The organism is Hymenobacter amundsenii (genome assembly GCF_002204745.1).
GTDB classification, from domain to species: Bacteria; Bacteroidota; Bacteroidia; order Cytophagales; family Hymenobacteraceae; genus Hymenobacter; species Hymenobacter amundsenii.
Window position 1 is genome coordinate 112,365 of record NZ_NIRR01000001.1, and the last position, 230,686, is coordinate 343,050.

General features: G+C 60.6%; 192 protein-coding genes, 5 tRNA genes, 1 pseudogene and 2 riboswitches (2 of these 200 only partly in view). Of the genes and pseudogenes, 101 read left to right on the forward strand and 97 right to left on the reverse strand.

The annotated features are described in order from the left end of the window. On the forward strand, positions 1 to 808 hold the 3' portion of the coding sequence (locus CDA63_RS00580) for a class I SAM-dependent methyltransferase (protein WP_088462499.1). The gene continues 389 nt to the left of window position 1, outside the view; 808 of the gene's 1,197 nt are visible here — the last part of the coding sequence; the start codon falls outside the window, past its left edge; its stop codon occupies positions 806 to 808. A 148-nt stretch (positions 809 to 956) separates the two neighbouring features. Here CDA63_RS00580 and CDA63_RS00585 read toward each other — a convergent pair whose 3' ends face one another. Next, positions 957 to 1,538, reverse strand: coding sequence for a DNA-3-methyladenine glycosylase (locus CDA63_RS00585; protein ID WP_165768131.1), 582 nt, complete (start codon positions 1,536 to 1,538; stop codon positions 957 to 959). A 237-nt stretch (positions 1,539 to 1,775) separates the two neighbouring features. Then, positions 1,776 to 2,002, forward strand: a riboswitch (cobalamin riboswitch). Between the two features lie 161 nt (positions 2,003 to 2,163). Here CDA63_RS00585 and CDA63_RS00590 point away from each other — a divergent pair. Next, positions 2,164 to 4,143 (forward strand): TonB-dependent receptor, encoded by a 1,980-nt coding sequence (locus CDA63_RS00590; protein WP_126546660.1) that lies wholly within the window; start codon positions 2,164 to 2,166, stop codon positions 4,141 to 4,143. Positions 4,144 to 4,255: 112 nt separating this feature from the next. Continuing rightward, positions 4,256 to 5,341: a DUF5074 domain-containing protein gene (locus CDA63_RS00595; protein ID WP_088462502.1), complete on the forward strand. Its 1,086-nt coding sequence runs from the start codon at positions 4,256 to 4,258 to the stop codon at positions 5,339 to 5,341. Between the two features lie 192 nt (positions 5,342 to 5,533). Here the strand turns inward: CDA63_RS00595 and CDA63_RS00600 are convergent, their stop codons facing one another. Further along, entirely contained in the window at positions 5,534 to 5,806 is a 273-nt protein-coding gene (locus CDA63_RS00600) for a hypothetical protein (protein WP_088462503.1), read from the reverse strand. Positions 5,807 to 6,016: 210 nt separating this feature from the next. On the opposite strand from CDA63_RS00600, the gene CDA63_RS20260 reads away from it, so the two are divergent. The 3 genes from CDA63_RS20260 (at position 6,017) to CDA63_RS00610 (ending at position 9,459) form a co-directional block, all read left to right on the forward strand. After that, on the forward strand, positions 6,017 to 6,370 hold the full coding sequence (locus CDA63_RS20260) for a hypothetical protein (protein ID WP_126546661.1): 354 nt from the start codon (positions 6,017 to 6,019) through the stop codon (positions 6,368 to 6,370). Next, positions 6,367 to 6,939, forward strand: a complete 573-nt coding sequence (locus tag CDA63_RS00605; protein ID WP_088462504.1) for an AraC family transcriptional regulator — start codon at positions 6,367 to 6,369, stop codon at positions 6,937 to 6,939. Before CDA63_RS20260 ends, CDA63_RS00605 begins: the two co-directional genes overlap by 4 nt. A gap of 261 nt (positions 6,940 to 7,200) precedes the next feature. Then, complete coding sequence (locus CDA63_RS00610) at positions 7,201 to 9,459, forward strand: B12-binding domain-containing radical SAM protein (RefSeq protein WP_165768132.1); 2,259 nt, start codon at positions 7,201 to 7,203, stop codon at positions 9,457 to 9,459. Between the two features lie 141 nt (positions 9,460 to 9,600). Here the strand turns inward: CDA63_RS00610 and CDA63_RS00615 are convergent, their stop codons facing one another. From CDA63_RS00615 to CDA63_RS00625, 3 genes are all read right to left on the reverse strand, one after another. Further along, positions 9,601 to 10,698 carry a hypothetical protein gene (locus CDA63_RS00615; protein ID WP_126546662.1) on the reverse strand — a complete coding sequence of 366 codons (1,098 nt, stop codon included), beginning with the start codon at positions 10,696 to 10,698 and terminating at the stop codon, positions 9,601 to 9,603. Between the two features lie 236 nt (positions 10,699 to 10,934). Then, on the reverse strand, positions 10,935 to 11,471 hold the full coding sequence (locus CDA63_RS00620) for a GNAT family N-acetyltransferase (protein ID WP_088462506.1): 537 nt from the start codon (positions 11,469 to 11,471) through the stop codon (positions 10,935 to 10,937). A gap of 75 nt (positions 11,472 to 11,546) precedes the next feature. Continuing rightward, the gene (locus tag CDA63_RS00625) at positions 11,547 to 11,789 is read right to left on the reverse strand and encodes a hypothetical protein (protein ID WP_088462507.1); all 243 of its coding nucleotides are present in this window, start codon (positions 11,787 to 11,789) and stop codon (positions 11,547 to 11,549) included. A gap of 149 nt (positions 11,790 to 11,938) precedes the next feature. Here CDA63_RS00625 and CDA63_RS00630 point away from each other — a divergent pair. Both CDA63_RS00630 and CDA63_RS00635 read left to right on the forward strand, forming a co-directional pair. Further along, positions 11,939 to 12,011: transfer RNA gene (locus CDA63_RS00630), tRNA-Gly, on the forward strand. 135 nt (positions 12,012 to 12,146) lie between these two features. Continuing rightward, a complete protein-coding gene (locus tag CDA63_RS00635) occupies positions 12,147 to 12,860 on the forward strand; it encodes a hypothetical protein (protein ID WP_126546663.1) in 714 nt (237 codons plus the stop codon). 14 nt (positions 12,861 to 12,874) lie between these two features. Here the strand turns inward: CDA63_RS00635 and CDA63_RS00640 are convergent, their stop codons facing one another. Further along, positions 12,875 to 13,510 carry a chloramphenicol acetyltransferase gene (locus CDA63_RS00640; protein WP_088462509.1) on the reverse strand — a complete coding sequence of 212 codons (636 nt, stop codon included), beginning with the start codon at positions 13,508 to 13,510 and terminating at the stop codon, positions 12,875 to 12,877. Between the two features lie 44 nt (positions 13,511 to 13,554). On the opposite strand from CDA63_RS00640, the gene CDA63_RS00645 reads away from it, so the two are divergent. Continuing rightward, positions 13,555 to 14,259 (forward strand): HAD family hydrolase, encoded by a 705-nt coding sequence (locus tag CDA63_RS00645; RefSeq protein ID WP_088462510.1) that lies wholly within the window; start codon positions 13,555 to 13,557, stop codon positions 14,257 to 14,259. Between the two features lie 2 nt (positions 14,260 to 14,261). On the opposite strand, the gene CDA63_RS20265 is transcribed toward CDA63_RS00645, so the two are convergent. The 5 genes from CDA63_RS20265 to CDA63_RS00670 form a co-directional block, all read right to left on the reverse strand. After that, entirely contained in the window at positions 14,262 to 14,519 is a 258-nt protein-coding gene (locus tag CDA63_RS20265; protein WP_126546664.1) for a hypothetical protein, read from the reverse strand. A 409-nt stretch (positions 14,520 to 14,928) separates the two neighbouring features. Continuing rightward, positions 14,929 to 16,965, reverse strand: a complete 2,037-nt coding sequence (gene uvrB, locus CDA63_RS00655) for an excinuclease ABC subunit UvrB (protein ID WP_088462512.1) — start codon at positions 16,963 to 16,965, stop codon at positions 14,929 to 14,931. A 202-nt stretch (positions 16,966 to 17,167) separates the two neighbouring features. Beyond that, positions 17,168 to 17,539, reverse strand: coding sequence for a DUF6970 domain-containing protein (locus tag CDA63_RS00660; protein WP_126546665.1), 372 nt, complete (start codon positions 17,537 to 17,539; stop codon positions 17,168 to 17,170). A 72-nt stretch (positions 17,540 to 17,611) separates the two neighbouring features. Then, complete coding sequence (locus CDA63_RS00665) at positions 17,612 to 19,201, reverse strand: hypothetical protein (RefSeq protein ID WP_088462514.1); 1,590 nt, start codon at positions 19,199 to 19,201, stop codon at positions 17,612 to 17,614. Then, positions 19,185 to 19,766 carry an RNA polymerase sigma factor gene (locus CDA63_RS00670; RefSeq protein WP_317044021.1) on the reverse strand — a complete coding sequence of 194 codons (582 nt, stop codon included), beginning with the start codon at positions 19,764 to 19,766 and terminating at the stop codon, positions 19,185 to 19,187. The genes CDA63_RS00665 and CDA63_RS00670 overlap by 17 nt, the downstream gene beginning before the upstream one ends. A gap of 468 nt (positions 19,767 to 20,234) precedes the next feature. On the opposite strand from CDA63_RS00670, the gene wrbA reads away from it, so the two are divergent. Then, positions 20,235 to 20,846, forward strand: coding sequence for an NAD(P)H:quinone oxidoreductase (gene wrbA, locus CDA63_RS00675; protein WP_088462516.1), 612 nt, complete (start codon positions 20,235 to 20,237; stop codon positions 20,844 to 20,846). Positions 20,847 to 20,955: 109 nt separating this feature from the next. Here wrbA and CDA63_RS00680 read toward each other — a convergent pair whose 3' ends face one another. Both CDA63_RS00680 and CDA63_RS00685 read right to left on the reverse strand, forming a co-directional pair. Beyond that, on the reverse strand, positions 20,956 to 21,687 hold the full coding sequence (locus CDA63_RS00680; RefSeq protein ID WP_088462517.1) for a LytR/AlgR family response regulator transcription factor: 732 nt from the start codon (positions 21,685 to 21,687) through the stop codon (positions 20,956 to 20,958). 155 nt (positions 21,688 to 21,842) lie between these two features. Further along, the gene (locus CDA63_RS00685) at positions 21,843 to 23,120 is read right to left on the reverse strand and encodes a histidine kinase (protein ID WP_088462518.1); all 1,278 of its coding nucleotides are present in this window, start codon (positions 23,118 to 23,120) and stop codon (positions 21,843 to 21,845) included. Between the two features lie 251 nt (positions 23,121 to 23,371). Here CDA63_RS00685 and CDA63_RS00690 point away from each other — a divergent pair, with 251 nt between their 5' ends. The 4 genes from CDA63_RS00690 (at position 23,372) to CDA63_RS00705 (ending at position 29,049) form a co-directional block, all read left to right on the forward strand. Next, positions 23,372 to 24,310, forward strand: coding sequence for an ABC transporter ATP-binding protein (locus tag CDA63_RS00690; protein WP_242434505.1), 939 nt, complete (start codon positions 23,372 to 23,374; stop codon positions 24,308 to 24,310). A 90-nt stretch (positions 24,311 to 24,400) separates the two neighbouring features. Next, entirely contained in the window at positions 24,401 to 25,210 is an 810-nt protein-coding gene (locus CDA63_RS00695) for an ABC transporter permease (RefSeq protein ID WP_088462519.1), read from the forward strand. A 271-nt stretch (positions 25,211 to 25,481) separates the two neighbouring features. Continuing rightward, entirely contained in the window at positions 25,482 to 28,037 is a 2,556-nt protein-coding gene (locus CDA63_RS00700; RefSeq protein ID WP_088462520.1) for a TonB-dependent receptor domain-containing protein, read from the forward strand. Positions 28,038 to 28,083: 46 nt separating this feature from the next. Further along, positions 28,084 to 29,049 (forward strand): hypothetical protein, encoded by a 966-nt coding sequence (locus tag CDA63_RS00705; protein WP_088462521.1) that lies wholly within the window; start codon positions 28,084 to 28,086, stop codon positions 29,047 to 29,049. A 31-nt stretch (positions 29,050 to 29,080) separates the two neighbouring features. Here the strand turns inward: CDA63_RS00705 and CDA63_RS00710 are convergent, their stop codons facing one another. The 13 genes from CDA63_RS00710 to CDA63_RS00770 form a co-directional block, all read right to left on the reverse strand. Beyond that, positions 29,081 to 29,830 carry a LytR/AlgR family response regulator transcription factor gene (locus tag CDA63_RS00710; RefSeq protein ID WP_088462522.1) on the reverse strand — a complete coding sequence of 250 codons (750 nt, stop codon included), beginning with the start codon at positions 29,828 to 29,830 and terminating at the stop codon, positions 29,081 to 29,083. An 81-nt stretch (positions 29,831 to 29,911) separates the two neighbouring features. Next, positions 29,912 to 31,105 (reverse strand): sensor histidine kinase, encoded by a 1,194-nt coding sequence (locus tag CDA63_RS00715; protein ID WP_088462523.1) that lies wholly within the window; start codon positions 31,103 to 31,105, stop codon positions 29,912 to 29,914. 56 nt (positions 31,106 to 31,161) lie between these two features. Further along, a complete protein-coding gene (locus tag CDA63_RS00720) occupies positions 31,162 to 31,512 on the reverse strand; it encodes a dynamitin family protein (protein ID WP_126546666.1) in 351 nt (116 codons plus the stop codon). 401 nt (positions 31,513 to 31,913) lie between these two features. Next, a complete protein-coding gene (locus CDA63_RS00725; RefSeq protein WP_088462525.1) occupies positions 31,914 to 32,657 on the reverse strand; it encodes a shikimate dehydrogenase family protein in 744 nt (247 codons plus the stop codon). Between the two features lie 87 nt (positions 32,658 to 32,744). After that, entirely contained in the window at positions 32,745 to 33,401 is a 657-nt protein-coding gene (locus tag CDA63_RS00730; RefSeq protein WP_088462526.1) for a DedA family protein, read from the reverse strand. 63 nt (positions 33,402 to 33,464) lie between these two features. After that, positions 33,465 to 34,127: a spermidine synthase gene (locus CDA63_RS00735; RefSeq protein WP_126546667.1), complete on the reverse strand. Its 663-nt coding sequence runs from the start codon at positions 34,125 to 34,127 to the stop codon at positions 33,465 to 33,467. 125 nt (positions 34,128 to 34,252) lie between these two features. Beyond that, positions 34,253 to 35,590 (reverse strand): PQQ-dependent sugar dehydrogenase, encoded by a 1,338-nt coding sequence (locus tag CDA63_RS00740; protein ID WP_088462528.1) that lies wholly within the window; start codon positions 35,588 to 35,590, stop codon positions 34,253 to 34,255. 210 nt (positions 35,591 to 35,800) lie between these two features. After that, entirely contained in the window at positions 35,801 to 36,634 is an 834-nt protein-coding gene (locus CDA63_RS00745; RefSeq protein WP_088462529.1) for a phosphosulfolactate synthase, read from the reverse strand. Positions 36,635 to 36,784: 150 nt separating this feature from the next. Continuing rightward, a complete protein-coding gene (locus tag CDA63_RS00750; protein WP_088462530.1) occupies positions 36,785 to 38,182 on the reverse strand; it encodes a tetratricopeptide repeat protein in 1,398 nt (465 codons plus the stop codon). Between the two features lie 247 nt (positions 38,183 to 38,429). Then, positions 38,430 to 39,407 (reverse strand): NAD-dependent epimerase/dehydratase family protein, encoded by a 978-nt coding sequence (locus CDA63_RS00755; protein ID WP_088462531.1) that lies wholly within the window; start codon positions 39,405 to 39,407, stop codon positions 38,430 to 38,432. Between the two features lie 87 nt (positions 39,408 to 39,494). Continuing rightward, on the reverse strand, positions 39,495 to 40,256 hold the full coding sequence (locus CDA63_RS00760; RefSeq protein ID WP_088462532.1) for a tyrosine-protein phosphatase: 762 nt from the start codon (positions 40,254 to 40,256) through the stop codon (positions 39,495 to 39,497). 14 nt (positions 40,257 to 40,270) lie between these two features. Continuing rightward, complete coding sequence (locus tag CDA63_RS00765) at positions 40,271 to 42,727, reverse strand: GumC family protein (protein WP_088462533.1); 2,457 nt, start codon at positions 42,725 to 42,727, stop codon at positions 40,271 to 40,273. A 49-nt stretch (positions 42,728 to 42,776) separates the two neighbouring features. Beyond that, positions 42,777 to 43,733: a polysaccharide biosynthesis/export family protein gene (locus tag CDA63_RS00770; protein ID WP_088462534.1), complete on the reverse strand. Its 957-nt coding sequence runs from the start codon at positions 43,731 to 43,733 to the stop codon at positions 42,777 to 42,779. A 255-nt stretch (positions 43,734 to 43,988) separates the two neighbouring features. Here CDA63_RS00770 and CDA63_RS00775 point away from each other — a divergent pair, with 255 nt between their 5' ends. The 4 genes from CDA63_RS00775 to hpf all read left to right on the forward strand — a co-directional run bounded on the left by CDA63_RS00775 (position 43,989) and on the right by hpf (position 46,836). Then, positions 43,989 to 45,128, forward strand: a complete 1,140-nt coding sequence (locus tag CDA63_RS00775) for an acyl-CoA dehydrogenase (RefSeq protein WP_088462535.1) — start codon at positions 43,989 to 43,991, stop codon at positions 45,126 to 45,128. A gap of 129 nt (positions 45,129 to 45,257) precedes the next feature. Further along, the gene (gene rpsU / locus CDA63_RS00780) at positions 45,258 to 45,458 is read left to right on the forward strand and encodes a 30S ribosomal protein S21 (protein WP_088462536.1); all 201 of its coding nucleotides are present in this window, start codon (positions 45,258 to 45,260) and stop codon (positions 45,456 to 45,458) included. Between the two features lie 156 nt (positions 45,459 to 45,614). After that, positions 45,615 to 46,502, forward strand: coding sequence for a tyrosine-type recombinase/integrase (locus CDA63_RS00785; RefSeq protein WP_088462537.1), 888 nt, complete (start codon positions 45,615 to 45,617; stop codon positions 46,500 to 46,502). Positions 46,503 to 46,536: 34 nt separating this feature from the next. Then, positions 46,537 to 46,836, forward strand: coding sequence for a ribosome hibernation-promoting factor, HPF/YfiA family (gene hpf, locus CDA63_RS00790; protein WP_088462538.1), 300 nt, complete (start codon positions 46,537 to 46,539; stop codon positions 46,834 to 46,836). 100 nt (positions 46,837 to 46,936) lie between these two features. On the opposite strand, the gene metK is transcribed toward hpf, so the two are convergent. Then, positions 46,937 to 48,199: a methionine adenosyltransferase gene (gene metK / locus CDA63_RS00795; RefSeq protein ID WP_088462539.1), complete on the reverse strand. Its 1,263-nt coding sequence runs from the start codon at positions 48,197 to 48,199 to the stop codon at positions 46,937 to 46,939. A gap of 225 nt (positions 48,200 to 48,424) precedes the next feature. Between metK and CDA63_RS00800 the strand changes: the two genes are divergently transcribed. Then, positions 48,425 to 49,252: a phosphatase PAP2 family protein gene (locus CDA63_RS00800; RefSeq protein WP_088462540.1), complete on the forward strand. Its 828-nt coding sequence runs from the start codon at positions 48,425 to 48,427 to the stop codon at positions 49,250 to 49,252. A 28-nt stretch (positions 49,253 to 49,280) separates the two neighbouring features. Here the strand turns inward: CDA63_RS00800 and CDA63_RS00805 are convergent, their stop codons facing one another. The 4 genes from CDA63_RS00805 to CDA63_RS00820 form a co-directional block, all read right to left on the reverse strand. Further along, entirely contained in the window at positions 49,281 to 50,531 is a 1,251-nt protein-coding gene (locus CDA63_RS00805; RefSeq protein WP_088462541.1) for a hypothetical protein, read from the reverse strand. A gap of 58 nt (positions 50,532 to 50,589) precedes the next feature. Continuing rightward, positions 50,590 to 53,043, reverse strand: a complete 2,454-nt coding sequence (locus tag CDA63_RS00810) for a S9 family peptidase (protein ID WP_088462542.1) — start codon at positions 53,041 to 53,043, stop codon at positions 50,590 to 50,592. A 73-nt stretch (positions 53,044 to 53,116) separates the two neighbouring features. Beyond that, positions 53,117 to 53,713 (reverse strand): HD domain-containing protein, encoded by a 597-nt coding sequence (locus CDA63_RS00815; RefSeq protein ID WP_088462784.1) that lies wholly within the window; start codon positions 53,711 to 53,713, stop codon positions 53,117 to 53,119. 164 nt (positions 53,714 to 53,877) lie between these two features. Next, entirely contained in the window at positions 53,878 to 54,312 is a 435-nt protein-coding gene (locus CDA63_RS00820) for a GNAT family N-acetyltransferase (RefSeq protein ID WP_088462543.1), read from the reverse strand. Positions 54,313 to 54,445: 133 nt separating this feature from the next. Here CDA63_RS00820 and CDA63_RS00825 point away from each other — a divergent pair, with 133 nt between their 5' ends. Next, on the forward strand, positions 54,446 to 55,843 hold the full coding sequence (locus CDA63_RS00825) for a PQQ-dependent sugar dehydrogenase (protein WP_088462544.1): 1,398 nt from the start codon (positions 54,446 to 54,448) through the stop codon (positions 55,841 to 55,843). Between the two features lie 19 nt (positions 55,844 to 55,862). On the opposite strand, the gene CDA63_RS00830 is transcribed toward CDA63_RS00825, so the two are convergent. Continuing rightward, positions 55,863 to 56,855: a cation diffusion facilitator family transporter gene (locus CDA63_RS00830; RefSeq protein WP_088462545.1), complete on the reverse strand. Its 993-nt coding sequence runs from the start codon at positions 56,853 to 56,855 to the stop codon at positions 55,863 to 55,865. A gap of 265 nt (positions 56,856 to 57,120) precedes the next feature. Between CDA63_RS00830 and CDA63_RS00835 the strand changes: the two genes are divergently transcribed. From CDA63_RS00835 to CDA63_RS00845, 3 genes are all read left to right on the forward strand, one after another. Next, complete coding sequence (locus tag CDA63_RS00835) at positions 57,121 to 58,494, forward strand: Nramp family divalent metal transporter (RefSeq protein ID WP_242434506.1); 1,374 nt, start codon at positions 57,121 to 57,123, stop codon at positions 58,492 to 58,494. Between the two features lie 142 nt (positions 58,495 to 58,636). Then, the gene (locus CDA63_RS00840; protein WP_088462546.1) at positions 58,637 to 61,099 is read left to right on the forward strand and encodes a TonB-dependent receptor; all 2,463 of its coding nucleotides are present in this window, start codon (positions 58,637 to 58,639) and stop codon (positions 61,097 to 61,099) included. Positions 61,100 to 61,241: 142 nt separating this feature from the next. Next, positions 61,242 to 61,499, forward strand: a complete 258-nt coding sequence (locus CDA63_RS00845; RefSeq protein ID WP_088462547.1) for a hypothetical protein — start codon at positions 61,242 to 61,244, stop codon at positions 61,497 to 61,499. Positions 61,500 to 61,590: 91 nt separating this feature from the next. Here CDA63_RS00845 and CDA63_RS00850 read toward each other — a convergent pair whose 3' ends face one another. Together CDA63_RS00850 and CDA63_RS00855 are read right to left on the reverse strand one after the other, a co-directional pair. Then, complete coding sequence (locus CDA63_RS00850) at positions 61,591 to 62,181, reverse strand: DUF6252 family protein (protein WP_126546668.1); 591 nt, start codon at positions 62,179 to 62,181, stop codon at positions 61,591 to 61,593. 115 nt (positions 62,182 to 62,296) lie between these two features. Beyond that, positions 62,297 to 63,118: a DUF6503 family protein gene (locus CDA63_RS00855; protein WP_088462549.1), complete on the reverse strand. Its 822-nt coding sequence runs from the start codon at positions 63,116 to 63,118 to the stop codon at positions 62,297 to 62,299. A gap of 124 nt (positions 63,119 to 63,242) precedes the next feature. Between CDA63_RS00855 and CDA63_RS00860 the strand changes: the two genes are divergently transcribed. Then, positions 63,243 to 64,112 (forward strand): transporter, encoded by an 870-nt coding sequence (locus CDA63_RS00860; protein WP_088462550.1) that lies wholly within the window; start codon positions 63,243 to 63,245, stop codon positions 64,110 to 64,112. A gap of 254 nt (positions 64,113 to 64,366) precedes the next feature. On the opposite strand, the gene CDA63_RS00865 is transcribed toward CDA63_RS00860, so the two are convergent. From CDA63_RS00865 to CDA63_RS00875, 3 genes are all read right to left on the reverse strand, one after another. Continuing rightward, entirely contained in the window at positions 64,367 to 65,578 is a 1,212-nt protein-coding gene (locus CDA63_RS00865; RefSeq protein ID WP_088462551.1) for a DUF1501 domain-containing protein, read from the reverse strand. Between the two features lie 197 nt (positions 65,579 to 65,775). Further along, positions 65,776 to 67,248 (reverse strand): DUF1800 domain-containing protein, encoded by a 1,473-nt coding sequence (locus CDA63_RS00870; RefSeq protein ID WP_088462552.1) that lies wholly within the window; start codon positions 67,246 to 67,248, stop codon positions 65,776 to 65,778. Positions 67,249 to 67,421: 173 nt separating this feature from the next. Continuing rightward, the gene (locus tag CDA63_RS00875) at positions 67,422 to 70,841 is read right to left on the reverse strand and encodes a lamin tail domain-containing protein (protein WP_088462553.1); all 3,420 of its coding nucleotides are present in this window, start codon (positions 70,839 to 70,841) and stop codon (positions 67,422 to 67,424) included. 169 nt (positions 70,842 to 71,010) lie between these two features. Between CDA63_RS00875 and CDA63_RS00880 the strand changes: the two genes are divergently transcribed. Together CDA63_RS00880 and CDA63_RS00885 are read left to right on the forward strand one after the other, a co-directional pair. Next, positions 71,011 to 72,009, forward strand: a complete 999-nt coding sequence (locus tag CDA63_RS00880) for an aspartate-semialdehyde dehydrogenase (RefSeq protein ID WP_088462554.1) — start codon at positions 71,011 to 71,013, stop codon at positions 72,007 to 72,009. A 170-nt stretch (positions 72,010 to 72,179) separates the two neighbouring features. Then, entirely contained in the window at positions 72,180 to 73,298 is a 1,119-nt protein-coding gene (locus CDA63_RS00885) for an energy transducer TonB (RefSeq protein ID WP_088462555.1), read from the forward strand. Positions 73,299 to 73,652: 354 nt separating this feature from the next. Here the strand turns inward: CDA63_RS00885 and CDA63_RS20705 are convergent, their stop codons facing one another. Then, positions 73,653 to 74,495, reverse strand: coding sequence for a T9SS type A sorting domain-containing protein (locus CDA63_RS20705; RefSeq protein ID WP_165768133.1), 843 nt, complete (start codon positions 74,493 to 74,495; stop codon positions 73,653 to 73,655). A gap of 1,576 nt (positions 74,496 to 76,071) precedes the next feature. Then, a complete protein-coding gene (locus tag CDA63_RS00895) occupies positions 76,072 to 76,845 on the reverse strand; it encodes an alpha/beta fold hydrolase (RefSeq protein ID WP_088462557.1) in 774 nt (257 codons plus the stop codon). Between the two features lie 79 nt (positions 76,846 to 76,924). Between CDA63_RS00895 and CDA63_RS00900 the strand changes: the two genes are divergently transcribed. The 3 genes from CDA63_RS00900 (at position 76,925) to CDA63_RS00910 (ending at position 79,777) form a co-directional block, all read left to right on the forward strand. After that, complete coding sequence (locus CDA63_RS00900) at positions 76,925 to 77,920, forward strand: SRPBCC family protein (protein WP_088462558.1); 996 nt, start codon at positions 76,925 to 76,927, stop codon at positions 77,918 to 77,920. Between the two features lie 64 nt (positions 77,921 to 77,984). Further along, a complete protein-coding gene (locus CDA63_RS00905; protein WP_088462559.1) occupies positions 77,985 to 79,220 on the forward strand; it encodes an AAA family ATPase in 1,236 nt (411 codons plus the stop codon). After that, the gene (locus tag CDA63_RS00910) at positions 79,220 to 79,777 is read left to right on the forward strand and encodes a hypothetical protein (protein WP_088462560.1); all 558 of its coding nucleotides are present in this window, start codon (positions 79,220 to 79,222) and stop codon (positions 79,775 to 79,777) included. The genes CDA63_RS00905 and CDA63_RS00910 overlap by 1 nt, the downstream gene beginning before the upstream one ends. A 57-nt stretch (positions 79,778 to 79,834) precedes the next feature. Here CDA63_RS00910 and dxs read toward each other — a convergent pair whose 3' ends face one another. Next, positions 79,835 to 81,775 carry a 1-deoxy-D-xylulose-5-phosphate synthase gene (dxs, locus tag CDA63_RS00915; protein WP_088462561.1) on the reverse strand — a complete coding sequence of 647 codons (1,941 nt, stop codon included), beginning with the start codon at positions 81,773 to 81,775 and terminating at the stop codon, positions 79,835 to 79,837. 324 nt (positions 81,776 to 82,099) lie between these two features. On the opposite strand from dxs, the gene CDA63_RS00920 reads away from it, so the two are divergent. Further along, complete coding sequence (locus CDA63_RS00920; RefSeq protein WP_088462562.1) at positions 82,100 to 83,185, forward strand: lysylphosphatidylglycerol synthase transmembrane domain-containing protein; 1,086 nt, start codon at positions 82,100 to 82,102, stop codon at positions 83,183 to 83,185. Positions 83,186 to 83,290: 105 nt separating this feature from the next. Here CDA63_RS00920 and CDA63_RS00925 read toward each other — a convergent pair whose 3' ends face one another. Continuing rightward, complete coding sequence (locus CDA63_RS00925; RefSeq protein ID WP_088462563.1) at positions 83,291 to 83,710, reverse strand: META domain-containing protein; 420 nt, start codon at positions 83,708 to 83,710, stop codon at positions 83,291 to 83,293. 249 nt (positions 83,711 to 83,959) lie between these two features. On the opposite strand from CDA63_RS00925, the gene CDA63_RS00930 reads away from it, so the two are divergent. The 4 genes from CDA63_RS00930 to CDA63_RS00945 all read left to right on the forward strand — a co-directional run bounded on the left by CDA63_RS00930 (position 83,960) and on the right by CDA63_RS00945 (position 88,853). Then, entirely contained in the window at positions 83,960 to 84,250 is a 291-nt protein-coding gene (locus tag CDA63_RS00930) for a LysM peptidoglycan-binding domain-containing protein (RefSeq protein ID WP_088462564.1), read from the forward strand. Positions 84,251 to 84,599: 349 nt separating this feature from the next. Continuing rightward, positions 84,600 to 84,723, forward strand: a riboswitch (SAM riboswitch). 401 nt (positions 84,724 to 85,124) lie between these two features. Continuing rightward, a complete protein-coding gene (locus CDA63_RS00935; RefSeq protein WP_088462565.1) occupies positions 85,125 to 86,507 on the forward strand; it encodes an O-acetylhomoserine aminocarboxypropyltransferase/cysteine synthase family protein in 1,383 nt (460 codons plus the stop codon). Positions 86,508 to 86,575: 68 nt separating this feature from the next. Continuing rightward, positions 86,576 to 87,613: a homoserine O-acetyltransferase family protein gene (locus CDA63_RS00940; protein WP_088462566.1), complete on the forward strand. Its 1,038-nt coding sequence runs from the start codon at positions 86,576 to 86,578 to the stop codon at positions 87,611 to 87,613. Continuing rightward, on the forward strand, positions 87,594 to 88,853 hold the full coding sequence (locus CDA63_RS00945; protein WP_165768134.1) for a homoserine dehydrogenase: 1,260 nt from the start codon (positions 87,594 to 87,596) through the stop codon (positions 88,851 to 88,853). The genes CDA63_RS00940 and CDA63_RS00945 overlap by 20 nt, the downstream gene beginning before the upstream one ends. 60 nt (positions 88,854 to 88,913) lie before the next feature. On the opposite strand, the gene CDA63_RS00950 is transcribed toward CDA63_RS00945, so the two are convergent. Then, positions 88,914 to 90,071 carry an alpha/beta hydrolase gene (locus tag CDA63_RS00950; protein WP_165768135.1) on the reverse strand — a complete coding sequence of 386 codons (1,158 nt, stop codon included), beginning with the start codon at positions 90,069 to 90,071 and terminating at the stop codon, positions 88,914 to 88,916. A gap of 131 nt (positions 90,072 to 90,202) precedes the next feature. On the opposite strand from CDA63_RS00950, the gene CDA63_RS00955 reads away from it, so the two are divergent. Next, the gene (locus CDA63_RS00955; RefSeq protein WP_088462569.1) at positions 90,203 to 91,108 is read left to right on the forward strand and encodes a S66 peptidase family protein; all 906 of its coding nucleotides are present in this window, start codon (positions 90,203 to 90,205) and stop codon (positions 91,106 to 91,108) included. Positions 91,109 to 91,134: 26 nt separating this feature from the next. On the opposite strand, the gene CDA63_RS00960 is transcribed toward CDA63_RS00955, so the two are convergent. The 5 genes from CDA63_RS00960 to CDA63_RS00980 form a co-directional block, all read right to left on the reverse strand. Continuing rightward, the gene (locus tag CDA63_RS00960) at positions 91,135 to 92,421 is read right to left on the reverse strand and encodes a MutS-related protein (RefSeq protein ID WP_088462570.1); all 1,287 of its coding nucleotides are present in this window, start codon (positions 92,419 to 92,421) and stop codon (positions 91,135 to 91,137) included. Positions 92,422 to 92,556: 135 nt separating this feature from the next. Continuing rightward, on the reverse strand, positions 92,557 to 93,267 hold the full coding sequence (locus CDA63_RS00965; RefSeq protein WP_206780445.1) for an energy transducer TonB: 711 nt from the start codon (positions 93,265 to 93,267) through the stop codon (positions 92,557 to 92,559). Positions 93,268 to 93,441: 174 nt separating this feature from the next. Further along, positions 93,442 to 94,452 (reverse strand): M28 family peptidase, encoded by a 1,011-nt coding sequence (locus CDA63_RS00970; RefSeq protein ID WP_088462572.1) that lies wholly within the window; start codon positions 94,450 to 94,452, stop codon positions 93,442 to 93,444. Between the two features lie 137 nt (positions 94,453 to 94,589). Further along, positions 94,590 to 96,098: a cysteine--tRNA ligase gene (cysS, locus tag CDA63_RS00975; protein WP_088462573.1), complete on the reverse strand. Its 1,509-nt coding sequence runs from the start codon at positions 96,096 to 96,098 to the stop codon at positions 94,590 to 94,592. Positions 96,099 to 96,356: 258 nt separating this feature from the next. After that, on the reverse strand, positions 96,357 to 97,493 hold the full coding sequence (locus tag CDA63_RS00980) for an endonuclease/exonuclease/phosphatase family protein (RefSeq protein ID WP_126546669.1): 1,137 nt from the start codon (positions 97,491 to 97,493) through the stop codon (positions 96,357 to 96,359). Between the two features lie 181 nt (positions 97,494 to 97,674). Between CDA63_RS00980 and CDA63_RS21170 the strand changes: the two genes are divergently transcribed. From CDA63_RS21170 to infB, 5 genes and pseudogenes are all read left to right on the forward strand, one after another. Next, positions 97,675 to 99,918: a DUF7948 domain-containing protein gene (locus tag CDA63_RS21170; RefSeq protein WP_088462575.1), complete on the forward strand. Its 2,244-nt coding sequence runs from the start codon at positions 97,675 to 97,677 to the stop codon at positions 99,916 to 99,918. Beyond that, on the forward strand, positions 99,807 to 101,108 hold the full coding sequence (locus tag CDA63_RS00990) for a T9SS type B sorting domain-containing protein (protein WP_242434516.1): 1,302 nt from the start codon (positions 99,807 to 99,809) through the stop codon (positions 101,106 to 101,108). Before CDA63_RS21170 ends, CDA63_RS00990 begins: the two co-directional genes overlap by 112 nt. A 133-nt stretch (positions 101,109 to 101,241) precedes the next feature. Continuing rightward, complete coding sequence (locus CDA63_RS00995) at positions 101,242 to 101,715, forward strand: ribosome maturation factor RimP (RefSeq protein ID WP_199797474.1); 474 nt, start codon at positions 101,242 to 101,244, stop codon at positions 101,713 to 101,715. 134 nt (positions 101,716 to 101,849) lie between these two features. Beyond that, positions 101,850 to 103,085 (forward strand): annotated as a pseudogene (gene nusA, locus CDA63_RS01000) (transcription termination factor NusA); the annotation flags it as partial. Between the two features lie 409 nt (positions 103,086 to 103,494). Beyond that, positions 103,495 to 106,542, forward strand: a complete 3,048-nt coding sequence (infB, locus tag CDA63_RS01005; RefSeq protein ID WP_088462578.1) for a translation initiation factor IF-2 — start codon at positions 103,495 to 103,497, stop codon at positions 106,540 to 106,542. Between the two features lie 294 nt (positions 106,543 to 106,836). Here the strand turns inward: infB and CDA63_RS01010 are convergent, their stop codons facing one another. The 3 genes from CDA63_RS01010 to mscL form a co-directional block, all read right to left on the reverse strand. Continuing rightward, positions 106,837 to 107,295, reverse strand: a complete 459-nt coding sequence (locus CDA63_RS01010) for a hypothetical protein (RefSeq protein WP_088462579.1) — start codon at positions 107,293 to 107,295, stop codon at positions 106,837 to 106,839. Between the two features lie 85 nt (positions 107,296 to 107,380). Continuing rightward, entirely contained in the window at positions 107,381 to 108,382 is a 1,002-nt protein-coding gene (locus CDA63_RS01015; RefSeq protein WP_088462580.1) for a DUF3078 domain-containing protein, read from the reverse strand. Between the two features lie 81 nt (positions 108,383 to 108,463). Continuing rightward, positions 108,464 to 108,892 carry a large conductance mechanosensitive channel protein MscL gene (gene mscL, locus CDA63_RS01020; protein WP_088462581.1) on the reverse strand — a complete coding sequence of 143 codons (429 nt, stop codon included), beginning with the start codon at positions 108,890 to 108,892 and terminating at the stop codon, positions 108,464 to 108,466. Between the two features lie 240 nt (positions 108,893 to 109,132). On the opposite strand from mscL, the gene CDA63_RS01025 reads away from it, so the two are divergent. From CDA63_RS01025 to CDA63_RS01055, 7 genes are all read left to right on the forward strand, one after another. After that, complete coding sequence (locus CDA63_RS01025; protein ID WP_088462582.1) at positions 109,133 to 109,921, forward strand: enoyl-CoA hydratase/isomerase family protein; 789 nt, start codon at positions 109,133 to 109,135, stop codon at positions 109,919 to 109,921. A gap of 126 nt (positions 109,922 to 110,047) precedes the next feature. Continuing rightward, positions 110,048 to 111,547, forward strand: a complete 1,500-nt coding sequence (locus tag CDA63_RS01030; protein ID WP_088462583.1) for a polysaccharide biosynthesis C-terminal domain-containing protein — start codon at positions 110,048 to 110,050, stop codon at positions 111,545 to 111,547. A 73-nt stretch (positions 111,548 to 111,620) separates the two neighbouring features. Further along, entirely contained in the window at positions 111,621 to 112,055 is a 435-nt protein-coding gene (gene dut, locus CDA63_RS01035) for a dUTP diphosphatase (RefSeq protein WP_088462584.1), read from the forward strand. 159 nt (positions 112,056 to 112,214) lie between these two features. Beyond that, positions 112,215 to 113,228 carry a sugar phosphate nucleotidyltransferase gene (locus CDA63_RS01040; RefSeq protein ID WP_088462585.1) on the forward strand — a complete coding sequence of 338 codons (1,014 nt, stop codon included), beginning with the start codon at positions 112,215 to 112,217 and terminating at the stop codon, positions 113,226 to 113,228. Positions 113,229 to 113,442: 214 nt separating this feature from the next. Beyond that, entirely contained in the window at positions 113,443 to 115,254 is a 1,812-nt protein-coding gene (locus tag CDA63_RS01045) for a tetratricopeptide repeat protein (protein ID WP_088462586.1), read from the forward strand. Beyond that, on the forward strand, positions 115,247 to 116,011 hold the full coding sequence (locus tag CDA63_RS01050) for a DUF4292 domain-containing protein (protein WP_088462587.1): 765 nt from the start codon (positions 115,247 to 115,249) through the stop codon (positions 116,009 to 116,011). Before CDA63_RS01045 ends, CDA63_RS01050 begins: the two co-directional genes overlap by 8 nt. Continuing rightward, entirely contained in the window at positions 115,995 to 117,371 is a 1,377-nt protein-coding gene (locus CDA63_RS01055; RefSeq protein ID WP_242434507.1) for a murein hydrolase activator EnvC family protein, read from the forward strand. Before CDA63_RS01050 ends, CDA63_RS01055 begins: the two co-directional genes overlap by 17 nt. Before the next feature lie 348 nt (positions 117,372 to 117,719). Here CDA63_RS01055 and CDA63_RS01060 read toward each other — a convergent pair whose 3' ends face one another. Next, positions 117,720 to 118,667, reverse strand: coding sequence for a GAF domain-containing DNA-binding protein (locus CDA63_RS01060; RefSeq protein WP_088462589.1), 948 nt, complete (start codon positions 118,665 to 118,667; stop codon positions 117,720 to 117,722). 330 nt (positions 118,668 to 118,997) lie between these two features. Here CDA63_RS01060 and CDA63_RS01065 point away from each other — a divergent pair, with 330 nt between their 5' ends. From CDA63_RS01065 to CDA63_RS01115, 11 genes are all read left to right on the forward strand, one after another. Next, positions 118,998 to 119,234, forward strand: a complete 237-nt coding sequence (locus CDA63_RS01065; protein WP_088462590.1) for a Sec-independent protein translocase subunit TatA/TatB — start codon at positions 118,998 to 119,000, stop codon at positions 119,232 to 119,234. An 18-nt stretch (positions 119,235 to 119,252) separates the two neighbouring features. Then, positions 119,253 to 119,633: a twin-arginine translocase TatA/TatE family subunit gene (tatA, locus tag CDA63_RS21695; RefSeq protein ID WP_317044023.1), complete on the forward strand. Its 381-nt coding sequence runs from the start codon at positions 119,253 to 119,255 to the stop codon at positions 119,631 to 119,633. Between the two features lie 123 nt (positions 119,634 to 119,756). Then, positions 119,757 to 121,196, forward strand: coding sequence for an Asp-tRNA(Asn)/Glu-tRNA(Gln) amidotransferase subunit GatA (gene gatA, locus CDA63_RS01075; protein ID WP_088462592.1), 1,440 nt, complete (start codon positions 119,757 to 119,759; stop codon positions 121,194 to 121,196). A gap of 177 nt (positions 121,197 to 121,373) precedes the next feature. Further along, positions 121,374 to 123,272, forward strand: a complete 1,899-nt coding sequence (locus tag CDA63_RS01080) for a LysM peptidoglycan-binding domain-containing protein (RefSeq protein WP_088462593.1) — start codon at positions 121,374 to 121,376, stop codon at positions 123,270 to 123,272. Between the two features lie 244 nt (positions 123,273 to 123,516). Beyond that, complete coding sequence (locus CDA63_RS01085; protein WP_088462594.1) at positions 123,517 to 124,110, forward strand: hypothetical protein; 594 nt, start codon at positions 123,517 to 123,519, stop codon at positions 124,108 to 124,110. Positions 124,111 to 124,268: 158 nt separating this feature from the next. Further along, positions 124,269 to 126,545, forward strand: a complete 2,277-nt coding sequence (locus tag CDA63_RS01090; protein WP_199797475.1) for an NADP-dependent malic enzyme — start codon at positions 124,269 to 124,271, stop codon at positions 126,543 to 126,545. 233 nt (positions 126,546 to 126,778) lie between these two features. After that, entirely contained in the window at positions 126,779 to 127,384 is a 606-nt protein-coding gene (ruvA, locus tag CDA63_RS01095; protein WP_088462595.1) for a Holliday junction branch migration protein RuvA, read from the forward strand. A 94-nt stretch (positions 127,385 to 127,478) separates the two neighbouring features. Then, the gene (gene sov, locus CDA63_RS01100) at positions 127,479 to 135,017 is read left to right on the forward strand and encodes a T9SS outer membrane translocon Sov/SprA (protein ID WP_242434508.1); all 7,539 of its coding nucleotides are present in this window, start codon (positions 127,479 to 127,481) and stop codon (positions 135,015 to 135,017) included. Positions 135,018 to 135,138: 121 nt separating this feature from the next. Beyond that, positions 135,139 to 135,519 carry a glycine cleavage system protein GcvH gene (gcvH, locus tag CDA63_RS01105; protein WP_088462597.1) on the forward strand — a complete coding sequence of 127 codons (381 nt, stop codon included), beginning with the start codon at positions 135,139 to 135,141 and terminating at the stop codon, positions 135,517 to 135,519. A 24-nt stretch (positions 135,520 to 135,543) separates the two neighbouring features. Next, a complete protein-coding gene (locus CDA63_RS01110; protein ID WP_126546672.1) occupies positions 135,544 to 135,951 on the forward strand; it encodes a VanZ family protein in 408 nt (135 codons plus the stop codon). 53 nt (positions 135,952 to 136,004) lie between these two features. Next, positions 136,005 to 137,273: a M28 family metallopeptidase gene (locus CDA63_RS01115; RefSeq protein WP_165768137.1), complete on the forward strand. Its 1,269-nt coding sequence runs from the start codon at positions 136,005 to 136,007 to the stop codon at positions 137,271 to 137,273. A 450-nt stretch (positions 137,274 to 137,723) separates the two neighbouring features. Here CDA63_RS01115 and CDA63_RS01120 read toward each other — a convergent pair whose 3' ends face one another. Together CDA63_RS01120 and CDA63_RS01125 are read right to left on the reverse strand one after the other, a co-directional pair. After that, positions 137,724 to 138,269, reverse strand: coding sequence for a hypothetical protein (locus tag CDA63_RS01120; protein WP_126546673.1), 546 nt, complete (start codon positions 138,267 to 138,269; stop codon positions 137,724 to 137,726). A 336-nt stretch (positions 138,270 to 138,605) separates the two neighbouring features. Further along, positions 138,606 to 139,505, reverse strand: coding sequence for a YicC/YloC family endoribonuclease (locus CDA63_RS01125; protein ID WP_088462601.1), 900 nt, complete (start codon positions 139,503 to 139,505; stop codon positions 138,606 to 138,608). A gap of 145 nt (positions 139,506 to 139,650) precedes the next feature. On the opposite strand from CDA63_RS01125, the gene CDA63_RS01130 reads away from it, so the two are divergent. From CDA63_RS01130 to CDA63_RS01145, 4 genes are all read left to right on the forward strand, one after another. After that, positions 139,651 to 142,515: a TonB-dependent receptor gene (locus CDA63_RS01130; protein WP_088462602.1), complete on the forward strand. Its 2,865-nt coding sequence runs from the start codon at positions 139,651 to 139,653 to the stop codon at positions 142,513 to 142,515. Positions 142,516 to 142,719: 204 nt separating this feature from the next. Next, positions 142,720 to 144,384: a T9SS type A sorting domain-containing protein gene (locus CDA63_RS01135; protein WP_088462603.1), complete on the forward strand. Its 1,665-nt coding sequence runs from the start codon at positions 142,720 to 142,722 to the stop codon at positions 144,382 to 144,384. 197 nt (positions 144,385 to 144,581) lie between these two features. Further along, on the forward strand, positions 144,582 to 145,784 hold the full coding sequence (locus tag CDA63_RS01140) for a glycosyltransferase (protein WP_088462604.1): 1,203 nt from the start codon (positions 144,582 to 144,584) through the stop codon (positions 145,782 to 145,784). Between the two features lie 26 nt (positions 145,785 to 145,810). Beyond that, complete coding sequence (locus CDA63_RS01145; protein WP_088462605.1) at positions 145,811 to 147,085, forward strand: lipopolysaccharide biosynthesis protein; 1,275 nt, start codon at positions 145,811 to 145,813, stop codon at positions 147,083 to 147,085. Positions 147,086 to 147,223: 138 nt separating this feature from the next. Here the strand turns inward: CDA63_RS01145 and CDA63_RS01150 are convergent, their stop codons facing one another. From CDA63_RS01150 to mutS, 5 genes are all read right to left on the reverse strand, one after another. After that, positions 147,224 to 148,204 carry an AAA family ATPase gene (locus CDA63_RS01150; protein WP_242434509.1) on the reverse strand — a complete coding sequence of 327 codons (981 nt, stop codon included), beginning with the start codon at positions 148,202 to 148,204 and terminating at the stop codon, positions 147,224 to 147,226. 136 nt (positions 148,205 to 148,340) lie between these two features. Beyond that, positions 148,341 to 148,427, reverse strand: a tRNA-Leu gene (locus CDA63_RS01155). Next, a complete protein-coding gene (locus tag CDA63_RS21820) occupies positions 148,413 to 148,913 on the reverse strand; it encodes an HNH endonuclease (RefSeq protein ID WP_394335379.1) in 501 nt (166 codons plus the stop codon). Before CDA63_RS21820 ends, CDA63_RS01155 begins: the two co-directional genes overlap by 15 nt. 47 nt (positions 148,914 to 148,960) lie before the next feature. Continuing rightward, a tRNA-Gly gene (locus CDA63_RS01160) sits at positions 148,961 to 149,036 on the reverse strand. 235 nt (positions 149,037 to 149,271) lie between these two features. Next, positions 149,272 to 152,079, reverse strand: coding sequence for a DNA mismatch repair protein MutS (mutS, locus tag CDA63_RS01165; RefSeq protein WP_088462607.1), 2,808 nt, complete (start codon positions 152,077 to 152,079; stop codon positions 149,272 to 149,274). A 237-nt stretch (positions 152,080 to 152,316) separates the two neighbouring features. Here mutS and CDA63_RS01170 point away from each other — a divergent pair, with 237 nt between their 5' ends. From CDA63_RS01170 to CDA63_RS01190, 5 genes are all read left to right on the forward strand, one after another. After that, a complete protein-coding gene (locus tag CDA63_RS01170) occupies positions 152,317 to 152,856 on the forward strand; it encodes an RNA methyltransferase (RefSeq protein ID WP_088462608.1) in 540 nt (179 codons plus the stop codon). 159 nt (positions 152,857 to 153,015) lie between these two features. Next, positions 153,016 to 155,697: a T9SS-dependent M36 family metallopeptidase gene (locus tag CDA63_RS01175; protein ID WP_088462609.1), complete on the forward strand. Its 2,682-nt coding sequence runs from the start codon at positions 153,016 to 153,018 to the stop codon at positions 155,695 to 155,697. 80 nt (positions 155,698 to 155,777) lie between these two features. After that, positions 155,778 to 156,191 (forward strand): hypothetical protein, encoded by a 414-nt coding sequence (locus tag CDA63_RS01180; RefSeq protein ID WP_088462610.1) that lies wholly within the window; start codon positions 155,778 to 155,780, stop codon positions 156,189 to 156,191. Between the two features lie 2 nt (positions 156,192 to 156,193). Further along, positions 156,194 to 156,586, forward strand: coding sequence for a J domain-containing protein (locus CDA63_RS01185; protein WP_088462611.1), 393 nt, complete (start codon positions 156,194 to 156,196; stop codon positions 156,584 to 156,586). A gap of 10 nt (positions 156,587 to 156,596) precedes the next feature. Further along, entirely contained in the window at positions 156,597 to 156,989 is a 393-nt protein-coding gene (locus CDA63_RS01190) for a hypothetical protein (RefSeq protein WP_088462612.1), read from the forward strand. A gap of 94 nt (positions 156,990 to 157,083) precedes the next feature. Here CDA63_RS01190 and CDA63_RS01195 read toward each other — a convergent pair whose 3' ends face one another. Together CDA63_RS01195 and CDA63_RS01200 are read right to left on the reverse strand one after the other, a co-directional pair. Next, complete coding sequence (locus CDA63_RS01195) at positions 157,084 to 157,854, reverse strand: TerC family protein (RefSeq protein ID WP_088462613.1); 771 nt, start codon at positions 157,852 to 157,854, stop codon at positions 157,084 to 157,086. Positions 157,855 to 158,003: 149 nt separating this feature from the next. Further along, positions 158,004 to 158,492, reverse strand: a complete 489-nt coding sequence (locus CDA63_RS01200; protein WP_088462614.1) for a YajQ family cyclic di-GMP-binding protein — start codon at positions 158,490 to 158,492, stop codon at positions 158,004 to 158,006. Between the two features lie 149 nt (positions 158,493 to 158,641). Here CDA63_RS01200 and CDA63_RS01205 point away from each other — a divergent pair, with 149 nt between their 5' ends. Together CDA63_RS01205 and CDA63_RS01210 are read left to right on the forward strand one after the other, a co-directional pair. Then, a complete protein-coding gene (locus tag CDA63_RS01205) occupies positions 158,642 to 159,100 on the forward strand; it encodes a GNAT family N-acetyltransferase (RefSeq protein WP_088462615.1) in 459 nt (152 codons plus the stop codon). A gap of 138 nt (positions 159,101 to 159,238) precedes the next feature. Continuing rightward, complete coding sequence (locus CDA63_RS01210) at positions 159,239 to 159,709, forward strand: PaaI family thioesterase (protein ID WP_088462616.1); 471 nt, start codon at positions 159,239 to 159,241, stop codon at positions 159,707 to 159,709. A 135-nt stretch (positions 159,710 to 159,844) separates the two neighbouring features. Here CDA63_RS01210 and CDA63_RS01215 read toward each other — a convergent pair whose 3' ends face one another. From CDA63_RS01215 to CDA63_RS01225, 3 genes are all read right to left on the reverse strand, one after another. Continuing rightward, entirely contained in the window at positions 159,845 to 160,870 is a 1,026-nt protein-coding gene (locus CDA63_RS01215) for an NYN domain-containing protein (RefSeq protein ID WP_317044025.1), read from the reverse strand. Positions 160,871 to 161,582: 712 nt separating this feature from the next. After that, positions 161,583 to 162,323 carry a metal-dependent hydrolase gene (locus CDA63_RS01220; RefSeq protein WP_088462618.1) on the reverse strand — a complete coding sequence of 247 codons (741 nt, stop codon included), beginning with the start codon at positions 162,321 to 162,323 and terminating at the stop codon, positions 161,583 to 161,585. An 85-nt stretch (positions 162,324 to 162,408) separates the two neighbouring features. After that, positions 162,409 to 162,621 carry a hypothetical protein gene (locus tag CDA63_RS01225; protein WP_088462619.1) on the reverse strand — a complete coding sequence of 71 codons (213 nt, stop codon included), beginning with the start codon at positions 162,619 to 162,621 and terminating at the stop codon, positions 162,409 to 162,411. Positions 162,622 to 162,819: 198 nt separating this feature from the next. Between CDA63_RS01225 and mfd the strand changes: the two genes are divergently transcribed. Together mfd and CDA63_RS01235 are read left to right on the forward strand one after the other, a co-directional pair. After that, positions 162,820 to 166,314 (forward strand): transcription-repair coupling factor, encoded by a 3,495-nt coding sequence (mfd, locus tag CDA63_RS01230; RefSeq protein WP_088462620.1) that lies wholly within the window; start codon positions 162,820 to 162,822, stop codon positions 166,312 to 166,314. A gap of 103 nt (positions 166,315 to 166,417) precedes the next feature. Next, positions 166,418 to 167,662 (forward strand): M50 family metallopeptidase, encoded by a 1,245-nt coding sequence (locus CDA63_RS01235; RefSeq protein ID WP_126546674.1) that lies wholly within the window; start codon positions 166,418 to 166,420, stop codon positions 167,660 to 167,662. Positions 167,663 to 167,736: 74 nt separating this feature from the next. Here the strand turns inward: CDA63_RS01235 and CDA63_RS01240 are convergent, their stop codons facing one another. From CDA63_RS01240 to CDA63_RS01250, 3 genes are all read right to left on the reverse strand, one after another. Next, entirely contained in the window at positions 167,737 to 168,504 is a 768-nt protein-coding gene (locus CDA63_RS01240) for an IS5 family transposase (RefSeq protein ID WP_088462622.1), read from the reverse strand. Positions 168,505 to 169,329: 825 nt separating this feature from the next. Next, the gene (locus CDA63_RS01245) at positions 169,330 to 169,881 is read right to left on the reverse strand and encodes a fasciclin domain-containing protein (RefSeq protein ID WP_088462623.1); all 552 of its coding nucleotides are present in this window, start codon (positions 169,879 to 169,881) and stop codon (positions 169,330 to 169,332) included. A gap of 326 nt (positions 169,882 to 170,207) precedes the next feature. After that, positions 170,208 to 170,387, reverse strand: a complete 180-nt coding sequence (locus CDA63_RS01250; RefSeq protein ID WP_088462624.1) for a hypothetical protein — start codon at positions 170,385 to 170,387, stop codon at positions 170,208 to 170,210. Between the two features lie 244 nt (positions 170,388 to 170,631). Here CDA63_RS01250 and CDA63_RS01255 point away from each other — a divergent pair, with 244 nt between their 5' ends. Then, positions 170,632 to 171,312 carry a GAF domain-containing protein gene (locus tag CDA63_RS01255; protein WP_088462625.1) on the forward strand — a complete coding sequence of 227 codons (681 nt, stop codon included), beginning with the start codon at positions 170,632 to 170,634 and terminating at the stop codon, positions 171,310 to 171,312. Positions 171,313 to 171,347: 35 nt separating this feature from the next. Here the strand turns inward: CDA63_RS01255 and CDA63_RS01260 are convergent, their stop codons facing one another. Further along, a complete protein-coding gene (locus tag CDA63_RS01260) occupies positions 171,348 to 171,950 on the reverse strand; it encodes a DUF4136 domain-containing protein (protein ID WP_088462626.1) in 603 nt (200 codons plus the stop codon). Positions 171,951 to 172,246: 296 nt separating this feature from the next. On the opposite strand from CDA63_RS01260, the gene CDA63_RS01265 reads away from it, so the two are divergent. Then, positions 172,247 to 172,957: a hypothetical protein gene (locus CDA63_RS01265; protein ID WP_088462627.1), complete on the forward strand. Its 711-nt coding sequence runs from the start codon at positions 172,247 to 172,249 to the stop codon at positions 172,955 to 172,957. Positions 172,958 to 173,227: 270 nt separating this feature from the next. Here the strand turns inward: CDA63_RS01265 and CDA63_RS01270 are convergent, their stop codons facing one another. From CDA63_RS01270 to CDA63_RS01285, 5 genes are all read right to left on the reverse strand, one after another. Further along, the gene (locus tag CDA63_RS01270) at positions 173,228 to 173,932 is read right to left on the reverse strand and encodes a DsbA family oxidoreductase (protein ID WP_088462628.1); all 705 of its coding nucleotides are present in this window, start codon (positions 173,930 to 173,932) and stop codon (positions 173,228 to 173,230) included. A 99-nt stretch (positions 173,933 to 174,031) separates the two neighbouring features. Continuing rightward, complete coding sequence (locus CDA63_RS01275) at positions 174,032 to 174,484, reverse strand: DUF2141 domain-containing protein (RefSeq protein ID WP_165768138.1); 453 nt, start codon at positions 174,482 to 174,484, stop codon at positions 174,032 to 174,034. A 101-nt stretch (positions 174,485 to 174,585) separates the two neighbouring features. Then, entirely contained in the window at positions 174,586 to 174,753 is a 168-nt protein-coding gene (locus CDA63_RS20710) for a hypothetical protein (RefSeq protein WP_165768139.1), read from the reverse strand. Between the two features lie 30 nt (positions 174,754 to 174,783). Next, positions 174,784 to 174,963 carry a hypothetical protein gene (locus CDA63_RS01280; RefSeq protein WP_126546675.1) on the reverse strand — a complete coding sequence of 60 codons (180 nt, stop codon included), beginning with the start codon at positions 174,961 to 174,963 and terminating at the stop codon, positions 174,784 to 174,786. 362 nt (positions 174,964 to 175,325) lie between these two features. After that, positions 175,326 to 177,860, reverse strand: coding sequence for a TonB-dependent receptor plug domain-containing protein (locus CDA63_RS01285; protein WP_088462631.1), 2,535 nt, complete (start codon positions 177,858 to 177,860; stop codon positions 175,326 to 175,328). A 163-nt stretch (positions 177,861 to 178,023) separates the two neighbouring features. Here CDA63_RS01285 and CDA63_RS01290 point away from each other — a divergent pair, with 163 nt between their 5' ends. Further along, positions 178,024 to 178,461: an META domain-containing protein gene (locus CDA63_RS01290; RefSeq protein WP_126546676.1), complete on the forward strand. Its 438-nt coding sequence runs from the start codon at positions 178,024 to 178,026 to the stop codon at positions 178,459 to 178,461. A gap of 89 nt (positions 178,462 to 178,550) precedes the next feature. Here CDA63_RS01290 and CDA63_RS01295 read toward each other — a convergent pair whose 3' ends face one another. Continuing rightward, positions 178,551 to 181,433: a TolB-like translocation protein gene (locus CDA63_RS01295; RefSeq protein ID WP_088462633.1), complete on the reverse strand. Its 2,883-nt coding sequence runs from the start codon at positions 181,431 to 181,433 to the stop codon at positions 178,551 to 178,553. Positions 181,434 to 181,636: 203 nt separating this feature from the next. Between CDA63_RS01295 and msrA the strand changes: the two genes are divergently transcribed. The 4 genes from msrA to CDA63_RS01315 all read left to right on the forward strand — a co-directional run bounded on the left by msrA (position 181,637) and on the right by CDA63_RS01315 (position 185,351). After that, positions 181,637 to 182,329, forward strand: a complete 693-nt coding sequence (gene msrA / locus CDA63_RS01300) for a peptide-methionine (S)-S-oxide reductase MsrA (RefSeq protein WP_088462634.1) — start codon at positions 181,637 to 181,639, stop codon at positions 182,327 to 182,329. A 248-nt stretch (positions 182,330 to 182,577) separates the two neighbouring features. Further along, positions 182,578 to 183,231 (forward strand): hypothetical protein, encoded by a 654-nt coding sequence (locus CDA63_RS01305; RefSeq protein ID WP_088462635.1) that lies wholly within the window; start codon positions 182,578 to 182,580, stop codon positions 183,229 to 183,231. Positions 183,232 to 183,291: 60 nt separating this feature from the next. After that, positions 183,292 to 184,506 carry a methionine aminotransferase gene (locus tag CDA63_RS01310; RefSeq protein ID WP_088462636.1) on the forward strand — a complete coding sequence of 405 codons (1,215 nt, stop codon included), beginning with the start codon at positions 183,292 to 183,294 and terminating at the stop codon, positions 184,504 to 184,506. Between the two features lie 59 nt (positions 184,507 to 184,565). Then, positions 184,566 to 185,351 (forward strand): amidohydrolase, encoded by a 786-nt coding sequence (locus tag CDA63_RS01315; RefSeq protein ID WP_088462637.1) that lies wholly within the window; start codon positions 184,566 to 184,568, stop codon positions 185,349 to 185,351. A 185-nt stretch (positions 185,352 to 185,536) separates the two neighbouring features. Here the strand turns inward: CDA63_RS01315 and CDA63_RS01320 are convergent, their stop codons facing one another. Continuing rightward, positions 185,537 to 187,861 (reverse strand): FG-GAP-like repeat-containing protein, encoded by a 2,325-nt coding sequence (locus CDA63_RS01320; RefSeq protein ID WP_165768140.1) that lies wholly within the window; start codon positions 187,859 to 187,861, stop codon positions 185,537 to 185,539. A 43-nt stretch (positions 187,862 to 187,904) separates the two neighbouring features. On the opposite strand from CDA63_RS01320, the gene CDA63_RS01325 reads away from it, so the two are divergent. Further along, complete coding sequence (locus CDA63_RS01325) at positions 187,905 to 189,209, forward strand: UDP-N-acetylmuramoyl-tripeptide--D-alanyl-D-alanine ligase (protein WP_088462639.1); 1,305 nt, start codon at positions 187,905 to 187,907, stop codon at positions 189,207 to 189,209. Positions 189,210 to 189,372: 163 nt separating this feature from the next. Here CDA63_RS01325 and rfbC read toward each other — a convergent pair whose 3' ends face one another. After that, positions 189,373 to 189,915 carry a dTDP-4-dehydrorhamnose 3,5-epimerase gene (gene rfbC, locus CDA63_RS01330; RefSeq protein ID WP_088462640.1) on the reverse strand — a complete coding sequence of 181 codons (543 nt, stop codon included), beginning with the start codon at positions 189,913 to 189,915 and terminating at the stop codon, positions 189,373 to 189,375. Between the two features lie 54 nt (positions 189,916 to 189,969). Further along, positions 189,970 to 191,100 carry a glycosyltransferase family 4 protein gene (locus tag CDA63_RS01335; RefSeq protein ID WP_088462641.1) on the reverse strand — a complete coding sequence of 377 codons (1,131 nt, stop codon included), beginning with the start codon at positions 191,098 to 191,100 and terminating at the stop codon, positions 189,970 to 189,972. A 177-nt stretch (positions 191,101 to 191,277) separates the two neighbouring features. Here CDA63_RS01335 and CDA63_RS01340 point away from each other — a divergent pair, with 177 nt between their 5' ends. The 6 genes from CDA63_RS01340 to ppk1 all read left to right on the forward strand — a co-directional run bounded on the left by CDA63_RS01340 (position 191,278) and on the right by ppk1 (position 199,524). Then, positions 191,278 to 191,673 carry a c-type cytochrome gene (locus CDA63_RS01340; protein ID WP_088462642.1) on the forward strand — a complete coding sequence of 132 codons (396 nt, stop codon included), beginning with the start codon at positions 191,278 to 191,280 and terminating at the stop codon, positions 191,671 to 191,673. Between the two features lie 104 nt (positions 191,674 to 191,777). Next, positions 191,778 to 193,142, forward strand: a complete 1,365-nt coding sequence (gene hflX / locus CDA63_RS01345; protein WP_088462643.1) for a GTPase HflX — start codon at positions 191,778 to 191,780, stop codon at positions 193,140 to 193,142. A gap of 251 nt (positions 193,143 to 193,393) precedes the next feature. Beyond that, complete coding sequence (locus CDA63_RS01355) at positions 193,394 to 194,677, forward strand: M43 family zinc metalloprotease (protein ID WP_165768141.1); 1,284 nt, start codon at positions 193,394 to 193,396, stop codon at positions 194,675 to 194,677. A 236-nt stretch (positions 194,678 to 194,913) separates the two neighbouring features. Continuing rightward, positions 194,914 to 196,620, forward strand: a complete 1,707-nt coding sequence (locus CDA63_RS21700; RefSeq protein WP_165768142.1) for a GEVED domain-containing protein — start codon at positions 194,914 to 194,916, stop codon at positions 196,618 to 196,620. 174 nt (positions 196,621 to 196,794) lie between these two features. Then, positions 196,795 to 197,286 (forward strand): SixA phosphatase family protein, encoded by a 492-nt coding sequence (locus tag CDA63_RS01365; protein WP_088462788.1) that lies wholly within the window; start codon positions 196,795 to 196,797, stop codon positions 197,284 to 197,286. Between the two features lie 147 nt (positions 197,287 to 197,433). Beyond that, positions 197,434 to 199,524, forward strand: a complete 2,091-nt coding sequence (gene ppk1 / locus CDA63_RS01370) for a polyphosphate kinase 1 (protein WP_088462645.1) — start codon at positions 197,434 to 197,436, stop codon at positions 199,522 to 199,524. A gap of 115 nt (positions 199,525 to 199,639) precedes the next feature. On the opposite strand, the gene CDA63_RS01375 is transcribed toward ppk1, so the two are convergent. After that, positions 199,640 to 200,065 (reverse strand): hypothetical protein, encoded by a 426-nt coding sequence (locus tag CDA63_RS01375; protein WP_088462646.1) that lies wholly within the window; start codon positions 200,063 to 200,065, stop codon positions 199,640 to 199,642. A 244-nt stretch (positions 200,066 to 200,309) separates the two neighbouring features. Here CDA63_RS01375 and CDA63_RS01380 point away from each other — a divergent pair, with 244 nt between their 5' ends. After that, positions 200,310 to 200,741, forward strand: a complete 432-nt coding sequence (locus tag CDA63_RS01380; protein WP_088462647.1) for a hypothetical protein — start codon at positions 200,310 to 200,312, stop codon at positions 200,739 to 200,741. 99 nt (positions 200,742 to 200,840) lie between these two features. Here CDA63_RS01380 and CDA63_RS01385 read toward each other — a convergent pair whose 3' ends face one another. Together CDA63_RS01385 and CDA63_RS01390 are read right to left on the reverse strand one after the other, a co-directional pair. Continuing rightward, positions 200,841 to 201,992 carry a DUF6268 family outer membrane beta-barrel protein gene (locus CDA63_RS01385; protein WP_088462648.1) on the reverse strand — a complete coding sequence of 384 codons (1,152 nt, stop codon included), beginning with the start codon at positions 201,990 to 201,992 and terminating at the stop codon, positions 200,841 to 200,843. A 214-nt stretch (positions 201,993 to 202,206) separates the two neighbouring features. Beyond that, a complete protein-coding gene (locus CDA63_RS01390) occupies positions 202,207 to 206,121 on the reverse strand; it encodes a metallophosphoesterase (RefSeq protein ID WP_242434510.1) in 3,915 nt (1,304 codons plus the stop codon). A gap of 414 nt (positions 206,122 to 206,535) precedes the next feature. Between CDA63_RS01390 and CDA63_RS01395 the strand changes: the two genes are divergently transcribed. Then, on the forward strand, positions 206,536 to 207,780 hold the full coding sequence (locus CDA63_RS01395; RefSeq protein ID WP_088462649.1) for a Pycsar system effector family protein: 1,245 nt from the start codon (positions 206,536 to 206,538) through the stop codon (positions 207,778 to 207,780). A gap of 146 nt (positions 207,781 to 207,926) precedes the next feature. On the opposite strand, the gene CDA63_RS01400 is transcribed toward CDA63_RS01395, so the two are convergent. Continuing rightward, on the reverse strand, positions 207,927 to 209,081 hold the full coding sequence (locus CDA63_RS01400) for a DUF2652 domain-containing protein (protein ID WP_088462650.1): 1,155 nt from the start codon (positions 209,079 to 209,081) through the stop codon (positions 207,927 to 207,929). A 102-nt stretch (positions 209,082 to 209,183) separates the two neighbouring features. Between CDA63_RS01400 and CDA63_RS01405 the strand changes: the two genes are divergently transcribed. Then, positions 209,184 to 209,255 (forward strand) — tRNA-Arg (locus CDA63_RS01405). Between the two features lie 87 nt (positions 209,256 to 209,342). Here CDA63_RS01405 and CDA63_RS01410 read toward each other — a convergent pair. From CDA63_RS01410 to CDA63_RS01420, 3 genes are all read right to left on the reverse strand, one after another. Further along, entirely contained in the window at positions 209,343 to 209,759 is a 417-nt protein-coding gene (locus CDA63_RS01410; protein WP_088462651.1) for a hypothetical protein, read from the reverse strand. Positions 209,760 to 209,989: 230 nt separating this feature from the next. After that, positions 209,990 to 210,550 (reverse strand): fasciclin domain-containing protein, encoded by a 561-nt coding sequence (locus CDA63_RS01415; protein ID WP_088462652.1) that lies wholly within the window; start codon positions 210,548 to 210,550, stop codon positions 209,990 to 209,992. 250 nt (positions 210,551 to 210,800) lie between these two features. After that, entirely contained in the window at positions 210,801 to 211,316 is a 516-nt protein-coding gene (locus CDA63_RS01420) for a hypothetical protein (RefSeq protein ID WP_126546678.1), read from the reverse strand. A gap of 328 nt (positions 211,317 to 211,644) precedes the next feature. Here CDA63_RS01420 and CDA63_RS01425 point away from each other — a divergent pair, with 328 nt between their 5' ends. Further along, entirely contained in the window at positions 211,645 to 213,675 is a 2,031-nt protein-coding gene (locus tag CDA63_RS01425) for a tetratricopeptide repeat-containing sensor histidine kinase (protein WP_165768143.1), read from the forward strand. Between the two features lie 623 nt (positions 213,676 to 214,298). Here CDA63_RS01425 and CDA63_RS21515 read toward each other — a convergent pair. Further along, entirely contained in the window at positions 214,299 to 214,433 is a 135-nt protein-coding gene (locus CDA63_RS21515; RefSeq protein ID WP_262490638.1) for a hypothetical protein, read from the reverse strand. Here CDA63_RS21515 and CDA63_RS01430 point away from each other — a divergent pair. The 4 genes from CDA63_RS01430 to CDA63_RS01445 all read left to right on the forward strand — a co-directional run bounded on the left by CDA63_RS01430 (position 214,422) and on the right by CDA63_RS01445 (position 216,932). After that, complete coding sequence (locus CDA63_RS01430; RefSeq protein WP_317044026.1) at positions 214,422 to 214,721, forward strand: 3-hydroxyacyl-CoA dehydrogenase family protein; 300 nt, start codon at positions 214,422 to 214,424, stop codon at positions 214,719 to 214,721. The two genes, CDA63_RS21515 and CDA63_RS01430, sit on opposite strands and share 12 nt — an antisense overlap. Before the next feature lie 71 nt (positions 214,722 to 214,792). Next, positions 214,793 to 215,242, forward strand: coding sequence for a hypothetical protein (locus tag CDA63_RS01435; RefSeq protein WP_206780446.1), 450 nt, complete (start codon positions 214,793 to 214,795; stop codon positions 215,240 to 215,242). A 95-nt stretch (positions 215,243 to 215,337) separates the two neighbouring features. Continuing rightward, positions 215,338 to 215,411: transfer RNA gene (locus CDA63_RS01440), tRNA-Asn, on the forward strand. Positions 215,412 to 215,564: 153 nt separating this feature from the next. Then, positions 215,565 to 216,932, forward strand: coding sequence for a site-specific integrase (locus CDA63_RS01445; protein WP_088462656.1), 1,368 nt, complete (start codon positions 215,565 to 215,567; stop codon positions 216,930 to 216,932). A 19-nt stretch (positions 216,933 to 216,951) separates the two neighbouring features. Here the strand turns inward: CDA63_RS01445 and CDA63_RS01450 are convergent, their stop codons facing one another. Both CDA63_RS01450 and CDA63_RS01455 read right to left on the reverse strand, forming a co-directional pair. After that, positions 216,952 to 217,290 (reverse strand): TfoX/Sxy family protein, encoded by a 339-nt coding sequence (locus CDA63_RS01450; protein ID WP_088462657.1) that lies wholly within the window; start codon positions 217,288 to 217,290, stop codon positions 216,952 to 216,954. 161 nt (positions 217,291 to 217,451) lie between these two features. Further along, complete coding sequence (locus tag CDA63_RS01455) at positions 217,452 to 217,646, reverse strand: hypothetical protein (protein ID WP_088462658.1); 195 nt, start codon at positions 217,644 to 217,646, stop codon at positions 217,452 to 217,454. A 186-nt stretch (positions 217,647 to 217,832) separates the two neighbouring features. Between CDA63_RS01455 and CDA63_RS01460 the strand changes: the two genes are divergently transcribed. The 3 genes from CDA63_RS01460 (at position 217,833) to CDA63_RS01470 (ending at position 219,591) form a co-directional block, all read left to right on the forward strand. Next, positions 217,833 to 218,300 (forward strand): thermonuclease family protein, encoded by a 468-nt coding sequence (locus tag CDA63_RS01460; RefSeq protein WP_088462659.1) that lies wholly within the window; start codon positions 217,833 to 217,835, stop codon positions 218,298 to 218,300. 68 nt (positions 218,301 to 218,368) lie between these two features. Further along, the gene (locus CDA63_RS01465; protein WP_126546680.1) at positions 218,369 to 219,115 is read left to right on the forward strand and encodes a hypothetical protein; all 747 of its coding nucleotides are present in this window, start codon (positions 218,369 to 218,371) and stop codon (positions 219,113 to 219,115) included. A gap of 74 nt (positions 219,116 to 219,189) precedes the next feature. Continuing rightward, entirely contained in the window at positions 219,190 to 219,591 is a 402-nt protein-coding gene (locus tag CDA63_RS01470) for a hypothetical protein (RefSeq protein ID WP_088462661.1), read from the forward strand. A 73-nt stretch (positions 219,592 to 219,664) separates the two neighbouring features. Here CDA63_RS01470 and CDA63_RS01475 read toward each other — a convergent pair whose 3' ends face one another. The 8 genes from CDA63_RS01475 to CDA63_RS01505 all read right to left on the reverse strand — a co-directional run bounded on the left by CDA63_RS01475 (position 219,665) and on the right by CDA63_RS01505 (position 223,115). Next, on the reverse strand, positions 219,665 to 219,985 hold the full coding sequence (locus CDA63_RS01475) for a YegP family protein (RefSeq protein WP_088462662.1): 321 nt from the start codon (positions 219,983 to 219,985) through the stop codon (positions 219,665 to 219,667). Positions 219,986 to 220,012: 27 nt separating this feature from the next. Further along, a complete protein-coding gene (locus CDA63_RS01480) occupies positions 220,013 to 220,708 on the reverse strand; it encodes a PD-(D/E)XK nuclease-like domain-containing protein (protein ID WP_088462663.1) in 696 nt (231 codons plus the stop codon). Positions 220,709 to 220,779: 71 nt separating this feature from the next. Further along, a complete protein-coding gene (locus CDA63_RS01485) occupies positions 220,780 to 221,487 on the reverse strand; it encodes a hypothetical protein (RefSeq protein ID WP_088462664.1) in 708 nt (235 codons plus the stop codon). 67 nt (positions 221,488 to 221,554) lie between these two features. After that, entirely contained in the window at positions 221,555 to 221,710 is a 156-nt protein-coding gene (locus CDA63_RS20720) for a hypothetical protein (RefSeq protein WP_165768145.1), read from the reverse strand. Positions 221,711 to 221,765: 55 nt separating this feature from the next. Next, entirely contained in the window at positions 221,766 to 222,092 is a 327-nt protein-coding gene (locus CDA63_RS01490) for a DUF3846 domain-containing protein (RefSeq protein WP_088462665.1), read from the reverse strand. 56 nt (positions 222,093 to 222,148) lie between these two features. Then, positions 222,149 to 222,358, reverse strand: coding sequence for a hypothetical protein (locus tag CDA63_RS01495; RefSeq protein ID WP_088462666.1), 210 nt, complete (start codon positions 222,356 to 222,358; stop codon positions 222,149 to 222,151). Positions 222,359 to 222,406: 48 nt separating this feature from the next. Further along, the gene (locus CDA63_RS01500; protein WP_126546681.1) at positions 222,407 to 222,802 is read right to left on the reverse strand and encodes a hypothetical protein; all 396 of its coding nucleotides are present in this window, start codon (positions 222,800 to 222,802) and stop codon (positions 222,407 to 222,409) included. Next, positions 222,795 to 223,115, reverse strand: a complete 321-nt coding sequence (locus CDA63_RS01505) for a hypothetical protein (protein WP_088462668.1) — start codon at positions 223,113 to 223,115, stop codon at positions 222,795 to 222,797. The genes CDA63_RS01500 and CDA63_RS01505 overlap by 8 nt, the downstream gene beginning before the upstream one ends. Positions 223,116 to 224,181: 1,066 nt before the next feature. Here CDA63_RS01505 and CDA63_RS01510 point away from each other — a divergent pair. From CDA63_RS01510 to CDA63_RS01525, 4 genes are all read left to right on the forward strand, one after another. After that, entirely contained in the window at positions 224,182 to 224,442 is a 261-nt protein-coding gene (locus CDA63_RS01510; protein WP_126546682.1) for a hypothetical protein, read from the forward strand. Then, positions 224,429 to 224,902, forward strand: a complete 474-nt coding sequence (locus CDA63_RS01515; RefSeq protein ID WP_088462670.1) for a M15 family metallopeptidase — start codon at positions 224,429 to 224,431, stop codon at positions 224,900 to 224,902. The genes CDA63_RS01510 and CDA63_RS01515 overlap by 14 nt, the downstream gene beginning before the upstream one ends. Before the next feature lie 263 nt (positions 224,903 to 225,165). Next, entirely contained in the window at positions 225,166 to 226,482 is a 1,317-nt protein-coding gene (gene chrA / locus CDA63_RS01520; protein ID WP_199797476.1) for a chromate efflux transporter, read from the forward strand. A gap of 44 nt (positions 226,483 to 226,526) precedes the next feature. After that, positions 226,527 to 227,573: a DUF1259 domain-containing protein gene (locus CDA63_RS01525; protein ID WP_088462672.1), complete on the forward strand. Its 1,047-nt coding sequence runs from the start codon at positions 226,527 to 226,529 to the stop codon at positions 227,571 to 227,573. Positions 227,574 to 227,660: 87 nt separating this feature from the next. On the opposite strand, the gene CDA63_RS01530 is transcribed toward CDA63_RS01525, so the two are convergent. The 3 genes from CDA63_RS01530 to CDA63_RS01540 form a co-directional block, all read right to left on the reverse strand. Then, positions 227,661 to 227,921 (reverse strand): hypothetical protein, encoded by a 261-nt coding sequence (locus CDA63_RS01530; RefSeq protein ID WP_088462673.1) that lies wholly within the window; start codon positions 227,919 to 227,921, stop codon positions 227,661 to 227,663. Positions 227,922 to 228,045: 124 nt separating this feature from the next. Beyond that, positions 228,046 to 229,344 carry a Y-family DNA polymerase gene (locus CDA63_RS01535; RefSeq protein ID WP_088462674.1) on the reverse strand — a complete coding sequence of 433 codons (1,299 nt, stop codon included), beginning with the start codon at positions 229,342 to 229,344 and terminating at the stop codon, positions 228,046 to 228,048. Positions 229,345 to 229,422: 78 nt separating this feature from the next. Beyond that, complete coding sequence (locus tag CDA63_RS01540; protein WP_088462675.1) at positions 229,423 to 229,896, reverse strand: LexA family protein; 474 nt, start codon at positions 229,894 to 229,896, stop codon at positions 229,423 to 229,425. Between the two features lie 291 nt (positions 229,897 to 230,187). Here CDA63_RS01540 and CDA63_RS01545 point away from each other — a divergent pair, with 291 nt between their 5' ends. Further along, positions 230,188 to 230,686 carry the 5' portion of an HNH endonuclease gene (locus CDA63_RS01545; protein ID WP_126546683.1) on the forward strand. The gene runs 464 nt beyond the window's last position, so only the first 499 of its 963 coding nucleotides appear in the window; the start codon lies at positions 230,188 to 230,190; its stop codon lies beyond the right edge, outside the window.

Consider the following 230,686-nt stretch of genomic DNA (forward strand, 5'->3'; position numbering starts at 1 on the left):
CCAACTGGGCATCGAGAACGTGGTTTGTCACACCGCCGACGCCGTCCAGTTTCTGCGGAGCACCCCCGATACGTTCGACTGGATTTACCTTGACCCGGCCCGGCGCGACAACGCCGCCAAAAAAACTTTCCGCTTCCAGGACTGCGAGCCCGACGTGCTGCGCCTGCTGCCGCTGCTACTGCAAAAGGGGCAGCGGGTACTGCTCAAAACCTCGCCCATGCTCGACATTGAGTTGGCCATTAAAGAGCTCGGCCACGTGCGGCGGTTGTGGGTGGTAGCCGTCGAGAATGAGTGTAAGGAGGTGCTTTACGAGTTGGGACCCGAGGCGGCCGTCGACCCCGAGCGGTACGCGGTGAACCTGCTGCGCAACGGCCAGCAGCAGGAGTTTCGGCTGAATCGGGCCCGCGAGGCCCGGGCGGTGCCCCGCTACGCCGAGCCCCGGCAGTTTCTCTACGAGCCCAATGCGGCTATTCTGAAGGCAGGCGCTTTCAAGAGTATCGGCACGGCTTACGAGATGTTCAAGCTCCACCAGCACAGCCACCTCTACACCTCCGATACGCTGCACCCCGATTTTCCGGGCCGCATCTTCCGGATTCTAGCTACGGAGAAATATGATACCGCTGCCCTGCGTGCCCACCTCGGCCCCGAGCTCCGGGCCCACGTCACGACCCGCAACTTCCCCGACTCGGTGGCCGAGTTCCGCCACCGCACCGGCATCCGCGAGGGCGGCGACACCTACTTGTTCGCCACCACCAGCCACGAAGGCAAGCTGATGGTACTGGTTTGCGATAAACAGGTCACGGATTAGCACGGATTTTAGCGGATTGTACGGATTTTGTAGTCGATTGAAAATCGAAAGGCCACCTCAAATGAGGTGGCCTTTATCTGGTTTCTCCTTCAGGAACCGGCAATGCTAGCGCCGGCTACAAAATCCGTACAACCCGTTGAAATGCGCGCTAATCCGTGACCTGGAAGCGCCAGGGCAGGTTGGCGGCGGTAGGGCCAGCGTACTCCAGACCGATGCGGGGACCAGCCAGAATACGGGCGTCGGGGATGATTTCGCTGTGGTCTTCGAGCCAGAGCACGTCGCCTTGCAGGTCGGTGCCGGTAAGGGCGGGCGTGAGGGCGAGGGCCTGGGTGAGCATGGCTGGGCCAGCCGCAATTTTGCGGACGTTCTGGGCCACCGGGCCGCGGCGCTGCTGCATGGTTTCGATTCCCACCAGCGGCTCGATGGCCCGCAACAATACGGTATCGGACTTGTCGGCCGCGTTGGTGCCGATATTGAACATCGTATGCTGCCGGTACACGCTGTAGAGGTAAGCCCGGCCGCCGGGCTCGCGCAGGGCGTGGCCGTGGGAGCCGCGCCGCTTCAGGTGCAGCTGCATGGAATCGTCGCCGAGATGGGAATAGGCTTCGGCTTCGATGATTCGGCCACCAGTCAGCACCCCATCTACCCGTGAGAAAACGTGCTTACCCAGCAGGTCGCGGGCAATCTGCACGGGGTCGGGGCGGCGGTAGAACTCGGCGGGCAGCTTCATGAGGAGAGGTGAGAGGTGAGAGGTGAGAAAGGATACGGGAATCGAGCACAAACACAACATCATTCAGAGCGCAGCGAAGAATCTCGCTTGCTGACATTGTTGGTACCATACCAGACAGTAACAATTAGTTTGGCAAGCGAGATTCTTCGCTGCGCTCTGAATGACGTTCTGTTTAGCGCAGTTCTCGTATCCTTTCTCACTTCTCATCTATTCCTGCACACTTCTGATTCCTTCGCCTATCTTTGCCTTCGTAAAGGTGGCCGGACCCCGATTGGGGGGCGAGGCTGAAAAGGGAATCCGGTTTAATGCCGGAGCTGTCCCCGCAACTGTACGCTTCATGAGTCGGCGCGTCATCACCGGCCACTGTTTCAACTAGCTGTTCTTCTTTTGAAGATGAGCGGCCGAAATGGGAAGGCGACGCGCCCGGAGCAAGCCAGGAGACCTGCCTTTGCGTTTCCCCATGTTCAGCGCCCTCGGTGGAAGGGCGGAGAATGAATACAGTAGCGGCTTTTCGGGGCCGCAAAATACCCCTCTGTTTTCAACCTCGGCTTGCCCGGGTCAGCTGGCAGCTTGCCAGCTGGCAGTCCGGTAAAGTTTTGAACTGAATTTTTCGGCTACGAAAATTTTGGTTCTCCAGACGCGTTTTCTTACCGGCCCGGCCGGCCCGTTGGTGTGGCTGACAGCCGCGCTACTGACAGCCACGGCGCAGCCAGCGGCTGCCCAGATGGGCACCAACTCGCCCGACACGGCCCGCGTGCTGCAGTTGCCCGCCGTGCGGGTGGCCGGGATACGGGCTACGCGCTTTGCCGTGGGCAGCCGCCAGCTTACGCTCGACTCGCTGGCCCTCGATAAGTACCGGACCGGCACGCTAGCCGATGTGCTGAGCGCCCGCACGGCGCTCTACCTCAAGAATTACGGGCCCGGCCAACTCTCATCTATTGCGCTGCGGGGCACTTCGGCCCGCCACACGGCCGTACTCTGGAATGGCTTCAACATCAACCTGCCGTCGTTGGGGGAAGCCGATTTTTCGCTGCTGCCCGTGAGTGGCACCACCCAGATCGAAATTCAGCCCGGACCGGCCGGAGCTACTTACGGCAACGGGGCGGTGGGCGGCACGGTGCGGCTCAGTTCGGCTGCCGCTGCCGATACGTGGGGCCGGGGCTGGCAGGGCGCGGCCCAGGCCGACTACGGCAGCTTCGGGCTGGGTGCGAGCCTGCTCATGGCCAGCTTCAGCAACCAAGTGCTAGCCCTACGCACCAGCCTGAGCTACCGCCGGGCCGACAACGACTTCCCTTACTACGCGAGCGAAGGTGGCCAGCGAGTGTCGCGCCGCCAGGAAAACGCAGCCTTCCGCCAGATCAGCTTCAGCCAGGATGCCACGGTGCGGCTGGGCGCGGCCAGCGAGCTGACGGCCGCCGTCTGGCTCACCGATGCCGACCGGCAGATTCAGCCCGGCATCGGCACCAACAACACCCACGCCCAAGAGCGCGACCAGAGCCGCCGCCTGACGGCCGGCTACCGCCACGTGAGTACCCGCCACGAGTGGGCGGCCCGGGCGGCCTGGTTCGAAGACGTGCTCAACTACCGCGACAACCTGAACGGGCTGAGCGAATCGAGCGTGCGCACCACCCAGGCCCAGGCCGAGCATACCTGGCGGCTGGCTTCCAACGCCTCGGCCCGGCTCGGAGCCGAGACCCAGCACTTCGCGGCCTGGGTAGATGGCTACGGCGCGGCCCCACGCACCGAAAACCGCTACTCTGCCTTCTTGCTGCTGCGCTACGACCCGCGCCCCCGCCTGCAACTCTCGCTGAACCTGCGCCAGGCCGTGCTGCCGGGCCGGCAGCCGCCCCTCACCCCCACCGCCGGGGCCGAGTGGCTTGCCCTGGCCGGCGGCTCCCACGCGCTAAGCCTCAAGGCCAATGCTTCGCGCAGTTACCGCGCCCCCACCCTCAACGAACGATACTGGCGCCCCGGCGGCAACCCCAATTTGCTGCCCGAGGAAAGCTTTGGCTACGAGGGCGGGCTGGTTCATACCCTCACGGCCACGCCCCGGCTACGCCTGAAAACCGAACTCACAGCCCACCAGCAGCTGGTAGACAACTGGGTGCAGTGGACCCCGGGCGAGCGGTACTGGTCGCCGCGCAATTTGCGGCAGGTGCAGGCCCGCGGCCTGGAAGCCAGCACCGAGCTGCGTTGGACGCCGGGCGGCACCTACCAACTCACGGCCCGGGGCTCCTACGCCCTCACCCAAACCGAAAAAACCCAAGGCACCGCCGCCGACTCCGACCCAGTGGGCCGGCAACTGCCCTTTGTGCCGCTGCATTCGGCCGCCTTCAGCACCGACCAAGCCTGGCGTGGCTGGCAGCTCGGCACCACGCTCACCTACACCGGTTACCGCTACACCGATGCCTCAGCCACCGCGTTTCTGCCCGGCTACCTGCTGCTGAACGCTTCGGTGGGCCGCACGCTGGCCGTGGGGCCGGGCTGGCGGCTACTGGTGCTGGCCCAGGGCTACAACCTCACTAACCAAGACTACCAGAGCTACCAGAACCGGGCGCTGCCGGGGCGCAACGGCAGCCTGAGCCTGCGCGTGCTCTGGCGCTGAGAGTCAGTTGCCAGTTGCCAGCGTATTCTATGCTGACAACTAGCAACTGATAATTAGCAACCAATTGCCAATGACTCAAACCTGATAAATAACCACTAACAGTTCCCTTTTAATGAAACCATTCTCCGCTTTTGCCAGCCTGCCCGCTCGCCTGCTGCTGGGCAGCGCCGCCACCCTTAGCCTGCTGGCCTGCGACCCCGAAAACGACCCTAACCCCGGCCCGGCGCCCATCATTACGAACTCCGTGTTTGTGGTGAATGAGGGCAATTTCACGCGCTCCAATGCCGATATCAGCCTCTTCAGCAAGGCCAGCAGCTCGGTTACCAACCTAGCCCTTTTTGCCTCTTCCAATAAAGGAGCACCGCTCGGCGACGTGGCCCAGAGCATGGCCGTGCGCGACAGCCTAGGCTATATTGTGGTCAATAACAGCAATAAAGTGGAAGTAGTATCGCTGGCTAAATTCAAGTCGAAGGCCACGATCAGCAACCTCAAGATGCCGCGCTACTTCGCGTCTGCTTCCTCGGACAAGGGCTACGTTACGGAAACAGTAACGTACAGCGGCGCTAATGGCCAGGTATCGGTTATCGACCTGAAGACGAACAAGGTGACCAAGACCATTGAGGTGGGCAGCCAGCCCGAGCAGTTGGCCGTGGTAGGTTCGCGCCTCTACGTAACCAACAACGGCGGCAATACCGTCACGGTCATCAATACTAGCACCGACCAGGTAGAAGGCACCATTCCGGTAGGCGACGGCCCCAACAGTGTGGTAGGTGACCGCAACGGCCGGGTGTGGGTGCTGAGCAGCGGCAAGGTGGTGTATAACCCCAACCCTACCCTGGTTACCAAGGGCAGCCTCTCGATGATTATTCCCGGCCAGCTTACAGCTACGACCCGCGAAACGGCCTCCAACCAAAGTTCCCCGGGCAACCTGACCATCAACGGCAGCCGCGACCAGTTGTATTACACCTACTTGGGCGGCGTGTACACGGTCAGCATCACCGAGGCCACTCTCCCTACTACGCCCCTCATTCGGCAGGGTACCTTCCGCGGGCTGGGCGTCGACCCGCAGGATGGCACCATCTATGGCAGCCGGGCCCCGTTCACGGCGGCCGGCAAAGTGATTCGCTACCGCCCCACCGGTGCCCCGATTGACTCGTTCGCAGTTGGTATTGGTCCCAACGGCTTCGTGTTCTACTAAGCCTCCAGGCTGACACCCGCAGCATCAGCAGTTGACTTTATGTTACCTCCAATCACCTATCCATAGCCGATCCGAACCTGCAATTTCTGGGCTTCTATATTAGTGTCCGGCCCGTATTAAGAAACCGAAAGGTCCGCTTCCCGAAAGGGAAGCGGACCTTTTTTGGAGTCAGGAGCACGCGGTTGTTAGCCGCTAGTCGGCGATGCCGTCGCGGTTGCGGTCTTTGGCATCGGCGGCGTTTTCGTACTGGTCGCGGACGCTGGTACGGGCCGTGTCGGGGTTGAGGCCGGCCGTAGCCGAATCGGCGCCGGTGTTGTTGGGGCGCATATCGGTTGGGTCGGGGCTCTTATTGTCGTCGCGCTCTACGTTGGTCGAGCCGTTATCGGAGCCGGTGCTGCAAGCAGTTAGGGAACCCGTCAGGAGCAGCATGGCGGCCAGGGGGCGAAGCGCGGAAATCATTTTCATGGGAGAGAAGTAAGGGAGGAGGAGAAATCAACTGGTAGGCTGTACGGCTGGTTGCGGCGGTAGTTTCTGCGGAGGCTGCATTCGGGGAGCATGCGCTAACTGCTTACTCAACTCATCGGGCCGGCCCGGGTTTCAGGTTTTTACGGTGGCGGCCTCCACCCAGAGGCAGCCGCTTATATTTGCTGGCCTTGGCGTATTATTCCGTATCCCATGACTCGATCTGCTTCCTCCTCCCTTGCGTTTGCACCGTTGGTGCGCCGCATGCTAATACTAGCCAGTAGCAGCCTATTGCTGGCCCTGCTGCTGATTGGCTATCTTTTCGGGTTCGGCGACCAGTTTTTTGGACGGTTGTTCGGTGCTTTTTTTGTATTTTTCTGGCTGTTGGCCGTAACCTTTCTTGGCGCGGTGCCCTTTGTAACATGGGCAGCAGCCAACTGGTTTGGTGCGGCTTGGACCGAATCTTCGCCCGTTCGGCGCAAACCCGGTGCACCTTCTGCCGGTGTTTCCCGTAAACCACCTCGTGCCGCCGTCAAGCGGCTGAAATCCACACAACCTCGCCCGTGAAAACGACTCTGCTCCACATCAAAAACATGGTCTGCCCCCGTTGCATCGATGCCGTGCGCAATCTGCTCGAACAGGCTGGCTATACTCCTACCGACGTAAAGCTAGGCCAGGCCCAATTAGACCAAACCACGCCCGCCGACCCCGCCGCCATAGCTCCTATGCTGCGCGAAGCTGGTTTCGATGTGGTGATGGGCCGCGCCGATCAGCTCACCGAGCAAATCAAAACGGCGCTGGTGGAATACTTGGAGCACCTGCGCACTGCCCGGATGCCCCTAACGACCTCCGCCTTCCTCACCGACCGGTTCGCGGCCACTTACTCGCACCTAAGCAAAGTATTCTCGCGCACCGCCAACCTCACCATCGAGAAATACCTGATCCGCCTTAAAATTGAGCGCGTAAAGGAGATGCTGAGCTATAATGAAATGACACTGAGCGAGATTGCTGAGAAGATGCGCTACAGCTCCGGCCAGCACCTGAGCAACCAGTTCCGCCAGGTAACGGGCCGCTCCGTAAGCGAATTTCGCCGCGACCTTATGCCCAGTCGCCTCTCGCTAGACCAACTGACCTAGTCAGCAAATACAAACGCATTTCAAGTGCTAAAGCCGTTCAACTGCCTGTTAAGGTTAGTTGAACGGCTTTAGTTTTTTACGCCTGACTTGGGATTTCGGGGTCCTGTTTCTTTTGCCCTAAGCATAAATGTGAAGCTGTTGCGCTGGTGTATCAGGAGAATCTACCGGCATCAGTAGCAACTCATCGCAGGGAAGATACCACAACCGACTGGGCCGTACCTTTGCGGGCACCTTTGCTGCCGGTTGGCGGTTGTTGCTCCCGTGCCTACTACGTCGTCGCCTCGCATCCTGCTCATTACCCCGCCGCTCACGCAGCTCAACACCCCCTACCCGGCCACGGCCTACCTGAAGGGGTTTTTGGGCGCGCGTGGCTACCACGTTGCCCAGGCTGATTTAGGGCTGGAGCTGGTGCTGAAGCTGTTCTCAAAGGCGGGTCTGACGCGGGTTTTCGCCGAAATCGAAGCCGGGGAGTTTTCGCTTAGCGACAATGCCCACCGGATGCTGCGGCTGCGCAACAGCTACCTGAGCACGATTGAACCGGTTATCCGGTTTCTGCAGAATAAGGACAATACCCTGGCGTCCCGCATCTGCCACGCGCGCTTCCTGCCCGAAGCCAGCCGCTTCGACAACGTGGCCGACCTGGAAGGCGCCTTCGGTACGATGGGCCTCACCGACCAGGCCCGCCATTTGGCCACGCTCTACCTCGAAGACCTGGGCGACATAATCAAGGAAACGGTGGGGCCGCAGTTCGGCTTTTCGCGCTACGCCGAGAAGCTGGCCATGTCGGCCACCACCTTTGAGCCCCTGCACGAGGCCTTGCAGGCCCCGCCGAACCTGCTGGATCGGATGCTGGAAGAACTGCTCGACGAGTTGCTCGACCGCGCCCAACCCGATATTGTGGGCTTCACGGTGCCCTTCCCCGGCAACCTCTACGGGGCATTGCGGCTGGCAGCCCGCGTCAAGCAAACCCGCCCCGGCACCGTTACCAGCATGGGCGGCGGCTACCCCAACACGGAGCTGCGCCAGATCAACGAGCCCCGCTTCTTCGACTACATCGACTTCCTGACCCTCGACGACGGCGAGGGGCCGTGGCTGCGGCTGTTGGAAGCTGTTAGCTCTCCGTCAGAAAAAGTGGACCAGCCAGAGCAGAACAAAAAAGCTAACAGCCAACAGCTATTAGCTAACAGCTCGAAAGTGCTCCAGCGTACTTTCCTGCGCAACACGGCCGGCGAGGTGGAATACGTCAACCACCCGGGGCCGGATATTCCGCACCCCGAGGTGGGCACGCCGGACTATTCGGATTTACCATTGAGCGAGTATTTGTCGGTGATTGAGGTACTTAACCCCATGCACCGGCTCTGGAGCGACGGGCGCTGGAACAAGCTCACCATTGCCCACGGCTGCTACTGGAAGCGCTGCTCCTTCTGCGACGTGACGCTGGACTACATCGGCCGCTACGAAACGGCCCCGGCCACGCTGCTCGTCGACCGCATCGAACAGATTGTGGCCCAGACCGGGCAGACCGGCTTTCACTTCGTGGACGAAGCCGCCCCACCCCTGGCCCTGCGCGACCTGGCCGTGGAGCTGCTGAAACGGCGGGTGAGCATTACGTGGTGGGGCAACATCCGCTTCGAGAAGACTTTTTCGCCCGACTTGTGCCGACTACTGGCCGCCTCGGGCTGCATTGCCATTAGCGGGGGCCTGGAGGTGGCCTCCGACCGCCTGCTGGCCCTCATGGAAAAGGGCGTTACTATTGCCCAGGTGGCCCGCGTAACCGACAGCTTTACCCAGGCCGGCATCATGGTGCACGCTTACCTGATGTATGGCTTCCCCACCGAAACCGCCCAGGAAACCGTGGATTCGTTGGAAGTGGTGCGGCAGCTGTTCCAGGCCGGCATCGTGCAGAGCGGCTACTGGCACCGGTTTTCGATGACGGCTCACTCGCCGGTGGGCAAGAACCCGGCGAAGTACAAGGTGGTCGCCATCGGCCCCGAGCCCGGCAACTTTGCCTGGAACGACCTCTGGCACGACGACCCCACCGGCACCGACCACGAAGCTTTCGGCCCCGGCTTAGCCAAAGCCCTCTACAACTACATGCACGGCGTGGCCCTGCCCGAACCACTGAGCTTCTGGTTCGATTTCCGGGTGCCCAAAACTACCGTACCCCGCCAGCTCATCCAGAAAGCCCTCCAGGAACCCGCCAAACCCGATTTTGCGAAGCAAAACCTGCGCCTGTTCTGGCTGGGAAACGCCCCCGAGCTACTCCCCCTGGATACCCGCCCCGGTGCCCGCGCCACGCTCACCTTTTATGAGCAGGCCGAGGATTTCGAACTCAAAACCACGCCCGCCATCGGCCAATGGATGGCCGAGCTGTTCACCCGCCTCAGCACCGACTACGACACCAAATTTCTGCTTAAAGAAGCCGCCGCCACCTTCCCCACCAGCGGCCTGAGCTTCGAGCAGTTCCTCCAGTCGCCCGCTTGGTTGCTGCTACGGGAGAAGGGGCTGCTGGTGTTGTAGGCGGCAGCTAGCGGTGGGTAGTTGAGTAATAGAAACGGTCATGCCGAGCGCAGCCGGCGGCTGCGCGGACGCTAGATGAAGCATGACCCCGTTCTTGTATAAGGGTAGCGGACCTTGCCTATACCTTCCCCACTGCCTTTCCTATCGTTCTTTCAGCCAGTCAACCAGCCCGGTCCAGTACTCGGGGGCGGGTTGGGGCCACTGCCACTGGCCATCGGGGCCGGTGCGGGCGGGCTTTAGGAAATCGGCGGTTACCTGCGGAATTACCCGGATTTGGGTGCCGCGGCGGTAGCCCAGAGCCGAGCGCAGGCGGCGGGCGCTGGCAGCGGCTTGCACGGTGGTATCGAGGCCGGCGTAGTAAATCAAGGCCGGAATGCGGAGCTGATTCAGGATCTGGTAAGGCTGCGCTTGCTCGCGGGTGGTAGCAGAGGCGGCTTCCAGCACCACAAAATTAGGGTGGGGCAACCGGGTTGCCGCCGCGGCTACCTGCCGGGCCGCGGGGCCACGGCCCCAGTAGCCCACCTGTCCCGAATCGACGGCGGCTTGGTGACGCAGGCCGGCCAGTGCGGCCACCGGCACTTGCAGGGCCAGGGAATCGGTTGGGTCGTTAGGCTGCTCGGGAGCTAGCACGGGCACCAGCAGCGTCACGATGCCGTGCCGGGCCAAGTAGGTGGCGCGGCTGGTAGCGGCGGCTGTGGCGGCCGGTGGCATCAGCAGGGCCAGGGCCGGGTGGCGGGCCAAAGTATCATCGGGTAGTAGCAGGCGCAGCCGTTGCCCAGCCACGGGCAGGGTGGTTTCGCGGTAGCCCGGCGCGGCGGCTTCGCCCCGGCGCACCCACACGAATTCGGTTTTCACGCTGTCCCAGCTTAGTACGCCTCGCAGGAAGTCGCCCTCGCGCACGGCCTGAATAGTGAGGCTGCCCGCTTGGCCGGGTTGCTGCTCCAGTACCAGTTGCGGGGCGCGGTAGCGGGCCGTTATGGCATCAAACTCCAGCCCCGGCACCTGCGGGAAGCTGACGGCCGCCCGAAGTTGGCCGGCCGGCTGCTCGCGCAACTCCAGCGCCACCCGCAACTCGGTGCCCTGGTAGCTGATGGGGCCTTCGTAGTGGCCAGTGGGCAGCGGGACAGCCGTGGCCGCCTCAGAGCCGCCATTGCCGGAGCAGGCGCTCAACAGCAGGGCCCCGGCCAGGAGCGGGCCCCAGCAGGTAAAACCAACGGACTGCAAGCGAATCGGACGCACTATAAAAACGGAGGATGACGAGGCGACAAAGGTAACGGACTGAATCAGAACCCCGGGCTGCCCGAAGCAGCAACGCAACAGCTTGCATCTCATCGGGGCTGCTGTTGCCTGGTTGGAGGCCTCGGCTCGGCCGCAGCTCAGCGGGGCAGCTCAACAATGAGGCGGCAGATTTAGCACTATTGAAACAAGTCGTCCAGCAACGGGGTATCACCTCTAACGGCGCGCTTTTGGGCCAATTATAGGCCCTTGCGCAGAATCAGGTCGGTTTGTACGTCGTAACCCAGCGTAAACGGCTGTTCGCCGATGGCCCGAAAGCCAAAGCGCTGGTAGAACTGGCGGGCCCGCTCGTTCTGCTCCCACACGCCCAGCACCACAGCTCGGCACTTGTGCTGGCGGGCTTCCTCAATGGCCCGGCGCATAAGCGTGGCCCCCAACCCGGTACCAATCCAGTCTTCGGCCACATAGAGGCGCTCTACTTCCAGGCGGTCTTCGGCCGTTTTGGCCGGGTCGAGGCCGAGGGTAGAGCGAACTTTCAGCTTGGCGTAGCCCACCACTTCCTGCACCATCTGGGCCAGCAGAAACACGGTATCGGGGTCCTGCAATTCGGCCAGCTGCTGGTCGGGGCCAAAAGTAGCCGCCTCGTAGGCCGCCATATCTTCGGGGCGGTTCTGGGCGGCGTAGGTTTCGTGGAACAGGCGTTGGCCCAGTTCGGCGAGCTGGGCGGCGGCGGCCGGTGTGCGTTTGGCCACCGTAATGCGGAGCGGAGAAGTCATGGCAAATGGTGGGCCCCGAAAAGCGGGCCGCCGCAAAGGTAACGCGGCCGGCCTTTGGGCGCCGGGTGGGAGTCGTTAGTCCACGGTATCGTTGCCGCGCCGCTCGCGCCAGCCGTAGCGCAGCATCATCACAGCGGCCACCAGCATAATCAGGCGCACCACCAGCGCGGTAGAACCCACACCGCTCTGACCCAGGCGCTGGTACTCGGCATACATAATCCAGAGTTGCAGCCCCACGCCCAGTAGCAGCAGGAAACCGCCCGTCAGGAACAGCCAAGCCACGAAGCGGCGGGTAGCAGGAGAAATAGGCCAGGGCATAAGAGCAAGTTTGGGTGAAAGATGAACGGGGCAACGAATCGTTGCAAAAAGAACCATTTTTTCGCGCCCTCGCAACGCCCCCGCTCCTGCCGATACGCATCAGCTTGAATTTCGATTTTAGCAGTGTATTTTTGCCTTCACCAAACCCCGCGAGAGTAGCTCAGTTGGTAGAGCATCAGCTTCCCAAGCTGAGGGTCGCGAGTTCGAACCTCGTTTCTCGCTCATTCATAGTCAGCCACTTAGCCGCAAGGTTGAGTGGCTGACTTGCCTTTAGGTTACACATTGGTTTACAAATATCTATTCTACTTTCGTCTTACTGGAATTCACCTTAGCATGAACCAACGATATAATATATCCATGCGCACTATTTTATATCCGCTGCTTTTGATTTGTGCAGCATGCATGCCAGTCGCCAAGTTCCGGCTGTGCCCCAACATGCATACCGACCTGACCAAACGGCTGTACAATGATATTGTAACTGAGCTAATTGAGCAGCGTTTTTACAACGCGTACTTACCAGAAGAAGATCAGAAGGTATTCAACAAGCATTATCTGGAAGTCGACCATTCGGTAGCAACGGCTGCTGATCGGAAGTGGCACCAACAGCAAAGCGTGCGTTTCCAGAACAAGTTGTTCGGGGATACTACGCAATTCCAGACGTTCTACCTGAATATTTCACCGGCAAAAGATTTATTGGATCTGGCTGATTTGCCCGACCAATTCACCAAATTACGTCCGCAATCAGCTGTAGCTACGCTGATAACTGAACTGGCACCCAGTATGCCGCAGGCGGCGCTGGACAGCCTGAACCACGTTCAGTCACTGATGCTCCCGTCGGAATTTCAGCTCTGCACTGCCCGTTTAGTCCCAACTATTGGCACTCGGCAGCGAGATAATGAAACAAAAACACTTACTCTTTCCAAGGTCGTTTTTAGTAGTGCCCGCGACCAAGCAATTTTAACCTTCAGTTGGTATTGCGGGCCCCGTTGCGGTTTTGGGGAAGTGCTGCTGGTAGAACAGGTGGCTGGGCGGTGGCAGATAAAGCAAGCCGTTCAAGCCTGGATTTCTTGACCAGAATTTCTCCATTAGCCATCCAGCCGCCGCTGCAGCTCCGCCAGAAATAGGCCCGCGTGGTAGCCGTCGGCCAAGCCGTGGTGGAGGTTTATGGACACGGGCAGTAGCTGCCGGCCACCGGCGGAGCGCAGGCGGCCGACCGATATTTTGGGGATGCTGTCGGCAGGGCGCGTGAAGCTGCGGGCGTGGGTGAGGCCGGTGAACGATACCCAGGGCAGGGCCGAGAAGTGAATCACGTCGGGGCGGCCTGTTTCGGGGGTTAGGCGCAGGCCGGTGCTTTGGCGCACGGCTTCGGTTTCAGCCGCTAGGCCCTGGCCGAATGCGGTTAAATCGGCGTGGTAGGGCACGAAGCTGAAAGCGAAGGTATGGTCGGGACGCGAGAGGATGGCCGACACGTTGATCTGGTCGTAGCAGTCGACCTCGCCGTGCTCATTGACGCGGTAGCGCAGGTTTTCCACCGTCTGCACGGCCGCCAGCGTGGCGTGCAGGTAGAGTTGGAAGAACGAGACGCCCAGTTCGCGGGCGCGGGCGTGGGCGCGGGTAGCGTCCACGTCGGCCACGAGGCCGAAAAAGGGTTCGTCGAACTGCGAGAAGAAGGCGAAATGTTCCTGCCGGTTCCAACCGGCCTGCTCAATACGGTGTTTCATAGGCCGCAAAGGTACCTTTGCGCTTCTCTTCTACCGCCTTTCCCATGCCCTCACTCCGCCTCATCGCCTTCGACGCCGACGATACGCTCTGGCCCAACCAGGCCCACTTCGATGCCGCCGAGGCCCGCCTCTACGAGCTGCTGAGCCACTACGGCACCCCGCAACAACTCAGCGACCAGTTTTTCGCCGTGCAGCGCCAGAACCTGCCGCTGTTCGGCTACGGGGCCAAACCATTTATGCTGTCGATGATTGAAACCGTGCTCCAGCTCACCGACGGGCAGATTACGGGCCAGGAAATCCAGCTCATTCTCGACCACGGCAAGCGCCTGCTCGACTTCCCCATCGAGCTGCTGCCCCACGTGCCCGAGGCGCTGGCGGCCGTAAAAGCCCAGGGCCTGCCCCTGATGCTGCTCACCAAAGGCGACCTGTTCGATCAGGAAAGCAAGCTGGCCCGCTCCGGCCTCGGCGACCTGTTCGACCACGTAGAAATCGTGAGCGAGAAAAACGAAAACACCTACCAGCGCATCCTCAACCGCCACAACGTGCAGCCCGAGGAATTCGCGATGGTGGGCAACTCGCTGAAATCCGACGTGTTGCCGGTGGCCCGCTTGGGCGGCCAAGCCGTTTACGTGCCCTATCACACCACCTGGGTGATGGAGCGTGTGGCCGATGCCGAGCGGGCTGGGGCTACCTTCCACGAAATGGCTTCCCTGGCCGAGGTGCCGGCGTGGTTGAAGGGGTTGAGGTAAGGCTACCGAGTTTTGCGTAGCAAGTACACTAAGCCATCGGGACCGAAGCTGCTCATCTGCGCCACCTCCCAGCCATCCTCGGCCGCCGCGTTCAGGCTCTGCGTTATCCGCTCCGTCAGGGCTTTGGTGTGGTCGGCAAGCATCCGCAGCTGACTCTCCAGCGCCTGCTGTTGCTGCTTGCTCTCTTTCTCATTCATCTGCCGCAGCTCCGTTGGCGTTATTTTTTTGCCATCAACAAAAGTGCCCTCGGACGTAACCATCGTAGCCGAAGTTTCCCCCTTAATTTCTTCCCCTGTGCCTACCATACTTTGCATAAGTCGCTTCATGTAGACAGTAGGGCCTGCCAACGTAACATCCGTCTGCCCCCGCAGGGCCGGGCTAAAATGACCGACAGGTCCAGCCATTGTTTTGGTTCCGTAGTAAAAGAGCTGCATGTACTCATACGCCGGCTTGTTCTGGGCTACGGCCACCTGCGCGCCTAATACCAACAGAAAAAGGAGTACCACTCGGGTTGCTCTTAGATACATGATAATACTGTATTAAATGATTAGTGGGGCAAACATAATCGATTTGCCGGAAGGCGTCGGAAAGTAAACTGCCCCCAACCAGCCACTCCCGTAAGGAAGCGGCTGGTTGGGGGCAGTTGTTCAGGACCAAGGGCTCCAGCCGTTAGTCCCGCTTCGTTTTCAGCACCTGCTTCAGGGCAGCCAGCTCGTCGCGCAGCTTGGCGGCACTCAGGAAATCGAGGTCTTTGGCGGCGGCTTCCATCTTCTTCTCGGTTTGCTTGACCAGCTTCTCCAGGTCCACCTTGTTCATGGTGGAGATGACCGGCTCGGCGGCAATGGCTAATGTCACGTCGGCATCGGCCCCGGCGTACACCGTATTGTCCTGGATGCGGTAATCCGAAAGGGAGGTCTGGCCCAGAATTTCGGCGTGGCTCTTGCGCACCGTGCGGGGCGTGATGCCGTGCTCCTGGTTGTAGGCCAGCTGGGTGGCGCGGCGGCGGTTGGTTTCGTCAATGGCACGCTGCATCGAGCCCGTCATGCGGTCGGCGTACATAATCACCTTGCCCCGGTCGTTTCGGGCGGCCCGGCCCATCGTCTGAATCAGGCTGCGCTGGTCGCGCAGGAAGCCTTCCTTGTCGGCGTCGAGGATGGCCACGAGGCTCACTTCCGGCAAATCGAGGCCCTCGCGGAGTAGGTTTACGCCAATCAGCACGTCGATTTCGCCCAGCCGCAACTGGCGCAGGATTTCTACCCGGTCCAGGGTTTTCACGTCGGAGTGCACGTAGCTGGACTTGATGCCCAGGCGCTCCATATATTTCTGGAGCTCCTCGGCCATGCGCTTGGTGAGGGTGGTTACCAGCACCCGGTCGCCCATTTTCACGCGGTTGTCCACCTCGTCCAGCAAGTCGTCAATCTGGTTGGTGCTGGGGCGCAGGTCGATTTCAGGGTCGAGCAGGCCGGTGGGCCGGATAATCTGCTCCACAATGATGCCGTTAGATTGGGTCAGCTCGTAGTCGGCGGGCGTAGCACTCACAAACACGGCCTGCTGGTACATGCTCTCGAACTCGTTGAAGGTGAGCGGCCGGTTATCAAACGCTGAAGGTAGCCGGAAACCGTACTCAATTAGGGCCGTTTTACGGCTCCGGTCGCCGCCCCACATAGCCCGGATTTGCGGCATCGTGGCGTGGCTTTCGTCCACTACCAGCAGGTAGTCACTGGGGAAATAGTCAAGCAGGCAGAACGGCCGGGTGCCGGGCTGGCGGCCGTCGAAGTAGCGCGAATAGTTCTCGATGCCCGAGCAGTAGCCCAACTCCCGGATCATCTCCAGATCGAACTCGGTGCGCTCCATGATACGCTTGGCCTCCGAGTCGCGGCCTTCCTTCTCGAAGTAGGCGTGCTGCTGCACCAAGTCGTCCTGAATTTCCTTGATGGCCTGGTTGAGCGTGTCCTTGCCAGTCACGAACAGCTGGGCCGGGTACAGCGTTACCGACTTCTCATCGGCTAGCTTCTTGCCGCTGGTCGGGTCGATGCGGTGGATGGCTTCAATTTCGTCGCCGAAGAAAAACAGCCGGTAGGCGTAGTCGGCATAAGCCGGGTACACGTCCACGGTGTCGCCCTTCACCCGAAACGTGCCGCGCGTGAACTCCACCTCGGTGCGCGAGTACAAAATCTGGACGAACTGGTAGAGCAGGTTGTTGCGCGAATACCGCAGGCCGGGGGCCATGTAAATCACATTCTTGCTGAACTCCTCGGGGTTGCCGATGCCGTAGATGCACGATACCGAGGCAATCACAATCACGTCGCGCCGGCCGCTGAGCAAGGTGGAGGTGGTGTGCAGCCGCAGCTTCTCGATTTCCTGGTTGATGGCCAGGTCTTTCTCAATGAACACATCCGAAGAGGCAATGTATGCCTCGGGCTGGTAGTAGTCGTAGTAGCTGATGTAGTACTCGACGGCGTTGTTAGGAAAGAACTGCTTGAACTCGCCGTAGAGCTGGGCGGCCAGGGTTTTGTTGTGGCAGAGCACCAGGGCCGGCTTGCCGGTTTCGGCAATAACGTTGGCCATGGTGAAGGTTTTGCCCGTGCCGGTGGCGCCCAGCAGTACCTGGGCCGGCTCGCCGTTATTCACACCTTCCACGAGTTGCTTGATGGCCTTGGGCTGGTCGCCGGTGGGTTGGAATTCCGAGGTAAGCTGGTAGTTCATGCAGGCAAGTTAGGTAGCCTCTGGTAACCGCTTTCAGGGCCTGTTGGTTCGGGCAGTTCGGGGTTTGTTCTGGGAGCGTTTCCCGCAATAGTTCGCGGAGGTTTGGGCCGCGGAAACGTAGCGCCGTTCCAACAGACCGAAAGCCCGCTCCTGTTGCCGGAAGCGGGCTTTTCAGCGAAAAACCAATAATACAAAACGAGCCCTACCGGGGGTCGCGCCAGATGAGGACGGGGTTGGTAGCCGTGGTGGCGAAATCGGGGCAGCGGCCGTCGCCATCGTTGTTGGCCCCACCACCGGCGGCGCAGATAACGTTGCCGCAGTTGTCAAACAGGTAGCTCAGAGCAGCCGGACTACCGCCCGTAACGAGGTACGTGGTGCGGCCCTGGTAGGTGTACTGAATGACTTCGGCGGCGGGGGTTTGGCGGGGCTTCTGCTTGAGCTGCTCGATGAGCGTGAGCGAGAAATTACCGCCGCAGTTTCCCTGGGGAGCCACGTCGTCGGTTGTAGCCGAGCAGCCGGCTACCCCAGTCAGCAGCAGCAAGCCGGCCATTAGCGAAAGGAAGAAACGATTCATGGGATAAGCGAAAGGCAAAGATGCGGCCGAAGTGCCCGCCGCAACGCGGGAGCCGCCGCGAGCGGGCCACTGCTACTGCACGCCCGGCATCGACTTGGCGCTGCCGAACTCAATGGTTGCTTCTACGCCCAGATTGTACGGCCGGTTCTGGTTGACGGCGCGCCGGGTGGGGTTGGCATTGAGGGTGGTCACGAATACCTCGGCGCTGGGGCCCACCGTTAGGTTCCAAGTCGAAAGCACCGGCTGGTAGCGCACGCCCCCGCCCAGGCGGCCCGAGGCAAACAGGTTACGGTAAGGCGATTCGGACGAGCGGATGTCGTAGGTCCGGGCCGCTTCGGGCGAACCCTCCAGCTCCGAGCGGCTGCTGAGCAGTACGCTCAGCACGGCGCCGGCCTTGGCATATAGTGAAAGACCGGCCTTATGCGAGCCGTAGGCCACACTTACCGGCACTGCCGCCGTACGGTAGCGGTACGAAGTGGTTTTGGCCTGGGGCGCGGCGAAGCTGTTGGCGGCATAAGCGGCGGAGCGGGCAAAAATAGCCGGGGCTTCGCGGCCCACCTGCCGGCCGTCGAGAAAACCGTAGGTGGTGGCCGAGGTGGCCCGGTTTTCGGCGTATTCGAGGCCCGTGGCGGCCGTCCAGTGCCGGCCCATTTCGTAGGAGGCCGTGAGGGCCACCCGCTGGCTCAGGCCCGAGCGCAGGTTACGGCGGTACTCCTTATCGGCGTCTTCCTGGTAGTAGCTCTGCAGGGCCGTAGTTACGGCGTCGGTTTGGGTGCGGGCGTCGGTGCGCGAGAAGTTAATATTGGGGTTGAACGCGCCAACGGCGTAGCTGCCCCCCATGTGGAGACGCTTCCAGAGTCTGCCCGCTGCTTTAGGTTCGGTTGCCGTGGTGGCAGCCGGTTGCACAATCGCCGGAGTAGCCACGGCCACGGACTTGAGCCGGTCGGGACGGCCCAGGCCCAAGCCATTGCGCAGCATGCTCGACCGGATGTTAAGAGTGCCAAAATCAGCTCCTAAAGTCGGCTGGCCCATCCCGGTCGATACGCCCTGTCCGGCAAAGAAGGCGGCCAGATCGGAAGCAGTATAAGCAAACGCGGCGGCTTCGGGTTGGCCCGATGCCCCTGCGGCGCGGCTACCACCCTGGTAAAGGCCCGCCAACAGCGTTTCGGCAGTACCAGCAGCCTGAGAAAAGCGGCCGCTGGCTGAGGTAGCGGCGTAGGCGGCATCAGCTCCATATACCTCCTCGTAGGCGGCCGTCGGGCCAGCTGTTCCGCGGCCCAGCCGAATAGCAGCCGGGTCGGTCAGCGTCAGGCCCGCCGACGAGCGGCCGGTTCCGGCCTGGCCAGCGGCCCCACCGGCGGCCAGCTCGGGGCCGGCAGCCGTACCCAAGCGGTTCAGATAGGCCCAGCTACCGAAGCCAAAAGCGAGCAGCAGGCAGGCAGCGGCGGCCCAGCGGTATACAGCGGCCCGTTGCCGGTACACGATGTTTTGCTGCACCATTTGCGCGTGCTGATCGGCCACCAATTCGTGGTCGAGCTGGTCCCAGAAGTTGGCCCGCGGGGTTGCCTCCGCTTCGGCGAACTTCTGCCGGAACAGGTGTTCCAGGTCGCCGGTGGGGCGTGGGGGCTGGTGGTTAGGAGGGGTGTTAGGAGCGGAAGCCATGGGAGCGGTGAGCGTCGAGACGTTCGATTTTGTTTTTGAGGATGGCCCGGGCCCGGGAGTACTGCGATTTGCTGGTGCCCTCGGATATTCCCAGCAGTTCGCCGATTTCCTTGTGGCCGTAGCCTTCAATGGCGAACAGGTTGAACACCATCTGGTAGCGCGGGGCCAGGTCCTGCACCAGGCCCAGCAGTTCTTCGAAATTATAGTTGGAAAGCGTGAATTCCTCGCCCGCCAGGTCTTCGGGGTACTCGCCCCCGTCGCTAACGGCGATGAGCGGGGCGTTGCGACGGTGCTGGCGCAGGGCCGCGTTCACCATAATGCGCCGAATCCAGAATTCGAGCGGGCACTCGCGGCGGAAGCTGGCCAGGTTCTTAAATACAGTCAGAAAACCCTCCTGCATCACGTCTTCGGCCTCGAAAGTGGTTTGGGCGTAGCGCAGGCACACGGCCATCATGCGGCCGGCGAATCGTTCATAAAGATACTTCTGCATGAGGCGGCTGCCGGCCAGGCAGCCGTCGAGCAGCTCGGCATCGGAGAGCTGCGAGGGCGGGGTAAGGGAGCGCACGGGAGCGGATAACGACGATACGGATTCCGCGGGACGGGTGGCGGCGCTGCCGGGTAGCAGGCTACGCAGACCACTGGGGCCAAATGCGGCCGCGAGGGCGCTCATTGGGCGTTCCGGCCCTGGCCGGGTCCGGCAGAAAGGCGCTCACCCGCGGCTAGCTCCAGTTGGAACCCGGCACCGCTTGAGTAGGATTGCTGCATACGCTGCGAAATCAAAGAGAATAATGGCTAATTCCGGCTAATTGCCGGGGTGTGGTGGTAAGAGAACAACCGAGGCACCAGAGGTTGCATAGGCGTTGGCACTTTTCAGAATTAGCAAGATAATCCTTTCGTCGTCAATTATTTCAAGTCGGAATTTCGGTATTTCAGCAACCTTGGTTCGCGGTTTCGTGTAGATACATTAATCATTCGGCCTGCTCTCTGAAACCAGCAGGGCACTCACTTTTTCACCTTTTAAACTCTTACCCTTATGAAGACCCTTGTTCTGTTCTATTCTACTTATGGCCACGTGTACAAACTGGCCGAAGCCGTAGCCGAAGGGGCCCGGGAGGTAGCCGGCAATGACGTGGTAATTAAGCGCGTGCCCGAAACGTTGCCGAAAGAACTACTCGATAAAATTGGAGCTACCGAAGCCCAGAAGGCCTTCGACCATATTCCGGTGGCCAAGCCCGAGGAGCTGGACCAGTACGACGCCATTCTCATCGGCACGCCTACCCGTTACGGCAACGTCTGCGGCCAGATTCAGGCGTTTCTCGATAGCACCGGGGCGCTCTGGGCTCAAGGCAAGCTGATCGGTAAAGTGGGCGGCGGCTTCGTGAGCACGGCCACCCAGCACGGCGGCCAGGAAACGACCCTCCGGGCTTTGCAAACCGAGCTTATGCACCACGGCATGGTCATCGTGGGCCTGCCCTACGCCTGGCAGGGCCAGATGGGCCACCACGAAGTAACGGGCGGCACGCCCTACGGCGCCAGCACTGTGGCCGGTGGCCAGGGCGAGCGGCAGCCCAGCGCCAACGAGCTGGAAGGTGCCCGCTTCCAGGGCCGCCACTCGTCGGAAATTGCCAAGAAGCTGGCGGCGTAGCCGAGAAGTGAGTACCAAGAAGTGAGAGGGAAGACTTTCGTGCTATCGGTCCTATTTGGCCGGACAGCACAAAAGTCTTCCCTCTCACTTCTTGGTACTCACTTCTAAATCAAAGCTGATTATAGGCCTTAATCAACGCGTTGAATGACTCGCGGTAGGTATCGCCGATGGGCAGCAACCGGCCCGCCACCTGCACCTTGCCGCGCTCTACGTGCTCGATGTGGCTCAGGGCCACGAGATAGGACTTGTGAATACGGGCGAAGCGGTCGGGCGGCAGCACTTCCTCTACCCGCCGAAACGACTGGAGCGTGAGCACTTTGCCGGTGGTGGTATAAAGCATCAGGTATTCCTTCATGCCTTCGATGTAGAGCAGATCATCGAAAGCCACCCGTTGCAGCCGGTGTTCGTTTTTGACGAACATGGCGTCGGCGGCCGTGGGCTCGGCGGGGGTAGCAGTTGCCGGAGCCGCACCGGCGCTGGGTGCTGGCAGCAGTTGCTGGCGCACCTTCTGCACGGCCTGCACGAACCGTTCGAAGGCAATGGGCTTGAGCAGGTAATCGACCGCGCTGAGCTCGTAGCTGCGCACCGCGTACTGGTCGTAGGCGGTAGTGAATACGATGCGCGGGCCGGGCTGGGGCAGCAGCTGGGCTAGTTGCACGCCCGTAAGCCGGGGCATGTGGATATCCAGAAACACCACATCTACGGGGTTGTCCTGCAGAAACGCCAGGCCCGCCAGCGGGTCGTCGAACTGGCCCATCAGCTCCAAGCCTGGCACCTGGGCGCAGTAATCCGCCAATAAATCCAGGGCCAACGGCTCGTCGTCGAGAATTACGCAGGTCATCGGTGAAGGAGTAAAAGGTGAAGGAGTGAATGAGTGACTCAGCGAATGGGCAAACGAGGAATACAAGTTGGAGAAACTACTGGCAGCGCGGCTGGTGCAACACTTGCCAGCGCAGATTTACTCGTTCACCGAGTCGCTCATTTACTCATTCACCGCTACGGCAGTAGTACCAGCGTAACGCGGTGCTGCTCGGGGGTCGTTTGCACGTCGAGGGCGTAGCGGTTGGGGTAGAGCAGCTCCAGGCGGCGGCGTAGGTTCACGAGGCCCACGCCACCGGGCTGGCGGGGCAGCTCCCGCTCGGCGTCGGCGGGGGCTACGTAGTTGAGGACCGAGAAGCGCAGCAGGCCATCGGCGGCCAGGTGCAAGGCAATGTGCACCGCTATGGGCCGGGCCGTAAGGTCGCCGTGCTTGAAGGCGTTTTCGACCAGCGGCATCAGCAGCAACGGCGCAATGGGGTGGGCGCAATCGGGGTTGGTTCCTTCGATTTCCAGTACAATGGCTTCCTGGGCCGAAGCCGCCAGCCGCAGCCGTTGCAAATCCAGAAAACTGCGCAGATGGGCCAGCTCCCGGCTCAGGGGCACGGTATCGGTGCTGCTTTCGTAGAGCAAATAGCGCATAATTTCGGAGAGGCGCAGCACTGCTTCCGGCGCCTTATCCGACTTGCGGCTCGTGAGCGAGTAGATGTTGTTGAGCGTGTTGAACAGGAAGTGCGGGTTGATCTGGGTTTTGAGCATGGCCAGCTCGGTGAGCAGTTGCTGGCGCTCCAGCTCGCGGCGGTTGCGCTGGCCCTGGATGTAGTCGTGGGTGATGCGTATGCCCGAGGAGCCGGCAATGATAAATCCGCCGATAATAGCCGCGGCCAGCAATTGCATAATAGCTTCCGGGTACACCCTTTTTTCCGGCTTGCCCGCCTCGATGGTAACGGTAGCCGGCTTGCCCGCACCGGCGGAACGGGGCGGTACTTTATGCACTGTTGTATTGAAATTTTTGGGCAGCAGCTGCGGAACCGCCCAACCCATCAGGCCGATGTAGGGCATAACCAGCAAGGCGGCCAGCGGTACGAACTGCACCACCCGGCCCCGGCCCAGCGTGGAGGGCACCAGCCAGCGCCAAGCCAGGTAGAAAAGGGTCGCGGCGGCCAGGTCTTCCAGCAGCAGCCCGACCAGCCGCGGCATCAGCGGCTGCCACTCGGCTACCGTGAGCGGGAAACGGGGCAACTTAGACAGCAAATTGCTGATTTTCAGGCCATCGAGCAGCAGCAGCCACAGCCACAGCAGAATGTGCACCCAGCGCGGTATCCGCGTGGCCTCCGGGTCGTGGGCCGACCACTCGGTGGGCCGCAACCATTCGCGCAGCCGCGCCCGCCAGCTGCGCCGGAGCGGCGGCCGAAGCGGGACGGGGGCAGCAGGCCCAGGCAGCGTTGAAACTTCCATCCTCGAAAATAGGGCAATAAGGGGCCACCGGCCGATATTCTTCAATCAACCCCGCCAACGGCCCCCTCAACGCCCTGGGTCGGCGCACCAACCCAGCCGGCCAGGGCAAGTAGCAATTTTCGGGGGTTGAGGAGAAGAAAAACGGGTTGCGGGGCTGAAAGGGAACGTTGGTTGAATTGTAGCAGAAAGATATAGCGCCACTGCTAGGTTTGCAGCAGTTGTCTCCGTTTCGCTCCACTCAGCCCCCCGCCATGCGCCCCGCTCCCACTGCCACCGCTCCGCTGCTCGAAACCCGCGACCTGAGCTTCGGCTTCGGCGCCCGGCCCATTCTGCACGCCCTGAACCTGCAAGTGGAGCCGGGCAGCATCTACGGGTTTCTGGGGCCGAATGGGGCCGGCAAGAGCACCACGATGCGGCTGTTGCTGGGGCTGCTGCGGCCCGCCAGCGGCACGGTGCGGCTGTTTGGGCACGATTTGGCCCGCCACCGGGTGGCGCTGCTAGGCCGGGTGGGCGCGCTCATCGAAAGCCCCTCGCTCTACGACCACCTCACGGGCCGCGAAAACGTGGAGGCCACCCGCCGCCTGCGGGGCGTGCCGGCCCACCGCACCGCCGAGGTGCTGGCCCTGGTAGGCCTAGCCGCCGATGCCCACCGACCCGCCCGCGAATACTCGCTCGGGATGCGCCAGCGCCTCGGGCTGGCCCTGGCCCTGCTGCCCGACCCCGACCTGCTGCTACTCGATGAGCCCACCAACGGCCTCGACCCCACCGGCATCATCGAGATGCGGGCGCTGCTGCGTCGCCTGAGTCACGAGCAGGGCAAAACCATCCTCGTCAGCAGCCACCTCATCAACGAAATCGAGAAAATGGCCACCCACGTGGGCGTAATTCAGCGGGGGCGGCTGGTATTCCAGGGCAGCCTGCCCGACTTGCAACGCCTGCAAACCGGCCGCGCCCAGCTGGTGCTCGAAACCGAAAACGCCGACACCTGCCGCAACCTGCTGCCCCGGCTGCTGGCTGAAGCTACGGTGGCCGGCCCCGGCACGCTGCATCTGCCCTGGCTGAGCCGCGAGCATACCGCCGAGTTGGCCGCCGGGCTAGTAGCAGCCGGCCAGCCGCTCTACGCCCTGCGCCAGGAGCAGCCCAGCCTGGAAGATACATTTCTGCACCTCACAGAGACGATAAAGGAGTAACTGAGTGACTCGGTGGTGCCCTTCTCATCCAGTTATTTGATTATTCATTCAGTTGCAAACTCACTCATTCACCGAGTCACTCATCCACCCATGGAATACGCCCTACCCGTTGCCCCCGGTCCGCTTACCCAACTCGGCCGCGTTCTGGTGGCCGACACCCTGAAATTGCGCCGTACCGCCGTGCTGTGGCTGGCGCTGGGCGGCGGGGCGCTGCCGGTGGTACTCAACCTGCTGATTTTCTATTTTAAGGGGCAGTACTTTATTAAGCCCGGCACGAACCCGTGGCCGCAGTACATCAGCATGAGTTGGCAGACGGCATCGGTGCTGCTGGGCTTTTTTCTAGTTCTGCTGAGCGGGCTGGTCGTGAACCTGGAAAACCGGGGTGGCTGGCGGCAACTACTGGCTCAGCCTGTAAGCCGGGGCTCCGTGTTCGGTAGCAAGCTGCTGTTGCTGCTAAGCCTAAATGCGGTGGCCCAGCTGATTTACGTGGCCCTACTGCTGGCGGCCGGGGTGTTGCTGGGGGCGTTGCGGCCCGGCCTGGGCTTCCAGAACAACTCCATCGGTTTACTGCCCATTCTGCGGATGCTGGGCCATACCTACCTGGCCACGCTTGGTATTCTGGGCATTCAGTACGCCTTGGCGCTGGCGTTCCGGGGTTTTGTGGGGCCGCTGGCGGTGGGCATTGGCGGCATTATTTCGGCCCTCACGCTGCTACGCTGGGAGCACATCGACTTGGTGCCCTACGCCGCGCCCAACGTGGTGCTGCGCCTGATGGACTTTAAGCGTGGCTTGGCCGTTCCAGCCCCGCTTTCAGCGGCCGAGTGGTATTCGCTGGGCTGGTTTGGGCTGGCGGTGCTGATAGGCTACGTGCTGCTGCTACGCCGCCCGGTTACTGATTAAAGCCTTAACCACCCCCAACCAGCTCCCGCCCACGAAACCTACGGCTTACCCATTAGACTTGTTCCTCAATAAGAAATCAGTGATTTTTCAAGTGGTATTTGGGGCCAGAAACGTTGGCGATTCAAAGAACCAGCGGATGCTGGCTTAGCCAAGCGAAAAGGGTTATCCGATTGCCAAAAGCAATGAAAAATTTCAGCCGTTTCTTATTCGGGAACAAGTCTATTATCTCGCGCATCTGCGATATCCATTCATCTGCAACATCTGTGATTAAATGAAACACGCTACTCCCCTCCTGCTGCTCACCGGCCTGCTGGCCGCCCCCGCCCTCGCCCAGACCACCCCGCCTGCCGGCCAGCGTCCGGCTGGTCCGCCGGCGGCGGCCACCGCCAAGCCCATTCTGCCCACCGCGCCCAAAGGCCCCGGCCGGCTGGAGGGCGTGGTACTCGATGCTACTACTAAAAAGCCCGTCGAGTTTGCCACCGTGGCCCTGCTGCCCCCGAGCGGTACCACGCCACTCGATGGCACCGTTTGCGACGAGAAGGGCCGCTACGATCTGAAGGGGCTGGCCGCCGGGCAATACCGGCTCCAGATCAGCTTTATCGGCTATGCGCCCCAGACCCTACCAATAACCGTGGGCGAGGGCCTGACCACGGTACCCGCCGTCCGGCTCGCCTCAACGGCCCAGAACCTGGGCGAAGTGACCGTGACCGGGGAGCGGGCCCTCATCGAAACCAAACCCGACCGCATCGTTTATAACGCCGACAAGGACCTGACCAACGCGGGCGGCACTGCGGCCGACGTGCTGCGCAAAGTGCCGCTGCTGAGCGTGGACCCCGATGGCGGCCTGCAACTACGCGGTTCCAGCAACATCCGGGTGCTCATCGACAACAAGCCTTCGGCCATTGTGGCCAGCAGCGTGGCCGACGCACTCAAACAGATTCCGGCCGACCAGATCAAGAGCGTGGAAGTGATTACGACGCCCTCGGCCAAGTACGACGCCGAGGGCACGGGCGGCATCGTCAACATCATTCTCAAGAAGAACAACCTGCAGGGCCTCAACGGCTCGGTGGGCGCGGCGGCCGGCACGCGCAGCTCCAACGGCAACGCTTCGCTCAACTACCGCAAGGGCAAAATTGGGCTTACCAGCTCGGTCAGCGGTTTCGGCTTCTACAGCCCCAACCGCAACGACCTCACCCGTTCGCTCAAAACGCCCGCTGGCACCGAGCAGTTGGCGCTGCAACAACAGGGCGACGGCAACACCCTGGGCGGCGGCGGCTTCGGGCGGCTGGGCCTCGATTACGACCCGGCCCCGTTCCATAACCTGACCCTGAACGTGCAGGGCAACCTATTTCGCAACAGCGGCAACTATGCCCAGTACAACAACGTGCTGCTGCCCGTGGCCAATGAATTTACCCGCGACACCGACCGCAAGTTCCGGACCCAGAGCTACGATGTGAACGGGGGCTACACCCACACCTTCGACGGGCAGAAAGGCCGCGAGTGGAGCATGCTGGCCCAGCACACGCGCAACCGCAACGTGCAGGACTACAGCCTCGACCAGTTCGGAGGGCGCAGCACCGAAAACGCCGCCAAAAACTACCGCGAGGCCAGCAACAACCTCTCCCGCAACCTCGAAACCACCCTCCAGACCGATTACGCCCACCCTTTCTCGGAAACCAGCAACCTGGAAACCGGCGCCAAGGCCATTCTGCGCCGCGTGAGTAGCAACTACGACGTAGCCAACAGCCCCGTCGGCGGCTCCACCCTCGACCCGCAGTTCAATCCGGCTCGCTCCAACCAGTTCGACTACAACCAGGACGTGCTGGCCGGCTATGCCAGCTACGGGTTTTCGGCTTCGAAAAAGCTGAATTTCAAACTGGGTACCCGAATAGAAAACACGCGCATCGACGGGAGTTTCCAGCAGCAGCAGAGCGAGAATTCGGGTGTGAAGCAGAACTACACGAACGTGCTGCCCAACCTGAGCCTGAACTACCAGCCTAAGAACGAAAAGAAGCCCGGCGAATCGGTACGGCTGGCCTACTCGCGCCGCATCCAGCGCCCCCAGATTTTCTACCTCAACCCGTTCGTTAACGCCGCCGACACGCTCAATATCAGCTACGGTGAGCCTAAGTTGAAACCCGAGCTAACCGACAGCTACGAGCTCAACTACACCACCTTCGTGAAGGGTTCGGTGCTGAACCTGAGTACTTACGCGCGCCGCACTGGCAACGCCATCGAATCGTACCGGTTCGTGGACGAGAACGGCGTCAACAACCAGACCTTCCGCAACGTGGGCCGCAACGCCACCTACGGGGGCAGCGTGTTCGGCTCGTTCAAGCCCACCAAAAAATGGGATTTGAGCGGCAACGTGAACGTGTACTATGTCTCGTTGAAAAGCCCTTTGTTGGGCCTGAACAACAGCGGCGTGCAGTACAACCTGAACCTGAATTCGAGTTACAAATTTGAGAAAGGGCTGAGCCTGCAATTCTTCGGGGGCCTGAACTCGCCCCGGGTGCAGCTCCAGGGCAAGCAGGCGGCCTGGACATTCTACTCGCTGGGCCTGCGCAAAAACCTGCTCAAGGACAAAGCCGACCTCACGCTGAACGCCGACAACTTCCTCTCGGCCACCCGAAACCTGAGCACCACCCTCAACACCGACCAGTTCCGCCAGGAAAGCAACAACTACATCTACCTGCGCGGGGTGCGGCTGGCCTTTAACTACCGCTTCGGCAAAGTCTCGAACCAGCCCCCCAAGCGCCGCCGCAGCATCCGCAACGACGACACCAAGAGCGGCGGCGACGGGCAGCAAGGCCAGCAGGGAAATTAGAAGAAATTGCCCGTTATTGGGCGACCTTACCCATTATACTTACCGCATGAAATCAGTTATCCGGCCGCTCCTGCTCGCCACCACCATGCTACTGAGCGCCTGCGCCGCGCCGCGCCCCGTTACGAAGTCGGCCGCCACTTATCCGTGGTTTCCGTTCACCTGGCACACGGCCAAATTGAGTGGCAAAGAGCACAAAGTTGCTCTTCTGGTGCCCGTTAAGGTCAAGGATTTAGACGCCAATTTCATTGCGCAGTTCGACTTGGGCAGCGATGCGACTCTCCTGTACGGCGAAGCTCTGAAGAACTACTTCGCTACCCGGGCCCAGCTGTACGCCCTGCTCGATACCACCCGCAGCGGGATGAGTGACTCGGGCATCCGCAACTACGGCACCACTGGCTTGCCCGTGGTTTTCGGCCCCATGCAGGTGGCCCGGCCGCTGTTTATGTCGGGTTACGGGGACGAAGTGCCGCAGGACTCCCTGCATACCAAGTCACCGAAATCGGTCGGTACTATCGGGGGCGATTTTGTCGCGGGCAAGGTGCTCGTTATCGATTACCCGCAGCAGCGCATGTGCGTGCTCAATTCAGTTGATGCTTATTGGGAGGCAAGAACCACCTTTGTAAAGAGCCGGGTCAGCAACAACACCATGCACATCCCCCTCACCATCGCCCAGCAGAAGTACTGGGTATTGTTTGATACGGGGTCTAGTTTATTCTCCTTCACGAGCGATGAGAAAACCTGGCGCGCGCTGGCCCAGCCAGGACCGCCAACCGACACGTTAACAGTAAATTCCTGGGGTAAGCAGGTAGCATTTTACGCGGCTCCCATGCAGTCCCGGGTGTATTTAGGCTCGTATCAGTTGCCCGCCGCAAACGCCTGGTTCACGCGCGACCAGCGCCAACTGGAATTCATGAAAGCGACAAAAGTGGCAGGCATCACCGGCAACGCCTTATTTCAAGAGAAAGTGGTGGTGCTCGACTTTAAAGGCCTCCGATTTGGCATAGTGAAGTAGCTGGCCAGTCCCCCTCGGCACCGGCTTGGTTTCACCCCAGCTTCCCGTGGTAGCGCAGCACTTCCAACAACCCGTCGCGGTAGGTTTCGCCAATGGGCAACGGCACACCGTGGACCTGCACGCGGTGGCGCTCCACGAACTCGAGGTGGCGCAGGTTGATGAGGTAGGACTTGTGGATGCGCACGAAGCGGCCGGCCGGCAGCTGCTCTTCGAGCTTACGGAAGGATTGCAGAATCAGCAGCTTGCCGGTGGCCGTGTAGTACATCAGGTACTCCTTCTGGCCCTCCACGTAGTAAATATCGTCGACCAGCACCCGGCGCAGGCGGCCGTCGTGGCGCACGAACAGGGCTTCGTCGGCGGCTTCCGGGCTTTCCGGGATAACCGGGTGAGGGACCGGCGCAGCGGGCGGCAGCAACGCGGCGCGGGCCCGGTGGGCGGCCTGCACGAACCGCTCAAACGAAATAGGCTTAAGCAGGTAATCCAGGGCCGGCAGCTCGTAGCTCTGCACGGCGTAATGGGGGTGGGCGGTGGTGAAGATGATGCGCGGCCGCGGCACCGGCAGCAGCTGGGCGAGTTGCAGGCCCGTGAGCCGGGGCATCTGGATATCCAGAAATACCACATCCACGGGCGTATCCTGCAAGAAGGCTGCTGCCGCCAGCGCCTCCTGAAACTGCCCCTTCAGCACCAGAAACGGCACCTGCTGGCAGAAATCCACCAGCACCTTGAGCGCCAGCGGCTCATCGTCTACCACAATACAGCTAATCGGACGAGGGGTTTCCATGAGCGGTGAGGTGGTGAAGTGGCGAGTTTGATGTTCGAGAGGAACGGATGGGGTAGATGGCGCAATGAGGACTATTACCCGTCAACTCACCATATCCCCACCTGCCTGTTTCACTTTCACCGACAGCCGGGCGGCGTACTGTTCAGCGTTGGCCGTGATGACTAGCGCGTGCCGTTCGGGGTAGAGCAGTTCGAGGCGGCGGCGCAGGTTGGCCAGGCCCACGCCCCCGGGCGGGGCCGCGTCGGGGGCCACCCGGTTGCGGACCGTAAAGTGCAACTGCCCGTCGGTGGCCAGTTCCAGCACGAGGCGCACCACGTGGGGCCGGGCCGTGAGGTCGCCGTGCTTGAAGGCATTTTCCACCAGCGGCAGCAGCAACATGGGCGGCAGGCGCAGGGCGTGCTCGGCGCCGGGCGGCAGCAGAATCCGAAACTCGATGGCTTCATCGGCTTCCTCACCGGAGGGCAGGCGCAGCTGCTGGAGCGTAAGGAAGCTTTGCAGGTGGCTGATTTCGCGGGCCAGCGGCACGAGGTCGTCGGCGCTTTCGTAGAGTTGGTAGCGCAGTAGGCCGGCCAGGCGCAGTACCGCTTCGGGGGCCTGGGGCGAGGCCTGCAGCGTAAGCGAGTAGATGTTGTTGAGCGTATTGAACAGAAAGTGCGGGTGGAGCTGAGTTTTAAGCAGCGCCAACTCAGTGCGCACATGCTGCTGCTCCAGCTCGCGGCGGTGGCTGAGCTCGCGCCAATAGTCGCCGGCTAGCCGCAGAAAGAAACTCAACAACAGAATCAGCCCACCCAGCAGCAGGTAGTAGGATTGCAGCACCTGCACGTAGTAGCTCAGCGGCTGCGACTGGCCCTGTACTTTCACCTCATCGAAGCCGTAGCTCACGCCAATCCGCACCGCACAAAACACGACTACCCCTACCACCAGCACCGCCAGGTAAGTGCCCAGCCACCCGCGCCGGAACAGGCGGGGCATCAGCAGCCAGTTCAGGTAGAACAGGCCCGAATCGAGCAGGTTGGTGGTGAGAGCCAGGGCCCAGAAGTGGTCCTGCACGGGCGGCACCAGCACCCCCTGACGGAGCAGCCAGCCCTGCAAATCGAAGTACAGAAGCAGCGCGGCCCAGGCCAGGTGCACCCAGGGAATTCGCTGCAGCCAGGGCGGCAGGGGCCGGGGAGGGCGCGGCAGGGGCGAAGCGGAGGGAGTGGGCGAAATCAGGGAGCGGCGCGTTAATGGCCCGGCAAAGTAGCCATTCAGGAGCAGCCGGGGCTGGTTTTTCAACCAGCCTGTTCTTCGCTTCAACCAATCAGCCCCTGGCAGCTATCAGCCGGGGGCAGTTAGTTGTTGATGTAAACCCTAATGAGCTTGGTTAGAATCAGGTCCATCTTACCACTCAGCGTTTCGAGCCGGCTCTCCATTACTTCCAGCCGGCTTTCCACGCCGCCTACCTGCTCCTGGAATAACTCGCCCGCGCCCGTACCGGTAGCCAGCCCGCTCAGGTGGCTGTTGAGTTGGGTCAGCTCCCCACGCATGTCGGATTGGGCCGCCAATACCTGCCCCAGGGCCTGGCTATTGCTTTCAGTGGCCTGCACCAATTGCTTGAGCAAGCCGGCGTGCTGGCGTAACTGGGCAGTATGACGGTCCAGAATAGCAGTAGTTTCCGAAATAAGCGGTTCTAGTTGATTCAAGCGTTCTTCGGGAGTCATACGCGGCGCAGGGAGAATAGGAGAATTGTAAGGCAATATCAGAATATTTCTTTATCCAGCCATATAACTACCCAAAAACTTGTGCCCCATTGTCCCCTATTCGATCCTATAGTGCCTTTTTGGCTCCGTAAGGCCTAATACGGGCATTCACCGGTGAATAAATTGACCTTTGATCAGATACGCGATAGTCTTACTTAACTACTATTACACCGCCAGTGCCTTCGCATTCCGCAGCCGCATAGCTACCAATCCTCCGCTACCGCCCTTACCAGGTGGAACTTAGGCCTGGCTGGTCCGGCAGAAACTGATACACCACGCGCTCCCGTGCAGGTACGACTACCTGCACGGGAGCCCGTGGTATGTTATTCGTTGCGGCAGTTAGCTTACCTCTGCCATATTTTCCACGACTCCTCGGCCTGAATGCAGAGCATTTCGAAGCCATTTTTCACCTGTGCTCCCACGGCGGCCCCACGCTTCATGAACTCAGTTTCGGCCGGATTATAGATGAGGTCGTGCAGGAAATGTTGGGGCGTGAGGGCAGCATAGGGCAGTGGCGGGCACTCGCCTACGTCGGGGAAGGTGCCCAGGGGGGTGGTGTTGATGATCAGTAGGTGCTCCTGCAGCAGGCGGGGCGTTAGCTCGTCGTAGGTGAGGCCGGGGCCCAGCGGATTGCGCGATACCACCCAGTAACCGATATCGAGGTCGCGCAGGGCAACTTCCACTGCTTTTGAGGCCCCGCCGCTGCCCAGCACCAAAGCCCGCAGCCCTACCGGACTGTTCTGGCCCAACAGGTGGCTCACCGACTCCCGGAAGCCAACATAATCAGTGTTGTGACCTACTAATCGGCCATCGGTCCGAAACTCCACCACATTCACGGCTCCCACCCGAGCCGCCGAAGCAGCCAGCTCGTTGAGAAACGGCCAGATTTGCTCCTTGTACGGAATCGTGACGTTGAGCCCCCGCAGCCCGGTCCGGCTGGCCAGCAACGTGGGCAGTTCAGCTATGGTAGCCAGTTCGAACAGTTCGTACTGGTGGTCGGATAGATCGAGGTTGTGGAACTTCTGGGTGAAATACGTTTGGGAAAACGAGTGTTTCAGGGAGCGGCCGAGCAGTCCGAATTCTGGCATAAGACACAAGAGGTTTCAGGCGGTAAGCAGTTGCCAGACCGTTGCTTCCGAACATGCGGGCAAGCGTATTATAACTAACAACTGAATCTACGCTACTGGCCGCGACTTGCTACCCCGGGCCTTCGCAAATTCCCACACGGCAGGCAGCACCGACAGCACGATGATGACCAGCACCACCAGCGAGAAGTTTTTCTGCACGATAGGAATGGTGCCGAAGAAATAACCGGCTCCCGTGAGCAGCACTACCCACAATACGGCCCCGGTAAGGTTATATGACAGAAACTTGCTGTATTTCATGGTGCCCACACCCGCAATAAAGGGCGCAAACGTGCGGATAATGGGAATGAAGCGGGCCAGAATGATGGTTTTGGCACCATGCTTCTCATAGAACGCCTGGGTGCGCTCCAGGTGCTCGCGCTTCAGAAACCGCGAGTTTTCGCGGAATACCCGCGGCCCCAGGTAGTCGCCGATATGGTAGTTGAGGGCGTCGCCGAGCACGGCAGCCACAATCAGCAGGCCCATCATCACCCACACGTTAAGCGGCGAGCCGGGCAAGGCTACCAGCGAGCCGGCCGCGAACAGCAGCGAGTCGCCGGGCAGAAAGGGCAGCACTACTACGCCGGTTTCCACGAAAATGATGAGAAACAGGATAGCGTAAGTCCAGGCGCCGTAGTCCATGATAATGGCGGCCAAGTGCTTGTCGAGATGCAGAACGAAGTCGATGATGTGCTTCAGGATTTCCATAAGGGGGGGTTGAACCCGTAAAGAAAGCGAGTTACCGGCAAACGGCTTCGGCCGGTGGCCCATTTAAACCCCCAACTTCCGCAGAATCAGCAGGCGGTTGAACTGCTCCACCTCCATATCTTTCACTTCGAAGCCCAGGCCAGCCAGAAATTCGGGTAGCTGTTGGCCGTCGGGGTACAGGTCGGCCGTTGTTAGCAGGTTGCACAGCGCCCAACCGCCGGGCCGCAGCACGCGCCGCAACTGCTCCCAGAAGTTACGCTCGCCCAACTCGGCGGGCAGCTCCAGATCCAGGAATAAGTCGACTATCACCAGCTCGAACGCATCTGCCGGGGCCGTCGGCAGCCACCCGAAGGCATCGGCACACACGATATCAAGCCCTGCCCCTGCTTGTATGCCAAATTCCTCGGCGGCCACCCGAATCACTGCTGGATCGAGCTCCAGGGCCGTAATGGCGCCAGTTACCGCACGCTCCTGGCGTAGCAGCGGCAGCACCGAGCCGCCCCCCAAACCCAGCAGCAGCACCGGGCCAGCCGGGTCGGCGGGGGCGAAGCGCAACCCGTAGCGTAGCACTTGCTGCAACAAGCCGTAGCTGTAATTAGCATAGGTCGTATTGAGTACTTTTTGACCGCGCCAGAGTACAACTTCCAACGTCCCGCTGTAGGCTGAGGGTATGCGCCGGGTCAGGGGCACCAAATGGCTCAATAGGTGGCGGGCAACGGTCAGCATAGGGTTCACGGCGGCCAAGGTACGAGCCGCCAGCCGCTTGCCACGCGCCTCGTCGGGGCCTCAATAGCAAAAGGCCATCATGCGTTGCACAATGGCCTTCCAATTACACGTCTTCAAATAGCCGCTTACTGCGCGGCAATGCGCCAGATTTTGCCGCCTGCATCATCGGCTACCAGCAGCACGCCATTGGGCAGCACCGTTACGCCCACCGGCCGGCCGTACACCTCGTTTTTCTCGGCGTTGGCGATGAAACCGGTCAGGAAGTCTTCCGGCTTGCCGGTGGGCTTACCGTTCTGGAAAGGCACAAATACTACTTTGTAACCCGAAAATTCGGTGCGGTTCCAAGAACCATGCTGACCGATGAAAGCCCCGCCGCGGTAGCGCTCCGGAAACGCTTCGTTCTTGTAAAAAGCCAGCCCCAACGAGGCCGTATGGGCGCCCAGCGGTACCTCGGGCACCAGCGCTTTTTTCACTAGCTCCGGCTTTTCGCCCTTGCGGCGTGGGTCTACGTGCTGGCCAAAGTACGAGTAGGGCCAGCCATAAAAGCCACTATCCTGCACGCTGGTCAGGTAATCGGGTACCAGTTCATCCCCCAGCTCGTCGCGCTCATTCACCGCCGTCCAGAGCTGGCCGGTGCCGGGGGCCCAGTCCATGCCCACGGGGTTGCGCAGCCCGGCGGCGTATATCCGCTCGCCGCTGCCGTCGGGGTTTATTTCGAGGATGTTAGCCCGGCGCTTTTCCTCCTTCATCCCGTTCTCGCCCACATTCGAACCCGAACCCACCGATACATAAATCTTCCGGCCATCGGGACTGGCCAGCAGATTCCGGGTCCAGTGGTTGTTGTAGCCCCCGGCCGGCAAATCCAGAATCTTTTCGCCTTTGGCCTTGATAGAGGTCTGGCCGCCGGCGTAGGGGTAGCGCCACACACCATCGGTATTCGCCACGTAAAAATAGCCGCCCAGCAACAGCATCCCGAAGGGCTGGTTGAGACTATCGAGGAACACAGCGCGCTTGTCGGGGCGGCCGTCTTGCTTCTCGTCGCGCAGCAGCGTGATGCGGTTGGCGCTGGTGGGCCTGAGCGACTTGGAAGGGTCGAGTTTGAGCGCGGCCGCTACGGCTTCCTTGGTATCGGTAGGCACGGTGTTGGACTCCGCTACCAGCACGTCGCCATTGGGCAGCACGTACATATTGCGCGGACTTTCGAGCCCGGCCGCGTATTGCGTTACCAGAAAACCGGTGGGCACGGTGGGCATTTCGGCTTGGGGCCACTCCACTATCTTGCTGCGCTTAGTTACCGATTCGGTGGCGTAGGGCTCGGGCAATTCCAGCTCTTTGATGGCCGTAGCCACCGTGTCGGCAGGCGTAATAACAGCCGCTTCCGTTTTTTCCTGTTGCGTGGGGCCACCGCAGGCAGCCAGCAGAGCCAGCGCGGCAACCACCGAAATAGAGGCAATACGATTCATAGAGGGGTAAAAGTACTAAACGAGGCCGGCCTAAACCACCACCGGCCCGGGCTTTCTTCTTTAACTGATTTGGAGCGGCTGGGGTTGGCCACCCGGTGCCAGAGCCGCCGCAAGGTTCAGGCCACAAGCACACTGGCCCCACAAAAAGGGGCCGAACGCTTACCGTCCGGCCCCTCAACTCGTTCGCCCAACTACGGGCAATGTCGCTGCTTAGCCGCGGGGCATCGAGGTGCCCGGCCGGGTCGACGACTTGGGCTCGGGGCGGAACATCTCGTCCACGGCATCCATATCCAGGAAGTCGCTGAACGTGTCGCCGCGCAACCCCAGTCGGATGGTTTCGAGGCTGATAATTTCGTTGGGCGCAATGTTGCCCAGATTTACGTTGGCTCCCAGCAGCTTGATGAACCACACCTGCTGCGCCTTTTGAGGAGCTTCCCAGATGATTTTCTCGGACGGAACCTGGGTCAGAATTTCTTCTACCAAACCCGAGCGCACCTCACCGGTACTGCGGAACAGACCCACATTGCCGGCCTCGCGGGCTTCGCCAATCACCTTCACGGCCCCGGCTTCGAGCTCCGTTTTCATCTGCGAAATCCACTTGTAGGGCGGAATGATCTTCTCGGCGTCCTTCGAACCTACTTCGCTCAGTACCTTCACCTGGCCCGAGAGCGTACGGATAAAGTCAAGCTTTTTGTCGTGGTTTAGGTCGAGCGAACCGTCCGAAACCTCAGCGTATTCCATGCCGAAGGTGTCGAGCAGGCGCTGGTAATCGGCAAACTGATTGCGGATGATGAAGGCTTCGAACAGCGTGCCGCCAAAGTAGACCGGGATGCCAGCCTCTTTGTACACGGCCAGCTTGCGCTTCAGGTTAGGTGTCACGTACGAAGTGGCCCAACCCAGCTTCACGATGTCGGTGTACTCGGCTCCAACTTCCAGGAAATCTTCTACCTCCCGCACACTCAAGCCCTTATCCATGACCATCGTAAAACCTTGCTCGCGGGGTTTGAGCGTCCGCTCGGGAACCTGACTCAGGGAATAATTCATTCGTGGAGGCTTTGACTAATTGGCAATTCGAAGGATTGATTAGCGCGCGAATCGCCCGGCGCGGGCCAAAAGTACGCCCGAATTCTGTAAGCAGTAAGTCCGGCTGCTGGGGCTGCGCGAGTGCTGGGCTGAATCCCGCCCGCCAAAACCTTATTTCCGGTACTGATCAATCAGGCGGGCCAAGGCCTGCTGCGATTCGAGCTCGGGGAAGTAGTCGAACAGCAGGCGGTGCTTGTCGAAATCGAGCACCAACGCATTTTCGAGGCACGCGTAGGCTTCGCGGTAGCGGCCGGCCGCCAGCAGGTAAGCGCACAGGCGGTAGTGCAACTCGGCTTCAGCCGGACTGATTTCGAGGGCGTTGCGCATCAAATCGATGGCCCCATCGAAGTTGCCCTGCTCGTAAAGCAGAATGCTCCAGTTCAACCAGCCGTCCTTTACCTCAGGGCCGGTTTCGGTGGCCTTCTCGTAAGCCTCCACTGCTGAGGCCAGATTACCGATCTGGTATTCGGCAGCCGCCAGCGCCAGCCAATACTCCACGCTTTCATCGTAAAGCGCTACCGCTTTCCGAAAGAAATGAATGGCCTCGAAATACTTTTCCTGGGCGTTCATGATGATGCCAATACCAAACCAGGCTTCGTCCATGGTGGCATCGAGGTCGATGGCCCGCTGGTAGAAGCGGCGGGCCAGATCCCACTCGGCCAGCTTTTCGTGGCACTCCCCGATGTTGCACAACGCCTCAGGCGAGGGCGCACCCTCGGGGTGGCTGAGCTCGAACTCGGCAATAGCGGCACGGTAGCGTTCCAAGCTCACGTAGCAGCTGGCCAGAAACCCGTGGGCGTCGTAGTACTGGGCGTCAATCAGGATGGCGTAGTCGAAGGCGCTGATGGCCTCATCGAACTTACCAGCCCGGTAATACGCCTGCCCCAGATTAAACCAAGCCAGGGCCGAGTACGGGTCGTCGTCGGTGAAGCGGCGGAAGAACTCCAGGTTGCTTTCCAGCCGCTCACTTACCTCCAGGCAGTAAAGCAGCTCCTGCACGGCCACATCGTTGTCGGGGTTGAGGCGCAGGCTTTGCTTATAGTACTTGGCGGCGCTCTTGTACTTCTGCCAACTCTGGTAGGCCAGCCCGAGGTTGAAAAAGATGTCGTCGCGGTCCTCTGTGGTTTCCAGTGCCTGCAGGAAAAAGGCCACTGCCTCGGCAAACTCGCCCTTCTGGGTGGCGATGATGCCGCGGGTAACGGCCACGTCGGGGTTCGTGGGGTCGAGTTGGGCGACGTCCTCAATCTGCGTGCTGGCAGCGCCGTATTCGCCCTTCATGGCAAGCACCTGCGAACGGTCAATCAACAGCTCGGTACTAAACGGGTACTGGGCAATAGCAGCCTCGCAGGCCTGTAGGGCGCGGTCGTACTGGGTATTGGTGGTATAATGGTCGATGATGTCCTCAAAATCGGCCAGATCAAAAAAAACGGGCTCGTTGCGGTCTACCATGTCCTCAAAGCGGCGCACGGTAGCCAGTACTTCGTCCCGATCTTCAAAATTCTCGTTCATTCTCATGCGTCAGCTAGCAACATGAATCGGCCAAAAAGGCAGTTTTCATGGGTGAGCGAAGCCGCTTTCTGATAAGCAACGGCCCCGCCCTGAATATACAACAACCACACCTAAGGTGAAATAGGGATTTCGGTAGCCGATGAGCGGTCTTTCCTAGGCCTTAACGGCGCAAACAACCCAGCGGTTCAACAGTGCAAACAGCGTACTTCGCGCCGTAAGGGCAGTCGAACCTCAAATCACCGATCCACTATTTCACCAACTCCTGGCAGCACCAGCGGATGGTTTCCGGCAAAGGTCGGAACTCGCGCTGCAATTCGCGCCGGATTTTATCGGCTTGGTACTCGAAGGGCCGGCGGCCGGCACGGGCCGTATCGCGGGTGATGAGCGGGCGGGCCCCGGTGAGCAGCGACCGGGCATGTTCGAGCCGCCAGATGGTTTCGGCCGCCCAGTTGGGCACAGCCACCGCGGGCGGGCGCTTGCCGAACTCAGCGGCCATCAGGCCTAGTACCTCACCCAGCGGCCGGCTTTCCGCGTTCAGCACGTACCGCTCCCCGCTACGAGTGGTGTCGAGCACCAGGCTGGCCAGCATCTCGGCCACGTCGCGCACATCTACGAGGTTGATGGTGGAGGATGTATAGAAACGATGTTCGTCGTAGGCGTAGCGGAAAAGGCGGGTGCTGCTCCGGCTCCAATCAGCGGGGCCCAGCACCACCGAGGGGTTCACCATCACGGCCTTTAGGCCCTCCGACACGCCCCGCCACACCTCCAGTTCGGCTAAGTATTTCGACGTAGCGTAGGCACTGTGTTCGGCCCCCAGGTCCCACTGGGCCTTTTCGTCGATGAGCAACGGACCTGCGCCCGGCGTTTCGGCCGCTTTGCCCCCACCCAGTGCCGCCACCGACGATACAAACCCCAACCGGATACCGGGCCGCTCCAGGCAGGCGTCTACCACATTAGCCGTGCCCTCCACATTCACCCGCAACAGTTCTTCTTCGTCCTGCGGAGCGTAGGAAACCAATCCGGCGCAGTGAAACACATGGGTTACGCCGTCTAAGGCGGCCCGCAACCCCAGCCCGTCGCGCACGTCGCCCGGCACCCATTCCACCCTAGCTACTGTGGGTACTTGTTCGCCGCGGTAGATAGCCCGTACTGGTAACCCGCGTTGTTCTAGCTCCGCCAGCAAGAAGCTACCCACCAAACCACTACCACCGGTTACGAGAATCATATCGTTAGTTATCACTTATCAGCTACCGATCGGCAACTGATTTTCCTGCGAGAACAGCCTATCAACCGGCAAGTGTGTAGTGGCAACTCACAGTGTATTATTTAGTAATGGTAAAGCCAGCGCCTTAACCAAGTAGGGACTGACCAGTACTTTCGTGCGGAGCGTATCGAGGTGTTTGAGATGGTGGGTGTCGGTGCCGAGCAAATCTACCAAACCCTCATCGATGAGCTTTTCGGCCACCCGCTTCGCGCCGGCTGAGTAGTAGCCAGTTAGTGAATTCAGGTTCACTTGCAGCAATACGCCCTGCTCCCGAATCCGGGCCAGCTCCTCAAAACGGCCATAGAGGTAGGTATAGCGTTCGGGGTGGGCCAGTACTGGCCGGTAGCCAGCTGCCAGCAGGTTGAAAACCGTTTCGTTGAAGTTGAAAGGCTCATTGATATAAGACGTTTCGAAGAGTACCAGTCGCTGCTCTCCCCCAAACGTCAGCAGCGGCTCGTTCTCCTCCAGCCGCCGCCCGAAACTTTCATCGAGGTAGTACTCGGCCGCGCAGTCAAGCTCGATGCCTGTTATACCCGCTTCTGCTGCTGCCTTGCGTAGGGCCGCCAACGCCCCCGCTATGCTTTCGGGTGTATTGCGGTAGAAGTCGCCCATCACGTGGGGCGTCATAATCAGCTTGCGGTAACCCAAAGCCTGCAACTGGCGCAGCATCTCTACCGACTGCTCTATTGTCTCGGCCCCGTCGTCGAGGCCTGGCAGCAAGTGCGAGTGCATATCGGTACCCAGCGCCGCAAACCCCAGCGAATTGGCAGAGGGAATATTTGAGCCAAAGAGCTTGCTGAAAAACGACATGCCGGGGTTTACTGTTAGGAAACCCGCTTGCGCAGCCGGCTCAACAGGCCTCCTTCGGGCTTCTGTTCTTCGTCATAGTAACCCTGCCCGTAGCCATACCCGTAGCCATACCCGTACCCATACCCATACCCGCCAGTGGTTTTGGCGTCGTTCAGGATGGTGGTGAGCTTGGTAAAGCCGTTGGTACGCATGAGCTTGTTGATGTTCTTAAGAAACGTCTTCTTGGAGTAGTTAGCCCGAACGATATAAATCGGAACATCGGCCTTACGCATAATCAGAATCCCGTCCGTCACCAGCCCAACAGGCGGCGTGTCGATAATAATGACATCATAATACTGATGTAATTCTGCGATAAGGATATCAAAATTAGGTGTCAAAATCAGCTCCGACGGGTTAGGTGGCGTAGGCCCGGCCGAGATGAAATCCAAGGTTGGAAGACTTGTATGTTGCAAACACTCCTGCCAAGTATGTTTCTCAATTAAGATTGTGCTAATACCTTTCGTGTTGTCGGCATCGAAAGCCAAGTTCACTTTGGGCTTGCGCATATCCAGGTCTAGAATCACTACCTTCTGATCAGAGGCAGCGATAATACCCGCCAGGTTAACGGCCACAAAGGTTTTACCCTCACCACTAATCGTAGAAGTAATAGAGATGAGTCGCTTCTTTTTAGAAGTAGCCATAAACTCCAGGTTAGTCCGAATGGAACGAATTGCCTCCGATAGCGCCGACTTTGGATTTCGGTCGACCACCAGCTTCGAAACGGCCATCTTTTCCTTGTCGTAAGTCGGAATCACGCCCAATACGGACGCGTGGGTGTTACGCTCCAACTCCCGGATATTGGTTACGGTGTTGTGCAGCAAGTAGCGCACAGCTACCAATCCCAACCCTAACAGGATGCCTGCCGCCAACCCGATGGCATAAACGATGAGCTTAACGGGTGAAATGGGTACGGCCGGACTTGCAGGCGACAGAATCTGAAAGTCGGCTGTAGCGCCAGCCATCGAAATACCGAACTCCATCTGCTTATCCATCATCAGTAAATTATATTTCTCGTACAGCTCCAAGGGCCGCTGCAGGCGAGCCTGCTCAGTATATTTATCGGGTAGCTGTTGCAGCTTCGTATCAAGCTCCGCCCGCTTGCCGCTGAGCTTGGCTATCTGCTCTTGGATTAGCTGCTGGTTTTTGCGCAGCAGTTGCCGCACTATCTTCTTGAGGTCAGCGATGTTCTGTTCTTTGGTTTGCATAGCCAGCGTAGCGCCCGGCTGATACGAAAGTAATGCCCGCTTTAGGTCTAGCTGTGCATCACTAAGCTCCGTAATCCGCTGCACCAGCTGCCCATCCTTTACTTCGGCAAGTGCCGGAATACTCTGCATTACATCACCGTCGGGCCGGACAGTCAGACGGTCCTGCTCAACTAGCCGGGCCACATCGTTCATCATATCGGCCTGTTGCTGAAGCTTGGTCCGCTCCTCTTCCAGCTCCATCAACAGGCCGGTTATCTGCCCCACATCACCTTTCACATCGTAAGAACCCGTACGTTTAACAAAAGACTGCATAGCCTCTTCGGCTTGATTGAGCTTTTGATTATTGTCACCAAGCTGATCGTTGATGTAGCCCATGGCCCGAGTAGCTTGCTCCTGCTTGCGGACTAGCTTCTCGACCAAGTATACCGAGTCGATACCGTTAACGATGGCCTGTGCTTTAGCTGGATTGTGGTCGGTAAACGAGATGCTGATGGTGTTGGCATCTAAGTTGACGATATCCACCAATAGGTTGGTGTCAAAGTATTCATTAAGCGCTGAGTTGCTGTTAATGCGAAACGAATACTGCTCCTCCAGCACCGACTCGTTATAGTTAGCTGCTTTGCTGATCACGAGCCGAAATCCAGCGGCCGTGAAGGGTTCATCGAATCGGTATTCCTGCTCACCGCCGCCCAGTCCATCAGGTAAGATGAGCTGAAAAGTAGTGGCGGAAAGAAGATTAATACCTATTTTCAGATCGAAGACGGCGTTGTTGATTGGCTTATATTTGACTATAAAAGGCGAGGAGGCGTATAGCTCAGACTCCAGAACGGTGCCCTGGACGTAATAATTTACGTCCAGATCAAGCGAATCTTTCAAACGCTGATAGATAATATCGGATTTAATAACTTCTATCTCACCCGACAAACTGTTCAGATTCTTCTTCTGATCAATAGCTCCGCCCAAAGCGCCTAACCCAAGCACACCAGCTTCTGACTTTTCGTCGATTTTGAGCGCAGACGTTGATTTATAGAGTGGTGGTGTATAGCGTAAAAACAGCCAAGAGGCTGTCAGGCCCAAAGCAATGAGAAGCACCATCCAAGGCAGACTTTTGCGCACCACCATGAGCAGGGTAGTTAAATCCAGCCCACCGCCATCATCTTCTTCCACCTCCTCGCCGCCAGCATTGCGGATAAGTTCTTCCAGTTCCGCGTCTTCCTTAGTTGCCATTCGGGTAATTGGTCAGGAGGGAATATCTTATTTCAGCGCTTTTCACTGGTTATTTGCCCAGTTGCGAAATAATATAAATGGTACTTACAAGAGCCGATATGCTACCAATGAGTGCAAATAGCGGTGTAGCATCCTGTAGCCCTTCATAGAAAGGGCGTCGGATGGGCTCAACATATATAATGTCGTTGGGTTCCACTTGTAGGTTAGCCCGGCGCATGCCATCAATAGTCGTCAGATCGATGAGTTGCACCTGCGGATTCTTTAAATCTCCCCGAATCAGACGGATATTATCGGCCCGACCAGCCCGGCCCGAGCCACTTGTTCCCACAAATGCTCCTTCGATACCACCAGCAATGGCTAGCACCTCCAGCAGGTTCATGTTGTCGTTGGTGATAGTAATGACTTGCCCCGAGCCACCTGAAGTGGCTCCTAGTACCACCAGACGGTTGTTGGTAACGCGGGTTGTAACGTACACTTCCTTATAGAACTGGGTATATTTGGTCTGTAGCAGGCTGTCGGCCTGCAATAGCGTCAGGCCGGCCAAGCGCTGGTATTCTACCAGTGGCAACCGTACGATACCATCGTGCTGGACCAGAAACGTGTTGTAGCCCTGCTGGTTTTGCTGCTGGCCTTGCTGGCCCTGCTGCTGGCGCCCACCGGTGCTGCCCGAGCGGCCAATACTGCTTCCACCGCCACTAATGCCGCCGCTTTGTATACCGCCATTCGGCATGCCAATCATCAACTCGCCATTGGGGTCGATAATCCGTTCGCCGTTGTTGGTGTACACCCGCACTTCGAGGTAGTCGTTAGGCTGGATGATGTAGTTACGTTCGGCCCGGTTTACGACGTCGCGCAATCGGGCTGTGTCCATGCGGCCGGCTCCGTCGGTGCGGAAAAGAATGTTCTGCTGATGGACGCGAGCTGTGGCGCAGGAGCCTAATACGAGGGCGGCGGGGGCGACCAGCAGCCAGAAGTACAGGAAGCGGCGGAGGATCAATTTAGGCATGCAAACCGACTCAGGCCGGATTCAAGTGAAAAATCAAGGGCAAAAACGTACCGGGTCAACCAAACGGTATTTGCCTAAAAACCATCAAAGAAACCGAATAAACCGGCTGTATCAAAATAGATTCCCTGCCAGGCCGAATCAGATGCTGGCGAGTGCGCTCGTAAAATCGTACTTTCGCGAACCCAAAGTCGGCGGCCAATGGTTGTATTTGTGCCAACTGACCTTATCACCCCACTCAATCCCACCCCCACCTGTATGGAACTGGTAGCTACCGAGAATCAAACGATGATTGCCCAAATGGTGCGCGACTTTGGCGCCCAGCACATCAAGCCCCGCATGATGGAGTGGGACGAGTCGCAGGAATTTCCGAAGGAGGTATTTCATAAGCTCGGCGAACTGGGCCTGATGGGCGTGCTCGTGCCCCAGGAGTATGGCGGGGCCGGTTTTGGCTACGTGGAGTACGTGACAGCCATTGCTGAGCTGTCTAAGATTGACGGCAGCATTGGCCTGAGCATGGCTGCTCACAACTCGCTCTGCACCGGCCACATTTTGCAGCATGCCTCTGAGGAGCAGAAGCACAAATACTTGCCCAAGCTGGCTTCCGGCGAGTGGATCGGGGCTTGGGGTCTCACCGAGCCCAACACTGGTTCCGATGCCGGCAACATGCGCACCGTGGCCATCGAAGACGGTGACCATTACGTGCTCAATGGCGCGAAAAACTTTATTACCCACGGCAAATCCGGCAATGTGGCCGTGGTAATTGCCCGTACCGGCGAAGTCGGCGATTCGCGGGGCATGACGGCCTTTATTGTGGAGCGCGATACGCCTGGCTTCGCGGCCGGCCGCAAGGAAGACAAGCTCGGGATGCGGGCCTCAGAAACCACGGAGCTGATTTTCACTGACTGCCGGGTACCTAAGGAAAACGTGATTGGCAAAATCGGTGACGGTTTTGTGCAGGCGTTGAAGGTGCTCGACGGCGGCCGTATCAGCATCGCGGCCCTGAGCCTGGGTATTGCGCAGGGTGCCTACGAGGCGGCGTTGCAGTACTCCAAGGAGCGTTATCAGTTCAACCAGCCTATTAGCAACTTCCAGGGCATCAGCTTCAAACTGGCCGATATGGCCACCGAAATTGAAGCTGCTTCGCTGCTCACCTATCGCGCCGCCGACATGAAGGACCGCGGCCTGAATGTGAATCTGGAATCGGCCATGGCTAAACTCTATGCCTCCGAAGTGTGCGTGCGCGTGGCCAACGAAGGCGTTCAGATTTTTGGCGGCTACGGCTATACCAAAGACTACCCAGCCGAGAAGTATTACCGTGATGCTAAGCTCTGCACTATTGGCGAAGGCACGTCCGAAATTCAGAAGCTGGTTATTGCCCGGGCCATTTTAAAGTAAAAACGATTTCGAAGGAACGGTGTCGTGCTCAGCACTATGCCGTTTTGCTTCCAAGGCTTGCAAATTGCAGAAAGATGTTACTATCTTTGCGGCCCTTCGTAAGATTGATTTTCCAAGTTCACTGCTGATATGATCATCGTCCAAATCAAAGAAAACGAGTCGGTTGACCGTGCGCTCAAGCGCTTCAAGAAGAAATTCGAGCGCACTGGCGTTCTGAAAGAGCTGCGTCGTCGCACCTTTTTCCAGAAGCCGTCCATCACCCAGCGCAAGCTGAAGCAGAAAGCCATTTACAAGCTTTCTACTTACGGCCCCGACGCGGACCCCAAGTAGGTCGGAGTCTGTGGCTTAGCCACTCTCCGAACGAAAAGCCCGGCTGATTTACTCTCAGGAGTGAATCAGCCGGGCTTTTTGCGTTGAGGCAGGGCGGTTTTTTTCTTGGGTCGAATTACCTATCTTGGGTATCCGGCCTTGCCTGTAGCTTTGCGTATGGAGTTATTTTTTGATTATCTACGCTTCGAGCGGCGGTACAGCCCCCACACGGTCGTATCATATCAGACCGATTTGCGGCAGTTCGGGGAGTTCCTGCACACTACGTTCGAACTTGAGGAGCCGGCCCAGGCCGACCATACGTTGGTGCGCTCCTGGGTGGTGCATTTGATGCAGCAGCAGCGCGATGCCCGCACCGTGAACCGCAAAATTGCCTGCCTGCGCTCCTACTACAGTTACTTGCTGCGTACGGGCGTTATTCAGAAGAATCCGATGCTACGCATCACCTCGCCTAAAGTGGCCAAGAAACTCCCCGAGTTTGTGCCTGAGGAGGCACTGAACGGTTTGCTTAACTCCTTCGAGTTTCCCGACACCTTGGCCGGAAGCCGCGACCAGCTGATTCTGGAACTGCTTTACGGAACCGGCATTCGGCTCTCGGAACTGATTGGTATTCGGCACGCCGACCTGAGCTTGCTGGGCCGCACTGTGCGCGTGACGGGCAAGGGCAATAAGCAGCGGGTAGTACCACTCAATCCCAGTCTGCTGCTTGTACTGGAGCGTTATATAGCGCGGCAGAAGCAAGAATTCGGGATGAGCAGCAACGCCACCGAGGCGCTTCTCGTTACAGACAAAGGGGAGCCGTTGTACGAAAAGTTGGTTTACCGGACTGTGAAGCACTATTTGAGCCAGATAACTACTGCCTCGGGCCAACAGCATCCGCACGTACTCCGCCACTCATTTGCCACCCACCTACTTAGCAAAGGTGCTGATTTGAACGCTATTAAAGAACTACTCGGGCACGCCAACCTAGCCGCCACGCAGGTGTACACCCACCTAAGTATCGATAGGTTGAAGTCCGTTTTTGATAAGGCCCACCCGAAGGCCTGATTGGTTTATTTTCTTACCCTTAACACCCTCGTCGATGAAAGTACAGATCAACTCGGTACATTTTGATGCCGACCAGAAATTGCTCGATTTCATCCAGCAACGCCTCAACAAGCTCGAAACCTTCTACGACCGCATAACGGAAGGCGAAGTAATCCTGAAGCTCAATAACAAAGACGGCATCGCCAACAAAACCGTAGAAATAAAGCTCATGGTACCCGGCAATACGCTGTTCTGTGAGGAGGATGCTCCTACTTTTGAAGCAGCTACCGATGCTTGCTACGAGGCCATGCGCCGCCAGTTAGTGAAGCACAAGGAAAAGCTCGTTAACTATTAAGTTTTAAGTCTTCGTATGACGGCAGTTAGCTGTCTGTTAAACGCACGAAAAGCCCCGCCTGACGACTCAGACGGGGCTTTTTGATTACTCGAACATCAGTTTAAAGATTAAACTCAGCCTTGATTTTATCCACGTAGTCGAGCTTTTCCCAAGTGAAGGTTTCGACAGTTTTAGTGGTGCCATCGGGCATTTGCACCTGCTTGGTGCCCGCCTCGCGGCCCATGTGGCCATAAGCAGCCGACTCGGCGAAGATGGGATTCTGGAGGCCCAGACGCTGCACAATGGCGTAAGGGCGAAGGTCGAAAAGGCGCTGGACCTTTTTGGCAACCTGGCCGTCGGTGAGCTTTTCGCCGGCACCATCGGTAGCGCGGATAGTGCCGTAGGTGGTCACGAACACGCCCACCGGCTCGGCCACGCCGATGGCGTAGGCTACCTGCACCAGTACTTGGTCGGCCACGCCAGCGGCTACCAGGTTTTTGGCGATATGGCGGGCCGCGTAGGCCGCCGAGCGGTCGACCTTGCTCGAATCCTTGCCCGAGAATGCTCCGCCCCCGTGGGCACCTTTACCGCCGTAGGTATCGACGATGATTTTGCGACCCGTTAGGCCGGAGTCGCCGTGGGGACCACCGATGACGAACTTGCCGGTGGGGTTGATGTGGTGAATGATATCTGGCGTAAATAGGCGCTGGGTATCGGCATCGAGCTGGGCCTTTACGCGGGGGATAAGGATGGTTTTGATGTCGTCCTCGATGCGGCGCAGCATGGTGGCCTCGTCAGGGTCAAAATCGTCGTGCTGAGTGCTCACTACAATCGTTTCGATAGCCTCAGGCGTATTATCGTCGGCGTAGCGAATGGTGACCTGGCTTTTGGCGTCGGGGCGCAAATAGGTCATTTGCTGGCCAGCTTTGCGGATAGCCGATAGCTCGCGCAGCAACCGGTGCGAAAGGTCGAGGGCCAGGGGCATGTAATTGGCCGTTTCGTTGGTAGCGTAACCGAACATCATGCCTTGGTCGCCAGCGCCCTGCTCTTCGGCTGTGGCGCGCTCCACGCCCTGGTTGATATCGGGCGACTGCTCGTGCAGCTTGTTGAGTACTTCGCAGGTGTCGGCGTTGAAGAGGTACTCGGGCTTATCGTAGCCGATGCGGCGAATTACGTCGCGGATGATGGGCTCGGCCGCCACATGGGCCGTAGACTTAATTTCGCCGGCAACGAGGGCAAAATCGGTGGTTACCAGCGTTTCGCAGGCCACTTTGGCGGCGGGGTCCTGGCGCAGGTACTCGTCGAGAATAGCGTCGGAAATCTGGTCGGCTACTTTATCCGGGTGGCCTTCCGAAACAGATTCGGAAGTGAACAGGTAGGGCATCAGCTAAGAAAAGTAAGAGTACGCGCGGGGCCGTCAGCCCCTGCCCCGCATTGGCAACTGGCCGGGCAGGGCCGCAAAGCTACAAGATTTCCGGTGGTTGGTACCAGCTATCGGCCGCCAAACGCGGTGGGTAGGTGCGCAAGAGAAACTCAACCGACAAACGCCGTTTTCGTTTAGTAGCGCAGCACTTTTTTTCTGTCCCCATTTCCCGTACTATCCTGTCGCATGAGAAAACGTTTCGCCTTACTACTGGCCCTGCCGCTACTGCCTTTGAGCTCAGCGCAGGCTCAGCGCAACGCTTCACCCTACCACACCCGCTTCGCCGTCGATGCTCCCGTGACGCTGGGTCTGGGGGCACTGAGTGGGGTAGGGCTGCTGCTCATTTCTAAAAAGGATGGTCTGGACCAAGCTGGACTGGCTGCCCTCAATAAGCAAGATGTACCCAAATTTGACCGGTTTTCGGCCGGTAATTACAGCGCCGGTGCCCAAACAGCCAGCGACCTTATCGTGTACCCTTCGCTCTTAATCGCACCGGGATTACTGGCCCTCAGCAACAACATTCGGGCGAACTACGGGCAAGTGCTGGGGCTCTACCTGCAGACGATGGCCGCCTCCAACGCCACTTTCACCCTCACGGCGGGCAATGTGTACCGCTACCGGCCCTTTTTATACGGCACCGAGGGCGGCACCGACAAGCGTACCAGTAACATTTCGACCAACTCGTTTTTTGCCGGCCACACCGCCAATACGGCGGCGGCCACCTTCTTCGCAGCCAAGGTGTACCACGATTTCCATCCGGGCTCGGCGGCTCGGCCTTTTGTGTGGGGAGCGGCGGCACTGGTACCGGCTGCTACGGGCTACTTCCGTCTTAAAGCCGGCAAGCATTTTCTTTCCGACAATATTGTGGGCTACACAGTTGGCGCGGCAGTCGGTATTCTGGTGCCCCAACTGCATAAAACCGCTGCCCGAACTGGTTATTCGGTAGCGCCGGTACAGGGCCTGAACGTGAACGGGTATGCCTACAGCGGCCTGTCGCTGACGAAGCGGCTGTGAGTCTGCTAGCTGAAACGGCGGGCCATGATCAAGAAAACGGGCCGTAGCTAACTACCTGCCAGAGGTGCCAGCCCAGAGCTGCTGCCACCAACAGCCCGGCCCCGAGCTGCCCTACCGGCCGCCGGGCCAACTCGGTAGCCGCAACCAGCAGCAACAGCGGCACGAGCATGAATGTGAGCCGCTCTTTGTAGTATCCGAGCCCGGCCAGAAAAACCAGCAGCAACAGCAGCAAGCCCACCAATTCGGAGAGGCTAGGCGGCCCAGATTGGTGGGCCCGGTGCCAAAGCCCGCCCGCCACGAGCGCCAGCATTATAAACGGCCCGATGGCCGGCAGCGTGGCGGCGAACTTGCTTAGGTTGGTTCCGGCCAGGGCCAGAAACACAGGCAGTGGCTGCTGCCACAAACCCCGCAGCCATACCAACTGGCCGTAGGCTTCGGCTTCGTGGTTGTAGTAGGCCACGCCCTGCAGCTGCAGCAGCCCAATCCAGAGCAGCGTAGGCAACGCGAACAGCAGTATTAGCCCGATGGCCCGTCCCAGCAGCTCCGGCACGGCAACCGTCCGGCGTTCCAGCCAGAGGCCGTAGAGCAACACAGGCAGCACCAACGCGAAGCTGCCATACACCAGTGCCAGTACGCCACCCAGCACCGCCAGCCTTGGCAGGGCCGCCCGCCACCGGGGGCGTTCGGAAAGCTGCAAAGCCAGATAGAGTAGCAGCAGCGGAACCAGAAACGTGAACATCTGCTGATGAACGGTCCAGAAAAACGCTTTCGTGACTTGATTCGACACCACAAACACCAGCAGCGCGGCCAGTACCAGCGGCTGGCCGCGCCCAACCGTGAGGCGGTAGTAGAGGTGCCGGAACAGTAACAGTGCCCCCAGGAGCACGGCGTAATTCAGCAGCACGTAGCCGACATAAAACCCGAGCAGCGGCCGGTACTTGGCGGGCAGCTTGGCCACCGCGGCGGCCGGCAGCAGCCCGCCGGCTTTCAGCCCCTGCACCGCCCACGTAACCGGGTAGCCCACCGCCGAGCCCAGCAACACGAACAATGGCCGCGACTGGCGCACCGCCCGCGGCGCCAGCAGCCGGGCCGGGTAACGGGCGCTTTCCATGAACTCGAACCCGTCGCAGTTGGCCGTGAAGCCGGCGAACGAGGTCAGGTGCAGGTAGGTGCCGCAGTACTCATCCTCGGTGCGCGGGGCCGGCGAAAACCAGAACGACGTGGTGGCTGCCAACATCAGCAGGGTGTAGCGGATGAGGCGGCCGACTATAGGGCGCATTTGGGATACTTCGGGTTAAAAGAACGGCGTCGTACTGAACAGTCCGCGCATAAAACCTTTATTGCCCACCGACGCCGTTACCAGTGGCCCCGGCGGGCTTCAGGTTCTCTTCGAACAGTTTCAGGATACGGCGGTACTCGTCGGTCCAAGAAGATGGTTCCACGAAACCGTGATTCTCGACCGGGTACACGGCCAGCTCCCAGTTCTCCTTTTTCAGCTCGATGAGGCGCTGGGTTAAGCGCACGATGTCCTGGAAATGCACATTGGTATCGACCATGCCGTGGCACATAAGCAGGTGGCCTTTGAGGCCGGCGGCGTAGTTGATGGGCGACGAGCGGGCATAGGCCAGCGAGTCGTTGTAGGGCTCGTTGAGGATGTTGTCGGTGTAGCCGTGGTTGTAGTGGGCCCAGTCGGTGACGGAGCGCAGGGCGGCCCCGGCCTGGAACACATCGGGCTGGGTGAACATGGCCATCAGGGTGATAAAGCCGCCGTAGCTACCGCCGTAAATACCGATGCGCTGGGGGCTGACGCCGTATTTTTCGGTCAGCAGCTTGGCGCCGTCCACCTGGTCGGTGAGGTCCTTGCCGCCCATGTAGCGGTAGATGCCGGTGCGCACGTCGCGGCCGTATCCGGCCGAGCCGCGGTAATCGATATCGAGCACCGTGTACCCTTTATCAACCAGCAGGTTGTGGAACATGTACTCGCGGAAGTAGCTGCTCCACCACTTATGGGCGTTCTGGAGGTAGCCGGCCCCGTGCACAAACACCACGGCCGGGCCCTGGGCCTGCGGACTAGCCGGGCGGTAGAGGCGGGCGTACACGCCGGCTCCGTCGCGGGCTTTGTACTCGATTACCTCGGGCTGGCGCCAGGCGTAGCTCTCGAACTCGGGGGTAGTGCTATGGGTGAGGCGGCGCATTTTCGCGCCGGGCTTGTTGTCCATCGTGTACAGCTCCCAGGGCATGTTGCTGGTGCTGTAGCGCAGGGCCCAGGTTTTCTCGTCGGGCGAGAGGGTGGCCTCGTCGTAGCCGCCGGGCTGGGTGGTGAGCTGGGTGAGCCCGCCGCCACCGACCGGCATCCGGTAAAGGTGCTGCTCGCCGGGATGGGTTTTGTTGGCCAGCACGTACCAGTTTTTGCCGTCGCGGCTCAGCTGAGTTTTCTGAACCTCGAACGCGCCGCTGGTCAAGGCCTTTTGCTGGCCACTGACGATGTCGTAGGTATACAGGTGGGAGTAGCCGGTGGCCTCGCTCTGGAACCAGAGGTGGCGCGAATCGGGCAGCCAGCCCACGTTGCCTTCGTCGTAACCGATGCCGGGGCCGTTGATCCAGGCATCGTCGTGCTGCCGGTCGAGGAGCTTGATTTTCTGGGTAGCCGGGTCGAGGCCGACAATCCAGCGGTCCTTGTTGTCGGTGCTGCGGATGACGAGGAAAGCGTGCTGCCCGTCGGGCGACCAGAACGGGCCAAAGGGTATCACCCGGCGCAGCTCGGTGGCCGGCTTAGCGGTCTTGGCCATTTTCGCCGCCTTGGCCGAATCGGCGGGCGTGGGGGCCTGGGCTTTCAACTGATATTCCTTGCGGTAAGCTGGCTGCTCATCGAGGCCCTTTAGCTCCTGGTAACCGAGCACGAAGGTGGTGTCGCGGCCCACGTCGTAGAGGCCGAGCTGGTAGGCAGTTTGCGCCGCGCCCACCTTAGTGCGGGTGTTGATGTCTTCGGTGAAGCCCGAGGCCGTCACGAAATTGGGCACCAGCGCCACTTTCTCGGCGGCGGGCTCCTGGGCCAGGGTGTAGGTCACGTAGCGGCCATTGGGAGCCAGGCGCAGGTTGCGTACAGTTTGGGTGCCGAGCCAGATGGCTTTGGGCCGCAGCCGGGCCAGGGCCTTCTGCTGCTGCTGCCGGGCCTTGGCATCCTGCTCTTTGCCGCGCAGCACCTCGAACAAAGCCAGTTGCTGGGCTTTGAGGAATTTCTCGCTTTTATCGGTGGGCTCGCCGGTAGCCGGACGGGTGCCCTTGCGGAAGTCGGTGCGCTGTACCGTTTCGCCGGTGGCCGGGTCCCAAGTAAACAGGTTGCCGCCGCGGGTGTAGCTGATGGCCTGGTCCTGCAACGCGAAGTGCGGATCGGTTTCCTGCTCGGCGGTATTGGTTACGCGCCGGATGCGCTGGGTTTTAAGATCGAGCAGGTAGATATCGCCAGCCTTCTCGTAGAGTTTGCGGGTGTAGCGCCGGTCATACTCGCCCTCGGCAGCGGGCAACCCCGGCTGTTCGCGCAGACTCACCTTACGGGCCACGCCCCCGCCGGGGGCAATGCGGTAGAGCGAATCGCGCCGGGCCTTTTCGGGGTTCCAGTTGAAGTAGATGGTTTTGCCATCTTCGGCCCAGGAAATATTGGAGGGCGAAGTACCGAGCCACTGGGCCGGGTCGCGCATGATTTTCTCAACGGTGAGCGGGGCCAGTTGCTGAGCCTGGGCGGTGCCAGTGAGCAAAAGCGCCGCCAGGGGCAGCAGGTAGCGGTGGGTCATAAGGGGCGGGTTTGGGCAGGAAGGTAAGGGACGCGGGCGAAACAGCGGCGTTGCGCCGGGAATGCTGAATGCGCTACAACCCATCCAACTCCTTTCGCAGATTCTGCCGCGCTGCCGCCCCAAACCGCTGCCGAAACTCCAGGGTGCGGTACAGCTCCGGCGTGTTCAGCAGTTGCGCCAGCACCTTGCGACGGCCCTGGCGGTACAATTCGGCGGGAACCAGCTGGTACTCCTGCCGAATTTGATGGGCGTACGCAGCGTAATCGTCCGGCTCAGCCCCCAGCACGCGCAGGTCGGCATCAAGGAAGAAATCCAGGTCGGGGGCCGGGGTGTGAGATGCAGTGTGGCGAGCGGTGCATTCGATGAGGTAAACTACCCGCGCCTGCCGCTCGGGGCTGAGGTTAGTACAGGCCAGAAACTGCCGGGCCAGCGCGGCGCTGCGGGTTTCGTTTTCCGACGACAGGTAGTCGTACACCGCATCGTGAAACCAAACGGCCAGCTCCACCACCGGCTGGTCCTCAACCAGTTCGGCGTACTCGTCTACCGTAGCCAGCAGGGTTTGTAGGTGGTGCAGGTTGTGGTAGTAGCGGCCCGGGCCGTCGTAGGCCGCTATGAGCTGCTGGTACGTGGCGTCGCGGAGGGCGGCATCAGCTACGAGTGGGTCTGTCAAAGCGTTCCAGCGGGTTTGCATGGGCAGATTATACGTTGATAGCACGTCATTCAGAGCGCAGCGAAGAATCTCGCGTGCTGACGTTGTCGAAGTATCTAAAAGCAAGGAAGCACCAGTACAATTTCAGTACGCGAGATTCTTCGCTGCGCTCTGAATGACGTTCTCTAATTCCCCGTGGGCACGCCGTAGGGGTTGGCCTTCTTGATTTCCAGGTACCGGTCCGGGGCGACCAAGTCCTGGAAGCCGAAGCGGCGGTAGAGGCCGTGGGCATCGAGGGTGGCCAGCAGAAACCGGCGCAACCCCTGCAACTCAGGGTGTTCGAATACGGCCTGCATGAGTTGTTTGCCCAGGCTCTGGCCCTGGAATTCGGGTAGCACGAATACGTCGCAGAGCCAGGCGAAGGTGGTGTAATCAGTGACAACGCGGGCGAAGGCCGCCTGCCGGCCATCGGGGGCGTAGAGGCCAAAATTGAGCGAGTTTGTAAGGGCCCGGTCCAGGGTTTCGCGGGGCATGCCCAGGGCCCAGTAGGACTGCTGGCTGAGGTAGTCGTGAATCAGGGCCACATCGAGGCGGGCAGGGTCGGTGCTGACGGTGAACATGGGTGGGTGGTAGGCTGGTGACAGGATGCGGCGGCAAGAACGGAACCCGGCAGCAAAGCTGGCACCCACCCGGCCCAAAGCCGGTGGTTTTCGCTATCTTCCCAAGGCAAGCCTTCTCAGCAAAATTCTGATTATGAAACCACTAGCCACATTTGCCACTACCCTGTTGCTGGCCGCCACCGCTACGCCTCTGCTAGCGCAAACTCCGCTGCCAGTCCTCACCACATTTCCGGTCGGGTCGGCCACCGTCAGCGTTTCGGCCCTGACGACCGGCCTGGCCGTGCCCTGGGAGCTGGTTTGGGGCCCCGATAACTTCATCTGGATGACCGAACGCGGCGGCCGCATCAGCCGCGTGAACCCCGCTACGGGGGCCGTAACACCGCTCCTCACCCTGGCCGACGTGTCCACATCCTCGGAAGGTGGGCTGCTGGGCATGGCGCTTCATCCCGATTTTGCCACCTCGCCCTACGTGTACGTCGTGTACAACTACACCGACAACGGTACCTACCTCGAAAAGCTGGTTCGCCTGACCTACACCAACGGCACGCTGGGCGCGCCGCTGGTGCTGCTGGGCAGCATTCCGGCCACCAGCACCCACAGCGGCTCGCGCCTGCTCATCCTGCCCGACCGCACCCTGCTCATAAGTACCGGCGACGCCCAGCAGCAGCCTCAGGCCCAGAACCCGGCCTCGCTCAACGGCAAAATCCTGCGCCTCAACCTCGACGGCACCATTCCGGCCAACAACCCCACCGCCAGCAGCCCCGTGTACACGCTTGGCCACCGCAACCCCCAGGGCCTGGTGCGCAGCCCTGCTGGCCGCGTCTACAGCTCGGAACACGGCCCCAACAACGACGACGAGCTCAACCTCATCGAGCCGGGCCGTAACTATGGCTGGCCCAACGTAGAAGGCCTCTGCGACCTGCCCGCCGAGCAAACCTTCTGTACCCAGAATAACGTGCGCGAACCCCTTACCGTCTGGACGCCGACGCTGGGCGTAGCGGGCCTTAGTTACTACAGCTCGCCCGCCATTCCGGGCTGGCAGAACCACTTGCTGCTGGTCTCGCTCAAAGGCTCCCGCCTCACCGATTTACCCCTGAACGCGGCTGGCGACGCTATTGCTTCGCGCACCGACTACCTCACGACGTTCGGGCGGCTGCGGGCCATCTGCGTTTCGCCCCAAGGCCGGGTGTATGTGGGCACCAGCAACCAGGATGGCCGCGGCAACCCCGCCGCTACCGACGACCGGATTCTGGTGCTCGAAAACCGCGACTTTGTAGTGACGGCCACCACCGGCACGGCCGCCGCCCAACTGCGCCTCTACCCCAATCCGGCCCAACGCACCATCATGCTGGAACTGCCCGCGCCAACGGCCGCTGCTACGGTTATAGTCCGCGACGCGCTGGGCCGCACCGTGCGCACCACCCGTTTCCTGGCTGGCCAAACCCGGCTCACGCTGTCAGTTGAGGGGTTGATGCCAGGTTTATACTCGGTACAGACCGGCCGTAGCACCCAGCGGTTGGTGGTGGAATGAGGTGCAACAGCAGAACAGTTCATTCGCTCAGCCCCAGCGCGTGCCGCTCGTTCTTGGCCACGTTGGCCAGGGTCCAGGTGATTTCGCGGGTGAACGGATGCTGGCGGACGGGGCAGGCGGCAACGTGGCAGTGCGAGCAGGCGGCGAAGGTGCAGGGGTCAGCGTGCACGAACATCTCGACCGGCACCCCGAACTCCTGGGTTACGACTTCCTCGATGCCGTGGACCTGCTCGTGGGTTTGTTCCAGGCTCAGGTAGTAGGGCATCGTTACGTGGCAGTCGATGTGCAGGCTGGCCCCGTAGCGCTGCACGCGCAGGTTGTGCACATCGATCCAGGCGGGCAGGCGGTGCTCCTGAAGCTCGGCCACCACCTGCTGCACGGTGGTCACGTCGGCCTCGTCCATGAGGCCCGACACCGAGCGGCGCACCATGCGGTAGCCATTCACCACGATGAACACGCCCAGCAGCAAGGCCGCCAGCGAGTCGTAAAGCACGTTATCGGTGAGGATGACCATGCCCAGCGCCAAGCACGAAACGAAGGTGCTCACGGCATCGAGGTAGAGGTGCTGGCCGTCGCCGACCAGGGCCGGCGAATGGTGCTGACGGCCGGCCCGCACCAACAGGAAGCCCACCACCAAGTTCACGAGGGCCGTGGCGGCCAGCAGCGCAATACCCCAGTCGGGACGGGCAATGGCCTGAGGATGCAGCAGGCTCTGAAGGGCCGCATAGAATATGTAGCCACCGGCCATCAGAATCAGCCCGCCCTCAAAACCCACCGACAAATACTCGATTTTACCGTGGCCGTAAGGGTGGTTTTCGTCCTTGGGCAGGCTGGCCAGATAGATGCTGTAGAGCGCAAAGCCACTGGCCACGACGTTAATAATAGACTCCAGCGCGTCCGTTAGCACCACCTGGGAGCGGGTAATGGCCCAGGCGTAAAACTTTATCCCGATCAGCCCCACACTCACGACGAGCGAGAGGATGGCGTAGCGGGTTTTGAGCGGTAAGGGCATGGCAAAGCAGATAGGAAGGCGCAAGCTACTAAAGCGGGGGGCGGCGTGGTTGGGCTGAACAATGTAGAGGCAAGCCCCGCACCCTACACCGTTCCGAAGCAACACACCGGACGCCAGCCAGCCCAGCAAAATTCCTTCTTTTCCGGCGAGGCGCAACTTTTCCTGAACAATGGAGTAGATAGACGGTTTGAAATTAAAATTTAGGTAAGCCTAAAAATTCCCGTACTTTGTAAGAAGTACCAACACCGCTTCCCTACCGGCTCCTATGCCCTCTACGTTACCCGCTTCCGCCGATACGCCCTTAATCACCACCCCGGATGCCGGTTGGCGGCACGCCCGCCGGGCCAATTCGCTGCCCGAAGTACACGGCTCCATCACGGTACCGCCCGAAGGGGCCTCGTTCTGGCGCAAGCTCTGGGCCTTTACCGGGCCGGGCCTGATGGTGGCCGTGGGCTACATGGACCCCGGCAACTGGGCCACCGACATCGAGGGCGGCGCCCGCTACGGCTACATGCTGCTGTCGGTGGTTCTGATTTCCAACTTCTTCGCCATGCTGCTCCAGCACCTGGCCGTGAAGCTGGGCATCGTAACGGGCCGCGACCTGGCCCAGGCCTGCCGCGACCATTACTCCCGGCCCGTGTCGTTCGTGCTCTGGGTGCTGTGCGAAATTGCCATTGCCGCCTGCGACTTGGCCGAAGTCATCGGCTCGGCCATTGCCATCAACCTGCTGTTCGGCATCCCGCTCGTCTGGGGTGTGGTGCTCACCATTCTCGATGTGCTGGTGGTGCTCTTCTTCCAGAGCAAGGGCTTCCGCATCATCGAAAGCATCGTGGCAGGCCTGATTTTCGTGATTTTCGGGTGTTTCGTCTACGAAATTATTGCCTCCCACCCCGACTATTTTGCCCTGGCGGAGGGCCTGATTCCTAAGCCCCAGATTGTAACCGACCCCCACGCGCTGTACCTGGCCATCGGTATTCTGGGCGCCACCGTGATGCCCCACAACCTGTATCTGCACTCCAGCATCGTGCAAACCCGGGCCATCGAGCAAACCGAGCCGGGCAAGCGCATGGCCATCAAGTTTGCCACTATCGACAGCACCGTGGCCCTGTTTCTGGCCTTCTTCGTGAACGGGGCCATTCTGGTGGTATCGGCCGCCACGTTCCACTCCAACAACCTGCGCGACGTGGCCGACATTTATGACGCCCACAAGTTGCTGACGCCGGTGCTGGGCGCGGGCGCGGCCTCGGCCCTGTTTGCGGTGGCGTTGCTGGCTTCGGGCCAGAACTCGACCCTGACGGGCACCCTGGCCGGGCAAATCGTGATGGAAGGCTTCCTCGATATCAAGCTCAAACCCTGGATGCGCCGCCTCATCACCCGCGGTATTGCCGTGGTGCCGGCCCTCATCGTAACCATCCTGTACGGCGAGAAGGGCACGAGCGAACTGCTCGTGCTCAGCCAGGTGGTGCTGTCGCTGCAACTAAGCTTCGCCGTGATTCCGCTGGTACTCTTCACCGGCAGCAAGCTTAAAATGGGCGTCTTCGTGAACAAGTCCTGGCTGCAGGCCGTCTGCTGGATCGTGTCGGCCATTATTCTGGTCCTGAACGGTTACCTGTTGTTCCAGTTTTTCACGGGGGCGTAACAGATAGTAGCGCGAACCGAAGGACAGCGCAGCTAAGCTTCTGCTTCGCGCTACTACTATCCGAAAAGCCACACGTCCGTTGTGGCCTTTCTTTCGCTCTTAGATTTAGATTAATCTAAAAAATAAATTCAGCATCACTAAAATGAAACCACTGCTTACCTTCCTTTTTTCCTGCCTTCTGACGCTACCCGTACTGGCCCAAACCAGCGCCTTACGCGGGCAGGTACTCGACCAGCAGGGCCAGCCAGTGCCATTTGCCAACGTGGCGGTAACCGCGCTGCAGAAAGGCACCGCCGCCGATGAAAGTGGCCGATTCACGCTCCCCGGGTTACCGGTGGGCTCCCAACAAGTGCAGTTTAGCGCCGTGGGTTACACTACTACTACCCAAACTGTAACGCTGCCAATGGCCCAACCGCTGACCGTGCGGGTGAAATCGACGGACAGCACGCTGGGCGAGGTGGTGGTGACGGGCGTGAGCCGGAGCACTGAAATCCGCCGTTCGCCGGTGCCCATCGCGGCCCTGTCGGGCCGGGAAATCCGCCTGAACGCCAACGGCAACGCCATTGACGCGGCCGTGCGGGGCGTGCCCGGCCTGGCCGCCGTGACAACCGGCCCCAACGTGAGTAAGCCCTTTATCCGGGGGCTGGGCTATAATCGGGTCCTGACGATGTTCAATGGCCTGCGCCAGGAAGGCCAGCAGTGGGGCGATGAGCACGGCATTGAAGTGGACGGCTACGGCCTCGACCGGGTGGAGGTGGTGAAAGGGCCCGCCAGCCTGCTCTACGGCTCCGATGCCGTGGCCGGCGTGGTGAACCTGCTACCCGCTCTGCCCTCCGGCCCCGACGGTGAGCTGCACGGCGAGGCGCTGGCCGAATACCAGTCGGTGAACGGGCTGGTGGGCAAGTCGGTGGCCCTGGAGTACCAGAACCAGGGGTTGCAGACCAGCCTGCGGGCCAGCCACCGCTGGGCCCGGGACTACCGGAATTCGGTCGATGGCCCCGTGTACAACACCGGTTTCCGGGAGCTGAACCTCACGGGTATGTTGGGCCTGCGCAAGGAGTGGGGCGCGGTGCACTTGTGGCTGACGGCCTACGACGACCTCCAGGAGATACCCGACGGCAGCCGCGACTCGCTGAGCCGGGCCTTCACGCGGCAGGTGTTTGAGGGCGACCAGGACGACTTCGCCACCCGCCCCCTGGTGAGCCAGCAGGAGCTGAACAGCTACGCCATCACCGACCTGCACCAGCGCATTCAGCACTACCGGGCCTTCGCCACGAGTGAGTTGAAGACCGGGCCGGGCGAGCTGCGCCTGTTGCTGGGCATCCAGCAGAACCGCCGCCAGGAGTACAACCACCCCACCGACCCGGCGCAACCCGGCCTCGACCTGCGCCTGACCACGCTCAACTATCAGGCCCGCTACCTGTTCCAGGATTTTGGGAGCTACGAACTGACGGTGGGCGTGAACGGCATGGGCCAGGACAACCAGCACATTAACGCCACCGACTTTCCGATTCCGCCCTACCGGCTATTCGATATTGGCGGGTTTGGGGTACTGAAAAAGGCCTTCGGGGCACTGGAACTGACCGGCGGCCTGCGCTACGATACCCGGGTGGTAGACTGGAACGACTTCTACGTGGGCACCGACCCGGCCACCGGCTTCGGCCGCCGGGCCGATGCCACCACGCCCGGGGCCGACCGGCAGTTCTCCGATTTCCATAAGGTGTACCGGGGCGTGTCGGCCAGCGTGGGCGGCTCGTATGCGGTGGGGCCGCGCCTGGTGCTGCGGGCCAACGTGGCCCGGGGCTACCGCGCCCCCAACATCCCCGAAATCGGCTCCAACGGCCTCGACCCGGGCGCCCACATCATCTACCTGGGCAACCCGGCTTTCCAGCCCGAATTCAACTGGCAGGAAGATGTGGGTGTGCTCTGGAAGTCGCCGGGCTTCGAGGCCAGCGCCGAGGCGTTCTATAACCACGTCGAGAACTTCATTTATCAGGCCCGGCAGGCAGACGCCAACGGCCAGCCGTTGCGCGACGCGCTGGGCAACTCCACCTACCAGTTTCAGCAGGCGGCCGCCAACCTCTACGGGGGCGAAGTGGCCGTGAACGTGCAACCCGCCGCCCTGCCCGGCCTGAGCTGGCGCACCGGCGCGGCCCTGGTTATTGGGCTGAACCAGAACGCGGCCCTGCGCCAGCGCGAAGGCAACGCCGGCCGCTACCTGCCCCTGATTCCGGCCCCCACGGCCCAAACCGAGTTGCGCTACACGCTGCCCGACCAGGCCGGCCGCCGCCTCGCGGGCACCTACCTGCGCCTCACGGTAGCCGGCACGGCCCGCCAGAACCGCTTCTACGCCGTAGACGCCGCCGAAACCGCCACGCCCGGCTACGTGCTCACGGGCCTGGGCGCGGGCACTACCCTGCGCACCGCCGCCGGCCGCGACGCCCTGCAACTGGTGCTCCAGGCCGATAACCTCTTCGATGTAGCCTATCAGGCCCACCTCAACCGCCTCAAATACTTCGAGTACTACCGCGCCTCGCCCACCGGCCGCCTCGGCATCTACAGTCCCGGTCGCAACCTGAGCGTGAAAGTGGTGGTGCCGTTTTGAGAAAATGATGGGCCAGATAACCCAGGTTGCGAGCCAGCCGAAGGGAAGCCCAAGCGGCGGCAATTGATCCAATTTTCAACCGTCAGCCCACAATCCCCGTTCAGCTAACTAAATACTTTATTCCACCTAATCCCTATCGACCATGGCTAATGCCAACGACCAAGCCGAGCAACACATCGGCCAGACCAAAGGACTTCCCAACCATGCCCACGACCTGGTGCACGACCTGAGCACCCGCCTCGATGCGCTGTGGCGCTACGACCAGTGCATTGCCAACGCGGAGAAAGCGGGCCCCAAGGACGCCAAGCAATTCTGGCAGGAACTGAAGACCCAGGAGGCCAAGAATATCGACCGCCTAAAAGACCTGATCCGCCAGTGCGTGAAGGACGGCAGCTTCTAACCGAGCCAAGACGTTATTACAAGCAAAGAGAGGGCCCGCTAGTGTTTGCTAGCGGCCCTCTCTTTCTTGTAATAATTAAGTGAATGCACATTTAAAGCGTTGCCGTGAATTTGCCATTCGTAAGACTTTTCGTTGACTGCTTATTTATATATCCTTTGCCCGTAAGGTTGAAGGTACCCGAGACGGTAGTGGCTGTGAGGGTGGAAATAGTAATGGAACCAGTATCAGCTGCATAACCATCCTTGTTGTTACCGGTACTGGTGTCAAGATCTATGAAAGAGCCACTGGCCAAGGAGTTAGGGCCAATTGCATAGGTTCCTGCTCGCTTCGGAATAAAGAGCGTTACGGTAACTGTAGAACCCTTTGCACTTGGCCCAGCGAAGTTTTGGTAGATATACACATCAACTTTGTCGTTGCTCACTTCCGCACGCGTGAGAATGGAGGTACGCTCCTGGCCATCAATCACCCAGCTGGCTACCACGGGTGGTTCAGGCAAAGCGTCGTTGCGTTTCGAGCAAGCAGGTAGGGCCAACAGCACCCCTACGGGAGCAAGAATGGCACAACGATAACATGAAGTTGACATAGCTACGGAGCGTTGAGATGGAAATAAATCGGTGCTGCCCTTCCCAGCAATATGTATTCCAAACAGAATAGCAGCGCCATGTAAATAATTGCTATTCAAGGATCAATCATCCGGTCCAGGTAGTAAAGCAGCCATTGTACCGGCTGCTCTCCGCTCTTTTTACAGCACCTGCACCAAGGCTCAGGGCAACGTTCTTTTTCGGTTGGGGCCTGCCCTACTGCTTCAACGAATCCACCTCCGCCCCGTTGGGCATGGCGAACAGGCTGGCGGCGGGCTGGGCGCGGGTGAGGTGCACGTCGCTGAATTCGGCTTGGTAGCGTAGGTCGCCGATTTGGTCGTTCTCGAACTTGTGGCCTTCTATTTTACGGGGTAGCACGAGGCCGTCGGCCTGCTGCCAGTCGGTGTAGAGGAGGCTATTGTAGGTGGCTTTTTTGCCGGGCTCGAAGAACGTGACGGTGTAGAGGAGCAGCTCCAGGCGGTGGGTCTGGGGATTGAAGTGGGCGATATACTCGTCTTTGGATGAGTCGCCGCGGCCGGTTTCGTAGCTCACCTTCAGGGCCCGATAGGTTTTGCTGGCCACCGTGCGGGTGCCGAGGTCTTCGTATACCGTGCCCTCGTCGGCCAGCACGAATGGGATGGAGAAGAAGTAGAAGAACAGGTTGTGGTAGAAGCGGGGCGACATCTCCCCAAACGCGGCCTTGTTGGGAGTTACCCACACCTGGTTGGCGTCGTTCAGGCCCAGCTGGTAGCCGGTAGCCTCAATGCGCACCTGGCGGGTACGCAGGTCGATGATGTGCTTTTCGTCGCGGGGCGTGCCCAGGGTCGACTTCATCCGGTACTCCATCGTACCGAACTGCTGCCAGGCGGCCAGCCCCCCGTGGGCTTCCAGGGCCTGCCGGAGCAGTTCGGGTAGCTGGCGCGGGGTGGCAGCAGCGGCCGTTTCGGTCGGGGCGTCCGTGGTGGCGACCTGCTCGGGGTTGGAGGAGCAGGAAGCCGCGAGCAGGACCACTAGGCTGAGGTAGAGGAGGTTTTTCATGGAAAAGAAGCGGTAGCCGAATAGTTGGCATGAAAGGATAGAAGCTCAGCTCTGCGTCCTTTGTTTATCTCGACTCCTTCCATCGCGCTCAACCGCCCGGCGAATTCCGCGTACTACGGCTGCTATGCGCTTCCCCTCCCTCCTCGTACTCACGGCGCTGCTCTGTGCCCTGCCCACCATCGTGTCGGCCCAAACTACCACCGACTCCCTCACGGCCGTCAAAAGCCGCTACTCCCTTTTTCGGCCGGTACCCCGGGAACTGATGCGCCCCCTCTCGGCCGACCGCCCCGGCGTCACGGAAAGCCCGTTCACAGTCGATGCCGGCCACTTTCAGTTTGAAACCGACCTGGCCCGCCACATCAGCAGCAAGCCCAGCGCCGCGCCGCGCCAGCGCACCATCCGGGCCAACGCCTTCGTGCTGAAAATGGGCCTTAGCAACCGCACCGACGTGCAGCTGTTCGTGGATGCCTACGAATGGGACCGCACCTTCGCCACCGCCGACCAGCCCGCCACCCGCAGCCAGGGTTTCGGCGATGTAACGCTGCGGGTTAAGCACAACCTGCTCGGCAACGACAGCACCGAAGGCCCGCTGGCCGTGGGCCTGATCGGGTTCGTGCGCCTGCCCACCGGCGGCCAGCAAGGCGCAGGCGGCACCGAGTACGGCCTGCTGCTGCCCGCCACCTACGCCCTCAACGATTCCTGGAACCTGAGCGCCCAGCTACCCGTGCTCCTCAATTTTGACCGCGACGAATCCCAGCACTATCTGCAAACGGCCCCCTCCGTCAACCTCGACCACTCCTTCGCGCCCTGGCTCACAGGCTTCGTAGAAGCCGTGGCCCAGCACGATTTCCGTACCCGCCGCTGGGAAGAAGCCGTGAACGTCGGCCCCATCTTCTTCGTGGGCAAGAACATCCAGCTCGACTTCGGCCGCCACTTCGCCCTCACCCGCAACGCCGATCGGGAATATTTCGTGGGCCTCGTGATTCGCCGGTAGGTATTTGGGGTTATTCGTTGTTAGTAAAAAGAGCGTCATGCTGAGCGAAGCCGAAGCATCTCTACCGCAATGCTAGCCAACTTTATCTGGCTCCCCCTCTCCTTTTTCATTCCGCGCATCAAGCGGTGTAGGGGGTCGGGGGGTGAAGTGAACCAGCAGAACGAAGCGGTACAGATGCTTCGACTCCACCTCTGGCTGCGCGGACGTAAGATGGAGCATGACGTTATTTTTACTACCAACTGTCAGTTTAACCCTTATACCAGCCCCTTTAGCCGCTCGAACTGGGTGCCGCCCAGGATGGCGCGGTCGTCGGCCCCTAGCCAGTCGTGCAAAACGGTGGCGTAGACGCTGCGGAAGTCAAGCTGGTACTTCAGGTCGCCGGCGTCGAGGTTTTGCAGATTGGGCGCGTCGTTGAGGACGCCCTGGCGCTTGAGGCCGCCGCCGAGCAGCAACACGTTGTTGGCCGTGCCGTGGTCGGTACCGTTGCTGGCGTTCTGCTCCACGCGGCGGCCGAACTCGGAAAACACCAGCACCAGCGTATCGTCGAAATTGCCGGCCTTTTGCAGGTCTTCGGTAAATGAGGACAAGCCCGCCGATAGGTCGCCGAGCAGCTTGCCCTGCTGCTCCTGCTGGCGCACGTGGGTATCGAAGCCGGTGAGCGAAACGTAGAACACCCGCGAATCGACCCCGGAATTGATGAGTTCGGCGGTGGTTTTGAGGTTACGCCCGAACTCGGTGTTGGGGTAAGTCACGCCCGATTTGTACACCTTCCCCTTCTGATACAGATACTCGGCCGAGGAAGTGGTTTCGGCCAGCGTCTTGTAGAGGTAATCCACCTCCGACACCGTACCGGCGGGCTTTGCGCTGCCTACGTTGGCGATGAACCGGTTCTGGGTCAGCTGATGGAATTTCTCCGGATTCTTGAGCGCCAGGCCCTTGCGCAGCGCACCCTTCATGGCCAGGCTCAGCGTGTCATCGACCTCCAACCCGTTGTAGGGCAACGCGCAAGGAGCGCAGTTCGAGTCGAGGTAGCGGCCGAGCCAGCCGGTGCTCACGTACTCGTCGGGCCCCGAGCCGCTCTGCCAGATATCCATGGAGCGGAAATGGCTGCGGTCGGGGTTGGGGTAGCCCACGGAGTTGAGCACGGCCACGTGGCCCTGGTCGTAGAGGCCTTTGAGGCCGGTCATGGCCGGGTTAAAGCCGAGGCCCTTGTCGAGGGTGAGGATGCCACTTTGGGGGCGGATGCCGAGCGTGGGCCGGGCCTTGTAATAAAGGTCGTTTTCGAAGGGAATAATGGTATTGAGGCCATCGTTGCCGCCCCCGAGCTGGACCACCACGAGGCGGCGGCCGCTGGCGTCGCGCAGGCTTTGGAGGTCCTGCGCATCGAGGCGGTGCAGGAATTTAGGCACGAACAGCAGCGTACTGGCCAGTACCGAGCCTTTCAAAAATTCGCGGCGAGAAGTCATAAGGTTGGGGTTTTTCAGTGTCCGGGGGCTAGGACAAAAAAGAAGTGTCATGCTGAGCGAAGGCGCCGCCGCAGTCGAAGCATCTCTACCGCGGTAGTAGTCCTACCGACTGGTTGGCGCTACAACGAAGCGGTAGAGATGCTTCGACTGCGGCGGCGCCTTCGCTCAGCATGACACTGTATTCATAAGCACGCCGCCTACATCAACTGGTACTCGGGCAAACTCAGCAACGCGGTGGTCATGTCGCGGAGGTCACCGCGTACCAGGGCCAGATTTTCCGGGCGGATGGGGGTTTGGAGCAGAAACTCGCTGAGCTGCTGGGGCTGCCGGGCGGCGGGCGTGCCGGCAAGCAGTTCTTGCAGTGGGGCCAGCTGCACGGTTGTTTTCACTGGCTGGGCGAAGGTGCGGTCGGCGTGGGAGAGGTTGGGGGCCACGTCGTTTTCGTCCTGCTTGAGAGCCACATTGAACTCGGCGCTGCGCAGCAGCACCGAGGGCAGTTGCAGGCGGTAGAGCAGCGACGACGAATCGATCCAGCTGCGGCCACCGGGCCAGCCGGCCACGTTGGGCGGCTCGAACAAGGTCTGGCCCAGCGCCTTTTGAAACACGATGAGCGGCCGTTCGTTGGCCAGCTGCAGGCCCAGGGTGCGCTTGATGCCCGCCAGCAGTTCCACCGGCGACTTGATGCGGGTGCCCACGTTGGCCGCCTCATAAAACCAATCGGCCGAAAACATCCGCTCCAGCAGGTCCGAAATGTCGTAGCCGCTCTTGAAAAACGCCTGGGCCAGGGGCTGCACGTGCGCCGGATCGGGCGTATCGTTCACGAAGAAGCGGTAGAGCTTGGTGGTGATGAACTCGGCGCAGGCGGGCTGCTCCAGGATAACGGCCAGGGCCTGCTCGCCGGTGAAATTGCCGGTGCGCCCGAGTAGCGTTTTGGCGCCGTCGTCGTGCTGCCGCTCCCGGAATGCAAACTGGCCTTGGGCATTGTAACCCCAGCCCGTGAAGGCCCGGGCAGCCTCTTTCACGTCGGTTTCCGAGTAGTGGCCGCGGCCCAGCGTGAACAGCTCCATCACTTCGCGGGCGAAGTTTTCGTTGGGATGCTGCTTGCGGTTTTGCTGGTTGTTGAGGAACTGGAGCATGGCCGGTTCCTGGCTTACGGCCAGCAGCAAATCGGGGAATTTGCCCAAAGCCAGCCGCCGGATGGTGTTGTTGAGCTGCAGGGCGGCATCGGGCCGACGCACCCGGCAGGCAAAGTGGCCGTGCCAGAAGAAGGTGAGCTTCTCGCGCAGCTGGGCCGGCGAAGTGGCCATGCGCGTCAGCCAGCCAGTATTCATGGCGTAAAACGCACTTCGAATGTCCTGGTTCTGCTTTTTACGCTGCTCAGCCGTCATCTTGCCGGGAGCCATTGAGGCGGGCCGGGCAGTGCGGTCGGGCGTGGTGACCATCGCCGCCTGGGGCTTACCCGTAGCCGCCATCATTTCGGCCGAAGGGGTGGGCAACGGCTCCGCGTAGCGCATGGCCGGGCCGTCGAGGGGCTGGTATTGCTGCGAATCGCGCAGTAACTGGCTCAGGGCCTGCTTAGGTTTGAGGCCGGCGGCCACCTGTCCGGGCGTCGGCCCAAATCCGGCCCGCCAGTACAGGTGTTGAAGTTGTCGTTGCGTCGTCGTCGTCATGGCCGGTTGGACGCGCCCAGGCTCCCTAGGTTTAAATCACAGATGGTGCAGATGTCGGGGATGCCGCAGATTCGTTCTGGCAAAGGATTGGTTCTGGCTGGGGGAAGCGTTTGACGATTGTATCATTTGCCAGAACGAATCTGTGGCATCTGTGGCATCTGTGGCATCTGTGATTAAAGTTTAGCCCCGACTACTACCGTTTTGCGGTATTCGCGCTTTTCGCCGCTGTTGGGCTGGAAGAGTTCGATGAGTAGCACGTAGTAACCGACGGCAGCTTTCTGGCCCCGGTCGGTGAGGCCGTCCCATTGCAGGAAGCCAATGGTGGCCAACGTTTCGTTGCGGACCAGGCGGCGGGTGAGGCGGCCTTGGGCGTCATAAATGGTGATGCTGGCGGCGTAGCCAGGCGCGTCGAGGGCGTAGTTGAGGGTGGTGAAGTCCTGCTGGCCGTCTTCATCGGGCGTGAAGACTTCGGGTTCGAGGCGGAAGATTTTGTCGCCGCCGGGGTCGGGCTGGTACTGGGAGTTGGGGCGGCCGGGCGTGGCATAACCCACGGCGCTGGCCGCCGAGTGGAAGTTGCCAGCCGTACTCGGCCCCTCGGGCCGGATGCGCTCCAGCGATACTCCGTTCAGGTCGTCGAGTAGCTTGAGGTGCATGGTTTTGTTGTAGGCGAAGCGGTCCAGCAACTGGCCCGTAGCCGAGTACACTACCACAATGCCCGCATCGTCGGGGTAGGACGGCAGGCTGGGCAGGGCCAGGAAATTGGTCGGTTCCGAGCTGTTGGGGTAGTAGCTCTGGATATTGGCCGGGTCGGTGGTGAGCACCAGCAGCTGCCCCGGAGCCAGCACGTAAGGCCCGCCACTCACGGGTTTCTGGTCCACCGAACCATCCGGTTTTTCACTACCGAGCTGCCAGCCCTGCACGTTCAGGTACTTGGCCGAGCGGTTGAGCAGTTCCACGAAATCGACGCCCCCGGTGCGCGGATTGAACAGGATTTCATTGATGACCACATCAGCGGCCGCCACCGGAGCGGGCAACGCAAAAGGCACCGAAGTAACCGGACCGCTGGCGTTGCCGGCGCAGTCGGTGGCCCGCTGCACGTTCAGCGTGAGGGGCTGATTGGGTTGCAGCGGGGCGTTGAGCTGCAAATCCACGGTTCGGAACTCGGGGCCGGCGGGCAGCACCCGGGCCACGCCCACGGCCGGCGCGAAGGTGTAGAGGGACGGGTTAGCCACGGCCGCGCTGTCGAGCTTCTCATTGAAAAACAGCCGCACCAGTGTGGGCGAGAGGGCCACTACCCGCAGCAGGGCCGGCGCGGTGCGGTCGGGGTTGGCAGCCCGCACGGAGTTGGCCCGGCCGGGCGTGCCGCCGCTGGGGTCGGTGCTGGCCGTCCAGTTTTCGATGCCCCCGCAGAAGTTAACTGGGTCCACCATTTCCAGACTCCAGCCGCCGTCTTTTTTGCGGTTATCCTTGTACCAACTGTCAGAATACGTCACCTCAAACAACGTGCGCCCGTCGCGGCCGAGTAGGGCCAGCTGGTCGCCGGTATTGCTGAGGCTGGGGAAATTGGTCAGGGCATACACCTTGCCGAAGCTCGCGAACAGCCCGCCCCGGGTACTGCCGCAGACCACCGCGTACTCGCCGGGCTGGAGGCGGGCGGTATCGGCGAATACGGCGGCGCTGCCGGTGCTGCCCGGCTTCAGCAGCCGTACCCCGCCCAAATCCAGTACCCGGGTAGTCGAGGGATTATAGATTTCGAGGTACTCCGAGGCCGGCAAACTCACCGTGGGCGTTTCGTCGGCCATAATTTCGGTGATGAGCAGCTGTCCGAACCGGGGCGGCACCGGCAAACTGAAACTGACCGTGGTAGCCGTGCCGGTGCTGTTGCTCAGGCAGTCGGTGCGGGTTTGCACGGCGGCGGTGTAGGTTTGCCCAGGCACCAGCGGGGCGGCTAGGGTCAGCTCCACGGCCCGGAAATCGAATGGAACCGGCTGCACCTGCTGAATGCTGACGCCGGGCGTCAGGCTGTAAAAGATGGGGTTGGCCATCCGGGCGCTGTCGAGCTTTTCGTTGAATTGCAGCCGGATAATGGTTGGGCTCACTACCAGTACGCTTTGCAGCACGGGCGGCGCGGTATCGGGGTTGCTGGTGGCTACCGAGTTGCGGCGGCCGGGCGTGCCGCCATTCGGGTCTTGGCTGGCCCGCCAGTTCTCGGCCCCGGCGCAGGCGTTGGCGGGGTCCAGCATTTCGAGGCTCCAACCGCCGTTTTGCTTGACTGGGTCGCGGTACCAGCTTTCCAGGTAGTGCACCGAATACACCAGCCGGCCGGTGCGGGCCCGCAGCAGCAGCTCGTCGCCACTGTTGTTGAGGCTGGGGAAATTGGTCAGGGCAAACACCTTCCCGAAGGCCGCAAACTGTGCCCCGCGGGTGCTGCCGCAGACCACCGCAAACTCGCCGGGCAGCAGCGTGGCCCCGGCCGGAAACACCGCCGCGTTACCCGTACTGCCCGCCTTGGTCAGCTTCACGCCCGCCAGATCGAGGACCCGCGTAGCCGAGGGGTTGTGGATTTCGAGGTACTCCGAAGCCGGCAACCCCACTGCCGGCGTTTCGCGGGCCATGATTTCGGTGATGAGCAGCTGGTAATAGCCGGGCTCGGTGAGCACTCCGCCGAAGCTGAAGGCGGCCGTGAGCGGCCCGGCGGCCACGTTACCGTAGAGGTCGGCCACATTGCGGGCTTCGAGCGTACCGGAGCCGGGCGGTAAATCGGTGGCCAGTGTTAGGTGAACCAAAGCCGGATTGGCGGCGTCGCGCTGGGCAGCCGTCACGACGGGGCCGCCGGGCAGCTGGTAACTACCGGCACTCTGGGCGGCGGCCACGGCCTCATTGAAGGTTACGTCCAGGGCCCGGCTACCCACTACGGCCGCCTGCACGCGGGCGGGCGGGGTGGCATCCGTCACCCGGAAATCATCGAAGTAAAAGGCCTTGTTGTTGGCCGAAGAATACGTCAGCAGCACGCCGAAAAACGCGCTGGTCTGGTAGGTAGCATCGGTGGCGGTGCCCTCACTCGTGAAGTTCTGCCCGCCGGTCAGGTCCCGCTCCAGCGTCCAGACGTCCTGCACCGAGCGCGTGACGCGCACCCGCACGAGGTTATTGGTGGTAGAGTTAAGGGTGCCATCCGCGCCGTTGACGACGTACACGGGGCTGCCGGTGGCGTCTTTGCGCAGCAGGGCCACCTCGTCGGGGGTACCGCCCAGGCGCACGAAGTAGCCGCGGGTACCGTTGGCTTTGAGGTCGGCGCGGTCGGCCAGCAGCCACACGTCGGCGTAGTTGCCGCTGCTGGTAGCCAGCTTGAGGTTGGCCCAGAACGTCCAGGTGGTGCCGGTGCTGGCCTGGCAGGGCGTCGCGAGCTGGAGCAGCGTGCCCGTTACGGCCGGGCCGTTGCTTTGCAGCTGCTGGGCCGGATTGACTACGAACGAGGCCGCGTCGCCGGTCCAGGCGGGATTTTGGGTGAAGTCGCCGTCGGCGAAGGTATCGGTAAGTTGGGCCGTGGCCGTGAGGCTGCTCAGGAGCAGGCAGAGGAATAGCAATTGCTTCATACTGGATATAATAGTGCTCGTAACTGTTCACAGCAGAAGGTTTCCAAGGGTCGAACGCAACGCCTCCGTCTTTCCTGCCCGCACCTGCCCGCAAACCGCTGCAATAGGGCCTATGCAAGTGCGTAGGAAATATAACCGCTTTACCTTTACCGCTCAACCAAAAACGCATATGAAAGTAGCCGTAGTAGGAGCCACCGGACTGGTCGGCACCCAAATGCTTAAAGTGTTGGCCGAACGCAACTTTCCGGTCACCGAGCTCCTCCCCGTCGCCTCCGCTAAATCGGTGGGCCAGGAAATTGAATTCCGGGGCCGGAAGTACAAAGTGGTGAGCATGGACGACGCCATTGCGGCCCGCCCGGCCGTGGCCATTTTCTCGGCCGGCGGCTCCATCTCGTTGCAGGAGGCCCCCCGTTTCGCCGCAGTAGGTACCGTAGTTATCGACAACTCCTCGGCCTGGCGCATGGACCCCACTAAAAAGCTGGTGGTACCCGAAATCAACGCCCAAACCCTCACGGCCGACGATAAAATCATTGCCAACCCCAACTGCTCCACCATTCAGCTGGTAGTGGCCCTCAACGAGCTGCACAAAAAATACCAGGCCACCCGCATCGTAGTCAGCACTTACCAGAGCGTAACCGGCACCGGCAAGCAAGCCGTGGATCAGCTCCTGGAGGAGCGGGCGGGCCAAACGCCGAGCAACCCCGCCTACCCCCACCGCATCGACCTGAACGTGCTGCCTCACATCGACGTGTTCCAGGACAACGGCTACACCAAGGAGGAGATGAAAATGGTGAACGAAACGAAGAAAATCTTCGGCGACGACACTATCCGCCTCACCGCCACTACCGTGCGCGTACCCGTGATGGGTGGCCACTCGGAAGCCGTGAACGTGGAGTTTGCCCAGGAATTCGACCTGGCGGAAGTGCGCGAACTGCTCCGCCAGACTGAAGGCGTGAAGTTGGTCGATGATGTGCAGAACAACGTGTACCCCATGCCCCAGGATGCCCATGGCAAAGATGCGGTGCTGGTGGGCCGTCTGCGCCGCGACGAAACCCAGCCCCGCACCCTCAACATGTGGGTAGTAGCCGACAACCTGCGCAAAGGCGCCGCCACCAACGCCGTACAGATTGCCGAGACCATGTTAAAAATGGGTCTGCTGACGGCCTAATTGGGCGCCGGCTAGTCCGTGCGGCAACTCCTGCACCTGGCCGCTGCCGCCGTAGTACTGATTTCAGCGGAAATCCGGACTATCCGCTTGGTTGCGGTGGTCCGGATTTTTACTTTGCGTCCCATAAAGCTGGACTCACCAGCAGTTAGTAAATTTTTACTGATTCCGTTATGTCGCATTATCCCTCTTGCTGGCTATTGGCCGCCAGTTTAGCTGCAGCTCCATTCGCCGCCCAGGCACAAGCCCCGGCTACGCCCTCTGCCTTTCCCGCCGTGTACACCCACGTGCAACAGATGCCGGTATTTCCGGGTGGGGAAGTGGCGCTGTTCGAGGCTTTGGCCGCACGCATTACCTACCCCGAAGCCGCGTTGCAGCAAAAGCTGGCCGGACAGGTATTCGTGAAGTTTGTGGTGGCTCCTTCGGGGGCCGTGGCAGAGGCCGAAGTCGTGAAAGGCCCCCATCCGCTGCTCAATGAAGCCGCCCTGGTGGCCGTGCGCGCCCTGCCGGCCTTCGAGCCCGGCCGCCAGAATGGCCAGCCCGTGCCTGTGGCTTACACGATACCCGTTAAGTTCCGGCTGCCTGCCCCCATTGCCCCGGCCCCGACCGCCTACCAGCTGCCCCAGTACAACGGGGGCCCCGAGGCGTTGCGCATCTACCTCAGCAACCAGCCCCTGCCGGCCGGTTACCGCCCGCCGGCTGCCGCTACCCGTCCGCCCCGGGTGTTCGTATCATTCGTGGTCGATAGCACCGGGACGGTCAGCCAAGTGGAAGCCGTGCAGCCGTTGCCATTGGAAGACCGCCGCCGCCTGCGCCAGCGCCCTACCGTACCAGCACCGGATGCCGCCCTGCTGGCGGCGGCCGAGGCCCGCATCAGCGCAATGCCGGTCTGGGAACCTGCCCAGGAACAAGGCCGACGCGTGGCTTCTACCCACACCGAGCCCGTCACTTTCGGCACCGCCGGCCCGGCCCTGGCCTACGCCGATCAAATGCCCGTATTTCCCCAGTCTGGCGGCGAGATGCAGCATACCGGACGGCAGATTCGCTACCCCGCTGCCGCCCTGCGTAGCCAAACCCAGGGCGAAATAGCGCTCTACTACGAGGTAGCCGAGGATGGCCATTTGGAAAACCTGGAAGTTATCCGCTCTGTGTCGCCGGAAATTGATGCGGAGGCGTTGCGGGTGTTCCGCACCAACTTCCCCGTCTACCAGCCCGCCCGCCACCAAGACCAGCCGGCCCGGGTATTCTACATCCTGCCGGTTACGTTCAGAATAGTATCCTCATCTAAGTAAGCACTCTCTGACGAGAATAATTCGAGGTTGGAGTAAGTACGCCGTGGCCCCCGTCGGCAACTGCCAAGGAGGGCCACGGCGGGCCGTGCCGTATCCGTTTGCGTTGGTGGGCTAATAAATCCCTCCCAACCCAGCCCCGCACCCTCAACATGTGGGTAGTAGCCGACAACCTGCGCAAGGGCGCTGCCACGAACGCCGCCAGATTGCTAAGCCGACGCTGAATAAGAGTCTACTGATGGCCTAACCGAACGGTAACCAGACCAATATCTACTCTCATTAAGCAGCGAGCCCGCCCCTTCAGCAGAAGGAACGGGCTCGCATATTATGCCCGGTTTAAGGGCACAGTTGGTTTACTTAGCGGCGGTTCAGGCGCAGAACCTGGCGCTGCTGGTTCTGGCTGAGCACCAAGTAGTGCATGCCGGCCGACCAGGCGGCGGCTTCGGGCAGAACAATTTCCTGCAAACCAGACTGAACTGTTACGGTTTTGAGCAGCAGGAGCTGGCCCAACACGTTGCGCACTTCCACGGTTACCGGCCCTGCCATAGCCGACACGAAACGAACGGTAGCAACATCGGTGGCTGGGTTGGGGAAAACACTAGCTGCCAGTTCGTTGGTGGCGCTGGACGCAGACACTATCCGTACGCCCGACGTCGTGGCATCGCCCGAGAAATCGACCTGGCGCAGACGGTAGTACACGGCAGTGGCACCGGCTGGTACGGGAGTAGCATCGGTGAAGCGGTAGCTGGTGGTAGCGCCGCTGGTAGTGCCGGCACCTGCTACCCGACCCACGGACCGGAACTCAGCCCCGTCGAGGCTGCGCTCAATGTCAAAGTAGTTGTTGTTGAGTTCGAAAGCAGTTGCCCAGCGCAATTCCGCTCCCTGGCTGGTTTGGGTAGCCGTGAAGGTGGTTAGGCCTACTGGCAAGGGCGTATTACCCACCTGAATCTGCACGATGGCAGAACTTGGGCAGCCGCCGGCGGCCGTTGGGCCAGTAACAGTATAGCGAGTGGTAGTGAGGGGGTTCACCATTATCGAAGGACCATTGCCGGATACTGTTGTGGTAACACCATTAGTGAAGGCCGTATAGGTGTAGGAGCCGGCAGTTCCGCCGGTTGAGGTGAGGGTAACACTCGTGCCTGGCGTAGTCGTGGTATTGTTGGGGGCGTTAGAAGAAATGGCAAGGCTGTTGGTGTTCACTGTAACAGAGCCCTGTGCCGAACCAGTAGAACAGCTAGGAATTGCTCCTTTGACGGTGTAGGTAGTAGAAGCAGTTGGAGTAACACTAAAAGAAACGGTTCCAGTAGCCGATGACGTAGCAGTAGCGACAGTGGCACCCGAGCCGTCTACCAGGGTGTACGAAGAATTTGCTACCAGATTGTTTGCGGAAATCGAAACCGGCGTTCCGGCACATACGCCACCCGTAGCGCTGGATGACACTACAATTTGGTTGGTTGCTACGTTGATTGACTGTACGGTGTTATTACCGCAGGTCGTGGTGGCAGTGCGCACGAAGTAGTTTGTACTAGTGGTGGGAATAACATCAACAAAGTTGTTGGATCCAGTGTACAGAATGGTCTCTGCACCACTGGCATTGACCGTATAGAACGTATAAACAGGGTTGGCCGGCGCTGTTTCGCCGCCTATCGCAGCCGTTAGCCTTACCGTTGTGCCGGGGCAAACCGTGCTGTTTACTGCTGCGCCAGACGGAGTGGTAGCATCAATGCTAAGCGTCGGGGCGGTCGTGACAACGATTACATCAAATTTGTTATTAGAACAGTTAACTAGCCGGCTGGTGAACTGAAAAGTGCGGCTCGATGACGCCACTGGCAGTTGAATTGTAGCAGTGTTTGGCGCAGCTGTAGCAGGATCGTTGTCAAGATTAACTGTCTGCAAGATAGGCCCCAATGGCGCATTGTTTCCACCAGGGTCGCTAATACCAGTGGCATCTCTCAACACAAAAATAGATGCACCCGTTTGATTCTCAAGCGTAACTATTATCCTGTTAGCAGTAGCAGAAGTAGTACCAGGGCAATAGAAAGAAGGAGCTAAATTTGTTCCGTTCGTTACTTTAGTTGCAGTGGCGCTGTTGGGCGCAGTGAAATCGAAGTTAGACGAGCACTGAGCTTGGGTCTCCGTGATGCCTACTGATAATGCAAAGAGCGCGGCGGCAAGTAGCTTGTACAGGTTTTTCATTTGACATGTCCCTCACGGGCTTAATGTGGATTTTTGGGCTGAACGCTTTAAAAGGAACTAAGATTCCTTCTACAGGAAAAACATCTATATCTTCTAATAGACCGGCGTAAGGCACCCAAGACTAGAGTAGATAAACCTTCGTCAGCGCGGTGCCCTGCTTGAATTCATGGCGGTAAAAGTGCCACCCCTCGAATCCTTTGTTATAATGATCTGCAACCGTCATGTGCCATCAGGATAGACAGGTACATCCGTACTAGAAGCACCGTTGCATGTCAACGCAGATATGAGGGAAAGCTAATAGTGAACCGCCCGCAACATTGAGCGGAAGCCGTTCCAGAGTTCAATACCCTACCTAACAAGCAGGTCAGGAGGAGGAAAAAGCGTAGCTCTCAATGCAGATAAGCTTTGGACTAACGGTTGACAAGAAGAACGCAGGAAGAGTGCCTTACTTGCACAACTCAAGGATAAATTTAGTTGACATAAATGACTACAACTATAGATCCATTATAAAATCCAAAATCCACGGTATTTTCATAGTTTGCCATTGCCCAGGCGTTTATCATGAGTTGTTAGCCATGCCTTATTTACCAGTATCTATCTCCCCCAACACGCCCGCCGCAAAGTCCAGCACCGCCCGGCGCGTCAACTCCGGTTCCTCAATAAAGCCCAAATGTCCCACGCCACGCAACAGCACCGCGTGGCTTTGGGCGGGCAGGGCCAGCTGAGGCAGCAGGGTTTCCAGGGGCACGGCCGGGTCGTCGTGACCACCGAGGAAGAGCACCGGAAACTTAGCATCGCGCAGGATGTGGGTATTGTCGGGGCGGTGCTTCATGGCTTCGAGACAGCCCAAGATGGTGGTTTCGGGGGTGACGGCAGCTGTTTCTTCCAACTGCTTTAGCTCAGCGGCCAGCCGCTTCCGGTTAGCGGGGGCCAGCAGGGGCCGGATGGCGGAGCGCATATACTTTTCAACGCCGTGGCGGCGCACGAAACCGGCGCTTTCGTCGCGGGCCGCCTGCTTTTCGGCGGGGTCGGGTAGGGCGGTGCTGTGGAAGAGGACGAGGCCAGCCACCCGTTTGGGGTGGGCTTCGGCCAGTGCTAGGGCCACGTAGCCGCCCATGCTATGGCCCACCAGCAGCACTTTATCGGCACCAGCCGCATCAAGTTCAGCTAGTACGGCACGGGCCTGGGCTTCCATCGCGTAATCGGCTACCGGCTGCGGGTTGGGGCCGTGGCCGGGAAGCGTGGGCGTGAGCACCCGGTAGCGAGTGGGGAAGCCGCGGGTGAAATCGGTCCAGATTTCGGGGCTTTCGGCGAAGCCGTGGAGGAAGACGAGGGTAGGTTGGGTGGCGGACATAAGTGGCAGGCGGGAAAGGGGGCGGAATCCCAGCAAATACGCACTTTTACCGCATCAGTTCCCGTTACCTCGCTCCCGCATGGCCTTTATCGAACGACACCACTACCACTACCTGATTGCCAGCGGCGCAGGTTTGCTCGTCGCCTTGCTGGGACGCTTCGTCTTCGCCACCAACTACTTCAACTTTGGCGGGGGCCTCATGATGCTGTGCTTCCTGCTGCTGATTCCGATGGCCCTGGGAGCCGTAACGGCTCACTTCACTCCGCGCACTGCTTACAAATGGTGGCGGCTGGTGTGGGGGCCTTCCTTGACAGTGCTGGTATTTCTGGTCACAACGCTGCTGTTTCACCTGGAAGGCATGGTTTGCGTGCTAATGATTTTCCCATTGTTCATCATCACGGCTACGCTGGGGGCTTTTGTGTACACGTATCTAACTAAGGAGAAAGACGACAAAACCAAAACCTACGTGGTGGCCGCCTTTGCCCTACTGCCCTTCGCGTTGGCCCCCCTCGAACGCCAGCTTACGGCCCCCGACGAGTACCGGCGGGTGGAAAACACGGTGGTTATTGCGGCCCCGGCGGCCGTGGTGTGGCGGCACATCGTGCGGGTGCCCCCCATTACGGCCCAGGACCTAGGCCCCAGCCCCGTAGACCGCCTGGGTTTCCCCAGGCCCATAGAAGCCACCCTCAGCCATGAAGGTGTGGGCGGGGTGCGCCGCGCGACCTTCGAGCGGGGCGTGGAGTTCATGGAAACCATCGACGTGTGGGAGCCCCAGCGGCGCATTTCGTTCAGCATCGTGCCTAACACGGCCACCATCCCGCCCACCACCTTCGACGAGCACATAACAGTGGGCGGCCGGTTTTTCGACGTGCTGCGCGGCACCTACGAGCTGGAACCCGCCGGCCCTGGCCGCACCCACCTGATTCTCTACAGCCGCCAGCGCCTGAGCACCCGCCTCAACCCCTACGCCGGCCTCTGGACTGGCTACATCATGAGCGAAATCCAGCGCCGCATCCTGGAAGTCATCCGCCGCCGCTGCGAAACCGACGCGGCCGGGGCTGCTGCCCGCCGCTAACGTCGCCCTTCCGAAACCGTATCTTTACTACCCGCCCCTCCGGCGGCCCGCATACCCTACCGCCATGAACGAGCAACTCACCGTCAAGAACTTCGGCCCCATCAAAGACGCCACTGTGGACTTCAAACGAGTCACGGTTTTTATTGGCCCTACCGGCGGCGGCAAGAGCACGTTGGCGAAGTTGGCGGCTATTTTTAGGGATGTAAATTTTCACCTACCACAAGAAACTTCCGCATTTCTATTCGATCATTATGGATTAGAAAAATATTTTGAAAAAAATACTTATCTACAACTCTCCAGAGGCCAATATAGAGCAAAATGGAATAAAGGTAGAATTACTTACGATAGATCTACTCGCAATATAATGAACAACCGAGTTAGCAATTATTCAGAAATAGTATCAAATCGAGTTAAGGAACAGATGCATATCTTGGATAATTCAATAAATGATTATTCTAAATCAATTAACGCTAATAACAAATCCAATCAAGATTTAGAATATATTAAGAATATAGTAGATGATTTAGTTAACAATACTAGTCGTGAAATAACAAAAATGATACTCTCAAATGTATTTTTGTATACCAATCCTATATATATTCCTTCAGAAAGAATATTTGTTTCGTCATTAAATAACTCATGGGCTGGACTAATGAGAGATGACATAGGCCTTCCATTTACACTCTTAGAATTTGCAAATAATTACGCTCAATCTAGGGTAGAGGTACTCAACTTACATATACCTTTATTTAAAATAGATTATTTCCACAAAAATGATGAAGATCTTATTAAAATTGAAGGAAAAAAGCATCCGATAAAACTCCATCAATCTGCCAGCGGTATCCAATCCGTCACCCCAATGCTGGTGCTGCTGGAGCATCTTTCGCGGCAGAAGGAGCAGGCGCAAAGCTTCATTATTGAAGAGCCTGAACTCAACCTCTACCCTACCGCGCAGCAGGGTCTGATGAACTGGCTGGTGGAGAAATGCACGGCTGGGGAGAATGACCTGACAATAACCACGCACAGCCCCTATATTCTCGCCAGTTGCAACTTGCTAATGGAAGCTTACAAGGTCTGGAAAGAACGGCCCGAACTGGAGGCAGAAATTGAGAAGATTGTACCACGGACTTCGTGGATAAATCCGGAGGAATTTGCGGCTTACTACGTGGCTGATGGAACTGTACGTTCCATTCAGGATGAGCGCACGGATTTAATTGGTGGCAACGAATTAGATGCTGTGTCAGGCAATATTTCGGATGCCTTCCGCAGCTTGTTGCGCCTCAGGAAACAGCCAGCATAATGCGAACAGCCATTGAAAAGCGGTTCACGCATTGTCGGCAGAAAGGCTGTATCCAGGTTTATCCGGAAGTCATTTCTTATTACGCTGACTTGCCAGGGGAGGCTTGGGTAACGCGCGTAGCTGACGAGCACTATGATGAGGAGCGTCACTTTAAAGTGCGTAATCCCGGTAACCGGCCGATTCATTTAGCCGCCATCGACAAGTGCCTGATTGGCAGAATTCAACCGGCTCCCAAACGCTGTGACTGCGTGTTTTTTGAGGACCGTGACGTGTGCTTCGTTGAGTTCAAGATTCGCGCCGAGGGGCGGGACGCAGTAGACGACCGTAATCAGGAAACCCGGCTTCTGGAAGCCGGTGAGCAACTCCTGGCCAGCATCCAGCAATTTGAGGCCGATGGCATCCTGACTGATTATCATCGTGTCCGGGCTTACGCCTTCGTAGGTTACGGCCCTTTATTTCCCGCACCGACCACAACGCTACTTTCCATTGCGGAATATATCGACAGCAATATTCGGTCTTCCATTGATTTCGACGCGAAGGACAACGTTTTGTTTTAAACGCAAAAAGCCCCACTGACCTGCAACAGTGGGGCTTCACTCAAGTCAGCGAGGGACTTACAGCAGCACCTTTTCGGCTACCGGCTTCACGGCTTTGCCGCTCAGTTCGCGCAGGGCGGTGGCGATGCCAGCGGTGTCGAAGCCGCACTCTTTGTAGAGCTCGTCCTGGGTGCCATGTTCCACTACGCGGTCGGGGATGCCGAGACGGCGCATGGGCAGGCTGTAGCCGTGGTCGGCCATGAATTCGAGGATGGCCGAGCCGAAGCCGCCCTGCACGCAGCCGTCTTCCACCGTCACGAGGGCGCGGTAGCGGCGGCAGATGTCGTGGAGCATTTCCTCATCGAGTGGCTTGCAAAAGCGCAGGTCGTAATGGCCGGGGTTGAGGCCTTCGGCGCGGAGCTGCTCGGTGGCTTTGGTGGCGTAGTTGCCGATGTGGCCGATGCTGAGCACCGCCACGCCTTCGCCCTCGCGCACCACGCGGCCAGTGCCGATGGCAATTTTCTTCATGGGCTTGCGCCAATCCGGCATCACGCCCTCGCCCCGTGGGTAGCGGATGCTGAAAGGGCCGGCGTTTTCGGGCAGCGTGGCCGTATACATCAGGTTGCGCAGCTCCTCCTCGTTCATGGGCGCCGACACCACCATGTTGGGGATGCAGCGCATGAAGGCCAAATCGTAGCAGCCGTGGTGGGTGGGGCCGTCGGCGCCGGCGAAACCGGCCCGGTCGAGGCAGAAGACCACGTGCAGGTTCTGCAAGGCCACGTCGTGCACTACCTGGTCGTAGGCGCGCTGCATGAAGGAGGAGTAGATGTTGCAGAACGGCACCAGGCCCTGGGTGGCGAGGCCGGCCGAGAACGTAACGGCGTGCTGCTCGGCAATGCCCACGTCGAAGGCGCGGTCGGGCATGGCCTTCATCATGATGTTGAGCGACGAGCCCGAAGGCATGGCCGGCGTCACGCCCATAATCTTGTCGTTGGCCTCGGCCAGCTCCACGATGGTGTGCCCAAACACGTCCTGGTACTTGGGCGGCTGGGGCTTATCAGGCGTCTTCTTGTAGATTTCGCCCGTGATTTTGTCGAACAGCCCCGGCGCGTGCCAGAGGGTCTGGTCCTTTTCGGCCAGCGCGTAGCCCTTGCCCTTCACCGTTACGCAGTGCAGCAGCTTGGGCCCGGGAATGTGCTTGAGGTCCTCCAGGATGGTAGCCAGGTGCTGCACGTCGTGCCCATCAACGGGGCCGAAGTAGCGGAAGTTGAGGGCCTCGAACAGGTTGCCCTGCTTGAGCAGCGTAGCCTTCATGGCCTGCTCGACGCGGCGGGCAATCTGCTGGGGGTTGGGGCCGAACTTGCTGAGCTTGCCCAGCACGTTCCAGAGCTCGTCGCGCACCTTGTTGTAGGTGCGGGAAGTCGTGATGTCGGTGAGGTATTCCTTGAGCGCGCCCACGTTGGGGTCGATGCTCATGCAGTTGTCGTTGAGAATAACGAGCAGGTTGGACTTCTCGACGCCAGCGTGGTTGAGGGCCTCGAAGGCCATGCCGGCCGTCATGGCCCCGTCGCCAATCACGGCTATGTGCTGGCGGTCGAACTCGCCCTTGTAATCGGAAGCCACCGCCATGCCCAACGCGGCCCCGATGCTGGTGGAGCTGTGGCCCACCCCGAAGGCATCGTAGGGGCTTTCGCTGCGCTTAGGGAAGCCCGACATGCCGTGGTAGCGGCGGTTCGACGGGAACCGGTCGCGGCGGCCGGTGAGGATTTTGTGCCCGTAGGCTTGGTGGCCCACATCCCACACCAGTTGGTCATGGGGCGTGTTGAAGACGTAGTGCAACGCCACCGATAGCTCCACTACGCCGAGCGAAGCGCCGAAGTGGCCCCCGTAAATCGAAACCGAATCAACAATGAACTGGCGCAATTCCTGGCTCACCTGCACCAACTGGTCGGGGCTGAGCTTTTTGAGGTCGTCGGGGGAATTAATTTCCGCCAGCAGGGGCCCGGGTTCAACAATCATGCGCGCAGGGGTAGGAAACGAAGATATAAGTAGCGTGGCAACAGCCGCCTACGCCCGAAAGTTATCTTCCGCCACGCATTCGACTATGGTCAGCTGCCAAAGTTACGGGTTTTCTGTTCCGGTGGATGAAGTGACTAGATGGGAAGAGGAACGTCATTCAGAGCGCAGCGAAGAATCTCGCGTGCTGACGTTGTAGAGGTAGCCAGATGTCAGCATGCGAGATTCTTCGCTGCGCTCTGAATGACGTTCCTTCTGGAGACTTTCTTTCCAACCCCAACCCGACCTCCAATCCTACCCAACCGTTCAACCCGCTACCTTTACCCCATGCCCGAGTTCCCCAACACCCAATCTGAAGACCAACAGCTCCTTGATAAGCTCCGGCCCTCGCGGATTGTGCTGCCGGTACTGATTGGATTGGGTGTGGTGGCCTTCATGTTCTGGCGCAGCTACCGGCCCGGCGACTTGGCCCCGCTGGCCAACGCCAAGCCTTGGTGGCTGCTGGTTACTGTTGCCATCCTGCTGGCCCGCGACGCCGGTTACGTTTACCGCATCCGCTACCTCACCGAAAAAGCCCTGAGCTGGCGGGCCTCGCTCGACGTGATTATGCTCTGGGAGTTCTCATCCTGCATTCTGCCCTCGGCGGTGGGCGGCACGGCGGTGGCCCCGGTGCTGCTGCATAAAGAAGGCATTCCGCTAGGCAAGTCGGTGGCCTACATCATGGCCACTGCCATGCTCGATAACATGTACTATGTGCTCATGGTACCGCTGGTGGTGGTTATCGGGGGCGAAACGCTCTACCCCCACGAGGCCCTGCAGGGCGGGCTGATAACGGCCTTGCGCATCGGCTTTGTGGTGAGCTACGTGTTCGTAACGGCTTACGCGCTGCTGATGGTATATGCCATTTTCATCAACCCCAGCGCCGTAAAGCGGCTGCTGGTGCGGTTGTTTTCGGTGCGGATGCTCCGGCGGTTTCGGGGGCGGGCCTATAAGCTGGGCAACGAGCTGGTGCTGGCTTCCGCCCAGTTGCGCGGCAACGGGGCTGCTTATTGGCTGCGGGCCGCCCTGAGCACGGCCTTCGTCTGGACGGCCCGTTACCTCGTGATTGGCTGTTTGATTGGCGCCTTCATCGACGTGGGCTGGACCGAATTCTGGCTGATCTTCGGGCGTAATCTCACCTACAAAGTCATTCTGTTGATTGCCATTACGCCCGGCGGCGCAGGCGTGGCCGAGGGCGCGTTTCCTACGTTCTTCGGCAAGTTTATTGGCACGGCTACCATGACCAACTTCATGGTCCTACTCTACCGCATCGTCACATACTATCTCTATCTGGTACTTGGGGCCGTGTTCCTACCCCGCTGGATTACCCGCATCTACGGCAAGCGCAAGGCTCAGGAATTAATGCATTCGTAGTGGACAGCAGCAGCCTGTTGGTACTTAGCAAGCAATAAAAAGCCCCTTCTGCCGATAGCAGAAGGGGCTTTTTATTGCTTAAGTTCGATACAGATAGTATTCGGATTACTCGCCTTCCAGGCGTAGCTCCGAACCGTCGGAACCCTTAAGCGTCAGCTTGTCGTCGGTCAGGGTTACTACCGTGAACATGTTCGACTGGGCGGCACCGGCGGGCATCATCGTAATAGTTTTGGCACCTTGGTCGAAGGTGTATTTACCGTTCATGGTCTGGGCACCCGACATCATGTTATACTGGCCGTTGGCGTAGAAGGTCACGCGCTGGTCTTCCATAGCATCGCTCTGACTCACTTTGTCGCCGGTAGCGTCCATTTCTTTGTCGGTTTTCCAGGTCTTGCTGTCTTTGCCATAGAGCATATTTACGCTTTCAACGGTGCCTTCCTTACCGCCGCAGGCAGCAGTGAAGAGCAGTACGAGCATAAACAGGCTGGCCAGCAGGCGCGAGGAGGTGGAGGTCAGGGTTTTCATTGGAGAGAGGGAAAGGATAGATGAAAGAATGGACAAAATGAAAGGCTACGTCGAGGCTGCCAGTGTTGCGCCTCTTACGGTAACGCTGCCCCCGAGGTTCGCTCCAGCTACGGTGGAGCTTACCAACCGATAGGAGGTTTCCAGACCCAATACAACCTATTACTTACCACGGCGTAGAAGTGCCTGATTCCCCGCTGTCTGCCAGCGTCTCTACTCCTTTCCTCACCTCCAAGCTAACGAACTATTCCCATGGGACTTTTTGATTTCCTCTCCGACAAAGGCGATAAAAAACCAGTTGCCCCCAACACCACGCCCGCCGACGGCACTACCGATTTTTTCGGTAACTCCAATAAAGATGCCGACACTACGGCCGGCGAAACCTATACTGTAGTAAGCGGCGACTCCCTCTCGAAAATCGCCAAGAATCACTATGGCGACGCCAGCAAGTGGCACCAGATTTACGACGCCAACAAGGCCGTTGTTGGCTCCAACCCCGACCTCATCGAAGTGGGTCAGATCCTAACGCTGCCGAAGCTCTAAGGCCCTTCACTTCCCGGAAATATTCAAAAAAGCCACCCCGAAACGGGTGGCTTTTTCTATGGATTTATTAGTGGCTTAGCTCCGATTTTTGACCAATTCCCTCTCATATAATTGGTGTTCTCCTTTCCCGTTTTGGTCTCGCAGAATGGATACTGGGGTTAAAAAAATCACAGCATCAGCACTTAATAATTTATACTTCAACTACTTATCTCATCATTTGCGTACGTTAGCCGTTGACCATATATTTTTAAATATAATTACTCAACCTATTGCAAATACCAAATTCTCTCGCATACCTTTGCAACACCAACCCGGTACTGGTCCGCTCGCGGCGGAACAGTTTTCATAGGATTTATACAGAAGTGGCGAGAGAACAGGCTCCCTGACCCACTGGCAACCTTCGACCGCGCGAAAGGTGCCAATTCCTGCCCGACCAGCTTGTACGAACCGTACGGCGGCGGGGCATATAACTCACTGTGCCATGGAAAACTCCTTCGCTTTCGTCGTTTCCTCCCCCACCGCTCCGGCCGCCTTCGGGCCCGCCGGTTCGCCGTGGGGTTTTGGCGTTGCCCCGGCTGCGTTTGCAGCAGCCCCAGCGGCCCGCCGAATGCGAATGCGTGACTTTTGCGGCCTGCGTTGTTGCTGTTGTTAGCCTGAGTCCGGCTCCGTAGCCTCCTACCTCCCCCCTCCTGTTTTCCCGGCCCTGACCGGCGGTGCCTTTTAGCACCCGGCCGCCTCTTCGCAGCCCGCTTGGCTCATTTTGCCTCCGGCAATGCCTATTTCGGTGCGGCCTCTAGCTGCCCCTATTCCGCAGGCAACCAGTGCATTCCACTTCCCTTCTTCAAAACTTATCGTCTTCTAATCCAGCCTTGCCATGTCCACGCCCAACTTCCACTTCGAGACGCTTCAACTCCACGCCGGCCAGCAGCCCGACCCCGTTACGGGCTCCCGCGCCGTGCCCATTTACCAGACCACTAGCTACGTGTTCAAGAACGCCGAGCATGGGGCCAACCTGTTTGCGCTCAAGGAATTCGGCAACATCTACACCCGCCTAATGAACCCCACCACCGACGTGTTCGAGCAGCGCGTGGCGGCTTTGGAAGGCGGCGTAGCAGCCCTGGCAGTATCGTCGGGGCAGGCGGCCCAGTTCATTGCCCTCAACAACATTCTGCAGGCCGGCGACAACTTCGTGAGCACGACCCACCTCTACGGCGGCACCTACAACCAGTTCAAGGTGGCCTTCAAGCGGCTGGGTATTGAGGTGCGCTTCGCCGACGGCGACCAACCCGCCAGCTTTGAGGCCCTGATTAACGAAAACACCAAGGCCATCTACCTCGAAACCATCGGCAACCCCAGCTTCAGCATCCCCGATTTTGAGGCCGTGGCCGCCATTGCCAACCAGCACGATTTGCCGCTCATCGTCGACAATACTTTCGGGGCGGGCGGTTACCTGTTTCGGCCCCTGGAGCACGGCGCGCACATTGTGGTGGAATCGGCCACCAAGTGGATTGGCGGGCACGGCACCAGCGTGGGCGGCGTAATCGTGGATGGCGGCACCTACGACTTCGGCAACGGCAAGTTCCCGCAGTTCTCCGAGCCGTCCGAGGGCTACCAGGGCCTGGTGTTCAGCGACGTATTCGGCAAAAACGGGCCGTTCGGCAACATTGCCTTCATCATCCGGGCCCGGGTAGAAGGGCTGCGCGACTTCGGTCCTTCCCAGAGCCCGTTCAACTCTTTTCTGCTGTTGCAGGGCCTCGAAACGCTGAGCCTGCGGGTGGAGCGCACCGTGGAAAACGCGTTGCGCGTGGCCAACTGGCTGGAGCAGCATCCGCAGGTGGAAGCCGTGAACTACCCCGGCCTGCCCAGCAGCCCCTACCACACACTGGCCCGCAAATACCTGAAGCGCGGCTATGGCGGCGTGCTCACCTTCGCCCTCAAAGGCAGTAAGGATACGGCTACCCAGTTCATTGATAACCTCAAGCTAGTGAGCCATCTGGCCAATGTGGGCGACGCCAAAACGCTCATCATCCAGCCCGCCGCCACCACCCACCAGCAAATGTCCGAAGACGCGCAATGGGCCGCCGGCGTTACGCCCACGCTGCTGCGCCTGTCGGTGGGCATCGAGCATTTCGAAGACATTCAGGCTGATTTGCAGCAGGCTTTCGACGCAGTACATAACGCCGCCACGCCCGACCACACTCAGGACGAGCCACTGCCCGAGCCGCTAACGGAGCACGAACAGCCGCTGGAAGTATAGTTTATTTAGCTGATAGCTTTTACCGAACGAAGCTGACAGCTAATGGCTATCGGCTAAAAGCTCAAAACATGCCTATTCACCAGTTTCAACTAGCGCAGCCGCTACCCTTGGAAAGCGGGGCCGTGCTCCCCCACGTGCAGGTGGCCTACCACACCTCCGGCCACCTCAATGCGGCCCGCGACAACGTAGTATGGGTCTGCCACGCCCTGACGGCTAACGCCGACGCGGCCGACTGGTGGCCGGGGTTGGTGGGCGCGGGCTGCCACTTCGACCCGGCCGACTGGTTTATCGTGTGCGCCAACGTGCTGGGCTCCTGCTACGGCACCACTGCCCCGCTCACGCCCAACTCCGAAACCGCCCGCCCGGTCTTCCGCGACTTTCCGCTCATCACGATCCGGGATATGGTGGCGGTACACGAAGCCCTGCGCGAACACCTGGATCTTCCCCGCATTCACACCCTGATCGGGGGCTCCTTGGGCGGGCAGCAGGCCGTGGAATGGGCCGTGCAACGCCCAAACGTGTTCGGCAACTTGGTGCTGCTGGCTACCAACGCCCGGCACTCGGCCTGGGGTATTGCCTTTAACGAGGCCCAGCGCCTGGCCATTTTTGCTGATGCTACCTACGCGGCCGACACCCCGGCGGGCGGGGCGGCCGGGCTGCGGGCCGCCCGGGCGGTAGCGCTGCTCAGCTACCGCAGCGCCGAAGCCTACGGCCGCACCCAAACCGAACCAGACGAGGAGAAGCTGGACGATTTTCCGGCCAGCTCCTACCAGCGCTACCAGGGCGATAAGCTCGCGGTCCGCTTCGACGCCTACAGCTACGTAGCCCTGACGCGGGCCATGGACAGCCACCACGTAGGCCGTGGGCGGGGCGGGGTGGCCGCCGCCCTGGGCCGCATCCGGGCCCGCACGCTGGTGGTGGGCATTACGTCCGATGTGCTGTTTCCGGTGGCGGAGCAGCAACTGTTGGCCCGCCACATCCGGGGAGCCGTGTACGCCGAAATGGATTCGCCCTTCGGCCACGATGGCTTCCTGCTGGAAGCCGCCCAAATCACCCATTTTCTCGAACGATTCGCTGCCCCTACCGATGCTTACGAACCAGCCTAACCATATTACTGCCCTCTTCCCTACCCGGCAGTGGCGGGTGGGCCTTATTGGGTTCGGGTGCGTGGGCCAGGGCCTGTACGATATCCTGGACCAGCGCCCCGAAGCCGGCTTTATCATCAGCCGCATTGCGGTGAAGAACCCCACCAAAGCGCGCACGTTGTCCGCCGAGCGATTCGAGTTCGACGCCGAGCTGCTGCTGGCCGACGATTCGCTGGACGTGCTGGTGGAAGTAATCGACGACGCGGATACCGCTTTTTGGTTGGTGAGCGAGTCCCTGCGCCGGGGCCGGCGGGTGGTAACGGCCAACAAGGCCATGCTGGCTCGCCACCTGCCCGCACTGGTGCAACTCCAGCGCGAAACGGGCGGCACCTTGCTATACGAGGCGGCCGTGTGTGGCAGCATTCCGGTTATCCGTACGCTGGAAGCATATTTCGGGGTCGAACCGCTGCACCGCCTCACGGGCATCCTCAACGGCTCCTCCAACTACGTGCTGACCCGCATGGGCGAGGAGGGCGCCGACTACGCCCCCGCCCTGGCCGAAGCCCAGCAGCTGGGCTTCGCCGAAACCGAACCCAGCCTCGACATGGGCGCCTTCGACCCGCGCTCCAAGGCAGTGCTGCTGGCCGCCCACGCCTACGGTGCTTTCCTCGACCCCGAGCAGGTGCTGAACCTGGGCATTGAGGGCATCGGGGCCGTGGATATTGCCTTTGCCGCCAGCCAGGGCCAGAAAATAAAGGTAGTAGCTGGCCTCCAACGCCTGCCGGACGGCCGCGTAACCGTGCTGGTTACACCCCAACTGGTTGGGCCCGATTCGCCGCTTTACACCGTCGACCACGAATTCAACGGCGTGGTGATAGAGGCCGACTTTGCCGGGGAGCAGTTCCTGCGCGGGCGCGGGGCTGGCGGGCACCCCACCGGCTCGGCCGTGCTGGCCGACCTGGCCGCGTTGCGCCAGGGCTTCGCTTATCAATATCATAAAGCCGCCGAAGCCCCCGAATACGCCGCCGACCTGGAGGTGGAAATCTACCTGCGCACCAACGAACCGAGAATCATCGACCTGCTCGATTTCAGCGAAATTTCAGAGGAGGCCGACGAGGACGAATACGTGGTGGGCTACGTCGCCCTGCAACACCTCATCCGCCACCGCGACACGCTGCGCCAGTATGGCGCCTTCGTCGTGCGTACCGGCCGGCTGCGACCCATCGGGGAAGAAGTAGAGACCGTGGCCGCATCGGCCTAGCTACCGGTGGCGGCCGTTGTTTCGGCACCGCCTCACCGTAATAGCTCGCCGACTGCCGCTCTATTTCAGCGGGGCAGCTCCAGTTGGCGGTACAGCGGCGGGTAGTGCCGGATGGCTATAATTCGGCAGAAGCTCAGCGGAATCTGGCCCAGAAGTCCCGGGTTGGATTTCGGGCAAACGCAGTTCTACGCGCCGCCGTGGCAGCAGGGCCGTGGCCTGGGCCGTGCGGCGGGGGTTGAGGGCGGCAGCCAGCAGTGGGCCGGGGGCACCGGCTCCGAGCAGCGGACGCAGAAAGTCGCGCATGGGCACGAAGACCGAATCGAGGTATGTGGGCTCGAAGGAATAGGGTACATGGCCGGCTCCGCGCAATGGGCGCAGCACGTTGGGTACGCCCACGACCGAGGCCCGGCGGCGCAGCACCGCGCTGCCCGCCACTACCTGGGCCGGCAGCGGGCCGCCAATCAGGCCCCGGTTGTAGGGCACAATGCCGTCGCGGGTGCCGTGGATGCTGAGCAGCGGCACGTCGCCGGGGCCGAGCCAGCTGGCCTGGGCCAGCGCGCCGCACAGGTTGATGACGCCCCGCGGACGGCTGCTGTAGCCGGCGTGGCCCCCGCTGCCTTCAAGGCCTCCCAGCGCAGCCAGGTTCAGGTAGACAGGTACTTCGGCGGCTTTATCGAGGTAGGCGGTTTGCAGGGCCATGAAGGCCCCAGCCGAAGAGCCGCCCACAAAAATATAGCGGCCATCAAGCCGGAAGCGGCGGGCCGTGGCGGCATCGTGGCGGAAAAAGCGCACGGCGGCGCGCATATCTTGGGTGGCCCGGATGGCGGCCCGGCCAATGCCCACGCTGTCAAAAGGGAAGAACAGCAGCCGGTAATCGATGCTGGCAGCCGTGTAGCCCAGCCGGGCCAGCCGGGTGCAGAGCTCGGTCATCACCGCATCGTCGCGGGTGCCGGTTACGAAGGCGCCCTCGTGGGCCAGCAGCACCAGCGGCCGGCGGCGCACGGTGTCGCCGGCCGGCTCGTAGAAATCGAGGTAGAGCGGCTGGGTCTGCCCCAGAAGGCCACTAACCTGGGCAAATTCGACGTTACGCCGCACTTTCACCTGTTGGAAAAGCGGGCGGTGGTAGCGGCCACGTGCAGTATCGGGCGGGGCCGATTGGGCTCGCAGAACCGGAGTTGAGAGGCCAGTTATCAGAAGCAGGAGGAGAAGTAAGCGCACGAGTAGGGTACGAAAGATAGTTGGAAAGAGGTACTGTTTGAGTTGCCGGTTGCCAGTTGTTGAGAAGAACCTCATTCAGCGCGTGGGCTGAATGAGGTTCTTCTCAACAACTGACGCACTACTTTTACTACATGCCTACTATAGCTCCGCCGCCCCTCCGCCCCCACGACCGGGTGGCCATCGTCTGCCCCGCCCGCCAGGCTTCGCACGCCGAGCTGGCCGCGGCCGTAACAACGCTCGAAAGCTGGGGCCTGCGCGTAACGCTGGGCGCAAGCACCAACGTGGCCCACCACCAGTTCGGGGGCTCCGACGAGGTACGCCGCCAAGACCTCCAGCACCAGCTCGACAACCCAAGCATCCGGGCCATTTTCTGCGCCCGGGGCGGCTACGGCACCACCCGCATCATCGATGGGCTCGACTTTGCCCGCTTCGCCGAAAGCCCGAAATGGGTGGCCGGCTTCTCCGATATCACCACCCTCAACTGCCATTTGCTGGGGCGCGGCTATCAGAGCATCCACGGCGTGATGCCGTTGCTGTTCCACCAGGAAGCCGGGCAGGAATCGTTGGAGAGCCTGCGGCGGGCGCTATTTGGGGAGGCACTGGCCTACGAGGTGCCGGCCCACCCGCTCAACCGCCCGGGCACTGCCGTGGGCGAGTTGGTGGGCGGCAACCTGAGCATCCTGCAAACCCTCACTGGCACGGCGTCCGACGTATCAACGGACGGCCGCGTGCTGTTTCTGGAAGACATCGACGAATACCTCTACGCCATCGACCGGATGCTGGTCCACCTCGACCGCACCGGCAAACTGGCCGGGCTGGCCGGGCTGGTGGTGGGTCATTTTACCAACCCCCAAGACAATACCGTACCCTTCGGCCTCACGCCCGGCGAAATCATCAATCACTACGCCGCCAAGTACAGTTTCCCAGTCGCCCACGGCTTCCCCGTCGGCCACGAACCCCAGAATATGGCCTTAGTGGTAGGCCAGCAGATGCGCCTGACAGTGGACGAAACGGGGGCGCGGCTGGTGGGAGTGTAAGGAGAAAGTCTGCGTCGGACGGCGCGTTAGGGCCGCAGCAGCTCGGGCAGGCCTACTTTGTCGAAGAGTACCCGCCCTATTTTCAGGTTCGACCAGCCGGGGCGCAGGCGGTAGGAAAACACGGGTACACCCGCGTGCAAGGTGCATTCGATGCAGTAGGTGCGAAGGCCGGGCTGGTCGGGCAGCTGGCTTTCGAGCTGGAGTAGGTGGGTGGAAATCAGGAAGCAGGACTGCGGGAAACCCGCCAGCCCGGCCACCGTGGCGCGGGTGATGTCGAGGGCGTCGTCGGAGTTGGTGCCCCGAAATAGCTCGTCGAACACCGCAAACACCCGGCCCGGCTCCTGGGCCGCTTCCAGCACCCGCTTCAGGTTCTGAATTTCGGCCATGAAGTGGCTGTAGCCCCTGCTGAGGCTGTCGGCCAGGTTCAGGGCTACCACAATAGACGAGTAGAACGGCACGCGGCACGCGGCGGCCGGCACCCCCAGCCCCGCGTGGGCCAGGTACACGCACAGCCCCACCGCCCGCAGCAGCGTAGACTTGCCCGACATGTTGGGGCCGGTCAGCAGCACCAGGTTATCGGTGGGGTCGAGGTCGAGCGTGTTTTTCACCGGCGCCGGCAGCATTGGGTGGTAGAACTCGGCCAGGTGCAGCCCGGCCGCCTGAAACCCTGGAAACGTGAAGCCCAGTTGCCGCATGCCCTTCGCGGCCGACCAGCAGGCTTCGAACCAGAAGAACGCGGCCCAGAAATCGGCCAGTTCCTCGGGGCTTACGGCGGCCAACTGCTGGGCAAAAACTACCATCCGGCCCGCCGAAAACTGGTCTTCGGCAATGGCCGCTGCCGTGTCGGCCAAGCTAAACCGCTCCAGAAACCGCCCGATAACCGCCAGCCGGACCTTGCCACCAGGCGGAAAACCGGCCGGATCGAGGCAACGGAAGTAGTGCTGCTCCAGCCGCCGCAGCAACTGAATGGCCTGCACGTAACGGGCACGGCTGCGGTAGCGGGCCTCCTCCGACAGCAGCAACCGCGCCGCCAGCCGCAGCCGGTTGGTTTCCAGCGCCAGCTGCCCGCTCACTACCTCGTGCAGAAACCGCTGCACCTCGGCCAGCTGAATCCGGGAGTAGCTGAACTCCGCCACCACGTGCCACTGCCCGAGCAACGCCCGAAAAACGGCCTGCTTCTCCTCTACCTGGACCACCGTCGGCGGCAACTCCCGCAGCAGCCGGCCCAACGCCGCCTCGCCCTCGTGGGAGTACGTGAAATTGAGCAGCGGCAGGATATCAGTTTCGAGCCGGAGGTCATCGACTAAAAGCATGGCGCAGGTTAGATAGAAACCAGCACAACGCCAACCGCCCCGGCAGCTTGCGTTGCCGGGGCGGTTTTCTTTCAGCCAATAAGTCGGCTTTATGCTCTCCCGCCTGAATGATTACCGGTGGTAGCAGCCGAATGCCTACTTGATGGCAAAAATCACAGGAACTTCGCATTCGGCGGCTACTGGCTGCCCGTTGGTGTAAGCCGGAATCCAGCCGCCAGGCAGTTGTTGGATCACCCGCAACGCTTCCTCATCGCACCCCGACCCGACGCCTTTTACCACGCGGTAGCTGGTGGCAGTACCCGTGCTGTCGATGACAAAAGCTACCAAGACTTGCCCCATTACATTGTTGCGCAGGGCCATTGCCGGATACCGGATGTTCATACCAATCCGCATTAGAAGCGCATCCGCACCCTCCGCATATTGCGGGTTTGCAGTAAGGACTGCCGCTCCGGGCAGGGGCCGGCATACGAGTTGAGAAGGCCGTTTGGGGGGCAATGAAAACAGCGTCTGTCCGGTGCTGTGGTCGATTTTAAGGGCTGGACTGCCTTTGTCGGAATAGTATTCCCACACCCCCTTCTTCTGATCGTGCTGGTAGCGGCCTTTGGATTGGAGTGTTTTACCCCGGTCGAAATAAGTGGTCCAGACGCTGTCTTTCTCGCCGGCGGCATAAAACCCTTTAGTTACCAGCGTGGTGCCTTTCGGGCCCGCGTACTGCCAATAGGCCCCTTGCTTTGTTTCGGGAGCCGCCTGCAATACCATATATTCCTCCCGGCCCAGGCCGGACGCATGGGGCATCACAACTTTTTGAGTAAGCTGCGCCTGGCTGGTAAGCGAAATGCCCAGCAAGGAAAACAGCAATAGCAACCGGGGCGGAGTAGGGAAGAGCATAGTAGAAGGCGAGCCTGGCAGGCTATCGGCTATATAAGTTGGTGAGTTTGGGCGTTAAAAACCTTGGCTATATGCGGTATTGGCTGTAGGGCAGCCATCAAATCAACAAGACAGCAGCTGACAGCTCATCAGCTACTCCCCGTACACTACCGTCAGCAACGTTTGGCCCACGGCCTTGAGGGTGCGCCGGTCGATGTTGGCCATGTTGTCCTGGGTGGTGTGGTGGTAGGCCTGAAACTCGCCGCTGGGCAGGAAGTCGATGACGTCGATGGTACGCACGCCGGTTTGGTTGGTGTAGACGTGGTCGTCGTCGATGCCGGGGCTATCGGCGAAAATGAAGTAATCGGAGTAGCCCAATTTGGAGGCCGTATTCCAGACCTGTTCCAACTTATCGGGGGCCTTTTCGCGGGAGATGCCTTCGCGGCTGAACCGGGCGCCCTTGGCCCCTACCATATCGAGCAGGATACCGAAATTGGGCTTGTAGTTGGCGGGTACTACGTTTTTAGCCCAATACTGGGAGCCCAGGCACCAACTGTCTTGGTTGCCGAGCAGATTCTTTTTATCAGCCTGCGTGACGCCGTCGTAACCGTAATCTTCGGAGTCGAAGAGGATAAAATCGACGCCCACGCCGGGGGCCAGACTATCGGGTTGGGCGCTGAGCACGCGGGCCATTTCCAGGGCCACGGCCACGCCGCTGGCGCCGTCGGAAGCGCCGTCGAGCGGGGCGTTCTTATTTTCCTTGTCCTTATCGGCAAAGGGGCGGGTGTCCCAGTGCGCAAAAATGGCAATTCGGCGCGAGGCCTGGGGCATATACTGGGCAATGATGTTGCGCGACTTAAGCATATTCCCATCGAAGGCCATGACCTCGAAAGGCTGCTCCTTCACTGTGAGGCCATACTGCTTGAACTGCCCGATGATCCAGTCGCCGGTTTGCACGTGGGCCGGGGTATTGGGCACCCGGGGCCCGAACGCTACCTGCCGGGCGGTGAAAGCGTAGGCAGAATCGGCGTTGAAGTTCGGCGTTTTGGGCAGGGCGGCTTCGTCGGCGGCTACGGTTTCGGAGGCGTCCTGTTTGGCGGGGCAGCCGGTGAGTAGCAGCAGGCCAGCCAAAGCGGCCGGAACGAGGCGGGAGAAGATTTGCATGGAGCGAAAAGCTTCGAATGAAGGGGAATCTGCTAATTATTGGCTGTTAACTATCAGCCAATAGCTAACAGTTCATTTGCAAGGTACCCGGCGGGCGGCACAAGCTACGGCTTGCGTTGCACTTGCGGCCTGGCGGCCTACTCCTCGCTGTAAGCCCAATCGACGCCGGCCTTGGTGTCTTTCACCACGATGCCCTGCTGCTTGAGCGAAGTCCGGATTTCGTCGACTTTGCCGTAGTCCTTGGCCGTTTTGGCTTCCTGGTAGAAATGCAGCGTGAGGCCCAACAAGTCCTCGGCGCGGGCACGGGGCTCGTCGCGCAGGCCCAGCACGTCCTGCACCAGCGTGTGGTAGGTGCCGGTAGCTTCGGCCAAAGCAGCGGGGCTCAGCTGGGCCAGGGTGGCGGGGTTGGCGGCGTAGCCATTGAGTTTACGGAGCAAATTGAACAGGCTGGCCAGCGTACGGGCCGTGTTCAGGTCGTCGTTGAGGCCCACGAAGCAGTCTTGGGCCAGCTTGCGCAGTTCGGTGTCGGCAGTGCTGGTGTCGGCGGCGGGCTCGACGGCTCCGTCGGGCAGTTGCAGCTTGCCCAGCAACCGCAGGCCGTTCATGAGCTTGCGGTAGCCCTTGCCGGCGCCCTGCAAGCCCTCGTCGGTAATATCAACGGGGCTGCGGTAGTGGGCCTGGAGCAGGAAGAAGCGGGCCGTCATGGGTGAATAGGCCTGGGTCAGCACATCATTTTCGCCGCTGAAAAGCTGGCTGATGGTGATGAAGTTGCCCAACGCCTTGCTCATTTTCTGGCCCTTGATGGTAATCATGTTGTTGTGCATCCACACCCGCGCTTCGTTGGTTGGATGCTCGCAGGCCTGGCTCTGGGCAATTTCGCACTCGTGGTGCGGAAACATCAGGTCCAGTCCGCCGCCATGAATATCGAACTCGGCCCCGAGATACTTACGGCTCATGGCCGAGCACTCCAGGTGCCAGCCGGGAAAACCTTCGCCCCAGGGCGAAGGCCAGCGCATGAGGTGGCGCTCATCGGCCCGTTTCCAGAGGGCGAAATCCAGGGGGCTGCGCTTTTCATCCTGGCCCGTGAGGTTGTCGCGCGAGCCGGCCAGCAGTTCCTCCACCACCCGGTTCGAGAGCTTACCGTACTCGCGGCCGGCGGCGTTGTAGGCCGGCACATCGAAGTACACCGAGCCGTTGGCTTCGTAGCCAAAGCCGTTGCCGATAATCTGCTTCACCATCTCAATCTGCTCGATGATGTGGCCGCTGGCGCGGGGTGTGATGTCGGGCGGCAGGCAGCCCAGAGCCACCATGTGGTCCTGGTAGAGGTTGGTGTAGCCCTCGGCCACTTCCATGGGCTCGACCTGCCGGGCACGGGCAATCCGGCCGATTTTATCCTCGCCCTCATCGGCATCGTCTACGAGGTGGCCTACGTCGGTGATGTTGCGCACGTAGCGCACCTTGTACTCCAGGTAGCGTAAGTAGCGCGTGAGTACGTCGAACACCACCGGGCCGCGGGCGTTGCCCACGTGGGCCTCGCTGTATACCGTCGGCCCACATAGGTATACGCCCACGAAAGGCGCATTCAGAGGTTCGAACGGGGCTTTCTGGCGGGTAAGCGTATTATAAAGCGAGAGAGGCTGCTGCATGGATGCAAAAGTAACCGCTGTTTGGCAGAGTGCGCGACCAGTTATGCTTTCGGCCCGCTTGGCGGCAGAGTAAAATAGTAACAGAACAGCTTATCAAACTAGAAATACTGCTTTCAAAGGCTGGAATAGCGAAAACAAAGTCCAAACCTTGGCTCAAATGGTATAAAATTCTGACTCGGCAGTTTATAAAGTTCCATTACCAGTATATGCAGCTGGCTTACCAGTATAAAAACAAAGCATTTCGGCGGCAGTTGCCACCTACTTTGCTGGTACTTCCGTCGGCTTCAACTGGTAAGTAGCCGTGGTCGGAAAATGGTCGGAGTACGGGATTTCGTAATTCACCCAAAAGTCGTTGACCTGCCAGCGGGGGCCGGCGAACTGGTTGTCGATGCGTAAGAAAGGGATGCGACCGTTGTAGGTGGTGCCGACGCCGTTGCCCACGCTCGTCCAGGCATTCTGGAAGTGGTTGGCCAGCTGGTCGTAGCTATAGCTGTAGGGCACGTCGTTGAGGTCGGCGCAGAGCAGGATGGGGTAACGGCAGCGGGCGAAGCGGTTCACCAGCGTATCGACCTGCCAGTGCCGCAGCATGGCCCCGCGCTTGAAGCGCCGGAGCAACCCCAGGCCCTTGCGCCGCAGCCCGGTTTTGCTCGAATAGCTGTCCACGATGTCCTTTTCTTCCATGCTCATGCTCTGCAAATGGAAGCTGTACACTCGGATGGTATCGTGGCTAGGCAGGCGCAGGTCGGCCCACATGCCGTGGTTCTGGGTGAGCTTGCCGAAGCCGATGGTGCCACGGTTCACGATGGGAAAACGCGAGAAGATGGCCATTCCGAACTCGGCCCCCATGCTGTTGGTGAGCGTCTTCGACAGGAAAGATTCCCGTCCGGCCTGCTTCCCAATCTTATCCATCGTCCGGAACACGGTGCCGTCGCCGCTTCTGGTGCCGGCGGGCTCGTTGTAGAACTCCTGCAGGCAGAGCACGTCGGCGGGGTTTTCGGCCAGCCAGCGCACCATTTCCCTCGATGATTGCAGCCCCTCGTTGCGCAGCTGCGGGTACACGTTGAAAATGCGCACGTTGGCCGAGAGCACCTTCACGACGGGTCCAGCGGCGGCCGTTTCGGTGGCTGTGCTCAGGCGCAGCGGGTGCAGGGCCAGCCCCCGCTGGAAATGGGGCCAGGTCAGCACGGCCAGCCCCAGCGGCAGCAGCGCCACCGGCCAACGCCGCAGCAGCCAGTAGCCGGCGGCCAGCAGGTTCAGGAGCAGCGCTATGGGCAGCGTGAGGGCTCCAAAAATGGCCGGCCAGAAGGTGTAGGCGGGCACCTGGGCGCAGGCAATGGCTACCAGCACCCACCCCATCACCAACAAGGTGCACTTAAAAGCAAACGAACGACGCACAGGCAACTTTTTTCCGCCAGACCTACTCAGTAAGGGGCAAAGATAGGCGTTCCGGACCGGCTCAACAGCTTGGCCATCTGCCTGGCAGTTGGCCCGGGTTTTGCGCCGACGATTACCTATCTTTCTCGCCCTTATTATTCGTATTCGTATGGCCCGTTTTTTTACTTGCTGTTGCCTGTTATTGATTTGTTTACGCCTGGAGGCCGCGCCGCGAGCCGCAATTGCGCCCGGCCCCGGGCAAACGCTCGAATTCGTGGAAAATAAGGGGCAGTGGCCGAAGGTGGTGCGCTACCAGGCCGAACTGCCCGGGGGCCGCCTCTACCTCACCCCCACCGGCTTCACCTATTCCTTCCTCGAACCGGCGGCCCTGGAGCGCCTCAACCACCGCCACGAAGCCCCCACCGACCAGCCCCGCCAGCCCGAACCCGCGGCCCCGGTACGCGGCCACGCCTACACCGTCTCGTTTGAGGGCGGCAACGCCCGGGCCCCGCTGATGCCCACCCAGCCCACCGCCGGCACCCGCAACTATTTCGTCGGCAGCAACGCCCGCGACTGGGCCGCCGATGTATCCGGCTACCGGCAGGTGCGCTACGAAGGCGTGTATCCGGGTATTGATGTGCAGCTCTACGAAAACGCCGGCCAGCACCTCGAATACGACTTTCGGGTGGCCCCCGGCGCCAAGCCCACCGATATCCGCCTGCGCTACGCCGGCCCCGACGTGGTGCGTCTGACGGCCGAGGGCCAGCTCCTGATTGAAACCAGCGTGGGTACCATTACCGAGCAGGCGCCCCAGGCCTGGCAGACCACGGCCAGCGGCCAGCGCCGCCCGATCAGCTGCCGTTTCGAGCTCCAGGGCCAGACGGTGCGCTTCCGCCTCGGGACTTACGACCCCAAACTACCGCTAATTATCGACCCGACGGTATTGTTTTCCTCCTTTACCGGCTCGCTGGCCGACAACTGGGGCTTCACGGCCACCTACGATGCCCAGGGCAATATGTACTCGGGCGGGGTAGCCTTCAACGTCGGTTATCCCACCTCCCCGGGCGCATTCCAGACCAGCTTCGCCGGGGTGGGCGACGTAGCCATCATCAAGTATAAAGTAACCAGCAAGGGGCCCGCAGCCCGCCTCTACGCCACCTACCTGGGAGGCAAAGACACCGACACCCCGCACAGCCTGGTTGTGAACGGCCGCGACGAGTTGGTTATATTGGGTACTACGGGTTCCAACAACTTCCCTGTCAGCAACGGAGCCTTGCAGCGCACGTTCCGGGGAGGCCCAACCAATGGCTTGCCAGGGGGCAAGATGGATTATCCCCAGGGCTCCGACCTTTTTGTAGCCACCCTTAGCTCCGATGGCTCGAAGCTGGTGGCCTCCACTTACCTGGGCGGTTCCGGCACCGACGGCCTCAATTATATGCTGTCCAATAATTACGGCGACCCATGGCGGGGCGACATATTAACCGATGGTGATAATAATGTGTACCTGGCGTCGGTTACGCAGAGCAGTGATTTCCCACTGGCGCAGCCCTTGCAAAGCCGCCTGCAAGGTGCTTCTGATGCCGTAGTATGTAAGCTGCCGCGGTTGCTTGACCGCCTTGTCTGGAGCACTTATTTGGGCGGATCTCAGAATGACGCTGCCTTCTCCCTGCAGCTCACTCCCGACCAGCACCTCTACGTTGCCGGCGGCACCACCAGCACCAATTTTCCGGCCGCGTCTACGGCTGTGCAGCCTAAGTGGAACGGGGGGCGCGATGGGTTTGTGGTTTGCTTTACCCCGGCCGGAACGGCCCTGCGCTATAGTACTTACCTGGGCACGGCCTCCGATGATCTGGCATTTTTCCTGCAGCTCGATAACAGCGGCGACGTATATGTGCTAGGCCAGACTAATTCAGCCGACTACCCCATTACGCCCGGGCTGTATGGCAACAAAGGCGCGCGGCAGTTTATCCATAAGCTTAGTGCCGACTTGCGCACCACTGCCTATAGTACCACATTCGGTACCCCCGGGCAGACCAACCTCTCGCCGACCGCCTTTTTGGTAGACGACTGCGAGCGGGTGTACGTTTGCGGCTGGGGTGGCATAAATAACCAGGGTTATAGTAACGGCTCTACCTCAAGGCTGAAAGTAACCCCGGATGCCGTGCAGGCCAACACCGACGGCAGCGACTTCTACCTGGCCCAGTTCGCGGCCGGCCTCACGGGCCTGGAGTACGCCACTTTCTACGGAGAGCAGGGAGGCCGGGGTGAGCACGTGGACGGAGGCACCTCGCGCTTCAGCAAGAAGGGCGTGGTCTACCAGGCCGTGTGCGGGGGCTGCCGAGCACCCAGGGGTTTCCAGTGCCGCCGGGGGCCAACTACTTCGACACCCGCAACGGCAGCACCAACTGCAACAACGCGGCCTTCGCCATCAACTTCGAAATTATAACGGCCGACCCCGGCCCCACCCGCTACGCCTGTGCCGCTGATGGCCCCATGTTGCTGGGCGGCTTACCGGCCGGCGGCACCTGGAGTGGCCCCGGCGTCACGCGCCTGTCCGATGGCCGCTACCAGTTCCAGCCCAGCCCGGCACTGGTGGGCCGTAACCTGCTGCTATACTCCGTTAAGTCCACTGGCATCTGCGTGAGCACCCGCCCGCTGGCCGTTATCGTGCCGCCCGTGCTTAACGTGAGCATTGCGCCGGTGCCGCCCCTGTGCGCCAGCGGTAACCCTATTACGCTCCAGGCCACCCCGGCAGGCGGCACCTGGAGTGGCCCCCGGGGGCTAAGCGGCAATGTATTCGACCCGCGCCAGTCGGGACCGGGCACTTTCACGCTCACCTACTCGCGCTCCGACTCGCTGGGCTGCGGTACGGGCAGCCGCACGGTGGTCGTGAGCCCGCTGCCCACACCCCAGGCCGGACCCGACCTCACGTTTTGCGCCTACGAAACCCAGCCGGTGCAGCTGACCGGAGCCTCGCCGGCCGGGGGCATCTGGAGCGGCCCCGGCGTGAGCCCCGGCGGCCTGTTTACGCCCCCCGATACCCGGCTGCAAGGCGGCATTTACACGCTCAGCTATACGGTTACGGAAAACGGCTGCCCGGCCACGGCCACCCGCCGGGTGCTGCTCGCGCCCTCGCCCAGCGTCAACTTCCCGCTGCGGGTACCCGTGTGCGAGAACTTTCCCGAGTACACCGGCCTGGCCCCGCTCACGCTCACGATGAAGCCTGTGCTGACGGGCGGCACCTACGAGTGGGATTTCGGCGACGGCAGCCCGGTTTCGCGCGAGGAAAACCCGCAGCACGTGTTCGAGCAGCCCGGCAAGTACAACGTCCGCCTGATAGCCCGTTACGCCAATTGCACGGTGGAAACCAGCTTTGCCCCGGTTATCGTGCACCGCACCTTCGTGCCCAACATCATTACGCCCAACCGCGACGGTAAAAACGACGAGTTCATCCCCTATTTCAGCTGCGAGCCCGCCACACTGCGCCTGTTCGACCGCTGGGGCAGTGCGGTGTACGAAACGGCCCATTACAACAACGACTGGCGGGCCGACGGCCTGGCCGATGGGCTGTATTTCTACCACCTCCAGGATGCAGCCGGGCGCACCATTAAGGGCTGGCTCACGGTGCAGCACTAGCCCCCGGTTGGGGTGGTATGCGCTTGCTTACCGTGGTTTCTTGTTGTATCTTTGTGCCCACAAGACCAAGTAAGACCAGAGGGGACGTATAGTCCCCTCTTTCTTTTTACCCGCCTCACGGGCGCTTTTGCTTATGACCCTCGACCGTAATCTTCTTTCGGAAATGCTCCAGAGCAGCCTGCCCATCGATGGCGACCTGTTCGTGGTCGATCTGGCCGTATCGGACTCGGTGCGGCCCAAAGTCACGGTCACGCTCGACGGCGAGCAGGGCCTGGGCATTGATGAGTGCGCGCAGATCAGCCGCCGGCTGGCCCGCCGTATCGAGGAGCACTACGGCGACGAGCTGAGCTACACGCTGGAAGTAACCTCGCCCGGGGCCGACCAGCCCCTGCGCGATGCCCGCCAGTATACCCGCCACGTGGGCCGCACCCTGAGCCTTAAGCTCCAGGATGGCACCGAGAAAACCGGCAAGCTCGAATCTATTCTGCCCGAGAGCATCGAGTTGGCCGAAATCGTTAAAGAGAAACACAAGGAGAAAATCCTGCCCGCCATTACCGTACCCTTCCAGGATATTGCCGAGGCCAGGGTGGTTATCTCGTTTAAATAGTCTGCTGGGGCTGTTGGCTAATAGCTGTTAGCTCATAGCCTTGTTCCTGAGTTATTCACTTTTTGGTAGTGGCTGGCAGCTCTTCCCGCATGGAAAGCTAACGGCCAACAGCTGATAGCTAAAAGCTTAAAAAAATGAACAGCAACGTCCTGATTGAATCGTTTGCCGAATTTGCCCGCTCGAAAAACATCGACCGGCCCACCATGATGAGCATCTTGGAGGAAGTATTTCGCACAATGATTCGCAAAAAGTACGACGACGATTCCAACTTCGACGTTATTCTGAACGTGGACCAGGGCGACCTGGAAATCTGGCGGAACCGCGAAATCGTGGACGACAACTCGGAGGATATCTGGGATTTCGATAAGATTCCGCTGGCGGAGGCTCAGAAAATCGAGCCCGACTTTGAGGTGGGCGAGGAAGTGGCCGAAGAAGTGAAACTCGAAGACTTCGGCCGCCGCGCCGTGCTCATGGCCCGCCAAACGCTGATTCAGCGCGTGAAGGATCTGGAGCGCGACTTGCTTTACCAGACCTATAAAGACCAGGTAGGGGAAATCGTGGCCGGCGAGGTGTACCAGGTGTGGGGCCGCGAAGCCCTTATCCTCGACAAGGACGACAACGAGTTGAGCCTGCCTAAAACCGAGCAGATTCCGAAGGACCGATACCGCAAGGGCGACACCATTCGCGCCGTGGTACACCGCGTCGATGTACTGAACGGCACGCCCAAAATCGTGCTTTCCCGCGCCGCCCCGGCCTTCCTGGAGCGCCTGATGGAGCAGGAGGTACCCGAGATTTTCGACGGCCTCATCACCATCAAGAACATCGTGCGCGAGCCCGGCGAGCGGGCCAAAGTGGCCGTTGAAAGCTACGACGAGCGTATCGACCCGGTAGGTGCCTGCGTGGGCATGAAAGGCTCCCGGATTCACGCCGTGGTGCGCGAGCTCGAAAACGAGAACATCGACATCATCAATTACACCGATAACCTAGAGCTGTACATCGCCCGGGCCCTGTCGCCGGCCAAGCTCACGTCGATGAAAATCAACGAGCAGACCGGCCGCGTATCGGTATTCCTGAAGCCCGACCAAGTAAGCCTGGCTATTGGCCGGGGCGGCGCCAACATCAAGCTGGCTTCGCGGTTGGTAGGGATGGAAATCGACGTGTTCCGCGATGCGGGCGACTTTGAAGAGGATATTGCCCTCGACGAGTTCCGCGACGAGATTGAAGGCTGGGTACTCGATGAACTGAAGAAAATCGGACTCGACACCGGCCGCGCCGTACTGGCCGTGAACCTCGACGACATCGTGCGCCGCACGGAGTTGGAGGAGGAAACCGTGGAGGAGTTGTTCCGCGTGATCCGAAACGAATTCGATGACGAAGCGGAAGCGGCTCCCAAGCCCCGCTTTGCCGACGACGAGGACGACAGCAACGATACCGACGAGGCGGCCCCAGCCGGGAATCCGGTAGCAGAAACCGCGACGGCAACGGCGGCGGATGAAACTGCTGCAACCACCGAAGCAGCCCCAGAATCCATTACTGAGCCGACCGAAACGCCAGAAGCTACTGACGAGCTAGCCGATGAGGTCGAACCAACGGCGGCTGCGGATTCCGAGCCGCTTAAAAACGAGGAAGCACCAAATTCCGGCGCCGCGCAATGAGTGCCCGGCGGCCGGTACGGCAAGGGCGTTGAAATCAGGTCGGACGACTTGATTTCAACGTCGCCCGGCAAGATTTAATGTAGTACCTTTGCAACTGAATAAGAGTATCGTTCGCGAGCACAGAATGGCGGAAGCATCAACTAAACGGCTCAATCAGGCGGCCAAAGACCTGAATGTCGGCACTTCCACAATCGTGGATTATCTGACTGACAAAGGGCATTCCATCGAGAATAAACCCACGACCAAGCTAACGGCTGAGCAGGTAACCCTGCTCAACAAGGCGTTTGCGTCGTCGGTGCAGGACAAGAAGGAAGCCGAGAAAGTCAGTCAGGCCAAGCGGCAGAGCGAACTCGAAGCTGCGGCGGCTCAGTCCCGCGCGGCCATGGAGTCTCGCCCTGCCCCAGCAGCCGCTGCTGCTGCTCCGGCTGCGGCTCCCGCCACCGAAACCCCTAAGCCGGCAGCTGAGCCAGCTCCTGCAGCTCCGGCTCCGGTTGCTGAGGCTCCTAAGCCAGCAGCCCCGGCCCAACCTGAACCCCCTCGGGCACCGGGTCTGAAAGTGTTGGGCAAAATTGAGCTCGACTCGAAAGGCCGTCCCGTACGGCCGAAGCCCGTTGCCGCCGAAACCCCCAAGGCTCCTGAGCCTAAGGCCGAAGCGCCGAAAGCTCCCGAGCCCAAAGCAGTAGAGCCCAAAGTTGCTCAGCCTAAGGCCGAAGCGCCCAAGGCTCCTGAGCCTAAAGCTGAGGTCCCAAAGGCTCCCGAGCCTAAAGCCCCCGAGGTGAAGGCTCCGGCTGCTCCGGCCCCGGAGGCGAAAGCCCCCGAGGTGAAGGCTCCGGCTGCCGAGGCTCCTAAAGCTGCTGAGTCCAAACCTGCTGATGCCAAGCCAGCCCCAGCCGCTGCTACGCCGGTTGCCCCGGCTGCCGAGGCGGAGGCTGCTCCGGTTGAGGATAGCACCATCGTGGCCAAAGCCGACCAGCTCAAGGGCCTGACGGTACTTGGCAAAATTGAACTACCCGCCGATTCGTCGCGCCGGGGTCGGGGGGCTCGCCCCGTGGCTTCGTCCGACGTCCGCAAAAGCGGCATCGATAAGAAGAAGCGTCAGCGCATCCCGATGAATGGCCCCGGCCAGCAGGGTGGTGGCGCCCCCCGGCCTACCGGCACTGGCCAAGCTGCCCGCCCAACTGGTACAGGCCCGGCAGCCAACCGTGCTGGCGGCCGTGGTGGCAACACCAATACCCGCCAGCCCGCCGTACCGCTCACGCCCGAGCAGAACGACAAGCAGATTCAGGAGCAGATCAAGGCCACATTGGCTAAGCTCAGCGGTGGCAAAGGCAACCAGCAGAACCGCGCCAAGTACCGCCGCGACAAGCGGAGCAACGCGGCCGATGACCGCGAGGCCATGCGGGCGCAGAACGAGCTGGATTCCAAGACGCTGAAAGTAACCGAGTTCATCTCGGCCAACGACCTGGCTTCGCTCATGGACGTGTCGGTGAACGAAGTGATTAAGGTGTGCCTGAACATGGGCATGTTCGTTTCGATCAACCAGCGCCTCGACGCCGAAGCCATTACCGTAATTGCCGACGAGTTCGGCTACGATATTGAGTTCCTATCGGCGGAGGAAGAGGAAACGGTAGCCGAAATTGAGGACGATGAGGCTGATCTGCAGCCCCGCGCCCCCATCGTGACCATCATGGGTCACGTCGACCACGGCAAGACCTCGCTGCTTGACTACATCCGGAGTGCCACGGTAGCCAAAGGCGAAGCCGGCGGCATCACGCAGCACATCGGGGCCTACGACGTGATGACCAAGTCGGACAAGCGCGTAACGTTCCTGGATACACCGGGTCACGAAGCCTTTACCGCCATGCGAGCCCGTGGTGCCAAAGTCACCGACATTGCCATTATCGTGGTAGCGGCCGACGACTCGGTGATGCCCCAGACCCGGGAAGCCATCAACCACGCCCAGGCGGCTGGAGTACCCATCGTTATTGCCCTCAACAAAATCGACAAGCCCGGCGCTAACCCCGATAAGGTGCGCGAGGAGCTGTCGGTGATGAACATTCTGGTAGAAGAGTGGGGCGGCAAGTATCAGAGCCAGGAAGTATCGGCTAAAACCGGTGCCGGCATTGATGATTTGCTGGAGAAAGTGCTGCTCGAAGCCGAGATTCTGGAGCTCAAAGCCAACCCCGACCGCAAGGCCGTGGGTACGGTTATCGAAGCCTCGCTCGATAAAGGCCGCGGTTATGTAACCACCATTCTGGTGCAAACCGGCACCATGGAAGTAGGTGACATCGTGCTGGCTGGTCCGCACTTTGGCCGCGTGAAAGCCATGACTGACCACCGCGGCAAGAAGATGAAGAAAGCTGGTCCGGCCACGCCGGTGCAGGTCCTTGGTCTGACGGGCGCGCCCCAGGCTGGCGATAAGATTCAGGTAATGGACTCGGAGCGCGAAGCCCGCGAACTGGCCACCCAGCGTCAGCAGCTAGCCCGCGAGCAGAGCATGCGCACCAAGAAGCACATCACCCTCGATGAGATTGGTCGCCGTTTGGCTATCGGCTCGTTCAAGGAGCTGAACGTGATTGTAAAAGGCGACGTGGACGGCTCGGTGGAAGCACTGGCCGACTCGCTGCTCAAACTCAGCACTCCGGAAATTGCCATCAACATCCTCAGCAAAGGAGTGGGTGCTATTTCGGAGTCCGACGTGTTGCTGGCTTCGGCCTCCGACGCCATCATCATCGGTTTCCAGGTTCGCCCTTCGGTGAGTGCCCGCAAGCTGGCCGAGCAGGAGCAGATCGATATCCGCCTCTACTCCATCATTTACAACGCCATCAACGAGGTGAAGGATGCCATGGAAGGCATGCTGGCCCCAACGGTGAAGGAAGTAGTGGTGGCCAACGCCGAAATCCGCCAAGTGTTCAACATCACCAAAGTAGGCGCCATCGGTGGCTGCATGGTGACGGACGGCACGTTTACCCGCAAAACCAAGGTGCGCCTCGTGCGCAACGGCATTGTGGTGTACTCGGGCGGCATCAAGGACCTCAAGCGCTACAAAGACGATGTGTCGGAAGTACGCCAGGGTTACGAGTGCGGTATCTCGCTCAAGGACTTCGACGACCTCCAGGAGGGCGACAACATCGAAGGCTTCGAGGAGCAGGAAATCAAGCGGACGCTGTAAGCAGCCGACGCTGGTTTATAAAGCAGGAGCGGGTTTCAGTCTTTCGGGATTGGAACCCGCTTTTTTGTGGGCGGCTAGGGTTAACAGGGTTTGCTCCTTGACGAAGAAGCAGAAAATCCTGCTTCGCGTGTCGTTGCGCCTAGCCGCTGAACCGGGCAACGATACGCGAAACAGGAGCTTCGCGCTACAAGCCGACTGACTCTCTGATGCGGCGAAGCATGCCTTCCTGTAAAGCAAAAGCGTCGGACCAAATGGCCCGACGCTTTTGCTTTACAGAGAATATGACGATCAGTATTAGAAGAACAAGAAGTGCTTTTTGCGGCCGCTTTTGTTCTTAAGAGGCTTGCCCTTGGGGTCGGTGAAGCCAGCGGGGCGCGTCTGGCCACGTTTCTGGCGGGCCGTACCGATGCGGGTATCCTTGTATTTGCGGACCGTGAAGCCCCCGGAGCCCTTATCGTACTGGCGGGCTGGGCCGGCGGCGCGGCCGAAGCTGGTATTGGCCGTGCTACCACCCGAACGGGCCTCCAATAGTTCGAGTTGCTGGTCGCGTTTAGCCTCATCGGCGTTCATGCTCATGCGCCGCTGCACATTGGTAATGTCGGTGGCCGAGGCCTTACCCCGCTTGCGAGCCTGCCGGTCGGCTGCCCGCTGGGTCTGGGCCGCGTCGCGGGGCTGGCCGTCGAGCACGGCAGTCTGGGCATGAGCGGCCGTGCAGGCAGCAGTAAGTAGCAAAAGGGAAAGCAGTTTCTTCATAGCGGCAAAAGGGTCGGGAGGCGAAATAGCCCCGTGAAGGACATAAAAATCCAACTAGCCAGACACTAAGTTAGTTCACCGGGGACTAAAACTTGTAAGTCAGGCCGATACCGAGGGTTTCCTTGAACTGAATCCGCCGCCCCCGGGCCCCTTCGGCCCCACCCTTGATGGGTACGGGCGTATCGTCGTCGTAAATCAGCACCGTAGCAATGTTGGCACTTACCCAATCGTTGACCGAAAAATCGAGCAGGTTTACCCAGTTCACGTCGGTATTGAGGGGCTTATGGAAATAGTTGTTGAAGAGCTCCAGGCGGGTTTGGTATTCGATGTTGCGGAAGACCGTCTGGCGGTAGCGCACATTCACGTAGGACCCCATTTCGGCCCGGAACTGCTGGCCCGTACCGGGCACGATGCGGCCGGCAGCGTCGCGGCGGCCCTCCTGCACGCCAAATGCGCCTGCGTCGGCCAGGCGCTGGTTGCGCACAATGGTAAACTTGCCCGTGAGGGGCGAGAGCAGCACCGAGAAATGCTCGTTGGGCCGGTATTCCCAGCCTACGGAGGCCAGCACGAAGGCCGGGGCCAGAAATCCCGACGCAATGGAATCGGGCTGGTCGATGGAGCGGGTTGTCGAAAACTGCGACTTGAAGTTGAGTTGGCCCGCGTACGACCAGCCAGGGGCATACTGGCGGGCATAGCGGCCGTTGATTTCCAGCCGGTCGTCGCTCTTACGCAGCCGCCCACCCCCCTCGCTCACGAGGCCGTACACCACGTCGAGGGCACCGTCGAAGGTGTGGTTGCGGTTGCGGAAGTGGGCAAACGAATTGCCGATGGCCAAGCCCGAAAGCGAACTTTGCCCTCCGGCCGGCCAGTTGCTAAGGCTGATCTGGCTGACGTTGAGCGAGGCTGCGCCCCCATAATGCCAACCCCGCAACGTGTCTACCTTGATAGGTACTTTGTAGGGCTTCACGATAGGGGTGCCTTCATCCTGGGCGCGGCCCGGTAGCGCCAGGCCACCTAGCAGCAGTACCGTCAGCAGCAAATTAAACCAAGTGGGGCGGTTACTTTGGGAAGTAAGCGTTGAAGCCATAGCAAACAGGAGCAAAAGAGAAAGCCGGTTTCCGCGCCTCCGACAGGCGCAGAAACCGGCTTTCACAAAGTTACGCAACGCTTAGCCGCGGGGAGCCCGGAGCGCGTCGCGGATTTCACCCAGCAGCAACTGGTCTTTGGTCGGCAATGGGTCGGTGACGGCCACCACTTCTTGGGGCTTTTTATAGCGGTTGGCAATTTTCACGAGCCAGAAGATGGCGAAGGCCATCAGCATAAACGTGATGATGGAATTCAAAAACAGGCCGTAATTAATGGTGGCCGCCTTGGCTGCCTTGGCCGCTTCGAGCGATTCATACGTTTTGCCATCCAACGCTAAGTACCACTCCTTGAAATCGAGCCCACCGGTGAGCAGCGTCAGGATGGGCATTAGAATATCGTTGGTGAGTGACGTGACAATACCACTGAACGCGCCGCCAATGATAACACCAACCGCTAGGTCGAGCACGTTGCCCTTCGAAATGAACTCTTTGAATTCGGAAACAAAGCCCATAAGCTGGAGATGGTTGAGAGGAAGGCAAAAGTGAGCGGTCCAAATATAGAAATTTTCTTATTTGAGGCTCAGCCAATGAATTATCGAGTCCGAAGATGGCCATTCTGGTCTTGGGGCGAATGAATTTTTCGTTTAACCCGGCTTTTTGGCTGGTCAACTGGGCCGCGGGCCGGGCGTTTAGGGTGCGTCATTTCATCCTATCTTTGCTCCTAGCACTAGTGCCCGCTACTCTACCCGCCCATGACCTCTTTCGCCACCCTGCTCTACGACCTCGACGCCGAAACCGGCATCCTCACCATTACCCTCAACCGCCCCGATAAGCTCAACGCCCTCAACGCGGCCACCATTGAGGACATTCGCACGGCCGTACAACGAGCCCAGGACGACCCCCAGGTGCGCGGCGTCATCCTGACGGGCAGCGGCGAGAAGGCCTTTGTGGCCGGGGCCGATATTGCCGAACTTACTCAGCTCGATGAGATTTCGGCCCGCCGGGCTTCCGAGCGGGGGCAGGAGGCCTTTTGCATGATTGAGGAAAGCGCCAAACCCGTTATCGCGGCCGTGAACGGCTTCGCGCTGGGCGGGGGCTGCGAGTTGGCCATGGCTTGCCATATTCGGGTGGCGGCCGAAAACGCCCGCTTCGGCCAACCCGAAGTGAACCTGGGCCTGATTCCGGGCTACGGCGGCACCCAGCGCCTGGCCCAGCTGGTGGGTAAGGGCAAGGCCATCGAGCTGCTACTCACGGCCGACATGGTGAAGGCCGATGAGGCGTTGCGCCTGGGCCTCGTCAACCACGTGGTGCCGCAGGCCGAGCTACTCGGTTTCTGCCGCCAGCTGCTAGGCCGCATCCTCACTAAGGCTCCCCTGGCCCTAGGCATGTGCCTCGACTGCGTGAATGCCTACTATGACCAGGACCGCCACGGCTACCAGACCGAAGCCAATGGCTTCGCTCGCTGCTTCGGCTCCGAAGATTTCCGCGAAGGCACCGCCGCGTTCCTGGAAAAGCGGCCGGCTACCTTTACAGGCAATTAAGAATTAAAAATTGAGAAAAGAATTGAAAGTGGTTGGCAGTAATTGCGCTGCCATTATGCCCTGCTGAGGTACCATTTTCGATTCCCATTCTTAATTTCTACTTCTTACTTCTTACTTGAATTAAGAATGGGAATTGCGAAAAAGCTGGCTTCGCAGACGGCGATTTACGGGGTGAGCAGCATTGTGGGCCGGGTGGTCAACTTTATGCTTGTACCCGTGTATACCGGGCGGTTTGCGGCGGCTCAGTATGGTATTGTAACGGGGCTGTTTGCTTACGTGTCGTTTCTGAACGTGGTGTTCACCTTCGGGATGGAAACCACATATTTCCGCTTCGCCAACCGCCCCGGCACCGACCGTCGGGAGCTCTACGACCGGGTGCTGACGCTGCTGCTGTTGAGTAGCGTGGTGCTCACGCTGCTGCTCATGCTGCTGGCCCGGCCCCTGATGGAACTGCTGGGCCTGCCGCCGGGCAAGGAGCGCTATGCCTTCTGGATTGCCGGCATTTTGGGTCTCGATGCGCTGGCGGCCCTGCCGTTTGCCCGGCTTCGGCTCGAAAATAAGGCCCGCAAATTTGCCGCCATCCGGCTGGCCAATATTGCGCTCAACGTGGGGCTGAACCTGTTTTTCATCGTGTTCTGCCCCGACGTGCTGGCCGGCGAATACCTGGCTGGCCTCGCGCCGCTGGTGCGGGCTGTTTACGACCCCACTTTGGGCGTGGGCTACGTGTTTCTGGCGAACTTGGCGGCCAGCGCCTTCACGCTGCTGCTGCTGGGCCGCGAGCTCACTGACTTCCGCTTCCGGCTGAACCTGGAGCCGTTGCGGCCGCTGCTCAAGTACGCCTACCCCATTATGCTCATGGGCCTGGCAGGCATGGTGAACGAAACGCTGGACCGAATTTTACTGCCCCGCTGGCTGCCCAAGGGGTTCTACCCCGGCCAAAGCAGCTTGGCGGCGGTGGGTATTTACGGGGCCTGTTACAAGCTCAGCATCCTGATGAGCCTCGTGATTCAGGCCTTTAAGTACGCGGCCGAGCCGTTCTTCTTCGCCCAGAGCACCGACCAGAACTCGCCCCGTACGTTTGCCTTGGTGCTTAAGTGGTTCACGCTCTGCTGCGCCATGCTGTTCGTGGGCGTGAGCGTCAACCTCGACTTGGTGGCCCGGGTATTCCTGCACCGGCCCGAGTACCTGCAGGGCCTGGCCGTGGTACCGGTGCTGCTGCTGGCCAACCTTTTCCTGGGCGTGTACTGGAACCTGTCGGTGTGGTTCAAGCTGACGGATAAGACTTATTACGGCACTTATCTGGGCTTTGCGGGCGCGGTGCTCACTATTGCTCTCAACTTTCTGCTAATTCCGGTGCTCGGTTACATGGGTTCGGCGCTGGCCACGCTGGCCTGCTATTTTATGATGGCCGCGCTCTGCTGGTGGCTGGGCGAAAAGCACTTCCCAGTACCCTACCCTATGGCCCGGCTACTGACCTGGCTGGGGCTGGCCGTGGTGGTAGTGGCCGTCAGTTGGTACGAGCCGGTAGCACCGGGCTGGGGCCGTTACGGCTTCCACGCGCTGCTTACGTTGGGGTTTGTGGGGCTGATAGCGGCCGTAGAAGGCCGCCGGTTGCGGAGTCTCTGAGGTGTTTCACCCCGTTACTCCCCCGCCCCTAAACTTCTATCTTTGCCTCAAACCCTTGCCTCTAGACTCCAGCATGCAGATTCCTGTCATCAACCGCTCGCGCCATCCGTTGCCCGAATACCAGACCGCCCACGCGGCCGGCCTCGACGTGCGGGCCAACCTCGCCGAGCCGGTTACGTTAGGGCCTTTGCAACGCGCCCTCATCCCAACGGGTCTGTTCCTGGAAATTCCGGTAGGTTACGAAATGCAGGTACGGCCCCGTAGCGGGCTGGCTTACAAGCACGGTATCGGCCTCGTCAACAGCCCCGGCACCATCGACGCCGATTATCGTGGCGAGCTAAAAGTGCTGCTCGTGAATCTGTCGGACCAGGAGTTCGTAGTACAGGATGGGGAGCGGATTGCCCAACTCATTGTAGCCCGCCACGAGATAGTAGCCTGGCAGCCCGCCGAAACCCTGTCCGACACCGGCCGCGGTACCGGCGGCTACGGCTCTACCGGCTCGGTCTGAATTTTTCAATTAGAAATTGAAAATGAGAATTACTATTTGACTGTTTTTAATTCGCTGTCTTTTATTTAAAAATGACAACGAATTATACAGGAACAGTTTAATTGATTTTTCATTCGCAGTTTTTGATTTTCCATTTAAAATTTTTTAATTATTTCCTGTATGAAAATCATCGTCCCGATGGCCGGCATGGGTAAGCGCATGCGCCCCCACACCCTCACTGTTCCCAAGCCCCTGATTCCGATTGCCGGCAAGCCCATTGTGCACCGGCTGGTTGAGGACATTGCCAAAGTGTGCGGTGAGCCGGTGGAGGAAGTGGCCTTTATCATTGGGCGCAGCTTCGGCAGCGAGGTAGAAAAGGACCTCGTAAAAATTGCCGAATCGGTAGGTGCCAAGGGCACGATTTGCTACCAGGACGAAGCGCTGGGTACGGCCCACGCCATTCTGTGCGCCCAATCGGCGCTGGAAGGGCACGTGGTGGTAGCCTTCGCCGATACGCTCTTCAAGGCCGATTTCATTCTCGATTCTTCCGTTGATGGCACCATCTGGGTGCAAAGCGTAGAGGACCCCAAGCCCTTCGGCGTAGTGAAGCTCGACGATAAGGGCCAGATTACCGACTTCGTGGAGAAACCCCAGGAGTTCGTATCGGATCTGGCCATCATCGGCATCTATTACTTCCGCGACGGCGAGTACCTGCGCCAGGAGTTGCAGTACCTGCTCGACAACGACATCAAGGACAAGGGCGAGTTCCAGCTCACCAATGCCCTCGAAAACATGAAGAACAAGGGCACCCAGTTCGTGCCCGGTCGCGTAACCGAGTGGCTCGACTGCGGCAACAAAGACGCCACCGTGTACACCAACCAGCGCTACCTGGAGTTTTTGAAAGAGCGGGGGGAGGAATTGCAGGCTAAGTCGGCTAAAATCACGAACTCGGTCATCATCGAGCCAGTGTATCTTGGCGAAGATGTGGTGATTACCAATTCGGTGGTCGGCCCCCATGTTTCGGTGGGTGCGGGCACCAAAATAAGCGGCTCCGTCGTTGCCAATAGTATCGTGCAGCAGTCGGCTACCGTGGAGCACGCCAACGTGGCGGGTTCGATGATTGGCTCCCATGCCACCATCAGCGGCACGCCTCACGATTTGAGCGTGGGCGATTACAACACGCTGCGCGTCTGAAACTGATTCGTGGCTGTTAGCTAGTAGCTGCTGGCTGTTAGCTTCCGTTCTGTTTGACTGCTTTTTGCCCAATGTCAGCCGCCTAATTTGCCCTGTCGGAACGATGAAGTATTCCAACAGCGTAAATTAGGCGGATGCTTTTCGGTAGAACTTACTTAACAGCTGAGCCGAACGGAAGCTAATGGGCAACCGCTAACAGCCAAATATTTACTGCATGCCTCGATTTAGTGCGTTTTTGCTGGTAGTACTGAGCTTGTGGCTGGCTGGGCCGGCGCATGCCCAACGCAAAAAGGATAAGACGACGGCACCACAGGCCGATAAGCCGCGCAAGCTCAGCCGCAAGGAGCGCAAGGAGTTGGCCCGGCGGTCGGCGCTGGAGGCAGCCGGTAGTGCCCGTCCCGACCTCACGCCCAAGGAGCGCGAGCTAAGCGAGTCGTACTTTATTGATGGGGTGCGCTTTTTGCTGCTCGAAGACTACAACAAAGCACTGGAGCGGTTGCTGAAAGCCTACGCGCTCAACCCGACCAACGCGGCCGTCAACTACAAAATTGCCGAAACCAACCTGCTCAGCGGCAACATTCAGGATGCTACCAACTTCGGGCGGGCGGCCGTAAAGCTCGACGCCAAAAACCCGTATTACTACCTGCTGCTGGCCCAAATTTACTCTTCGCAGAAGCAATACCAAGAAGCGACTGAGGTGTATAACACCCTCATCAGCCAGGTACCCAACTCGAAATACTACCTCTTCAACCTGGCCGATCTGTATCTGGCCCAGGGCAAGTTCGACGAGGCGCTGGCCACCTTCGAGCAGGCCGAGCAGAAGTTTGGAACGCTGGACGAAATATCGTTTAAGAAGCAGCAGATTTACCTGCGCCAGAATAAGCTCGACAAGGCGTTGGAGGAGGGCGAAAGCCTCATCAAATCGAACCCCGACGAAGCCCGCTACGTGCTGGCCCAGGCCCAGCTCTACGCCACCAACCGCCGCTTCGACGATGCCATTCGGGTGGCCCAGCAGGCTTTGCGCCAGAACCCCGACAATGCCAGGGCCCGCATGATTCTGGCCGATGTGTACCGGCTGCAAAACAACCGGCCCGAATCGGAGCGGCAGATCAAGCAGGCCTTCGAAAGCCCCAGCCTGGATATCGACGATAAGGTGCGCATCCTGATTGACTACATCAAACAGCTGCCCAACCCGGCCCTCAACGAAACGGCCCGCGAGCTGGCCGCCATCACGACCCGGGTCCATCCGCGCGAGGCCAAGGCCTTCTCTATTGCCGGCGACATTGAAACCGTAACCGGCAACCGCCCCGCCGCCCGCACCAACTACCTCAAGGCCATCCGGCTCGACAATACCCGCTACCAGATCTGGCAGCAGGTGGTGCTGATTGACGCCGAGCTTACCCAGACCGATTCGCTGCTGACGCACACGGCGCAGGCGCTGGAGCTGTTTCCGAACCAAGCTCCGCTCTGGTTTTACAACGGCGTAGGCTACCAGCTACAGAAGCAGCCGGCCAAAGCAGCTAAGTCGCTTGAATACGGCCGCAAGCTGGCCACCGACAACCCCGAGTTGCTGGCTCAGTTCGATACCCAGCTCGGCGACGTGTACCACGAACTGAAGGAGTACCCGAAGTCGGATGCCGCCTACGATGCCGCCCTCACCTTCGACGCCAACAACGCGCAGGCCCTCAACAACTACAGCTACTTTTTGTCGCTGCGGGGCGAGAAGCTTGATAAGGCCAAGGAAATGGCGGGCAAGCTGGTGAAGGCCTACCCGGATAATTCGACTTACCTCGATACCTACGGCTGGGTGCTTTATCGGCTCAAGGACTACGCCGGGGCCCGCCAGGCGCTGGAATCGGCGCTGCGGCATACTTCCGACGCGACCGTAGTCGAGCATTATGGCGACATCCTGTTTCAGCTCGGCGAGAAGGATAAGGCCGTGGCCGAGTGGCAGCGAGCCAACAAAAAGGGAGGCGCTTCGCCGCTCATCAACCGCAAAATAAAAGACCAGAAACTGTATGAGTAACCGCCCCGCGCTGCTGCTGCTGAGTGCCCTGACCCTGTTGCTGGGCAGCTGCAACCGTAAGTTGCTAACGGCCCGTACCAAGCCTTCGACGACTAACCCCGTGCCCGAGGCCGTGCGGGCCGCTAACCTCGATTTCCGGTTTATGACGGCCAAAGGCAAGGCCCAGTTCGGCGACCAGAGCGGCAACATCAACCTGCGCATCCGCAAAGACAGCGTGATTTGGCTTTCGGCCTCACTCATTGGCATTGAAGGCGGGCGCGTGCTCATCACCCGCGACTCGGTGCAGGTGCTCGATAAGCTCCACCGCGAATATTACGCCGGCGATTATGCCTACCTGAGCAAGCGCCTGAACGTGCCGGTGAACTTCGACATGATTCAGGCCCTCTTGCTGGGCAACTACCTAGCTCCGATTGGCATCGAAACCCAGCCTAGCATTGGCACTGAGGGAACCGTGCAGCGCATCCGCTACGAGCAGGCCGGCCTGCTGATTATGCAGCTCATCGACCTGGCGCAAGGCCGCCCCCGCCAGCTGATGGTGAAGGATGCGGGCAACGAAAACCAGTTCACGGTGGACTATTCCGATTTCCGGGCCCTCGACCGGGCCACCCAGCCTTTCGCCTTCGAAACGCAGGTGCAGGTGCAGCAGGGCAAGGCAACACCTACCAACATCACGCTCACTTACCGCGACGTCGACGTGGACAAGGAGCAGCTCCAATTTCCGTTTTCGGTTCCGAAAGGCTATGTGCGTAAGAAGTAGTACGCCGGGCTGGCTGCGCCATTTATTGGTAATAATGCTGCTGGCGGGGGCCGTGAGCCCCGGCTTGGCGCAGCGCAAACGCTCGGCCCCAGCCAAAAGCAAAACCCAGCTGGAACGCGAGCGGCGGGCCACGCTCAAGCGCATCAAGGAAACGAGCCGCATTCTGGCCCAGACCCAGGAGAAAAAGCAGGCCTCGGTGGGTCAGCTCAACGCCATCCAGGAGAAGTTGGTGGTGCAGCAGGGTGTTATCAAGAACATCAGCTCGGAGCTGCGCTACATTGAAACCGACGTGCAGCAGACGGAGGGCCAGGTGCAGCAGACACGCCAGAGCCTGACCCGCCTCAAGGCCGAGTACGGCCGCCTGATTTACACGGCTTCCAAAACGGCCAACGGCTACAACCGGCTCATGTTCCTGTTTGCGGCCGAGTCGTTCAACCAGTTTCTGCTGCGCCTGCGCTATATCCGCCAATACACCGAGGTGCGCCAGGCCCAGGCCGCTCAGATTACGCGCACCGAGCAGCATCTGAACAACCAGCTGGCTGGCCTGCAGGAGAAGAAGCAGGAGAAAGGCTCGCTGCTCAACACCCAGCTCTCCGAGAAAAAGACCCTGACTACGCTTAAAGTGCAGCAGGACCAGGTGATTACCAAACTCACCCAGCAGGAAGAAAGCCTGCGTAAGGAGCTAGTGGCCCGTCAGCAGGCCATCAGCCGCCTCGATAACCTGATTGCGTTGCGAGTGCGCGAAGAAATTGCCCGGGCCGCTCGCGAAGCCGCCCGCCGGGCGGCCGCCGCCAAAGCCCGCACCGCCGCAACGGCCGCTGCCGCCGCTGGCCGCAGCCCCAGCACCACCTCGCGCACGCCCGCTTCCGAGGCCGCCGAAGATGCCGCCGCCGCCAAGGCCGAGCGCGTGGACCGCGTGACGCTGACGCCCGAATCGGCGAAGCTGGCGGCTTCTTTTAATGAGAACCGCGGTAGCCTGCCCTGGCCGGTAGGCAAGGGCTTCATCAGCCAACGCTTTGGCCGCCACAACCACCCGGTGCTCAAAAACGTGGTGGTTGAAAACCGGGGCGTTGATATCCAGACCAACTCCGGCGAGCCGGTGCGGGCCGTGTTCAGTGGCAAGGTGCTCACGGTGGCCAGCGTACCGGGAATGGGCACCATCATTATGGTGCAACACGGCGATTACTTCACGGTGTATGCCAAGCTGCGTAGCGCCAGCGTGGGCGAAGGTCAGACCGTATCGGCCAAGCAATCCATCGGCACCGTATCCACCAATTCTGAGGGCACGTCGGAGGTCCAGTTCCAGGTCTGGCACAACAGCGCCAACCTCAACCCCGAAAACTGGCTCGGACGGAAGTAGATGAGTGTTCAGTAGTCAGTGAGAGAACGTCATGCTTCGACTCCGGCTGCGCCTTCGCTCAGCATGACTTCTCTCACTGACTACTGAACACTCATTAACTCTCGGGCATAAAAAAACGTCGTACAGAATACGACGTCTTTCCGAGCTATGAAAACAAACTTAGCTACCAGAATTCCTCCCCTGCTGCTTCCGCTGGCTTAGGCCGGCAGTAATGGCAGGGTTCGTCCCCGATAACCAATTTAAAGATACGGTACCGCAGTAGCGAATCGGGTCAAATTCGCTGAACGGCGCTATTCGCTCGGTGAAGTTAGGAGGCCACCCGACGCGGTTCACTGCTGCGGGGTCAGATCAGGTTAGCCGGCTCAGAAGTCCCGCTTTAAACGAGTTGCCAATTGGCACGGGTAGCAGGCTGGAGGCCCCCTCCGCACTGCGGCCCGCCTCCACAATCACCGCGTCGCTTTCGATGGCGATTATGCGGTCGAGGCGCACGATATATTTGCGATGCACCCGGGCAAACTCGCAGGTGGGCAGCTTGGCCTCCAGCTCTTTCATGGTGCTGTACACCGTGTACCGCTCCCGGGCATAAATGTTGACGTAGTCGCCCAGGGCCTCCACGTAGCGAATATCAACTGTTTTGATGCGCAGCAGCTTATGATCCTGCTTGATGAAGATTTCGTTCTGGCCCTTGCTCAGGTACATGGTTTCAGCCGTGTTATTGGCTAGGCGCAGCAGCCCTTCCAGCTTCAGGCGTTCCTGCTCTAGCTCGCGGTGGGCGCGGCGCAGCTCCAGGTGGGCTACCACCTCGCGGGCCAGCACGGCCAAGGCATCTCGTTGGTTTTCAGTCAGGCAGCGCGGCACGGTGTCAATGGCGCAGAGCGTCCCCAGAGCATCACCTTGAGGGGTAAGCAAAGGGTAGCCAGCGTAGAAGCGGATGTTGGGGTCGCCGGTTACCAGCTCGTTGTGCTGGAACAGCGGGTGACATGTCGCATCCTCCACCTCAAAAAGCGTGTCGCCCTGAATGGCCTGCTGGCAAAAAGCCAGCTCGCGGCGGGTACTGGCGGGCCAGTTCTGATCGGTACGGGCTTTAAACCATTGCCGCTGGCCATCGAGCAGCGAAACCAACGACACAGGGGTCTCGCAGATAATAGATGCCAGGCGGGCCAAATCATCAAAAGCGGCTTCGGGCGGCGTATCCAGAATTTCGTAGGTATGCAGGGCCGATAACCGCCGGATTTCCTGTGCCCGCGAAAAACCGGGCCGGAGAGTCGAGGTGAGAGTAGATTGATTTGAAAGCATAGAAAGACAACGACCGGAGCAAAAGCCTGATCCGGGAAAGAGTGGCGTTATTCAAATTAGCCCAAAAAGGCTGGTAACGCCTTGGCTAAAACGTCGAATAGCCGGTTTTGCCAGCTAAATGAATTTCTTTTCCGGGTGGGCTTAGCGGCCTTCGATGAAGGCCCTATGAACTTCACCCAGCCCGGCCTATGTGGGGCAGGTAGGCCCGTTAAACATTGCTTCGGGCGGAACTGTTTTTCAAATTATGGGGTACCTTTACCAATCCCCCCACGTACATGGCTACGTATACTAAGCTTTGACCTTCAAACCTAGCCTTACGGCTTGCTCTCTATGAACTTTGCCACCCTCCTGCTCGGAATCGGTAACTTTGGTGGTACCGAATTCCTCCTTATTGGACTTGCCATTATTCTCTTCTTCGGCGCCAAGCGCATCCCGGAATTGTTCCGGGGTATGGGCCAGGGTATCCGCGAATTCAAGGACGCTTCCAAGGAAGAGCAGCCTGAATTCCGCGACCGTCCGGTGAATCCGACCGTCAATCCTAACGACCCGACTGCTCCTCGTCAGTAACCCCCTTTAACTATGCAAATGCCCGTTCTTCTCTTTTTAGGTGACCTCGGTGGTGGTGAGATAATGCTCATCATGGTGGTTATCCTAATTTTCTTCGGCGCCAACAAGATTCCTGAGTTAGCTCGGGGCCTGGGCAAAGGCATCCGCGAGTTCAAGGATGCTTCCCGCGAAATTCGCAGCGAGGTAGAAGGCTACGGCCAGCCGACCCAGCAGCCGTATCAGCAGCAGTTTCAGGCGCCTCAGCAGGAATATCAGCCTGCCCCGGCCGTAGCCTCCGAAACGCCCGCCCCAGTAGTCGTTGAAACACCGCTGGCTACAGTAGCCCCGCCCATGGATGGAGGCATCGCGCCTCCCGTGGAGCCGGTCAGCGAGCGGACCCGCCTCGACCAGTTGGGCTAATCTGCCCTCTCGTAACGCAGCAGCCAGTAGTCGAAAACTACTGGCTGCTTTCGTTTTTACCGGTGAGGTTGCTATTTTCGCGACTTCGCCTTGCATCTAGGCCTCGCTTCTAATCTTTTCGTCTTGAGACGTTTCAATTCCCTCACGGAAGTCCGCCAGGAGCTGGCCACCGGCGCCACCTCGTGCCGCCAGCTGGTGGCATATTACCTGGACAACATCAGCCATAAGGAGCACCTCAATGCTTTCCTCGAAGTGTGGCCCGACGAGGCGCTGGCCCAGGCCGAGGCCGTGGATGCCAAGCTGGCGGCAGGCACGGCGGGCAAGCTCGCGGGCATGGTTATCGGCCTGAAAGACGTGCTGGCCTACGAGGGCCATGCGTTGCAGAGCAGCAGCCACATTCTCGACGGCTTCAAGTCGCTGTTTACCGGTACGGCCGTGCAGCGCCTGCTCGATGAGGATGCCATTCTGATTGGCCGGCAGAACTGCGACGAGTTTGCGATGGGGGCCTCCAACGAAACCTCGTACTTCGGGCCGGTGCGCAACGAACTGGACACCGACCGGGTGCCGGGCGGCTCTTCGGGCGGCTCGGCCGTGGCCGTGCAGGCCGATATGTGCCTGGCGTCCATCGGCTCCGACACGGGTGGTTCGGTGCGGCAGCCGGCGGCATTCTGCGGCATCGTGGGGTTTAAGCCCACCTACTCGCGCATTTCCCGCTATGGCTTGGTGGCCTACGCTTCGTCGTTTGATCAGATTGGCACGCTCACCCGCTCGGTAGCCGATGCCGCGCTGCTGCTCGAAGTTATGGCCGGCCCCGACCAGTTCGACAGCACCGTGAGCCAGCGCGAAGTACCCGCTTACAGCCAGGAGCTAACGCCCGCGCCTCAGTACCGCATCGGTTACATCCAGGACTGCCTGGACCGGCCGGGCCTGAACTCCGAAATTAAGGCGGCCACCGAAAATGCGCTGGAGCAGCTGCGCGGCCAGGGCCACTTGGTAGAGAGCGTGGAGTTTCCGTACCTCGATTTTATTGTGCCGAGCTACTACATTCTGACCACCGCCGAAGCCAGCTCCAACCTGAGCCGCTACGACGGGGTGAAGTTCGGCTACCGCGCCCCCGACGTAACGGACCTGGAATCGCTCTACAAGAAAACCCGCTCCCAGGGCTTCGGCTCCGAAGTGCAGCGCCGGATTCTGCTCGGCACCTTCGTGCTGAGCGCCAGCTACTACGACGCTTACTATACCAAGGCCCAGCGGGTGCGCCGGCTCATCAAGGAGAAAACCGACGAACTGCTGCGCGACTACGATTTTCTGGTGTTGCCCACCACGCCCACCACGGCCTTCCGCATCGGCGACGTGAACAAGGATACGCTGGCCATGTACCTGGCCGACATTTTCACGGTGCAGGCCTCGCTGGCGGGCGTTCCGGCTATTTCGGTGCCCAACGGCCTCGACTCGCAGGGCCTCCCGATTGGCCTCCAGATTCTGAGCGGTGCCTTCCGCGAGCAGCACTTGCTGGCCTTCGCCGACTCCCTGACCCAGACCCTGGCCCCGGAAGTAGCCTAGGGCAGAGGCAGTAGCCTAACGGACCACAAAGGTTTTACCCCCGAGTATTTAAAGTACAGCTTTAACTTAAAAAGCTGGCTTTATTGATGTTCTGTGTTATTTTTGGCAAAACGCTGAGTTTCAACTCAGCGTTTTGCGTTCCGGCCCGGCCGGTTGTTGTCCTTTTCCCGAGTCCGAATGAAGAAGTTGCTGCGTGCTGCCGTCCCTATTTTGCTGGCTATTGTTCTGGCCCAGCCGGTTCAGGCACAGCGGCGGCCCCAGCCAGCTCCGGCGGCCCCGGCAGCCCAACCCGCCGACTCGATGCTGGTGAACCTGCTGCTACAACCCGATTCGCTGGTGGCCGCGCCCTTGGCACCCTTAGATTCGGCGCGGCTGGTGTGGCTGCGCACCCCTCCCGAGCTGCGCGACCTAGTCGGCGACCGGGTAGGCTGCCTTGATACCGATGCGCCCCACGTTTTTAACGGGCAGGTGATGTCGTTCGTGAAGCTGTTTACAGAGCGGCAACGGACGTACACCCAGCGAGTACTGGAGCGCGAGAACCTCTACTTCCCGCTCTTCGAGAAGTATCTGGCCAAGTATAACATGCCCCTCGACCTCAAGTACCTGGCCGTGGTAGAGTCGGCCCTGATTCCGACGGCCAAGTCGCGGGTGGGCGCTACCGGCCTCTGGCAGTTCATGGGCCCCACGGCCAACGACCTGCACCTGCGCCGCGACGATTGGGTGGATGAGCGAATGGACCCCGAGAAGGCCACCGAGGCCGCCTGCAAGCACCTGCGTTATTTGTACCGGGTGTTTGGCGACTGGGAGATGGTGCTGGCCGCCTATAACTGGGGTGCGGGCAACATGCAGCGCGTGATGAAGCGCACCGGCAAGAGCACCTACTGGGAAGTACACAGCAGCCTGCCGGCCGAAACACGCAACTACGTGCCCACCTTCACGGCCATCATGTATACCATGAAGTACGCTAAGGAGCACCAATTGCACGCGCCCACGCTCAACTACCAGTACGCCCAGGCCATGGACACGCTCCAGCTCGGCGGCCGGCCCTTCGACCTGGCCCGGCTGGCCCAGGCCATCGGCTACACCGATTCGCTGGCATTGCTGCGCCTGAATCCGGAGCTGCGCAAGCCTTATCTGCCGGCCGGCTACCGCAACTACACCCTACTATTGCCCGCCACTGCCCGCGCCACGCTGGTTGCCACGGCCAGCCGCGAGGCCCTGTTTGACTACTGCCGCCCACCGGCCGATTTGCCCCGCCCCCTAGCCCCGCGCTTAGTGGCCCTAAACGGCACGATGCCGCTGCCCGGCCGCCGCCTGGCAGCTTCTTCGACAACGACAACAACAACAGGTCCTGCCCCGGCCGCGCCGCGCTTCGAACGTTTCCGTCATACCGTGAAGCGGGGCGAAACGGTGAACTCGGTGGCGGCCCGCTACGATGTCAGCCCGGCGCAGGTACGCCGCTGGAACAAGCTGGGCACGAGTGCTTCGTTGGCCGGCCGGCAGCAGCTGGTGGTATTCCGGGCGCTGCCGACGGTAAGCGAGCCGGCTGCTAAGGCCCCGGCCACCGCTCTGGCTGCTGCCCAACCAGCCGCCGCGGTGCGCCGGACCGCAGCCGTAGTGGCCGCCGCCATTGCCGACGACGATTCGGTACCGGGCCGCTACGTGGTGAAGCCGGGGGATTTCCTAGAGAAGATTGCCACTGCCAACGACCTGACCGTAGCCCAACTCAAGGCCTGGAACCAGCTCAGCAGCTACGTGCTGCAGCCCGGCCAGCAACTAACGCTGAAGCCCAGCCCGGAGGCCGCTGCCGCCGACGCCGTGGCCCATTTAGTAGAAACCACCCGCGAAGTAGCCGCCGCGGTCCAGGCGCCAGCGCAACGCGTGGCCCGTCCGGCAGCAGCGCCGACCGCGCAGGCATTGCCCCCCGCTCCACACCTGCATCTGGTGCAGCCCGGCGACACGCTCTACAACATCTCGCGCCGCTACCAGGGCCTAACGGTGCAGCGCCTACGGGAACTTAACAACCTGAAATCGGATGCCGTACAGCCGGGGCAGAAGCTGGTCGTGGGTGGCTGAGTAGGTGTATCTAAGCACTAATTCAAAGCAAAAAAGCACCTACGGGTGCTTTTTTTGTGGTCACCTAATCGGACCGAAACACTTCTACCCCTATAATAGGAGCGTTTATAGTTGAATTGTAGATATAAAAACAGTTGAACGGGAACTTTTTTGGCTCTTTTTGGCACGGTTGTTACAAACCGCCTATTATCCTTTAATCTCAACTTTGCCGCTTATGTCACTCCGTGTCCTATTATTTGCCTCTATGCTCACGACTTCGCTGCTGGGCACTTCCTGCAGCAAAGATTGCGACCCTACTCCAGGTTCTGTTGCGGCGACGCCCATCCAGGCCGCCACCCTGAATGTGGGTTTTGAATACGCCGGCTCTGCCGATGGGCGCTCGGTAAGCTACCTGGCCGATAAGCCAACCGGACAACTGGCTTCCGACCGGCTTACCCTGACGCTCAACAATACATTTCCTGCTGTCGGGCCTTCCGATAAAGTGGTATTCGTGCTGGCTAAAAGCCAGCAAAAGCCCGGCCTGGTTGGCACTTATTCGTTGGCTTCCCAGCCCGATGCCAGCAAGGGCGACGTGCAGACCACCTTCTTTCGCTACAGTTCCATCAAGGAAAACACGGACAACTACGTAAGCAGCAACCAAAACCAGCTGAGCGGCTCCTTCGTCATCACGGCCTACGACGCTGCCCGGCAGCTTATCAGCGGCACTTACGAAATCAAGGCGGCCGGCATCCGCGACGTTTTCACGTTCCGGCCCAATTTCGACTCTAGCCCCGATTCCCGCCGCTTGGGCGACTTGCGGGTGCACGGCAGCTTCCAGGAAATCCCACTGCTCCCGTAGCTTCCGCTGCTCATGTTCCCCGGAACCGAAAAGCCCCAAACCCTACCCGGTTCGGGGTTTTTCGTGTTCGAATAGGGCTTGTACCTTTGAAGCTGGCTCATTTTGCCGCATCTTGCTTCCTTGTCCTTTCCCCGGAAACCAACCTACTGCCCTTTCTCATGCTGAAAATAAACAAGCAGGACGCCCTCGATTACCACTCCCGCACCCCGGCTGGCAAGATTGAAGTGGTGCCCACTAAACCCGTCAGTACCCAGCTCGACTTAGCGCTGGCCTACTCGCCGGGCGTGGCCGAGCCCTGCAAGGAAATTGCTGCCGATAAGGATGCCGTGTATAAATATACAGCCAAGGGCAACCTGGTGGGCGTTATCAGCAACGGCACGGCGGTGCTGGGTCTGGGCAACATCGGCCCCGACGCCTCGAAGCCCGTGATGGAAGGCAAGGGCGTACTGTTCAAGAAATTCGCGGGCATCGACTGCTTCGATATTGAAATCGACGCCACCGACCCCGACGAGTTTATCCGCATTGTGAAGTCGCTGGAGCCCACGTTCGGCGGCATCAACCTCGAAGATATCAAGGCGCCCGAGTGCTTTCGGATTGAGACGGCCTTGCGCGAGCAGATGAACATCCCGCTCATGCACGACGACCAGCACGGCACGGCCATCATCTCGTCGGCGGCCCTGCTGAACGCGCTGGAAGTAGTGGGTAAGGAGATTGAGGAGATTCAGTTGGTAGTGAGCGGCGCGGGGGCGGCGGCCATATCCTGCCTGCGCCTGTACTTGGCCCTGGGGTTGAAGCGCGAGAACGTGGTGGTGTTCGATAAGGACGGCCTCATCACGCCCCAGCGCACCGACCTGGCCGATATGCAAATGTTCTTCGCCACCGAGCGTCCCATCAGCACCATGGCCGAAGCGCTGGAGGGGGCCGACATGTTCCTGGGCCTCTCGGCGGGCAACGTGCTGGCCCCCGAGCTGCTGCTGAAGATGGCCGCCGACCCCATCGTGTTCGCCCTGGCCAACCCCGACCCGGAAATTCCCTACGAGCTGGCCATGGCCACCCGGCCCGATATCATTATGGCCACCGGCCGCACCGACCACCCCAACCAGGTGAACAACGTGCTGGGCTTCCCCTACATCTTCCGGGGTGCGCTGGACGTGCGGGCCACTGAAATCAATGAGGCCATGAAGCTAGCTGCCGTGAAGGCCCTTTCGGACCTAGCTAAGGAGGCCGTGCCCGAGATGGTGAACCGCGCCTACGGCGACAACACGCTGTCGTTTGGCCGTACCTACCTCATTCCCAAACCCCTCGACCCGCGCCTGATTACCACCGTGAGCCCGGCCGTGGCGAAAGCGGCCATGGAAAGCGGCGTGGCCCGGGTGCACATCACCGACTGGCTGGCCTACGAGGACGATATCCGGGCGCGGCTGGGTGTGAACCAGAAGCTGATGAACCGCATTACGTCGGCGGCCCGCAGCAACCCTAAGCGGGTGGTATTTGCCGAGGGCGACAACTATAAAACCCTTAAAGCGGCCCAGATTCTGCGCGAAGAGGGCATTGCTTTCCCCATTCTGCTGGGCAACCGCAACAAGATTGAGCGCATCGCGGCCGAAACCTCTCTCGACCTGGAGGGCTGCGAAATCATCGACATCATCCGCGAAGAAGAGCGCCGCGAGCGGTACGCCGAGTTGTTCTACCAGAAGCGGCAGCGCCGGGGCATCACGCTCTACGAGGGCCGCCGACTGCTGCGCGAGCGGAACTACTTCGGCTCGATGATGCTCGAAACCGGCGAGGCCGACGCCTTTATTACCGGTCTGAGTAAGGACTACGGCAAGTCCATCATTCCGTCGCTCCAGGTGATTGGGGTGGCCGAGGGGGCTAAGCGGGTGGCCTCCATGTACATCATTCAGCACCGCAAGGGCCCGTTCTTCTTCGCCGATACCACCGTGAATATCGACCCCACGGCCGAGGAAATGGTCGATATCATTGGCCTGACGGCCCGGGCCGTGAAGTTCTTCGATACCGAGCCCCGGGTAGCCGTCATCAGCTACTCCAACTTCGGCTCGAACCCCGGCGAACTGCCCGACAAGGCCCGCCGCGCAACCGACCAAGCCAAAGCCCGCTACCCCGACCTGCTGCTCGACGGTGAGATGCAGGCCAACACGGCCCTCAACCCCGAACTGCTGCAGGAGCAGTACCCGTTTTCGCCCCTGGCGGCCAAGGGCGGAGCCAACACGCTCATTTTCCCCAACGTTATCAGCGGCAACATTGCCTACAAAGTGCTCCAGGAGATTGGGGGTGCTGAGGCCATCGGGCCGGTGCTGATGGGCATGCGCAAGCCGGTGCATATCCTGCAGCTCGGCGCCTCGGTGCGCGAAATCGTGAACATGGCCGCCATTGCCGTGGTCGATGCCCAGCAGCCCGGCGGTAAAGGACTGTAGGCAGGGATTAGGGATTAGGGATTAGGGATTAGAAGAGAACGTCATTCTTCGCTTCGCTCGGAATGACGTTCTCTTCTAATCCCTAATATGGTCCTTTGCAACACCTCTTACTTCTCCCTTCCCCACTTGCTTCACCCTCACTTCACGCGGGTCGAAAAGGAGTGTGTAACTTGGCACCAAACCGGCTACGGCCGCGTTGCGCCGATTCCACCCCTACTCTACTCTCTGCTCGCATGATTGCTTACGTTGACGGTAAACTCGCTTATAAAGATCCGGCTCAGGCTATTCTGGATGTAAACGGCATCGGCTACGAAATTCGGATTTCGCTGGCTACCTACGCCAAGCTGCCAGCCGAGGAAGAAAAAATCAAGCTCTACACCTACCAGCACATCAAGGAAGACGGGCAGACGCTCTACGGGTTTCTTGACCCCAACGAGAAGGCGCTGTTTATGCAGCTAATTTCGGTGTCGGGCATCGGGCCGGGCACGGGCATCGTGATGGTGTCGTCGATGTCGGTGGGGGAAATCCGGCTGGCCATCGTCAACGAAGATGTGCGGGCTATCCAGAGCATCAAGGGCGTGGGGCCCAAAACGGCCCAGCGCGTGATTCTGGAGCTCAAAGACAAGCTGCGCAAGGACGAGTTGCTGGCCAAAGCCGGCATTGATACTGTGCCCCTGGCCAAAGCGCACAATACGAGCCGGGCCGAGGCGTTAGCCGCTTTAGTGATGTTGGGCTTCGCCCGGGCGGCGGCCGAAAAGTCGCTCGACCAAATCCAGCGCAAGCACGGCAACGACCTGACGGTAGAGGAATTGATTAAATTCGCTCTTAAGTCTAATTAGGCCTTTCTGGCTTCTGGTTGTCAGTGTTTGGGCAAGTTCCCAATAACGAGCAACTGACAACCACTCCCCTCCTCCTCTCGACCGATATTGACGTTTGACTACCGGTAAGAAGTTCTCTGCTACCTCCCTTGTAGCCCTGGCATCGTTGGTAGCCTGGTGGGCCCAGGCCATGCCGCTGGCCGGCGGGGCCGCGCCCTTTGCCATGCGCCAGCTCTGGACCGGCTGGTTGTCGGCTGGTTCACGGCCGGCCCGCGGGATTGATTTCGCGTTGGCGGCCGATACGCCCCGCACCGATACCACCCGTTACCAGCCCGGCACCCGCCCCCGGGTAGCGCCCAACGACCGGCGCGGCTCCCGTTTCTCGACCCAGCGCCGCTCCTCTCCCCTGGTGCTGCCCCTGCCCGACAACGTGAAGCTCGATGTGCAGGCCGACGACAGCCTGAAGAACTTCGATATCCGCGAGGGCATTGGGTCCGACTTCGATTACCGCGACCCGAGCCGCATGACGTTCGAGGAGTACTCGCGCTGGCAGCAGCGCAAGGCCGTGCGCGACTATTTCCGGGAGCGGGCCGGCGGCGGCGGCGTGGCCGGCGACCCTAACCAGCCCGACAACCGGCGCCTGATTCCGAAGATTTACCTAGGCCCGATGGCCGACCGCATTTTTGGGGGCAGCTACGTCGATATCCGGCCCCAGGGGGCCGTCACGATTCGGATGGGCTACCGGGGCAACCGTAACCGCAACCCCACCCTCACGCTGCGCCAGCAGAAAGTGGGCGACTTCCAGTTCGACCAGAACATGAACCTCAACCTGAGTGGTCAGATTGGGGAAAAGCTGCGCCTAACGTTCAACTACGACACCCGCGCCGCCTTCGACTTCGAGAACAACATGAAGCTCGATTACACGGGCTTCGATACCGATATTATCCGCAAAGTGGAGCTGGGCAACGTGAGCCTGCCGCTCAACAACTCGCTCATCACTGGCGGCCAGAACCTGTTCGGCGTGAAAGCCCAACTCCAGTTTGGGCGCCTGGGCGTTACGGCCTTGGCCAGCACCCTGCGCGGCCAGGCCGACGAGGTACGCATCCAGAACGGAGGCCAGAGCCGGCCCTTCGAAATCAAAGCCAGCCAGTACGAGAAAGACCGCCACTTTTTCCTCAACCAAACCTTCCGCGAGCGGTACAACGCCTCGCTGCGCAACCTGCCCACCATCCAGAGCGGCGTGAACATCACCTACCTCGAAGTGTGGGTGACCAACGACAACCGCCAGAGCGACAACCTGCGCAACGTCATCACGCTCATGGACGTGGCCGAGCCCCGGCGCGTGTACCGGCAGAAATTCCTGCAACCCACCCCACCCCTGCTGGCCGACAACCCCGCCAACACGGAGCTGGCCACCATCCAGGGCCTGCCGGGGTTCCGCGACGAAATCGCCATCGATAACCTGCTGCGCGACAACCTGCAGCTGGTGAAAAACGTGGACTTTGAGCACGTGCGGGCCCGTAAGCTCGACCCGCGCGAATACACCTACAACGCTCAGTTGGGCTACCTCTCGCTCAACACGCAACTGCTGCCCGAGCAGGTGCTGGGCGTGTCGTACCAGTACATCTACAACGGTAAGACCTATACGGTCGGCGAAATCCAGAACGACTACTCGCAGGTGGGCAACAACCAGGTGGTCTTCCTCAAGATGCTCAAGGCCACCAACCCGGCCGTGGGCCTGGTCGACTTCAACGACCCGAGCGTCAACCTGCCCCGGTTCAACCCCAACCCCGCTACCAACAACCCTAACCTGCGCACCGGCAACCTGCCGACCTGGGATTTGATGATGAAAAACATCTATCCTTTGAATGCCAGCCAGCTCAACCGCGACAACTTCCTGCTCCAGATCGTTTACAAGGATGATGTAACGGGCGTTGACTTAATCTCGCTCAAGGAAGGCCTGAACATCAAGAACAAGCCGCTGATTGAGGTTTTCAACCTCGACAACGTGAACCCCAACAACGACCGGAACCCCGACGGCAACTTCGACTTCTTCCCCGGCATCACGATTGATACGGAGCTGGGCAAGATTATTTTCCCGGAAGTGGAGCCTTTCGGCCAGTACCTGGCCGCCAAGTTCGACAGCACGGCCGAGCCGGAACTGATTGACAAGTACGTGTACCGCGAGCTGTACAACCAAGTGCAGAGCGACGCCCAGCAGCGCCAGGAAAAGGACAAGTTCTACCTGAAAGGCCGCTTCCAGGCCGTATCGACCGATGAGATTAACCTGCCCGGCATCGGCATTGCCGAGGGTTCGGTGCGGGTGCGGGCCGGCAGTACGCTGCTCCAGGAGGGCGTCGATTACCAGGTGTTTTACGACCAGGCCAAGGTGAAAATCCTGAACCCGGCCTACCTAAATTCGGCCAACGAGCTGCGGATAGAGTTCGAGAAAAACGCGCTGGTGCAGGTGCAGCCCCGCAAGCTGCTCGGAGCCCGCTTCGACTACCGGGTGTCGTCGGATATGAACTTTGGGGCCACAGTGCTGCACCTGCGCGAAAACCAGGCTCCCGGCATCAACCGCGTGAACATCGGCGATGAGCCAGGCAACAACACCATCTACGGCTTCGACGTGAACATGCGCCGCGAGTCGCGGGCCATTACCAAGTACCTCAACGCCCTGCCCTTCATCACGACCAAGGAGATTTCGACCGTGTCGTTCAGCGGCGAGTTCGCGCAACTGCTGCCCAGCCAGAGCAAGCTAGGCTCGGGCGACGCTGGGGGCGAAAACGGCGTGTCGTACCTCGACGACTTCGAAAACGCCCGCACCCCCTACACGCTGGGCGGCCTGAATGCCTCGGTGACCTGGCGGCTGGGCTCGACCCCGCTGCCGCTGCGCGGGAACAACACGGGCTTGGCTACCGCCTACAACCGGGCCAAGCTGGCTTGGTACACCGTCGACCAGACCTACTACACCAACGGCCAGAGCAAGCCCAACAACATTGGGGTGGCCGACCTGAAGAACCACTACGTGCGCGGCATCAAGCGCACGGAGGTGTTCCCGAACCGCGACGTGGGCGCAATTGGCAACTCGTTCGAGACGACCTTCGACTTGGCCTACTACCCCGACCAGCGTGGCCAGTACAACTACACCCCGGACTTCGACCGGGGCCGGCCCACGTTTTTCGCCGACCCCTCGGCGGTGGCCAACCAGACCCGGCAGGCGGCCATCTCCCGCGAAATCACCTTCGATACCGACTTCGACAACTCCAACGTGGAGTACCTCGAATTCTGGCTCATGGACCCCTTCCTGCCCGGCGACAACGGCAAGATTACCGACAACGACGGCCACAACCTGAACAACGACACCGGCGGCGACCTATATGTGAACCTGGGCGCGGTGTCGGAAGATGTGCTGGAAGACAACAGCCGCTACGAGTTCGAGAACGGTATTCCGGCCGATGCGAATGACCTGGAACAAGACACGGCGCCCACCGTGTGGGGCCGGGTATCGAAGCTGCCCTTCCTGACCGACGCCTTCAGTGCCACACCTGGCGCCCGGGCCCGCCAAGACGTGGGCCTCGATGGCGTGGACGACACAGGCGAGCAAGGCATCGAACCCCGCTACACGGGCGTAGCCGACCCGGCCGCCGACAACTTCCGCCACCACCTCGACCCAAGCTACGACCAGGCTGGAGCCAAGGTACTGGCCCGCTACAAGGACTACAACGGCACGCAGGGCAACTCGCCCGAGGGCAGCCAGCTCAGCTCGACGGCCTACCCCGACAAGGAGGACTTGAACCGCGACAACGTGCTGTCGGAAACCGAGCGCTACTACGAGTACCGGATGCGCCTGCGCCCCGGCTCGCTGGAAATCGGCCAGAACTACATCGTTGATAAAGTAACCAACACCAACGACGACACCAACAAGGAGCCCGTGAGCTGGTACCAGTTCCGGATTCCGATTCGCCAGTACGACAAGGCCGTGGGCACGCCCGGGGGCCAGGAGTTTGGCTTTAAATCCATCCGCTTTCTGCGCATGTACCTCACGGGCTGGCAGCAGCCGGTGGTGCTGCGCATGGTGCAGCCCCAGTTCGTGGCCAACCAGTGGCGGCGCTACCTCACCAAGCTGGCCGAGCCCGGTGGTATCCTCAACCCCGACACCGACGCCGACGAGTTCAGCATTTCGACGGTGAGCATTGAGGAGAATGGCCGCACCGCAACAGTTGGCAACCCCGCCATTCCGTACCTGCTGCCGCCCAACATCCGGCGCGACAAGGAGTACGGCTCCAGCACCACCAACCGCCAGCAGAACGAGCAGAGCCTGCGCCTAGTGGTGGGTAACCTGCGCGACGGTTTCGCCAAGGCCGCCTACAAGAACCTGACGCTGAATATGCTGCGCTACAAGCGCCTTAAGCTGTACCTGCACGCCGAAAGCCTCGACCGCAACTTAGAGGACGGGGACGTGCGCGGCTTCGTGCGCCTGGGCACCGACTACACCCAGAACTACTACGAGTATTCGCTGCCGCTGCAGGTAACGCGCCAGCCCACTGCCGCCAACCAGAACTATACCGTAGATGAAGTGTGGCCGGTGGCCAACCGGGTAGACCTGGAGTTCCAGAAGTTCATTGATGCCAAGGCCGCCCGCAATGCCCAGGCTACGTCGGGCATCGATTACAACACGCCGTTCGTGGTGAATTTCGCCGACGGCTCCCGGATTACGGTGGTTGGCAACCCCGATCTGTCGTCGGTGCAGGGTGCCATGATTGGTATCCTGAACCCGCGCAACGACGGGGCCAGCAAGTCGCTTACGCTGTGGGCCGATGAGCTGCGGGTGGCGGAGTTCGAGAACGAGAGCGGCTGGGCCGCTACCGCCCGCTTCAACGCTAAGCTGGCCGACGTGGCCAATATCACGGCCACGGGCAGCTACATTACAACTGGCTTCGGCGGGCTGCAGGACCGGCCTCAGCAGCGCTCCATCGACAACATCAGTCGCGGCGACGTGAATGCTACGGTGGCGGCGGGCAAGTTCTTCCCCGAAGCGGCTGGCATCCGGTTGCCGGTGCTGTTACAGGCCGGTATCGAAACCCGGGCGCCCAAGTACGACCCGCTCGACCCCGACACCCGCCTCGAACAGAGCCTGGACAAGTTCGACAACGCCGACGAGCGGGCTGATTACCGCAAGGAGGTTATCGACCAGACCAGCCAGCGCAGCCTTTCGGTGCTTAATGCCCGCAAGGAGCGCACCAACATCGAGAAAAAAGTACGCCCCTGGGACATAGAAAACGTGGCCCTGAGCTACTCCATCACCGAGCGCAACCACACCGACATCCGCACCGACCGCGACTACACCCGTACCTATACCGGGGCGCTGGCCTACGTATACCAGGCTACGCCCCGCAACTACACGCCGCTGGCCAAAATAAAGGCCTTCGACTCGCCTTACCTGGCTATTTTCAAGGAAGTCAACTTCACGCCATTGCCCTCGCGCTTCTCGTTCCGGGCCGATCTGGACCGGCGCTACAACGAGCGGTTTTTGCAGCGGACGCTGGAGCCCGGCCAGGTACCCGTGCGGGGCGACATTCCGGGCGTGTTCCAGAAGTCGTTTTTCCTGAGCCGCATCTACGATTTGCGCTGGGACCTGACCAAGGCCCTGGCACTCGACTACACGGCCACCAACCGCTCGTCGGTAGATGAAGGCCGGGGCCGGACCATCGGCGACTCGCCGGAGGCCCAGCGCAACCGCCAGCAGTTGCGCGACAACCTACTCCAGGGCGGCCGGACCATCAACTTCAACCAGACCGTAGCCGCCACCTACCGCCTGCCCCTCGACAAGTTCCCGCTCACCGACTGGCTTTCGGCCGATGCCCGCTACGCGGCCACGTATAGCTGGCTGGCCGCCTCCACGGCCCTGCGCAAGCCTGCTAACCCCGGCATGCCAACCGATACGGCCACCATTCCGCTGAACCTGGGCAACACCATTGAGAACAACCGGGAGGTGAGTACCAACGGCAAGATTGACTTGGTGAAGCTCTACAACAAAGTGCGCTTCCTCAACATCATCAACAACGCGCCGCCGCCCCAGCCCAAAGCGCAGGTCGACCCGAATGCGCCCCAACCCGCGCCCGGCGAAGTAGCCGCCGCCGACTCGGCCAAGGGCCCCGAGTTGCGGGTGCTCAAGGCGGTGCTTCGCTCCCTGATGACGGCCCGCTCGCTCAACTTCACCTACACCCGCTCCAACGGCACGCTACTGCCCGGCTACCTGCCCGGCACCCGCTTCCTGGGCTTCGACAACGGCTTCAACGCCCCCGGCGTGGGCTTCATCCTGGGCCAGCAGTACCGCGATTATGGCGAGCTGGACAATCTGTTTCAGAAGGCCTACAACAACAATTGGTACACCAACGACAGCGAGTACCTGAATACGGCCCTGAGCTCCCTGCTCACCGAAGCCCTGACGCTACGCACTACCTTGGAGCCCATCCGCGACTTCAACATCCAGCTCGATGCCCGCAAAAACTCGGTCAGCAGCCGGCAGGTATTCTACCGCACGTTGGTCAATGACAACTTCGAGCCTATCTCAGATCGACCAACAGCCAGCAGCCAGTTGGGCTCGGGCACGTTCAGCATCTCGTTCATTTCCATCCAGACGCTGTTCGGCGATTTGAGCGACAATGGCGAAACGTCGAAGTCCTTCAACCGCTTCCTCGACAACCGGGAGGCAGTGCAGGGTAAGCTGCAGGCGGCCACGGCCGGCAATAACCCCGCTGGCAACTTCGGCTACAACTCGCAGGACGTGCTGCTGCCCGCTTTCCTTGATGCCTACCGGGGCAAGTCGTCGGCCGGCTACTCGGCCAAGACGTTCGAGCCGACCATCAAGATCCCGATTCCGAACTGGAACATCACTTACAACGGCCTCTCGGAGCTGCCCTTCGTGCAGCGCTACTTCAGTTCGTTCCGGCTCAACCATGTGTATAGCTCGGTGTACACCATCGCGGGCTACAACACGTCGGCTACCTATAGCCAGCGACCCAGCCTGAACACCCTGCAAGTCAATACGGCCACCGCCAGCACGCCAGGCGGGCCGGCTATTTCCTACTTCCTGCCCTACTACATCGTGGGCCAGACTTCGATTGCCGAGCGGCTGGCCCCGCTGATTGGGGTTGACTTCCAGACCACCGGCCGCCTCACGGGCCGCCTGGAGTACCGCATCGACCGCACCATCGGCCTCAACCCGGTGGTGGCCCAGGTAACCGAGCTGCGCCGCAACGATATGGTTATCGGGGTGGGTTTTGCCACTAACAAGTTCAAGCTGCCCTTCCGCATCGGGGGCGAGCAGCGGGTGCTGCGCAACGAGCTCAACGCCCGCCTCGACCTAAGCATCAGCGACAACTACGCCGTGCAGCGGGCTATTGTAGACGTGGTGAACCCAGCCGAAGAAACCACGGCTATTCCGCGCAGTCTGGGCCGGGCGTCGAGCCGGGTTGTGAGCGGCACCCGCCAGATGCAGCTGCGCCCCACCGTCGATTACGTGCTCAACCAGCGCCTGAATCTGCAGTTCTTCTTCACCCAGAACATCACCACTCCCCGGGTCCAGAACGCCTTCAAGAACACGTCCACCGAAGCCGGCATTCAGCTCCGCTACAGCCTGTCGCAATAAGGCCTGAAGCAGGGAGAAGCAGTGGCCTCAAAACCCATTTCCCCATCTCGCCTTTAACCTGTACTTTTGGCGTGGTGCGCGCGGCGTACCGCTCCTTTACTCCCATCCTTAGCATCGCCCCATGAATCTGCCCGCCACCCTCAAGTACACCAAAGAGCACGAATGGATCCGCGTTGAAGGCGACGTAGCCTTCATCGGCGTAACCGACCACGCCCAGAAAGAGCTCGGCGACATTGTGTACGTTGATATTGATACGCTTGATAAGGAGGTTGCCCGCGACGAGGTGTTCGGCACGGTAGAGGCCGTGAAAACAGTTTCCGACCTGTTCAGCCCCATCAGCGGCACCGTACTCGAAATCAACGATAAGCTCGATGGCAGCCCCGAGCTGGTCAACTCCGACCCCTACGGCGACGGCTGGATGATCAAGATGTCGGTAAGCGACCCGACCGAGCTGGAGGCCCTGCTCTCGGCTGAAACCTACGGCGAACTGGTAGGCGCTTAGGCCCCGTATCATTTCACTCCGCTTGTGTTAGTTTCCGCGCCACCCACGCCAACCCGGCGGACCTTCGGGCTCCTGCCGCTGGCGTGGGTGGCGTTTATTATGGTGAGTACGCTTACGCCCTCGGCCGACATGCCACCGCTGCCCCACTGGCAGCTACTCTCCTTCGACACGGCCGCTCACGCCTTTGTGTTTGGGGTGTTGGCCGTGCTGGGTACGTTTTCGGCCCGGCGGCAGCAACGCTGGCCCTGGCTGCACCGCCACGCTTTCGGCGCTGTATTCGGGTTCTCCGTGGCTTTAGGGGCACTGGTCGAAATCCTGCAGATGCGCATGGCCCTGGGTCGCCACGGCGAATGGTCGGACTTGCTCTCCGACGCGTTGGGCGTGGCCGCCGGTACGCTGCTGATATGGGCCACCCGGCACCGGTGGCAATGAGTTGCCGCCATTTGTGGTGGCGCAGCCAGGCGGCCGGGTTGCTTGGGGCAGCCTTGGCGTTAACCTGGGCCACCCCAACCGTTGCCCAGGACCTACCCCGCGTCCGCCAGACCATTGAGAAGCTAACGAGCCCCGCTTTCCACGGCCGCGGCTACGTGAACCAAGGCGAACAACGAGCCGCCAATTACTTGGTGCAGCGGTTCCGTGCCTTAGGCTTGCAGCCGCTGGCCCCTGGCTTCCGCCAGCCTTTCATGCTACCCATCAACACCTTCCCTGGCCGGGCCGAGCTGCGGGCCGACAACCAGGCGTTGCGCCCCGGCCTCGATTTTATTGCCGAACCCAACTCGGGCTCTGGCCACCTCTGCGGCCCGGTATACCAGCCCGATACGCTGGTTTTCTCGCAGCCCACTGCTCAGGCGGCGCTGCTGGCCACCCCGCTCACGGGTGCAGTGCTCGTGCTCAGCCAGGCCCAGGTGCGCCGCCTGCCTGCCTTGCCAGCGGCCGTGCAGGCCCATCTGGCTACGGCAGCCGGCCGCCTTACGCTTGTGTCCGGCAAGCTCACGGCCAGCCTGGCCGGCGAGCAGGCCCCTCAGCCCCGGCTGGAAGTGCGGGCCGCCGCCTGGCCCGCAACCACGCGCACGGTAAGCCTGCGCCTCGATGCCACGCTGGTGCCAGCCTACCCCACCCAGAACGTAGTTGGCTACCTGCCCGGCACCGCTCGCCCCGACTCGTTTTTGGTGGTGTCGGCCCACTACGACCACCTCGGCCAACTCGGGCGTGCCACATACTTCCCGGGGGCCAACGACAACGCCAGCGGCGTGGCCATGCTACTGGAACTGGCTGCCTACTACGCCCGGCCCGAAAACCGGCCGGCCTATTCGGTGGCCTTCCTGGCATTCGGGGCCGAGGAGGCCGGCCTGGTAGGCTCGCGCTATTTCGTGGAGCACCCGCTGGTTCCACTGGCCAACATTAAGCTACTTGCCAACCTCGACCTGTTGGGCACCGGCGGCGAGGGCCTGACGGTCGTGAACGGGCGGGTGTTCGAAAAGCAGTTCGCGCAGCTTCAGCAACTCAATACGGTTCACCATTACGTGCCTTCCCTGGCCGCTCGGGGCCGGGCCGCCAACTCCGACCATTTCTACTTTTCCGAGCGTGGCGTGCCAGCCCTGTTCTTCTACACCCGCGGGGGCATCAGTGCCTACCACGACGTGCTTGACCGCCCCGAAACCCTACCACTCACCGCTTTTAGCGCCGTATTTAACCTGTTGCGCGACTTCCTAAACCAATTAGGCGCATCCTCAGCCGTGAGAAGTGAGAAGTGAGAAGTGAGAAGTGAGAAGTGAGAAGTGAGTACGGACGCATGGGCAGGTTATTCCGCCCGCTGAATCGCGAGGGGCGCTGTATTCGCAGTGCGGTGGTGGTTTACTAGCTCCGGAAGGACGCCATATTTAGAAGTAAATCTCACGGCCCGTTATAACCCCAGAAGCACGGCTTAAACCGGTCAAGGACCGTATGTCGTCCATGCAAGGCGCTGCTTGTATACGTTTCCGTTTCTAGAGATACGGGTGTTCCTGCTGAGCTGGCAAACGACTATTGCGCTGTAACCACATCGATCCGCCACCGCTGCTTGCGCAGTGGGCACGGCTTACAATGCCCCGGTGGAGCCCAATGGGTGGCGTTGGCTGGAGCGCTAAAAAGGCTTCGTCCCGGAACGGGCAGTCAATTGACTGCGTTCCGGGACGAAGCCTTTTTAGCGAAAAAACCGCTTAGGCTTAGCCGTTGGCTTTAAACGAGCCCATGATCTGCTTGGAAATGTTCTCCCACTCGGGCTTCTGGCGGTCGGCGCAGGTGAAAGTGCACATGAGCAACTTGCCTTCCACGTCGGTGAAGAAGATGAAGTTGTACACTTCATGGCCCAACTCGGGCTTCATCAGCTCGAGGTAGCCCACTTTACGGCCGTTCACTTCCTTCACGCCGTGGCTGAACCAGGTCGCGCCTTTGAACTGTTTGGAGTAAATCTTGTAGAAGTTATCGTGGTACATGTCCACCATGTCCTGGTCCGCCGTGTTATCGGTGTAGGAGAAGGATAAGCTGGCTTCCTTGCTGTTAGTATAAATAACGCTCGGGCGGCTCTGCGATTTAGCATAGTTGAAGTCCATTTGCTGCTCGCTCATGACTTCAAATCCTTTGGGAATGAGGATTTCTACCCGCTCACTCAGGACACGCTTCTTAACCAATTCAACTTCTGCAAACGGACGGGCAGCCATGAGCAGCACCATCAGGCAGAGAACAGGGGCGATAAGTAAGACTTTTTTCATAGTAGTAGGCTGAAAAAAGATGAAAATCAAAATTTGAAGGATACCCTGCCGAGGAATAACCCTCTGTTGCTTGGATAACACAATTTACGCAAAAAAAGGGAAAAGACAACTTACCTGCAACTATATAAGCTGAGAAGGTTGCTAACAACTACCTCTAAAAGGACCATAATAGCCCTCTGGGCAATCTAAACAAAGATTAAGACTACACATATTCTTTTTGAACCAGAACCGCCAACCCCGAAAAATCCCAATTATATATCAGAAATTAGCTATACTATTTAGTATCTGCAAAGTTCAATTATACTATCAGCGAAGTCGGAACAGCAGTTTTAGCACTTAGAGAATGTTGTTGATCTGTTCCTTGATTTTTTCCAACTCTTCCTTCATGCCCACCACTAGGTGTTGGATGGTAGAATCGTTGGCTTTGGAGCCGATGGTATTGATCTCTCGACCAATCTCCTGCGAAATAAACGCTAATTTTTTACCTACGGATTCGGGTAGTCCGGCCGTTTCGGTGAAGTAGTGCAAATGGCTGATCAACCGCACCTTTTCCTCGGCGATATCAAGCTTCTCTATATAGTGTAGCACCTCCTGCTCGAAACGGATGCTGTTGAAGTGCTCATTGGCCGATATGTCGGCCAAGTGAGTTTGCAGGCGCTGGCGCACCTGCTCGATGCGGGTGGGGTCGTGGCGCTCCACATCGGCCAGCAGGATGCGGATCCGGTCGATGTAGCCTAGGATTTCGGTAGTCAGGGTTTGTCCTTCGGTGCGGCGGAACTCGTGGACGCGGTCGAGGGCCTCCTGCAACAGCGGCAGTAGCTCTTCCCACGGCGTTTCCTCCTCCTGCTCGGTGGCAATGGGGGCGTCGGGGGCGGGCAGGCGCAGGGCCCCGGGCAGGGCCTGGGCCACGGCCGTTACCTGCTCCAGCGAGAGGCCGGTGCGCAGGCTCAGGGCCTGCAGCTGCTGGCAGGCCGCCGTAAGGGCCGCCTCGTTGACGATGGAGCCGGCCGCGCCCGTGGCGCGGGGACGCACGAAGTCGAGGCTGAGGTTGACTTTGCCCCGCACCAGGCTCTTGGTGATGAAGTTGCGAATTTCCAGCTCCCGGTCCTGCAGAAAGCGGGGCAGGCGCAGGGTCAGGTCGAGGCTCTTGGAGTTGAGCGACTTAATCTCGACGGTAACGGCGTAGCGGTCGGTTTCGCGGGTTGCGATTCCGTAGCCGGTCATGGATTGAAGCATGGGTTGTGGGGCAAATTGGCCGCAAAAGTAGCGGTTTGTGGCAGGAGCAGAAGCGGTTAGTTCAGCAGTAACACAAACATAACCTGGACGCAATATTAGCATAACAGGGCCGGGGTACTTTTGTGAAACTCTTTCTACCCCGATTATGCGGCGTTCTTTTCTACTGTTTTTCTTTTTGATAATCAGTCAGTTGACCTGGGCGCAGCAAGGTACGCTGCGGGGAAAAATAACCGATAAAAAAACCGGCGAGGGTGCTATCGGAGCCACCGTTATCCTGACGGGTACCACCCAGGCCGCCCCAGTGGACATCGACGGCACGTACTCGCTCACGGCCACGCCGGGCACCTACACGGTAAGCGTGCAGTCGATTGGCTATAAGCCGCTAACGCTGCCCGGCATCGTGATTCGCGAGGGCCAGCCGACGACGCTCAACGGCACGCTCGAAGAAAGCAGCCAGTCGCTGGGCGAAGTGGTGGTTACGGGCCAGAAGCAGACCGGCACCGAGGTGGCCATGCTCCAGGACCTCAAGAAGTCGGAGGTCGTGGTGAGCGGCATGAGCAGCGAGCAAATCGTGAAGAGCCTCGACCGCGACGCCGCCGAGGTGATGAAGCGCATACCAGGCGTTACGATCCAGAACAACAGCTTCGTCGTGATTCGGGGGCTGGCCGAGCGCTATAATACGGTGCTGCTGAATGAGGCCCTCACGCCTTCGGCCGAAGTGGATACCCGCTCGTTTTCGTTCGATATTCTCCCCTCTTCGGTGATTGACCGGGTGTTGATCTTCAAGTCCGGGGCCCCGGAGCTGCCGGGCGAGTTCGGCGGCGGCATTGTAGAGGTGTTCACCAAGAACTCGGTGCTCGAAAACTCGACCAGCCTCAGCCTGACCGGCGGCTATCGGGGCGGCACCACGTTCCAGAACAACTACCAGAGTACCAACCACAGCGCCACCGACTGGCTGGGCTTCGACAGCGGCGACCGGGCCCTGCCCAACGCCCTACCCGGTTTCGGGGGGGCCGCCGACCTCAACAACCTGCCCGACGGCCAGCTCCGGCAGGTGGGCAGCCAGCTGCGCAACGAGTGGAAGCCCGGCCTGGGCACGGCCCGCCCCGACACCCGCCTCTCGCTGGGCCTGACCCGCAAGTTTGCGCTGGGCAACTTTGACCTGAGCAACGTAACGTCGGTTTCCTACTCCAACACGCTCCAGCAATACGACATCCGGCGCAGCCGCTACCAGGCCTTCGACACGCTGAACCAGTCGGCTCCGCTGCTGACCGACTACAACGACCAGCGGGCGCTGAGCGCCGTGCGGTTGGGCGTGATTCATAACTGGCAGGCCCGCCTCAACGACTACAACCGCTTGGAGTTCCGCAACTTCCTCAACCAGTATGGCACCGACGAGGTAGTGCACCGCACCGGCCCAAGCTATGAGCAGGGCGGCCCCGGCCAGGGCCAGGACTTCGACAACTACTCGCTCCACTACCAGAGCCGCACCATTTACTCGGGCCAGCTCCAAGGCACCCACGAAATAGGCCGCCTGCTGGGGCTCGGCGACAGCCCCCGCAACACCTTCACCTGGGCCGGGGGCTACAACTACGTGTTCCGCGACGAGCCCGACTACCGTCGCTTTCGCACCCAACGCTCGCAGGAAGCCGATCCGGCCACCACGCCGTTCGAGGTAATTGTACCCGTCACGGGTTCCCAGCTCGACGCCTCGCACTACTTCTCGACCCTGACCGAGAACACCTATATGGGCCGCGGCCAGTGGGAGCACCGCCTGGCGGGCCGCGACACCACCAAGGCCAACGAGTACAAGCTGCGCGCCGGCTTCTACACCGAGTACAAGGAGCGCGATTACGCCAGCCGCTACTTCTCGTTCGTGCGTACCGCCGATACCCGCCGCGACCTGCGCCGGCTGCCCATCGAAACCATCTTCAGCCCCGAAAACATCAACAACCAGGATGGTTTCCGGCTTGATGAGGGCACCCAGGCAAACGACCGGTACTCGGCCAACAACCTGCTCGCGGCCGGCTACCTGAGCGCCGTGCTGCCCATTTCCGACAAGTTCAGCGTGTCGGGTGGGCTGCGCATGGAGTATAATCGCCGCCGGCTGGTGAGCGGCGACACGGCCACCGCCCCCTACGAGGAGAAGCGCACGTTCGCGCTGCCCTCGTTCAATGCCACCTACAACTTCAACCTGCGCTCGTTGCTGCGTTTGGCCAGCAGTGTATCGGTGAACCGGCCTGAGTTTCGGGAGTTGGCCCAGTATCAGTACTACGATTTCGCCAACAGCTACTTCCTCGAAGGTAATCCGAACCTGAAAACGGCTAAAATCTACAACGCCGACCTGCGCTACGAGTTCTACCCGACCCGCTCGGAAATGCTCTCGATTGGCGTGTTCTACAAGTATTTCCAGGATGCCATCGAGCAGACCACGACCTCGACCGGGGGCCTGAACCTGTATTTGAGCTACCAGAACGCCCAGAGCGCCTACGATATGGGCTTGGAAGTGGAAGCCCGAAAGTCGCTGGCCGAACTGACCGGCAGCCGCATCGTCGACCGCCTCTCGCTGGTAGCCAATGCCTCGCTGATCCGCAGCCGGGTGCAGCTCGAAGACAACGAGCGTAACCGCGACTTCGCCATCTCCGACCGCCCGTTGCAGGGCCAGTCGCCCTACGTGGTGAACCTAGGCCTTTTCTACCAGGATGCCGACCACGGCTGGCAGGCCTCGGCCCAGTACAACGTGATTGGGCCGCGCATTATGTTCGTGGGCGACCGGGGCACCAACTTCTCGGTAATCGAGCTGCCCCGCAACGTGATTGACCTCTCGGTGACTAAGAGCCTGGGTGAGCACCTGCAGATCAAGGCTGGGGTGCAGGATGCCCTCAACCAACTGGTGCGCCAGTACTACGACTTCAACGGCAACAACAAAATCGACTCGTTCGAAACCGGCGCCTTCGCCCGCTACAAGCGCGGCCAGTACTCGACGCTGGGCCTGACCTGGCAGTTTTAGAGATTAGAAAAAGGAACGTCATGCTGAGCGAAGGGGCAGCATGACGTTCCTTTTTCTAATCCCAGCCCATCTCAACTACCCGGACTAAACATTAAGGAAACACAATCCTAACAGAAGCACAATACCGAAGAGTGGTACCGCGGCCGGCTGGTCCGGACCTTTGCCCTGTCATCTGATTCATCCACCCTACTAGCTTTCCTGATTATGAAAAAGATTCTACTTCCTGTCATGTTGGCCTGCGCTACGCTGGTTGCCCCGGCCGCCCTGACGACCGCTCAGGCCCAGACCGTATGCCCCGCTGCCCCAACACCCGTTATTGCGGTGACCGAGATTACCGGCACCGTGAACTGGACCGCCAACAATATCTACCAGCTCAACGGCAACGTGTTCGTGCGCTCGGGCGCAGTGCTCAACATTGAGCCCGGCACCATCATCAAGGGCAACGACCCAGCCAACCCCACCGGGGCCAAAGGCTCGCTGATTGTGCAGCAGGGCGGCAAAATCAACGCCAACGGCACGGCCACCAAGCCGATTGTCTTTACCTCGGGCAACGCCGCCGGCCAGCGCCGACGCGGCGACTGGGGCGGCATCATTCTCTTGGGCCGGGCGCCCATCAACAACGCCGGCGGCACGGCCAACGTGGAGGGCATTACGCAGGGCAGCGGCACCTACGGCGGCACCGACGCGGCCGACAACTCGGGCGTACTGCGCTACGTGCGCATCGAATTCCCCGGCATCGACTTCGGCAACGGCAACGAAATCAACGGCCTGACGCTGGCTGGCGTAGGTTCGGGCACTGAGCTCGACTACATCCAGGTTTCCTACGCCAACGACGACTCCTACGAATGGTTTGGGGGCACGGTGAACGCCAAGCACCTGATTTCCTTCCGGGGCCTCGATGATGAGTTCGACACCGACAACGGCTACTCGGGCAAGGTGCAGTACGCCGTGTCGCTGCGCGACCCCAACGTGGCCGACATCTCGGGCTCGAACGGCTTCGAGTCGGACAACGATGCAACGGGCTCCAGCAACTCGCCGCAGACCTCGGCCGTGTTCTCGAACGTGAGCCTGTTTTTGCCCGGTCCGGCGGCTAACCTCGACGGCAACTACCGGCGCGGTATGCACATCCGTCGCAACTCGGCTTTGTCAGTCTTCAATACCGTGATTACCGGCTACCCTACGGGCATTCTGCTTGATGGGGCCGCCAGCGAAGCCAACGCCACGGCCGGCAGCTTGGTGCTCAAGAACAACGTGTTTGCCGGCATGGGCAGCAACTTCGCCAGCGTTTCGGGCAGCACGTTCGATCTGGCCGGCTACTTTAACGCCGCCGCCCGGGGCAACACCCTCAGCACGGTGGCCGACCTGCAACTGGCTGTCGACAACTTTAGCCTGACCAAGCCCAACTTCCTGCCCCAGAGCACCTCCCCCCTGCTCATGGGCGCAGCTTACACCGATGCTAAGCTGGCCGACGCCTTCTTCGAGAAGACGCCTACCTACCGCGGCGCTTTCGGCACCACCGACTGGACCGCCGCCTGGGCCAACTTCGACCCCCAGATTACCTGCTACAACCGCGCTGGCCTCACGCTGGCTACTAAGTCGGCCTCCGACCAGCTCCAGCAGCTCACCGTTACACCAAACCCCATGGCTGGTGCTGCCCAGCTTAGCTTCAGCCTGAAGCGCAGCGGCACCGCCACCGTGCGCGTACTTGACCTGACCGGCCGCCAAGTAGCTACCCTGCTCACCAACGACAAGCTCACCGTCGGCAGCCAGGCCGTGAATCTACCTGCCAACCTGAAGGCCGGCGTGTACATCGCCACCGTCACGACCAACGAGACCAGCCAGTCGGTACGCTTCGTGGTAGCCCGTTAGGTTTTTCGGCTGATTACCGGATATTAAGTGCTCGATTGTAATTCCAGCTGATTTTCCCGGTCATTTATTCTATACTTATCCGAGCCGACGTCCTACAGGGCGTCGGCTCTGTTATTTTCCGGTAGCCTCTGGTTGGGCGGCGCTCCGGGGGCCGCGTCGTACTTTTGCCACACCCCGATTTTGCTCCCACTTCGTTCATGCGCGTTCTACACCTGCCCAAATGGTACCCCCACCGCTACGACGACCAGGACGGCGACTTCGTGGCCCGGCATGTGGCCGCTATTGCCAGCGCTACCACACCGGAGCAGCCCTTGCAGAGCGCCGTGGTTTTCGCGGCCGTGGCCCGGGGGCCGTTGGGCAGGCTTATCGAGGAAGACATTGACCTGAGCGGCCCGGTACCCACTTGGCGCTACTACTACCGGAACCGCCTCACGGGCCTCGCCCCTTTAGATAAGCTACTGAAGCTGGGGCTGTGGCTGGTGTGCATCGGGCGGGGCTGGCGGGCCGTGCGCCGCCACTGGCAGGGTGCCAAGCCTGATATCGTGCATGTGCATGTGTTGCTGCGCACCGGCCTGGTAGCAATGGGGCTGAAGTGGTGGTACCGAATTCCCTATTTGGTTACCGAGCACCAGACTGCGTTCCTGCCCGTGAATGCCCATCGGCTCAGCTGGTGGCGGGGCCGGCTAGCGGGCATACTGGTCAGCCATGCCGCCGCCTTCACCCCCGTTTCCGACGACTTGCGCCGGGCGCTGGCACACCTGGGGGGCCAAGCTGCACGTACCATCATTATCCCCAACGTGGTCGATACCGACCTGTTCCGGCTGCCCACCGAACCGGGGCAGCGGCGAGGGCTGCTAAACGTAGCCGCCTTCAACGAACAGGCCAAAAACCTGAGTGGCACCCTGCGTACCGTGACCCGCCTGCGTACCGACTACCCCGAACTGGCCCTGCACCTGCGCGTGGCCGGCTACGGCCCCGCCGAGGCCCAAATGCACGCGCTGGCCGCCGAGCTGGGCCTGCTGGCGGATGGTACAGTAACGTTTTTGGGCAAGCTGACCTCGGAGCAAGTAGCCGCAGAAATGCGCCGGGCCCAGGCATTCGTGTTGTTTTCCAACTACGAAAATTTACCCTGCGTACTGATTGAGGCCCAAGCCAGCGGCCTGCCGGCCGTGGCTACCCGCGTCAACGGCGTGCCCGAGCTGCTGCTCCCCGACGGATCGGCCGGGCTGCTCGTGGCGCCCGCCGACGAGGAGGCGCTCTACCGGGCCTTGCTGGAAGTGCTGCGGGCTCCGGCAGGCCGCTTCGAGGAGCCGGCCATGCGCGCGACGGCCGTGGCACGGTTCAGCTACCCGGCCGTGGGAGCAGCGTTCCGGCAGGTGTACCGGCAAGTGCTGGCGTAGCCGTTTATTCAGTTATTGCCGCCCTTATGCTGCGTCGCGTCATCCATAATTTTGCCACCCGCCTGGCTACGGCCCTGCTTAGCTTCGGGGTGGTATGGCTGACGGCCCGCTACCTCGGGGCCACCGGGCGCGGGGCCATCAGCCTGTTCGTAACCGACTGCGCGGCCATTCTGCTCTTTATCGGGCTGTTGGGGGGCTCCTCCCTAATTTACCTGGCCCCACGCCGCAACCTCTGGCACCTGCTACTGCCCGCCTATGGCTGGGCGGCCGTGGTATGCGGGCTGGGCACGGCGGCCGTAGGCCTGCTGCGCCAGCCAGAACCAACGTACCTGCTGCACCTGGGAGCCCTAAGCCTGTTGCAGGCGCTCTTCTCCATTAATACCTCCCTGCTGCTGGGCCGGCGGCGCGAAGGCACGTACAACCTGCTCACGCTAGCCCAGGTGGCACTGCTGGCCGTGGGGCTGCTGGCAGCATTCTGGGCAGGCGGACACTGGGTGGCCGTTGAAACCTACTACTACGCCGCCTACTTGGCCTTCGGACTGCCGCTACTCCTGAGTCTGGGGCCGCTACTGCGCCTGCCCGACCCCCGCCGCCGCCTGGGCCGACGGCTGCGAGCCACCGTGCGCGAACTGGCCCGCCACAGCCGGGGGGCACATTTTTCCAATATTCTGGCCTTCGCCAACTACCGCCTCGGCTACTATTTCGTGGCCTACTTTGCCGATGCCCGGGCCGTGGGTGTACTCTCGGTGGGCGTGGCCCTAATGGAAGCTATCTGGCTAATTCCGCGCAGTGCGGCCCTGATCCAGTACGTAGACCTGGTGAACTCGCCCGGCCAGACCGGGGCACTGCCCGAATCGGCACTACGGGTGGGGCGGCTGGCGGTGCTGGGCACCGCAACGGCGGTACTGGTACTGGTGGCTGTCCCCCCCACCTTGCTCACGGCCGTGTTCGGGCGCGAATTCGGCCCTGCCCAAACCGTCATGCAGCTACTTGCCCCGGGCTCCGTTGTAATGGCGGTACAGATGCTGATAAGCAGCTATTTCTCGGGCCGGGCGCAGTACCGCCGCAACAACGCCGCCGCGCTGGTGGGTTTGGTCGTTACCATAGGCGGGGGGATGCTGTTGATTCCGCGGCTGGGCATCCGGGGCGCAGCACTGGCCTCGACGCTTTCCTACACGGCCTCCACGGCGTTTCTGCTCTGGCACTTCCGCCGCACCACGGGTCTGGGCCCAACAGCCTTCCTACCCCGCCCTGCCGACCTGACCTACCTCTGGCGACTGGTTCGGCCGGTTAGGGATTAGGGAAAGAACGTCAATCCCGACCATCACCGCTACTTCAAAACAGTATGGGCCAGCAGGCCGGAAGCCAATTTTTAGGTGACGCATTTGCCGTGCGTTGAAACCAACAAACATCAAACGCACCTCCTTCCTGCTCTCCCGCTAACTAATTGGGACTTTGCGCAAGATGGCTTCAATCATGTCCTGGGTGCGGATGCCGTCGGCTTCGGCTTCGTAGTTGAGCAGGATGCGGTGGTTGAGCACATCGGCGGCCACGTCCTTGATGTCTTCGGGCAACACATAGTCGCGCTCATCCAGGAAAGCCACGGCCTTGGCGGCCCGGTGCAGGGCAATGCTGGCCCGCGGGCTCACCCCAAATTGCAGGTATTGCTGAAACTCGGCCAGATCGTACTCGGCGGGCTTGCGGGTGGCAAACACCAACTCGATAATGTACTTCTCCAGCGTTTCCGAAATCTGCACCTGGTTGATCTGGTGGCGAATACCAAAGATATCGTCGCGGGTCAGTACCGGCCGCACATCGTCGGCGTAGCTCAGGTTGGCCATCCGGCGCATCACCTCCAGCTCGTCGGTTTTCTTGAGGTAATCGACGTGCACTTTCAGCATGAAACGGTCGACCTGGGCCTCGGGCAACGGGTAGGTGCCCTCCTGCTCCACCGGGTTCTGGGTGGCCAGCACCAGAAAGGGCAAATCGAGCGGGTACGTGATTTCACCGATGGTCACCTGCTTTTCCTGCATGGCTTCGAGCAGGGCACTCTGCACTTTTGCCGGGGAGCGGTTTACCTCGTCAGCCAGCACCAAGTTGGCGAAAATTGGCCCCTTCTTCACCTCAAATTCCGAGCGGCTCTGGTTATAAATCATGGTGCCCACCAAATCGGAAGGCAGCAGGTCGGGCGTGAACTGTACCCGCTGGAAGTGCAGGTGCAGTACCTTGGACAGGGTACTCACTGTCAGGGTCTTGGCCAGGCCCGGCACGCCTTCCAGCAGCACGTGCCCCCCGGTAAATAGCCCGATCAGCAGGCGGTTGACCATGTACTGCTGGCCCACAACCACCTTGCCCATCTCGGCAAACGCCTGCCTAATTTTCTGCTGATAATCGTCGGGAGAAAGCATCGGAGCGGACATAGGCACGGAGGGGAAGAACGCTAAAGGTAAAAGATTGGCCCCGTTCCCGGCCTTCGGTGTCGGATTGGCCGTGGGCCCATGAGTTACTAAGCCATAAAAAAGCCTTCCCGGGCTACCCCGGGAAGGCTTTCTGCACTGGTACCAGAGACGGGACTCGAACCCGTACGTCCGTGAAGACAAGGGATTTTAAGTCCCTCGTGGCTACCGATTACACCACTCTGGCAGATGGTCCTGACTGATTACGCCCTCGATAATTCGCTGTCTGAGCGTGGCAGTTGGGACAAAGTAACTGCAAATTTTCGACTCTATGGTCGTTATTCACTCCATTTACATGATGGAGCTCAAGTGGAATAGGAGTTCCCTGCCACTCACGTAGCTCACACCGCTCACACTGATGGCTTTTCCATCTTTCCTTCAACAATCTACCTCGGAGCCCGTGTGTAAAAGCGTAAGGCGAATTCACAATCAGAATCTCTTCCAGCGCTGCCTTCGGACCAAACGCCCGGTACCGTGCCCCCTGGTTCCAGGCGGCCCCAGTGAAATGGTTGGTATCCAGCGCCAGTCGGGCGATGCGAGTGTACACGGTTTTGTAGTTGCCACCGGCTGGCACGAGGCCAATGCGGTGTAGCACCTGCCGCACCGAGAGGCTTTCGGATACAGCCTGGCGAAACTCATCGTCGGAACATGAGCATTTGCGGGTGTTAGCCATGCCGGCAATAAACAAAAAAACCTGCCGGTTGGGGCAGGTTTTTTACTTGGAGCGGGAGACGAGGTTCGAACTCGCGACCTCGACCTTGGCAAGGTCGCGCTCTACCAGCTGAGCTACTCTCGCTTGAGTTTCTAACGCCCTAGAGCGTTTTGGTGTGACAAAGGTAGTACAGGAATCGATGAAGTCAAGACAACATTCTAAAAAAAGCCCTTCAAATAACTCCTTAGCGGGCTTTGCGCCTGATTTTCAGGCAGAAAATCTTCTCTCCCAAAGAATGGAAGCGTTACTTGCCATTAATCCCCGGCGGGCATTAGGTACGGCAAAAACAATTCTAATGGTGTCGCCGCACCCGGATGGCCTACTTTCCATTACCGATAGCCAATTTCAGTTCATTGAGCTTGAGCAGGGCCTCGATGGGCGTGAGCGTGTTTACGTCGAGCTTCTCCAGCAACTCGCGCAGCTTCTCCAGGGCTGGGTCGGCAGGTTCGAACATGCTTAGCTGCAGGCTGGGGCGCGGGGCCGAATGCACGGCGGCGGCCGGCTGGGCTTTGGGGCCGGCCGGCCGAGCAGGCACTTCGGCGGATGCGGCCCGTCCGTTCAGGGGCACTACTTTGCCGCCGGTTGCGTCATCAGCATCGTCGTTGAGGCCCACCAACAGGTCATCGAACTCAGTGGGCTGGTCGGGTTCGAGGCCGGTACTGGCCCGCTCTTGCTCCAAGTGGTGCATGATTTCGTTGGCCCGCAGTACGACGGCCGTGGGCATGCCAGCCATGCGGGCCACGTGGATGCCGAAGCTATGTTCGGAGCCACCTTCGCGCAGCTTGCGCAGGAACAGAATGCGGCCGTCGGCCTCCTTTACGGCTACGTGGTAGTTGCGGACGCGGGGGCAGTCGTCGGCCAGCTGGTTGAGCTCGTGGTAGTGGGTGGCGAACAGCGTTTTGGCGCGCGCCCGAGGCGAATTGTGCAGGTGCTCCACGATGGCCCAGGCAATGCTGATACCGTCGTAAGTGCTGGTACCGCGCCCGATTTCGTCCATCAGCACTAGGCTCCGGTCCGACAAATTGTTGAGGATGGACGCCGTTTCGGTCATCTCGACCATGAAAGTGCTTTCGCCTTTGCTCAGGTTATCGGAGGCCCCGACGCGGGTAAAAATCTTGTCGATGACGCCGATGTGGGCGGCGTCGGCGGGCACGAAGGAGCCGATCTGGGCCAGCAACACAATTAGGGCTGTTTGGCGCAGCAGGGCCGATTTGCCGGCCATGTTGGGGCCCGTTATCACCACGATCTGCTGCTCGTCCTGGTCGAGGCGCAAATTGTTGGGAATATACTGCTCGCCGGGGGGCAACTGACGCTCAATAACCGGGTGGCGGCCGGCCGTTATATCGAGCGTGGTGCTGTCGTCCACCACGGGTTTCACATACCGGTGCTGGCGGGCGGTGGCGGCGAAAGAGGCCAGGCAGTCGGCCACGCCGATGGCGCGGGCGTTCTGCTGCACCTGGGGCACGTATTCGGCGGCCGTCAGCACGAGTTCAGTGTAAATGCGCTGCTCGATGACAAATAGCCGCTCCTCGGCGTTCAGGATTTTCTCCTCATATATCTTCAATTCCTCGGTGATGTAGCGCTCGGCATTCACCAGCGTCTGCTTCCGAATCCAGGAGGTCGGCACCTTGTCTTTGTGGGAGTTGGTGACTTCGAGGTAGTAGCCGAACACCTTGTTATAGGCCACTTTAAGCGAGGAAATTCCGGTTTCCTGAATGGCTTTCTGCTGGAGCTGGAACAGGTAGTCCTTGCCCGAGCCAGCCATGCGGCGCAGCTCGTCCAGTTCGGCATCAATGTTATCGAGCAGCACGCCGCCCTGGTTGGTGAGGATGGGCGCGTCTTCCCGGATTTTGGCCTGGATTTCCTCGCGCAGCGTGGCGCAGGGGTTGAGTTGGTCAGCCAGCTTCTGCAGGGCCTTCACGCCCGAACCCGCCAGCTCGTCGCGGATGGGGCCGATGGCCTCCAGCGCCCGGGCCAGCTGCAGCAGCTCGCGGGGGTTGATGCGGCGCACCGCCACCTTGGAAATAAGCCGCTCCAAATCGTTGATCTGGCGCAGGTGCTGCTGCAGATTTTCCAGCAGCTCGGGCGTTTGCAGCAACGCGTCCACCGTATCGAGGCGGCGCTGAATCTGGGCGGGCTCCTTGAGAGGCAGCACCACCCACTTGCGCAGCAGCCGCGCCCCCATGGGCGTAATGGTTTGGTCGAGAATGTCGATAAGCGGCACGCCGCCGGGGTGCTGAGCCTGCACCAGCTCTAGGTTGCGCACCGTGAACCGGTCGAGCCACACGTACTTGTCCTCTTCCAGGCGCCCGATGCTACCGATGTGGCCCACGTCGGTGTGTTTGGTTTCGGCCAGGTAGTGCAGCACGCAGCCGGCGGCCGTAATTCCCTCGTGCAGCCCATCAATGCCGAAACCCTTGAGCGAGGTGGTGTTGAAGTGGCGGGTCAGCAGCTCGTGGCCGTAGTCGTGGCCGAACACCCATTCTTCGAGCGCGAAATGGCAGTAGTCAGGGCCGAAATGCTCCTCGAACTCGCGGCGGCTTTTCTTACAGAAGAGCACCTCAGCGGGCTGGAAGTTCTGGAGCAGCTTGCCCAGGTACTCGATGGTGCCCTGGGCCACCAGAAATTCGCCGGTACTGATGTCCAGAAAGCTGATGCCGGCCTCCTGCTTACCGAAATGCACGGCGCAGAGGTAGTTATTGGCGCGGCGTTCCAGCACGTTGTCGTGCAGGCTCACGCCCGGCGTCACCAGTTCGGTTACGCCGCGCTTCACGAGGCCCTTAGCCTGCTTGGGGTCTTCGAGCTGGTCGCAGATGGCCACCCGCTGCCCGGCGCGCACCAGCTTGGGTAGGTAGGTATCGAGCGAGTGGTGGGGGAAGCCGGCCAGCGGGGTTTCGGAGGCCGTGCCCGCACCGCGCTTGGTGAGCGTGATATCGAGGATGCGCGAAGCCGTTACGGCGTCCTCGCCGAAGGTTTCGTAGAAGTCGCCCACCCGAAACAGCAGCACCGCGCCGGGGTAGGTTTGCTTGAGCTGCTGGTACTGCTTCATCAGCGGCGTATCGGCCACGGCAGGCGGCCCCAGCGTGCCGTGCGTGCGGACGGGCTTTTTTTCTTTAATGACTTTCAATTTCAGTTGCCGGTTGATAGTTACCAGTTGATAGTATTCTGTCTTGTCGCCCTCGTATACGCCTCATCCCCAGGCCCTCTCCGAAAAATGAGAGGAAGAGACAAGGTAGTTCGTTCAAGCGGTGGCTTACGATTTGTTGAACGCACCCCCTCTCCTTTTTCGGAGAGGGGGCCGGGGGGGGGTGAGGCGCGACGTTAGAACGCCTATCGCCCCGGCGGGCGTTCCTACCTTTGCCGCATGCGCAAACTCTCGATGGATGAACTGAACCGGCTGACGGTGGCCGACTTCAAAAATACGCGAAAATTCCCCCTTACCCTCGTGCTCGACAACGTGCGCAGCCTCCACAACGTGGGGGCCGCCTTCCGCACCGCCGATGCCTTTGCAGTGGAAAAAATCTGGCTCTGCGGCATCACCGGCCGGCCGCCCCACCGCGACATCACCAAAACGGCCTTAGGCTCCACTCAGTCGGTAGCCTGGGAGTACGCCCCCACTACCCTCGAAGCCCTGCACCAGCTCAAGGCAGCCGGCTATCAGCTGCTGGCGGTAGAGCAAACCACCGGCAGCATATCGCTTTCCGATTTCGTAGTGGAGCCCGGCCAGCCCTACGCCCTGATTATGGGCAACGAGGTATTCGGAGTCGAAGATGAGGTGTTGGCTTTATGCGATGCGGCAGTGGAAATCGCGCAGTTCGGCACCAAACACAGCCTTAACGTGAGCGTGGCAGCGGGCGTGGTTCTTTGGGAATTCATTAGCAAGATGCCGAGGGATGCTTCATAACTAAGGGAAGGGTTTTTTGAAAATAAGCCTAGTAACTACGGGTATTTTCTAATTTTTAGTTGGAAAAAATCGGCAAATCCTACGTAGATTTGAAACTACGTTTTTTTGCTTGTCAGTTAAACTGGCAACCTTCTTTCGCCCACTCATTCCCATAGCTTGATGAAATCAACCTTTACTCCTTCGGTCCGGACGCTGGCCGCCGCCGCACTGCTGGCCCTGCCGGGTTTAGCGGCTGCCCAGCAGACCACTGACAACCCAGCGCTGAACGCCCTGCGCAGCCGTTCGGCCAGCCTCGGCCTAGTAGCCACCGATGCAGCCGACGCCGCCATCACGAGCCAGTATACGGACGAGCATAACGGCATTACCCACGTGTATCTGCGCCAGCGGGTGCAGGGCATTGAGGTGTACGGAGCCGTGGCCGATGTGCACTTGACGGCCGCCGGCAAGGTGGCTGGGCTGCACAGCAGCTTCCGCGCCCAGGTGCAGGCGCAGGCCCGCCCGGCTGCTCCCGGCCTCTCGGCCGAGCAGGCTGTGTCTGCGGCCGCTCGCGCCCTGAATATGCCTGCCCCCGGCAACCTGAGTGTGCTCAAGGCCGGCTCGGATGCCGAGGGCATGGAGTTCAACGACGGTGGCATTTCGCTAGACAAGATTCCGGTGAAGCTCATGTACCTACCCATGGCCGACGGCTCGCTACGCCTGGTTTGGGACGTGACGCTGGCGCCGAAAAGTGGCGACCATTACTGGAACGCCCGCGTTGATGCCTCTTCCGGAGCACTGCTCGACAAGAGCGACTACACCGTATCGGACGATTTCAGCATCCTGAACCTGACGCGGCCCCTGAACGAAGCTGCTGCTGCCCCGGCCCCAACCAAGCCCACCACGGCCAACCAAACGGCGGCGGTCAACAGCTACAACGTATGGCCTATCACTATTGAGAGCCCGAGCCACGGTGCCCGTCAACTAGTCACCGATCCTGCCGATAAAACGTTTTCGCCCTTCGGCTGGCACGATACCGACGGCGTAGCCGGCGCGGAGTACACCATTACCCGCGGCAACAACGTGCACGCCTACGACGACCGCAACAACAGCAACACGTACGTCGCCGGTACCAACGTGAGCCCCGATGGCGGCGCCGATCTGGTATTCGACTTTCCTTTCAACGCCGATAAGACGGCACCCGCCCTCACCAACCTGAACGCGGCCATTACCAACCTCTTCTACTGGAACAACCTCATGCACGACGTGATGGCCTACAAGGGCTTCAACGAAGGCAGTGGCAACTTTCAGGTCAAGAACTACGCAGGCAAGGGCTTGGGTGGTGATGATGTACGGGCCGAAGCCCAAGATCAATCGACGATAGCCACTCCATCACTCAACAACGCCAACTTCTCGACACCCGTCGACGGTACCCGCCCCCGGATGCAGATGTACCTGTGGGATGAAACGGTAGCCGACGCCATCATTACCGCGCCTTCCGGCTTGGCCGGAGTTATCAAGGCCTCCGAAGGCTCCTTCACCAAGCCGATTGCCAAGGTTGGTCCGATTAGCGGTAAGCTGGTGCTGGTTTCCGATGGCACCACCACGCCGACGTTTGGTTGCGGCCCCTATACCAATGCCGCCGCCATTAGTGGCAACATTGCCGTGGTAGACCGTGGCACCTGCACTTTCCTAATCAAGGTGCAACAGGCCCAGGCCGCCGGCGCGAAAATGGTCGTTATTGTCAACAACAACCCCGACCAGTCGCCCTTCGGCTTCGTCGGCGATACCACGGGCATCCGTATTCCCGGCGTCATGATTGGCACGGCGGATGGTAACCGCATCAAGCAGGCACTGGCCGCTAATACCGAGGTAACCATGAGCTTCTCGGGCCGGGTTGACCAGTTCTTCCGCGACGGTGACTTCGACAACGGTATCATTGCTCACGAGTATGGCCACGGCATCTCGACCCGCCTGACCGGCGGCCCTGCCGTTTCCTGCCTTAACAGCCAGGAGCAGATGGGTGAAGGCTGGAGCGACTTCTTCGCCCTCTGGATGACCACCAAGCCCGGCGACCTGGGCACCACTGGCCGCGGCATCGGTACGTATGCCTCATTTCAGGGAACCGATGGTATCGGTATCCGCCCCACCCGTTACAGCACCGACCTCAAAATTAATCCTTCGACCTACGCCCTGCTAGGCACCGGCAACTACGCCGTAAATACCGCCGGTACTGTACCCGTGCATGCCGTGGGTTACGTGTGGGCTACTACGCTTTGGGATATGAACTGGGCGCTGATTGAGAAGTATGGCTACAACGCCGACCTGAAAGGCAGCACTGGCGGCAACAACATTGCCCTCCAACTCGTGCTCGACGGTTGCAAGCTCCAGCCTTGCTCGCCTGGTTTCATCGACGGCCGCAACGCCATCCTGAAGGCCGACTCGCTCAACAACAAGGCCGCTAACTCGGCCATCATCTGGAAAGCATTTGCCCGCCGGGGCATGGGCTTCAGCGCCAGCCAGGGCAGCAGCGGCAGCCTCGTCGACCAGAAGGTCGCATTCGACTTGCCGCCGGCCATCGTGCTCGGCAGCAGCAAGCAGCTCAACGAGCAACTGCTCGACGTATACCCCAACCCAGCTCGTGAGCAGGTAACCATCCGCACCCAAGTGGGTAGCTCGGTGCCGGTACAAGTGGAGCTGGTGTCGCTGCTGGGCCAGCGCGTACGCACCCAGACCGTTACCGCCGCTCGTCTCCAGCAGGAAGGCGTAACGGTAAACACGGCTGGCATCGCCCAAGGCGTGTACGTGGTGCGCCTGACTACTTCGGAAGGCACCATCACCAAGAAGCTCGTCATCCAGCACTAAGCTTTCGGGAGCCAGTTGGCAACCTAAAAAACCCGCCCGGCAAGCTGCCGGGCGGTTTTTTGTTTTTACCTTTTCTGCCGATGACCGATTTCCCCCGCCCCGATGCGGCGCTAGTGGCTTTGCGGCCAACCGTCGCAGCCGCCCCCGCCAGCACCCCCGAGTCTACGCCCGGCGACTTCTTACACGCCACCTTGCGGCCGTTGCTCAAGCTCCAGAACCCGCTGCTACTAGCCGTAGTAGCCGACTTCGTGCGCGACCACCATGTACCTATGGCCACGGCCGACGCAACCGACCAGGTTCGGCTGCTGGGCGAGCTGCTGGCCCGCAACACCAAGCTGCGCTACACCGTGGTGGGCCTGGTCGTGGGTAGCTTCACGACCGACGAACTGGCCTTTTACCGCCAGCACCGCCCCGAGCTCAACCGCCGCCTGCTGGAGCTGGCCACCCGCCGGGTGCAAGACCAGGCCGCCGCCGTGGCGGAGCTGAGCCGCTAGCCGTGAACACCCACTACGCCACGCTGGGCCTGCTCGCCAATGCTTCGCCCGATACTATCCGGCAGGCCTACCGGCGGCTGGTGCTGCTCACCCACCCCGACCGCACCCCCAACCCGGCCGCCCATCAGCGCTTCTTGGCTGTGAACGATGCCTACGACGTGCTGAGCAACCCCACCCGCCGCGCTGCCTACGACGCCGCCTGCGGCGGGCGACGGCTCCCCAGCCCCCACCACCCGGCCAGCGCCGGCCCGGACCGATCCGCGGCGGCGGCCCGGCTACCGGGCATCGCCCCCACCGACGCATATTCACTACGCGGCGGAGTTTGCCCGCTTCCGGCCGTGGTTACGGGCGGTGGCCGCGTTCAGCGTGATATTCGTCGGGCTACTGTTCGCTGATTACGCCACCATGGCCCACCTGCCCAACGAAACCGTGCAGCGGTTCGATTACGTGGCCCGCCGGAGCCGGGGGGGAGGGAATATGTCTTACCTGGTTTTTTACACCGAACAAGCCCGTTTCCGCACTTCAACCTCGGCGGACCTAGTCCCTGGCGACCGGATAGCAATTGATCAGACGCGCTTATTTGGTTTACCCAAAACCGTGGATGTGCTTTCGGGTAAGCTGCGCGGGCAGCGCTGGGACCTGGACCGGTTCGGCATGTTGAAAGTCCTCGGCGGCGCTGTGTTACTCTCCGCCCCGGGCGTACTGCTGCGGCGACTGCGCCCCGACCAAGCCTTCAGCTTTGGGCTTGTTAACTGCGTGGCGCTAGGGCTATTGCTGGCATTTTACGTTTTTTACTAAGCCCTCGCCGCGCAACGACGACTGAAACCACCAAAAAGGCCCACAACAGCTGTTGCGGGCTTTTTGTGGTAGCACCGGACTTCACGAATCGGCCTCAATCGTAGGGCGAATCGCGCAGGTGGACGGGCTCGGTTTTCTTGCGCAGGCGCATGTTGAGCATTTCCACGACCAGCGAAAAGAACATGGCGAAGTACACGTAGCCCTTCTCGATTTCCTGGTGGAAAGCTTCCATCACCAGCATCACCCCAATCATAATCAGAAAAGAGAGGGCCAGCATTTTGATGGTGGGGTTGCGGTTGACGAAATCGGCCACCACGCCCGAGAAGACAATCATCACGACCATTGACAGAATCACGGCCAGAATCATAATCAGCACGTTGTCTACGAGGCCTACGGCCGTTAGAATCGAGTCGAAGCTGAAGACAATGTCGATGAGAATGATCTGGAAGATGATGTTGCCCATCGACGCCTGCCCTTTACCGGCCGCCATTTCCTCCTCCTCGCCCTGGAGCTTGGTATGGATTTCGGTAGTGCTCTTGCCAATCAGGAACAGACCTCCGGCTAGCAAAATAAGGTCGCGGCCCGAAACGCCGAAAGGCCCGTCTACCCAGGGTAAATCGAGCGTAAACAGGGCCGCCTTCAACCCTACTATCCAACTGATACTCAGCAACAGCCCGATGCGGCACAGCAGCGCCAACAGCAGCCCAATGGTGCGCCCGCGCTGCTGCAACGCCCGCGGCAACCGATTAACGATAATCGAAATGAAGATGATGTTGTCGATGCCCAGCACGATTTCCATGAACGTGAGCGTGAGCAAACTCACCCAGGTATGCGCCTGGGAAAAAACCGAAAAGTCGAAGTGCATTTGATTACTGTGCGAAGCGTGGGAAATGAGGGAAACGTGGGATGAATGTGTGCAATGGGAAGAGAAAGTTGGCATGAGTCACTTTACTTAGCGCCCCGCTGCCTTCTGTACGGCCCCACATCAGGCCACATTTATCACATCAAAAACCCCTATTTCATGTTCACGAATTGCAGGGGCTGGCCGATGTCGGCACTGCGAAGCACGGCAATGGCGGCCTGCAGCTCGTCGATTTTCTTGGCCGATACGCGCACCTGGTCGTCCTGCATCTGGGCTTCCACTTTCACCTTGGCATCTTTGATGGCCTTGATAATTTTGCGGCCCGCGTCCTTGTCGATGCCAGCGCGCACTTTCACCTCCTTCTTCATCATCGTGCCGCTGGCGTGGGCCTCGGCCGTGAAATCGAGGGCCGTGCCGTCGATGCCCTGCTTCACGAGGCGGGTGAGCACGATGTCTTCGAGGGCCCGCACGCGCATGTCGTTTTCCGAGGTGAGGGTGATGACGTTGGTTTTTTTGTCGAGCTCGATGCCGCCCTTGGTGTCGCGCAGGTCGTAGCGGGTCTGGAGTTCTTTTTTGGCCGTATTCACCGCGTTTTCGAGCGTCTGCGGGTCTACTTTGCTCACGATATCAAAAGAAGGCATAGGAAGGGAAGGTAAAAGGGGAAGAGAAAACACTGTCTTAACGCAGAACAGCTCCTCAAAGATAGGGCTGCGCCGAAATGCCGCCGCGCGAGTCGGTAGCAAGTGGCCAATAGTTCGTTCTTTAGGCCTCCCGTCAGCTGCTTTCATCCATGTCCGTTCCTGGCTCCACCATCATCAGTCCGCAAACGCCCGCCGAGTGGGCCGCTTACTACCGCCTGCGCTACGAAGTGCTGCGCCAGCCCTGGCAGCAGCCCCCCGGCTCGGAGCAAGCCCCCGACGACGAGGCTCCCACCACCACCCACGCCCTGCTACTTTCGCCCACCGAATCCGGGCAGGCCATTGGCGTGGGCCGCCTGCACCCGGCAGGTCCCCAGCAGGGACAGGTGCGGTTTATGGCTGTGCACCCCGACTGGCAAGGGCAGGGTGTGGGCCAGCAGGTACTCGAACACCTCGAAGCCGCCGCCCGCCGCCAGGGTCTGCACGAAATCGTGCTGCACGCCCGCGCCGGAGCTGTGCCGTTCTACCAGCGCCTAGGCTACCTGGTGCTGGCCGAGTCGCACACGCTTTTCGGGTGCCTCCCGCATTTTTTGATGCGCCGGGACATCTGATCTGCTGGCTCGCTGGCCAACAGCCACCAGCCACCAGCCAACAGATCAGAGGCTCAAAAAAGACCGGTGGCGGCACGTTGTAGCGGAAAGTGCCTACCTTTTCCCACCTTCCCACGCTATCTGCCTGCCGCTTCGTCTATGGATTTCCCCGCCGACATTACGTCGCTTATCACTATTTACAACCAAATCAACGTGTACGGCCGCACTAACGGCATGGAGCTGCACGTGGAGGAGCCCGGCAACATTCGCTACACCATGACCATCGGCCCAGAGCACCTATCGTCGCCGGGCACCTGCCACGGAGGCGTGCTGGCCGGCCTCATGGACGCCGCCCTGGGAGCGGCCGCCCTCTCGCTGGCCTTCACGGCGGGCGAGCTGGTTTCAACGGTCGAATTCAAAATCAACTACCTCTACCCCGTGCACCTGCACGACGCCCTAGTAGCCCGCGGCACGGTGGAGCACACCGGCAAAACCCTGCTCGTAAGCAGCGCCACCATCAGCTGCCCCGGCCGCAACAACCTAGTGGTGGCCCGGGGCCTGGGCACCTTCAACCGCTACCCCGCCACCAAGCGCGACTTCCACGACCTGCTGTTTCCGGGCGCTGGTTAGCTGAAAAACGCTATTCCGGACAGAAAAAGGACCTTATCACATTTGAACGTGGTAAGGTCCTTCAATTTATGCAAGCTAATGGGCGGTCAGGTGAATAGCTAATGGCTTTCAGCTAGCAGCTCATAAGCCGACAAATTACATCCGCTCGGGCGAGTGAGCCGACTCATGCTCGTCGTGCTCATCGTGGTCTTCGTGTTCCTGCTCGTCGCCATAGTCGTCCTCGTCGCCTTCCTCCATTTCGGGCGCCTCGACTTTCCGCACGTTGCGGGCGCAGTCTTCGTCGCGGTGGTTGCGGCCGACGGTGAATTCCACCCAGTCGCCCTCCAGCAGGTCGTTGAAGTCACCCTCTGCCATATCAGCGTAGCTGAAGAACAGGTTGTTGGGCGGCATCACGACGAAGCCGAAGCCGTTTTTGAGGTTTTTGATAGTGCTGATGCCGATAGTGCCAACCGGGCCAGCGGCCGTAGGGCCGGTGGGGCGCACGGGCTTGGTGCTGGGGTAAGCGGCCGGCTCGGGCGTATTCACAAACAGAGCATCCACCAGCTCGTCGCCGTCGGTGAGGCCCTGATCGATGATTTCGTGCATCTGGATCGGGTAGGTTACCTGATCGAGCAACTGCTGCGAGGCGCGGGTTACGCGATTTTCGCCCTTAAAATCGGTGTATTTGAAGTCCCAGTTGAGCAGCATCACGCGGGTACCCACCGTGTTGAGCTTCTTGATGAGGGGCGCGTAGTCGGAGTCACCGGCGATGAGCACAATCACGTCGAGGCTCTTGTGCATGGCCAGTTCCAGCGCGTCGAGCGAGAGCCATACGTCGATGCCCTTTTCCTGCAAGCGGCCATCGCGCGTTTTCAGGGGCATGTAATGCGTCGAGATACCCATGTTCATGAGGATATCGTCGAGCAGCCGGTCGTGGAACAGGCGGTCCTTATCGCGGGCTTCGGTAGCTGAAAGACGGCCGCGGAAGAAGCGTGAGTCGATGATCTGGCTCAGGCGTACATCAACATCCTCTTCTTCAGCTACCTGATGACGAATGAACTCGTGCAGACCTTCGAGGCTGATACGGGCCTTACGGTCGTGTTGGAAGTAGTAGTAATCGCTGATTTTCAGGAAATAATTGCCGTCGTAGAAAACGCCGATCCTGATCAGGGGGCTATTCATCTGGTTCATAAGTAGATTGGGTTAAGCGCAAAAGGGGGTGTGTGAGTACGAGCGGGTGAGGGCGTTCAGAAAGACTACTCCCGGTAATAGCCGGGGCAAAGATACGAGTTGGCGTGTTTTCGGGAGGGCTTTTCTTGGAAGCGGCCAGTGAGTTAAGTGCGGGCCCATTAACTAGGTTAACAACCGGTGAGGCCGGCATTGCGGCGACGGTTTGGGCCGGCTCAGCCAAAGTCAGCGGCGGCGGTAAGGCCGGAGGCATAATGCCCCAGATCTAACATATAGTTGGGCCCTTCTTGCGGTAGGGTTAGCGCAAACTGACGTACAGTATGAAGTCATAGCTGCTTATTAGCGGAAATTAAAATGAATCAGTTCCCTTGCCGGACTACGGCCAAGGCGTTGGGCTAGCCAACGAACGATGGGCAATGGGTAGTAGCCTCTGGCTCAGGCCTAAGTGGCACCGGCTGATGGATAATAGAATTACTGACTGAAAGGTAATAGTTAGGAGTGCATGCAGGCACAAATTTCGGCCGATGCACGGTTTTGGCGGATTAACTTAACCCTGATTTAGACCAAAGAACCTGCGACTCATTTTCGGAATCGGATTTGGCAGGCCAACCGCCGCGCCCTGACCAATACTACGGTCGAGCTTACTTGGCTGCAGCGGGGCGGCGACTTGCTCGTGGCAAAATCTGCAGCCAGCGTCTGGAGGGCGCTAAAACTGTAGCCGGCTGACCACCAGCGCCAGCACCAGCAGCGCGTAACCAATGCAGATAGCTACTTCGAGCAAATTGCCGCTGCGCGAACCGGTGCGAATAAGCGGAATTTTAAAGCTGATATCAACCAGCGGCATCAGCCATTTCACCCCGGCTTTGGTGAGTGAGTCGGCCAGCAGGTGCGACACGTAGCCGCCCCCCGCAAACAGGGCTACCCCGTGCCAGCCCAAGCTCTGGTTGGCTAGGTGGCCGATGTAGGTCCAGAAGGCGGCAGCCCAGAGCGTATGGGTGTAGGTACGGTGGCTACTGAACGGGGCTAGGCACACGAAGCAGCCGAGCATACTCAACCACACAAACCCGGTGTAAAGGCCTGCCAACACCGTGCACAGGCCCGTAAATAGCAAGGCCAGCCGGCGGGTAGTTTCGCCTTGCATGGCACCGCCAATCAGGCCGAAGGCCAAGGCCACTGTGAAGGCCAGCCGCCGGTCGGGGCCCGGCAGCAACTGCCAGTAGGCATACGCCGCCATACTAACGGCCACTGCCAAGAAGGCCCAGCGTACGTACTGTTGGGTGAAGCCAAGCCGCCGGCTGAGCCGGGAACTGGGGTGGTCGAGGTCGGGGGCCAGGGCCGAGAAACCCGCCAGGGCAATACCAGCCGGCGAAAATGGCACGCCCGGCACGAGGCCGGCCACGGCCACGCCGGTAATCAGGCCAATGGCTAGGTGAGAAGAACCGCGCAATGTTGGGGACTAGTGGTTAGGAAGAAAACGTCATTCAGAGCGCCGTGAAGAATCTCGGTTTCTTTTAATTTCTGATTTAGCAGCCTTAGAAACTACCGCTGCTGCCTTTGAGGCCGCCGCGCAGGCCCTGCACTTCGTTTTCGAGGTGGGCCAGGCCCTGGCGGAAGGCACTTTCGACTGCGGCCCGCTCCTGCTCGGGCAGGGGACCGTCTTGGCGGACGTGCTCACTCATCTGGCGCAGCTGCTGCACAATGTCGTCCCACTCGTCGCCGCCGGGGGCGGGCTGCTTGTCTACCATAGCCTTGCGTCCGGGTTCGGACTCTGTGCCGCGTGAAGTCGGAAGATACGGCGCGAACCGGGAAAAGCGGCGGAAACTTTCGGGGGCTGGCTGGGGTATTGACTAGCGCGCCGCCCGCGCCGTCTGCCTACCCCGCCCGACCGGATTTCCCTCCGGCCGGGCTTCTACCTTTGCCTTCCCTCCTAGCCTCTTCGCGTTTTGCAGGTTTCCGACTTTCTCAAGCTCTACTTCCTCGACCCCACCGTGCTCACCGTGGGTGCCCGCCTGAACCCGGCCACCCGCCACTCGCTGCGGCCCGCCACCGCGCCCGAAGCCCCGGTTCGCCTGCAATTGCGCGGCTTGGTGGGCTCCCAGGATGCGGTACTGGCTGCGGCGCTCCACCACGAGCACCCCGACCGGCCCCACCTGTTCATTCTGCACGACCGTGACGAGGCCGCTTATTTCCTGGCCGACTTGCAGCACCTGCTGCCCGACGAGGAGCCGCTGCTGTTTCCGAGCTCGTACAAACGGCCCTATAGCTTCGACGAAACCGAAAACGCCAACGTGCTCATGCGGGCCGAGGTGCTGAACCGGCTGAATACCAAAGCCTCCCCCGCAACTCCTGCCGCCAAGGCCAAGAAGCCCACCGATGGCCCGAACGGGGAAGCCGAGGCGGGCGAGACGCCGGGAGCCCTGATCGTAACGTATCCTGAGGCGCTGTTTGAGAAGGTTATCAACCGGAAAAGCCTCGTGGCAAACACCTTCATTATCAAGGTGGGTGACAAGCTGGACGTGAACTTCATCAGCGAGATGCTGGCTGAGTACGACTTCGAGCGGAGCGACTTCGTGTACGAGGCCGGCCAGTTTGCCGTGCGCGGCGGCATCGTGGACATTTTCAGTTACGCCAACGAGCTGCCCTACCGCATCGAGCTGTTCGGCGATGAGGTGGAAACGATTCGCACCTTCGACCCCGAGAGCCAGCTTTCGGTGGACAAGAAGAACCAAGTGAGCATCATTCCGAACGTGCAGACCAAGCTGCTCCAGGAAACCCGGGAGGCGTTCCTCGACTTCATTCCCGACGACACCGTGCTATGGGCCAAGGACCTGCGCCAGACCCTGGACGTGGTAACGGAGTCGTTTGAGCGGGCCGAGGCGGGCTTCCAGGAGCTGCTAGCCGTGGCCGGCGGCACGCAGGTGGTAAGCAAGCCGGAGGATTTGTTCGAGTCGGTTAAGTCGTTTAAGAAGCTGCTCGACGGGTTTCCTATCGTGGAATTTGGCAAGCGGTTCTACTTCAAGACCGGCGAGGCATTTGCCTTCACGGCCAAGCCCCAGCCCAGCTTTAACAAGGACTTCGCGCGGCTGGTAAAGAACCTGCACGAAAACCAGCTTAAAGGCTACACCAACATTATTGCCGCCGAGCAGGTGCGCCAGGCCGACCGGCTGCGCACCATTTTCGATGAGCTCGACAACAACGTGCAGTTCCAGCACCTGCTGCTGGGCCTGCGCGAGGGCTACATCGATGAAACCCTGAAGCTGGTCGTGTACACCGACCACCAGCTGTTCGAGCGGTTCTACCGGGCCCAGGAAACCCGCAAGTTCTCCAAGAAAAAGGCCCTCACCCTCAAGGAGCTGCGCACCCTAGTACCCGGCGACTACGTGGTGCACCAGGACTACGGCATTGCCCGCTTCGCCGGCCTCACGCAGGTCGATATCAACGACCGTCTCCAGGAAGCCATCCGGTTGATTTACCGCGACGACGACGTGCTTACGGTCAGCATTCATGCCCTGCACAAGATTGCCAAGTACAGCGGGGCCGAGGGCACGCCGCCGAGCATGAGCAAGCTGGGCTCGCCGGAGTGGGAGAACAAGAAGAAGTCGGTGAAGAAGAAGGTGAAGGACATTGCCGCCGAGCTCATCCGGCTGTATGCCAAGCGCAAAACCGCGCCCGGCCACGCCTTCGCCCACGACTCGTTTATGCAGGCCGAGCTGGAATCGAGCTTTATTTACGAGGATACCCCCGACCAGGCCAAGGCCACCGAAGACGTGAAGCGCGACATGGAGGTGCCCCACCCCATGGACCGCCTCGTGTGCGGCGACGTGGGCTTCGGCAAGACCGAAGTAGCCATCCGGGCGGCCTTCAAGGCCGTGGCCGATGGCAAGCAGGTGGCCATGCTGGTGCCCACCACCATTCTGGCCATGCAGCACTACAAAACGTTCCGGGAGCGGCTCGGCAACCTGCCCGTGACGGTGGAGTACGTGAACCGCTTCAAGAGCAGCAAGCAGATCAAGGAGACGCTGGGCCGGGTGGCGGAGGGCAAAACCGATATCCTCATCGGCACCCACCGCCTCACCAACAAGGACGTGAAGTTCAAGGACCTGGGTTTGCTCGTGATTGACGAGGAGCAGAAATTCGGGGTAAAAACCAAGGACAAGCTCAAGGAAATCAAGGTGAACGTGGACACGCTGACCCTCTCGGCCACGCCCATTCCGCGCACCCTGCACTTCTCGCTCATGGGCGCCCGCGACCTGAGCGTGATTGCCACGCCCCCGCCCAACCGCCAGCCCGTGCAAACCGAGCTGCACGTGTACGACGAGCTGCTGATTCGGGACGCTATTTCGCGCGAGATCAAGCGGGGCGGGCAGGTATTTTTCGTGCACAACCGCATCAAGGACATCGAGGAGCAGGCCAGCATGATTCTGCGCCTCGTGCCCGATGCCCGCGTGTCGTACGTGCACGGGCAGCTGGATGGCAACGTGCTGGAAAAGCGCATGATGAAGTTCGTGGACGGCGACTACGACGTGCTGGTAAGCACCACGCTCATCGAGAGCGGCCTCGACATTGCCAACGCCAACACCATCATCATCAACCGCGCCCACATGCATGGCCTGAGCGACTTGCACCAGATGCGGGGCCGGGTGGGCCGCTCCAACAAAAAGGCCTACTGCTACCTGCTCACGCCCCCGGTGGCCGGCCTGCCGAGCGACGCCCGCAAGCGCCTGAGCACCCTGGAGGAGTTCTCGGACCTGGGCGCGGGCTTCAACGTGGCCATGCGCGACCTCGACATCCGGGGGGCGGGCAACCTGCTGGGTGGCGAGCAGTCGGGCTTCATCAACGACCTGGGCTTCGAGACCTACCACCAAATTCTGGATGAGGCGGTGCAGGAACTCAAGGAAACTGAGTTCCGCGACTTGTTCCTCGGCGACCCCACCCAGCGCCTCCAGCAAGCCGCCGGGGCGGCCGGCCCCAAGGAGTGCAACATCGAAACCGACCTCCAGGTGCTCATTCCCGAGCGCTACGTGAGCAGCGTGTCGGAGCGGTTGCAGCTTTACAGCAAGCTGGATAGGGCCAAAAACCCCGAGGACCTGCGCAAGCTGCTCAGTGGCATTGTGGACCGCTTCGGGCCGCTGCCCGAGGAAGTGGAGCAGCTCGCCGACATCGTGCGCCTGCGCTGGCAGGGCCGCCACGCGGGCTTCGAGCGCCTCACTTACAAGAAGCACGTGCTCAAAGGCTACATCGCGGCCGAAAACAATGAGGCCTACTTCCAGAGTGACACCTTCGGCAACATCCTCTCCTACGTGCAGACCCACCCCAACTCGGCCACCCTCAAGGAGCGCAAGCAGCAGCTCATCCTCAGCCTCGAAAACGTAACCAGCGTAGCCGCCGCCAAGCGCCTGCTCAGCGAGCTAGGCAGCGAGGAATCGGTGGGGGTGTAGGTAATCCGTCTAGCTAAAAAATAGGCGCTATTTCTTCGGAAATAGCGCCTATTTTTATTGCCCTCAATTGGCGGTGCTGGCACCGCCCTTGCCTATTAATGCTATGCTAGATTTTTCTAAACCTGACACCCCTAAGTCTGCCCTTACTCCTGAGCAACTAAAAAGGAAGAAAAGGCGACAGGGCTTGTTCAACGTATCATTGTCGCTGGGTCTCGTATTGTGGTTAAAAGGGGCCGATTGGTTCAACAGCTTCTCATCCAAAGCAGATTCGTTACAGCTCCCTTGGTTAGGCTTACTATTACTTTGGCTTCCGCTTCTCTTATCTGCCACCTTTTTAGCCGTACTTATTCATGAGATAGGACATATATCAGGAGCACTCCTGGCAGATTTCAAAATAGTAGAATTTAACACCGGCGTTCTGCTTCTAGAGCGAAAGCCAGACGGCTGGAAAACTCGCCTGCAGAAGTTTAGCTATAACATGGTGGGTAAGGTCCGGGGGTATACCACCAATTATGAGCACCTACGTCGCCGTTATATTCTGGTGGTAGCCAGCGGCCCGACAGTAAATCTATTGAGTGGTGGCTTCGCTCTTTTGCTGCTGGCCACTTTACCAGCTTTACAAAGTAGCCCGGCTGAAAGCACTCTACTCAAGTATTTATTCACCTCCTTTTTCTCAGTTTTTGGATGGATCTCCGTGCTCCTAGGAGTAATAGGATTCATCCCTTTAACGACTACTTCTGGTGACATCCCAAATGGCCTCATGCTTTTACATCTGCTTCGACGGGATAAAGCAATGTATCAGCAGCTCTTTTTGCTGCAGCTTTCAGGCGATTCTTATGCTGGCATTCGTCCACGTTTATGGAAGGATGAACTGATAAGCAGCCTTTTGTCATACAGCAGCGAAACCATTAGCAACAATGTACTCGACTGCTATGCGCATTGTTGGGCCTATGCTTACTTTGACGATTGCCATGATTTTGAAAAGGCCCAATTGCACCTAAATGAGGCAATTGAGCGCAAGGACATTGCCTCAGCAAGTGTGCAACAATATTTATTTTGTGAAGCTGCCTGCATAGCCGTTCTGCAAACAAACAATGCAGCACAGGCACGCCTTTGGCTGAACCAAGCCCGACAGGTAAAGCCTTTTACAGAGCAAGAGGGGCTTTTCGCTCAGGCAGCCGTAACGTGGGCCGAGGGAAATAGTGCTGAGGCCGGAGTATTTCTCCGGGCTGCTCATAAGCAGCTTCAAAATTCTATTACTTCCGGATTCAACATACAAGCAGCGGAACGCATTCATGATTTACAGTCCAAAATTGAGCAGATACCTTTCATAACTGCATCAGCTTAACGGACATGATTCTACGTTTCCCAAAAATCAATTGGCGCTTACTTTTCCTGCATTTCTTAGAGGGTGTTAGGGGATTAATCATGTGCTAATCGATTGAGACACATGGTCATGTTAGCGACTAGTATCCAGGTTTCGTGCGAACGAGGCGTAAATTCATAGTCAATAGCCAAACGGCGAAATCCCGTGAGCCAGGCGAAGGTTCGCTCCACGACCCAGCGTTTGGCTACCGGCACGAAGCCGCGGGCGCTAGGTGGGCGGCTGCCGAGTTGGTGGGTAAGGCCCAGCCGAACCAGGTGCTGGGCAAAGCGCCCCCGATACCCTTTGTCCGTGACCACCGTCACCAGCCGCTGGCCCCACTGGGAACGGGTGGGCAACAACAGCAGCGCTTCGACCCCGTCGTGGCCGTTGGCCGCGTGGACGCGACAAGCCAGGATACGCCCCTGTACATCGGTCAGAATCTGCCGCTTGCGGCCATTGACGTGTTTGCCGCCGTCCAGGCCCCGGTGCTCAAAAATGCGCGGGGCCAGCCGCACGCTCTGGCTGTCAAGGCAAATGAGCGAGGGCACCGCCGCCCGGCCAGCGGCCAGACGGTCGGCCTGATTGACCCGGTCAGTGAGTTGCTGCCAGAGCCCGTTGAGCTGCCAGCGGCGGAAATAGTAATACACAGCTGACCAGGGAGCGAAGCACGTGGGTAAGCTGCGCCATTGGCAGCCCGTGCGGCAGATGTAGCGGATGGCGTCCAAAATATGGCGCAGGCAATGCTGCCGTTTACGTTGCACGGGCAGCAGGGGCGCGATAACTTGCCACTGCGAGTCAGTAAGGGGTTGGTATCCGTCAACCATAATGCGAGTGGGAGCCTAGGAACTCCACCCGCAACTTACTGACTTGCTTTTATTTGGCACAACGCTAATTCCCCAACACCCTCTTATCTGTGCCTTTGTTCATACTTGGTGCGCGGCAATTAGCGATAATTCTATACGCCAGGATACTGGAATTATACGAACAGGGAGCAATTAAGGCAGTAACCGCCTCCGCTCAAGGCTTATCAACAGAAGATGTAAGTGGGTTGATAGCAGACCCTTTGTATGTATGGTTTCTAGCTATTTTAGCCAGTTGCGTTCTTTCAGCGCTTGTTGTATGTCATCGACGAGAGAGCAAGCTTATTCCTATCGGGCTATTCGTCCTAGCTGTAGTCACTTCCTGGACCCACTACTATGAGAGCAAAGTTGTTTTGAAAAGTGTGGCACTTATTCGGCTGCCGCTCGAAGAGTGGCCACTCGCCACCCGCTTAGCTATTGCGGGAACAACGTTGCTGATACTGGGTCTGCTGCCATTTCTGTTCACCTGGCAACGAAAGACTCGCCAACAGATTGGAGGGTCAGAGCTAACAGATAGTAACCATCAAACTGCTCCGCAACCGCCTCGATGAGTAGCTGCTGCGCTGTCGCCCCCAGCTTGCCTTCTACTCCGCCTGCCTACAAGTCGGCCGGCCAAACCAACAACATGCCTGCCCGCACCGTCCAGTCCCCAGCCAGATAGAGGCATAACCAACTCATTGGTTCGCCAAACGAGCCAGCGTGGGCGCCGGTATCCAGCCCTCTGCTTACAAGAAAGGCCGCCCGAATCGGGCGGCCTTTCTTGTAAGCAGAGGGGCTGGATACCGGCGCTTATTTGGCGGGCATCAGCACGGTATCAATGGAATGTACCACTCCGTTGGTGGTTTTGATATCCGCTTTCGTGACGGTGGCCTTGCCGCCTTTGGCATCCGTGAGAGTCACGGTGCCGCCCTGCACGCCCACGGTCAGCGACTCGCCCTGCACCGTTTTCACTACCTGGCCATCTTTGAGGTCGGCGGCCATCACGTTGCCGGCTACTACATGGTAAGACAATAGGTTGGCCAGCTTCTTTTTGTTGGCGGGCTGGAGTAGCGTGGTCAGGGTGCCGGCGGGCAGCTTGTCGAACGCGGCGTTGTCGGGGGCAAATACCGTGTAGGGCCCGGCTTCCTTGGCCTTGTCGGCGAGGCCGGCGGCACCCAGCGCCTTAAGCAGCGTGGTATGGTCGGGGGAAAGGGCCGCGCTGGCAGCCAGGTCCTTGCCGGTGGAGGCCGTGGCCGGCTGCATGGTGGCAGGAGAAGCCATGGTTTGGGCCGAAGCCATTTCGGTCCCGCCCACATACAGGAGACCGACTAGCAGCAAGGAGAACAATGGTTGCTTTTTCATAACAGTTTGGAAGGAATTGGGATTGGTGAAATACGGGGTGCGGAAGCACTCAGTCGTTTTCAACACCCGGGCAAACGGCGTGGAAAGCGTTGCCTCCACGAGGTGCGGAAGCACTCAGTCGTTTTCAACAGCCAGTAGCTGCAATCATCCCAGATTGCCAAAATCTTGTAAATGAGCGAGTAACCCTTCCGGCGTGCTACCAGCTACCAGTCCGGCCCCAGCGAGCAACTGCTACCCATCCTTCGTTGCGGCTCGCAGCAGCGCTACGACTCTGCTGCCGCGCAGGTGTGGCCCCGGGCGTGCAGTATTTAAGCGAAAAGCTACCGCTATTGCAGCTGCCCTAGTCCCCACCGAAAGCACTGAAAGCTGGCCGAGGTACTACGGACTGGGTCGAGGTGCGGGGCAATGGTTTCGGCCCACTCTACGTTGGCATTGCCGGCGCGGTAACAACCACCCTGCCGCAACACGCGCCACAGCGTTTCCCAGGTGTCGGAAATAGCATCCAAGTCATTCCCCAGACCACCTAAATGCTGCGGGCGCACTCGCCCTTGTCGACTGGGAGCTTCTGTGGCGGCGCGGTAGTTAGGTAGCAGATAATTCAGGTTGCGAAGAACGGCGTAGGGTGTGGGGCTTAAGTTGAGTAAAGACAACTGACAGAATTTCAGCTACTCTGGCAACTTAATCAGGGCTGTCGGGTCTATTAGTTGATTCTGCTCTCCCCTCTCCCATTCACCTAGCCACTCGCTCCTCATGAACTACTTCTCTGCTTCCGTTCCGCCCAATGAGGTGGAACGGCTGGAGGCCGTCCAGTTCTACGTGCATCTGCCGTTGCGACACCAGATTTTTCAGGCCGTTGTTGGGCTTACGGCCTCGGTGTTTCGCACCCCCATATCCATCATGTCCATCGTCGAGGACACCCAGGTGCAATACCCGGGCAGCGTGGGGCTGCCGGTGCCCGAACGCATGAACCGCATCGACTGCATCTGCTCAGCGGCCATCTACACCCACGACACCACCATTTTACGCGACCTGCAACAGCATCCGTGCCCCTGGGTTAGTCCCGAGTCGCAGGCCCAGACCAGTTTCGAGTTTTACGCCGGCACACCGCTGCTCACCGAGCACGATTTCGCCATTGGCACCCTCTGCGTCCTCGATCGGGAAGACCGCCTGTTTCCGGCCGCCGACCAAGAGCTTCTGCGCCGTCTGGCCCGCCTAGCCATGCAGCTGCTGGAGCTACACCGCCTCCGGGCCGAGCAACCCAACGCCCCCATGCCCGAATGGCTCGGAATTGAGGCCCTGCTAACCCAAGCCCAACAGGACCTGCTGCACCTAGCCGGCGCGGAGCAACAGCCCGAGCGGGAGCAGTTGGTGCAGATGCTGGAGCAGCGCATCGAGCGGATTTATGACCGCGCCCGACACTACGGCTGGTAGCCCGCCGGGCCAACGCCCAACGAGCCCGCTTGCCTTTACATCTTCTGGACCGGGAATTCGTCCAGGATGTCTTTGGCTACCCGGCTGAACTCGGCACCGATGCGGGCGGGGTTGTTTACAGCATCGGCCACGGAGCCGCGCCACACGAGGTTGTTGGTCTTGGCATCCACGAAATCCAGAATCATAGTGCCTTCCTGGTACGTTTCGGTGCGCGTAGACCGGCCGTAGTAGGGCGTGGTGTACCAGTAGCCGTAGTTGATCGGCAGAAACCGCCCCCGGTAGCTCATGGCATACGGGAAAGCATAACCTGCAACCGGCGGACGGCTCACCGTGCGCTCAGCCTCATCAATGTAGAGGTGGTAGGTCAGGTAGAAATCGGGGGCAGTGCTGCCGGTTGCCTGCCGGATTCCCCGCTTGGCCAACTCGCCGCTGATGGCCTGCTGGATCTGGTTGTCGTTGAGCGTACTCTGATAGATAGGATTGGCTGAGTCAGCCGATTTCACGTCGGTTTTAGCCCAGTCGTAGGTGCGGTACTGGCTGAAGTCGGTGCCGGGTTTTTTCTGGACCGTTACGCCCGGTGTGCAGCCGGTTACCAGAACCATAAGGACAAAAAGGAAGATATTGATGGTCGTTTTCATAGAGTTGCAAGTAGTTGAACGAACTGATTTCTTTCTATAACTTCTTCCTGCAGGGTGATGTTATCGATTTTGTACTAATTTGGCCAACTTCTATCCTATAAGTTCATTTTTTACGCTTGTTTAGCCCAAGCTACGGCATAGGTTATGGGGCACCGTGTAGGAGCAAGCCGGCCGCTGGTCTGGCGCTGATGCAGCAACCTGCGCCACCCCTGGTCAACGGGTTGCCGCCCAATCTGGCACGATATCCGCGGCGGCGAAAAGCAGGTAATCTATCGGTCGTCTTCTAGGCTATTTCCATGAAATTTTTCCTCTATCCACTGCTGGCGGGCCTGCTGCTGCTCGCGGCTTGCGCGCCCAAACAGTACGCCGGCCGCACCCTCGATGCCCCCGTGCTGGCTGCCCACCGCACGGTGGCCGTGCTGCCCTTCGAAGTTACCCAAGACCGGCTGCGGCTGCGCGATATCCGCTACGGGGGCACCGACACGAGTACGGCGGCCCTGCAACGCGGGCAGCAGCAATGGCGCGAGGAGCACCAGCGCGAAGTAAAGGCTACGGCGTACCAGCTTCAACAACTGCTGCTGACCCAACTCGTGGCCCAGCAACCGGCCACTGGCTACTCAGTGCAGTTCCAGCCGGTGGCCGAAACCAACCGCCGCCTCCAGCAGGCCGGCATCAGCTATGCCACCCTGCCCGAGCAGTCGATGGCCGAACTGCAACGGATACTCGGCGTCGATGCCCTGCTCTCGGGCCAGACCGACCTCTACCAGCCCCTGCCGGCCGGCGTGGGCCTGGCAGCCAAACTACTACTCAACGAGCCCCTTATCGGCCCCTCGGCCATTCCGACCAGCCAGGCTACCACCAACCTCACCCTCCACGACTGCCGCAGCGGCCAACTGGTCTGGCGCTTCGACTACACCGCCACTGGCCAGTCGTCGCTCCGCCCCGACCGCCTGACCGAGCGCCTCGTGAAAGCCGTGGAGCCCACTTTCCCCTACCGCCGGAAGTGAGAACTGAGAAACGGGCTGGGTGAATGGGGCGGCGGCATAATTGGATAAATATCTTGGGATAAAGCGGTTGCGTAAACGGTGGGTTTAGCTGGCTATAGCGACGCATCATTGCGTCTTGTCGACCGCGCCGTTGGTCCAGTACCGTTCACGAGAAGGCGTAAAGATGCGTCGCTACGGCCATGCCTGTGGTTACTAAATCGATAGAAACGAAAATAGCCGCCCTGGTGGGAGGCGGCTATTTCTTGGGCCAGATGCTCGGCTTGGTGCTGCTTAGCAGGCGCTGCCGTCGAGGCCACAGGCGGCGCCGTCGGTGGCGCTGGCTACTTCCTCGAAGCGGGGCTTGGCTTCCGACCACGCCTTTTCCAGTACTTCCTGGAACAGCGCGGTGGGCTGGGCGCCCGACACGGCGTACTTGTCGTCGAAGACGAAATAGGGCACGCCCCGTACGCCAATCTGCTGGGCTTCGTACTCATCTTGGCGTACTTGCTGTTCGAATTCGCGGGAGGCCAGCAGGGCCGTTACTTCGGCGGCGGGCAGGTCGAGGTCGGCCCCGAGGCGGGTAAGCACGGTCGGGTCGTTGATGTCGAGGCCTTCCTCGAGGTAGGCCTTGAACAGGCGCTCCTTGGCGGCATCCTGGCGGCCGTGGCGGGCGGCCAGGTGCACGAGCCGGTGGGCGTCGAGCGAGTTGGCGGGCACCAGCTTATCGAAGTCGAAGGCCAGGCCCTCCTCGGCAGCCATCTGGGTCATGTTGGCGCTCATCTGGCGGGCCCACTCTTCGGTGTTGCCGTATTTGCGGGCCAGGCATACGTATTGGTTTTCGCCGGGCGTGGGGTCGGCCTGGGGGTCGAGCTCGAAGCTGCGCCAGTGCACCTGCACTTGGTCGGCGTGCCCGAAGGTGGACAGCGCGCTTTCGAGGCGGCGCTTACCGATGTAGCAGAACGGGCACAGGATGTCGGACCAGATTTCTATTTTCATGATGGGCGGTTTTTTATCGATTTGAACGCCTATAAACCCTGCAGCCCCCCGAAAAGTTTGCTCTCCTGGTCCTTGCAGCCAGTCAGCCGGGGCCGCTGCCTACTTGGCCAGCAGCGCAATATTAACCACCTTGCCCGGTCCGCTGACCGTGAACTTGCAGTCGTCGAAAGCGGGTGGGGAGAAGCGTGGGCGCACGTTGTTGGAGAAGGCGAAGGGCTCAGTTGGGATGCCCAGCATGTTCTTGTCCACCTTGTCGTTGTTGTTCAGGTCTTGGGTGATGGCCACGGCCCACTCGCCGGGCGGCAGCTGCACCGGCAGGCTCACCTGGCGCTGGCCCGCGGGCTTCACCACCCGCATAAACGTGTAGCCGCCCTTGATGAGGAAGGTTTCGCGCACGTTATAGAAGTACAGCTTCACGGCCGAGGATCTAGACGCCAGATCCGATACGACGACTGTAACCGAAGAGCCATTGCCGGCCGCGGGCAGGGGCAGCGGAGCCAGCAAGGTGCCGCAGATAGTAGTCAGGCAGAAAGACGAAGCAAGTAGGCGCATGGGCAACAGGATAGCGGAAGAATGGACCAGTGGGCCGCTAACAGCCAGCACGGCAAAAACATTCGGCGCCGCTGGTTTCCCCGCGCGTGCTGCTTCCAGGTTCAGCCCACCTGCTCCAGCCATTCAGTAGCTGCATCGGCTTCCTCGAACGTTAGAATCAGGGGCCACGTAGCTGCGGCCACGCCCACCTCGGCGAAGTCACGGGCACGCGGGTCGGAAGCCAGCACCCAAGCCAGGTAGTGCAGGCTGGCCTCGAAGAGCAACGGCATAAGCACCAGAGCTATCGACTCCTGCAGCGCCTACTCGTCCATGCCCGTCACCAAGGAGTTATCGTTGAGCAAATGGGTATAGCCCTGCTCCCGGATCAGGCTTAGTACTTGCCCGGCGCCCTCTTTTATTTGGTCCGCCGTCAGGTAGCCGCGCCACGTGGCATACAGCCGCCGCTGCTGTCGATTGCCGCTCAGGCGTAAGTGAGGCAAATCAGCTAGAATAACGCACTTGTTAAGCTCACGCGTCAGGCCCCGAGAAGGTAATGCGGCCATTTGAAAAGATAAAATAAACTTGTTTTTCCGGGCACCAACCAAGCCAGCGAAGAAATGATGAAGCTGTTTACAAAGTCAAAAGAACATCAGGCCTCATCTGACGTTCCGATTGATTCCGGGCACTTTCTAAACAGCTTCGCTGGCACAAATCGGCAGGCGGATAATTACTTGACTTAATGAGGAAATATGCAAAATAGCCGGGCTTTGTTCTCAATCTGAGAAGATATATTAGCATTCACATGTCCAGTTTCTGCCAAACCAAAAGCCGGACCCAGGCCAGAAAATGAACATACTGCCCTTTAAGGCTGCGCCTGCACTGCCAGGGTTGTTTCGGCAGTGGCGGGCTGGCCAGCCAGCGATATGCCTTCTACGGCCGCCCGGAACGTGCCAGCCTGGTCGGCGGTGTAGAACGTAAGCCGGGTCCGGCCCGAGGCAGGTACCGACAGGCGAGGCTGCCAGTAGAGGGTGGTCGCGCGGGGGTCGGGTTTATCGGACTGGCGGCGGGTGTCGTAGCGGGGGGCATAGAACTCGCGGGCCCGGTAGTAGGCCGGCATCCGGCGCACGGCCACCCCGGGTGCCAACACACCGGAGTAGTCGCCCATACCGCGCTTGGTATAGACGGCAATTACCCCACCCGCTCCCTGGCTACCGTAAATAGCCGCGGCACCACCCTTCAGTATTTCAATGCGGTCTACGCTGGTAGGCAAAATAGTCATCAGCACCTCGGAGTCGGCGAGAGGAAGCCCATCGAGCAGAAACAGGGGCTCATTAGGGCCCGACATTGAGCTGATGCCGCGAACCAAGACCGAATAGGATGAACCCGAAGGCCTTACATTCATTCCGGGCACACGCGACTGTATCATCTGAAAAATATCCTGATACGTTTCCAGATTGGGGTAGTCGCGGGCGTATAGGACAGCACTGGCCGAGGCCGTACTGTGCACGGATAACGTACTGTTATCAATTGGCTTGCGCCCTTTAATCGTAACGTTGCGCAACATAATACCACTCGTGGAATCGGGTCGGTACTCGCGCTCGAGCACCTGCTGCCGCCGGCTACGCTGTCCGTAGGCCGTTAAGGCCGCTGATTCTCTCAGGACCGGTGAGAGGGGCCCCACCGGCCGCCACCCCGCCCCCGGGTTGGGCCAGATTTCGCTTAGTTGCAGCAGCACATTGTTGCTGCCTTTATCGGTAAGACCCTGCAGAATGACGGTGGTGGTATCGGGGCCCGTAAATCCGGTGAACAGAAAACGTCCTTCCTCATTGGCTTCGCTCACGACCAGATCATTCTGCTGGCCCACGAGCATACTGATTTTGCCCTGGGCCATGGGCTTGCCATTGCCACGCAGGATCTGCCCACCCAGGGTAGGGGCGCGCTCGAAGGGAAACAGGTAATTGACTGTTGGCGAGCCTGGGGCCAGCACTTGCTGCCAGGTAAAGCGGCTCCACCCCTGGGTCAGGAGCAGATTATCGAGCGCCTGCCGGCTTGCGGGCGTACGCTCCTTCAGGTAAAAGGCGGGGTTTTCGACGTAGCCGCGCAGCTCGGACGTAAGCAGCAAATGGGCCCGCACATCGGTTGCGTCGCCGGCGTCGGCGGGCAGCGTCGGCAGCCCGGAAATAGCCAACGACAACTCGGCCGGAACTGGCTGCCCGGCGGCAGTGGTTACTTCCACGTCGAGCGTCACCTTCTCGCGCAGCCCGTAGGTGGGTTTGTCGGCGTACAGACGCACTTGTAGCCCCTGGCTTTCGGGTACAAACACCAGGCGCTCGGCCTGGGCTACCTGGGCCTTATCGAAGAGGGTAATGTGCAGCATCCCGGCCGGCAACTTGCTTTTCGGAATAACGGCCGAGAACGTTTCACCCGGCTTTACCTCGCCCCCACCCACATACACAGGTTCGCCCCGTACGTGGGCCAGCAGTTGCAGCGGCTCCGGCGAAGCAGCGCCGGGGGCCGTGCCCTGGTAGCGCACAAACACCCGAAACTCGTTGCCGATTTCGCGCACGTTCAGCAGCCAGCCCGTGGCCTGCGCGGCCGGCAGCTCGTAGGTGGCGGTGGTACCGTCGGGCAGGCTTACCGTGGCCCGGTACTGCTGGCCGGCCTGGGGCGTGAAGTTGAACGAGCTCATGCCCAGCGCGGGCGTCGCGAAGCGAGCTACTTCCTGCTTTTTATTGTCGGTGATGACGCCCGCCAGGGCCAGGCCCCGGCCGTTGGCGGCGGCCGCTTTCACGCCCACCACCGTGGGCAGCCCGGCCACGTAATCGCCGCCTTCCGGGAAGAACTGCACCTCTGGCTTCAGCGCGTCAGCCAGCTTCCGCGCGGCTTGGCGCGCCAGTTGGGCCCGGCGTGCCCCCGACGGCTCGCCCCCCCCGCTAGCCGGTACGGCTAGCTGCCACACCGGCACGCGGCGGGTGAAAAACAAGCCTTCGTCGCCGTTACGCATCCAGCTGGTATAGGCCCGCAGGGTATACACGCCGGTCGACAGCGTATCGGGCAGAATGATGTCGCCGACCGCCATACCTTGCTCCAGGGCCAGAGTGCGCTGGAAAATCACTCGCCGCTCGGGTGTCACCACGTCCACGTATAGTACCCGGCTCAGCGAGTCGGGCCGGTGGGCGCGCGCATCCACCACGTAGGCTTTAAACCAGAGCGTTTCGCCGGCCGCGTAAGCGGCCTGATCGAGGTGCAGGTACGTGGCTTCGGGTTGGGTCTGATAGAAGGCCAACAGGCGTTGAACCAGAAAAGCAGGATCGGGAGGCCCCGCAAAACCGAAAGCCGTGGCTCCTACCAGCGCTAATGCGGCCACACTGCTTAAAGCCTTTTGGCGGATAATCATAACAATATGAAATAAAGTGAAATCACAAGGAACTTTTCCGGAAGGAAAAATAACAATAATTAAGCCATGTTACCCCGGCCATGCAACTACCGGGAAGCGTTAGCGCTCCTCCCGGTAGGCCATTGCCTTCAATAATCCACCATCTTTTCTCTTGCTGCTGCCCATGCCCCGCATTTCTTATCTCATGCTACTGGGGGCCACCGGCTTACTGCTCGGCGGCTGTACCAAAGGCAGCGAGCCAGCTCCGGCTCCCGTGTACCTGCTCGACCGGCAATGGCAATTGCTAGAGCTGCAGGGCCAGCCTGTTCCAGCCACCGCCGAGTCGCGGACCAGCCTCACGCTCAGCTCGACGAATAATACCAATACCGGCCTGGCCTTCTGCAACCAGTATGGTGGCGGGTTTACCATGCAGCCGGGCAACAACGCGCTGGGCTTCTCGCCCCAGGCCAGTACGAATTCCTACTGTTCGGCACAGCCCCTGGAAACGCGCTACTTGGAGCTACTACCGCAGGTGCGGCGCTACCTCATTAGCAACCGCCACCTCCAGCTTTACGATGCCGAGCATGAACAACCGGTACTCGTATTTGAGGTAGGGAAATAGGGCTGAGGTTGTTAGGGTGTAGATGATGTTCTGGTGGAAGCAAGCCAGAACGTCATCTACACCCTAACAACCTCAGCCCTATTGCCTACTCAAAACCCGATATTGAGCACCAGCGGCTGGAGCTCCCAGTACTTAGTATAGGAGTTATACACGGTGCGCAGGCCCACTTCGAGCGGGGTGCGCAGACGCAGCGGGTTGAACACAGCCGACACATCGAAGCCGGTGGAATGGTAGTTGCGGCGCAACGGGCCCGACTCGCCCCGGATGCCGTCGAAGAACACGTTGGCTTTGAGGCGCTGCACGTAGAGCAGCCGGCCCAGCTCCCAGTGCACATCAGCCAGGGGCAGGCGGTACTCGGCGCTGAAGGAGGTAAGGCGGTCGAAGCTGAGATAAGGCAGGTTGCGGGGGTAGAAGATGGCCGCCCCGAACCGGTACTCGCGCTGCTGCTGGTACTGGTAGCCCGCCCGCAGCCGCAACGCGTGGTGCAACCCGATACCGGGCAGAAACAGACTTCCCTGGGCCGCCAGCTGCCGGGTTTGCAGGCCGCTGCCCGTGCCGAAAGGCGTGTCGCGGGCGGTGAGCAGTACGCTCTGGCCCCAGCGCGGGGCCACATCGCGGTAGCTCTGGCGCAGGGTGCGGGCAAAAGCAACGGTGCCCAGCAGCGCGTGCAGGGGCTGCGGGCCCACCTCGTTAACGAACTGGGCCGGCAGGTCGTAGCCCTGGGTTTGCTCCAGTTGATAGAAGGCGCCTACCGTCAGGGAAGTCAGCATACGCGACGTGGTGAGCACCAGCGGCAGGCGGCTGCCCACGGTTAAGCGGGTGTACTGCCACTGGTCTTCCAGCACATCGCCGGAGCGCAGCACCTGGCTGGCGCGGCGGCCGCCGTACTCCACGCCCAAATCCAGCACCGGCCCGAGGCCCTGGTAGCTAACATCGGCGAACACCCGGCCGGTGCGTTCGGCGCCGTTGTAGCCCACGCCCGCCACGGCTTGGGTGGTACTAAGCACGTCCTGGGCCCGGATGCCCAGATCGAGGCCGCTGCCCGAGGGGCTCTGCACCAGGCCCCAGCCGTAGAGGTTGGGCGCGTGGGGCAGGCGGCGGTAGCGGCGCACGGCCAGCGGCAAGCCGGGCACCGAGTCGCGGGGCAATACCGGACCTACCGTGGCGGCACCCGGCTCGCGGGCCGTCAGCTCATCGGCGTAAAGGTTGGCGGGGCCGGTGGCGGGCGGGCCGACTAGCCAGGCATCGGGGCGGAGCGGCATTTCGAGCACGCGGCTGCCCTGGGCCCGAATTTCGTGGAAGGCCAGCCGCTGGCCGTCGGGGCTCACGGCGGCGTGGTAGCTGCCCACCGGCCGGCTGGTTACCTGCCGCACCTGGCCGGTGCTTATGCGCACGGCGTACACTTCATCCTGGCCCGAGCGGGGCGAGTTGAACAGCACGTAATCCTGCCAGGGTTGGGGGTTCGAAATATTATCGTTGGCGGCCGGCAAGATGGTCCGGGCCTGGCCGGTAGCCACGTCGAGCAGCTCCAGGCGCTTGCCGGCCGTTTCCAGCCGTACCACGGCCACCGTGCGCCCGTCGGCCCCGAAGCGCGGGTGCAGGTAGGGTTCGTTGGCGGGGTTAGCGAAAGTTTGACGCACTGCCCCTGTTGAGGGGTCGAGCAGGTGCAGGCGGTGCTGGTAAGCCGAGTCGGTGCTGACGGCCAGCAGCTGGCTTCCATCGGGCGAGAGCACGGCCGTGGTGTAGCGGGTGCGGCGGCCAAGCCGGCTCAAGCGTCCGGTGGCCAGATCGAGCAGCCGCAGCTCGGAGTACACCTGCTGCTGCCAGCGCGGGTGGTAGCGGAATTCGAGCCACACGGCCTTCCCCCCGCCCACCGATAGCTGCTCGGCATTGTGGTAGAGGCCCAGCACCAGCCGGGTGCGCTCGGGCTGGCCCTGGCGTAACTCCACGAGTTGGGGCGTGTGGCCCAGGCCGCTCTTGAGGGCCAGCACCGTGCTGTCGTTCAGGTATTGCGGGTATTGATACTCGGTAAATACTTTCTCAGTGGCCGCCACCCGGAACTCGGCGGCCGGCGTGAGTACCTGCCCAGCCCGGGCGGTGCGCCAGAGACTGTCGAGCTCCTGCACGGTTTGCTGGTAAAGGTCGTCGGTGCGCAGGCCGGTGAGGCCGCGGAGCTTGTCGGAAAATGAGAGCGGATAAACCGGGAATTTATAATAGCGGTTGAGCACCGTGCCCCACACGTCGGGGCTGGGGGCAGTACGCTTGAGGCGCGAAGTCAGGAAGTAGCCCAGCACGTAGTGGTTGGGCACGTAGTCGCGGTAGGAGCCACTCACGGCCTTGGCGTAGGAGTAGCTTCGGCCGGCCAGCAGGTTGGCCCGGAAGTAGGCATCAAAGTTCGGAATCCGGCCCCGGCCGCTGCGGGTGAGAGCCGTTTCGGTACCTACGGCGTCGCCCTCGAAAAACCAGTCGGGAATGCCGAGCGTGGTTAGCCCCAGCCCGCCGAAACCGCCCAGCAGGTAGCCCAGCTGCCCCACGCCCTGGTGGGCCTTATCGAACTGCACCACGTGGCGGTACTCGTGCACCGTGAGCTGGTCGAGCCAGTCGAGGGTACCGGTCAGGAAGGGATTTTGGGGGAAGGTGGTGTAGAATTCGGAGTGGCGGGGTAGCAGCGTGACGAAGCCGTTGCCAATGGTGGTGCGGGTCTGGAGCACGACCGTCACGGGCCGGGCCCCCAGCCCGAGCGAGGTGCCGGCTGGCTCGTGTACCTGCTCCAGGCGGTGAGCCGTGCGCCGGGCCCGGTCGTCGAAGCCCTCTGGGTACACTACCCGGAAATGCGGGGTGCGCACCTCGTACCAGCGCACCCCCGCCGCCACCTGCTGCTCGATGGGCAACAGCGTTTGGGCCGCGGCCGGCAGCCAGAACAGCAGGGCCGGCACGGCGGCGAGCCAACGAAGACGAGAAAAGCAAGTCACGGAAAGCGGCGTTATGATTAGGGAGCCCGAAGAAACTACCCCCCTGGCCCGAAAGCAAGCCGGGCGTACTTTCACATCGCCATTGCCGCTGCTGGCCTGTAGCGCAAACCGCAGGGTCACGTCCGGGCGGGTTAGGTTTGCGTAGGTAAGCTACGGCGGCCCGGCCGCTAAACTTTCTGTCTTCTTTTTATGTCTGTAGCTACATGACTCACTTCCTGAAAAACAGCCTGGCCGCCATGTTTATCCTGCTGCTGGCCTCTTGCACCGAACGGCCCGCCGAGGCCCAGAAAACCGCAACCGCCGCTTCATCCGGCATTCGCTCCACGGCCGACGCCGCGCCCACCAACATGGCAGGCCTGGCCACGGCCGACTTCGCCGGGGGCTGCTTCTGGTGCACCGAAGAGGTGTTCGAGGAGCTAAAAGGCGTGAAGGCTGTGGTATCGGGCTACAGCGGGGGCTCCGAGGCCAACCCTACCTACGAGCAGGTGGGCCGGGGCGAAACCGGCCACGCCGAAGCCATTGAAGTGTACTACGACCCGAAAGAGGTAAGCTACGCCACGCTGGTCGACGTGTTTTTCCGGGCCGCTCACGACCCCACCACGCTCAACCGCCAGGGTCCCGACGCTGGGGCGCAGTACCGGTCCGTAGCCTTCTACCGCACACCCGAAGAGAAAAAGGCCATTGATGACGCCATTGCCCGCGTGAACGCCAGCAAACAGTACAGTAGCCCCATCGTAACGCAGGTAGTACCGTTCCAGAATTTCTGGCCCGCCGAGGGCTACCACCAGGGCTACTACCGCCTCCACCCCGAGTCGGGCTACGTGCAAAGTGTTTCGACGCCCAAAGTGGAGAAGTTTCGCCACAAGTTCCCCGAGCTGCTCAAGAACCCGCTGTAGCCGAGTTGATTACGAGCCAACTGGCTCGGGTTGCACCCAAAAAAGCCCGTTACGCTGCCCGCAGTGTAACGTTTTTTGGGTGTGCTGAATATTTATTTTTCGAATTCTGAACTTTTATGTTCGAATGTGGCACCAGGTTTGCAAACCGCCTTTTACCCTTCTGGCCAGAAGCTTATGCCGTTGTTCTGCCCATTGCCTACCCGTAGGCCGGACGCGGGGCGGCGCTCATTTTTTAGCTTCTGTGTCTTATGAAAAAGCTCCTACCCTTTCTATTGCTGCTGTGGCTGACAGCGTGCGCGCCCCGGGTCTACCTCGCCCCAAATTTCAGCCAAACGGTGCAGCCCCGCCACAAAATGGTGGCCATTCTGCCCTTCAATGTCCACATCAAACCCGCTCCGCAACTAGCGGGCATCGGCCCCCGGCCCACTCAAAAGAGCCTGGCCGAGCAGGAATACCAGACCGGACTGGCCGTGCAGAACAACGTGTTTAGCTGGTTGCTGCAGCGGGCTTCCAAGAACGATTACACGGTCGAGTTCCAGGACGTGGCCCGCACCAACACGCTGCTTCAGCAGGCCGGATTGAGCTACGAAGACGTGCAGGACCGGCCGCGTGAGGAAATTGCCCGCATACTGGGCGTCGATGCCGTCGTGACGGGCCAGCTGCTGCTCAACAAGCCGCTGCCCCTGGGCGTGGCACTGGCCATCAACGTCTTCACGCCCTATTATGCGCCTTCTGATGAAGTGCTGGCCTCCCTTAGCCTCAACGACGAGCAGGGTGGGCGGCTGCTTTGGAAGTACGACTGCAACCTGCAGGGCGGCGGCGGGACGGTTCTCACCACCCCCCAGGACCTCACCAATGCCCTGATGCGCAATGCCGCCAAGCGGTTTCCGTACCGCCGCTAGGGCGGGGGCGCTTCGCGTTTTGGGCGGCGGGCTGTATCTTGAGGGCTGAACCCACCCCCTATGCCTACTCCCGCCTTGCCCTCGAAACTGCCCGATGTGGGCACCAGTATTTTTTCGGTGATGACCCAGCTCGCCCAGGAGCACGGGGCCATTAACCTGGCCCAGGGGTTTCCCGACTACGACCCGCCTCGGGAATTGCTCGAAGCCTTGGCCCGCCACGTGCTCACGCCCGGCCACCAGCAGTACGCGCCTATGCCCGGTTTGCTGCGGCTGCGCGAGGCCATTAGCCAGAAAACGGCTCGCCTCTACGGCTACGCTCCCAACCCGGATACCGAAATAACCGTCACGAGTGGCGCCACTGAGGCGCTTTATGCCGTGATGGCGGCCGTAGTGCGCCCCGGCGACGAGGTGCTGCTGCTGGAACCGGCCTACGACCTGTACGCCCCGGCCGTGCGCCTACAGGGGGGTGTACCGGTGTACGTGCCGCTCATGCCGCCCGGGTTTCGGCCCGACTGGGACCGGGTGGCCGCCGCCCTCTCGCCCCGCACCCGGCTGGTGCTCATCAACTCGCCCCACAACCCCACCGGAGCCGTACTTTCGGCTGCCGACCTCGACGCGCTGGCCGGCCTGCTGCGCAACACAGACACGTTGCTGCTCAGCGACGAGGTATATGAGCATATGGTGTTCGATGGGGCCACCCACGCCAGCGTGAGCGCCCACCCCGAACTGCGGGAGCGGGCTTTCGTGCTGTCCTCGTTTGGCAAAACCTACCACGCCACCGGCTGGAAGGTGGGCTATTGTCTGGCCCCGCCCGCCCTCACGGCCGAGCTGCGGCGGGTACACCAGTTCATTACCTTCAGCGTGAGCACGCCCACCCAGCACGCGCTGGCCGACGTGCTACCCGATACCGCGCTCTACGACGGGCTGCCCGCTTTCTACCAGCAGAAGCGCGACTTGCTGCGGGAACTGCTCGCGCCCACCGGCTTCGAGCTGTTGCCATCGCAGGGCGGCTACTTTCAGGTGGCCGATTTCAGCGCCCTGGCCCCTGGCCTCGACGATGTGGCATTTGCCCGCCGCCTGACCGAACAGGCGGGTGTGGCCGTGGTACCGCTCTCGGCCTTCTACCACAACGGGCACGACGACCAGCTGGTGCGCTTCTGTTTTGCCAAGCAACCCACCACCCTGCAGGCAGCGGCTGAGCGGCTACGGCAGGCCGAAGCCGGGGGCGGAACGGCGGAATCCGGGACGACAAAGGGAGCCCAATTACTTCATTAGCTCCGTATTCTCAGTAATTTATCCGTGCCCTTTAGGATATAACACCTCACGTAGCCCCTATGCCCTCACCCGACCTGACCGTTTCTCTTATTCAAACCTCGTTGCATTGGCACGATCCGGCGGCCAATCGGCTGGCAATGGAGCGCCACATTGATGCCATTTCCATTGGCACCGACCTGATTGTGCTGCCCGAGATGTTCACGACCGGTTTCAGCATGGAGGCTGCTACCCTGGCAGAGTCGCCCGAAGGCCCCACCCTGGAATGGATGCGCCAGATTGCCGCCGCCCGCAACGCCGTGGTGACGGGCAGCCTAATGGTACGCGCGGCCGACCAGTACTTCAACCGCCTGCTGTGGGTGCGCCCCGACGGCTCGTGGAGCCATTACGACAAGCGCCACCGCTTTACGATGGCGGGTGAGCACAAGATATACGCCGCCGGCACTACCCGCCTGGTGGAGGAATGGCGGGGCTGGCGCATCTGCCCGCTGGTATGCTACGATTTGCGCTTTCCCGTCTGGAGCCGCAACGACCCGGCCCAGCCTTACGACCTGCTGCTCTACACCGCCAACTGGCCCGCCGTCCGCCGCACCGCCTGGATGACATTGCTGCGGGCCCGGGCCATCGAAAACCTGGCCTACACGATGGGCGTGAATTGCGTGGGCCTCGACGGCAACGGCGTCACGTACGCCGGCGACTCGGCCCTGATTGACATGCGCGGCGAGTATTTGGTGGAGGTGGGCAACCAGGAAACCAGCATCACCCGCAGCCTGCAATACGACGAGCTACACGCCTTCCGCGAACGGTTCCCCGCTCTCAACGATGCGGATAATTTTGAGTTGAGATAGAAGAACGAAGGAGAGGTGAGAGGTGAGAGGTGAGAAAAGGAACGTCATTCTGAGCGAAGGCGGAGCCGGAGTCGAAGAATCTCTACCGTTTCGTTGAACTGATAAATCAACAAAGCGGTAGAGATTCTTCGACTCCGGCTCCGCCTTCGCTCAGAATGATAGTTCCATCACACCTCCCTTCTCCCCTACTGTACCTGCAAGCGGCGCACGGTGGTTTCGCCGTTCAGGCTCCGGGCCCGAACTAGGTAGATGCCAGGCGGTAGGTCGGCGACGGAGAACTGGTGGGTGTGGGCAGCTTCCGGGGTTTCGGCGCGCACGAGGCGGCCCGTTAGGTCGAGCAGGGTTAGGCGCACGGGCTGGGCAGCTTCTACGCTGACTTGGGTAGTAGCTGGGTTTGGGTACACCCGCAATGCCAACACCGCCGCAGCGGACTGGGTGGCCGTTACGGTGCCACGCCGGCTCACGAAGCTGCTGATGCCCCCGGTTTCCTGCCCCAGAAACAGCTCCGGCACTCCGTCGCCATTTACGTCGTCGGCGGTGGGCACGAGGCGCATGTAGAAGGAGCTGCCCCAGCGGGCCGGACCGAACTGCTGGCTGAGCGCGCTGAAAAACAGATTGGTGCGCCCCTGGAAGGCGGCTGGCTGGCTGCGCAGATCGGCGAAGAAGCGGACGTTGCCGCCCGCATCGGCCGTGAGCAGGTCGGGGCGGCCGTCGCCGTCGAAGTCGGCCACGGCCGGGCTCAGGTAGCTGGGTATCTCGCCGGTGCTAGTGCGGAGCTGGCCGAAATCGTTGTTCTGGAGCACGAACCGCTGGGCCAGGTTACCCGTGCCGGTGTTGCGGTAGTAGCGCAACGGCCCGCCCGGGAAAGCGGCCGAGCTGCCCGTGATGCCCAGCAACAGGTCGGGGTGCCCGTCGCCATCTACATCGGCGAAGCAGGGCATGGCGTAGCGTTGCGGGGACAGGTTAGCCAGCATGCCGGCCGCGCTCAAATTGAAAGCCGCCGGCTGGCCCGCAGCGGCCGTATTGAGCACGTAGGTGAGCGTGCCCACGCTGCTGGTCAGGCCGAAAGCAGCGTACACCAGATCTGGCCGGCCATCCTCGTTCAAATCGACCAGCACCGGCCGCACCGAGGCCAGCCGGCGGCCGCTTAAACCCAGGTAATCATCGGTTTCAAGCCGGAAAATGGGCTGGAGGCGGGTGCCCACGTTGCGGTAGTAGTGCAGCACGGACCGGTAAGGCCCGCCCGCCGGCCCGCGGCTCACGGCGCCCACCAGCATATCCACCAGCCCATCGGCGTCGAGGTCGGCGAAGGTGGGGGCGGCCTGCTCGCTCAAATCAAGCATGCTGCTCTGCAGGAAATCGGGCTGCTCCCGCACCAGGCCGGAACCCGCATTGCGGTAGAGGAGCACCGACTGGCGGGTGTCCACAGTGTCATCATTGTCACGGTTGTCGAACAGGTTGGGCGCGATAACCAAGTCGGGCCGGCCGTCGAAGTTCACATCTGCCGGGTAGGCGGCAGGCTGGTTGGGCACCCGCGCGGGCTGGCTGTGGAAGGGGGCCGGCGCGTTGAGGCCAGCCGCCGTGAAGCGGGCCAGCGTGCGGGTACCGTCGTTGCGCAGCACCGCCAGGTCGGGGCAGTTGCTACGGCCCGCTAGCAAGTCGAGGTCACCGTCGCCATCGACATCAAAAGCGCCCAGGTTATAGCCCACTGTGTGCGTGGGCCGGGCGGGCGCGGGCCGGCACTGGTCGTCGCCGAACAGGAAGCTGGCGCAGCTATGGCCGCAGATGCGCACGCCGCCCCAGGCCCGCGAGGCCAGCTCGAAGCGGAGCGCGCCGCAGTTGTTGGCGGGGCTGATGTTGCGATAATAGTAAATGCTGGGCGTGGCAGTGCCGAACTCCGGACTCAGCACATCGGGCCGGCCGTCACCGTCCACATCCTCGATGGCCGGCATATTATAGCCACCCACCGCGATATTGATGTTGCCCCCCAGCGGACCGGGGTCGAAGTAAGTGAGCAGGTTCGTGACGAGCCGAAACGTCGGGCGGCCCTGGGTATCGGGCTCGTGGCGGAACACACGAATGTTGCTGCCCGAGGCATCGGCCGTGAACAGGTCGGGGCGGCCGTCGCAGTCGTAATCACGCAGTACCAGCCAGCTGTTGAGGTCGGCGGGGAACAGGGCCGCGTACTCGGGAGCGAATTGCCAGACCCGGCCGGTGGCGGTGGCCACGCTCAGAAAGGGCAGCACGCGGTTGGTGATGCGGTCAAACACCACTAAGTCGGGCTGCTGGTCGGCGTTGAGGTCGAGGTTGGAGAACTGGGGCGAGTTGAGGCCCCCGGCCCAGGCGTTGCGCAGCGTGTCGGTTCCCTGCACTACTTTTGCGGCGGGCCGAAACTCAAAGCCAAAACTGGCATTGTTCTGGGAGGCGGCCGGCCGGCTGCCTCCCAGGGCCACGACCAGCAGCAGGCCGAATAGTTTCCATGCGCAGTTCCCTGATAGCGCGTCCTTCATAACCAGTTTCTTTCGTTTAGGCTTCAATTTACGTACAAACCGCATGGCAGACATCGCGCCGCTCTACGACCGTTTCCAGCAAGCTACGGCCGTCAGCACCGACTCGCGCCAGCCCCAAAACGGCACGCTGTTCTTTGCCCTGAACGGCCCCAACTTCCGGGGCCGCGACTTCGCCCCAGCGGCGCTGGCAGCCGGCGCCCGCTACGCCGTGGTAGACGACCAGGAGCTGGCCGACACCGACCCCGCCCGCTACACGTACGCGCCCGACCCGCTGGTGGCGTTGCAGGAGTTGGCCCGTTACCACCGCCACCAACTGATACTGCCAGTGCTGGCCATTACGGGCTCGAATGGCAAAACCACCACCAAGGAACTGGTGCACGCCGTGCTGAGCCGGCGGTTCCGGGTACAGTACACCCAGGGTAACCTTAATAACCACATCGGCGTTCCGCTCACGCTGCTCAGCATCCGGCCCGGCGAGCACGAGTTGGCCATCATCGAGATGGGGGCCAACCACCAGGGGGAAATCGAGCTGCTCTGCCGCTTGGCCGAGCCCACCCACGGCCTGATTACCAACATCGGCAAGGCCCACCTCGAAGGCTTCGGCGGCGTAGAGGGCATCGTGAAGGGCAAGGGGGAGCTGTTCCGGTTTCTGGCGCAGGTGGGCGGCACGGCCTTCGTAAATACGCTCGACGCCCGCTTGCCTGAACTGGCCGCCCCGGTAGCCGACCGCGTCACCTACCCCGGCCCCACCGATACTTACCCGGCCGAACTACTGTCTGCCGCCCCCCAGGTAACGCTGCGCTTATTTAACGGCGACGCCGTGGAGGCCCAGATTACGGGGGGGTACAACTTCCCTAACCTGGCCGCTGCCGCCGCTGTGGGGGCCTATTTCCAGGTGCCGGCCGCCGACATTGGGGCGGCGCTGGCCGGTTACGTACCCGAAAACAACCGCTCGCAGCTCGTGCGCACTGCCGCCGCCAATGAGGTAGTCCTCGATGCCTATAATGCCAACCCGAGCAGCATGGCCGCCGCTCTGCACAGCTTCGCCACCCGCCCAGGCAACCCCGCCGATAAAGTGGTTATTCTGGGCGACATGTTTGAGCTGGGAACCGAGAGTGAAGACGAGCACCGCACCCTGGGGCAATTGGTGCAGGGCCTGCCCTTCGGCACAGTCGTGCTCATCGGTCCCGACATGGCCGCCGCCGCCGCCTTCGACTCCTCGATGCTGCATTTTGCCAGCAAGCCCGAAGCAGCCGCCTGGCTGCGCGAAAACCCACCCCGTCACCGCCAGATTCTGGTTAAAGGCTCCCGCGGCATGGGCCTGGAGAGTTTAGTGGAACTCCTCTGAATCGCGGATTAGCGCGGATTGCGCGGATTTTGCAGTCAATTGAAAATTGAAAAGCCACCTCAGTTGAGGTGGCTTTTTTGGATTTTTGCTGTTGGAGGACGCCACCACTAGGGCCGGCTACAAAATCCGTTCAATCCGTTGAAATCCGCGCTAATCCGTGATCCTAGAAGGGGCTCTCGAACTCGGCTAACGTGGGCAGCACCTGGTCTTTGGCCGAGATGGTGGGGTTTTCTACGCCCCAGTCAATGCCCAGAGCGGGGTCGTTCCAGAGTAGACCGCCCTCCGATTGGGGGGCGTAGTAATCGGTGCACTTGTAAAGAAAGAGCGTGTTGTCTTCGAGGGCCGTGAAGCCGTGAGCGAACCCGACGGGCACATAGAACATGTTGAAGCGCTCGGCATCGAGCACCACTGATACGTGCCGGCCGTAGGTAGGCGAATCGCGGCGGATGTCCACGATAACATCGAGGGCGCGGCCGGCGGCTACGCGCACCAGCTTGGCCTGGGCGTGGGGCGGCTTTTGGAAGTGCAGGCCCCGCACCACGCCCCGGTCGGAGCGCGACTGGTTGTCCTGAACCCAGTCGCCCACGATGCCGGCATCGCCCATTTTTTGGGCGCTGAACGACTCGAAAAAAGCGCCCCGGGCGTCGCCAAACACCTTGGGCAGAATTTCTACTACTCCGGGAATATCAAAGTATCTGAACTCCATACACTAGCTAAGATTGAGAATCGGCGGGGCCGGGTGGCCGCAAGTTAGGCAGATTTAGCCGCGCCCGGAACGACTTGTTGCTACTTCGGCTACCACAGCCAGGTATTTATTGAGCACAATCTGCTCGTCGAATTTGGTTTCGGCCAACTGGCGGCCGGCGCGGCCCATCTGGTCGAGGTCGGCGGCTGGCAGGCGGAGCACCTGCAACATTTTAGCGGCCAAATCCGGGGCGTCGCGGACCTGGCAGAGCAGGCCGTTTTCCCCGTCAACCACGGTTTCGCGGCAGCCGGGCACGTCAGTGGTCACGATGGGCTTGCCCATGGCGGCCGCTTCGAGCAGAGTTTTGGGCGTGCCTTCGCGGTATGAGGGCAGCACCACGCAGTCGGCCTCGCGGATGAGGGCGGCCACGTCGTCGGAGGTGCCCAGGTACTCGACGTTTCCGGCCTGCAGCCACTCCTCAAACAGGGCCCGCTTCACGCCCACTCCCCCGCTTTCATCTACCCCGCCCAGCAGCTGCACCCGGGTACCGGGCACGGCCTCGCGCACCAACCGGGCGGCTTCGAAGTACTCCTCCACGCCCTTCTCATACAGCACCCGGGCAATCATGAGGAACACGAAGGGGGTGTTGCGGTGGAACTCGGCGGCGGGCCGGAAGCGGTTGATATCGACGCCGGAGCCGGGTAGCAGGTCGGTTTTGGCCGCCGCCACCAGCCGGTTCTCCAGGAACAGTTGCCGGTCGTCGCCGTTCTGGAAAAACACCCGCTTCGGAAACTGGAACGCGAACCGGTACAGACCCAGGGCCACGGTGCTCACCAGGTTTTTCACGATGAACACCGTACCCAGTCCCGACACATTGTTGACGCTCGGGATGCCGGCCAGCCGGGCCGCGATGGTGCCGTAGATATTGGGTTTGATGGTGTACTGAAGCACCACATCGGGCCGTTCGCGACGGTAAATGCGGTAGAAGCGGCGGGTGAGGGCAGCATCCTGGAGGGGGTTAGTGCCCTTGTTTTCCATTAGAATGGGCACGAACCGGCAGCCCAGCTCGGTTTCCAGCCGCGCCGAGTAAGCGTCGGGGGGCGCGATGGCCAGCACCTCGTGGCCGGCCTCCTGCAAGGCCCGCACGAGGCTGCGGCGAAAATTCCAGATATTCCAGGCGGTGTTGATAACGATGGCGACGCGCATTCGGGGGCAGAGAACGGTAAGTTGGTTGCAAAGGTAGGCGGCCAGGGCGCAGGGGCCAGCGGAAAAATACCCGGAGTGCTTTCGGACGAACCGCCGACTCCTTTCCGCCGCTCAGATTGTTATCAGTCCTGAACGGGCCCAATGGCTCGCCCAATGCCAACCTGTTTACTTTTGCGCATGTCCCGATTACTTACCACTCCTTTTTGTAGCCTCCTGGCCTTGGCCATTCTGCTGTTACTAAGCGCCTGCGGCTCGGACCCCGACGCGCCCGAAACTGCGGCCGTCGCCCCATTGCCACCCGCCGCCGTTGCCGCCGCAACGCCATCCGAAGCCGACGATGCGACGGCCTTGGCCACCGGCGAAACCCTGTTTGCCCAGAATTGCGCCCTCTGCCACGGGGCCAATGGCAAGCTCGGCCTCAATGGGGCCCACGACCTCACCAAGAGCAACCTCAACGCCGCAGGCCGCACGTATATGGTCGTCAATGGCCTCGGCAAGATGCCATCCTTTAAGGGCCAGCTCACCGAGGAACAGATTCAGCAGGTGGTGGCTTACTCGCTTACGCTCCAGTAAGCCGTATTATCCTACTGCGCTACTTTGGCCGTATGCTACTATGGCCCCCAGCTTCGGCGGCGGCTTCGGCCAGCCGGCCGGTTCATTTATAACTTCTCTTTCCGATGGCAAATAAACCTAGTCCCAAAAGCAACAACGGCGGCAAAGCCCAGAACAGCACCCGCCACCCCGGCGCCGTTGATGGCGTGAAGGGCCGGGCCGGTCGCATTCTAACCAAAGCCGCCGCCAACGGCACCTACGACACCAGTACCGACGAAGAAACAGCCGTGCTGGTGGCAGTGCCCGACAAGCGCCAGGCCGATGCCCGCACCCAGGAATACCTCGACGAGCTGGAATTTCTGGCCGAAACGGCCGGGGCCAGCGTAACCAAGCGCTTCATTCAGCGCCTCGACAAGCCCGACATCCGCACGTTCGTGGGCGAGGGTAAGCTGGCCGAAATCAAGGCCTACGTGGAGCACACCGGGGCCAGCATGGTCATTTTCGATGACGACCTCTCCCCCTCCCAACTGCGGAACCTGGAGGCCGAGCTGAAGGTGAAAATCGTGGACCGGAGCCTGCTCATCATCGATATTTTCGCCCGGCGGGCCAAAACGGCCACCGCCCAAACCCAGGTCGAGTTGGCCCAGTACCAATACCTGCTGCCCCGCCTGACGGGCCTTTGGAGCCACTTGGACAAGCAGCGCGGTGGTGGCGTTTCGCAGCGTGGACCGGGTGAAACGGAAATCGAAACCGACCGCCGAGTGGTGAACGACCGAATTGCCCTCCTGAAAGAGCGCCTCAAAGACCTCGACCGCCAGAGCCAGACCCAGCGCAAATCGCGCGGCGGCACGGTGCGCGTAGCTTTGGTGGGCTACACCAACGTGGGCAAAAGCACGATTATGAACTTGCTGAGCCGGGCCGACGTGTTTGCCGAAAACAAGCTCTTCGCCACCGTCGACTCGACAGTGCGCAAGGTGGTGCTCGACACTACGCCCTTTCTGCTCTCCGACACGGTAGGGTTCATCCGCAAGTTGCCCACCCGCCTCATCGAGAGCTTCAAGAGCACGCTCGACGAAATCCGGGAGGCCGACCTGCTGGTGCATGTGGTGGATATTTCCCACCCCTCGTTCGAGGAGCATATGGCCGTGGTTGAGGACACGCTCAAGGACATTGGGGCAGCCGACAAGCCGGTGCTGGTGGTCTTTAATAAGATTGACAAGTATGATACCGGCGAGGCTGCCTACCATGATGGGTTCGAGGGGATGAATGCCGACGAAAATGCCCCTGCTCCGCGCCCTAGCCTGGAGCAGTGGCAGGCTACCTATATGGCCAAGTTGCACAACCAAGTGGTGTTCATCTCGGCCCAGGACCGCACCAACCTCGACGAGTTGCGGGCCCGGCTGATGAAGCTGGTGGCGGCTATTCATAATGAGCGCTACCCTTCCGTGCAGCCCATTAACTACGATGAGCAGGAGGGCTGGCAGGAATAAACCCGCCCTTTTCCTGGAAGACCAGGCCGCCGTCGCGGGCAGAATGCTGACCTCACCGTTAGCGTTCGGCCCGCCCGACGGCGGCTTTGTTATGAGCACGTGCTACTGGTTTTCACTTTTTCAAATGAACGCACTATTTCGTTACGGAATCGTTGATTTCAAAATAAAACTATTGTCAATTCCGTAATTTATCCGACCTTGATGAAGCAATAATGAATTTTTCTCTTTTCCACCCTCTTCAAAGCCTTCTTATGAAAAGAACTTTCTACTCGCTTGCTCTGGGCCTGACTAGCCTGACAATGATGCCTTCCGCTTCGGCCCAGAATGGTAACGTAGGCCGCCTGACAGGGAAATTCGTTCAGCCGGCAAATGGCCGCCAGTGCGCCGCCATGGAGGTGCTTGACCGCCAGTTGGCCACCGACCCGCAGATGGCCCAGCGCATGGCCGAAATTGAGGCCCGTACCAGCCGCTTCGTCGCCAACCCCGTGGCCAACCGCGCCGCCTTAACCGGTCCGGTAACCATCCCGGTAGTCGTGCACGTGCTCTATAATACCAACGCCGAGAACGTGTCTGACACTCAGGTGCAGGCCCAGATCAATGTGCTCAACCAGGACTTCGCCAAAACCAACGCCGACGCCTCGCTGATTCCGGCCGCATTTGGCAGTGCGGCTGCTTCCACCAATGTGCGCTTTGCGCTGGCCAAGCGCGACCCCAACGGCGCAGCTACGAACGGTATCATCCACAAATCGACCCGGGTGAAATCGTGGAGCACCAACGATGCCATGAAGCAGTCGAAGCGTGGCGGCGACGATGCCTGGGACACGTCCAAGTATCTGAACATCTGGGTTTGCGACCTGGGCCAGGGCTTACTAGGCTATGCTCAGTTCCCGGGCGGCGCGGCTAGCACCGACGGCGTAGTGGTACTGTATTCCTCGCTGCCCGGCGGTACCGCCGCTCCTTACGACAAGGGCCGCACGGCAACCCACGAGGTAGGCCACTGGCTGAACCTGCGCCACATCTGGGGCGATGCCAGCTGCGGCAACGACCTGGTAAGCGACACGCCCACCCAGCAGACCAGCAACTACGGCTGCCCCTCGTTTCCGAAGGTTACCTGCTCGAACGGCCCCAACGGCGACATGTTCATGAACTACATGGACTACACCGACGACGCCTGCATGTATATGTTCTCTAATGGCCAGTCGTCGCGCATGGACGCGCTGTTTGCCAGCGGCGGTGCCCGCGCCTCGTTACTGACCTCGACTGGGGCCACCGCTCCGCTGGTAGCTACGACGGCCGTCGAAACCCTGACCGTGTTCCCAAACCCGACCAGCGGCCAACTCTCCATCCGCACCGGCCTCAACACGCCTGCTATCGGCTGGCAGGTGAAGGTATATGACCTGCGCGGCCTCGAAATGCCCCAGGCCCGCACGGCAGCGACCGGCACCCTCGACGTATCGGGCCTGCCCACCGGCCTTTACCACTTGGTGCTGACCAACGGTAAATCCATCCAGCACCAGAGCTTCCGGAAGGAGTAGTCTTCCCAGCTGCCTGAAATGCAACGCCCGCTCCGGTTCTGCCGGGGCGGGCGTTGCGTTTCTGACCAAATCATTTGCGAGAGGCACTAATATAATTAGGGCTTTATTATGAAAATAATTATATAAGCACCGATATGTTCAATTGTTCTTAATAATTTTATGCTTTCGCGCCCTTTTCCCCACAACCTCACACACCTACCGCTCACCCTCATTTCCTTCCCAATCAACCTACACGCATGAAAAAAACCTTTTACTCGTTCATACTGGGGGCGCTTGCCTTCGGTGTAACCCACCAGGCCCAGGCCCAGAATCCGGACCAGCGCGGCTGCTCGACAATGGAGGTACTCGAACGCCAACTGGCCGCCGACCCTACCCTAGCTCTGCGCCTGCGTGCCATTGAGGCCCAGACCCGCGACTTCGTGGACAACCCGGTAGCCCAGCGCACCGCCGCTGCCGTGACGATTCCGGTAGTAGTGCACGTGCTCTATAACACAACGGCCCAGAATATCTCCGACGCCCAGATTGCCTCCCAGATTGCGGTACTCAATGAGGACTTCAACAAGCTTAACACCGATGCCAGCAAAACGCCCGGCGCTTTCGCCGGCCGGGTAGCCAACGTGGGCATTCAGTTTGTGCTGGCCAAGCGCGACCCTAGCGGCAACACCACTACGGGAATCGAGCGCAAGCAAACGTCCACTACGTCGTGGTCGGACGATGACCGCATCAAGAGCGCAGCTACGGGCGGCCTAGGGGCCTGGCCCGCGGGCCAGTACCTCAACCTGTGGGTAGGCAACCTTGGTGGGGGCCTGCTCGGCTATGCCCAGTTTCCGGGCGGCGGCGCCAGCACCGACGGCGTGGTCATTACGACTTCGGGCTTCGGCCGCGGCGGTTCGGCGGCCTCCCCCTTCAACCTGGGCCGCACGGCAACCCACGAGGTAGGCCACTGGCTGAACCTGCGCCACATTTGGGGCGATGCCAGCTGCGGCAACGACCTAGTAAGCGACACGCCCACCCAGCAGACCAGCAACGGCGGCTGCCCCTCGTTTCCGAAGGTTACCTGCTCGAACGGCCCCGACGGCGACATGTTCATGAACTACATGGACTACACCAACGACGCCTGCATGTACATGTTCTCTAATGGCCAGTCGTCGCGCATGAATGCGCTGTTTGCCAGCGGCGGTGCCCGCGCCTCGCTGCTGACCTCGAACGGTGATGTAGCCCCCGGTGGCACCACCCCGCCGCCTGCCGTTGCTTACTGTGCCAGCAAGGGTACCAACGTAACCTACGAGTGGATTGACTACGTGAAGCTCGGTTCCATTGCGCGCACATCGGGCAAAGACGGTGGCTACTACAACGGCACGGCTACCAGCACCTCGCTGCCCGCCGGCTCGTCGCAGACTATCAACTTCTCGGCCGGTTTCGCCTCCACGGCCTACACCGAGAACTGGAGGGTTTACATTGATTACAACCAGGACGGTGATTTCGGCGACGCGGGCGAAACCGTGGTGTCGGGCTCCTCGGCCAGCACCGGCACGCTCAGCAGCACCTTTACGGTGCCGGCTTCCGCCAAGAGCGGAGCCACCCGGATGCGGATTGTAATGAGTGATGCGGCAGCCACCACCAGCTGCGGCAGCTACAGCTACGGCGAAACCGAAGACTACACGGTTAACATCAGCGGCGGTGCCCGCCTCGATGTATCGGCGGCCCAGCTTGGCTACCGCATCTACCCCAACCCGGCCACCGATGTGCTCAACATCGAGATTCCGTCGGCTATTGATGCCAGTGCCGTTTCGGTACGCGTGTACGACCTGCGCGGAGCCGAAATCACGACGGCCCGCTTCGAGGGCTCGATGCTGCAAGTGGGCCAGTTGGCCCAGGGCATTTACCTACTCCGCATCAGCGACGGGCAGCACGTTTCGCACCACCGCTTCGTGAAAGAGTAGCCAGCTTCGCAAAAGCAGAAAACCCAACGCCCCTTCTTCCTTGCGGAGAAGGGGCGTTGTGCTTCAGGTACCCCGCGCCGGCCAGACACGGCTCAGCTTGTGGCGGTGGCGGCGGGCAAAACCTTTTCGGCTAGCCTTAGTAAAGAGGCCTTCCTACCTAGCTTGCTGCTGCCCATGAAAACGTTGTACCTAATGCGCCACGCCAAGTCGAGCTGGAGCTTCGACACGCTCAACGACCAGGAGCGGCCGCTCAACGACCGGGGCCGCGATGATGCCCCGCTGATGGGCCAGGCCCTGGCCGAGCGCGAAGTAGAGCTGGACCTGATTGTGTCGTCGCCGGCGGTGCGGGCCCTGAGTACGGCCGCGCTGGTGGCCAAAACCCTCAACCATTCGCCCGAACAGCTCCGGGTTATCGAGGCCATTTATGAGGCTGACGTACACGACCTGCTGGCCGTTGTGCAGGGCCTACCCGATGAGGCTGCCGACGTGCTGCTGGTGGGCCACAACAACACGCTCACCGATTTTGCCAACACCCTCTCCCCCAGCGAAATTCCGTCGATGCCCACGGCCTCGATTGTATGCCTTAAGTTCAAAACCGACCATTGGGCCGAGGTGGCACGCAACAACGCCGAGTACTACTTCTTCGATAAACCCAAGAACTATTGATCTTTGGGCTTTTACCTTGAGCTTTTAGCTGACAGCTGTTGGCTGATAGCTCTCTTTCAAACTCGTCTGGCACAACCAGCTGTCAGCCCAACGGCTAGCCGCTATCGGCTTTCAGCTAATAGCTCAGACTCAACAAGCGCAACCAAAATGTCCGACACCAAACAGGCGCAGCCCCAGCTGCTGGACCGCGAACTAAGCTGGCTCACCTTCAACCGTCGGGTGTTGCAGGAGGCCCAGAACCCGGCCGTACCGCTGCTGGAGCGACTTAAGTTTCTGGCTATTTTCAGCAGCAACCTCGACGAGTATTTCAAGGTGCGCGTGGCTACGTTGCGGCGGTTGGTGAAGCTCAAGAAGAAAACCCGGGCCAAACTCGGTCAGGAACCCGCCGACCAGCTCCGCGACCTGCTCGAAGAAGTGGGCCGCCAGCAGCAGGAGTTCGGCGACACGTTCCGCAACCACATCCTGCCCGAACTGGGCCGCGAGCGGATTCACCTGATTGCTGAGCACGACCTCACCGACGAGCAGCGGACGTGGGTGCAGGCGTACTTCCGCGACAACGTGCGCGACCTGCTGACGCCCATTATTCTCGACGACAACCTGCACCATCTGTTCCTGCGCGACCAGAGTGTGTACCTGACTTTCTACCTGACCGAGCCCGCCAACGCGGCCAAGCACGACGCGGAACGGGTGGTAGTGATGGAGCTGCCCACCAAGCGCCACGGGGGTCGCTTTGTACGCATGCCCGACATCGGCGAAGAGCATTACGTTATGTTCCTCGACGACGTAATTCGCTGCTGCGCCGCGGAGCTGTTCGACAAGTATGGCAAGGTGCAGGTACACGCCGTGAAACTCTCGCGCGATGCCGAGCTCGACATTGAGGAGGAAGTATCGGACAACCTGCTGGCCAAGATCAAGAACAGCCTGCAGAAGCGCGAAACCGGCTTTCCGGCCCGTTTGCTCTTCGACCCCAACATGCCTGGCGAGGTGCTGCGGGCCATCCGCCACAAAACCGGCATCGGGAAGGAAGAGCTGGTGGAAGGTAGCCGCTACCACAACTTCCGCGACTTTTTCGGCTTCCCCGATTTCGGGCTCGACCACCTGCAGTACGTGCCCATGCCGCCGCTGCCCCACCCCACCCTGCCGCGTACCGGCTCGCTGCTGGCAGCCGTGGCCAAGCGCGACCACCTGCTCACCCCACCTTACCAGTCGTTCGACTACGTGACGCGCCTCATCAACGAGGCCGCCAGGGACGCTCAGGTGAGCGACATCAGCGTGACGCTTTACCGCGTGGGCAGCAAGAGTGCCGTGGCCAAAGCCCTGCTGAAAGCCGCCAAAAACGGTAAGCAGGTGACGGTAGTGGTCGAGCTGAAGGCCCGCTTCGATGAGGAAAGCAACATGTTTTGGGCCGAGAAGCTACAGAAGGCCGGAGCCAACGTCATCTATGGCATTCCGGAGCTGAAGGTGCACAGCAAGCTGCTGCTCATCACGCGGGCCGAGGAAGGCCATAACAAGCTCTACGCCTACCTGAGCACCGGCAACTTCAACGAGCAGACCAGCCAGGTGTACGCCGACCACGGCCTGTTCACGGCCAACCCCGAACTGACCGGCGAGGTGGCCCAGGTATTCCGCTACTTCCACGACCGGCTCGATAAAACCGGCTCCTTCGAGCACCTGCTTGTTGCGCCCTTTGAGCTGCGCGAAAAGCTCGAAGCCCTCATCGACCACGAAATAGCGCTGGCCCGCCAGGGAAAGGAAGCCTACATCATTCTCAAGCTGAATGCTTTGCAGGATGAGCGCATGATTCTGAAGCTTTATGAGGCCAGCGAAGCCGGGGTACGGATTGAACTACTGATTCGCGGGATTTCGTGCCTCGTGCCCGATTTGGCCGGCCAGAGCACCAACATCCAGCAGCGCGGCATCGTCGACCGTTTCCTGGAGCACGCCCGCCTGTACGTGTTCGGCAACGGGGGGCAGGAGAAGGTGTACGCTGCCTCCGCCGACTGGATGAACCGCAACCTCGACCGGCGGGTGGAAGTGGCCTTCCCGATTCTGCAGGACGATTTACGGGCCCAGGTGCGCCACATGCTCGATTTGCAGCGCCAAGACAGCGTGAAGTCGCGCGACTGGCAGAACAACTTCGTTGGACCAACCCTCGACGCGGCGGAGGCTACCGGTGAAACCCGCGCCCAGTTCGATACCTACGCCTACCTCAAACAACTTGCCAGCAAGAAGCGCTGACTGGGGCCAGGGCACAGAGCACCGCAACTGGCTAATTGAAATCCCAAAAACGAGCGTCCCTTCCTTTGAAGGAGGGACGCTCGTTTTTTAACTGCTAGGACGCTTGCCCAGGCGGCTACGTTGCCGATACTGTCTGCATTTCGTGGAGCCACTGCTCGGCCTCGGCTACCGTATCGAACACCTGAATATCGAGGCCCCCGGCCAGGTTGGCCTGGCGTATAGCAATGGTTTCGGCTATCAGGGTGGAGGGCTGGGGCACGTGAGCCACGTAGCGCAGGCCCAGGCGGGCCGCCTGGGGAATCCAGACCCGGCTCAGCCAGTCCATCGAGTCGAACCAGGGGCCGCTGACGCCGCTGTTGTCGTTGAGCAGGAAGGCGCAGTGCCGCTCCTGCTCGACCTGCAGGAACCGTTCGGCCCCGTTGTAGGCTTCGATGGGGTCGATGTAGCCCAGCCAGACGGCTCGCAGCCAGCCGGTAGGCTCCTCGAAATAGAGCGTGCAGCTGCTGCCGTCGGTTAAGTCGGTATGTTTAGAAACTTGCATAAGGAAGGAGGGGAAGGGAGGGACAGGTAGAGCAGACCTAAGACGGACATCGGCGGGGTGGAGGTTGCTACAGTTCAGGTTGGAATAGTACCTTTTTTTTACGCCGGCGCAAACATACTATTTTTCGATTTTGGTGAGTTTTGACTCATTCCTTCCAGCTATTTGCCAGGACTACACCATTCGTTGCCACTCGCGCGCTGCCCGCAGAACGTAAACATAAGGGCAGCCACAGCGTTTTCTGCTCATGCCCCCGTTTACTTCGCCCGACAACGCATCCTACACAGTCAGCTACCGCTCCGATTTGAACGTGCTGGTCATGCGCTGGCTGCGCCCCAATACGCTGGCCGAAACCCAGGTTTCGTACCAGCACCTGCTGGCTCTGGCCCACGAACACACCTGCGCCAACTGGTTGCTGGATGGGCGGCGCGATGGGCCGCTGGTGCTGGAAACCGCCCAGTGGCTCGGCCAGCAATTCCTGCCCGATGCGGCGCGGCAGTTAACCCCTCAGCTTTTGCGCCTGGCCGTGTTCAGCTCGCCCGCCCGTTTCGAGCAACGCCTGGTCGATATGGAAGTAGCTGCAGTCGTGGCCGAAGCTACCGCAGCCACGCAACCTTATCAGACGTCGCTTTTTCTCGATGAGGGCAAGGCCCTGGCCTGGTTCTCAGAACCTCAGTAACGCGTGGGTAATAGTGCGCATACATCTAAAAGCAGCGCTACTCAATTGAGCAGGGGCGCTGGCTTTTAGATACCTTTCGGCCGGCAATCAGCCTTTTGCCTAGCGGCCGCCCGCCGTCTTGTTCAGGAATTTGCGCGGCGGAACCAAGAAAATTTCGACACTCACGTAGGGCACCGTACCGAGGTTGTTGGTCACGAGGCGGTTGCGCGAACCGCTGAAGAGCTGCGGGAGCGTCCGCTCGTTGCTGGCCGCGTCCACGGCGTTGAAGTTCACGTTGTAGCGGTATCCGCCCTCCAGGCCGAACCAGAGGAAATCGTAGATTTCGCGCTCCAGGCGGAGGCGAAGTTTCAGCTCCGTTTCGCGGATGATGAGCGTCTGCAACCCATTGGCCAGCGGCTCGCGCAGCTTGATGTTGTAGTTCATGCCATCGACGGTATAGCCACCGAAGAGCAGGGTTTTAGGATTGACGTTGCGGCGCACCGACACGCGGGCCGGAAACAGCGACTCGACTCCCCACCGCTGATTGAAGGTGTGGTTATAAAGAATAACTGGGTAAATGCTCTGCCGCCCGAACGTGTAGCCAATTTGCGCTCCCACGCCCCAGGCTAAGTAGGGGCTGCGCTTCCAGCCGTAAATAAACTCGCCCGACATCTTTAGGTAGTCACTCACGTTGAGCTCCGATGACGTGTAGTCGCCGTTCAACTCGCCCTTCACGCGGGCAATGTACCAGTGCACCTCATCAACGGGCCGGATAACGGCCAGTTGGGCGCCCAGGGTTTTGAGGCCTTTGTCTTCGAGGTTACGGTAGAAAGAGGATTTGTCGGGATCCTGGAACTGAAACTCCTCGCGGTCATAATTGAAGCCCAGGATAACTTTAAGGTGGGGGTTGTTCCAGGCCGGAATGTAGCCTTTGATGAAGGCCCGGCGGTTTTTAGTAACCGTGGTATTGGCTTTTGTTACCGGTTCCTTGTCGCGAATTTCGGAGTCGATTTTAAAGTCTGCCAGTCCTTCGAGGTGGGCCACAATGCCTTTGCTGGGCCCCTGCCCTACCACCGAAGGCACGGCAAACTCCTGCCGCTGGCCTACTTGGTTGGCCTGGACCGTGTCGGAAGCCATGGGCGCGGGGGGCGGGTACACGGGAGGCGTAGCGGGGCGAACCTGAGCCTGGGCGGTACCGGAGATGGCCGTAACCAAACAAGCCGTGGCCAGCGAGGTAACCAGGAAGCGGCAACGAAGCGAAAAAAGCGACATACGAGGGGATAGCAAAAAGCGGGAGAAGTGGTTGCTAAGGGCCTTAACGGGGATAGGGCGCAAAAGGATAACGACAGGCTTATACTGCGCCGCCAAACCAGCGCCAAAACCGCGCTGCCAGCAAAGCTGAACGGGCATAAAAAAGCGTTTGGCCGCCCGGGTTTCCCTGTGGCGGCCAAACGATTCTGTTACTCGACGCTTGTTTTCTGGTTGGTTAAAACAGGAAATCGAAGCCCACGAATACGAGATTTTCCTCGCCTACCGAGTAGGTAGCATTGATAACGGCCTGCTTGAGCACATCGATCCAAACGCCACCGCCGTAGGCTGTATGCAGGGCCTTGAGGCCCGTTTTCTGGTCGTAAGCCGAGTACACCCGGGCGGCGTCGGCCAGGCCCAGGACACCGAATTTACCCGGCAGCAGGTAGGCATTGAACTCGAAGAGCTGCAGGCGTACCTCGCCGTTGGCAAACACCGACGAGCGGCCGGCGTAGCGGGTGCGGCGGTAGCCGCGCAGGTTGGTGGTACCACCCAGCGTATTGGCCTGGTAGAAGCGGTAGTCGCCGAGGTTGCGGGTGGCCCCGATGCGGCCGGCCCAGGTAAGCTGGAACGGGAAGTTGGGCGAGAGGTAGAACCGGGCCTCGGTGGCCAGGCGGCCGTAGCTGAGCTTCTCGCCATTGAGCTGGCGGTTGTACTCGGCCGAGTTGTAGATGCGCAGGCCGATGCGCGGGTTTTTGGGCGAAGAGGCTACATCCAGGTTCAGGTAGGTTTTGGCACCCACGTAGCGGTTGAGGCCGAAATCGGAGGACCGGATGCCCCGGGCAGCTTCGCTTAGGCCATTATAATTGCCATTCTGATCCAAGCCAAGTTCAATCTGGCTGCCGATCTGGTCCCGGTCGACCCGGAATTGGTCGTACTGCGGACCAAAGCCGAACTTGAGGAAACTGAAGATATCCTTCTCCAGCATCGGGTTGAAGTAGAAGCGCGAGAACCGGATGCGGTAGGTATCGTTGATGTTGCGGTTGGTGACGCGGTTATCGTCGTCCTCGGCCAGAATGTTGCGCGTGTCGTTGCCCTCGCCGAAGTAGTTGTAGAGCAGCTGAGGGCCGTAGAGCTGCGACGTAATGCGCAGGTCGAGGTCGCCAAACATATCCACGAAGTGGCCCAGGTAGCGCACGTTATAGGCGTTCTGGGAAGGCGAGAAGTTAGCCGCCAAGCTCTGCTCGGTGGCGTAGGGGGACTTGCGGAAGCCGTAGGTGCGGTACACCAGCCCGCCGCCCAGAAACAGCCGGTCGTCGATGTTGTAGCCGAAGTACAGCGTCGGGCCGAAGTAATTGAGCGTGTAATCTTTGCGATTGGTGCGGGTGTGCACGTCGTAACGGCTCACGTCGAGGCCGGGCTTGAGGCGCAGGCGGGTATCGGGGCCAGCCGCAATGGCGTTGCCCGAGTCGGCATCGAAAATCTGGAGGCGGTGGCGGAAGCCGGCCACGTTCGACTCGTCCACGATAGAATCTTGATCGATGCCCCCGATCAGGCGAATCAGCGGACCGCTCTTCACCTTGCCCCGGAGCAGGTACTGGTCCTGGCCATCGAGGCCGTAGAGGCGCAGCTCCTTGGTTACCTTGTTGTCGAAGGTGCGGTCGAAGAGCATCTTGGTCAGCTCCCCTTCCTTGTTGATCTTCTGAACCGTGACGTGGGTTTTGTCGTCGGGCAGGCGCTCGACTACAAACCGCTCCCGCTTCTTCGAGCCCTTGACTTCCGTCACTTTACTCAGCAACCCCGAGTAGTCGGCGGCCACTTCGGGTAGCAGGTCGCGGCGGCTCTTGAGCTTGGCCACGATTTCGGCCCCGTGCAGGGCATAAATATCGGCTGGGAAGCGGTTTTTGATGGCGTCCTCAATCACCTTATCGGTGAGGGCGGCCTTCATCTCCTGGGCTTCCTTCACCCATTCCTCCTTGCTCACCGAGGCCAGGTACACCCGGTCGTTGCTGAGGGCTGTTAGGTTAAGGCCCTTCCAGTCGCCGTAATCGGCCCCGAAGTTCTGGAAGTTACGGATGGCCCACTTACGCGAGGCCAGGTAGGGCAACAGGCCATCACCCTTGAAAAAGGCAATGTCGCGGTCTTCGGGTACGGCCGTAAAAATCCGGTCGCCGTCCTTCTGCTTGCGTTCGGCCCAGCGCCACTGGTCCTCGTGCCGGTCCCAGTCGCCGATCCACATATCGAACAGGCGCGAACGGGCGAAATCCACCTCGTTCACGCGGTTATCGTTGTCGTCGGTAATGCGTTCAAACACCTTGTCGGTGCCCACCAGGTTGGTGGCGTAGCCGAGGCTGGCCACGTTGGCTTGGTCGTCTTTGGCATCTTCTTCGAGCGTGCCGGTTACGTTGCCGAAGCGGGGCAGGTACTGGCCCAGCAGCGGGTCTTCGGGAACGTAGCGCAGCTCAGGGTTGGTGTGCAGAATACCGGCCGCGTCGCCGAGGGGCGGCAGCACGAGGGCCGCGTAGGGGTGCTGGGCCGAAATCTGGTCTTGCAGAATATCGGCGGCGGCACCGCTGCGCAGGGCTTCGGGCAGCACGGCGGCCGGGTCCTTATCAATGCCGCGCACGGTGTAGTTGCGGCCTTCCTCGTTGCGCAGCTTCAGCGAAGCGGTTTGCTTGCCACCCCCAATTTTATAGGGCGTCAGGCCGCCTTTCTCGGTAGCCAGGTCGAGCACCGGAAATTCCACCGGCGTCGCCCACTCCTTGCGGTAGTGCTCCCCGAACAGGAACTTATGGAAGCGGCTGCGGTCGGCGTAGGCCGGGTTGACGGCCGTGGTTACGGTGGAGTCACGGAAGTCGGGGCGGATAACGTTCTGCTGATCGGCCAGCTTCTCCACCTCGGCCGTTTGCTGGGCGTACATGGGCGTGCGGAACACCAGGCGGCCGGTTTCGCCAGTGCCTTCGGGCACGAAGTACGACACCCACACTTCGCCGTTGTCGTAGTAGTTCACCCGGGCAAAGCCCTTTTCCTTATCCGAAAACAGGGCGTCGCCGGCTCCGCCGGGCTTTACGTGCTGAGTTTTGCAGCCCGAGCCGCTCACGATGTGGTTGAGCGTGCCCTCCTTGAAATACTGCAGGTTGTGCTCGTGGCCAGCCGCATACACCACATTAGGGTACTTCTGGAAAATATCCAGCAGGCCCTTCTTATAGGCCTGGTAGAGCGGGTGCGGAATGTCTTGGCTGACGCCGCCGTACTTGCGGGCGAAGGGGTAGATGGAGCCGATGACGGGCAGCGGCAGGAAGGCGTACTTATAAACGATGGAGAGCGGGAAGATGTGGTCGGCCAGCGTGAAGTAGCCGCCGTGGATGCCGTCGGAAAACAGCGGGTGGTGGGCCACCACGATGATATTCTTGCCCGCGTTGCGCTGGATAATGTCTTCGAGGCGGGTGAAGAAGTCGGTTTCGTTGCTGATGCCGCAGTTGCTGTTGCCACCCGAGGGCCGCTGGTCGGCGGGCTGCAAAAACCACTGCGAGTTGATGGCAATCATCACCACGTCATCCTGGAGGCGGATCTCCACCGGGCCGGGGCAGGCGTCGCGGGGCAGGAAGAAGTCGCCGGTATAGGGGAAGGCGGCAGAGTCGGAGCGCAGGTAGTCCTCCACGAACTGCTGCTCGCGGTTGACCTGCTCGACGGCCCCGCGCTGGCCCTGCTTCCAGTCGTGGTTGCCCGGAATCATGTACTTCTCGCCCTGGTAATCGCGCAGAATTTTCAACTGGCCAATCATGCGGCGCTCCGATTCTTCGCGGTCGGCGGCCCCCACACGGGGCAGGCCATACTCGTAAATATTATCGCCCAAGTATACGGTGCTGCTGCGGGGGCCGGCGGCCAGAATCTGCTTGCGCATGTAGTTGAGCGACGGTTCGCCGCCTTCCGCCTCGGGGGCGGGCTTGCCCACGTCGCCAATCAGGAACACCGAGTACCGCACCCGCGAGCTGTCGGGCGGCGTTTTCGACTTCCAGTCTACGCCCGCGCCCCGATAGTTAGGACGGGTCGGGTGGGCCGTCTGGACCACCTCTTTCTGCTGGGCCTGCACCGGGCTAACCAGGCCGGCCAGGGCCAGGAGCAGACTGCAGGCTACTAGATATTTACTCATACAAGAATGGTAGGCGAAAACGGCCCCCGGCCGGCAGCCGGAGGAAGCACTGGACTGAAAACTGAAAGAAGAAGCTGCAAAGGTATTGAACCAGCCGCATAGCCAAAGCCGCGCCGAGCGGCGGGCCGACGTAGTTCAGGCTGCCCTACGCAATTCCAAACGCTACGGTTGGCAACGGCCCGGCCCAACCCCCCGCCCGCGAATCGCGTTGTAGGCGATACAGCGCACAGGGCCGGCTGCCCAGGTAGCACCATAAATGGCAGCTCCCAGTCCCACGAAGCCTTTCTTCACGGATATTCGGCCTTACTTTGCAACCCAATTGCCGGCCGTTTGGTTGCCGAACTGCCGGAGTTAGCGGCTGGTTTCTGCGTATTATACCATTCTGCTCCTTCTCTGCCCGCCTATTTTGCCCCGATGGAAACCACTCTCGCTACGCCCAAACCAGCCAAGTCCGAAATCATCAGCCAAGCCAAAACCTACGTGCTGGCGCTGCTGGAAGACCAGTTGCCGGGCAAGCTGGTATACCACTCGCCCAAGCACACCAGCATGGTTGTGAAAGAGGCCCGGGCCTTGGGCGAAGCCGCCGGCTTAGCCGCCCCCGACCAGGAGGCGTTGGTACTGGCCGCCTGGTTTCACGACGTGGGCTATATTGATACCTACGACGGGCACGAATTCCGGAGCGCCGAACTGGCGGGCGAGTGGCTGGCCGGCCAGCAATACCCACCCGAGCGCATCGAGCTGGTGCAGACGCTTATTAAGGCCACCCACCGCGACGCCAAGCGCACCACCGACCTCGAAAAACTGCTCGTGGATGCCGACATGAGCGGCATGGGCCGCGAAGATTTTTTCGCCAACGGTGAGCTGTTGCGGGCCGAGTGGGAAGCCGCTCTGGGCACTACCTACACCAATACCGAGTGGGCCGAAAGCCAACTCGACTTCCTGACCAGCGCCAAGTTCTACACGCCCGCCGCCAAGGACCGTTACAAAACCCAGTTCAAGGACAACATTAAGGCCCAGCGCAAGGGCCTCAAAAAGACTGAGAAGAAGCGCAAGAAGAAGGTGGAGGAAGAGCAGGGCACGTTTGCCGAGCCCAAGCGGGGCATCGAAACGATGTTCCGGACCATGTACAGCAACCACATGAAGCTCTCCGACATGGCCGACAAAAAGGCGAGCATGATGATTTCGCTCAACGCCGTACTCATGTCGCTCATTATCACGTACTTCGGCGCCAAACTGGGCAGCAAAACGGCGGCCCTCACCGATATGGGTGCCATCCGCAACCCCATCATTGCCGTGCCGATGGGCATTCTGCTGGCTACGGCCCTGGGTTCGGTTATTACGGCCATCCTGTGCGCCCAGCCCGACGTGACGAGCTTCAAGTGGCTAAAGCGCAGCCCCCAGATTGCCACCAACCGCCGGGTGAACCTGCTGTTTTTCGGTAACTTTAGCAAGCTCAGCCTCGACGATTTCCAGCGCGGCATGACCGAAATCATGAGCCAGCGCGACGCGCTCTACACCAACATGGTCACCGACATCTACTACCTCGGCGACGTGCTCACCCGCAAGTATCGGCTGCTGCGCCTGAGCTACACCATCTTCATGGTGGGCCTGATTCTGACGGCGCTGTCGTTCGGTATCGTGCTGTTGTATAAGATGTAGGGGATTGGGAGTAGAGGCGAAGGAAGAGGGAGAAAGGGAGAAGTAAGAGAAAAAAAGACCGTCATGCTGCGCCTTCGCTCAGCAGGACGGTCTTTCCCCCCCCTATTATTCCTTCTTCCTTCTCTCCCCTCTCCCCGCCCCGCTTCCTACCGCCGTTCTACCAGCTCGCCCAGCTGGCGCAACGAGCGGCCCAGGAAGAGGGCGAGGCGGCGGAGCTGGCCGAAGCACACGAGGCGCGAGTCGCTGGCGATGTGGCCGTAGCGTAGCTCCAACGTGAGCAGGCAGGCTTGCGCGGTTACCGGCTCGATGTGGTAGAAGAGGAGGGCGTTGGGAAAGAGGCGGTAGTGCGAAATCTTCTCCACGTAAGTATAACGGCCGGTCTCGTCTTCGAGCACCTGCACCGTCTGGAAATCAATCTGGCCGTTGCCGATATCGACCTTGTAGCTCGTGCCCAGGCGGCCGGCTTTGGTTACGTCGTAGTGCACGGCGGTGGCCCCTTCCATCCAGCGGGGGCGCAGGCGGAAATTGCTCACCACCCGGAGCGCGTACTCGGCCGACACCGGCAAGGCCCGGCGCACCTTCAAGGTTTTGCTGCGGCCGGGGGTACCGGCGGCATCGGTGCCGGGGGTGCTCAGCAGCAGGCGCAACGGCGAGAGGTAGGCGTAATAGTAGGGCGTGTCGCCGAGATACTCGTAGTGGGTGGAACCGGGCAGCAGGCGCGTCCAGGAGAAGGCGGCGGCCAGGGCGGCCGGTGGTTGGGTGCGGGTGTAGCCCTCCGAGAGCAGCACGTACTCGGAGCCGGCCACGTTGTTTTTGAGCAGGCGGTGGGCCACAATTACGTCGCGGCCCATCAGCTTGGTATGCTCGCGGATGCGGGCCACGCTCACGCGGCCATAGTGCACCACTATTTTAAGCGTGAGCACGAGGGCGCGCAACGCCGCGGCCAACTCCGAATCGTGGTCTTGCTCGACCAGGCGTAGGTAGTTCTGGAAATCGAGGTAGATGCGGCGGCACTGCTGCACCAGCTCGTGGGCCGTGGGGGGCGGGCCGAGGCGGTAGAACAGCACGGCATCGCCCTGAATCTCGTTTACCTCCAGCTCCAGGGTGTTGGCCTCGATGAGGATTTCGAGCAGGTCGGCGACCAGGAACGGGGCCTGGGGGCTGCCCGACTGCTCGATGAAGCGGGTGAAGCCGCTGATGTCGGGAATGAGCAGCAGCGCCGGCTGCTGCCCGTCGAAGGCCGAAGTCGAAACCCGCCCTACTGCCCGGCGCCGCGCCCGCAAATCTTCCAATACCCCCATACAATCACGAAAAGAAGCACATACGCAAAGCCCCGGGGCGAAGATACGTCCTGTTTGGCCCGCCCACGCTTTCGGCGTAACTTCGCCCCGAGGCCAACGCCCGGCTGCGTAGTTTAATGGATAAAACGAGCGTTTCCTAAACGCTTGATATGGGTTCGATTCCCGTCGCGGCTACAAAAAACCGCTTCTCCGGATGGAGAAGCGGTTTTTTGTTTTTCGGGGGACGGTTTGGGGTAAAACAGATTAATAGAGGCAATTAGCTTACCAGTTGGGATTGTGGATAACACACTCCAAGTGAACCATTAGGCCGATTCTACAGGGGTTATCCGACAGAATCAATGATATGGTGCATTCTTCATTCTGCGGGCCGACCAGAATAGGCTCCATTAGCTCAATATGGCCTGGCTGTTTCTTGATCCTATTATGCTCTTGCTTAACTCTAGCGAATCCATCACCACGCCCCCCCATGGGCGTGAACCTAGGCCTGATGATGTTCATAGCACGCTCAGTACCCTCCTTAACCAGCCGGATCGTCAGGCCGTCGTCGGGGGAGGCGAAGATGGCTTCGGAGTCGCTTGTTTGCTGGGATGCTCCGAGCAGGCGGGTGTAGAACCCGACCACCTTGTCCCATTGCTCTGCGGAAACGGTGGTTTCAATTGCGGTGGACTCGTCGGTCATGGTGATTGGGCTATGTGAATAATAAAACAATATATATAATTAATTTAATAAATTCCAGCATCACCCTGCAACTTCCGCTTTATTCCGGCAAGGCGCCCCATCCCGCTGATGGCGCGTGTGGTTACTACCAAGCTCACCCGTTACAAAGCCCCGCCCCGGCGGCGCGGCGGCACCGCCCGGCTACGAGAGGTGACCACCGCGCCGCAGGGGCGGGACTTGCGGGGGCGGGCCTACTTGCGGGTCGGAGCGCTGAGGCTGGTAGGCATGAGCACGCTGTCGATGGAATGGATGATGCCGTTTTCGGCCACAATATCATCGTTGACGACGACCGTGGAGTTACCCTTGGTATCCTTGAGCATAATCATGTCGTCGTGGCGCATGACGGTGAGGGTTTCGCCCTGCACGGTGGTCAGCTGCTGGCCGTCGCGGAGGTTGGCGGCCAAGTAGCTGCCGGGCACTACGTGGTAGGAAATGAGCATGGCCAGCTGGCCTTTGTTGGCGGGCTGCAAGAGCTCATCGAGCTTGCCGGCGGGGAGCTTGTTGAAGGCGGCGTTGGTGGGTGCGAAGATGGTGTACTTGGTGCTGCCCTGAGCCTGCTCGGCGAGGCCAGCTGCCGCCACGGCCTTCATGAGGGTGGTATGGTTGGCCGAGAGCTTCGACATCTGGAGCAGGTTGCCGTTGGCCTTGGCCGTGACCGGGGCCCCGGTTTGGGCGGTGGCGGTGGTAGCGGGGGCCAGGCCCAACGTGAGGAGGCCACCGAAAAGCAGGGAAAAGAAGGTTTTGGTGAGCATAAGAACAGGGTTTTTTATGTAAACTACTACTGTATAATATATTACGATGACTAGCCCGGAGGGTTACCTGGTGCCGGAGAAGAGCGGAGGCCACCGTGCGGGGCACCCTGGCGTTGCGCCGCACGGGCACCTTACCCCCTAGCCCCTTCTCCTTTTCGGAGAAGGGGAACTAGTTTTTTAGCCCTAGCAACTATGACTAGTTCCCCCTCTCTTTCATTCCGTGCACATTAGGTGAAGCGAAGCCCCACCCCTACCCCGCAAACACGCCCTCCTCGGTTTCGCGCAGCAGGCTTAGCGCGGCCAGCGTGGCCAGCAACGGCTGCACTTTGGTGGCGGGGGTGCGCTTGAAGCGGGCCGCGACCTGGGCGGCGCTCAGGGGCTGGCCGGCCTGCTGCACGGCGTCGCGCAGGGCCTGCATTTGGGCGGCTAGCTCCAGGGGCCAGGGGCCGGTGGCGGCCGGGCCGGCGGCGGCTTTGGCGGCGCTGCCGGGTAACGCCAACTGCGACTGTTGCAGCTCGGGGGCCTGGTAGGCGGGGCGTAGGTAGCGGACGTGGCCGGCACTTTCCTCCTGGGCGCGGGCGTGGTTGAGGGCCACGAGGCGGGCCAGCAGCTCGGGCTTGGGCAGGGTGGCGGGCCAGTTGTAGGCGGCGGCTACGGCGGCATCGAGCTGCTGGTGCAGGCTGAGCACCACCGAGGCCAGGCCCTGCTGGTTGATGGTCTGCTCCTTGGGCGTGGCCAGGGGCTGGCCGGCGCGCAGCTTCTCCACCACGTTGTAGAGGTCGGTGAGCGTGAGGGTAGAGTGCTAAGCCGGGGCGTGGCCAGTTTCCGGAACCCAGGTTTACTAGCCCTGCAGGGAGGCGTAATCTGAGCAATTGCCGTTCAAATTCGCTATATTAGAGTATAGCATTGCTAGTATGGAGTTGAGGATGCAGGCATTCGCTTGATTGGCTGGGATTGGGTCTGAGGAAAGCTACACTTGCTGTCCGGAGCAGGAAAATAGGGCCCCAGTGTGGCGCAGTGCCCAGGCAAAGCCTGGCAGGTGCCGCTACCCGGCGGGACTCTTTCTCAGCCGGATGTACTTTCAGTTTTCTGCCATGAAAACGGTGTTTGTGCTCATATTGTGGTGGATGAGCCCGGTACTCAACACGCCCGCCGCTGCCCAACCCGCTGCCCAACCCGCTGCCCGCCTCGACAGCCTTAAGCGCCTGCTGGCCCACACTCCCCCTGATACCACCCGGGCGCTGCTGCTGGTGCAGCTGGCCTACGAGCATACCCAGAGCAACCCGCTGGCTACCATTGCCTACAGTAAGCAGGCGCTGCAGCTGGCTCAGCAGCTCAATTTCCGGAAAGGCGTGTGTTGGGCCCTCATCCGGATGAACTCGGGGTTCCGGGAAGCTGGCAACTACCCGGCCGCGCTGCAGGTGGGCCTGCAGGGGTTGCACCACGCCGAGGACCTAGGCGACCCCGAGCTGATTGGAAGGGCCTACAACGCGCTGGGCTACCTCTACTGGGAGCAGCAGAACAGCCGCCCAGCCCTGGCTTATCTGTTTAAAGGGAAGGCCGTGGCCGAAACCATCAGCAACCAGAAGCTGCTGACGCGCGCGCTGGGCAACATTGGCAACGTATACTACCAGCTCAACCGCCTCGACTCAGCCCTGCTGTACTTAAAGCAAGGCTACGCCCTTGATCTGATCAACAAAGACCTGATCAGTGAGGTAGGCGACGCGGCCATGATGGGCAACGTGTATGCCAAGCTCGGCAACCCCCGGCTGGCCCAGTACTACTACCGGCGCAGCATCCGGCGGGCGCGGCCCCAGCGCGTTACGTTTGCCTTGTGCCGGGCATATCTGGGGCGGGCGCGGCTGTTTGAGCAGGCCGGCAGCCAGTTTGCCGACTCGGCTATTTACAGCGGAAAACAAGCTCTGCTGGCTGGTCAGCAGGGGCACTACCCCAAAGGGGTACTCGAAGCCAGCCAGTTTCTGGCCGCGGCCTGGGCAGCCCGCCAGGATAGCGCCCAGGCTTTCCGCTACCTCATGCTGGCCAATGCCACCCGCGACAACGTGTTCAGCCTTAGCAAGATGGCCCAGGTGCAGGCGCTCGATGTCAGTGAGCGGCTGCGGCAGCAGGAGCAGGCCGACCAGGAGGAGAAGGCCGCCGCCGACCGCCGGCAGCTGTGGCTGATTGCGGCGCTGGCCGGGGCCTTGCCGGCCCTCTGGCTGCTGTGGCGCAACAACCGCCTGAAACAGTATACCAACCTGCAGCTCAACCGCCGCAACGCCCAGATTGGCGCCCAGCGCGACCGGCTGCGCGAAGCCCTGGCCGAACTGAAAGCTACCCAGAACCAGCTGATGCAGCGCGAAAAAATGGCCTTCCTCGGTGAGCTGACCGCCGGTATTGCCCACGAGCTGCAGAACCCGCTCAACTTCGTGAAAAACTTTGCCGATGTAAGTACCGAGCTGGTGGAGGAAATGGCGGGCCAAGAGCGCGACCTGTCCCGTACCAACGGCGTGGATCAGGAATTTCTGGCCGGGCTGAAGGTGAACCTCCAGAAAATCAGTTTGCACGGGCAGCGCGCGTCGTCCATTATCCGGGATATGCTGGAGCACTCGCGCTCCGGCCCCGGCCAGCGCGAGCCCACCGACCTGAACGCCCTAGCCGATGAAGCCCTGACCCTGGCCTACCAGGACTACTGCGTCAGCAACCCTACGTTTAAGGCCGCCCTCACCCGCGACTTCGATGCTCAGCTGCGCCTGGTGCCGGTTATCCGCTCCGATATGGTCCGGGTGCTGCTGAACCTGTGCGCAAATGCGTTTTATGCCGTGCGCCAGCGCCAGCAGCAAATGCCCACTGGCACCAGGTATGAGCCTGCCGTAACCATAAGCACCCACCGCACCAACGGCCAGGACGTGGAAATCAGGGTGCTCGACAATGGAATCGGCATGCCCGAAAAAATCTGCTCCAAGGTGTTTCAGCCTTTTTTCACCACCAAGCCACCCGGCGAAGGCACTGGCCTGGGCCTGTCGCTGTGCTTTGATATTGTGGTGCAAAGCCACGGCGGCACGCTAGGGGTGAAATCAAGAGAAGGCGAGTTCACAGAGTTCACCATTCGCCTGCCGTACCGCTGAGGCGCTTTCCCTCTGGCCGGTACCCGTCTGCTAGAACGTGTGGACACTTAACAAGAAAGGCGGTCATGCTGAGCTTGTCGAAGCATCTCTACCGCTTCGTTGCGGCAAAACGTTCGGTAGAGATGCTATAATAAGCTCAACATGAACGTTTTGATAGATTCAAAGGCCCCATTTGCTAAGTGTCCATACGCTCTAGGTGCTGCGGACTGTTGAACCCTAGGTATGCAGTGGAACCAGCCCTGCTGAGCTGGTCGAACCGAAGGTTGCCGGAGGCAAGTCTCGCTACCGCTGGCTAACGCTACCGGCCCAGCAACGATTCAACGAAGCGGCAGAGAGGCTTCGGTCCCTGGCTTGATGCGCAACCTGCTCAGCATGATGTGCTTATTACTAGGGTAACCTACTGGCCCAACCTCAGCCGGGCGAGCGGCTTGCCTCCGGCGACCCTTGGTTCGGCTGCGCTCGACGACATGACGGATACGGTGGCAATTCAGCCAAGCGGGATGCCTTGGCCGCGCTCGACGACATGAGAGCCCAGGTAAACAACGAATGGCCAACCACCCCCAGCCCCTCGCCGCTTGATGCGCGGAATCAGCTGAGGAGGGGCGTTTTCGCTCTGGGGTGGGCTACCCCGCGTACACGCCCTCCTCGGTTTCGCGCAACAGGCTGAGGGCGACCAGCGTGGCCAGCAAGGGCTGCACTTTGGTGGCGGGGGTGCGGCGGAAGCGCCGGGTTTCATTGTGAACCGGGTGGCCCGCCACTACTACGTGGAAGGGCTGAAGCTAGCGGAGGAGCAAGTCGCCCCCCTGGAAGTTATCGACGAGCTGCTCGAATCGGCCGGTTTCCGCATGGGTCCCTTCCGCCTCATGGATCTGATCGGGGTAGACAGCAACTACCTCGTCACGTCGGCCATGTACGAGGCCTTCCACTACGACGCCAAGTTCCGGCCCAGCCGCTTGCAGCAGCAGAAAGTAGATGCCGGTCACCACGGCCGCAAATCGGGCCGGGGCTTCTACGAGTACCCCACCAGCCCCACTAGCGCGAAGTAAACTACCCCCGGTGCACCATTTAGCCCGGCCCACGCGTTACGGGAGCTTCTGGCCTGTCTTTCCTTGTCCGTATGTTTTGTTTGCAATCCTCCGCACGCTTCGGGACTAGCGTTGTGCTCCTAAGCCTGGCGCTCACACTGCCTGCCTGTAACTCGGGCGGCAACGCTCAGCCCCAGATTCCGCTGGCCGCCGTGAGTGAAGTCCTGTTCCTGACCGACCAGCAGAACAGCGCCCTGCGCTTCGATAACGGAGCCGTGTACCTGCGGGGCAAGCCGGGAGTACGGGGCATTATCGTGATACGCCAGAACGCCAGTTCCTACCTAGCCTTCGACCGCAACTGCTCCTACCAGTCCCAGGACACCTGCGCCCGGGTCTTTATCGAGCCGTTTGTTCGCATCTACGACCCCTGCTGCCAGTCACAGTTTAGCTTCCAGGGCCAGCCCCAGGGTGGTCCGGCCACGTTGCCACTGCGGCGGTACACCACGGCCCTCTCCGGCAATACTCTGACAATCACGAATTAAAAAACAGTCTGTCTTTTTTTTGAAACCCGCATTTGGTGCTTCGCGAACTTTGTTCTAATATTGCACCAGCAACGGCAAAAAATGCCGCCATAACCGCTTCCTTAGCTCAGTCGGTTAGAGCATCTGACTGTTAATCAGAGGGTCCCTGGTTCGAGCCCAGGAGGGAGCGCTACAACCAGAACGCCCGTCGAATATCGACGGGCGTTCTGCGTTTCTAGCCCGTGGTGGCACATTTGGGTTTGGTACTCCGGTGTAGTCCGGTTAACTTTCGGTATGAACCGGGACATAGACCGGGACACAAACCGGGACATAACCTGCGCCGATGATACGCCCTACCGCATTCAAGAAGACTATTAGTGTCAAGTTTTACCTGCGGCAGACGGCCAAAAACCGGAACGGCTGCTGCCCGGTTCGGCTCACGGCTCGCTGGCATGGGGAGGAGCTGCAGGTTGATACGGGTGTAATTGTGCTGCCCGAGCGGCCGGGAAAGACTGGCGGGAAGATGGAATGCCTGTGGGATGTTGTAAGCCAGCAGGCATTGAGTGGGCGTGACCTGACGGACAAGGAAGTGGATGCAGGTGTGCAGTCGCACCCGGACTCAGCCGTTAATATCAATGCCCGGCTAGAGAAGATGAAGGTTGATGTGAAGGATGCTTTTACCCGGCTTTACAGCAAGGCACCTGATATGAAGGTGAGCAAAGCGGCACTGGTGGCTGAGTTGTTTCCCCCATTGGATGCGCCTGCGGCGGTGGCGGCGGTTAAGGAGGGGCGAACTTTCCGGGAGGTTCTGGAAGAGTGGAAAGCGGAAAACCGCAACTTGGCGAAAGACTCCCTGCGCAAGTATGACCAGCTGGCAACAATGATGGAAAGCTGGCGACCGGAACTGCGGCCGGGGCAGGTGACGCAGAAGGTAGCCAAGGAGTACCAGCAACACCTGCTGGACCTGCAGAAGTCGGATGCGACCATCAAGGTGCATTTCGGGGGCATCCGCAAGTGCCTGGAGCAACTGGGGCAACCGGCGGATATGGCGTGGCTGCAGTACTCGGCCAAGAACGCGCCACAACTGGACTTGGAAGTTGAAGAAGTGCGCAAGCTGATTCGGTGGCGGCCGACTTCCGAGCACCTGGCTGAGGAGCGAGACCGGTGGCTGTTTCAACTCTTCAGCGGGCGGCGGTACGAGGACCTGGAGAAGTTCGACAAGCGCGAGCGAATCACGCTGACGCTACCCGATGGCAGCAAGGTGCCCGCGCTGCTCCACGCGCAAGGAAAAACGGGCAATGACGCGGCGGTACCACTGCCGCCCATTGCGCTGAAAATAGGTGAGCGGTGGGGCTGGCAGTTTCCGGCCCGCAACTGGCAGCAGCGCGGGGACTGGATTAAGGAAATAGCCCAAGAGGCTGGCCTGACGCGGGAGTGGGACGACCGTTTGATTACGGGCGGCAAGGTGGTACATAATTGGCGGCCCATCTGGCAGGTCATCAGCACGCACACGGCGCGGCACACAGCCGGTACGTTACTCAAGCAAGTGAGCAATGGGAACAAGGCGCTGGCGAAGCTGGTGCTGGGGCATGCAGACGAGGATGTGACCGACCGGTATGCAAAAGACAAAGCGCGTCTCTTGGCGCCAGCGGTGCTCGAGGCGTGGCGCGCGGTACTGGGCGAGTGCTACGACGGGGAGCCGGTGCGGTAAGCGGCATCGTGCATGTACACTACTGGCCGCCACGCTGTTTTTTAGTTTTAGGTTTGGGCTCCGGCAATTCTTCCACCGTCAGACGGGCTAGATTTGCCAGCCACTCCCGGTCCTCCAGCTGCTCTTCAACCAGAAAACAAGGCTTTGCGCCTGGATAAGGCGCGGCCTCAGTTACTTCCGGCAAGAAAGCCCGCCCCGCTGCAGTAGGCTTTACGTATAGTTTGTTGTCACAAACCAGGGCAAAGGGCTTAGCGTCCCAATACAGGGTGTACTCCCCAAACATTTTCCTGGCGGTAACGTGACCGGAGCTGTTAAACTGCTCAACGACAAATTCGGCAAATTGTGGGGTAGAGGCCATTGCACATGGGACGTGATTGAAGTGTTACCAAGTCTATTTGGTTTGAGCTTAGTCTGTCGGTCAGCGGTTAGCTGAACTGTGAATTGTTCGTAAGCTCGCTAGGCTTTCAGCTAATGTACGGCGTGAGCGTAAGGTGCCTCCAGACTGCCTCCGTCCTGCCTTCATCCTCGGTTCAACGCGGCGGCTACTTCGGCTTCCGGCAGGCGGGTGTAGTCGCAGAACTCGGCGACGGAAACGTAGGCGCGGGCGGGCTTGCGCAGTTTGGTGCGGATGCGCTGGAGGAGGCGCTTGCCGGCGTCGTAGCCGGTGCCGGTGAGCTGGGCAACGTCCTTGGGATAGAGGCAAACCTGGGGCATCTTGGGGCGTGTTGGGGCAAGTGGGATGGACGAATATACAACGGCTAAAACCCGTCTGTAGGTTCGTGCTATGAATCATAAAGCACTGTATTTCAGCGGGTGGTTGCTGTCGGTTGCGGCTGGTTTCGGGATGAGCTATGTCCGGCGCCGGGCGTTGATGGGAGCGGTGCGGCCACGACGCCACTCGTGACCGAAACCGGGCGGGTGGTGCGGGTCGTGGATGGTGACACTTACGACGTGCTGGCTGGGGGCATAACCCACCGCGTGCGGCTGCTGGGCGTGGATGCGCCGGAGCGGGACCAACCCTTTGGGAAGCAGGCGGCGGACTCGGTGGCGCGGCTGCTGCAGCCTGCGCAGCTGGTCTTGCTGACGCGGCACGGTGTGGACCTGTATGGGCGGGAATTGGGTGCGGTGCGGCTGCTGGTGGCGGGTAAGCCGGCGCTGGCGCTGGATTCGCTGCTGGTGGTGAGGGGGTGGGCGTGGGCCTGGGACCCGAAGCATAAGGTGGCAGGCCGGGCAGCACAACAGGCTTCAGCACTGGAAAAGCGGCGGGGGCTGTGGAAGTGCGGGGCGGTGGGCGTGCTCACGCCGCAGCAGTGGCGGCGATTCAACTACAAAAACAAGCGGCGTTACGGGGTGGGCTGCACCCGGTAGCAAGGCCGCACAAGCACAAGCAGCCAAGACAGAATCTAATTTCTTACTTCTAACAACGACTTTTTACTATGGCACGTCAGACAGGTATTTTGGGCATTCAGGGCACCGTAGGGGGCCTGGTGTTCAGCAAAAACGGAAACATTTCACAGAAGCCGCAAGGCGACAAAGCGGCTTTTGCCAGCGCTCCGAGCCGGGCGCGTACCCGCGAAAACGCGGCTGAGTTTGGCTTGGCCGCTAAGTATAGCAAGGTGCTGCGCGACTCGTTACGCGTGGCCATTGCCTCGGCCAGCGACAGCCAGCTGGCCTCGCGTCTCACGAAAGTGATGCGCGAAGTCATTGGGCTCGACGACACGAATGACCGAGGGCTGCGGGTGTTCGACGCCAGCAACTCGGCGCCGCTGCTCGGCTTCAACTTCAACATTGGCGCCGGCATTGGGCAGACCATGTACTTCCCTTACGAGGTGACGGGCGCGGGTGCTGATGTAACCATGAGCATCCCGGCCCTGAACCCGGCCAGCGACGTTGCGACTCCGCAGGGTGCCACCCACTTCGAGGTGGTATTTGCGGCTTCTTCGCTGGACATGGAGGCGCTGACTTTCACGAACGGCGTAGTGGCGGCTCCGCTGGGCATCTTGCCCATCAACAGCGCCGCTTTGTTGAACCAGTCGGTGGTGGCCACGTTCCCGGCGGCTCCGGCCGATGCAAACCTGGTGGTGGGCGTGGTGGGCATCAACTTCTACCAGCAGATTAACGGCAAGTTCTACGCCCTCAATAACAACAGCACTAACCCGCTGGCGATTGAGTACGTGGCTTAATACTAGCCTTGGTAGGTGACGGCTGGCCAGTAACGGCCGGCCGTTTTTTCTTTCAACATTTACTACTCAATGTCATGGCACTTACGGCCTATCAAACCCAATTCAAGCGGCGCATGAAGCGCGCTATTAAGCTTCGCGCCAAAGCCGACCAAAAGGCCCGGCGCTATACCCAACTGCTGGCCGATGCCATTGGCGCGGCTGAGGACGCGGCCACGCAGATGAATGCGCTGAACCAGCTCTACAACGTGGACGTGAGCACCTATACGCTGCTTACGCAGGCGCTGCACGCTAACAGCGGGCAAGAGGTGCTGGTGGACCACCTGGCACAGAGCACGCCCGGCGAGGAGTTGGTCATCTTCAACCAGGTGCCGGACGGCAACGGCGGGCAGGAGCTGCCAGCTAACTCGCTGTTTGGAGAAGTGGCAACGGGCACGCCGATTCTATCGCCTCCGCAAGTTGACTTACTGCAGGCGTAATAGTAAACTGCTCTAAATTGAAAAGTCCCGTTTGCAATGCGCAAACGGGGCTTTTTTAATGAGGAAGAAACGGCTAGCTCAGCTCTTGGACGCGGGCCTCGGGGGCTTCGCGCATGACAACTTGGATTCCCTGGTCGCGGGCCTGGGCGGTGGTGTACTTCTCGCTGCGGCCGATGATTTCGCCGTTGGTAGCTACGTGGTTGAAGCCGTACTGGCCGGCGGTGAAATATGACTCGAAGCGCTGGGGCTGGCAGTTGGCTTTGACGCTCTGGATGCCGTTTTCGCAGCTGGCTTTGCTGGTGTAGCCTTCGCCTGACTGGACAATTTCGCCGTTGTCGGCACGCAGGTGGTACCAGTATTGGCCGCTGGTGCGGGAAATCTGAAAATTTGCCATGGTAAGGAGATTAAGTGAAAAGTGAATTTAGGCAGCTTGCGCCCGCGGCCGGGACGGTATTGGGAGCGTGGCGGCAGCTGGCATACGGTGAACTAGCCGGGCATGATGCCGGAGTAGCGTGTTGTACTTCTTGCGGCCCTGTTCGAGGAGGCAGGGCATGGTGGTTAGCTCAACGCGCCACACGGCGTGCGGCGCCTTCTTCTGCACGCCGATGATGAGGAAGCGTGTGGCACCGAGCACGTCGAGGTAGAGGGATGCTTGGCGGTCGTAATCGTACTGCTCAACGGTGGCCAGGAAGTGAGAGTAGGTGGGGCAGCTGGTGGTTTTGAAGTCTACCAGCGTAGTGCGGCGGCCGGCGGGGCTGATGACCAGAAGGTCGGGGCGGATTTTGACTTGGACGCCGGTGGCCGTGTGCGTGGCTGTGTGGGTGAGCTCGGCGGTGCCGCGGTGGAGGAGGTCGCGGCAGTAGCGTTGGCGGCGCACTTGGCGGGCTAGCTGCTCGAGTAGATTCCACTGGCACTTCTCATCGGTGCGGACGTAGGTGTGGGGCTCAAGCGTGGCGGTGTGGAAGTGCGAGCCGAAGGCCAGGGCCATGGGGTTGGGCTGGCGCAGCTGGCCCAATAGCTTGGCTTTGAGATTGGAGAGGTCGGTGTTGGAGACCTGGGGCAGGGCGCGGTGCTGCAGCTGCGTGAGGCCTGGGTAGGTGGTGAGGTTGTGGAACATGAGCTTATGGCTAAGTTAGAGTTAGACTAAATGGCCGCCCGGCCTGGGTTGGACGGGCGGCCGATTGGGTATTAGGCAGCCTGTGGTAGTGCCAGTGGCTCAGCGGCGGCTGGGCTAGTGGGGTCGTCCTGGGTGGGGACGGTGTAGCCGTGCTGGATGCGTATGTCGGCCGCTCCGGTGTAGGTTTCGGCGCGCCAGATGGGGAAGTCGCGGGCGAAGTCGCGGCGGGCGGCTACCTCGGCCGCGTCGGCGGCTTCGTAGCTGAACTGGGCGATGTAGTAGGTGGCCGTCTTGCCGTCCTTGGTCGTCTGCTTCTTCTCGGCGGTGACTTTTACCGTCACGTCGGCTAGGGTGAGGTCGTCGTAGAACAGCGGCTCGATGAGGCGGTAGAGGTTTTCCACACTGTAGCCGTGGAAGAGTACCGCGCAAACTGCGCCCTTGTCGTCGGCGAAAAACAGCTCGGCCCACAGCTTGCGGCCCATGTTCAGAATGTCATCTTGGAATACGCGCCAGGCCAGCGGAATGAAGGAAAGCGAATTGCCGAGGGGCACGGTGCCATTGATGTTGAACTGGCCGGCCTTGGCATCAAACCGCACCTGGCGCGGGTGGCCGGGCAAATAGCGGAAGCGGTTTGACCAGGTTTCTTCGCCGGTGCTCTCATCTACTCCAGCGACGAGGTAGGCCGGGCGCGAGCTGACGGTGAGGGTAGCGGCCGACTCGGTTACTGCGGCAGCGGGAGTTGCCTTGGCGGCGGTTTTGGAGGTGGTGGCAGTTGCCATAATGGGAAGGGGTTGGGAATGAAAAAAGTGGGGCCTGTTGGCGGCCGGCCCCTACGCCGTTGGGGTGTTAGTTGGCCGCCGTGACGGGCGACGTCAGCACGTAGTATTTGCGGAATAGCGCCTTCGCTTTGGTGAGGTTGGCGGCCCGCTCCGTTAGGAGCACGGCGACTTTGGAGTGGCTTTCCTTTTCGTAGCCGTAGGCTTGGAATAGCTTGCTTTTCATGGGGAATTGAGGGAAAGTGGGGCCAGCCTTAGCCGTCCCCTGATGGGTTTTGGGTTTAGCGGAATTGTTTGTCGTGGCAGAGGATGGCGCGGCCCACGATGCAGTCGACGCCTCGGGCGGCCGGCTGGTGCTGGTGCCAGACGTGGGTGGCCAGTAGGTTGAGGTAGGCCGGGTTGCGGAACTTGCCCTCGTCGTCGATTATCAAAATCAACTCCTCGGTGACGCGCACCACATCGACGGTTTGGCAATCGAGCAGCTGGTACAATTCGGCCAGCTTGAAGCTGCGGCCGTTGGCTGGACTGACCGGCTGCGGCTGGGCGCTGGCTGGGTCGAGCAAATACCCCGGAGGGGTTCCCTGGTAGGTAGTAGCTGTTTTGGACATGATGGGGCGGGTTTAATGGGGCCGCCTGGCTTGGCGGCCCCTGGTGAAAGGTTGGGCTAGTAGCCTTCGACCTCGAAAATCATTTGCTCGTATTCGCCGTCATCCCATCCCTCTTGCTCGTGGTAGTAGAGAGCTTGGCGCTCCCATTCGGCCTGCTGCTCGTAGAAAGCGGCCTGGGCTTCATCGGCGGCCATTTCGTCGCCGCTGAGGCCGTTTAGCTCGGCCTCGGTTGGTTGGCTGACGCCGTCCTTCGGGTCGTATTGCATTGCTGATTGGGCTTGGTGGCCCGCGCCTTAGCAGCGCGGGCCGAGTGGCTAAAAGCGGGGGTACTTGGCGCGGGCGGCCTCCAAGGCGGCACCGGCAGGGCTGGCGTGGAAAGCAGCGGCAGCAGCGGAGTAGGCGGCGCGGGCCTCGCGGTAGCGGATGATGGCGGCGCGTAGCTGGGCAAAGCGGCCGGCCTGGGTGCGGTAGTCGTCGCGCAGCGCATACTTGGCGGCGCGGGCATCGAACAGGGCCGACTGAGCGCGAGCCAGTGCTACAGTAGCGGCGGAGGCAACCGGCGAGACGGGAGGCGGCGTGGGCTGTGGTGCCACCTGGGGCCGGGGCGGATACTTGGCCTCCAGCCGGGCAAGGGTGGCGCGCAGGGCGGCCAGCTTGCCGGCAACCGCGCCCATGGTGGGCGCGGCTGGGGCTAGAACTAGGCTAAGCATGAGCGGGGACGCCGGCAAAATCATCCTCGGCTTTCATTACCTCCCACACGGCGCCGAAGGCAAAGCCGGGATGTGCGGCCCGCATGGCGCGAAAGGCTAAGCGCAGCGCCTCAAACGGGCAGGGCGAGAAGCCGGCAAACCCACCGGCGGGCTGGCACTCCGGCCGTGCGGCCAGGCTGAGCATGACGTGCCAGGAGGTGCCGCCCTTGCCATAGGTGGCGGCGGACTGCGAAACATAGATGCCCGAAAAATAACAGAGGGCGGGGCCTTTCCAGGCGGCAGCGGCGAGCTGCAAAAGTTGGTTGGGTAGCATGGCTGTATAGGTTAGCCGTGAGGTGCCCCGCGCGTAGGCCTCCGGGTAGGGCGGGCAGCCGGGCCTTTCCCGACTTGCTACCTAAAGATACAAACAAATGTTTGTAATTCAAACACAATGTAACAAATGTTTGAACTGTATTGTGGTCTTTTTTGCTGCCTTGATTAATGGGTATAGTGCAAATATTGACGCGGTGAACGGCTGCGGCCGACTAGAACAAGCCTAAATGCCTATTGGCAGGGGTTTGGGGGCGGCAGCCCCCAATGGACGCGGCCCGGAGGGCGCCTTGTGAGGGCGGGGGGCGGTTTGGTGTGGGTGGGCCCGAGGAGGATGACACGGCGTTAGCCGGGGCATGATGGACGGGGGTTTGGGGGGCTGCCCCCAATGGACACTCTGCGCAGCAGGCCGCTTTGTGCGGTGGGGAGAGGGGCGGGACGGCGATGCAGTGACCGTAGCGACCGTAGCCTAGCAAGCGTAGGGAGAGAGACGCGCAGGCGCAGCCGCAGCAACGAACGGACGTAGCGCAGCGTGGCGCAGGGAGTGTAGGGAATGGAGGCGACGGCTGGCCCCGGGCGGCTGGTTCGGATGGGAGCGGACGCGCTGCCTGGCGTGGGGTGGTTCGTGGTTTGGTGGCCGGGCTGCGGGGCTGCTGGTGCGGTGGGTTAGCGTTAGGGAGGTGGCAAGAGGCCGGGCACTGGAACGCAGCAGTCCGGCTTTGGCGGCTGAGCGGAGTGGAGGTGCTGGGCCGGCGGGTTGGTTTGGGAGGGCCGGAAGCGTGGCCTGCCCTGGAGGGCGGGCGGCGCTGGAGGCAGCGGGTTGGAGGAGCGTAAGGTGCAGCAGGGATGGGAGCCAAGCCGACCAGCGGGAGGCTGACCGCAGGGCCGAAGCGAAGCGGAGTGGCGGACAGCCCGGCCCGTAGGGGCTGCCCTAAATAGTGCAATATGACTTGGGCAGGTTGTTTGAACGGTGTTAGGGTTTGATACGTATGTTTGTAACAATAACAAACAATGTAACACAAATTAACGTCATGTTTAGTAGCACGAAATCGGGGCACTTTGCCCACATCATGGTCACGGCTTTGGTAGGCCAGATGGCTAGTCAGGGGTTGGTGCCGCCGGACCCCGACAAAATTGAGAGTTATGGGCACCTGATTATTCAGGCGCTGGTGGCCCTGGTGACCATCTGGGCGACGGTTCGGAAGGCGCTGCAGCGACCGGAGGCCGTGGTGAAACTGCCGGCGGAGGGAGTGGTGGCCGTGGCGGAGGCTGCTGCGGCTGGTGAAACTGGGGCTCCTTTAGCGGGTAGGGCTAGCAATGGAAACGACTAGACTGCCGGGCCCCGTGGTGGCTCCGGTGCGGGCGGTGCCCAAGCTGAGCAGCGTGCAGCAGCGCATTCAGGTGGCGCGGCTGGCGCAGGCGGAACCAAGCTTGGGCTCGGCGTATGCACAGGCGTTGGCGCGGTGGATGGGTGACCCGGTGCTGCGGCTGGCGGGGGTGCCCATCGTGACGGAATGCTACCGGAATCCGGCGCGTCAGGAGGAGCTGTATGCGCAGGGGCGAACCAAGCCTGGGCCGATTGTGACGTACAAGCGCGGCGGCGAATCGACGCACAACCGGTGGCCGTCGCGGGCGCTGGACGTGGCGCTTCTGCTGGCCGATGGGGAGGTGTCGTGGTCGGGGTTGCTGTTGAGCAAGTTTGCGCGGCTGATGAAGGCGGCCGATGCGCGAGTGCATTGGGGCGGGGACTTTCCGGGAGAATTTAAGGACAGGCCGCACTTTGAGGTGTAAGGTGAAAACGAAGCGAGTGGGCCAGATGGTCCGCTCGTGCTGGTTTGAGACTACGGCATACACCCATTTGCTGGCCGGTTTGCGCGGGTACGAAGCAAATTTGGCATGTTGAGCCGGCTGAATAGCCGGAGGTTTTTCAGGTTCCTGACCTGGTGTTGGAGGTGTTGCAACGAAATGTTGCGACCTGTGCCGCAAATTGCCAGGCCATAACAGACACCACTCGCCCGATGCCCCGCGCACCCGTACCACCCGTACCACCCGTTGTGAAGCCCACGTTTGCCGAGGCCCTGCGCTTCTGGCTGAAGCTGGGCTTCATGAGCTTCGGCGGGCCGGCTGGCCAAATTGCCATCATGCACACGGTGCTGGTGGAGCAGAAGCGCTGGATTTCGGACGCCAAGTTTCTGCACGCGCTCAATTACTGCATGCTGCTGCCCGGGCCGGAGGCGCAGCAGCTGGCCACCTACATCGGGTGGCTGCTGCACGGCACCCGGGGCGGGCTGGTGGCGGGCATCCTGTTCGTGCTGCCGTCGGTGTTCATTTTGCTGGCCTTGAGCTTACTGTACGTGACGGTGGGCACGCTGCCGGCCTTGCAGGGCGTGTTTATGGGGTTGAAGCCGGCGGTGGTGGCCATCATTCTGCTGGCCCTGGTCAAGATTGGGCAGAAGTCCTTGCTGAGCCCGCTGCACTACGCGGTGGCCGGGGCCAGCTTCGTGGGCATCTTCTTCCTCAACATTCCCTTTCCGCTGCTCATCATTGGGGCGGCCGGGGTGGCGCTGGTGGCGCGGCGGCTCTTCCCGGTGCCGGCGGCTACGGCGGCCGTGCAGGCCCGGGCCGCGCAGGCCGAGGAAGGCTACTTTTTGACGACGCGAACGGTGGTGCCGGGCACGGGTTTTTCGGGGCCGCGCCTGCTGCGGCAGGCCGTGGCGGCGGGGGTGCTGTGGGTGCTGCCGCTGGGGCTGTTCAGGCTGTTTGCGTCGGATTTTGGGTTCTGGCGGGGCCTGAGCGTGTTCTTCACGCAGGCGGCGCTGGTGACCTTTGGCGGGGCCTACGCCGTGCTGCCCTACGTGGCGCAGGTGAGCGTGGCCAAGCTGCACTGGCTCACGCAGGGGCAAATGCTGGACGGCCTGGCCCTGGGCGAAACCACACCGGGGCCGCTGATAATGGTGCTGGCGTTTGTGGGGTTCATGGGGGGCTATACCCACTTCGGCGGGTCGCTGGCCTTCGGCGCGCTGGGGCTGCTGTCCACCACGTACTACACCTTTCTGCCGTGCTTTGTCTTCATTCTGGTGGGGGCGCCGCTGATTGAGCGCACGCAGCACAACGCCTCGCTGAAAGCGGTGCTGAGCATCATCACGGCGGCCGTGGTGGGCGTGGTGCTCAACCTGGCCGTGTACCTGGGGCGGGCGGTGCTCTTTCCGGCGGGCCACCTCAGCGTGGCGCAGCTGCACGGGCCGAGCCTGGCGTGGCTGCTGGTGTCGGTGGTGGCGCTCTACCGTTTCAAGGTGAACATGATACGCTGGATAGGCGTTAGTGCCGCAGCGGGCTTGCTGTACTACCTGGTGGCAGCCTACGTAGGGTAATCTCAACTTTGGCTATTCTTCCCTCCTATTCTTCCTCCACGCTTATGACTGATTCCCGCTTTTCCCGCCGCGACTGGCTCAAGACGGCCGCCCTGGCCACCGCCCCCGTGCTCCTCGGCGCGCTGCCTGCTGCGGCGGGCCCCGCCGCCCCGGTTGCCGGCAAAACGCCGGCCCTGACGGCGGCGGAAATTGCGGCCATCGAAGCCGCTATGGGCAAGAAGGGCACCTACGTGGAGGGGCAGGCCACGCACACCACGCCGTTGCCGCGCAACGATTTGAAGGTGACGATAAAAGGGGAGCCGGTGCCCATCTCCTTCGGCTTTGGCGGCTGGGTGGCCATCAAGCACACGCTGGATGGGAAGTCGGCCATGCTGATGAGCGACACGGTGCTGCGGCAGGAAGAAGTGAACCCGTTGATGTCGGCGGCGCTGGCCAACGGGCTGGAGATTGGGGCGGTGCACAACCACTTTTTCTACGAGGAGCCGCGCATCTTTTACATGCACATCCACGGCATGGGCACGCCGGCCGAACTGGCAAAGAAGTTTGCGGCCACGCTGAAAGATTCCAAGCTGTTGCCGGCCAACCAGCCGCCCGCCCCCGCCCCGGCGGCCGCGCAGGCGGGGAACAACGCCACGCCGAGCGCGAGGCCGCCCACCGGCAAGGAGCTGTTTGATTTGCCCGCGCTGGACAAGATTACCGGCAAGAAAGGCACGGTCAACGGCCCCACCTACAAATACACCGTGGGCCGCGACGACCTCCAGTCGGTGATGATGGGCACGGAAATGACCGCCGCCATCGGGCTGAACTCCTGGGCCGCGTTCGCTGGCAAGCAAGAGGATGCGCACATTGCCGGCGACATTGCCATGCTGGAAGCCGAAGTGAACCCGGTGATTAAAGTGCTGCGGGCCCACAACCTGGAGGTGGTGGCGGTGCACAACCACATGCTCTTCGATGAGCCCCGGATGATGTTCCTGCACTACTACGGCCGGGGGCCGGCGGCGCAGCTGGCGCAGGGGTTCCGGGCGGCCCTGGACCAACTGGGGAAAGGCAAAGCACCGGGGATGCGGGGCATGGAAGGCATGAAGCACTAGCCTGGACGGCGGGCCCGCGTCAATGAAGCGGTAAAAAACGAGCGGGCCAGATGGTCCGTTCGTTTTGATTTAAGAACACAGGGGTAGCTACAAGCCGTGGGTGAGGGTGAATAGGATGGTGGCGCGGGTAAGGCGCAGGGCTTCGGCAGGCTGCTGGGCGAGGTAGGTGTCGGCGACGTATTCAAAGAAGCGGCCGGAGCCAAGCCGCTGGAGCTGCCGGCGGGGAACCGTGACAGCGTAGAGGTTGCGGCCGTGAAAGTCGCGTTGGAAGATAAACGTGAAGGCGTTGTTGGAGAGGGGGCCGAGGCGGACGGCGAGCAGGAAGCGTGCGTTGCTTTCGCGCTGCATGAGTAGGGGCAGATGTGGGTTGGATAATGGATTACTGCTGCACGCGAGATGCTTCGGTCTCTGCTTGATGCGCAGAATGCTCAGCATGACGTTCTTTTTTCTTTCGCGCTATCCTCTTTCTAGGCTAGCCTACTTCCCATAGCTCGTCCCATGAGGTGGTGCGGGCGGGGGTGCGGTGCTGGGTTTGACCTTGCCAGGGGGCAGTTTGGCCTTTGGGTGAAAGGGCAGCGGCTACTTGGACGGTGGCGCGGCCGAAGCGGGCGTTGAGCTTGTCGAGCTGCTGCATGAGGGCCGCCGATTGGGGGCGGGTGATTTCGGGGGCTTTCTCGAAGAGGTTGAGTTGGGGCTGGCCTGCGGCCTCGAATCCATCGAAAACGACGCCGGCTTTGACGTAGATGGTACCGGGCTGCCAGATGCGCAGCAGGATGGCATGCGCGTAGCTTACCAAGTCGAGGGTGTTGCTGGTGGCGGCGGGCAGGGTGATTTGGGCGGAGCGGGTGTGTGGGGGTGGTGTGTTGCCGAAGCGGTTTTGGCTGAGGAAGACGGTGAGGACGTGAGCCACGGAGCCCTGCTGGCGGAGCTTCTCGGCGGCTCGTGAGGTGAAGGCAGCGACGGCGGCCAGGAGGTCGTCGAAGCGGTGCAGGGGGCGGCCGAAGGTGCGGGTGCACGCGATGCTCTTGCGCGCCAGGGTGCCGTCTTCGCTGGGGGCTAGCTGGTGGCAGGGAAAGCCCTGCAGCTCGCGCACCAGGCGGGCGCCCACGACGCCGCCGAGGTGCTTGCGGGCATAGGCTTCGGAGCAGCGGGCGAGGTCGGCGGCGGTGGTAATGCGTTGGTCGTAAAGCTTGGTGGCATACTGGCGGCCGATGCCCCACACGTCTTCGATGGGCACCTGGGTGAGGGCCCATTGGCGACACTCGGGTTCTTCGAGGCTGAGCACGCCGCCAAGGGAGGCATCTTTCTTGGCCACGCGGTTGGCGAGCTTGGCCAGGGTTTTGGTGGGGGCGATGCCAACGCAGGTGGGAATGTGGGTGCGCTGCAGGACTTCGGCGCGGACGTCGCGGGCATACTTTTCCAGGGAACCGAAATAGCGTTGCATGCCGTGGAGGCCGAGAAAAGCTTCGTCGATGGAATACACTTCGACTTCGGGGGCAACGTCAGTCAGGTAATTCATCACGCGGCTGCTCATGTCGCCGTAAAGGGCGTAGTTGCTGCTGAACACTTGCACCTGGTGCTGCTCGATGAGGGGGCGCACCTGGAACAGGGGCTCGCCCATCTTAATGCCGAGGGCCTTGGCTTCGGCGGAGCGGGACACGATGCAGCCGTCGTTGTTGCTCAGCACCACGACGGGCTGGCCGGCCAGCTTGGGCTGGAAGGCCCGCTCGCAGCTGACGTAGAAATTGTTGCAGTCGACAAGGGCGAACATGGGAACCTCACCCCCGGCCCCTCTCCAGCAGAGAGGGGAGCCTGACGATGGGGGCTGCAGGCGGGTGAGCTGGGAGTGTTAGATGCGGCGGGTGCGGGTGTGCTCGTGGAGCTTGCCGTTTATCATTTCGCTGATGACGTGCGTGACGACGCCCCACACTTCGAAGCTTTGGCCGAGGCGGCTGGTATCGATGGATTCGTGGGCGGGGTTGTCGGGCACCAGCCAGTAGACGCCGCCGCGCTTTTCGAGGCGCTTGATGGTGAACTCGCCGTCGACGGCGGCCACGACGATGTTGCCGGGCTGGGGCTTGAGCGAGCAGTCGACGGCCATTAGGGAGCCATCGGCGATGTGCGAGGGAGCACCGTCCATGCTGTTGCCGCGGACCCGGGCCAGGTAGGTGCAATCGGGGTGGGGCAGCAGAATCTTGTTGAGGTCGATTTTGGTCCCCATGTGGTCCTGGGCGGGGCTGGGAAAGCCGGCAGGAATGGGGGTTTCGCAGTGGAGCAGCCAGAGGGGCTCGCGGATGACTTGCAGGATTTCGACGGTATCCATAACGAGTTGGGAATGGTGGACGAGGTATTATTCGGTTGCAAATAACGGCGCTATTACTAATTTTGTTAGTAGATACCCCCTAACATTGTTAGTAACTAATGTGGATAGTTGTGTGGATAATGGGAAAGGAGTAACTGGCTGGGGTTTTTGTGGTGGAAAAAATGTGGATAAAAAAAACGGGCCGTGGGGCCCGTTTTGATAATCAGAGGTTGATGTGAGTAAGGAAGTAGGGGGTTGATTGGCTGCGGGCTGGGCCCGTTACTTTTGACGGGTAACTACTCGTTGTTGTTTGTGGACTACCTGCGTCAGTACCTACCCAAGCTTACCAAACTCAAAGTGTACGCCCCAAGTGTTGGGGGTGTGCGGCTGGAGGCGCCCTATAAGCCGGCGTTGCTGCTGGCAGTGCTGGAAGGGATAGAGGAGGGGGTTATTCGAGACAACCGAGTTGAGATTACGCCGGAGCTGATTGCGTCTTTCAAGGCGTACTGCCATTTGCTGAGCCCGGGGCCGGATTACGCGGCCTGTCCGTTTCACATGCCGTTCTTCTATCTAAAAAACAGCGGATTCTGGCATTTGCACGCGCAGCCGGGGCGCGAGCTGGTGTTGGCATCATTGAAATCGGTCAGCAGCTTTAGACATTTGCGAGACGTTGTGGCTTTCGCTTCGCTCGATGCGTCACTTTGGGAGTTACTGCTACAGCCGGTAACCCGCGAAGAGGTGCGGCAGGCGCTGCTGGCGCGCTACTTTCCGCTGACGCGGCACTATTTCCGGCCGCATGCTGGGCAGGAGA

Bases quoted from the DNA above. Each gene is read 5' to 3' on its own strand.
- CDA63_RS00585 (WP_165768131.1), bottom strand. From the start codon at position 1,538: ATGAAGCTGCCCGCCGAGTTCTACCGCCGCCCCGACCCCGTGCAGATT.
- CDA63_RS00595 (WP_088462502.1), top strand. From the start codon at position 4,256: ATGAAACCATTCTCCGCTTTTGCCAGCCTGCCCGCTCGCCTGCTGCTG.
- CDA63_RS00600 (WP_088462503.1), bottom strand. From the start codon at position 5,806: ATGAAAATGATTTCCGCGCTTCGCCCCCTGGCCGCCATGCTGCTCCTG.
- CDA63_RS20260 (WP_126546661.1), top strand. From the start codon at position 6,017: ATGACTCGATCTGCTTCCTCCTCCCTTGCGTTTGCACCGTTGGTGCGC.
- CDA63_RS00620 (WP_088462506.1), bottom strand. From the start codon at position 11,471: ATGACTTCTCCGCTCCGCATTACGGTGGCCAAACGCACACCGGCCGCC.
- CDA63_RS00625 (WP_088462507.1), bottom strand. From the start codon at position 11,789: ATGCCCTGGCCTATTTCTCCTGCTACCCGCCGCTTCGTGGCTTGGCTG.
- CDA63_RS00635 (WP_126546663.1), top strand. From the start codon at position 12,147: ATGCGCACTATTTTATATCCGCTGCTTTTGATTTGTGCAGCATGCATG.
- CDA63_RS00640 (WP_088462509.1), bottom strand. From the start codon at position 13,510: ATGAAACACCGTATTGAGCAGGCCGGTTGGAACCGGCAGGAACATTTC.
- CDA63_RS00645 (WP_088462510.1), top strand. From the start codon at position 13,555: ATGCCCTCACTCCGCCTCATCGCCTTCGACGCCGACGATACGCTCTGG.
- CDA63_RS20265 (WP_126546664.1), bottom strand. From the start codon at position 14,519: ATGGTTACGTCCGAGGGCACTTTTGTTGATGGCAAAAAAATAACGCCA.
- uvrB (WP_088462512.1), bottom strand. From the start codon at position 16,965: ATGAACTACCAGCTTACCTCGGAATTCCAACCCACCGGCGACCAGCCC.
- CDA63_RS00660 (WP_126546665.1), bottom strand. From the start codon at position 17,539: ATGAATCGTTTCTTCCTTTCGCTAATGGCCGGCTTGCTGCTGCTGACT.
- CDA63_RS00665 (WP_088462514.1), bottom strand. From the start codon at position 19,201: ATGGCTTCCGCTCCTAACACCCCTCCTAACCACCAGCCCCCACGCCCC.
- wrbA (WP_088462516.1), top strand. From the start codon at position 20,235: ATGAAGACCCTTGTTCTGTTCTATTCTACTTATGGCCACGTGTACAAA.
- CDA63_RS00680 (WP_088462517.1), bottom strand. From the start codon at position 21,687: ATGACCTGCGTAATTCTCGACGACGAGCCGTTGGCCCTGGATTTATTG.
- CDA63_RS00685 (WP_088462518.1), bottom strand. From the start codon at position 23,120: ATGGAAGTTTCAACGCTGCCTGGGCCTGCTGCCCCCGTCCCGCTTCGG.
- CDA63_RS00690 (WP_242434505.1), top strand. From the start codon at position 23,372: ATGCGCCCCGCTCCCACTGCCACCGCTCCGCTGCTCGAAACCCGCGAC.
- CDA63_RS00695 (WP_088462519.1), top strand. From the start codon at position 24,401: ATGGAATACGCCCTACCCGTTGCCCCCGGTCCGCTTACCCAACTCGGC.
- CDA63_RS00700 (WP_088462520.1), top strand. From the start codon at position 25,482: ATGAAACACGCTACTCCCCTCCTGCTGCTCACCGGCCTGCTGGCCGCC.
- CDA63_RS00705 (WP_088462521.1), top strand. From the start codon at position 28,084: ATGAAATCAGTTATCCGGCCGCTCCTGCTCGCCACCACCATGCTACTG.
- CDA63_RS00710 (WP_088462522.1), bottom strand. From the start codon at position 29,830: ATGGAAACCCCTCGTCCGATTAGCTGTATTGTGGTAGACGATGAGCCG.
- CDA63_RS00725 (WP_088462525.1), bottom strand. From the start codon at position 32,657: ATGCCAGAATTCGGACTGCTCGGCCGCTCCCTGAAACACTCGTTTTCC.
- CDA63_RS00730 (WP_088462526.1), bottom strand. From the start codon at position 33,401: ATGGAAATCCTGAAGCACATCATCGACTTCGTTCTGCATCTCGACAAG.
- CDA63_RS00735 (WP_126546667.1), bottom strand. From the start codon at position 34,127: ATGCTGACCGTTGCCCGCCACCTATTGAGCCATTTGGTGCCCCTGACC.
- CDA63_RS00740 (WP_088462528.1), bottom strand. From the start codon at position 35,590: ATGAATCGTATTGCCTCTATTTCGGTGGTTGCCGCGCTGGCTCTGCTG.
- CDA63_RS00745 (WP_088462529.1), bottom strand. From the start codon at position 36,634: ATGAATTATTCCCTGAGTCAGGTTCCCGAGCGGACGCTCAAACCCCGC.
- CDA63_RS00750 (WP_088462530.1), bottom strand. From the start codon at position 38,182: ATGAACGAGAATTTTGAAGATCGGGACGAAGTACTGGCTACCGTGCGC.
- CDA63_RS00755 (WP_088462531.1), bottom strand. From the start codon at position 39,407: ATGATTCTCGTAACCGGTGGTAGTGGTTTGGTGGGTAGCTTCTTGCTG.
- CDA63_RS00760 (WP_088462532.1), bottom strand. From the start codon at position 40,256: ATGTCGTTTTTCAGCAAGCTCTTTGGCTCAAATATTCCCTCTGCCAAT.
- CDA63_RS00765 (WP_088462533.1), bottom strand. From the start codon at position 42,727: ATGGCAACTAAGGAAGACGCGGAACTGGAAGAACTTATCCGCAATGCT.
- CDA63_RS00770 (WP_088462534.1), bottom strand. From the start codon at position 43,733: ATGCCTAAATTGATCCTCCGCCGCTTCCTGTACTTCTGGCTGCTGGTC.
- CDA63_RS00775 (WP_088462535.1), top strand. From the start codon at position 43,989: ATGGAACTGGTAGCTACCGAGAATCAAACGATGATTGCCCAAATGGTG.
- rpsU (WP_088462536.1), top strand. From the start codon at position 45,258: ATGATCATCGTCCAAATCAAAGAAAACGAGTCGGTTGACCGTGCGCTC.
- CDA63_RS00785 (WP_088462537.1), top strand. From the start codon at position 45,615: ATGGAGTTATTTTTTGATTATCTACGCTTCGAGCGGCGGTACAGCCCC.
- hpf (WP_088462538.1), top strand. From the start codon at position 46,537: ATGAAAGTACAGATCAACTCGGTACATTTTGATGCCGACCAGAAATTG.
- metK (WP_088462539.1), bottom strand. From the start codon at position 48,199: ATGCCCTACCTGTTCACTTCCGAATCTGTTTCGGAAGGCCACCCGGAT.
- CDA63_RS00800 (WP_088462540.1), top strand. From the start codon at position 48,425: ATGAGAAAACGTTTCGCCTTACTACTGGCCCTGCCGCTACTGCCTTTG.
- CDA63_RS00805 (WP_088462541.1), bottom strand. From the start codon at position 50,531: ATGCGCCCTATAGTCGGCCGCCTCATCCGCTACACCCTGCTGATGTTG.
- CDA63_RS00810 (WP_088462542.1), bottom strand. From the start codon at position 53,043: ATGACCCACCGCTACCTGCTGCCCCTGGCGGCGCTTTTGCTCACTGGC.
- CDA63_RS00820 (WP_088462543.1), bottom strand. From the start codon at position 54,312: ATGTTCACCGTCAGCACCGACCCTGCCCGCCTCGATGTGGCCCTGATT.
- CDA63_RS00825 (WP_088462544.1), top strand. From the start codon at position 54,446: ATGAAACCACTAGCCACATTTGCCACTACCCTGTTGCTGGCCGCCACC.
- CDA63_RS00830 (WP_088462545.1), bottom strand. From the start codon at position 56,855: ATGCCCTTACCGCTCAAAACCCGCTACGCCATCCTCTCGCTCGTCGTG.
- CDA63_RS00835 (WP_242434506.1), top strand. From the start codon at position 57,121: ATGCCCTCTACGTTACCCGCTTCCGCCGATACGCCCTTAATCACCACC.
- CDA63_RS00840 (WP_088462546.1), top strand. From the start codon at position 58,637: ATGAAACCACTGCTTACCTTCCTTTTTTCCTGCCTTCTGACGCTACCC.
- CDA63_RS00845 (WP_088462547.1), top strand. From the start codon at position 61,242: ATGGCTAATGCCAACGACCAAGCCGAGCAACACATCGGCCAGACCAAA.
- CDA63_RS00855 (WP_088462549.1), bottom strand. From the start codon at position 63,118: ATGAAAAACCTCCTCTACCTCAGCCTAGTGGTCCTGCTCGCGGCTTCC.
- CDA63_RS00860 (WP_088462550.1), top strand. From the start codon at position 63,243: ATGCGCTTCCCCTCCCTCCTCGTACTCACGGCGCTGCTCTGTGCCCTG.
- CDA63_RS00865 (WP_088462551.1), bottom strand. From the start codon at position 65,578: ATGACTTCTCGCCGCGAATTTTTGAAAGGCTCGGTACTGGCCAGTACG.
- CDA63_RS00870 (WP_088462552.1), bottom strand. From the start codon at position 67,248: ATGACGACGACGACGCAACGACAACTTCAACACCTGTACTGGCGGGCC.
- CDA63_RS00875 (WP_088462553.1), bottom strand. From the start codon at position 70,841: ATGAAGCAATTGCTATTCCTCTGCCTGCTCCTGAGCAGCCTCACGGCC.
- CDA63_RS00880 (WP_088462554.1), top strand. From the start codon at position 71,011: ATGAAAGTAGCCGTAGTAGGAGCCACCGGACTGGTCGGCACCCAAATG.
- CDA63_RS00885 (WP_088462555.1), top strand. From the start codon at position 72,180: ATGTCGCATTATCCCTCTTGCTGGCTATTGGCCGCCAGTTTAGCTGCA.
- CDA63_RS00895 (WP_088462557.1), bottom strand. From the start codon at position 76,845: ATGTCCGCCACCCAACCTACCCTCGTCTTCCTCCACGGCTTCGCCGAA.
- CDA63_RS00900 (WP_088462558.1), top strand. From the start codon at position 76,925: ATGGCCTTTATCGAACGACACCACTACCACTACCTGATTGCCAGCGGC.
- CDA63_RS00905 (WP_088462559.1), top strand. From the start codon at position 77,985: ATGAACGAGCAACTCACCGTCAAGAACTTCGGCCCCATCAAAGACGCC.
- CDA63_RS00910 (WP_088462560.1), top strand. From the start codon at position 79,220: ATGCGAACAGCCATTGAAAAGCGGTTCACGCATTGTCGGCAGAAAGGC.
- dxs (WP_088462561.1), bottom strand. From the start codon at position 81,775: ATGATTGTTGAACCCGGGCCCCTGCTGGCGGAAATTAATTCCCCCGAC.
- CDA63_RS00920 (WP_088462562.1), top strand. From the start codon at position 82,100: ATGCCCGAGTTCCCCAACACCCAATCTGAAGACCAACAGCTCCTTGAT.
- CDA63_RS00925 (WP_088462563.1), bottom strand. From the start codon at position 83,710: ATGAAAACCCTGACCTCCACCTCCTCGCGCCTGCTGGCCAGCCTGTTT.
- CDA63_RS00930 (WP_088462564.1), top strand. From the start codon at position 83,960: ATGGGACTTTTTGATTTCCTCTCCGACAAAGGCGATAAAAAACCAGTT.
- CDA63_RS00935 (WP_088462565.1), top strand. From the start codon at position 85,125: ATGTCCACGCCCAACTTCCACTTCGAGACGCTTCAACTCCACGCCGGC.
- CDA63_RS00940 (WP_088462566.1), top strand. From the start codon at position 86,576: ATGCCTATTCACCAGTTTCAACTAGCGCAGCCGCTACCCTTGGAAAGC.
- CDA63_RS00945 (WP_165768134.1), top strand. From the start codon at position 87,594: ATGCTTACGAACCAGCCTAACCATATTACTGCCCTCTTCCCTACCCGG.
- CDA63_RS00955 (WP_088462569.1), top strand. From the start codon at position 90,203: ATGCCTACTATAGCTCCGCCGCCCCTCCGCCCCCACGACCGGGTGGCC.
- CDA63_RS00960 (WP_088462570.1), bottom strand. From the start codon at position 92,421: ATGCTTTTAGTCGATGACCTCCGGCTCGAAACTGATATCCTGCCGCTG.
- CDA63_RS00970 (WP_088462572.1), bottom strand. From the start codon at position 94,452: ATGCAAATCTTCTCCCGCCTCGTTCCGGCCGCTTTGGCTGGCCTGCTG.
- cysS (WP_088462573.1), bottom strand. From the start codon at position 96,098: ATGCAGCAGCCTCTCTCGCTTTATAATACGCTTACCCGCCAGAAAGCC.
- CDA63_RS00995 (WP_199797474.1), top strand. From the start codon at position 101,242: ATGACCCTCGACCGTAATCTTCTTTCGGAAATGCTCCAGAGCAGCCTG.
- infB (WP_088462578.1), top strand. From the start codon at position 103,495: ATGGCGGAAGCATCAACTAAACGGCTCAATCAGGCGGCCAAAGACCTG.
- CDA63_RS01010 (WP_088462579.1), bottom strand. From the start codon at position 107,295: ATGAAGAAACTGCTTTCCCTTTTGCTACTTACTGCTGCCTGCACGGCC.
- CDA63_RS01015 (WP_088462580.1), bottom strand. From the start codon at position 108,382: ATGGCTTCAACGCTTACTTCCCAAAGTAACCGCCCCACTTGGTTTAAT.
- mscL (WP_088462581.1), bottom strand. From the start codon at position 108,892: ATGGGCTTTGTTTCCGAATTCAAAGAGTTCATTTCGAAGGGCAACGTG.
- CDA63_RS01025 (WP_088462582.1), top strand. From the start codon at position 109,133: ATGACCTCTTTCGCCACCCTGCTCTACGACCTCGACGCCGAAACCGGC.
- CDA63_RS01030 (WP_088462583.1), top strand. From the start codon at position 110,048: ATGGGAATTGCGAAAAAGCTGGCTTCGCAGACGGCGATTTACGGGGTG.
- dut (WP_088462584.1), top strand. From the start codon at position 111,621: ATGCAGATTCCTGTCATCAACCGCTCGCGCCATCCGTTGCCCGAATAC.
- CDA63_RS01040 (WP_088462585.1), top strand. From the start codon at position 112,215: ATGAAAATCATCGTCCCGATGGCCGGCATGGGTAAGCGCATGCGCCCC.
- CDA63_RS01045 (WP_088462586.1), top strand. From the start codon at position 113,443: ATGCCTCGATTTAGTGCGTTTTTGCTGGTAGTACTGAGCTTGTGGCTG.
- CDA63_RS01050 (WP_088462587.1), top strand. From the start codon at position 115,247: ATGAGTAACCGCCCCGCGCTGCTGCTGCTGAGTGCCCTGACCCTGTTG.
- CDA63_RS01055 (WP_242434507.1), top strand. From the start codon at position 115,995: ATGTGCGTAAGAAGTAGTACGCCGGGCTGGCTGCGCCATTTATTGGTA.
- CDA63_RS01060 (WP_088462589.1), bottom strand. From the start codon at position 118,667: ATGCTTTCAAATCAATCTACTCTCACCTCGACTCTCCGGCCCGGTTTT.
- CDA63_RS01065 (WP_088462590.1), top strand. From the start codon at position 118,998: ATGAACTTTGCCACCCTCCTGCTCGGAATCGGTAACTTTGGTGGTACC.
- tatA (WP_317044023.1), top strand. From the start codon at position 119,253: ATGCCCGTTCTTCTCTTTTTAGGTGACCTCGGTGGTGGTGAGATAATG.
- CDA63_RS01080 (WP_088462593.1), top strand. From the start codon at position 121,374: ATGAAGAAGTTGCTGCGTGCTGCCGTCCCTATTTTGCTGGCTATTGTT.
- CDA63_RS01085 (WP_088462594.1), top strand. From the start codon at position 123,517: ATGCTCACGACTTCGCTGCTGGGCACTTCCTGCAGCAAAGATTGCGAC.
- CDA63_RS01090 (WP_199797475.1), top strand. From the start codon at position 124,269: ATGCTGAAAATAAACAAGCAGGACGCCCTCGATTACCACTCCCGCACC.
- ruvA (WP_088462595.1), top strand. From the start codon at position 126,779: ATGATTGCTTACGTTGACGGTAAACTCGCTTATAAAGATCCGGCTCAG.
- gcvH (WP_088462597.1), top strand. From the start codon at position 135,139: ATGAATCTGCCCGCCACCCTCAAGTACACCAAAGAGCACGAATGGATC.
- CDA63_RS01120 (WP_126546673.1), bottom strand. From the start codon at position 138,269: ATGAAAAAAGTCTTACTTATCGCCCCTGTTCTCTGCCTGATGGTGCTG.
- CDA63_RS01125 (WP_088462601.1), bottom strand. From the start codon at position 139,505: ATGCTTCAATCCATGACCGGCTACGGAATCGCAACCCGCGAAACCGAC.
- CDA63_RS01130 (WP_088462602.1), top strand. From the start codon at position 139,651: ATGCGGCGTTCTTTTCTACTGTTTTTCTTTTTGATAATCAGTCAGTTG.
- CDA63_RS01135 (WP_088462603.1), top strand. From the start codon at position 142,720: ATGAAAAAGATTCTACTTCCTGTCATGTTGGCCTGCGCTACGCTGGTT.
- CDA63_RS01140 (WP_088462604.1), top strand. From the start codon at position 144,582: ATGCGCGTTCTACACCTGCCCAAATGGTACCCCCACCGCTACGACGAC.
- CDA63_RS01145 (WP_088462605.1), top strand. From the start codon at position 145,811: ATGCTGCGTCGCGTCATCCATAATTTTGCCACCCGCCTGGCTACGGCC.
- CDA63_RS01150 (WP_242434509.1), bottom strand. From the start codon at position 148,204: ATGTCCGCTCCGATGCTTTCTCCCGACGATTATCAGCAGAAAATTAGG.
- CDA63_RS21820 (WP_394335379.1), bottom strand. From the start codon at position 148,913: ATGGCTAACACCCGCAAATGCTCATGTTCCGACGATGAGTTTCGCCAG.
- CDA63_RS01170 (WP_088462608.1), top strand. From the start codon at position 152,317: ATGCGCAAACTCTCGATGGATGAACTGAACCGGCTGACGGTGGCCGAC.
- CDA63_RS01175 (WP_088462609.1), top strand. From the start codon at position 153,016: ATGAAATCAACCTTTACTCCTTCGGTCCGGACGCTGGCCGCCGCCGCA.
- CDA63_RS01180 (WP_088462610.1), top strand. From the start codon at position 155,778: ATGACCGATTTCCCCCGCCCCGATGCGGCGCTAGTGGCTTTGCGGCCA.
- CDA63_RS01190 (WP_088462612.1), top strand. From the start codon at position 156,597: ATGGCCCACCTGCCCAACGAAACCGTGCAGCGGTTCGATTACGTGGCC.
- CDA63_RS01195 (WP_088462613.1), bottom strand. From the start codon at position 157,854: ATGCACTTCGACTTTTCGGTTTTTTCCCAGGCGCATACCTGGGTGAGT.
- CDA63_RS01200 (WP_088462614.1), bottom strand. From the start codon at position 158,492: ATGCCTTCTTTTGATATCGTGAGCAAAGTAGACCCGCAGACGCTCGAA.
- CDA63_RS01205 (WP_088462615.1), top strand. From the start codon at position 158,642: ATGTCCGTTCCTGGCTCCACCATCATCAGTCCGCAAACGCCCGCCGAG.
- CDA63_RS01210 (WP_088462616.1), top strand. From the start codon at position 159,239: ATGGATTTCCCCGCCGACATTACGTCGCTTATCACTATTTACAACCAA.
- CDA63_RS01215 (WP_317044025.1), bottom strand. From the start codon at position 160,870: ATGAATAGCCCCCTGATCAGGATCGGCGTTTTCTACGACGGCAATTAT.
- CDA63_RS01225 (WP_088462619.1), bottom strand. From the start codon at position 162,621: ATGGTAGACAAGCAGCCCGCCCCCGGCGGCGACGAGTGGGACGACATT.
- CDA63_RS01235 (WP_126546674.1), top strand. From the start codon at position 166,418: ATGCTAGATTTTTCTAAACCTGACACCCCTAAGTCTGCCCTTACTCCT.
- CDA63_RS01240 (WP_088462622.1), bottom strand. From the start codon at position 168,504: ATGGTTGACGGATACCAACCCCTTACTGACTCGCAGTGGCAAGTTATC.
- CDA63_RS01245 (WP_088462623.1), bottom strand. From the start codon at position 169,881: ATGAAAAAGCAACCATTGTTCTCCTTGCTGCTAGTCGGTCTCCTGTAT.
- CDA63_RS01255 (WP_088462625.1), top strand. From the start codon at position 170,632: ATGAACTACTTCTCTGCTTCCGTTCCGCCCAATGAGGTGGAACGGCTG.
- CDA63_RS01260 (WP_088462626.1), bottom strand. From the start codon at position 171,950: ATGAAAACGACCATCAATATCTTCCTTTTTGTCCTTATGGTTCTGGTA.
- CDA63_RS01265 (WP_088462627.1), top strand. From the start codon at position 172,247: ATGAAATTTTTCCTCTATCCACTGCTGGCGGGCCTGCTGCTGCTCGCG.
- CDA63_RS01270 (WP_088462628.1), bottom strand. From the start codon at position 173,932: ATGAAAATAGAAATCTGGTCCGACATCCTGTGCCCGTTCTGCTACATC.
- CDA63_RS01275 (WP_165768138.1), bottom strand. From the start codon at position 174,484: ATGCGCCTACTTGCTTCGTCTTTCTGCCTGACTACTATCTGCGGCACC.
- CDA63_RS20710 (WP_165768139.1), bottom strand. From the start codon at position 174,753: ATGCCGTTGCTCTTCGAGGCCAGCCTGCACTACCTGGCTTGGGTGCTG.
- CDA63_RS01285 (WP_088462631.1), bottom strand. From the start codon at position 177,860: ATGATTATCCGCCAAAAGGCTTTAAGCAGTGTGGCCGCATTAGCGCTG.
- CDA63_RS01290 (WP_126546676.1), top strand. From the start codon at position 178,024: ATGCCCCGCATTTCTTATCTCATGCTACTGGGGGCCACCGGCTTACTG.
- msrA (WP_088462634.1), top strand. From the start codon at position 181,637: ATGACTCACTTCCTGAAAAACAGCCTGGCCGCCATGTTTATCCTGCTG.
- CDA63_RS01305 (WP_088462635.1), top strand. From the start codon at position 182,578: ATGAAAAAGCTCCTACCCTTTCTATTGCTGCTGTGGCTGACAGCGTGC.
- CDA63_RS01310 (WP_088462636.1), top strand. From the start codon at position 183,292: ATGCCTACTCCCGCCTTGCCCTCGAAACTGCCCGATGTGGGCACCAGT.
- CDA63_RS01315 (WP_088462637.1), top strand. From the start codon at position 184,566: ATGCCCTCACCCGACCTGACCGTTTCTCTTATTCAAACCTCGTTGCAT.
- CDA63_RS01320 (WP_165768140.1), bottom strand. From the start codon at position 187,861: ATGAAGGACGCGCTATCAGGGAACTGCGCATGGAAACTATTCGGCCTG.
- CDA63_RS01325 (WP_088462639.1), top strand. From the start codon at position 187,905: ATGGCAGACATCGCGCCGCTCTACGACCGTTTCCAGCAAGCTACGGCC.
- rfbC (WP_088462640.1), bottom strand. From the start codon at position 189,915: ATGGAGTTCAGATACTTTGATATTCCCGGAGTAGTAGAAATTCTGCCC.
- CDA63_RS01335 (WP_088462641.1), bottom strand. From the start codon at position 191,100: ATGCGCGTCGCCATCGTTATCAACACCGCCTGGAATATCTGGAATTTT.
- CDA63_RS01340 (WP_088462642.1), top strand. From the start codon at position 191,278: ATGTCCCGATTACTTACCACTCCTTTTTGTAGCCTCCTGGCCTTGGCC.
- hflX (WP_088462643.1), top strand. From the start codon at position 191,778: ATGGCAAATAAACCTAGTCCCAAAAGCAACAACGGCGGCAAAGCCCAG.
- CDA63_RS01355 (WP_165768141.1), top strand. From the start codon at position 193,394: ATGAAAAGAACTTTCTACTCGCTTGCTCTGGGCCTGACTAGCCTGACA.
- CDA63_RS21700 (WP_165768142.1), top strand. From the start codon at position 194,914: ATGAAAAAAACCTTTTACTCGTTCATACTGGGGGCGCTTGCCTTCGGT.
- CDA63_RS01365 (WP_088462788.1), top strand. From the start codon at position 196,795: ATGAAAACGTTGTACCTAATGCGCCACGCCAAGTCGAGCTGGAGCTTC.
- ppk1 (WP_088462645.1), top strand. From the start codon at position 197,434: ATGTCCGACACCAAACAGGCGCAGCCCCAGCTGCTGGACCGCGAACTA.
- CDA63_RS01375 (WP_088462646.1), bottom strand. From the start codon at position 200,065: ATGCAAGTTTCTAAACATACCGACTTAACCGACGGCAGCAGCTGCACG.
- CDA63_RS01380 (WP_088462647.1), top strand. From the start codon at position 200,310: ATGCCCCCGTTTACTTCGCCCGACAACGCATCCTACACAGTCAGCTAC.
- CDA63_RS01385 (WP_088462648.1), bottom strand. From the start codon at position 201,992: ATGTCGCTTTTTTCGCTTCGTTGCCGCTTCCTGGTTACCTCGCTGGCC.
- CDA63_RS01390 (WP_242434510.1), bottom strand. From the start codon at position 206,121: ATGAGTAAATATCTAGTAGCCTGCAGTCTGCTCCTGGCCCTGGCCGGC.
- CDA63_RS01395 (WP_088462649.1), top strand. From the start codon at position 206,536: ATGGAAACCACTCTCGCTACGCCCAAACCAGCCAAGTCCGAAATCATC.
- CDA63_RS01400 (WP_088462650.1), bottom strand. From the start codon at position 209,081: ATGGGGGTATTGGAAGATTTGCGGGCGCGGCGCCGGGCAGTAGGGCGG.
- CDA63_RS01410 (WP_088462651.1), bottom strand. From the start codon at position 209,759: ATGACCGACGAGTCCACCGCAATTGAAACCACCGTTTCCGCAGAGCAA.
- CDA63_RS01415 (WP_088462652.1), bottom strand. From the start codon at position 210,550: ATGCTCACCAAAACCTTCTTTTCCCTGCTTTTCGGTGGCCTCCTCACG.
- CDA63_RS01425 (WP_165768143.1), top strand. From the start codon at position 211,645: ATGAAAACGGTGTTTGTGCTCATATTGTGGTGGATGAGCCCGGTACTC.
- CDA63_RS01435 (WP_206780446.1), top strand. From the start codon at position 214,793: ATGTTTTGTTTGCAATCCTCCGCACGCTTCGGGACTAGCGTTGTGCTC.
- CDA63_RS01445 (WP_088462656.1), top strand. From the start codon at position 215,565: ATGATACGCCCTACCGCATTCAAGAAGACTATTAGTGTCAAGTTTTAC.
- CDA63_RS01450 (WP_088462657.1), bottom strand. From the start codon at position 217,290: ATGGCCTCTACCCCACAATTTGCCGAATTTGTCGTTGAGCAGTTTAAC.
- CDA63_RS01455 (WP_088462658.1), bottom strand. From the start codon at position 217,646: ATGCCCCAGGTTTGCCTCTATCCCAAGGACGTTGCCCAGCTCACCGGC.
- CDA63_RS01465 (WP_126546680.1), top strand. From the start codon at position 218,369: ATGGCACGTCAGACAGGTATTTTGGGCATTCAGGGCACCGTAGGGGGC.
- CDA63_RS01470 (WP_088462661.1), top strand. From the start codon at position 219,190: ATGGCACTTACGGCCTATCAAACCCAATTCAAGCGGCGCATGAAGCGC.
- CDA63_RS01475 (WP_088462662.1), bottom strand. From the start codon at position 219,985: ATGGCAAATTTTCAGATTTCCCGCACCAGCGGCCAATACTGGTACCAC.
- CDA63_RS01480 (WP_088462663.1), bottom strand. From the start codon at position 220,708: ATGTTCCACAACCTCACCACCTACCCAGGCCTCACGCAGCTGCAGCAC.
- CDA63_RS01485 (WP_088462664.1), bottom strand. From the start codon at position 221,487: ATGGCAACTGCCACCACCTCCAAAACCGCCGCCAAGGCAACTCCCGCT.
- CDA63_RS20720 (WP_165768145.1), bottom strand. From the start codon at position 221,710: ATGAAAAGCAAGCTATTCCAAGCCTACGGCTACGAAAAGGAAAGCCAC.
- CDA63_RS01490 (WP_088462665.1), bottom strand. From the start codon at position 222,092: ATGTCCAAAACAGCTACTACCTACCAGGGAACCCCTCCGGGGTATTTG.
- CDA63_RS01495 (WP_088462666.1), bottom strand. From the start codon at position 222,358: ATGCAATACGACCCGAAGGACGGCGTCAGCCAACCAACCGAGGCCGAG.
- CDA63_RS01500 (WP_126546681.1), bottom strand. From the start codon at position 222,802: ATGCTTAGCCTAGTTCTAGCCCCAGCCGCGCCCACCATGGGCGCGGTT.
- CDA63_RS01505 (WP_088462668.1), bottom strand. From the start codon at position 223,115: ATGCTACCCAACCAACTTTTGCAGCTCGCCGCTGCCGCCTGGAAAGGC.
- CDA63_RS01510 (WP_126546682.1), top strand. From the start codon at position 224,182: ATGGTCACGGCTTTGGTAGGCCAGATGGCTAGTCAGGGGTTGGTGCCG.
- CDA63_RS01515 (WP_088462670.1), top strand. From the start codon at position 224,429: ATGGAAACGACTAGACTGCCGGGCCCCGTGGTGGCTCCGGTGCGGGCG.
- CDA63_RS01525 (WP_088462672.1), top strand. From the start codon at position 226,527: ATGACTGATTCCCGCTTTTCCCGCCGCGACTGGCTCAAGACGGCCGCC.
- CDA63_RS01530 (WP_088462673.1), bottom strand. From the start codon at position 227,921: ATGCAGCGCGAAAGCAACGCACGCTTCCTGCTCGCCGTCCGCCTCGGC.
- CDA63_RS01535 (WP_088462674.1), bottom strand. From the start codon at position 229,344: ATGTTCGCCCTTGTCGACTGCAACAATTTCTACGTCAGCTGCGAGCGG.
- CDA63_RS01540 (WP_088462675.1), bottom strand. From the start codon at position 229,896: ATGGATACCGTCGAAATCCTGCAAGTCATCCGCGAGCCCCTCTGGCTG.